The sequence below is a fragment of the Fischerella muscicola PCC 7414 genome, from assembly GCF_000317205.1.
Lineage (GTDB): Bacteria > Cyanobacteriota > Cyanobacteriia > Cyanobacteriales > Nostocaceae > Fischerella > Fischerella muscicola.
The window spans coordinates 1-186439 of the sequence record NZ_AJLK01000109.1; the positions used below are offsets into that span (position 1 = coordinate 1).

The window sequence follows — 186439 nt, forward strand, 5'->3', positions numbered from 1 at the left end:
CTATCTGCAATATTATTGGTTTTCAATTCTTTCAGCGTAAGCTTCACAGTTTTGAGAAGGCAGAAAAGCTACTTTGTCTGCCTTCACCTGCTTAAACAGCTGTTGAGTTGATATATTTCGAGAAATTTGAAACCTTCCAGTTTAAACCATGAACGCGATCGCCTATATTTGGTTTAGACGATGCTCCATCGCACAACAGACAGTTTTCACATTGAATTCTGTCGTCTTCTGTATTACGACAAAGAATTTCGTTAGACATCAAAGGAGTATTAGGAGCGATAATTCTAAAAGTTCTCCAACCCCTAAGTTGAGCTTCTTTTGCTTCAGTTTCGCTTTGCACCGAAGCCATTAAATATTGTTGCCAACGAGGATCGCAACTTCGCCATTGATGGGTATATCCAGTATATTTTTGAGATGCCAAAATCATCGGCTCCCACACCTCAATTGGTATTGCTGTCGGATCTCCGTAAGAGCCTATTCTCATCGGATAGTGATATCGTTTCAATACTTCTATTTCGTTGGCGCTAAATTTTGGATAACTTCCAGTTGCATACTTGCGATAAATATTGTTGATACCTAACAAGTTTACGTAGCAGCTACCCAAATTACTCAACTTTAAAGGGCAGTTACCACAAATGCCTATGTCTAAACCATTTTTTGCAGCATCTGTGGGGACAAATTCTTGTTGCAAAATCCAAGACTGAATTAATCGTCCAGTTTTACGATTGGATGTAGGCAAAACAAATCCTGTCAAAATCAGGGCTATTGGTGAACCGTTAATCAAAGATGCTCCTTCCCAAACGATGTAGCTATTCTGTAACATAGTGATAACAGAGATGTTTGAGATTGAATGAATTGAATTTTTTTGAGTTAATGAAGCGTTGACCAAATTTGTGACAGTAAAAAGGGGATAAGATATGATCCACTCCCCTGTTTTTGGCTTTATTATTCAAATTCTCATTAGATGGTGAAAGGCTTCAATTAATCAAAATTTAATCCTCACGTCATCTAACTCAAATTTTCAGAATTCATTAGCATTCACTCTCTTCACTTATTTGAGGCAGAAGATTAGCATTTATACGTTCGGCATATTCTTGTCTACGTTGCCAAGATATTTGATTTTGCACTATCAAATCATCAAGGGTTTTACCTAACTTACGGTTTGCGTATTCAAGCAATTGTTCTAGAGAATATCGCTTTTCTTCAAGCTTGCCAAAATCACTTGCAAACCGCTCTTTAAATTCATTCCAATCAAAAACTTCTTTAAGGTGTCGCTTGGCAATCAGTCCGCTCTGAGGCGTAAGCCGTAAAAAATAACTTTTAGCAAAGGAAGTTTCACCAAAAGTAGAGCGGTTTTTATTTATTGCAAATAGGAGATTTATCGGTAAAACCCTGCTACATACATCCAAGAGATGAAAATCTCCGCCGATCTCGTCGGACGTAAGCAGTGGAAAAAAGAGAGTGGATATCACCAAGCGCCCAAACCGAGAAAGCGAGCCGACCGGAGTTGATGACAACAACGGGACAAAGTTGGTATTATCAATAAAGTTGGTAGTAACTTCGATAGTTACTTTCTCTACTTTCTCTGTACTTTCAACTAGAACTTAGCAGCAGTATTCTTAGCAAAACTTGCTCCTAATTTTTCTGTAGTTAAACTGAGGCGTGTTGTATGCATTTTACTCGTCGTATTGCTATTGTGTCCCTAACTCTATCGATACTTGGGTTATGGCAACCTACTTTAGCAGACCCAGGAAACCGCGCTCCTTGGGAATCAGAAAACCAACCAGCTCCTTGGGAAGAGAATGCTTGTTCTGGTGGTACATCACAGATATTTCGCTTAGGCGGTGAGGTCAGTAATCCAGCAATCTTTAACTTGCAAAAGCTCAAAAATTTGCAAGAGGATTTAAAGAACCAAAACCCATCTGTAGTTACCGAAGTTACTGTATCTTTCCAAACAGGAGCAGGACTGAAAACAGAAACATATTACGGAGTCCCTCTGTGGGAATTAATTAATAACGAGAACGCTACAGGGCCACTTAAACCTGGTAATTCTGGTCCAAATACAAAAAACGCCTTCCTCCGACAATACGTTCTTATTGAAGCGACTGACTGTTATGGAACGACTGTGGCTATTGGCGAAATCCACCCAAATTTTGAAGGTAAACAAGTACTAGTCGCATACGCAAAGAAAGCCAGCGATGGTAGTATTCAAGATTTGACCGATGAAGGCTTTGCTCGTCTAGTGGTTCCTGGTGATAAAGCAGGAGGACGTTACATTAGCAACGTTAGAAACATCCTAGTACTCTCTGCTCCTGCTTCCCCTTTAAAACCTAAGTATTTTTGGCGACTTTGACCCACTTTTGAGGTTATGCCAACTTAGTTAGTAAAAAAGTATCAGCAGTTACGTTTTCTAAATGTGAAAGCTGTTACCAATAAAGTCAGGAAAACTCGATTTTTTATTTGACATGAGAAAAGTGTAAATGTTTAGACTGAAAGCCGATTTTAGCTCCTACTGTATAAGTTCTTTGTGAAAAAATTAGAAGGTGAACAAAGGTATTCTGCCGAAGAACTAAGTAGCCAACATAAACTAAAAATTCCTGAATCATGCGATCACACTTGAGCAAAAGATAATTCCAGAAGCGATCGCCTTGACTCCAACAGGTTGAGAGTGAAAGTAGATTACTAAGAAATCAGCCATAGCTAATTTTACTGACATGATTTTGACAGTATCATATCTGCACAGTAATTATTTATTTGATTAAGATAAAGTAAAAATTAGTTAGATTCATACCTATAGTAATAGGCTTCAAACTTAGTAATTGCTACCATTGAGAAGTCGTGAGATTACCAGGGAAAACCAGTAATATGCAAGTTAGCGCTCGTAACGCCCTCAAAGGTACTGTCAAAAAAATTCAAGTTGGCTCTGTCAACGATGAGGTAATAATAGAAATTGCACCCGGAGTAGAGGTTACTGCAATTATTACCAAGTCATCAGTGGAAAATCTGAAACTGAGTGAAGGTAAAGAGGTATATGCTGTTGTCAAATCATCAGACGTCATGATTGCCGTTGACTAAAATTTTTGGTGTTGCATAATTGCGGCATGATTTTATAATAGACATCTCCAGAAATGAAGTATCGACCCTGACTGCACAAGGCTTTTATCTTCTTTTTCGGAGATGTCTAATTGCCTCAAAAACAATCACCCTTCGGGTACTGTTCGAGAAGGGCTTCGCCCAACGGCAGTTCGCATACCCTTCGGGAAGATTAAGATCAAGCTACTTGATAACAAAATTTGAGGCTTCGCCCAACGGCAGTTCGCATACCCTTCGGGAAGCCCTCCGGGTACTCTACGAAAAGCACGTGGCGTCCAAGACTGCGCTGCCTCACAGCTTCAGGTGTGTCTTTGCGTCCCTGCGTCAGCCTAAATCATCTGAGGGGGTGACAAGGGGGATGTAACTTAGGCTTGGCTTGCCTTTCACTTTAATCACTGCTGAAAAGATGAGAATTAATTGAGCGCGATCGCGCTTTGTGAAAATAGGAGTTTTGAGTGCTGATGAATAAGAAAAATCTTGCTGTTGCTTTTTATCTTTGAGGGCGTCCGTCACCTGAAAGGCTTGCCCTGCCACAAGTTGACTGCGGTTGTCACCCCCTCAGCTAAATCATCCTATTATTCAGCAACACCAAAAATTTTAGAATTATCCAAAAAGGGCTGATTGACTGACAAAAGTTTGAGTTTAAGAAATTAAAGCAGAAAAAAGGAGGCGCAGATTTCCATAACGACTAATTTCGCCGTATTCTAGCTGGTGGGTAAACACAGATAGAGAAATAGATGGAAGCGACCTCCCGTTTATATGATGACTTGCTAGCACTACTGAGTCAATCGAAAACATGGACAGACATAAGGCACTTAAAAACACTCGTTTGGATGGTAATTGCGTTAATCTGCTCAGAGTGTATAAATTTGACCAAGTGGGGTATTTATATGCAAAGTCGAGCTTTGTTTGCCCAGAGTCGTCAGAGGCGGTTTAGCCGATGGCTACACAATAGTCGTATCAATGTACATTCCATTTATGGAACCATCATCCGCTCTGCGGTGAAAGACTGGAAACAGGAAGTGATGGTACTGATTTTAGATACCACAATGCTGTGGAATGAGTATTGTATAGTACGAGTATGTGTAGAATATCGTGGACGTGCAGTACCTATGGGATGGCGAGTACTGCCTCACAAAAGTAGTAGTGTGCCGTTTGAAGTGTACCAGCCATTATTACGTCGAGTATCACGCCTTGTACCGACTGGGGTAGAAGTCAGGTTTCTTGCTGATAGAGCTTTTGTTGATACTCACCTGTTGCGCTATCTTAAAGAACAATTAGGGTGGCATTACCGGATTCGGGGCAAAAATGACTTGTGGGTTTGGTGTGGAGGGAAGCCACCACGTCAACTTAAGCAATTTCATCTGGGTTTAGGAGAAGCGATGTTACTCCAAGGGGTAAAGATCACTAAAACTGATCCCTATGGGTTGGTATCTGTTGCTGCTTGCTGTGATCCGATTAGTAGAGAACTTTGGTACATCATCAGCGATGAAACTCCCACTCTCCAAACATTTCACGAATACAGCCAAAGATTCGATATTGAAGAGAACTTTTTGGATGATAAATCCAATGGTTTTGAGTTAGAACGTTCTCAAATCCGCTCCTCTATTGCACTGTCTGGCTTATGTTTAGTTTTAGCAGTGGCAACACTTTACCTAACCTGCCAAGGGCAAGAAGTAGTTGCTTGTGGGCTTCGTCGTCGAATCGATTGCCATTGGCAGCGTGGCAATAGTTATCTGAGAATTGGTTGGCAGTGGATTAAGGGATGCTTGCATCAAGGGTGGGAATCCTTCCATTCTTTGCAGCTTTTTGGTACTTCTGACCCAGAACCTGCTATTGCTTCCAAGAAACAGGCTCAAAGGCAGTATGAAAGAGAGTTTCGGGTCAAGTCATATTGCTATTCTACTTGAGTTTTGTCAGTCAACCAGGTACCAGCACAGTAGCTTCAAAATATATCTACTTGGAATGAGGTATATTTTTTATTCTTAATCTTGATTCTTATCCAACATAATCTCGCATTTGCTCGTTGAAATGCTCAACTGTTGTTTCCTCCACTTCTAAAAGTAGATTACCGATATCAAACAAAAGCCGCATAGTACCTCGATAGCCAACTTTGATTAACTGCTGAGTATGACCCAAACGGTCAAAAATCGGAATTCCTTGGCGAAACAAAGGAATATTGAGGCGATTGGCGATGGCAACTGCATGAGAATTAGAAATCAACAAGTCAGCTCCAACTGCTAGTTGCTCAAAGTCTTCTAAATCACCAATAGTAACGCAAGGAATCGGCAACTTTTCTAACACAGGAGAACGTGCTGTGGTAACAGCTGCGTGAATATGAGTTCCCATGGATTTGAGGAAACAAACTATTGACCAAAGTAAATCTGGTTCCAATGCTAAGGCAACTCGCTTGCCACCAAAATAAAAGTGAGTATCTAACATCGCGTCTTGCAACTGGCGACGTTGACGGCAATATTTCTCTGGTACACTGTTGCCACTAATGTCTGCTAATGCTTGCAGGAATTTATCTGTTGGTTCTAATCCTGTGAGTTCACCAAACATCTCGTAGGGTATGCCAAACCTTTGCTTTAAAATTTCTGCTGCACCGTGCATACTCTCGCCAAGCGCTAAAGTGAATGCACAACAGCCGATGTCTCGCAATTGTGCCAGAGAAGTACCACTGGTTGTGATCGGACTGTGAGGAGCATCGAAGTGAGTATCTAGTATGCCAGACAGATCAGGCACGATGATCGGCTTCAATCCAAAGGAAGCAACAATCTCTTTGATTTCTTGTATATCTGCTGGTGTGAAAGCAGAACTCGCTAAAATAACGACTTGTTGAAGACGAGTTTCAAGCTTATCGCTTTTGATGGGGATTTCCTTAACTATGCTTTCTGTTGCCGCCGCAAAACCATCCTGCAATGTACCTTTAAAATCTGGTGTCGAGACTAACACAATCGGTAGATGATCTAGTTCTGGATGGCGTTGGCGAATCTCCTTCAAGAAACGTCCCATGTCATCCCCTCTAGTTTCTGTCAATCCAGTGGTACACAAACCGAGAATTTCGGGTTTAGATATCTGCACTAACGTCAGAATTGCCTGTTCCACATTCTCTTCACCACCCAAGATAGTCGCAACTTCTGTCATTGCCGTACTTGCAAGTGGAATCACCTCACGAAAATGCCGTACCAGAACTACTTTAGTGAAGGCTGTACAACCAGGAGAACCATGTAAAGTTGGCATCATCCCTTTCAATCCCAAAAAAGCTAAAGTTGCACCCACTCCTTGACTTTGCTTGAGAGGATTAACTGCAACAGATGTATTTGTAACGCTAACAATCGCCATGATTTGAACTCCGATTACTAGTTTGTCATTTGTCAATCGTCAATGGTCATTAGTCATTGATCATTGGTCAAAAGTTAATATTTATTCTCCCCACACTTCCCACACTCTCCACCTCCCTATCACCCCACCTCTGTTTTTTCCCACGGTGCTTTTTGGTGTAATTGCTTCCATACAGGGCTAAAGAAAGTTGCATATAGTTCTTGTGCCACTTCTAAAATCCCCGCATAGCCTGTGTAAGGATAATGAACTTCTGCTCTTATATCTAAGAAAGAGATTTTCGCTTGTAGGGCAGTATATTGATAGCGATCGCTAGCAATTAAAATATCAGCTTGATGATCGTTAATAACCTGAAGAATTTCTCTAGGACTGTCTTGTGGCAAAAAGATGCTATCTTTGCCTAACAAGCTTTTAATCCTCGCTTGGTCTTCACGACTATTTTTCTTGCTACTAATAGCAATAACGGACATTCCCAACATCTTAGCTGCTGAGATGATTAACCAACTCTTGACATCTCCGGTATAAATGACAACGCGCTTACCTTGGAGGCGAATACGATAGGGAGTTAGTTTTTCATCCAAAGCAGCAGTTTCTTGAGCAATCAACTTTTCTGTACGTTGGTGTAAATCATTGTTGCCTAATTTCTCTGCTATATTCTGCAAACAGCGGTTTATGTCTTCTATGCCATAGAAAGATGCTTCAATGTAGGGAATACCATAGCGTTCCTCCATTTTTTTTGCCATTTTCAATAGCGATTTGGAAGCAATCACCACATTCAACTTGGCACGGTGGGCATAGCAGATTTCTTTGTAGCGAGCATCACCCGTAATTTTTGCCAGAAGCCGAATACCTAATTTCTCCAACAATGGTAGTATATTCCAAAGAGCACCGGCAATATTGTATTCACCGATCAGGTTGATATCGTAGGGAGTGATCTGCTCTGGTTCCGCCGTACCAATCACGTATTCGAGCAAAGCTTCACCAGCAATACGGATACCCAAATTTTTACTGCCAACAAACCCTGGAGAATCTACAGGGATAATTGGTATACCAGTTACCTGGGTGGCGGCTTTGCAAGCGCCATTAACATCATCACCAATAAGAGCAGAGACACAAGTTGAGTAGACAAATACCGCAGCAGGTTTGTAGCGTCTGACTAATTCCAGAATGCCTTTGTACAGCTTTTTTGCGCCACCAAAGATAATATCATTCTCATCTGTATCAGTTGTAAAGCGAATCTTGTACAATGTTGAACCGGAGGAAAAACTACTGCGATTTCCCCAAGAATTACCAATGCAACCACTAGGGCCGTGGATTAGATGGGCAGCATCAGTAATTGGTACTAAGGCAATCATTGCACCATCAAAGGCACAATCGGATTGAGCATCTCCAGAATTAGATGATTGCGTGCAAGATTTGTCTTGATTTTCGGATCTTGGCTCTATAGGTAGGTCATTGATTTCTCCTTGGCTGGTTTTCATAAAACCTCTCGATAATTTGGAAATCCTACTAAATGAATTGTCTGTTCTACAATTGGAGGAAAGGTGGGCTAATTATTGCCCACCTGTGCTGTGGTCTACCGTTAGCCGGTCAAACTTTACTTCTTGTCGCTAGAAGTCACAATTTCGACATTGCCTTTTTTCAGTGCTTCTAGGGCTTCGCCTTCAGCATCTTCTTGTTTTTTCTCACTTTCTTTAGCTGCTTTATCTGTCTCAGTCAGTTGCTTAACTTGTTCATCGCTTTCGAGAATACCAAACTCAATCAGCAGCTCTTCTAGCTCGTCCATTTCCAGGGGAGTTGGAACAGCCATAAATTCGTTGTCGATGATCTTCGTAGCTAATGTACGGTATTCATTTGCTTGATTGCTGTCTGGTGCATACTCATTTACAGTCATCCGACGCAACTCAGCATGTTGCACAATGTTGTCACGGGGGACAAAGTGAATCATTTGAGTACTAATTCGTCTTGCCAACTCGCTGATTAAGTCCCATTCGCGGTCAGTTTTACGGCTGTTACAAATTAAACCACCCAAGCGCACACCACCGGAGTGGGCATACTTGAGAATACCGCGAGAGATGTTGTTGGCAGCAAACATCGCCATCATCTCACCAGAGGTAACGATGTAGATTTCTTGGGCTTTACCTTCACGGATAGGCATAGCGAAACCACCGCACACAACGTCACCCAATACATCATAGGAGACAAAATCTAGGTCTTGGTAAGCGCCGTTTTCTTCAAGAAAGTTAATGGCAGTGATGATACCCCGACCAGCACAACCTACACCAGGTTCAGGACCACCAGATTCTACACACCTAATATTACGAAAACCATTGATTACTACTTCTTCCAATTCTAAGTCTTCTACTGCACCCTTTTCTGCTGCCAGGTGTAACACGGTGGTTTGAGCTTTACAGTGGAGGATTAAGCGGGTGGAGTCAGCTTTAGGATCGCATCCTACAATCAAAATCCGTTTACCCATTTCTGCCATTGCAGCGAGGGTATTTTGCGAGGTGGTAGATTTACCAATACCGCCTTTACCATAGAAAGCTATTTGTCTAATTCTTTCGTCGGACATGATGATTTCTCCTGTAATGGTTTGATGGGTGGGTCTGCGATTTATGAATGAAGCGTAAAAGTGTGGAGTTACGTTTAGAACGTCAAAGCGTGACGTTCGCACAAAGTACCCACCGGTGGCGATCGCGACCCTGCAAAAATATTTTTAAGCATGAATACTCAGCTAATTCAGTTGTTGAGAAATTTCTAATGTTTAGTAGTTAGTGGAAGCGCAAAGCTTTGCAACTGTACAGTTGAGTGTTTTACTTGATAGCGATCGCAACTGTTTTACCCGACTACTATCTCTTACGCTGTGATCAGAGTATTTACCCAAATCACACCGTTGCAATAACTTGATTGCAGACATGCGAATATGTCTTGAGTACAACTTTATAGTTGCAGTTACTTCAGGAGCATCACAGTCAGATAATTGCTCGCATACTCAACAGAGTTTAAAAGGGTACTTAGAGTTGAGCAGCGAAGATTCTCGAACTACCAATGTTGTTGCCCACATCTGAGAGTGACTATACTACTGGTAGTAATTACACAAAGTTTCCCTGCTTACCACCAAACCAACCAATAGTAGTACCACCAATCAGTGAACAGTCCTAAAATCCTAATAGCTCTAACTGATAACTGTTAAACTCTACCCTAAATAGTTGCTACAACTTCCCCAATCTTACTGATGTCATAGCCACCGAGAACCTCTAACTGAGATTGGACTAGCCGATGTCCCAAAGTACTAAGCAACTGCTGTACTGGTGCTTCTTCCAAGTATTCCTTGAGAATCACCAAGTCGTATCGCGCACGATGTAGGAGGACAAATCCCAACCCAAAGGCAGTAGCTATAGATGCCGTACTCACACCTGCATCAGCAATTCCTGAAACTACAGATAAAGCAACATCTTTATGGCTGTGGACGATATGCTCAAATCCTTTAAGAGTATGGAATGGAACTTGTTCTTCTTGGAGTTTTCTCTCTAAAAGCATCCGACTGCCAGAACCCGGTTCACGGTTGACAATGGTTGCTCCTAAATCCACCAAATCAGAAACTGTTTTAATTCCCATTGGGTTTCCCGGTGGAACTAATAATCCCTCTTCCCAAACCCCGATAGTGATCAGGACAGCACTTTTACCTGCTAAGGCTTCCCGCACAAAGGGAATGTTATATTCCCCAGTTTGGGGATCGTACAAGTGCATCCCGGCGATATGTACTTCACCTCGGTCTAGAGAGCGCAATGCAGCCATGCTGTTTGCAAAATTGTAATGGACTCGCAACTGGGGATGCCAACGTTCGGTAGCTTTCGCCCAGAGAGAAATTACAGGTGTACAACCAGCAATCACAACTGTATTGTGCAGTTTGTCCATATCATCCAGAAGCCTGACTTGGACTTTATTTGTTCCTATCTGGCCTTGTGCTTCACCGTCGGCTGGAATCATTTCGATACGAAAAGCATCGTTCCCAACCAAGGGATAAGCTATCCATTGGCCTCCAACCCGCGCGAGACTAACTCGCACTTGCCGTCCAGTGGGGACAGGTTTAGTAAGAACTGCCTCAACTTCAGGCAAATCTTCCTCGAACCAGAATAAGTTCTCGACTTGGCAACCAAGTGCTTTGGCTAAACGTAGTGACACAGCAACTGAAGGAGCATATTGTCCTGATTCCACACCACTAATAGTCTGACGAGTCACCCCAGCTATGTTAGCCAAATCTTGCTGACTCATGCCCAAACGAGTTCTAATCGACTTCAGGTTATTGCACAGACTCCCGTCTTGCTTCATGAGGCTGTATCTCTCCGTTACAAAAGCCGCAGTGGACAAACTTAATCTACCGAGGCAATAGCAAGGTCTTCTAGTATATGCTGTTTTTGCTGGAAGATCAGAAGACTGCTGTGACAATTCTAATCAACCTACGGTAAGCATAACATACATTTTGCTAAGATATTTGCTAATTTTTGATCTCTTCGGAGCAAGCATAGTGTACAATTCACTAAGGTACTTGCGGATTTCTGCTATTACAGCAAGTAAGTTTAACTTGTTGCTAGTTTACTTAGCTGCTTTCTTATTCCCCTATAGTAAGCTTAACATACATTTTGCCAAAATAGTTGGTAAAGGAAAATTTTTTATTCTACATCTGTTTATTTTCAAGAAAAACGGGTGTAGTGTGTGGGGGTGTAGGGGAGGAAAAGTGTTTCTTTAGTTTACCCTCAAAGGACATGAAGGACGGGTTGAAGACCCTTGATTTAGGGTTGGCAGATTATTCCCTACCTAGAGTCACCAAACAGGGATTAATTACCGCATAAGCTTCTGTTCCTTCGCATAACTCCAATTCATCTGCTGAGGTAGTAGTCATGATCGAAATTAACTCTACTTCATGAACAACCTTTAAAGTTACCTGAGAGCTTACTCCTGTGCGAATAACTTCTGTGACTACACCTTTAAGGATATTGCCAGAGCTAACTTTCAGAGGTTTGTTGCAATGAGTGATTTCTATATAGTGAGTCTGGATCTCTTTTGCTTCTTGCTTTTTGCTTGGTATTGATTGTGGCGATCGCGCTTGAAGTTGCTCAAGTCCACGTACTAGTTCCCGAAGAATTTCCGTTTTAGTACGTTGTAACTTTTCGGCTAATTCGTCCAAAAGTTTTCGCTCTTGCTCTGAAACTTGAAATGTAATCCATCCTTGTTCTTTTCTTGGCATACATTTTTACTACGGTAAAATTTTACCAATCGTTTATTTTAGGAATAATAATTCTTCAAGCGCTAATAATCAATGAAAATAAGACGATTTTTGGCTTTGCTTGGCATTGTTGTTACTAGTAAACTTTACGGTAACAATGTTTACTCTTTAAGCTATTAATGGTTGTCCTGCTGAGTCGATTAAAACGATCCCGTCGTTATGCAATTGAAGTAGTTGATCAACTCTCAGCGTAGATGCGATCGCTATCAGGCATTCCCACAAGGTAACAACTTCAAGTTAGAGTATCGTTCTCGTAAGGAAAGAAGCTTGCAGCCAAAGAGCTAAAGCATAACTATAAGTCATATGCAGATGGAGAATATGTGCTAATGCAATTATTTTAGCATAATGCATACCAAACTTGCTATAAAATCAAAATCTGTAAGTATTTTTACAAAATACATGAGATTGTTGCTGCAAAAAAAATTTAAAAATAGCAAATAATTTTGCAATGTGTGTGTTATGCTTGCAGTAAGGGGAATAAAAATAGTAAAAGCATTAACGAGTCTTCCCATAGAAACGAGATGTTTTAGAAGACTTTAGTTATTTCCATAGAAGGTGCTATTGAATCAGTTACGATTTTTTGTAACTTTATTCTTGAGGTGTTTGATAGATTGCAGTTCTTGATCAAGATAAGAGTTTTATCTTTTTACAGGTCATCTGCGGTATTAGATAATTAGTGAAATTTTAAGTCACTTCAGTTGCTGCAATTGAGTCCATGTCACATTGAAAATTTTTGTTGAGCATCACGAAATAATTAGCTTTGTGATTTCTCACTCAATACAAAGGCTTGCTTGCTGGGTTAGGTGTATCTAACTTTTATCAGTTAGATGTATCTAACTTGGGGAAAGGGAAATTTCCCTTTCCCATTTCCTTTCCTCTAATCTTCACAGGTTTAATAGGTTTTCTGCTGATAGGGGATGTAGGGAAATACCTTATAAGACACCTTACCTTCTGGAATTATGATGGTTACTCCTTTTACTGCCAACTCCCCTATCTTTCCTCTTCAGACTATAAACACAATAAATAACTAATTCTAAACACTGTATCTGTTATGTTGATTTATTCATCAGTTACTGTATTACTTGCCATTAATTTCTTTATTCTGGTTTTGTATAAGTTCAAAATTATCAATTATGCCAATTGAGGTATTGATTGCAGTCAGTTTTATTTTCACTACACAAAAATGCATTTTTTGAATCGTAGTAAATAGTTACTACAGATGCCTTAGCTATTACTAGGAGTTAAATTTATGGTGACATCTTTAGAGTTCAATAATAAACAAAAAATCCTTTTTACTCAGGATTTTCAAACTTCTGTTACTCTGTATGCAGCTGGTAGCTTAAGAGGTGCTATTTCAGAAGTTGCACAGGATTTTGCTAGAGAATATGACATACCTGTAAGACTTGAATTTGACCATTCTGGTTTGCTACGAGAGCGTCTTTTAAATGGAGAACACAGCGATATATTTGCTAGTGCTGATATAGGAAATCCCGCCACTTTAATGAAAGCTAATAAAAGCAGCCCAGTAGTGAATTTTACCAGGAATAAAATGTGTGCCATTGTCAAACCTGGTTTAAAAGTGACACCAAATAATCTCTTAGATTTGATGTTAAATCCAGAAATAAAATTAGGAACATCAACACCAAATGAAGATGCTTCTGGGGACTACGCACAGGAAATATTCCGTAAAGCTGAAAAAGTACAACTAGGTAGTTTTAACAAGCTAAATCAAAAAGCATTACGTTTGGTAGGTGGACGTAATTCTCCTATTGTCCCCAAAGGAAAGAATGAACTTGCATACTTCATCAGTGAAACACAACAGGTAGATATCTTTTTAAGCTACTGTACTGCTGCTAGGTTAGCTCTTTTATCATCACCTAATTTACAAATAGTGGAATTACCAGAAAAACTAGCACTCAAGGTCAATTATGGTATGACCTTAATGAAGAATGCCAGTAATTCTGGAGTGATGTTAGCTATGTATATTCTTTCTCCAGATGGACAAAAAATCTTGAATAAATATGGGTTTGATTCACCTTTAATATCTTGCACACTACAGTAATTGCTGCTTATAAGTGAGGAGAAAAATGAATTTAAAAAAATGGCACAAGATGTAAATTCAGATCGAAATCAAGAATAAGTAAAATACTTATTTTTTCTTCCTTCACCCTATCCTAACTCAGTACAAGTAAGGACATGAACAATACTAAAGTAAAAATCAACAAACTACTTAACGAAACGAACTGTGAACATAATCAAATAAAGTTGCAGGATAATAAAAAAGTATCTTGCAAAAAGCCACCACAACCAGGCGCGGCTCAAGGAAATTGTCCTTTTGAGGGAGCAATGGTTGCTCTTGTACCAATTACTGATGCTGCTCATTTAGTACATGGCCCGGTTGCCTGCACTCGTAACCCCTGGGGAAGTCGTGGTAGTCTCTCATCAGGTTCTAAACTACACCAGATTGGCTTTACTACTGATTTGAGTGAGAATGATGTCATTTTTGGTGGTGAACAGAAACTTTATCAAGCCATTCTCGACATCGCTCAACGCTACAATCCTGCGGCTGTCTTTGTCTATTCTACTTGTGTCACTGCTTTGATTGGTGATGACATGGATACTATTTGTCAAGCAGCTGCAAAAAAAATTGGTATCCCAGTTATTTATATAAATGCACCTGGATTTCTTGGTAGTAAAAATTTAGGCAACCGTATTGCTGGTGAAGCTTTATTGGAACATGTGGTTGGAACTGCGGAACCAGAAATGATTACACCATTCGATATTAATATTATCGGTGAATACAATGTTGCTGGTGAAATATGGAATGTTTTACCACTGTTGAAGAGATTAGGTATTCGTGTTCTTTCCAAAATTACGGGTGATGCTCGCTATCAAGAAATTTGCTATGCTCATCGCGCCAAGTTGAATGTAGTGATTTGCTCGAATGTATCACTAGGAATGGCACAAAAAATAAAGGAACGTTATGGAATTCCTTACATTGAAGAATCTTTCTACGGTGTGGAAAACATGAACCGTTGCTTGCGAAATATTGCTGCAACATTAGGCGATTTTTATCTTCAAGAACGCACAGAATGGCTGATAGCAGAAGAAACCGCAGCACTAGATATTGCCCTTGCTCCCTACCGTTCCCGCTTAAAAGGAAAGCGTGTTGTTCTTTATAGTGGTGGTGTTAAAAGTTGGTCAATTATTTTAGCAGCAAGAGATTTAGGAATGGAAGTTATTGCTACTAGTGATAGAAAAAGTACAAAAGAAGAGAAAGCCAAAATTAAACAATTACTTGGTCAAGATGGCATTGTTTTGTCCAAGGGAAGTCCCAGTGCATTACTACAAGTACTGGAGAATACAAAAGCTGATATGTTAATAGCTGGAGGAAGCAATCAATACACAGCACTGAAAGCACGAATTCCTTTCTTAGATATTAATCATGAACGTCATCATGCCTACGCTGGTTATGCAGGGATGCTGGAAATGGCTCAGGAATTATATGAAGCCTTGTATAGTCCTGTATGGAAACAAGTCAGAAAACCTGCTCCTTGGGATGAAAAAAATTGACCATGATTAATGAGTCATTCATTTTGGTTAGCGACACATGACAAAGTACACAAAATAATTACTAAATTCTGGAGTAAATCAATGAAAGTAGCTTTTACTACAAGCGATGGAACCTATGTCAATACTCACTTTGGTGTGGCAAAAGAAATTGATGTGTATGAAGTATATATGGATGGATTTCATTTTGTTGAAACTCTAACCTTTGAAGGTGATCTAGAAGAAGCAACCCATGAGGATAAGATTACACCCAAAATGGAAGCAGTTCTTGACTGCAAAATACTATATGTTAAAGCAATAGGAAAACCAGTTGGAAACAAATTGATGAAGCAGGGTGTAACTATAGTCAGAGCGCAAGAATATGATAGAATTCCCGATATTTTACATATGCTAGTACAAAGTATGAACGGTAGCGCTCCACCTATGTTACGTAAAGTTCTGCAACCAGAAAACAATAACTTGGCATATGCTCATGAAGAAGAATAAGTGGATTCTGGACAAAAAACAAAAAATGTTTGCCCAAATGATGAATTTGACTGACATCAAATTCATAGTTTAATGCTCTATTATTTATATTTTTGAGTAGAACTATGTTCTACTTATGAAGAACAAGTTTCCTGATTAATTCTAGATATCAGGAGCTTTTTTAGTTTTTATAATAAGAAATAATAACTATAAACTTAATATTTATCGCTTAGAATTTTTCGTATATTTTTACTAATTACTGTTTCAAAAAAATGAAATGTTTATTCTTAATATTGTTGTTTTAGTTACTGTTAACAAATAAAATTATAGTTAATATTTTGAAAGAGAAAAGAAAGAAGAAAGTTTCTTCTCAAAGAACAGAAGTAAAAGAAGCTTTCATCTAGTATTGGTATTGGCTTAGGAGCAATCAGTTATGCCATTGAAACTATTAAAATGCGACGAATCGATCCCAGAACGTGAAAAACACGTTTATATCAAAGAAAAAGGAGAAGACACAACTCAATTTCTACCTCTTTCCAACATTGAAACAATACCTGGTTCACTTTCAGAACGAGGATGTAGCTACTGTGGTGCCAAACTCGTAATTGGTGGTGTTCTCAAAGACACCATTCAAATGATTCACGGCCCCATTGGTTGCGCCTACGATACCTGGCACACCAAACGCTATCCTTCTGACAACGGTCACTTCCAACTCAAATATGTTTGGTCAAGTGACATGAAAGAGTCACACATTGTCTTTGGTGGTGAGAAACAACTCAAGAAATCGATCATCGAAGCCTTCAAAGAATTTCCCGACATCAAACGGATGATTGTCTACACCACATGCGCTACCGCATTAATTGGTGATGACATCAGAGCCGTCGTCAAAAGTGCTCAAAAAGAACTCGGTGATGTAGATATCTTCTGCGTTGAGTGTCCTGGATTTGCTGGCGTGAGCCAATCCAAAGGACACCATGTCCTCAACATCGCTTGGATTAACGAGAAAGTCGGCACACTAGAGCCAGAAATCACCTCTCCCTACACCATAAATGTGATTGGGGACTACAACATCCAAGGTGATACGTTTGTGCTAGAGAAGTACATGGAAAAAATGGGTGTACAAATCATTGCCCATTTTACTGGCAACGGTACTTATGATTCATTGCGAGGAATGCACAGAGCGCAGTTAAACGTTACTAACTGTGCGCGCAGTGCTGGATACATTGCCAATGAGTTGAAGAAGAGATATGGTATTCCCCGTTTGGATGTAGATACTTGGGGCTTTGACTATTGCAAAGAAGCTTTGCGGAAAATTGGTGCCTTCTTTGGCATTGAAGAAAGAGCCGAAGCCGTGATTGCTGAAGAAGTCGCCAAATACCAAGACAAGATGGATTGGTATAAGGAACGGCTCAAGGGCAAAAAGGTGTGTATTTGGACAGGTGGTCCCAGACTATGGCACTGGACAAAAGCATTGGAAGATGATTTGGGAATGCAAGTAGTTTCTATGTCTTCTAAGTTTGGACACCAGGAAGACTTTGAGAAAGTAATTGCCAGAGGTCAAGAAGGGACTATCTATATTGATGATGGTAATGAGTTGGAATTCTTTGAAGTCTTAGAGATGATCCGACCAGATGTGGTGTTGACTGGGCCGCGTGTGGGTGCGTTAGTCAAGAAGTTGCACTTGCCTTATATCAATGGTCATGGTTATCACAATGGGCCATACATGGGATTTGAGGGTGCAGTGAATATGGCGCGTGACTTGTACAATGCCATTTACTCTCCTTTAATGAACTTGGCTGCTATTGATGTCCGTGACGATGAAACCAAGAAAGATACATCGAAAGATGAAAACAATGAGAGTTTGAAACAGAAATCTGAGGAAATCACAGCCTACATTCAAGAGCGAACTGAGGAAATCACAACCTACATTCAAGAGCGTTGTTTATGGCAGTTTCACTCTCGTTCCTGGGACAGAGAAGAAAACATCAATGGTGTGATCAACAAAGCGATCGCTATCTTCAACGAAGAACAAGTAGTTAATGAAACTCTTGTTGACAAGCTTCATTATGCAGACGCAAAGATCCTTGTGCTTGATCTCAAAACTAAGTTCTCATGGATAAATAAAGCTCAGAAAGCACATATTACAGCAGTACTGGAGCTAGTTAGACAAAAGCTGCTCCATATTGCCATCACTGGCTCGCTTAATGCTGAATTGAATCATTCGCTTTACTAGATTTGAGCAATACATTGCTGAGTCAAACCGCTTACATTTAGTTTGGTGGAGTACTTGCGATTCTCTTACTGTCAATTCCACCAAACTCACGCAATCACTCACCAATAATTCTAGCGAAATTCAATTCTATAGAATAAGGTGGCAAGTTTAATTTAACTTCCACCAGCAAATTTCTTCAAAATTTCTACACTCTTCCGGAGGCAACAAAAATGTCTTTAGCTGTCAAAAAGAAAGAGCGTGCTGGAGTAATCAATCCCATATTTACCTGTCAGCCTGCGGGTGCAGAATATGCAACTATCGGTGTCAAAGATTGCATTCCTCTGGTGCATGGTGGACAAGGTTGTAGTATGTTTGTACGACTCATGTTTGCCCAGCATTTGAAAGAAAACTTTGACATTGCATCTTCTTCACTCCATGAAGCTAGTGCAGTATTTGGTGGTATGCCAAGGATTGAGGAAGGAGTGAAGACTTTGGTAGCGCGATATCCTCACCTGCGGTTAATTCCTATCATTACTACTTGTTCCACTGAAACCATTGGGGATGACGTAGAAGGAACAATCAACAAGCTCAACAAATTTTTAAAGAAAGAGTATCCCGATCGCCCAGTGAAGTTGATTCCCGTACACACTCCCAGTTATCGTGGCAGTCAGGTGACTGGATATGATGCTGGTGTCACCTCTTTGATTGCTAACTTAGCCAAAAAAGGTGAACCGAATGGCAAATTAAACATCATTACCGGTTGGGTTAACCCTGGTGATGTTACCGAAGTGAAACACATCCTCCAAGAAATGGGTGTTGAAGGTAACATTTTATTAGATACGGAAACCTTCAATGCTCCCACCATGCCAGATAGGAACAGCTTTACCTTTGGTAATACCACCATTGAAGATATTGCTGATTCTGCCAATGCGATCGCTACCATTGCTCTATGCAAATATGAAGGTGGTAACGCAGCAGAATTCTTGCAAAGGGAGTTTGGTGTTCCCGCAATTATTGGCCCCACACCAATTGGTATTAAAAACACTGACGCTTGGTTACAAAATATCAAGAAACTAACTGGCAAACCAATACCAGAATCCTTGGTAATAGAACGAGGCAAAGCGATCGACTCCTTAGCTGACTTAGCTCATATGTTCTTTGCTAACAAGCGAGTAGCTATTTACGGCGACCCCGATTTAGTAATTGGCTTGGCAGAGTTCTGTCAGGAAGTTGAATTAGAACCAGTATTGCTGTTGCTGGGTGATGATAACCAGGCTCCTTCTAAAGACCCCAGACTAGCTGAGTTGGACAAGAAAGCAAACCACGCTGAATATAATATCGAAGTGATCTGGAATGCGGATTTGTGGGAACTGGAAAGCCGCGTTAAGGAAAGAGGCGATATCGACTTGATTTTAGGTCATTCTAAGGGTCGATATATTGCGATCGATAACCAAATCCCAATGGTGCGCGTAGGCTTCCCCACTTTTGACCGTGCAGGTTTGTGGAAAAACCCTGTGATTGGTTACAGAGGTGCGGAATGGTTGGGAGATGCGATCGCTAATGCCTTGTTTGCAGATATGGAATACAAGCACGATCGCGAATGGATCTTAAACGTCTGGTAAAAGGTTGACACAAAGACACGGTAATGAAGGTATAGAAGAGGACACTTGATTACGAGATTCCTGACTGATTCAAAAAGTCGGGAGTCTCATTACTCCAGAGACTAGAGAAGTATTATGGCGACAAACATCGATGCAAACGTAGTATTTTACGGAAATTTAAGCGAATTGTATCGCTTGGCAAAAGAAGGTAAGATTAAGACTAGCTTACAAGGTAGTCATACCCGTCCCTGTAAATTCTGGACTGCAACGAAGATTTTAAGTGGCATTAAAGATGCAATTGTTATTTCTCACGGGCCTAGTGGCTGTGCGTATGGAGTCAAGCGAGCATACAAACTGACTAATAGCCGCAACAGTGGTTCTCCTTATGAACCTGTAGTAACTACCAACATGAGTGAGAAAGCGGTGATTTTTGGTGGCGAAAAAGAATTACAAGGCGCAATTCGAGAAGTAGATCAAAAATACCATCCCGATGCGATCGTTGTGGCTACCAGTTGCGCGTCTGGAATTATTGGGGACTGTGTTGATGATGTGGTAAATAAGGTACGCAGCGAAATCCAGTCTGAGATCATGACAATACATTGTGAAGGATTCGCAGGGGAGTATCGCAGTGGATTTGATATAGTGTTTCGGCAAATTGTAGACTTTATGGAACCACCCACTACTGAACGTAAAGCACAATTAGCCGATGCTGTCAATATTGTCGGTGCAAAAATGGGGCCGGAAAGAACGGAAGTAGAAACTGATGTTAAAGAACTAGTGCGACTAATCGAAGGAATGGGAGCCAGAGTTCACAGTGTGATTGCTGGTAACTGTACATTAAAGGAACTCAAACAAGCACCAAGTGCAGCAGTTAACTGTACCTTGTGCTTAGACCTGGGCTATACCATCGGTAAAGCCATGTTAGACAAATTTGGTACTCCCCTCAACTCTACAATCCTTCCCTATGGAATTTCTGCTACAGAAAAATGGCTGCAAGGCGCTGCAAAATATTTAGGGATGGAAGAGCAAGCAGCCGCCTTGATGGAACGGGAATATGCTGCCATCAAGACTGAATTTGAAGAAGCTAAAAAATATATAGAAGGGAAGTTAGCAATTATCGAAGGACATGATGCGATCAAGTCCCTATCCATTGCTCATATGTTAGAGCGTGATTTTGGGATGCGTGCGGTCATCTATAACTTCCATCCCTGGAGTACAGAGGCGCGGGAAACCAGTGTAGATTACCTATTGGAAACGGGATTAGACCCGGAAATCTTGATTACGAAAGGAACACTGGCTTTTGGTAAGTATGAGTCGATGAAACAAACCGAAGATGAATTACTGAATTTTATTGGTGGTCTTGATGCCGATTCAGTAGTATATTTTGGTTCTTCCTTGAGTTTCCCCCACATTCCCGTTGTGGATTTAAATGCCATCTTAAATCGTCCGAGATTCGGCTATCGCGGAGCCTTAAAGGTAGCTAAGTGTATTAAAACGGCACTTCAGTATGGTTTTAGACCTCGCAGCTCGTTGACCAAACAAATGGTATTCCCGAAAAATTCAGGGTTAGCATCTGCTCAATCACTGACAGGAAAATTAGCCCAAGATTTGCCCGATTGTACCGTATATGCAGGTAAGAAGCGGGGCAAATGTTTGAACGAGTAATAACTTACACAATTTTACGGTATATGCAAAGAAGAGAAAAGGAAAATGCTCTCAGCAATAACAAGCGAAAATTCTCAGGTACTCAATGTAATATCCTCCCAGAAAGAACAACTAACCTTTGACAATTGCGATCGCAGTAAAGACCCAATCGTCGGCTGTGCCTTGGAAGGTATTGCCAACATGGTTGCTGGTATTAAAGATGTCAGTATTGTGATTCATTCTCCCCAAGGTTGTGCGTCAACTGTGGCGGCTGGGTATGATCACCATGAGGTTGATTTTACCAAGCGCAAAGTCGGTTGTACTCGTCTTTTTGAATCAGATATTGTGATGGGAGCGTCTGAGAAGCTCAAAGGTCTGATTAAAGAGGCGGATCAATCTTTTCATGCTAAGGTGATGTTTGTCGTTGGTACTTGTGCGGCAGATATCATTGGTGAGGATATTGAGGGTTTATGCAATAATCTTCAGCCAGAAGTAAATGCTAAACTCGTTCCTATACTTGCTGGTGGGTTTCGAGGTAATGCTTATGATGGTTTGGAAATGGGATTAGAGGCTTTACTTCCTTTTATAAAAAAAAGGCAAACTAAGAGAAGGGGTAAAAGGCCGAGAATTGTAAACATTATTGCACCACAGGCAAATATCAATCCTACTTGGTGGGCTGATTTGCAATGGATAAAGCAAACGTTAAAATCTTTAAGAATCAAGGTACAAACGGTAATTTCTCATGGTACCTCGTTTGCAGAACTGGAGCAAGCTGGTGAGGCAACCGCTAATATTCTTCTCAGTCATGATGTCGGGTATAAGTTTGCTCGGAAAATGCAGCAGACTCATGATATTCCTCTGATCCTCAATGATATACCTTTGCCAATAGGTGTAAAAAATACTACGCGATGGTTGCAGGCATTAGCAGCACATTTCAAAATAGAAGAAAAGAAAGTAGAACCATTGATCAGACAAGGCGAAGAAATGGTTGTAGATACGCTTCGCCGACGAGCATTAATGATTATTCCTCGATATCGTAATTGTAGAGTTGCGGTATCTGCGGATGGAACGCTGGGAATTGGACTGGTAAGAATGCTCTTTGAAGAGTTGGAGATGATTCCAGAAGTCTTGTTGTTTCGCTCGGCTATGCGTGAATCTCGTTCAATTCTGGAGCAAGAACTACAAAGTATGGGTATTTCTCCTCGCTTGGTATTTTCTGCTGATGGGTATCAAATTAAACAAGCTTTGAGGGAGGTTGATACTGATGCTGTTCTTGGCTCGGCATGGGAAAAATACATGGCAGAGGAGTTGGGAATTAGAATTGCTTTTGATGTATTTAGTCCGACTAACAGAGAAACTTATCTTGACAAACCATATTTTGGCTATGAAGGAATGATCAACATGATGGAAGTCATTGCCAACGATTGGGATAGAGCTTTTCGTTCTAAACATATACATTGGACTTAGGCATTAGCGATCGCTCTTGGGGAAGAATGAGGGCGATCGCTTAACTATGGTGGTATTATTGATTATTCAGACTTTCACTACTACCTGATTTATTACCTGCGACTAATTCTGGTTCAAAGTCTGGATGAAACTCAACAACCCAAGTCATTATTAATTATGCTCTTAAAAAATCATTTTTTTGGAAAGCTAAGTTGCTCTGTGAAAGGCTCGGCTTGCCTTCCATTAACGGATTGATTTACAATAGCTTGAAGCCGAAGTTATTGAGAGTCTCGCGCAAGTTCTTGCATCCTTTGAGATAGTCCAGGGTGGCGATTCTCTCGGCTGAGTGTTCTGACCAATCAACAGCGACATTCATCTTTTGTTCAGTGTAGAACTCTTTCATAATGTCGTTGTAACGAGCGATCGCTTCTTCTTGTTCTGCTAATTTATAAGTGTCTCGGTGCAACACAGCTGACTGGGGTAGACGCGGTTTAATTGCTGCTTTGACTTCAGGATTGGGATAACCTACACATAACCCAAACACAGGAAATACAAAAGGTGGCAAATTTAATAATGTGGCTACTTCTTGCGTATTTTTACGGATTGCACCAATATATCCTGTTCCTAAGCCAAGAGACTCAGCAGCAAGAGTTGCATTTTGGGCTGCTATTGAGGCATCGACTATTGCCTTAATCAATAATTCTATATAGTCTAAAGCAACATGAGGTAGTCCACGACTGTCAGCTATATGAGCCAGACGACCTAAATCTGCTAACCAAACCAAAAATAAAGGAGCTTGCTTGACATGGATTTGGTTATTAGCCAGCTTGTATAATTCTTCTCTGCGTTCTTGATCTTCAACTGCTACCACACTCCAAGTTTGCATATTAGCTGAACTCGCAGCCGATTGAGCAGCTGCTACTAACAACTCTAGGGTTCCTGATGGCAGGGGATCGGGTAAATAAGAGCGAACTGAACGGTGAGATAAAATCATCTCTACAGAGTCATTCCAAGGAAGATCGTAATTGAAGGGTATTTCACCGTAGCGCGATCGCAGTAACTCTACAGGATTAGTCATAATTAACCGTTAAACTCCAAATCTTCTAAGCTTGCAAAAAACTCCATCACAACAGCACTTCTTCACAAATTCTCTGTGTACCTCTGCGTTTACCTCCGCGTCCCTCTGCGTTTAAATTTCCAGCCTCTATTCCTCACAAAAAGAATCACTCAACATTCCGAAAAAACGCAACTCGTAAAGCCAATCGACTTTCAGATGGAGGGCAAGTAAGCGGTGTTACCATATGCCAAGAATTGTCAGAACGGGCAATCACCACTGAAGAATGGCTTAGGGGTAAAATATCTTGAAAGGTAGATTCAGGCTGCTCATCTTTGAGAATTCGCAAACAGCCACCCCAATCTCCAGACCATTGTTGATTGAAAAATAGCAGATGAGTTAAAACTTTATTCGGTTCGTCTGTATGGGGAGAATGTTGGTGTCCTGATTTATATTGACGAAATCCAATATCCATCACACAGTTTTTGAGGTCTAAACCCGACATTTCGGCTAAAGCTATGCGATAATCATCAGACCAGAGTCCTTCTATCAACTGTCGCCACACATAACTCAGGTGTTTTAAATCACTAGTAAGTCTTCCTTGTGCTAAACGCTGTCGCCAGCGATCATCCTTGAATTTGAGCATCAAAGGAATATCCTGACTAGGGGCGAGTATCTTTCCCCAGTAGTAGCCGTATCCCTCTCCTGTTGACAATTGAAACTCCTGGTGAGGAAAACTAGCAGTTAGTTCCAAGCTGGCTTCTGGTGAAAGCAAGTTTTTCATCAAAGCCCAGTTATATGGAACTTTTTGCATGACGGTGGTATGTATGGATTGAAGATTTAACATGATTTCAGAAGATAAATATTATTTTTGCTTGTACAAGGTGCGATTGTAATAGCGATGATGAAAGGAAGTTGGTAAACCGCATCGCAGGCCAAAAAGGTGGCGGTATCTTGAAAAGTGGCGTTGCTGTTCTGTTTTCCGTAGGCGATCGCATCAGGTGTATCATAAAAAATGGCTGTGATATGAGTGCAAATCTATGCGAATTCATTACTTACAACACGTGCCATTTGAAGGACTTGCCAGTATTGAACAGTGGGTGACACGGCATGGTAATATTATTTCTGCAACTAAGTTTTACAATGGTGACACTTTACCACCTGTTGATGACCTAGATTGGGTAATAGTCATGGGTGGTCCGATGAATATTTATGAGGATGATAAGTATCCTTGGTTAAATTCAGAAAAACATTTTATTGAAGCAGCAATTGAGAAAAATAAAGTAGTTATTGGCATTTGTCTGGGTTCGCAACTAATTGCTGATGTTTTGGGTTCTAAGGTCTATAAAGGTCAGGAAAAAGAAATCGGTTGGTATCCAATTACAATGACTCCAGAAGCACAAAATTATCCTGTTTTTGCGGCAATTCCTCAGTCTATGAATGTGTTTCATTGGCATGGCGATACTTTTGATTTACCTTCAGATGCGGTACGGCTAGCCTATAGTGAAGCATGTGCGAATCAAGCTTTTATTTATGGTGACAAAGTATTAGGTTTGCAATTTCATCTAGAATCAACTAAAGAAAGTGTTCATCAAATTATTGAAAATTGTGCTTCCGAATTAGTTGCAGGTAAATATATTCAGAAACCTGAAGAAATGTTGGCAAGGGATGATGATTTTAGGAATATAAATACTGCCATGTGTAAAATTCTAGATTATTTTGCTACTGTTACCTAATAATTTATAGAACTCCGATAGTATTGTGGCTCCTATTTCTGGTATATGAAAATCTTTTTTTCTAAACAAAATGTGCGTCTTTAGGATTGAATGCCAGCTTAATCATTGCATTGTGGTACACATTGTCGGATATATCACTCCGAGGTACTCTAGCAGTTAAAGTTTCCTCTCCCACTTTCACCCTAATAGTATGAGTCCCTATGCCACGTACGATCCTTTCCACTCGCCCTTCTATTGTCACCATTCCTGACTGATATGGAATTGAATAACTGGCATCATCAATATAGAAAGCATCACCGGATAGACAACAGGCTGTTATGGGTGTTTTTACTTCGCCAAAATATGAAAACTCTATACTGTTTGCCAGTTTAATCAAATAACCATGCTTGTTAGGTTGTAACTGGCACTTAATAATATTATCCATGCCTACCAGTCTGGCAATTTGCTGGTTAGCTGGTCTGCGGATCAGAGTTTCCAATTTATCATCCTGGACAATGCAACCATCAAATAGTGCGATCGCTCGATCAGCAAAATGCAGGATGTCAGTAAAGTTATGACTGACTAATATAACTGCTGCTCCCCTCGCTTGGGCCCATTGTCGAATTTTCTCAATGATTTGTGGGCGGATTGCCACATCTAAGGAGGCGGAAGGCTCATCTAATAGCAGCAATTCTGCATCAGCTACTAAGCCACAGGCAATACAAACCCGCTTACCTTCGCCACCAGATAGTGCGCGGGCTTGTCGATGTGCTAAATGCTCACAGCCAAATGTTTCTAGGACAGTATATACCCTGTGCTTAATTTGGTGTTTTGGTACTCCTCGAAACTGTAATACTCTGGCAACATTATTAAAAACAGTGTCATCTAATAGTAATGTTTCTTGAAAAACCAAAGCCGAACGACGACGCAACAATGTTTGATTAGCATTGCGGACATCCTGCCCAAACAATTGCATCTCACCACAATAAGGTTGCAACATATTGATGGTTCTTAACAAAGTGCTTTTACCAGCACCATTGGGGCCAAGTACTGCTACAAGTTCCCCAGGACGGACAGCAAAATTATCAATTGATAAGATATTTTTCCGGGTTTTGCTATTGACCTTCACTTGGCGCATATTCAGGACATACTGGTTTATGCTCCCAAGATTTTGCTGTTGTGCTACAGCAGAGGATTCCAGATTCACAAAGGACTTCAGCCTAGTAATTTTACTCATAACATTTTCTTCTCGTGCTGTAAGATCGTCAGCGATACAATAATGCCGTAGGTGATGATGAGTAGAATGTAGGCGATCGCCATAGCAATATCAAAATTACCTTTTTCGACTTCCGTAACAATAGCTGTGGTTAGCACTCTTGTCTGACCTTTGATATTACCGCCTACCATCATTGATGCACCAACTTCAGAGATGACGCGACCAAAACCCGCTATCACAGCAGCTATCAACCCTAACTTTGCTTCCTTAATCAGCAACCAGTTAGCTTGCCACTGTGTCGCCCCCATCGATAGTAGTTTCCAGCGTAGTTTAGGATTAATACTGACAATTGCTGCAAAACTGAAGCCAGCAACAATTGGGAAAGCAATAATTGCTTGGGCTAGAATCATAGCTGTGGGTGTATACATTAGTTCAAGATTGCCCAAGGGGCCAGAACGCCACAAAAATAAGCTAACGACTAAGCCCACCACAACTGGCGGTAATCCCATACCGAAGTTAACTAAACTACTTAATACCTGTTTACCAGCAAAATCTGCTAAAGCCAACCATAATCCCAAGGGTACACCCAGCAGAACGCTAATAGCTGTCGCGGTTCCAGATACTAGCAATGTTACGCTCATAACCTGGAAAACATCGCGATCGCCACTTGTTAATAGCTCAATAGCTCTAATCGCTCCTTCGATGATTGTATTCACAATACTCTCTAAAAAAAATACTTAAATGTGCAATAGAGTAAATCTTGATAATCTTATACTCAAATTTCTTTCACAGGACTTACGCAAGTGTCATAAATTTCTTGTTGCGGCTATCCAGAGTCCAAAATAGTCACTAATCACTGTTGACTATTGATTTAAAAGCCGTAATCTTTTTCTGTTTTACCGCCATCAGTATAAAAGAGTGGTTGTCCATATTCTTTTTTTCCGTGGGCTGCAATCAGTTTCTGTCCTTCAGGAGATAAGACATAATTAATAAATGCTTTAGCTCCTGCACTATTGACTCTGGGGAATTTTTGAGAATTTACTTCCATGACATGGTAGAGATTTAATAGTTTCTTATCTCCTTCTACCAATACTGGGAAAGATAAATTTTTCTTCTGAAATACATATGTTGCCCGATCTGCTAAGGTATATCCCAGTTTTTGATTAGCGACTTGCAAAGTTTGCGCCATTCCCGCACCTGTTTGTTGATACCAAGCACCAGATGGTGTGATATTAGCTTGTTTCCATAAATCTTTTTCTAGTTTATTAGTGCCTGAGTCATCGCCTCGCGATACAAACAATGCTTGATTTTTGGCAATCAAGGAGAATGCTTCCACAGCATTCTTTTTCCCTTGAATTTTAGCCTTATCTGCATCTGGCCCGACAATCACAAAGTCATTGTGCATGACCAAGTGGCGATTAATTACCGCACCTTCTGACAAAACTTTGCGTTCGGCTTTGGGTGAATTGACAAACAGTGCGTCAACTTCGCCTTTTTCAGCCAGAGCTAAAGCCTGTCCAGTACCAACAGCAACCTTTTTGAGCTTATACCCTGTTTTATTTTCAATTGCTGGCACTAAATCATCTAGCAGACCGCTATCTTCAATACTGGTTGTCATTGCGACTATGACATTTTTATTTGTTGAAGATTGTGCATTAGCTGACTGTTGTAAGACTAGCAAATTACCAGCATCAGCACTCAAAATTGCCAAGCAAAAAGCTAAACAGGCAATGAAAATTCTCCTTTTCATATAATCTTTGGAAATATAGGATTTACGCATTAACAGAGTAATAAAAAATCTAAGATAAAGTGAGTGGTGTTGTGTGTTTATCCTTGGGGAACCAAGCTTAAAAGTTCTTCAACTGTGAGACTGCGTTTGGTTTGTACTGATTGATGTCGCACAGCATCTAATACTGATTGAATTTCTGCTTGACCGAGAGTAATCCCATGTTGTTGCAACACACTCAGCAATAAATGCCGACCGGAATGTTTGCCTACAACTAAACGCCGTTCCCAGCCAACATCTTCTGGGGCAAATGGTTCGTAGGTGACAGGATTTTGCAGCACACCGTGAGCATGAATACCTGATTCGTGGGCAAAAGTATTTTCACCAACGATCGCTTTCCAGGGTGGTACAGGATAGTTGGTGGCTTTGGCTACTAATCGCGACAGTTCTACTAATCGTTTGGTATCAATGCCTGTTTTAATACCATACAGGTGTTTGAGTCCCATGACGACTTCTTCTAGTGGTGCATTTCCTGCCCGTTCACCAATACCATTGACTGTGGTATTAACTGATAATGCTCCAGCTTTTACCCCAGCTAAGGTGTTTGCCATTGCTAGTCCAAAGTCATCGTGCATATGCATTTCCACTGCAATTGATAGGTGAGAAACTAGATGACTAACTTTGTTGTAAGTAGTTATGGGATCAAGAATTCCTACGGTGTCACAGAAACGAAACCGGAATGCGCCCCATTCTTGAGCAGAGTGGGCTACATACAGTAAAAAAGATTCATCGGCTCTAGAGGAATCTTCTCCACCTACAGATACAGATAAACCGCGATCGCAGGCAAAATTGATCGCATCCCGCAGGCGATCCAATACTAATTGTCTTTTACCCTGAAACTTGGCAGCAATCTGAATGTCAGAGACAGGAACAGAGATATGCACTCGCTCTAAACCACAATCTATAGATGCTTTGAGATCAGACAAGTTAGCCCGATTCCAACCGAGTAATTTGGCGTTTAATCCCAGATTGGCAATAGTTTTAATTGATTGTGCTTCTTCATGCCCCATTGCCGGAATACCAACTTCCAGTTCTTGAACACCAATTGAATCAAGTAGAGTGGCGATCGCGATTTTTTCCTCAACGTTGAAAGCTATACCTGCGGCTTGTTCGCCATCTCGCAAGGTTGTATCGTTAATCTGAATCGTATGGTTACTCATAGTGAAGTATAGTTTATGACTTTAAATATTTGCGACTATTTCGCCAATCTTACTTGTGTCATAGCCACCAAGCAGCTCAAGTTGCGATCGCACTAGCCGATGTCCCAAGATGCTGAGAAATTGTTGTACTGGTGCTTCTTCCAAGTATTCTTTGAGAATCACCAAGTCGTATCGCGATCGATGCAGAGGAATAAACCCCAAATCAAAGGCCGTAGCTACGGATGCTGTACTGATACCTGCATCAGCAACTCCTGAGATGATAGATAAAGCGACATCTTGATGGTTATGAACAATACGATCAAATCCTTTAAGAGTCTGGAATGGCACCCGTTCCTCTTCAAGTTTTCTCTCTAAAAGCATCCGACTGCCAGAACCCGGTTCATGGGTGACAATAGTGGCTCCAAATTCTACCAAATCGGAAACTGTTTTAATTCCGATTGGATTTCCTGGTGCGACTAATAATCCCTCTTCCCAAACCCCAAGAGTGATCAGGACAGCATTCTTACCTGCTAAGGCTTCCTGCACAAAAGGAATGTTATGTTCTCCGGTTTGCGGATCATACAAGTGCATCCCGGCAATATGTACTTCACCTCGGCATAAAGAGCGCAATGCAGCCATGCTGTGAGCAAAATGATAATGAACTCGCAGTTGTGGATGCCAACGTTCAGTTGCTCTTGCCAAAAGGGAAAGCACGGGTGTACAACCTGCGATCGCAACTGTATTATGCAGTTTATCCATATCATCTAGAAGCCGAACCAGAACTTTATTTGTACCTATGTGTCTCTGTGCTTCACCCTCCAGATTTGGTAGCTTGCTTGTACAGGGAAACCAGTCTATTGCAACAACCTCACCATCTGCCGGAATTATATCAATGCGAAAAGCATTGTTCCCAACTAGAGGATAAGCTATCCATTGATCCCCAATCCGCACTAGGCTGACTCGTGATTGCTGTCGATTAGGGGCTGCTCCGGCAAGAATAGCTTCAATTTCGGGTAAATCATCCTCTAGCCAGAATAAGTCTTCAACTTGGCAACCAAGCGCCTTGGCTAAACGCAAGGAAATGGTAACTGAAGGAGCATATTGTCCCGATTCCACACCACCAATAGTCTGACGGGTGACACCTGCTATATTAGCCAAGTCTTGCTGACTCATACCCAGGCGATTCCTTATTGACTTCAGGTTATTGCAAATATGCATATCCAGCTTCATCAGCCTGTACTCTCCGTTACAAAAAGCCACAGCAGATACACTTAATTAGCCCAGGCAATAGAAGGTCTTCTTGTAGGTGCTTTTTCTGCTGGAAGACCTGTTAGTATTTTTGTATTTTTACATATTTTTCATTCCCCCTATGGCAAGCATAGCATACATGTTGCCAAAATAATTGCCTAAAGAAAAATTTTTTATCCCTGTATTTTTTATCAATAATGTATTTATAACTACAGAAAATTTATGGTTTTTATAATTTGTATGAAAGGTTTTAGGGACTTCCAGAGAATAAAATATACAGCTAATAAAAATGATAATCATTCTGAGGGGGAGAGAGCGGTTGCCGTCGGCAACCGCTCTCTCCCCCAAAAAATATGCAAGATAAATATCTGCACTCAACACTGAAAGAGCGCAGTCAACAGAATTACCATTACGAGCATAAAATTAAAAAAACTGAGACCTTTAATGCTTTTGGTGAAGAAGTTGGTTGGAAAGGAAGACTCGGATGGAAAAGAAAGGAAGATTTGACTTACGATCTTCGCTCTCCACAAGGTCATCTTCCCGCAAAAGTATTTCTTTGGTGTCGCAAAGACTTGTTTAGTGAATATTGTTCTCCGTTAATAATAGAAATCAACGGTAAATATTTCAGCGATAATTCTCTTAAAGTTGTAAGTGTTATGCAGCGATTCCAAGACTGTAAACTCTCAAAAGAAACGTTACCGCGATCGTGAGCTAGTTACACGAACTATAGAGAATTAATGGTGTTATTAAAGTATAAATTTCTGTCCACTATAGGTAAAGCTTTATAAATAAGTGGCAAAAAAGGACGTGATCGCAAAAATTATCTACCAAAGGCGATCGCACCCAAGCTAACAATACACTGGCGATCGCCTTCACTTAGCGATGTCAAATTTGTGCCAGTCACGTAAGCCTTAGCGTTCGAGAGGCTTTGCTACCAACCACTGGAGTTCCAACCACAGAACAGGATCTTTTTGCTTCAAGGTTGAGGCTGGATCGCGGATAATACGTGTAGCGTTCATGCAAATAGCTTCTGATATTCCCAGGTCTTTAGCAGCTCTTCTGAGAATGGCTTTGTAAGCATTGATTAAGGGAAACAGCTGATCCGGAGAGTAGACAACAAAATGTTGAGAAAGTTGTGGTGGCTTACCCCAATAGGAGTTTACAAGTTCGACGTGGCAATGTTGGAGCAATCCACCGAGTTTGGGACAGCGCTGTTTGACCACAGTGGTAAATTTTTGGACTAAAACCTCTTCAGTCAACATAATAAGTTATATTCCTTCTAGTAAGGTAAACAATTTTTGGTGTAGTTCAGAATGCCAATTTTTGAGATCAGGATAAGGCTATAAAAACCTCTCAATTGGGTTAAAACTAATCAGAAGTGAGGGATTTTTCACTTAACAACGTTGTTTGTTCTGTTGTTTGAGGACTAGCAATTCTGACCTGTTCAAAAAAACGAGACATCCAAGGCAAAGCCACAAGAATTCCCGCTAAAACTACCAAAAATACAGAGATACCAAAAATTTGGTCACGGTTAATTTCGAGAACACCACGTAAAATTACCTCTCGTAAAGCAGAAACAATAGTAATTTCTACTGCTGCTCCTACGGATATACTCTGTGCTTGCAGGTAGTCAATTAACAGGCGAAATAACTCTACTAAAATCAAAATGAACAGGATGTCAGATGTTACTTGCCGTAAATCTAGTGGATGCAAAAAAGAGGAGAACATATCTACCAGACGGATGAGCATCACACAGAATAAACCCAGGCAAAGAGAGATGATAATGAAGTCTTGAAAAAATTCCAGATTACGTACAACTCTATCTCGCTGAAAACAATTATTTAACTTTGTAATCAGCCGCTTTTGTGTGGAATCTTTGGACAGTCTAAAATTGTCAATATCCATATCTATAATAAGCAAGAAATTCTTTGACCAGCCCTTCAAGCAAGGAAGTAAGAATCTTCATTTCTCCTACCTTTATATTCATTTCCAGATATAAATTAGGACAAACAAAACAATCCAGATGACATCAACAAAGTGCCAAAAAATAGAAGTGGCATTTACACCAAAATGACCCGTGTCATAGTTACCAGGGATGAAAGAGCGACCAAAAACAATGATCTGCAACAAAATGCCAGTGAGAACGTGCAAACCGTGGAAGCCTGTCAGTAAATAAAACATCCCACCAAAGACTCCTGTGGTAAAGCCAAAGGAAAGGTGGCTCCACTCGATTCCTTGTCCGACTAAAAAGTAAGTTCCCATTGCGATTGTTAACAAAAGAAACTGACGAAATTTCATTAAATCGTGGCGTGCAAGAGCGTGTTCCGCCAAGTAGATCACAAAGCTACTGGAAACAAGAACTACCGTGTTAATTGCTGGATCCCTGACTTCCAGTCCGGAAACACCAGGAGGTAACCAGTTAGGAACTGTTGTTTTGTAGACAATATATGCTGTAAAAAAACCCAGGAAAATAAAAGTCTCCGAAAGCAAGAATACAATGAAGCCAAACATCTTATTGCCTTCTTCATCATGGGTATGCTCGTCGGAGGAATATTTTAACTCTTCTGCAATGAGCGAACTGTCCATTTGATAAATTCTCCTTCAGTGATTATTAATGGCTAATAGCCAATAGCCATTAATAATTAGCTACTAACTACTAATGCTCGGCTACCAATGGTTCAGATTTACCGTAGCCGTAAGGTTCACCTACAACAACTGGAATTTCCTCAAAGTTCTCTACAGGAGGGGGTGAAGAAACTATCCACTCAAGTCCAATCGCTCGCCAAGGATTCTTTGGTGCTTGCTGGTCATGCATCCAAGAACTAATCATATTCAGAATGAAGGGCAAAGTGGACACACCTAACAAAAATCCTCCAACACTGGCAACAATATTCCAAAATTCATACTCTGGAGCGTAAGAAGAGACTCGGCGCAACATTCCTTGCAATCCTAGTGGATGCATTGGAAAAAAGTTGAGGTTAGTACCAATGAAAGTTAGCCAGAAGTGCAACTTACCCAAGCCTTCGTAGTACATACGCCCAGTCATCTTGGGGAACCAAAAATAAATAGCAGCAAACATCCCCATCGTTACTGTGCCATACAGAACATAGTGAAAGTGTCCCACCACATAATAGGTATTGTTGACATGGACATCAATGGGAACAGAGGAGAGGGTGATGCCAGTGATGCCTGCAAACACAAATAATATTAATGCACCGAATGCAAATAGCATTGGTGTATCAAACCGCAGCTTGCCACCCCAAATCGTTGCAGTCCAAGCAAATACCTTAATACCAGTAGGTACAGAAACGAACATTGTTGTGACCATGAAAAACATCCGCATCCAGGCTGAAGTACCGCTAACGTACAGATGGTGTACCCAAACAATACCGCTAACTCCAGCAATCAAGAGCGATGAAACAGCAACAATTTTGTAGCCAAATAGAGGTTTGCGAGCAAAAACAGGGAATATCTCTGAAAAGACTCCGAAGACTGGCAGAATGATTACATAAACAGCAGGGTGGGAGTAAAACCAGAAAAAGTGCTGAAACAGAACTGGATCGCCTTCCTTAGTGGGGTCAAAAAAGCTAGTTCCAGCTGTTAAGTCGAGTAAAAGCATGACTGCACCTGCTGTTAAAACAGGTAATCCAAACAATTGGATAATCTGGGCACTGAATACGTTCCAAACAAAGATGGGCATACGGAAAAATGTCATGCCTGGTGCGCGCATCTTAACAATCGTGGTGACAAAGTTGATTGCCCCCATAATTGAGGAAACACCTGATATTGCCACAGCTAGCAGCCAGATAACTTCACCATTAATTAAGTTACCTGTAGGATTTTGCAAGCTGACGGGAGGATATGACCACCAACCTGCTTGCGCTGGGCCGCCAGGTACAAAGAAACTAGCCATCAGCAGGATAGCAGCGATTGGTATCATCCAAAAGGCAACAGCATTGAGTCTAGGAAACGCCATATCTCGCGCCCCAATCATCAGAGGCACAAGATAGTTAGCAAAACCTGTAAGTATGGGGAATGTCCATCCGAACAGCATCACTGTGCCATGCATGGTGAACAGGGCGTTATAGACACTACGGTCAACAAGGTCTGATTGTGGAGTAATTAATTCCCCACGAATGACCATTGCAAATATGCCACCTACCAAAAAGAGAATGAAAGCAGTAACAATATACTGAATACCAATTACTTTGTGGTCTGTGCTGAAGCTAAAGTATCGTTTCCAGTTTGTTGTAGGTTCGTGTTGAGCTACATCATTTGTAATATCTTCAACAGAAATATTTGTCATTGTTTTTGTCCTTGGTCATTTGTCATTTGTTAGTTAATAACTACTAACTACCAACCACTAACTATTGCTGTAATTGACTACAGGGGCTTGTGCAGGTGCTACCGTAGCCCAGCTTTTGATTAACTGTTTTGATGCTTGGGCATATTCGGAAGCTGCTTGATTGTTTGCAGTACATGGTTTGCGGTTTGCTGCTTCTTTTAGCCACTTTTTGTAGTCTTCAGGGGATTCAACAACAACATCTGCTTGCATGGTTGCAAAGTAAGTGCCACTGAATTCAGAATCGGTCAATTGGTATTTGCCAATACGGATAGGGGTGAATTCAAAGTCAATGTTACGGTTGGGAATAATGTCTTGCTTGACTCGGAAAGCAGGGATATAAAAACCGTGAATAACATCCTCTGACTGCATCGCTAAACGGATACGATGATTCACGGGTAAATGCAGTTCGGTACTAGTAATTCCTATTTCTGGGTAGCGAAAAACCCAAGCCCATTGTTTGGCATCGACTTCAATATCTTCAACAGGCAGGACATTAATATTCCCCGCGTCTTCACTTTCTCGCGTCTCCATGTCCTCATTCATTGGTGCAGCGTTTGCCGATCGCATTGCCATTGGCATATGCAAATGCATTGCTTGCATTGGCCCTTGAATCCCCATTTGCTCGTAGATTTGGTAGCTGTAACCTGCAATCCAAAACACTAATAATACGGGAATCGCAGTCCAGACAACTTCTAGTGTTATGTTTCCTTCAATTGGTGGGCCATCGCTAGTATCATATTTCTCGGCTCGGTGGAAAATCGCTGAATACAATAATGTTCCTGTGACTCCCAGGAAGATAAATGCTCCCAGTGTGATCAAGAAACTAAACAAATTATCAACTAGCTGCGATTCTGCTGCGCCTTGAGGGGGTAGCCAGGAATAGGCTAGATTGCCGATCCAGATACTAATGGCAGTTAAGGCGATCGCGATCGCACTTATAATCAAAATATTTCGGATTTTCATCAGGACAAATTTATTTATCAGTTAACAGTTTTCAGTTACTTCAGTAGTAAGTTGGGGTTTTGACCCAATCGCAACAATATATCAGCGGTATTATGAACCCCAAACTCAGCAGCCAAGTGCGCCCCCAGCGTACCGTGAATGTACATAAGAAGCATAATGAATAGCCCGGAAAGTAAATAGGTCAACTGCACTTGTTGAGCGTCATTTTTACACCAAACATAGCGCTGAAATCCTCTCCAAACAGCCATACCAACAATCAGCGCTAGAAGAAAAACACCACCTACTCCATGCCAAAGCATTGTTTGCATCGCTTGTAATCCCCAGGCACTCTTTACCTCAGTGGATGGTTCTGCCAACATCATTTCGTAAAAACCTGCTGCCACTGTCAAAAATGTGATGAGTGCTGAAGCTAGTATATTATACCAGCCAACATCAAAGAAATTAGAAGGAGTGGCAGGAATTGCTAAAAACTTGAAGATTGCTTTTTGTAGAGGGAACAGCACACCAATGAGATCAAAGGTAATGCCAAGGATGAACAAACCCAGAGTCAGATGGACTAGATTTGGGTGAATGGGTATGGCATAGGGCAATCCATTGACTCCCAGATGAGTTTTTAATTGGTAAATAACTTCAGGGCTCATTGCAGCAAGCCCTCCTTCACCGCTTCAACAACTGGCACTGTGTGTAGTCCATATACCCAAACCAGTTGATCTCCAAAATATACTTGTACAACAATCAAACTAGTTAAAATAAGACCTGCTGCTAGGTAATAGACTGATATCTTTTCTGGATTGCGGGAACGAATTACATAACGCCAAGCTGTAATAGCTGCAAGAATTCCTGAAAGCGACCAGCCAAGGAGCGTATGTAAATTAAGTACTGGTTGAGATACGTTATAAGGTTTTGCCAAACCTGCTTCAAATTGACCAAATATGATGGCGATGAAGATGGAGATTGTAGCGAAAAACATATTCCACCAGCTCACCTCAAAAAGACGGTGGTTACGAGTAAAGTACCCAATCACATCACATAAAAAGGCAAACAACACCATCGCAATCACAAAATGGACAACAATCGGGTGCATTGTATCGGGATACGGTAAATTATGGTCATTCATGGACAGAAAATGCTCAAGCATAGTATTTCTATGTATCAATTCTTGATTAATTGTTAGTAGCTAATAAACAACAGCTAGCTAATAAGTATTCACTCCAAAAAATCAGCGATCGCAATCTTTTGACTTTTATAAAGACTGAAGTTGGACTGGAAATCTATTTACATAACAGCAGCAACTCTCAAGATAAAAATCATTTTTGCACAACAGCTTTATATTGATAGGTAAAAGCTTGCTCGAATGAATATAGAATTACAGCAATTTATCGTTATGTTTATTCAACAAGTGTTTACATGGAAATCCAACTTCAATCCCTGAATCATAAACTCAATAGCTTTTGTAAAAGCAGTGTGCCACAATCTTAACACTGCTTATTTTGGACTATTGATTCCCCATAGATAAAGAATATCATACATCTTGCAAATTTACTTGCTAAAGTAAATTTATTTGCAAAGAGTATTCGTGGTAACAATTAATCAGAAATTAAAGGATTCTCCAGCAACAATTGGGTTTTTCTTGTTTTGTTTCTGGGTTAGCAGCTGTTGAACTGTTCAAAAAGCGAGATATTCAAGGGTAGGTCGGTTTTTCTTCTAGTCTCGCGGCTGATTCTAAGACATTTTTAGTTATCGATTTATGTGATACAAAGCTTTTGTGTGGTAACTTAACTGTTCTCATAATAAAATTGCTCAATAAATTGGCAGTCGCAAGTAAATTTGCGAGATGTATGATATTCTTGATTTATGGGAATCAAAAGCGAAATCACGAAAGGTCGATTCTGGCATAGACATTATGTTCATTGCTTTGTAATCTCTCAATTGTTGTCTTACTGTGGTTAAAGGTTAACCAATCGTTTGATGAACTGATGGTCATGCTCCGCAAGTTTCTGGAGGTATTGTGGAGGTCTTGATCGCTAGCAGTTCCAGAGTTGTAGGGAGGCTTTTGTCTGCTTGCAGTTCATCAATCGCATTGGGATAAACAGCATTTTTTTCAATCCATATTTTATATCAGGTCGTAATGGTAGTGAACAATAGTTGCAGGAATTAGAGTTAGTAAAAACATCTTGTTCACACTCAATAAATTACTCTTATTAATATATAAATTAATTAATTCTTGAACTAAATAACGAAATATATTAAACAGATACTCAACTTTATATACAAGTTAGGTATTTAATTTATAGTATCTAAAACTAAGGGTTTTCGTAATTTATTCATAAACACTAATTTGTATTATTGTTATCAAACTTACTATTAAATGATTTTGATATAGCTAATATTTTAAAAGTACAAAAACCTTTCATAAAGTGTAGAAATTGGTTCAGGAGCAAAAAGTTATGGCATTGAAATTGTTGAAATGCGATGAATCCATTCCAGAACGTGAAAAGCACGTTTATATCAAAGAAAAAGGAGAAGACACAACTCAATTTCTACCTCTTTCCAACATCGAAACAATACCTGGCTCACTCTCAGAGCGCGGATGCAGCTACTGTGGTGCTAAACTCGTGATTGGTGGTGTTCTCAAAGACACCATTCAAATGATTCATGGCCCCATCGGTTGCTCCTACGATACCTGGCACACCAAACGCTATCCTTCTGACAACGGCAACTTCCAACTCAAGTATGCTTGGTCAAGCGATATGAAAGAGTCGCATATAGTCTTTGGTGGCGAAAAGCAACTCAAAAAATCGATGCTGGAAGCCTTCGCGGAATTTCCCGAGATCAAGCGGATGATTGTCTACACCACCTGCGCTACTGCACTGATTGGAGATGACATTAGAGCCGTTGTTAAAGATGTCGAAAAACAACTCGGTGATGTAGATATCTTCTGTGTTGAGTGTCCTGGTTTTGCAGGTGTTAGCCAATCCAAGGGTCACCACGTTCTCAATATTGGCTGGGTGAATGAGAAAGTGGGAACACTTGAGCCGGAAATCACCAGCCCATATACGATGAATGTCATCGGCGACTACAACATTCAGGGCGATACGTTTGTCCTAGAAAAGTACATGGAAAAAATGGGTGTGCAAATTATCGCCCATTTTACTGGTAACGGTACTTATGATTCATTGCGGGGTATGCATAGAGCGCAGTTAAACGTTACCAACTGTGCGCGTAGTGCTGGATACATTGCCAATGAGTTGAAGAACAGATATGGTATCCCCCGTTTGGATGTAGATACTTGGGGCTTTGACTATTGTAAGGAAGCATTGCGGAAAATCGGTGCCTTCTTTGGTATTGAGGACAGGGCGGAAGCTTTGATTGCCGAAGAAGTTGCCAAATATGAATCAAAGCTGGCGTGGTATAAAGAGCGTTTAAAGGGTAAAAAAGTCTGTATTTGGACTGGTGGGCCAAGATTGTGGCATTGGACGAAAGCCCTAGAAGACGATTTGGGTATGCAAGTTGTGGCAATGTCCTCGAAGTTTGGTCATCAAGAAGACTTTGAAAAGGTGATTGCCAGAGGTCAAGAAGGGACTATCTATATTGATGATGGCAACGAACTCGAATTTTTCGAGGTGCTAGAGATAGTCAAACCCGATTTAGTTCTAACTGGGCCAAGAGTAGGAGCATTGGTGAAGAAATTACACTTGCCCTATGTTAACGGACATGGATACCACAATGGTCCGTATATGGGATTTGAAGGTGCTGTGAATATGGCACGGGATATGTACAATGCCATTTCCTCACCTTTGATGAAATTTGCTGCAATAGATATCCGTGAAGATGAGAAGCAAAAAGATATATCCAGTCAGGAAAACGATAAAACTTTGAAGGAGAAATCTGAGGAAATCATTAATGGTATTCTGAACAAAACTGCCGATATCTTTTCTGTAGAACAGGTGGTTCTGGAAACTCCTGCCGATAAGAGTTTTGATCCGAATACAAATATACTCATGCCTGAACCGTCTTATACTCCGACACCTGAAGAAAATAGGAAACTTCTGGAGAGTGAAGTACAACAATCAGCAGAATCTGTTGATATTACATTAACTGAAGCGATCGCAGCACATGAAAATTCCAAACTTGAAACTCAGCTATTGCTACCACATGCCAATGAAAAATTACCTCAATGGCAACAAATTGTCGAAAAACTTACTGATTTTTCGGAACAATTTCCCGAATACTTAGGTAAATTTTTCAACGAATACCAGCTACCAATTTTTTATTTTGCTTCAATTATTGCAGCAACTATAGCAGTTAAGATAGTTCTAGCTGTATTAAATGTAATCAATGAAATTCCACAGTTACATTTAGTTTTTGAGTTGACCGGAATCGGTTACGCAATATGGTTTGTTTTCCGATATCTACTCAAAGCTTCTACTCGGCAAGAGTTAGCTGCACAAATTCGCTCCATCCAAAAAGAAATTATGCCTAAAGCCAGTCGTCCATAGCACAGATGGTCGAGAGTAGCGATGCTTTCTGCAACAAGAATCGGGTTATGAAATGCCAACAAAACTGCTGCTGAACCTAATCTAATAGTTGAAGTCACAGCCGCTAAATGTGCTAATAACACCAAAATCGACGAACTAACACTGAAATCATTAAAATGATGCTCTGTTACCCAGGCTTCTTCAAAACCCAAGCTTTCTGCATGTTGTATAAGTGTAACTTGTTCAGAAATAGCACGTTGGACACTTTGGTGATTATCTTCGTAGTTACAGAAAAGTCCAGTTTTCATCACCAGCGTTATTGTTCTTGAGTAGCAATCCAATTTAGTTCTAACCAAAGGCGAGGATTAGACTGCTTAAGTTTGGACATTGGATCGTGTACCAAGTTGGTAGCATTTAGACACATCACTTCAACTAATCCTATTTGTTTAGCCACTTCTCGCAGCAAATCTTTTTCAGACTCTAGTATTGCAATAATACTGTTAGGGCAATAAATCCCTATATATTGCATATCCGAGACACATACTCTTACAAAATTAGTATGAATGACTTTCACGTAACACTGGCGTAACAACTTCCAGACACGTGGATGGAATTGCTCAATAATTGCACTAAATTGTTGGGCTAAATCTTCATCAGTAATCATGATTCTCTCCATTGTTGTGCTAGAAAATGTGATTTCCCGTCATCGCTTTATGGCTGCTTGGATTGCATATTGTACAAAAAGGATGGCGTAGGAATTTTTTGTGAATACAATTGGTGTTTTCTTCAAACACGAGAAAGTGCCTCACCAATTCCAGAAGCCGCCGTTTATCGAAAATGCCTTGAATTAATACTTCTAGTTGTGTTTCTCCAGTTGAGGGAAAATCTTCGCCATCGATAGTACGCCACGGTAAATATTCTTGCCAGTCTGAGGTTAATGTCCCTACTCTTGCCCGACTTCCATAGGCAATGACAACAAAGGCATTGTAGAAAAATAGTTTTGGTAGCTTTTGTAAGTGAGTTTGGAATCGTCCATAAGCTGTCTTAAGGGTGGCTGTTTCGTCTATTGGGTTCCAAATTATGACTGCCAATGGTAAGCCATTGATGAAAACAACTACATCCAAACTCTGGATATAACTCTCTTGCTTAACAGTGAATGGATGGATTACCAACCAATCATTGTTGAGTAAATTATCAGCATCAATCAGCCAGACTTTTTCATGAACAAGCTTATGATTTAACTGGTACGTCACGTCCACACCTGCTGTCAGTAGTTGGTGAAAGTGACGGTTATTTTCAAATAGTGTGAGATTCCCGATGCAATTAACCTGACAGATGGCTTGGGTGATCGCTCCTGATGATAAGCTGGGATTAATCCGTTGCACAGCACTATGCAGGCGATCGCGCAAAACTACCTCAGTAATACTGCTACGCTCTGTCCAATTCCCAAAAGTAATGATGTCTTTCTCTAAGAAAACTGTGTAGCCAATGACATCAAACCAAGTCAATAAGGACGATGGTACAGCAGATGTTGTAGAATCAAAGCTGCGGATAAAACTTGTGGGAATGCCACTAGCTCTTAATATTGCTCTTCTTGGCAGTCCAGGATTCATCTGAGGTAGACACTGTAATTTCTAAGCAATACATAAACTTTTACCCAATCAGTGTGATTGGTTGGTATATTCCTAGAGCTTATACCCCTTCTCTACCAACCATCAAAACCGAAATGAGTTACCAAAACTGTATCAATAGTATCAATTTACCAATAATATTGGTAAATTGATACTATTTCAACTGATAACGCTGATAAATGGAGGTTGAGAGAGGACTAAAAATCCTCTTAATCCTTTGCGATCACGTGTAAAGTGAGCAAAAGCTAGATAATGATTATATATATTTTATTGATAGTAGCTGTAACTTAATTCTGCAAAGGCTTGGAGAGTTTTTAACTCTTTCATCGCACCGCAGAGGTCAGGGGTTCGAGTCTCCTATTCTCCATAACCGTCAAATTCATATAGAACAACCGTTTCAATGATTTTTCACAGAGAAATTTGGGTGCTGATCAGCAATTACCCATTACCGACAAGGACGGATAGACGGATAATATAACTGTTTAAGCGGACATGATATAAAATAGAGATATAGCTCCCCAAAATTTATGTAGCAGTCTCTGCCAAAAGTTCTTCTATACCCAAAATATCCAAATCACCAATAATCTCTGCTTTTGTGTGAAACGAAAAGTGGCGCTTACCGCCTTCTGTTGTCCATACCTGTTGCAACATAGCATGAGGAAATTTACCGCTATTAAGTTGGGCAAGCATAGGTGGCCACTTTTGACTAAGTTTGCTCGCTTCGCCAACAAAAAGTTTAAGATTACCGATATGTGCGATCGCGTATATGCCAGAAGACATAATTAATAGTCATTTGTCATTGGTCAATTGTCATTAGTTAGTAGTTAGTGGTGAGTCAGCGCGCCCCAAGGGGGGTCCCTCCCCCAACCCCAAAGGGGGCCCCTAGCCCCCAATCCCCAACGCCAGGTGCTTTATGCCGGGAAACCCGTCCACCGCACTGGCTCCTCCCTGTCGGTCGTGGGGGCCGGTGAGTCCCCCATGAGCGACTGACGAACCCGTAGACACGTAGACGCGTAGACGCGTAGACGCGAAGCGGCTTCCGCAGGTAGCGGCTTCCGCAGGTAGCGGCTTAAGGCAGGGTAGTGGCTTAAGGTAAGGGTAGGGTTAGTTGTTGTTTGTTTACTACTCCTCATACTCCTCCTGTCCCCCTTCCCTTGTCCCCGATCCCTAATCTCCCTTACCTGTCTGAACTTTTACGAAATAAACCTGTCATACTTAGACCAGTAATTAATAACCCCAGTAATCCTAAACCATTCAAAAGGGGATAAATTTTTTCTAAATGAATAATTTCCAGAGTGTGTAGACTGAGGAGAAATGCACCCAATTGACCTTGACCGAACCATTCATCAACAATGGTATAGCCTACGCCTGTGAGTAGTGTCCAAAATAAAGGCAGACACAAAGCGATCGCAATCTGGCGATGATATCGCCGAAACATACGAGTCATAGTAATTACAGAGAAAATAAACTTTAGGTTATCACATTTGTAATTTCCTTGAGAGCGATCGCTCTTAAGGCTATCTGATTCACAATAAATAAAGATAGGTGTTATCTTCACGTAAGCTCATGTACTTAACATACTTAGACAGCAATAGTTGGTTAGTCGAAATCGCAGACAAACGAATACTTATTGATCCTTGGCTAGTAGATTCGTTAACTTTCGGCAATCAAGATTGGTTTTTTAAAGGTTCTCGAACTCAAGATCACCCCATCCCAGAAAACATAGACTTGATCTTGCTGTCTCAAGGGCTAGAAGATCATGCCCATCCCCCAACACTTAAGCAACTTGATCATAATATTCCAGTGGTAGCTTCTCCTAATGCTGCCAAGGTAGTACAGCAGCTAGGTTACACCCAAATCACAGTGCTTGCTCATAATGAAACCTTTACTTTAAATACAAGTGTAGAAATCAAAGCATTTCCTGGTTCGCCCATCGGTCCCACTTTAGTAGAAAATGGTTATCTCCTCAAAGAGTTGCCAAGTAATTTGACTATTTATTATGAACCACACGGATATCATTCCCCCTCACTAAAAGCAGCAGCCCCCATAGATGTTGTGATTACTCCACTTGTTGAGTTGACTTTGCCTATAGTCGGGCCATTTATCAGGGGTGGTAAAAATGCCTTAGAATTAGCCCAGTGGTTGCAACCCCAAGTCATGCTACCCACAGCAGCTGGAGGCGATGTCACGTTTGCAGGATTCCTGACAAATTTCTTGCAAACCAAGGGAAGCATAGAGGAATTTCGTTCGTTACTAGCAAAAAACAATCTTTCTACCCAGGTAATCGAACCCAAATCAGGCGATCGCATTCAGTTGCAATTGCAGAAAAAGGGTGTAGGGGTGTAAGTCATGGCCTTATATTTAGATTCGGCGATCGCATCAGAAGCGGAAATTGCCAAGCGCATGGGTTGGGTAAAAGGTATCACTACCAATCCTACACTTTTAGCTCAAAGTGATATCCCACCAGAGTTAACGCTGAAAAAATTAGTCACCTTGACAAATGGTCCACTTTACTATCAATTAACTGCCTCTGATTTCGATGGCATGGTGCAGGAGGGAAAAAAGGCTTTTGAAATTATTGGTGAACAGACAATACTAAAAATACCAGCCACACCAGTAGGTTTTGAGGTAGTAGCCCATTTGTCGCCTCAAATCACTTGTTCAGTTACGGCAATTTACAGCGCTTCCCAGGCAGTAGTAGCAAAAGAAGCGGGTGCTAAAATTGTGATCGCTTATGTCAACCGCGCCACCCCTTTGTTGGGTGATGGTATTGCTTTGGTAAGGGATATGGCAAGTATCCTTGCTGGTAGTAATACCGAAATTTTAGCTGCCAGCATCAAATCACCTCAACAAGCAGCTGCATCGTTACAAGCCGGGGCGCACCATTTGACTTTACCATTGGCAATGTTGCGGGCTATGGCCACTCATGAATTATCAGAGAAAACAGTAGAAGAGTTTGCTTCCAATGGGATTGGAATAATTGCAATATAGAAAGAAAAGAAACGAACACCGATGGACACCGATGCACACAGATGGCTTATCGGTGTTCCATGAGTGTTCCATGAGTGTTCGATATCTATTAAAACTTAACAGTAAGCGATTTCCTTCAGGGTGCGATCGCTTCTTTAAAACTATTAATTATTACTAAATTTAATGTATAATCTCTGCCTTAATCTTCTACAAGAGAAGTTATCATGGAGCGTGTTATTTCAGCCCTGGGGTTAATAGTTTTCCTTGGCATTGCCTACGCTTTATCTATACAACGTCGTGCAGTGGGTTGGCGAACAGTGGCGTGGGGGTTGGGTTTGGAATTTATTGTGGCGCTGCTGATTCTTAAAACTCCTAGCGGGTTAACAGTTTTTAAGTCTTTAGGTGATGTTGTCAGTAATTTTTTAGCCTTCTGTGATGTGGGTGCTAAATTTGTTTTTGGAGATAATTATAAAGAGCATTTGTTTGCTTTCCAAGTCTTGCCCAGCATTATCTTTTTCTCTGCATTTATCAGTGTGTTGTATCACTACGGCATTAGCTGGAATATTAATTTGATATCTACAGATGAATGCAGATATAGGCTCAAGCGATCGCACAATTACCCATTACCCATTACCAATTACCCTAATATTGTTTCTTTGTATATCCCAATATCCAATTGTGTGGCTGCTTTAATTGTTTGTACTTGCCTTGAATCATTAACCATAAAGCCATGCGAGTTTGCAACCATCCCTTGCTTAGATAATACCCTGGCTTGGCGTTAATACCCTCAACGGAGTTTTGACCTAGATATGTCATGACTCCGCAGATGCTATCCATTCCTTCTATTGTCACTTTTAAAAAATGGTCGTTGATGTGTCCACTGGGAAGCATGAAAATAGCATACACATGATGCCGACCACGCCAAGGCTCAATTACGATTTTTTCTGGATGGATATAGAATTTATTACTTGTTGATTTGGAAACAAATTCCGGTTGCTGACAAGTGATTAGAGGCGATCGCTGTGAAACATAAGAAAAGCCAAGAATACCCAATAAGACCAGCGTTAAAAATAGATAGATTAGATTACGTTTTTGCACTAGCAATATCGATTTTCCTCTATCTGATTTATATTCGATAGGCTAACAAAGGGTCATAGAAGTAAAAGCTAAGCTGACTACAAAATACTTTTTTAAAAAAGTATTTTGATTGACTAAGAGCGATCGCACTCATAAAACAAAGCCAATAGCAGCAAGCATTCAATGAACAACAATCGCTGAGAGTGATCACCCAAGAGGGTGAAAAACAATTCAACCATTTAGGTGAACTAAGTGCGTGAGGTCGAAATTGGTAAAAAAAGGGACTCTAGAAATAGAGAAGAAAAACAACATTTAATTCTAGACAAAAGAGTCCTATGAAACTTAAAATCTTAGCAGCTTCCGTACTTTCTGTTGCATCTATTGTCTTTTCATCTGGCATTGCCTCCGCTCAACAAGCAGTGCAACCACGTGGTATGAATGGTAACTACATTGGTGCTGGTGTTGCTGCTGGTGTGACTAATGGCGGACAAAATAACGATTCAGCTCAATTTGGTGGAAATGTGCAAGGAAGAACTGCCATTCCTAATGCACCTATTTCAGTTCGCGGTTCTGTCTTGTTTGGTGGTGATGCAACTGCGCTGATGCCAATGCTAACTTACGATGCACCTGTGGCTAAAAATACTAACGTTTACTTCGGTGGTGGTTACTCATTCGTTACAAATGAAGGTAAAAACACCCCGTTGGGAAATAGAAATGCTACAGTCTTGACCCTTGGTGCAGAATCAGAAGTTGCCAAAAATACCGTTATTTACGGTGATGCTAAATGGGGTATCGATGCTTACAAGAATAGTGATGCTGATGCTGTCAGTTTTCAAGCAGGTGTAGGCTACCTATTCTAGTCAAGGTTGGGAGATAGAGGTGGGGAGAAATTTTTCTCCCTATCACCACATCATCTCCTCGGCTTGAAGTACTAGTACTCTACCACACAAGTTTTGACAGCTTGCGAGACGTCAGATCCCCGACTTTTTTAAAAAGTCGGGGATCTAGCTGACCTATCAAAATCAATTTGGTGAACTACTAGTTGCCAAGACATTAGGTTAATTAACGATGGTAGCGCCTATAGTCACGTTGTTTGATCGGACGAATAGGCACTACTATATAATTGCGCCTTTGAATAGAGCGAATCGGAACCCTACGGTAGCGTTGTTGACGATAACGTCGGTAAACGCGATCACGAGGGTTGCGATCGCGGTTATGGCGATAATACTGTCTATCACAACGATGATTCTCACAATATCTACGAGTTTGAGCATTAGCCTCGGGTGGGACAGTTATAACAGATCCAGCACTAACAACCGCTGCCAAAAAAGCTAGGGTAAAACGTCTGAGCATATTTTTGACATTGATAAACCTGATCATATTTTTTATAGAAACAAAAAAATAGAATAAAAAAACTTAACCCGCAGCCAGATGAAAGGTTAATTCATTACCTTACGATCGCACCGATTGAGATAAACCTAAAGAGTAATGGAAAAACCGTCCCAAAAATTACAAAGCTGACTAAAATCAATCTAGTTAGCTGGGATTGGATATGGTATCTACTTCTACTCGCTTTTCGGATATTCAAAATCACTGGGCCCGCGCTTTTATTGAAGCTTTAGCCCAACGTAAAATTTTAAACGGGTATCCTAATGGCACGTTTCGTCCCGATAACTCAGTAACTCGTGCGGAGTTTGCTGCGATAATTGCCACAGTTTTTAACCAACCTGCCAAGCGGGAGTATGTGCCGTTTACTGATGTTCCTGCTAACCACTGGGCAGTAAATGCGATTAAAAAAGCTTACGAAACAGGATTTCTGTCTGGCTATCCTGATCGCAGTTTTCGTCCTAATAATAGAATTGCTAAAGGCGATGTTTTGGTATCTTTAGTCAGTGGTTTAGGTCTGAGTACTAATATTAAGCCTGACTTATTACCAACCCTTCCTCTTATCTATAATGATGCAGCTAGTATTCCTGAATATGCTAGAAATGCAGTGGCGATCGCCACTCGTGCTGGTATAGTTGCTAATTTTCCTAACGTGAAAATACTTAACCCTAATGTAGCAGCAACCCGAGGTGATGTGGCGGCGATCATATATCAAGCCTTGGTATATCAGGGTAACGCTGAAAAAATAGCCTCCAGCTATATTGTTGTTGCCCCGGAACCAGGAAATATACCTACCCCTGCTGCAATTGTCAGTCATAAACGGGAGTTCCGGGGGGCTTGGGTAGCTTGTGTGTGGAATAGTGACTGGCCTTCCAAACCAGGACTGCCTGTTGCCCAGCAAAAAGCTGAGCTAATCAAGATTATTGAAAAATTAGATGCTCTCAATTTTAACGCCTTGATACTTCAGGTACGACCAGAGGGAGATGCAGTCTATGCTTCCCAATTGGAACCCTGGAGTGCTTGGTTAACAGGAACTCAGGGGAAAGCACCAGATCCATTCTATGACCCTTTAGAATTTGCGATCGCTGAATGCCACAAGCGTAATATTGAACTTCATGCTTGGTTTAACCCTTACCGGGCTAGCACTTCCACTAATCCAGCCAAAACTGTTCGCCCCCACCTCGCAGTTACCAATCCAGAATGCGTCTACCTGTGGAAAACTCAACGCTGGATGGATCCAGGAGTGAAAATAGTTCAGGATCGGGCTTACAACGTCATCTTAGATGTGGTGAAACGCTACGATGTTGATGGCATTCACTTAGACGACTATTTCTATCCCTATCCCGTAGAGGGCCAATCTTTTCCCGATGACAAAACCTACGCTGCATATAAGGCGGCGGGTGGTACACTCAGTCTGGCTGATTGGCGTCGGGACAATGTTAACAAAATGGTACAGCGCCTCTGGCAAGGGATCAAAGCCACCAAGCCCCAGGTCAAATTTGGCATTAGTCCCTTTGGTATCTATCGTCCCGGACAGCCCCCTGGCATTACCGGCTTAGATGCTTACAATGTGTTGTATGCTGACGCTAAGAAATGGCTAGAACAAGGTTGGATTGATTATATTGCTCCCCAGCTTTACTGGCGCACCGACCAAACACAACAAAGTTATTCCGCCTTATTGAAGTGGTGGACACAGATTAACACCAAGCAAAGACACGTTTATGCAGGTAACAATCTCACAGAACCAAACAACAAGAGTCGCGAAAGTGACGAAATTGAAAAGCAGGTGAAAATTAGCCGCAGCCAAGCTGAACAGTTGTCGCTGGGGAATATCTTCTTTAACGTCGGTGTGTTGATGGAAAATAGTCAGGGCATTGCTGATAAATTGCAATTACTTTACAACAAACCTGCCTTACCTCCGACTTTATCTTGGCAGAATGCCACACCACCAGCACCTCCCACAACGTTGCAAGTTAGCAACCGTAAACTGACTTGGAAACCAGGTGATAACAGTCAGATTCGTTCTTGGACAGTTTATAGGCAGAGTGGTGATAGTTGGACATTGCAGCGAGTTTTGCCTGCTAGCACAACCTTTGCTACCGTTGAACCAGGAACCTATGCTATATGTGCCGTTGATCGGTTGGCAAATGAAAGTGCAGGAGCAGTAATAGGAGTTAGTTAAAGCTTATATCATGTCTGCTAGCACACTTATACTATTTGCCTGTGTTGGTAATTGGTAATTGGTAATGGGTAATTGGTCAGCTAAAAGCTCACTTAAGCTATTAGCAATAATTCCTAATCTAAAATCCAAAATCTAAAATCCAAAATTGGTATGAGACCTTATCATCAAGTTCCCATCCAAGAGTGTGGCGAACCGCTAGTAGTTATTCCTTTGGCAATGTTTGCAGTGGAATCTCCCCATCCTTATGAAAAATTAGGTGCGCCTTATGGGGAACATTCTCCCTATTTTCTGCGCCAAAGCGTGGTTGAAAGCTTGATTACAGCCCAAAATCACTTACAATTGCTGCGTCCTGGCTGGCGGATTCAAATTTTTGATGCTTATCGTCCCGTAGCTGTGCAACAGTTTATGGTAAATTACAGTTTTGCCGAAGCGGTACGGAACAGGGGACTTATTGCGGCAAATTTATCAGCAACTCAGCGTCAAGAAATTTGGCAAGAAGTTTATCAAATTTGGGCTGAACCTAGTTTAGATATAAACACACCACCGCCTCATAGTACTGGTGCTGCTGTGGATGTAACATTAGTGGATGAGAACGGCGCAATTGTGAATATGGGTTCGCCGATTGATGAAATGTCAGAGCGATCGCTGCCTAATTACTATGCCAATAGTGAACAACAAGATGCACAACAATATCATGCTAACCGTCTGCTACTGCGAGACGTGATGGAGAAAGCCGATTTTAAACGTAACCCCCGCGAGTGGTGGCATTTTTCTATAGGCGATCAGATGTGGGCTTGGTTGCATAATCAAACCAATCCAGGTCAAAATCTAGTAGCACGCTACGGTAGGCTAATTTAGTTACTTGGCTATTGGTTGTTGCTAGTTAATTGTTAAGTACTTCCAAACAACAAACAACCAACAACCAACAACACCTACGCATCTTCGGGGTTTAGCTGAATTAACTCCTCAGTCGTATAGGTTCCGACTGGACTCCAAACCAAATAAGGAACCAGCAATAAGCTAGCCAGTCGAGAAATAGGCAAAACAGATAACGCTAGCACTATACCTAAAACAAGACCGACTGAACCAATAATTTCTCCGATTCTGAGACTGCGAAACCTCAACATTAAGGGTATGTAGGTAACAGTAATAATTTCCAGCAACAGATAGCAACCCATTAGTAGCCAGGTTATTAAACTGCCTGGATTTTTTTGCCAAATAATATTAGCAGAAACAGCACCGCAAATAAAAATAGCAGTCCAAATAAAAGGTATTAGCGGCTCAAAAACTAACCAACGCGGACGACTTAGCTGGGCAAACCATTTCACATCACGTGGTGTGATAAAAAAACTACCAACTGCAACTAACAAAGTTACAGCCCCAATTACCATCCAAGATTGAATCATATAAATACTCCTTACTGTGTATTTTGTCAAGTCTTACACAGCAATTTTGGCAATTTAGGATATGAGTTTAATCAGTCGTTAGTCATATTGTTGATTGTTGGTAGTTGGTAGTTGGTAGTTGGTAGTTGATTGTTGGTAGTTGGTAGTTGATTGTTGGTAGTTGGTAGTTGATTGTTGGTAGTTTCTCCAAACAACAAGCAACAAACAACAAGCAACAAACAACACTTACACATCTTGAGGATTGAGACGTTCCATAACTTTAGTTGTATATGTACCGATAGGACTCCACAATAAATAAGGTACAAGTAATAGAGTTGCCCAACCAGAAATGGGATAAACTGCGATCGCTAAGATCACCCCAATAACAAAACCCGTTCCTCCCAGAATTGTACCTGCTCTTAAATGGCGAGTCCTAAGCATCACAGGATTGTAGGCAACAGTAACAATTTCTAAAAGCAAATATAACCCCATTAATAACCAGGTTGTAGTCGTTCCTGGGTTTTTTTCCCAAACAATATAAGCGGACCAAGCGCCACAAGTAAATACTACAGTCCAAATTACAGGAATCGCTGCTTCAAATGTTAGCCATCTCGGTCTTTGTAGGCGTTTAAACCATTTGACATCGCTAGGGGTGATGAAGTTAGCACATAAAGCAACTAAAAAAGCAACCCCACCAATTACCATCCAAGATTTAATCATGCATTATAGTCCTCACCCTTTGCGATCTAGTCAGATTTTGTCAATTTGCACGTTTATTACTCATCCACCCAGAGTTTGAACCACTGCAAAACCTGAATCTAGCCTTAGAGATAAACTACATGTAATAGTAAAAACTTTACTGCACCAAAGAAGAATCATCTAATTTTTTAGTAACTTTTGATGCTCCCAATTGTGTTTCTGGGTTGCGAGTATACCAATATGCCCAGGCAATTAACACAGCTTGAAAAGGTAGCCTTGCTATATAAAGTAATTGATTATGAGGAATTCCCTCAACCTCAATATTATACAAAGTCATATAAATATTCGCTGGAAACACAGCAATAAATAGGGCAATTAATCCCCATGCTGCGGCGACACTGACAAATGGAATCATTAAACCAATACCACCTAGAATTTCAAAAAAACCACTAATATAAACAGATGCAAACGGCGGAAATGGTGGTGGAACAATGCGCGCATATTGCTCCGGTCTAATAAAATGGGTGATACCAACAATGATGATAGAAACAGCGAGAACTCCACGGAGGATTTCTTTACGACGATGATCTAAATTAGGCAATAAAGACATAAAAAAGATAACAAACACTAGTCAAATACTAAATATCGACGTGTCATTATACTTCTATCGCAAGTTAGCTTTACCTCCAGCAATATATATAGACTTACCCTCCAAATGACATCCAAAATACATCTATTCCCATCTGTGTACATCGCCTTGCACGGTGTTCGACCTACAAAAAATATATTTTTTACTACCCTAATTAATATCAAAGCTAATTTCTCTCTCCTAAGCAAGAAGAACTGAGGGGGTGACAAGGGGGATGTAACTTAGGCTTGGCTTGCCTTTCACTTTAATCACTGCTGAAAAGATGAGAATTAATTGAGCGCGATCGCGCTTTGTGAAAATAGGAGTTTTGAGTGCTGATGAATAAGAAAAATCTTGCTGTTGCTTTTTATCTTTGAGGGCGTCCGTCACCTGAAAGGCTTGCCCTGCCACAAGTTGACTGCGGTTGTCACCCCCTCAGCAAGAAGAATTTTATCAATCCATATTAAACAGTAACTATAATAATTCTCTTCATTCGTTAAGATGGCAAACATCATTGAATTTAATTTATTTGCTCCTTGTAATCACCCAGTCTCCTTAATTGGTTCTTTTTAATCATTTTCTATTAGCACACCTGGTTAATTAACCACTGCATCGCACTTTCGACATTGCTGACTTTTTCTGCTGGTGGAGTGGGTGGACGCTTCACCATTACCACCTTCAGCCCTAACTCCCGCGCCGCGATGATCTTGGCATAGGTAGCATCACCACCGCTATTCTTACTTACCAAAGTATCAATCTGATATTCGATTAACAACCGACGTTCATTGTCTAAAGCAAAAGGGCCGCGATCGCACAATATCATCCCTGATGGTACTAATGCATTAGGCGCAGGTGGATCAATCAGCCGCATCAAAAACCAAATATTGTCCAAGCTAGCAAAAGGTGCAAGTTGCTGTCTACCGATAGTCAAGAATACCCGTTTGGCAAATTTAGGTAACACACTAGCAGCAGTTTCCACACTATCAACCTCTATCCACTCATCCCCAGGAAGTCGTTGCCATGCCGGACGAATAAACATTAAATAAGGGATATTACAGCTTGCAGCAGCAGTCGCCGCATTCCAAGAAATCTGTGCTGCAAAGGGATGAGTCGCATCAATTAGCAAATCTATTTTTGCTTCACGCAGATATGCAGCTAAACCCGCTTCACCACCAAAACCACCAAATCGCACTATTCCTGTAGGTACTTGTGGATTACGAGTGCGACCTGCTAAAGATGTGATCACTTCTATTTGCTCTATCACCGAGGCTTTAGCCGCTAACTCAGCAGCATCACCTGTTCCACCAAGAATAAGAAGACGTTTCATATAAATGGTTGGTTGTTGGTTGTTGGTTGTTGGTTGTTGGTTGTTGGTGGTTGGTGGTTGGTGGTTGGTGGTGAGTCCAGCCCCCCAAAAAGGCGGTTCCCGTCACGATGGGGGACTGGCGAACCCGAAGGGTTGGTTGGTTATTTACTACTCCTCACACTCCCCCCACTGCCCCTAATCCCCACTCCCTTAGGGGAGTGGGGGCCGGTGAGTTCCCCACCTCCCCATCTCCCCATCTCCCCATCTCCCCATCTCCCCACTGCCCCTAATCCCCACTCCCTTAGGGGAGTGGGGGCCGGTGAGTTCCCCACCTCCCCACCACTCTCCCCAGTAATTCCGTCGCTTGCGAATCTTGGCTGATAATTTCACCTTTACGATCAAACAATACAGTACCAACTTTCAAAGTGACGTTTGCATATTTCTGCACGTAAGCAGTTGCTTTGTGACTAATTTTTTCAGCCAATTTCCCAAAAACTAATTCTGACAATCCCAGTTCGATCAATTTTTTGTGTGCAGCATCGGCGGTTTTTGCTTCTAAAACTGCACTTACAGCCTGTAAATCACCGCCAACAGCAACCACAGCAGCGCTGATGATTTCTAACTTGGCATCTGCTAAATGACTGGAAGTATTGAAAATACCCCCTGCTAGCTTAATTAGTTTGCCCTGATATCCCAACAATAAAACAGAATTCGCATGGTATAGTCCAGCTTCTACAAGCATTGCACCAATCCAGTTACCAGTTTGTGCGATCGCTGACTCTGGTATGCCTAAACGCTGGGCTACTTGCATACCATTGTTACCTATACAAAATACTAAGTCAGTACAATCCCTGACTTTAGTTTGCAATGACTGTCGAAATTCTTCTAGATGATCAGCCGCTGATAGAGGTTGAGAAATGCCACTAGTTCCCAACAATGAAAGTCCTTCTAAAATGCCAAAAGCCTCATTGGAGGTGCGTTGTGCCAACTGCCGACCTTCGGGAAGAATAATCGATACTGTGACTGTTTGCTCTGGAGGAATCAAAGGTAGTAAATTGGCATCAAATAGACGACGAGCATAACTATAAATTGCTGCTTCGCCAGAAGCTGTTTTTCCCAAACCTTCGCCTGCTTCCAAAACCAAAGCTTGAGACTGTCGTGGTGACAACCTCACCCAAGCCCAAATAGGCGTATTTCTAGTCAAATCTAGGTTATCACCAGGATCACTGAGCGTAATAGCTAGGGCGCTATGTGATTCTAGGGTTGCTACCTGAGAGATGGGAATTTCTGCTATTCCAGGTAACAGATCAATCTCAACGGATACCTGTGAGTTCTTGCTATTTAGATGCATCAAAGCTGCCTTAGCAGCAGCTACTGCAAATACTGGTAGAGTGTAACCTGTACGAGCCATAGGGCAAAGTTAGAAGGCAGAGGGCAGAGGGCTGAAGGAAAAAAGATTTTTTACAACTTACTAGTGGTTCATCGAATTAATTATGATGGGCCGCGAGATCCCCGACTTTTTTAAAAAGTCGGGGATCTGACCTCTGGCAACCACTCAGAACTAATGAGACAGACCACTAGCCTCTAATCTTTTTCTTGGTAGATTAAATTAAAGTACTAACCCACCTAATCACAATTAAACCGCTAAAGAACTGGTTTGAGGTTGATTAAACAACTTGGCTAACTGACGGCCTGAGCGAGATTTCCAATTTCCTTTGCCGTAGACATATCCAGCAATCAATGGTAAAGCCAAAGTTGCTTCAGCGAATACCATTTGTTCAGTAGTTTTATCCACCTTACCCCACGAATGAGCTTCTTTAAGGGTAGAACCTGATAAACCACCATCACGTTCATCAGCTACAGTTACTTGAATTGTGTACTTGTGCATTGCGGTTTCAAAACCAAGTAACTCTGCGGCTACTACTGTATCTTGAGCAAAGTTTTTTGGCACTCCGCCACCAATCATTACCAAGCCAGTATCACCTGCTGCTAGTTTGCATTGCGTCAATTCCCGGAAATCACGCACAGAATCAATTGTCAGATGGGACTCTGGAGAATGCCACTGGTGATGTACTAGACCAAATCCAGCAGAACAATCACTGAAAGCAGGGACAAAAATTGGTACTTGATGTTGATAAGCAGATAGTACTACAGACTGAGTTGTTGTACCTCGATGCTCTAAGTAAGCACCCATGTGCTGGATAAACTCTCGCGAAGAATAGGGACGGGGTGATAAAGATCCTGCAATTTCTGCAATTGTCATATCGCAAATTCGCAACTGATCTTCATCAATATATGTGTCGTAAATGCGATCAATCCGTTGTTGTCTGAGAAATTCATCATCTACAAACGGATCGCCAACATAGTGACGATAACCAAGTGCTTCAAAAAAGTCCTGGTCAACAATGTTCGCACCAGTAGACACTATGACGTCTACCATATTGTGTGTAATCAAATCGCAGACAATTTCCTTGAGACCCGCACTAAACAAGGAGCCGGCCAGACAGAGAATAATTGTACAATTTGGCTCTTGCAGCATCTCATTATAAATTTTCGCTGCTCGTCCCAGATTTCTACCCTGAAATGCTGTTTGACTCATTGCTTCAACCAGTTCAACTACATCAAACTTTTTGATGTCAATGTGTTTAACGGTTTCTTGCAACAGTGTTTCCCGATTCATGGTACATTTCTCCGAATTTCAAAAGTTACACGACTTACGTAGCGACATCCAGAAAAGTCAAGTCTATACTAGGCGCTTCGTTCTTGTCGTACCATGACAAACCAGGGTCAGATTCTCGTCTTCTGCTTAATCTAACATTGAGTTCCCAGGTATTAAGATTTTGGGAAAGTTGACAGGTCAATTTGGGTACTAAGAGTTTATCTAAACATAAATATATATTATTACCTAGTTTACATTACTTAAAATTGTTTGTTGGTTGTTAGTGGTTAGTGGTTAGTAGTTGTTCACTACTCCACCCTTACCTTAACCCGCTACGCGTCTACACACCCCTCACACCCATCATACTCCCCATCTCCCCACACTCCCCCACTCTCCCCTAATATTTACTTGTACGTTAAATCCGCTTTTCAGGAGTTGGGAATGACCGCAGCAACAGATCCGGTAAAATTGATGAAGCAACAAGTTGGTAAAGCCGCCGCCGACTTAGTCAAATCAGGTTCTATCGTCGGTTTAGGCACAGGTTCAACCACAGCCTATGCGATTCAATATATTGGAGAACGCCTCAAGTCGGGTGAACTCAAAGATATTGTTGGTGTTCCCACTTCTTTTCAAGCAGAAGTGCTGGCGAAGGAATACGGTATTCCACTAACCACTTTAGATGCTATTAACCACATCGATATTGCCATTGATGGTGCTGATGAGGTCGATCCGCAGAAGAATTTAATCAAAGGTGGTGGTGCTGCACATACCCGCGAAAAAGTTGTAGATTACCTAGCAGATCAGTTTATTGTGGTTGTGGATGCTGGTAAGCTGGTCGATCGCTTGGGTTCAGTTTTTGCTGTGCCGGTGGAAGTAATACCAATGGCTGTCACGCCTGTAATGCGCGCGGTTACACAACTTGGCGGTAAACCAGAACTGCGAATGGGTGTAAAAAAAGCCGGGCCTGTGATCACAGACCAAGGCAATATGGTGATCGACGTCAAATTTGACTCTATTGATGATCCAGTTAACCTCGAAAAAACATTGAATAATATTCCCGGTGTTTTAGAAAATGGCATCTTTGTTAATTGTGCAGACCTCGTATTAATTGGCGAAGTCAAAGATGGTCAACCTGTAGTACGGGAAATGTAGAAATTTAAAATCTATAGAGACGCATAAGGCGTCTCTACAATTAAAATGCTCTGCAAACACCTGAATTTTGGTGCAGACGTTGGAAGTCCCTGCTGGTAACATCGTAGGCAGTAAGAACTACTTCTCCTTTTTCATTGAATATCCACCCTTGAGCTGGGACAATCTGTTTAGTAGTAGCAGAGGTTTTTGGCTGGTTGATGGTAGCAGTTTGGGAACTACTACTGGTGACTGGTTGTGCTAAATCAACACGAACATTGTCACTGCTGAAATTTTCATTGGGACTAGATGGTAAACCACCCCGTCCAGTGATGATAAATGCACTACCTGTACCTTTTTGACAGGGATTTTGAGCAATTTGATCACCTGGGTCTGTAAGATTGTTTGGTAATTGTACTAATCCCTGGCTGGGGTTGATATCTGTAGTATTAATTCTTACCGTGCCACCGAATTGGGTTCCAAGGTCAGAAGTAGCGGTGATATCACTGTCCGGACTACTGAACCTATAAGCAGCTTGGATAAATACATTACCCCCAAAACCTTTTTCAGCATTTGCACTGATATCACTATTTCCTAAAGCAACAAAGTTCCCAGTCAGAATGCTAATATTTCCACCTTGAACAGTACCTCTGGCGTTGGTTTGGATGATGCTATTGCGACGTAAGATTAAGTCACGGGAGTTAAGGATAATATTACCTTGACCACCTGTAGTATTAGCAGTAATCGACGCCCGATTGTCTAATCGAATGTCTTTTGCAGTTGTGACTTCTATGTTACCTGCTGCACCAGTTCCTTCACTATCTGTAGTTAGGGTAGCGCCATTAGAAAGAGAAAGCGATCGCGCATTGATTTTAATACCACCAGCATCACCCACACCTGATGATGCAACAACGCTATAAATTCCACTGCCGAATCCTTCCTGATCCTTGCCCGAAGCGGTGATATTGCCAGTTGCATTAATGATCACACTACCAGCATTTCCTTGTCCAAGGGTGCTGGCATTAATTACTGCACCATTAGTCAAAGAAAGATTATTGGTTTTGATTTCAATACCACCAGCATTACCAACACTAGATGGATTCACAATGCTAAAAATTCCACTGACAAATCCATCCTGATCCTCACCATCAGCGGTGATATTGCCACTTGCATTAATGATGACTCTACCTGCATTTCCATTTCCAAAAGTGCTGGCACTTATTACTGCCCCATCAGTTAAAGAAAGGTCTTTAGTATTGATCTCGATACCACCTGCATCTCCTTTTTCTGTTGAGTATACTCGGCTAAAAATTCCACTGTTGCTTCCATTGCTATCCTCACCGGAAGCAGAGATATTGTTAGTCGCATTGATAATGACTCTACCAGCATTTCCCTTTCCATAAGTGCTGGCACTAATTTGTCCGCCATTGATGAGAGAAAGGTTGTTAGCCGTGACATTGACATCACCAGCAGTACCAGTTGTCTCAGGGAAAAGATTATTTTGCACTCGTGCATTGGATAAGGTGATATCTGAGAGCAAAATATTAGTGGGAAAATTCAGCTTAAAGTTATTACCAGTTACATCTAGTCCTACTGTCCCTGATGTTGCTAATCCTCCTAATTCAATGCTGCCTCCTGTTGCAGTTAGTCTGCCCCCATCTGATAAATTAATATTGCCGCCTACCAGCGCTAGGGAGTTTCCTGGTTGCACTTGAAGTCCAACTACATTATTGTTTGCATCCTGCGCTATAGATTGGTTGGCTATGATTCCAGGGTTATTACGAAACCGCAAACCAATGGGAACATTTACTGTTAAAAGTGGTGGTGCTTGTGGATCAGTCGCACTAAACTCAAAATTATTGTTAAATATAAAACTGTCAGCTGTGGTTCCAAAAAATGAACCACCTAAATCTAAACTGGCATTAGGCCCAAAAAAAATCCCTTTCGGGTTGAGTAAAAATAGATTCGCGTTACCTAAGACACCAAGTTTACCCAGAATGTTAGAAGGATTGCCGCCTGTGACTCTGGTGAGAATATTAGTTATGTTAGCCGGATTAGAAAAATAGGCTCCCCTACCTTCACCAACATTAAATTCCTGAAAACTATGGAAAAGATTTGAGCCGCGAATCGCACCACCATCAATGCGATCGCTCGGTATACCTTTAATTACATCTGGATTAACTATAGAACTTTCAGCACCCAAACTATTGTCAGGGATGATTTGCGCTTCAGCAATAGTGATAAATGCAAGAGTTTCTAATATCGCTACGGGCAAGTGAAGAGAAGGAGTGTATGCCTAAGCTGTTTCATCCTCAGCATCCTGTTTTAATTATGGAAGAGAAGCCTGACAAGTGAAAATACGGAAATTTGCACTTTATAGAGTAAAATAAACCAAATTGCCATGTTATGGCGAATGATCGTAAATTTTCTTAAGAATAGAATGATAAATTATACTTTACTTCATATTTTTAGATATTAGAAGCCGGGAAAATTAAGATTCAAATTCTTGCTCTCAAGTATGAAATTGGGCATTTGTACTGGTGTGTCCCATTAATTTTGATAGGCTGCAAGATCCCCGACTTTTCCCAAAAGTCGGGGATCTGACCAATAATTAGTTTGTGGTTAGTTGTTGCTTGGTAGTTATCGCCAAACAACGATCAACAACTAACAATCAACCAAATTAAGTTTATTCACACCCATACCTTTGATGCTATACAGAAGATTTGGCCGTACAGAATTACAAATGCCTGTGTTTTCCTGTGGAGGTATGCGATACCAATATAAATGGCAAGATGTGCCACAGTGGAAGATTCCCCGTGATAATCAGGCAAACTTGGAAGCGACAATTCAACGGGCAATAGAATTAGGCATTAATCATATCGAAACTGCTCGTGGTTATGGTAGTTCGGAAATGCAGTTGGGAAGAATTTTACCTAAACTTAAGCGCGAAAAATTGATTGTTCAGACTAAAATCAGTCCACAGGCAGATGCAAAAGCATTTTTAAGAGACTTTGAAAAATCGCTACGATATCTGCGTTTAGACTATGTTGATTTACTAGGAATACATGGCATCAACAATGCTGAATTATTAAACTACACTATCCGACCGGATGCTTGTTTAGAAGTCGCAAACAAGCTAAAAGCCCAAGGTAAAGTCAGGTTTATCGGCTTTTCTACCCATGCTCCTACAGATATTATTATTCAGACAATTAACACTAATCAATTCGATTATGTTAATTTGCACTGGTATTATATTAATCAATTTAATTGGGCTGCGATTGAGGCTGCTACTCGCCATGATATGGGTGTATTTATTATTAGCCCATCTGATAAGGGAGGGAAGTTATACAATCCACCACAAAAGTTAGTCGAACTTTGCGCCCCTTTGAGTCCGATGGTGTTTAACGATTTGTTTTGTTTGAGTCGTCCCCAAGTACATACTCTCAGTTTAGGGGCAGCAAAACCAACAGACTTTGATGAACATCTGAAAACTTTAGATTTACTGGATAACGCCTCGGAAATTTTGCCACTAATTTTGGCACGTCTAGAGGAAGAAGCGATCGCAATTTTAGGAGAAGATTGGGTCAAAACCTGGCATGTCAATTTACCCACCTACGAACAAACTCCTGGACAGGTGAATATTCCAATAATTTTGTGGCTGTGGAATTTAGCGATCGCCTACGATATGGTAGACTACGCCAAAATGCGCTACAACTTGCTTGGCAATGGTAGTCACTGGTTCCCTGGTAACAAAGCAGACCACATAGACAAACTAGATTTGCAGCAATGTCTCAACCACAGTCCCCATGCAGATAAAATTCCTCGTGTCCTTGCACAAGCACACCAAATCTTACAAGGTGAAGCTGTACAGCGATTATCACGGAGTTAATGGGACAAAATCTACGAAAATAATAACTGCAAACCAATTTCACTAATTTATTTGCTTCAGTAACTCTTATGATTCTTCAACGTCGGCATTTTTTGGTTTTACTTGGTGCAGGTGTAGGTGCTTTTGCTTTAGATGCTTGTGCTTCTGCCAGTACACCCACTCCTTCTACTTCTCCTACTTCTTCTCCTACTCCCCCTACTACACCAAGTAATTCAGGGGCAATTCAACTACCACCTTTGCCTTATGATTACAATGCCTTAGAACCACACATTGATGAAGCTACAATGCGCTTCCATCATGACAAACACCATGCAACTTATGTCAAAAACCTGAATGCGGCATTGGATAAATATCCGGATCTTAAAAACAAAAATGTAGAAGATTTACTGCGTAATCTCGACAGCGTTCCCGAAGATATTCGCACAACGGTACGCAATAATGGTGGCGGCCATATTAATCACTCGATGTTTTGGCTGATTATGAAACCAGATGGTGGTGGTGAACCAACCGGGGCGATCGCTGATGCTATTCAAGACAATTTTGGCAGTTTTGCAAATTTCAAAAAGCAGTTCAACGATGCTGGTAGTAAACGTTTTGGTAGTGGTTGGGTTTGGCTGGTGCGTAACAAAGATGGCAGGCTGGAGGTTGTTAGTACACCCAATCAGGATACTCCCCTGAGTGAAGGCAAATATCCAATTATGGGTAATGATGTATGGGAACACGCTTATTACCTCAAATACCAAAACCGCCGCGCCGATTATTTAGATGCTTGGTGGAACGTGCTGAACTGGGATGAAATTAACAAACGATTTGCAGCAGCAACTTAAGCGGTTATTGGTTTGTAGGCGCTATAAATTTAATCGTTATTTGCGATCGCTTTCACGTTTATAGTGAATGGGTTCCCGTTCATAAACAACATCAAGATGTTAGTCACAAATGTCTTAATGTTCTTTATGAATGGGTTCTGAGAGAATCCCAATTTCAAAAAATACCTTTAAGCACTAAAGTGCTTACTAAAAACACCTATTTTTAAAAATGTTAAGTTCAAAAGGGTATAGGAATGTAAGAGTATAAGTGTGTATGAGGAAGAAAAACAATTAATATATTTACCCTTACACCCTATTTTTTGTAAGAGTGAAACTGTGAACTACTTAACCGTGCCTTCTTTGCCAGAATTGCCAGATATATGGCAGCAAACTCTCAATTGGCAACCAACAGCCGAACAGCAGGTACAATTGCAGAGGTTGTATGAATTAATTTTAGAAGGTAATCAAAAGCTTAATTTAACTAGAATCACCAACCCTCAGGAATTTTGGGAAAAACATCTCTGGGATTCTCTGCGGGGAATTGCACCCTTACTAGGAGATGGGGAGATGGGGAGATGGGGCGATGGGGAGAAAGATTTCACCCCACCACCCCACCACCCCACCACCCCACCACCCCATCACTTCATTGATATTGGCACAGGTGCAGGTTTTCCTGGTATTCCTGTAGCGATCGCACTGCCCGACTGTACTGTCACACTTGTGGACTCTACTCGCAAAAAAATAGCTTTTATTGAAAACATCCTACCTGAGTTGAAACTAGATAATGTTAAAACATTAATCGGCAGAGCTGAGGAAATCGGTCAGCAGTCCCAGCACCGCCAAAACTACGATGTAGCTATGATACGCGCTGTTGGTAATGCATCAGTTTGTGCGGAATATACTTTGCCATTACTCAAACAGGGTGGTTTAGCCATAATTTATCGGGGTAACTGGACACAAGAGGAAACTACAGCTTTAACAGATGCTGTCAAACTGCTTGGTGGTGAAATAGAAGCAATTGAACAATTTACCACTCCCCTGAGTAATAGCCTTCGTCACTGTTTGTACTTACGGAAGATTGCAACTACACCAACTAAATTTCCCCGTGCTGTCGGTATACCAACACACAAACCTCTTTAATATGCAATGGTCAATTGTCATTTGTTAAGTGTCAATTGTCATTTGTCATTCGCTAATTGACCAATGACACTTGATCTCTTCCCCGATGACCAATGATCAATGACTAATGACTAATGACTTAAATTAGATTAAAGTTAAAAAGTGTAAAGAATTATCAGTTTTCCTCTAATCTTTTAAAACAACTTGTTCACGTCTACTGTAGAGAATCGTATAAAAAAGTCCATGCAGCATTGTTTTTGGCGACGAATTCTGGTATTTTGCGCAGTGTTTTTCTTGGCAGGGTCTATTTGGGTAACACATCCTCCCTACGCTCATGCTTACGACAATCCAGAGTTACTACCAGACACTCCAACCCCAGTCGTAGACTTAGCCAAATCGCTTACCTCTGCTCAGGAAGAAAACCTTGTTAAAAAACTAGAACAATTTGAAGCTGAAACCGGCTGGAAGTTGAGAGTTTTAACTCAGTATGACCGTACGCCTGGTTTAGCAGTTAAAAACTTTTGGAAACTTGATGATAAAAGTGTTTTATTAGTTGCTGATGCCAGTGGTGGTAATATTCTCAATTTCAACGTCGGCGATGCAGTTTATAAGTTGCTACCCCGCACATTTTGGGTAGAACTACAAACACGCTTTGGCAACTTATACTTTGTACGAGAAGAAGGCGAAGACGGAGCAATCATACAAGCTTTAGAATCAATTGAAACTTGTTTGCGTCAGGGCGGTTGCCGTGTCGTTCCCGGACTACCAAGAGAACAGTGGATTCTGACACTGATTAGCTCAATCATTGGTGGAATTGTTTGTGGATTTGCGGCTCAACCCCGGCGTGACGGACAAATTATTGCTTGGCAATGGGCTTTAATTTTTTCTCCTCTGTGGGGAATCTTGTTTATCGCTTTCGGTATTGGGCCTGTAGTATCCCGTACCTCTGACTGGCTACCTTTAGTTCGTAATATAGCTGGTTTTCTCATCGGTGTACTAGTTGCCTACTTATCTAACTTTTTCAATCGTTCTTCAGCATCGGAAATGTGACTTAGTCAATGGTCAAGGGTGAATGGTCAATTGGAAATTCTCTGTACTTTTGACTATGGACAATTGACTATGGACTACGGACTATGGACAATTGACTCTTGACTATTTAAGCTGAAATGCAATGGAATGGCACATAACTGATGCTGAAAGTTTAGCAATTATTGATAGCGAGATTGGCGAACATGTCTTTTCACCTGCCGAGTATGAAATTGTTCGGCGGGTGATTTATAGCACGGCTGATTTTGAATACAAATCTTTGATTCGTTTTTCTGAGCGTGCTTTGCAAGCAGGGGCGGCAGCCTTGGCTTCACGCACAACTATTGTTGTAGATGTGCCGATGGTACAAGTAGGTATTAACTACGCAATCCAAAGTACCTTTGCTAACGCTGTATATTGCAGCATGGATACACCTACCCGTCCTCAAAAAGAAAAAACTAAAGCAGCTTGGGGAATTGAAACTTTAGCTAAACGTTACCCTGAAGGTTTATTTGTAATTGGTCAAGCACAAACTGCTTTGTCTACATTAGTTGATTTAATTGAAGCAGAAGAAATCAGACCAGCTTTGGTGATTGCCACACCAGCAGGTTTTATCAACATAGATAAAGATAAAGAACGCTTGCAAGATTCTCTGATTCCAAACATTACAATCGATAGCCGCAAAGGTGGAGCATTAGTTGCAGCTGCGATCGTTGATGGTCTAATAGATTTGGCTTGGCAAGCCTATGGAAAAGTGAGGGGATAGGAGATCAGGGATCGGGAATTAGTTGATAATTATTCTCTATGACACCCCTCACACCCCTCATACTCCTCATACTCCCCACACTCCTTTACTCCCATTCTTCCACTCTTCTCCCCCTCTGTTCCTCTGGGGGGCGACGTCTGCGGGGTCTTTCTGATGGGCGATCGCGTAAACGACGACTCACTTCCGGAAAATAATCTCGCCGCAAATAAGGGTAATCACTCACCCACAAATCCCGACTCGGAATATAGATATCGGTAATTTCTTCAATTTTGCTCAAATCTGGACGATTTGACATCACCAGCATTTCTACTTTTTGACCACGAGCAATTACTTTATGCTCTACCCTTAGTGGCGCTCTGAGTTGGGCTGTAAATCCGGTTTCGTCACCCACTTCCAGGTTGATTCGCTTTTCCCGGTTTTCTACTATTACCAAATCACCTTTGTTGTCAACGGTTTCCTGTTTACCAATCAATTCGTCTGTAATCCACCAATCCAAAATCCGACCACGGAAAAAGCCACTGTATTTGTAACGGCGACATTTGGCATTTCGCATACTCGCCCAAAATACAGGCCCCCATAGCCAGTAAAAAGCACCAATTACTCCTAGTACAAATAGAATGGGGCCAAAACCAGGCATAGCAAAAAGCCTTACCAATACATAAACAGCTGCAATGACAACAGAAATTAACAGCCTCTGTAAAAAATCTGGAAATTTTCCCCAGTAATACTTGTACTGTGGGCCAGTGGCGATTAAGGGAATGAGTTGATTAAATTTTTGGCGAGTCAGTGGGACAAGCATTCGGATTTTGGATTTTGGATTTTAGATTTTGGATTGGAGATGGAAAATGTATACCAAGTTGGTTTTGTTGATAATAGGTAATGTGGAATGGGGAAAAGGCCAATTACCAATTACCAATTACCAGCTTGACAGATAACATAAACATTCAAGCCAACCAGATATTAGAGTATCTTCTCTAATCCATATACTAACGACTTTAACTGCAAGACTTTACGAATTGCTAGTAGTACTCCTGGCATATAGGCAGAGCGATCGCTTGTGTCATGTCGTAAGGTATAAATTTGACCAGGGGCACCAAAAATGACTTCCTGATGAGCAATCAGCCCTGGTAGACGAATGCTATGAATTCTGATTCCTTCGTCTGCAACACTACCTCTCGCCCCTGGTAATTTTTCGGTTTCTTTGACGATTGCTGAGTTAAAAGTTTTACCCATTTCTGCTAACATTTGGGCAGTTTGAATGGCAGTACCACTGGGAGCATCGGCTTTTTGGTTATGATGCAGTTCAATGATTTCTACGTGATCAAAATATTGAGATGCTGTCACAGCGGCTTGTTGCAGTAGTACCATGCCGATAGAAAAATTAGGAATGAGTAGACATCCTGTACTGGCTTTATCTGCAAAACTTGCCAAATCTTCAATTTGTTCAGGACTTAACCCTGTAGTACCAACAACCGGACGAATACCGTAGGCGATCGCACTACGGACATTATCATACACAGCATCAGGATGAGTAAAATCTACCATCACTCCTGGTTGCATTTGCCTTTCACCAGCTACATACCCCAGCATCGGTTCCAATTGATTGGTAATTGGTACTTCCAAAGGCTCACTTAAACCAGCAAGTTCGCCTGCATCTTTGCCTTGGTGTTCTGGACTAGTATCAATAGCACCCATCAGGCTCATATCGGGTGCTTGTGCCACTGCTTTGACTACCTCGCGTCCCATCTTACCAGCAGCACCGCTCACAATCACAGGGATCAAATTTTGATTCGCCATAGCTTGAATTATGCTTTTATACCCAACAAATTGTAGGAGAATTTGGGGTTGTTGTTTGTTGCTAGTTGGTTGTTAGTGGTTAGTAGTTAGTGGTTAGTGGTTAGTGGTTGGTGGTTAGTGGTTAGTGGTTGGTTGTTAGTGGTTGGTTGTTAGTGGTTGGTTGTTAGTGGTTGGTTGTTAGTGGTTGGTGGTTAGTGGTTGGTTGTTAGTGGTTGGTGGTTAGTAGTTAGTAGTTGATTGATTATTTACTACTCCACCCTGTGGGGAGCCCTCCGGGACGCTACGCGAACGCAGTCGCTCATGGGGGACTCGGGGCCCGCTTTGGGGTTGGGGGAGGAACCCCCTGTTCTGCGCGCTGTCTCACCGCTACGCGTCTACACACTCCTGATACTCCCCCTACCTCCCCATCTCCCCATCTCCCCACCTCCCCATTTCCCCACCTCCCCATTCTGGGAACTTGGCAACTATTATGTTAGTCGATGCCTTAAACTTGGCTTCATATAGCTGAGTCTTTCACTTATGTTTGGTGGTGTGTAATGGTTAAAAGTTGAGCTGAACTCTCATAAGTCTTTACGAAAGATTGGACTTGTAACCAGGAATAGCAGCAAGTAACACTATGTCCGCTTTTTCAGTAATCTTTGGGTTATCACATCAGACAACTTTATATAGAATTTACTGAACATTAACCATACAAATGTGAAAATACTATCTATTCTGCTTTCGTTAATCACCAACATTGTTGAGTAAATGAACAGAAAATTAGCTCTTTCGTTGCTTTCTAGCCCCGCACTGTTTGCGTCTATGCTGTCTATGGTGATGATGACCCAACCAGCCCGCGCAAATCAAACAGTGAACTCAACAGGAACCCACGTTTCTTGTGTAGAGTCTCCTCACTCTGCAACTCATCGTCTGGTATGTGCGCGGGTAAGTAACACTCCTACCCCACTACCCAAACCAGAAATGAAACTGGCTCAAAATAACGAACCCAGTGACATAATTGAAATGAATTTTACTGAGGAGGAAAGCGATACTGCTATAGCCTTATTTGGGTGTGACTGTCCATCTTGCCTCAACGCCTTACGGCAAATGCGTGGTCAGCCTCCTATGTCAGTCTAGTCAATTCACACTTAACTGTTATAAAAAAAGAGTCAGAGAATTTACTCTCTGACTCACAATCGGAGACAAAAAATCATCAACCCAGTAGTTAACCGTAAATATTAATACGGCAAATCACTTATGTTGCTTCTGGTACAAAAATTTAGAATCTTCCCAGGTTGTGCAGACCTAAGATAACGCCTGCTCCCAATATATGACCAAAAGCCGTAGTAGCCAGTAGCGCTGGCGCTCCAAATCCGCCAAAGAACTGGTTTGAGGGCAAGGCAGGTTCTGCATTGGGGTATTTAATGGTGAATTTGCCAAAGAGAATGGCAAGGATATTGCAGAGAATCATTGTCACCCCAACAGCGGGACTCCATTGCAGAGGTGTGGTTGCAGCCGCTAGTAAAGTAGATGTCAGCAACTGAATTTCTCCTTACAATTGTGATTGCGTTAAAAATACCAATGTGAATTTCTTACCAAAAAAAATCAATCCAAAGTTGGATTTTGCATTAATAGTTAACATTTTTTTGAATTACTTAGTAAAGGCTATTAGCGATCGCGCAACTGAAATTTTCCTGGAAGGGATAAGGCGTAAGGGATTAGGTGCAGTGGATTGGAGATAAGGACACAATCACCAGCAAAATCATCTAAACTCAAGGTGATATGATCGCTTCGCTAATTGTGTTATGTCCTCTATCATAGACTCCTTACCACCAAACCTTGCTAAGATTGTCCAGCGCTTTCAACGCGCTACAGACCCGAAACGACGCTATGAACAGTTAATTTGGTATGGTCAGAAGCTAAAGGAGTTTCCAGAAGCTGATAAAATCGCAGAAAACAAAGTACCTGGGTGTGTTTCCCAAGTTTATGTCACGGCTGATTTAGCAGACGGCAAAGTTATATTTCAAGGTGATTCTGATTCTCAATTAACTAAAGGATTAGTAGGTCTTTTAATTGAAGGCTTGAATGGACTTACGCCTGCTGAAATTGTCCAACTGACTCCAGATTTTATTCAAGAAACTGGTTTAAATGTTAGCCTCACACCTTCCCGCGCAAATGGTTTCTACAACATTTTCAAGACTATGCAAAAGAAGGCTTTAGAATGCCAGAATTAAGGGTAAAGGGGAAGGGTTAAAGGGGAAAGGGGAAATTTTTTCTTGAAAATAACTACTCTGAAAATAAGGCAGAGGGCAGAGGGCAGCTATGCTGAGGGCAAAAGATAGAAGTTAGAAGGAATCCTAATTTTCATAGGTGCTGTACTACAAGTTCATGAACCACTAAATAATTAAAATCATTAATACCTACTAATTATAAAACTTTGTCTCATGTCAACTAATTTATTATCATCTCCTACAAATTTTGGTATCGGTGGAGTAGTAAAGCAACTCTCCTGGAATTGGGAAAACCAACAATTGCAGATTGTCTATGAAACAATTGGTAGTGGTTCCCCGCTATTGCTACTTCCTGCTTTTAGCACTGTGTCTACACGAGAAGAAATGAGCGGGATAGCTAATTTACTTGCGCCCTACTTTCAAGTAGTCGGTGTAGATTGGCCTGGATTTGGAGATTCTTCCCGTTTACCTGTAAATTACGAACCTGCTATCTATGAGCAATTTCTGGAATATTTTGTTACTTCTGTTTTTGATGCCCCAATAGCAGTGGTGGCTGCTGGTCATAGCGCAGCTTATGTTCTGAAATTAGCCCAGAAAAACTCCTCTGTATTTTCACGGTTAGTTTTAGTCGCACCAACTTGGCGTGGGCCTTTACCAACGATGGGTGTAGATCGGCAGATTGCAGGAGTATTTAGAGAAATAGTGCGATCGCCTATTGTCGGTCAAGTACTCTACAAGCTCAACACTGTGCCATCTTTTTTAAGTTTTATGTACCGTCGCCACGTCTACGTAGATGCTGCCAAACTCACCCCCAGTTTCATTGAACATAAGTGGCAAAATACCCAGCAACCAGGAGCTAGATTTGCTCCTGCTGCCTTTGTAACAGGAAATCTCGACGCTGTACACAACCAAGCTGACTTTCTGACGTTGGCTAAAAATTTATCTGTGCCTTTGATGGTGGTAATTGGAGAATCCTCTCCCAGCAAATCCCGTGCTGACATGGACGCCTTGGCAGCACTAGGCACAGTCCAAACAGCCATTCTTCCTGGTTCTCTGGGAATGCATGAAGAATATCCAGAGGCAGTAGCACAGGCTATTTTGCCCTTTTTGAGGACTGGTTCTTGAAGAGGGATGGGGAGATAGGGTGTGAGGGGTGTGAGGAGTGGGGGGAGTATGAGGAGTACTAAATAACCAATCAACCACTAACCATTTTTCTGGATCAGTGCTTAATATTGAATACGATTATCATTTAAACAAAAGGTATCTGGGATATGGTCAGTAGTGTGACAACAGACGTAGTTCCAGTAACAGTTCTCACTGGTTATTTGGGAGCAGGAAAAACAACTCTGCTCAATCGTATTCTCACCCACGAACACGGCAAGAAAGTGGCTGTGATTGTGAATGAATTTGGAGAAGTCGGTATTGATAATCAATTAGTTATCGATACAGATGAAGAAATCTTTGAGATGAACAACGGCTGTATCTGCTGTACGGTGCGGGGCGATTTGATTCGCATCATCAGTAATTTGATGAGACGCCGTCATAAATTTGACCATTTAGTCATTGAAACCACCGGGTTAGCTGATCCCGCACCAGTCATTCAGACATTTTTTGTCGATGAAGATATGCGTGAACAATTAGAACTGGATGCAGTGGTAACAGTGGTAGATGCTAAGCACATTTGGCAACATTGGGAAGCTGACGAAGCACAAGAACAGATTGCCTTTGCGGACGTTATCTTGTTGAATAAAACTGATTTGGTGACGCCGGATGTGTTAGATGAATTAGAAAGGCGAATTCGTGGGATGAATGCGATGGCAAAAATTTACCGTACCCGCAATTCTGAAGTAGAAATGGATGCACTTTTAGGTGTGAAAGCCTTTGATTTAGACCGGGCTTTGGAAATTGATCCAGAATTTTTGGGAGAAGATGCCCACGAACACGATGAAAGTGTTTATTCTGTGGCTTTAGTTGCCGAAGGCGCACTTGATGGAGAGAAACTAAACAACTGGCTAGGTAAGTTACTGCAAACTCAAGGGCCAGATATCTTTCGGATGAAGGGTATTTTAAATATCGCCGGAGAGGACGATCGCTTTGTCTTTCAAGGTGTGCATATGATCTTTGAAGGCAAACCAGATCGCCCCTGGAAAGAAGGCGAAACCCGTAAAAATGAACTAGTATTCATCGGTCGTAACCTAGATGAAGCCAAACTCAAACAAGATTTTCTCGCCTGCTTAGTTTAAAGGGGATCGGGGATCAGGGATCGGAATTGGGCATAGGGCATAAATATTTATTCTCCCCATCCCCCCATCTCCCCATCTCCCATCCCCACCCCCCATTGCCCCCAACCCCACAAAGTGGGGAACCCTAGCCCCCATCCCCCCATCAGCATGAAACCATCAACTCTCAATTCCAAAGAATTTGACCAGTACTTTTCTGGAAGCCTTTCAGATTACGTGAGAGCGATCGCTTGGTCGCCCCAAGGTACAATGCTTGCTGCTGCTTCTGCTGCTGGGGAAGTAGCACTATGGCAAAATGACAATTTAACAACTTTGCAAACTGGCAATGATTACTCTGTAGATTGCCTGGCTTTTTCCCATGATGGGCAATTCTTAGCCGTGGGCGGACAGAATGGTCTGGTCAAGATTTGGCAAGGAACAGAATTAATTGCTACTTTAGAAAATGCTCCAGCTTGGGTTGATCAACTAGCTTGGAGTCCCAACTCTCACCAGTTAGCTTTTAGCTTGGGGCGGCGCGTGCAAGTCTGGAATGCTGATACTCGTGAGATTGTTGTGATTCTCAATTTTGAATCTTCATCAATATTGGGTATTGATTGGCGTAGTGATGGCAAATACCTGGCCATTGGTGGTCATCAAGGTATTAAGGTGTGGAATTGCCAAGACTGGAACCAGGAACCATATACTTTGGACATACCTTCTGTCAGTATTGCTATGGCATGGTCGCCTGATGGCAAGTATCTGGCTTCCGGCAACATGGATCGCACTATCACTGTAGTTGAAAGTCAGTTACTAGTCTCTAGTAATGACCCCCAGCCTTGGGTGATGCGCGGCTTTCCCGGTAAGATTCGTAAAATCGCCTGGTCAGATATTGGCAATCAAAATGGTGTACCGATATTGGCTTGCTGTAGCGTTGATGGTATTGTTGTTTGGGAAAAGTCGCAGGATGAGTCATTAGGTTGGGAAGCAACTGTATTAACCAACCATGTTGATGTAATTAATGCGATCGCCTTTGCACCTTATCGTTTGCTTCTGGCTTCCGCAGGCGCTGATGGCTGGATTTGTCTATGGAAAGATGCCAAAAAAGTATCGCAAATTCTCACAGGCGCATCAGATGGCTTTTCGTGTCTAGCTTGGCATCCCCAAGGCAAGCTACTAGCTGCTGGTGGTAAAGAAGGCGAATTATTTATTTGGGCAAAAACATCACGTGGTCAAGGTTTTGGACGAGGCTAACAGCTAAAAGGAACAATTATTACTCATGACTAGTCGGTAAGGATTGGCTATGATATAGTCCTACTAGGGTTTTTTGTCAATTATGAACATAATCAAACTAATTTTACTTGCTTGTCCTGTAGTCCTTGCTTGTATGCTGTTGGTAGCAAATCCGGCGGCTGCATCTCATCTCAACTCTATACCTGCTGTCACACAACAGGTAACTTTGGTATCTGCACAACCTGTTCACCAATGGGTTGCACCAAACTTATCTAGTGACTCTCAAACCATCATCGATCAACTTGGTTGCAGTTGTGCTACCTGTGTGCAAGCCAAACTTCAGATGGAAGGCAAAGTATCACTTTCTGATTTGCTTTGATCGAAGATAGAAAAGTGTAAGCCCATAGCTTTTGCCTATGGGGATAAGCCTGTAGGCGATTAAAATCGATATCAAACTTCTTTTTATAATTGAATATATATATTGTTTAATATCATATCCGTTTGAGGACTTATCATATCTGTGAAAGTCAGTAATTGGGAATGGGTAATAGGTAATTGAAAAAAACAATTACCTATTACCAACAAAAGCAACCATACTGTAATTAATTAGCCAGACTTAATATAATAGCTTTTAGCCTTTGCATCTTGACGTGAGATATCACTTTATGTAGCTGAGATTCCGGTGTTGCAAATTTGCGGTATGACTTGCTTTTCTCTGGCATATTTAAAATTCAGTTCTTGGCGTTTTGGCGGTTCATTATTCATACCCATTTTATGCAATACTGAGATGACTGAGATATTTCCGAAATTGGCTTAATTCTAGTTGTATTCCTTATTAGAAAGCGAGATTTATATTTAACCTCTATACTCACTATCTGCCTTTTAAGACAGATTTGAGTATACCTTTTGATAGGTTGGCTAGATCCCCGACTTTTTAAAAAAGTCGGGGATCTGACCCTACTGTTAAACATCAAAAACTCGGTATTTATGATCGGGTTTTTGATGTGTAGTGAATTTACCAATTTATTTTTACTAAAATATGACTAAGTTTGATAAATTTAACTTACAAAAAATCATTATTCTTGGATTAATTGTAATTGGTGGTGTTGCAGTATTTGGCAATCGCACTGCGTTATCGAATTATTCTAATAATCAACTAGAATTGCCAAAACAAAAGTGGAATCAGCAGGCAGTAAAACATTATCGTTTGCTTCTGAAATATTCTCATTTTAATTGTCAGCAAGATTTGGAAATTAAAGATGAGAAAATAGTCACAGTTAGACAAAATACTTGTGAAACAATACCTGGAAAAACGGTTACTGATTTATTTGGAAAAATAGAATCTTTAGCAGATGGTAAAGAATGCGGTCCAAATGGTTGTGGATGTGACGGACCTTTAGGTGTAAACGCGATTTACGATGCCAAATTTGGATATCCGCGTCACATGGAAATCAAATTACAACCAGAAAAGCGTTGGCAGTATTTCGAGTATTGGCAAGGCTTTGTTACACAGAATTATTGTACTTTGATTGGCTTCAATAACCAAAAGATTACTGTTGTTATGAATCCTATTCAATAAATTGTGAAGGGACAGGTTGAGATACTTGCAACAAAATTTAGGAATCATATCAAATCTGTTGGCGAATAATACCAATATTACTGACAGTGTTTGCCTTAAAAGACACAAACCTCAGTAAAGACTTACTGAGGCTATAGAGGATTGGTTAAATAGATCCGACAACTAGGAAATGATTAAAAGGCAAAATTTGAAGTTAGAACAACAGAAAATGTCTTAACGACCATAGTAGTAGTAGTCATCATCACGATCGCGACGGTAGTAGTAGTCATCATCATAGCGATCGCGGCGATAATAGCCATCACGGCCACGACGGTAGTAGTCGTCGTTATAATCTTCGTTGTTTATTTGAATTTGCTCTTGGTAGCTGCGAGTTTCCGAAGTTTGCACATTAGTACCACCATTGATAGCAGCACCATTTTGATAAGTTGTTTGCTCATTGTATTGTTCTTGGTCGCCAGCAAAAGCAGCAACCGGAGCAATAAGAATTGTAGCAGCTACTAGACTAAAGGCTAAGGGTTTGTTCAGCATATTTTCAGACCTCATCAGTCGTATGTTGCTGGAATTAAAGATGTCGTTGCAAACTAAGGAATTATTTGGCGGATACCCAAAGATTCAACAACATCTCATGCCTTAATTAAATAGTAGCTATTTTGGGAAAATGTTGGAGAAAAATCACCAATTGTTAACAGATAAAAACGCTTGCACAGGTGCGATCGCATGTTTTCAAGCGCAGAGAACGCAAAGGAAAACTTCTTGTCTAAGCAAATAAGATACAAGGGTGTCCTGTCCTCCTTGTCCCCCTTGTCTGTCTATACTAAAAATGAATCCACCCTTTCTCTGTGTCGATGAATAGCAACGCAAACGTCAAAAAAATCTTGATAGCGTTGCAAATCCTCGCAACTTCCTCATTAGTAAAATTCTTTTTAAAAATTACCTTAATATATAGATAGGGTTTCTATAAATAGTTGCATAGTTATCTTTTCATGCCCTCGGTGTCTTTTATTACATAACCGTCTGGCTTCAAACAAGAAAGCTCTCACTTGAAACGAGAAAATTGTGGTTTTGAGCTTGAATGTTGTTGGTTGAAACTAGAAACTTGTCGTTTGAAGCTTGGATGTTGTTGGTTGAAACGAGAAAATTGTGGTTTTGAGCTTGAATGTTGTTAATTGAAACTAAAAACTTGTCGTTTGAAGCTTGGATGTTGTTGGTTGAAACGAGAAAATTGTGGTTTTGAGCTTGAATGTTCTTAGTTTAAACGAGAACATTATCGATTAACTCTTCAAAATCAGCGATCGCAACACTCTTGAGAACCCCGACTTTTTGGAAGATGCAGCTGGCGAATGGTGGGTCTGACCCCTCGTTCACCCACAAATTGGTTTGTACCAGACGCGCCACCTCTCGTCTGGTACATCTATTGGGATAACGAAAAATTGTTCAATGAGGGGTGACACCCCTGATTCGCCAGCTGTATCTTTGGAAAAGTCGGGGATCTATTTCAGGGAATCTACTTCACACTCTTAAACCACTCGACAATTCCATCAGCTACAGCTTTTGCTAATTTCTTCTGTTCTTTCTCATCCGTCACCCATTCAAATTCATCGGGGTTACTCATAAAACCCAACTCTAATAATATTGATGGCGCACTCGCTGGACGCGTCAGCGCTAAGTTATCCCAAAACACACCGTAGGAAGGCCGTTTTCTGGCTTTAACTAAATAATTCTGCATAAATATTGCTAAGTCGTGCGCTTGGGGATGATACCAAAAAGTTGCTACCCCCTTGGTGTTTTCGGCGTCGCCATCGTCGGGAAGAGAGTTGTAATGGATGGAAATAGAGATTGCTGGTTCTTCTCTATCTATGATTGCTTGGCGATCGCTAAGTGAAACTTCTTTGTCATCTTCTCGTGTCATCACCACTGTCGCGCCTCGCTTGATCAATTCATCCCGCACTAATTTTGATACTGTTAAATTCACATCTTTTTCTAAGTAGCCATTTGGTCCTCTTGCACCAGGTTCTTTGCCACCGTGTCCTGGATCTAGTAATATCTTGATTCCTGATAAAGGCTTTTGTTTGCTATTGCGAATGGGAGAGTGACGTAGACTCAATACCAAGCTTGTACCTTCGTATCTCAGCTTGTATCCCCACTGTTGACTTTTTTTGAGGTTGAAGGTGTATTGTAACTGTTCTGGCTTCACCTGCTGCCAATCTAGGCGAGAAATTAGGGGGTTATCGTCCAAGCGAATAATATCAGTTTGAGCAGTGGTATTGTAGAGAGTGAGAGTAAAAGTTTTATCTCCTTGTTGTACGCTCACCGGGACGGGAACTTGCAGAGGAAAAACCATCTCTGTCATGTTAGGCAGCGGACGATAACCAACACTACGAATGATTGAGTGGGGAGGAACAGCCCCTGGTATAATAGTGGTTTCCTTACTATTGATCCAACCGCCATAGTCCAAGCGCAACCATTCTCCTTCCCTAGCTGTGACTGCTGCACGTGTACTTTTGGGTAGCGGCGTTAGTCGAGAATAATCTGTACTCGGGCCAGTACGAGTAACACCAGCATCGGCTGTGACTTCTACTACTGGCAATTTTGCTGGTGAGAGGATAGTGATTTTTCCTGTTCCTTCCTGATTTATCGTTTTGCCATTAAGTGTCAGTTGAAACTGAGGTTTACCCAAATCTACTTCGTTGGTGTTGTCTGAAACTGTAGTACATCCCTCGTATTTGCTAGCACTACGGTTAACAGAAGGTTGATTTCGTCCTGTCAGTGCTGCCAAATTGCTTGGTAGTTGTGCTTGTTGGGGTTGGGGCGAGAGGGAAATTGTTTGATTACCTAGTTTTACAGAGACACTGGCGTTGGGAGTGGCGATCGCACTAAAACAAATTAGTTCCCCTGGAAGTCTAGCAATGTCAACTGCTGGAGTCAAAGAATCTTTGGCAAAGGCTAAACCCTGTGGTATTTCCGGTTGGGTAGCTAGCCTTGTTACCTGAATCTGAATTGTTTGTTTTTGGTAGTTGAAATTAAAAGTATTTTCTCCCACCTGTAAAGGTAAACTAGGGGCAAAATGGCCAGACTGACTGCGCCTGATTGCTTTACCATTGATTAAAACCTGTCCGGAAGCGGGGGCTGTACCAAGGAAAAAAATACGATCAGCACTAGTTTCGTGATTTGGGGGAGGATAAACAACCCGCAAATAGGGATATGGCTGTTGTGCCGAGACAACTACGGAGGAAGCGACTATAAAGCCTAATATTAAAAATCCTAAAAGTGATTTCACGCCAAAATACATTAAGATTCACAACAACTACTGTGGCAAAATGACCAAGAAAGAAGGCAGAAGGATGATGCAGTTGTCAGTTATCAGTGAACAGTTATCAATTGGTAACTGATAACTGATAACTGATAACTGTTCACTGATTTTCTCCTTCAAAAGTTACTAAAATTTCTAGAGTTATGACTAAGTTTGTGTTTGTTACCGGCGGTGTAGTTTCCAGTATCGGCAAGGGCATTGTAGCAGCAAGCCTGGGACGTTTGCTCAAATCTCGGAATTATTCGGTATCGATCCTCAAGCTCGATCCATACATTAATGTTGATCCAGGAACGATGAGTCCTTTTCAACATGGAGAAGTGTTTGTTACCCAAGATGGTGCGGAAACAGACTTGGACTTAGGGCATTACGAACGCTTTACTGATACCTCCATGTCGCGTCTCAACAGTGTAACTACTGGCTCTATCTACCAAGCAGTAATTAATCGGGAGCGTCGTGGGGATTACAATGGCGGCACTGTGCAGGTAATTCCCCATATTACTAATGAAATCAAAGAAAGAATTGAGAGAGTTGCAAAAGACACAAATCCTGATGTAGTAATTACAGAAATTGGCGGAACGGTAGGGGATATAGAATCACTACCGTTTTTAGAAGCAATTCGTCAGTTTCGCAAGGATGTAGGACGGCAAAACGTGTTATACATGCACGTAACCTTGGTTCCCTGGATTGCTTCGGCGGGTGAAATGAAAACTAAACCCACACAGCACTCTGTCAAAGAACTGCGTTCGATAGGTATCCAACCAGATATTTTAATTTGTCGATGCGATCGCCCCTTACCAACCGGATTAAAACACAAATTATCCGAGTTTTGCGATGTTCCCGTAGCCTGTGTAATTACAGCGATCGATGCTAAGAGCATTTATGAAGTACCGCTAATTTTAGAACGGGAAGGACTAGCACAGCAAACACTGGAGTTGCTAAATATGGAGCAACATCAACCAGATTTAACTCAGTGGCAAACTCTAGTAGAAAGACTCTACAGTCCTAAACATCGCATCGAAATTGCCATTGTTGGTAAGTACGTACAATTAAGCGATGCCTATCTTTCCGTGGTAGAGGCGTTGCGTCATGCAGCGATTGCCATGAGTGGCGACTTGCGTCTGCGGTGGGTAAACTCAGAAAAACTAGAAGTTGATGGAGCCGAGAATCACTTAGCTAGTGTTGATGGTGTAATTGTACCCGGAGGTTTTGGTGTGCGTGGAGTTGATGGTAAAATTGAAGCTATCAAATATGCTCGCATTCATCAAATTCCCTTCCTGGGTTTATGCTTAGGAATGCAATGTTCTGTGATTGAATGGGCAAGAAATATTGCGGCATTTACGGATGCTCATAGTGCTGAATTTGAACCTCATACAGAAAATCCAGTTATTAACCTGTTGCCAGAACAGCAAGACGTGGTAGATTTGGGCGGGACAATGCGCTTAGGCTTGTATCCTTGCCGCGTTTTGCCGAATACCTTAGCATTTAGTCTTTATCAAGACGAAGTGATTTACGAAAGACATCGCCATCGTTACGAATTCAATAACGCTTACCGCAACCTGTTTTTAGAATCTGGTTATGTGATTAGTGGCACTTCTCCCGATGGACGTTTAGTAGAAATGATAGAATTGCCCAAGCATCCTTTCTTTCTGGCTTGCCAATTTCATCCGGAGTTTCAATCTCGCCCCAGTGCGCCCCATCCTCTATTTAAAGGCTTTATCGAAGCTGCGATCGCTCATTCTCAATCCTACGAAGGCAGACAAACACCTGTTTCAGTTTCCTAAATTTCTTTACAATCAGTCGTTATTTTCCAGAGAATTCACGCAAAACTTTCTGGCAGATGAAGATTTATACTCTCCTAAGAGGGTGCTGTACAGCAATATGCTCCTGATATATTCCCCATGTAAGGAGACTTTGTGGCGTACTGGGTAAAAATTAGTTACGAGAGGAAAGAATATGTGGTCAATTTTGAACGCGTAAGTGCCTTTTGTTATGAGCAAAACGGTAGGGTAACATTTTGGCTACCTGATTGTGCTATCCCGATAGTGATCAATCCTCAAAGTAACCAGCAAGACTACCAAAAAATTTTAGAGTATATTCAATACGTCACCGAAGCAGAGTTAGAAAATAGCTACTGGGTAAAAATCTACTACGAGAGAAACGAGTATGTAATTAACCTCAACTGTATCAGTTCTTTTTGTTATGAACCGCCGAATGGCAGAATCACATTTTGGCTACCAGACGGCATTATTCCAATTATTATTAATCCAGTCAGTAACCCAGAATCTTACGAGAAAGTTGTGAACCACATTCAAAAGACAACTGGGCATTTTTTGCAATGAATTAAGGCAGAGGGCAGGAGGCAGAGGGCAGGAGGGAAGAAAGTTTATAATGTCCAATGCCACTGGCTTTCAAGCTCCTAAATTCATTGAACAAAGAAGGAAATATGTATTTCCAGACGTTGGCGCAAGAAATACTGCGTCCGTCAAACTTACCCCTAAATGCGTCTTATACAATTTCACAAAATTCTTGATACAAATTGTCCCCCCTGTCTTCCTTGTCCCCCTTGTCCTCCTTGTCCCCCTTGTGCCCCCAGTCGCCAAATGTATCAGACTCATAGTGAAACGGTATTATGGGGGTGTTTCCTTCTGCTTTCTGCCCTCTGCCACGGCGTTCCTTGAACGCGAACCGCAGCTTTGCAAAGAGCGCCTCCTCTGCCTTCTGCCTTCTGCCTTCTTAAGAGTGCAATCTTTTCTCCAACCAACCTATACCCAAATCAGCAACTAAAGCAATGATTGCCGCCGGAATCGCACCTGCTAAGATTAATTGATTATTGACTGTACTGATGCCGCGAAAAATCAACTCACCCAAACCACCCGCACCGATAGCAGCAGCAATAGTGGCAACACCTATACTGATTACCATTGCTACTCGCACCCCAGCTAAAATTACTCCCATCGCCAAAGGAATCTCTACCTGTAACAGCAGCTGTCTATCTGTCATTCCCATACCGCGCCCTGCTTCTCGAATCGCTGGATCGGCGCCAGTAATTCCAGTGTAAGTATTGCGAATTATTGGTAGCAAAGAATATAAAGCCAAGGCAAAAATAGCAGGATTAGCACCAATCCCACCAATAAACGGTACAGGGATGAGTAAGCCAAATAACGCCAAGCTGGGAATAGTTTGGAAAATATTGGCAACACCCAAAATCGGTTGACGCAGAGATTTTTGCCGGGTGATTAATATCCCTAGTGGAATACCGATCGCGATCGCAATGCTAATAGCGATCGCCACTAATAACAAGTGTTCTAAAGTGCGTTCCCAGATTTCCGGCGCATATTTGATAAAAAAAAAGTCATTAAAGTTCATAAGACTGGTTTCAGACATTGCAAAAAAGCAAGGGCTTCTGGGTGTTGGGAACGCATAAACTCTGCTGGCGTTTCCAACACTACCAATTCTCCCCCATGCATTAAACCAATTCTCGATGCCAAAACAAACGCTTCCTGAATATCGTGAGTCACAAAAACAACCGTCTTACCTAATTCCTGTTGTAAGCGTTTAAACTCTTGTTGCAATTCCAGCCGTGTAATCGGATCGAGGGCGCCAAAAGGTTCATCCATCAACAACACTGGCGGATCGGCTGCTAATGCCCTCGCCACACCAATTCGTTGTCTTTGCCCACCTGAGAGTTCGTGGGGATATCTGTGAGCAAATTTTTCTGGTTCTAAACCCACCAACTGCAACAGTTCAGAAACACGCCTTTTGATTTGTTTGGGCTTCCAACCTTCCAAAGAGGGAACTAAACCCACATTACGCTCAACAGTAAAATGGGGAAATAAACCAGTTTCTTGAATTACATAACCAATCTTGCGCCGCAATTTAATTTCATCCCACTGGGTTGTGGGAATGCCATTAAACAACACTTCCCCTTGAGTGGGTGTAAACAGGCGGTTGATTAGTTTCATCGTCGTAGTTTTACCGCTACCACTACGTCCGAGTAATACCAGTGCTTCTCCTTGAGAAATGCTGAAATTCAAATTTGATACTAGGGGGCGCTGGTTACGGCTAAATGTAACATTACGAAATTCAACAGCAATCTCCTGGGACATGGGTGGGTTTTAATGGAAGTTGATTTTGATTCAGTAACCCCAAAATAAGTAATTGAGTTATGAGTTTGAAATCGAAAAAACTAACTCATAACTCAACACTCATAAATTAGAGCTTGATCTATGCCATTTGATTCTCAATCGCCCACCGTGCTAACTCAGTACGATTATGAAGATTGGTTTTGCCCAACATGTTGGACACATGGCTTTCAACTGTACGCTGACTAACATTTAGTTCTTCAGCAATTTCGCGGTTAGCTAAACCCCTGGCAACAAACTGGACAACTTTCAGTTCGGTTGGGGTTAACTGCACGTCAAAGGGAACTTGAATACGGGAACCGTTGTCTCCTCCTTTGGCTTGGTGTTCTTTCCAACGAATGGTTTGCTTGAGAGACGATTCTACTTGCGCCACCAACTCTTCTGGTTCAAAGGGCTTGACCATGTATACATCAGCACCTTTATTCAGTCCTTTAACCCGGTCTGCGCTTTGTCCTTTTGCTGATAGAAATAGAACAGGAATCCAACTAGTGCGTTCGTTTTGCCGGACTTGTTCAACAAAAGTATATCCGTCCATTTCCGGCATCATCACGTCGCAGATGATCATATCTGGAACATCCTGCTCTAAAATTTCCAAAGCTTCTCGACCATTTTCTGCGGTGATGACTTCATATCCCCGGAATTCCAAGTAATCCTTCACCAGCAAGATGAGGTTAGGGTCATCATCAATGAGTAGAAGTCGTTTGTATTCTTTCATGCTGGGTTCTTTCATAGCAGTGGCACTTGTCGCGCGTAGATCCATAGGGGCCTTGTATAGCGATCCTTTTTGGTGGATGATTGTGATGTTGTGCTTTTTCCCACTTAACTTGCCTTTGTTGAGTAAATGTTTCAAAATTGAAAATTACTTTCCCTGAAACTACTCAATCAATGGCAAAAGTCCAGTAAGGATACGTAGAGCAGTAGTATTTATAATGCGTTATTATATATCGCTTTGAAAGGAGCGGGCAAAAAACTTCAGCAGAATAATAATCCTTATAGATTACCAAACTTCGCTAGTTCTAAGATGCTCCTGGTAAACAGTTAACCCGCACTTGTGTAACTCACCGCTTCACCATATCCCTTGGATGTTAAGCTTCTGTTGCGCTGCTCTTCAGTAACCACAGAGGTTTCTGACAGAGGATGAACTAAAAAAGCATATTCTTCCACAATCTTATTTTCGATTAAATGTTCCTGGATAATCCGCTCGATAACTTCCGGGGTTGCTTGGCGATACCAGACACCATCCGGGTAAACCACTATTATCGGCCCAGAGCAACAAACTCGCAAGCAATTAGCTTTGGTTCTGAATATGCAACTAGGTCGCTCTTGTTGAGGCACATCTAACCTTAATTCCTTCAGGCGTTTTTTTAAATACTCCCACGCTTCCAGACTTGCTTGTTTTGAACAACACTTAGGCAATGTCTGATCAGCACAGATAAAAACATGTCGCTGAATTTTTTTTAGTCCTAAAGTTTCTATAGAGTAATTTAGGGCTTTATTTTCTGGTGGTGGAGTTGCCTTCTCTATTTTGTGGCTGGACTGGATCACTATTTTGTTACCCATCGCGCGCTTTCTGATTTCTGTTCTATAACAATTTCTAAACTTTGCAAATAAAGTTGACCATATATAACTATTCGTTACTGAAATTGGGAATCAGGGAACTCACCGGTCCCCACTCCTACGGTTGTGGGGACCGGTGAGTTCCCCAATCCCCAATCCCAAAAGTTCGGGAACCCGTACAAACCCAAATATTGCCATTGCATCCAGTCGTTCGCTAAATTAGCACTCAGGAGTTGAGAGTGCTAACTCTGGAGAAATTCGTATGGCAGCTGTATCTCTTAGCGTTTCTACTGTAAAACCTTTAGGCGATCGCGTGTTTGTAAAAGTGAGCGCCTCTGAAGAAAAGACCGCTGGTGGTCTATACTTACCCGACACCGCCAAAGAAAAGCCCCAAGTTGGCGAAGTTGTTGCGGTTGGTGAAGGCAAAATCAAAGATGATGGTTCTCGTCAGCCAATGGATGTCAAAGTAGGGGATAAAGTTCTCTACTCTAAATATGCTGGTACTGATATCAAGCTAGGAACCGACGAATACGTATTGCTTTCTGAGAAAGACATTTTAGCAATTGTTTCTTAGTCATTGGTCATTGGTCATTGGTCACTGGTTTATTACAAATGACAAATGACAAATAACGAATGACAAATAACAAATGGCAAAGGACAACTAAGAAATTATGGCAAAGCGCATTATCTACAACGAAAACGCTCGTCGCGCCTTAGAAAGAGGCATGGATATCCTGGCTGAGGCTGTGGCTGTTACCCTCGGTCCCAAAGGTCGTAACGTAGTACTAGAGAAAAAATTTGGCGCACCCCAAATCATCAATGACGGTGTGACCATTGCTAAAGAAATTGAATTAGAAGACCATGTTGAAAACACAGGCGTTTCTTTGATCCGCCAAGCTGCTTCCAAAACCAACGATGCTGCTGGTGACGGAACCACCACTGCTACTGTTTTGGCACACGCAATGGTTAAAGAAGGCTTGCGGAACGTTGCGGCTGGTGCAAATGCCATTCAGTTGAAGCGTGGTATTGATAAAGCTACCAACTTCTTAGTAGAAAAAATTAAAGAACACGCTCGTCCTGTTGAAGATTCCAAAGCGATCGCTCAAGTTGGTGCAATCTCTGCTGGTAACGACGAAGAAGTCGGTCAGATGATTGCTGAAGCAATGGACAAAGTAGGTAAGGAAGGCGTAATTTCCCTAGAAGAAGGGAAATCTATGACCACCGAATTGGAAATCACCGAAGGGATGCGCTTTGACAAAGGCTACATCTCTCCCTACTTCGCCACCGATCCTGAGCGGATGGAAGCAGTATTTGACGATCCTTACTTACTGCTGACCGATAAGAAAATAGCTTTGGTACAAGATTTAGTACCTGTTCTTGAGCAAGTGGCACGTCAAGGCAAACCCTTAGTAATTATTGCCGAAGATATTGAAAAAGAAGCTTTGGCAACCTTGGTTGTTAACCGCCTGCGGGGTGTGCTGAACGTAGCTGCTGTGAAAGCTCCTGGATTTGGCGATCGCCGCAAAGCAATGCTGGAAGACATCGCCATCCTCACTGGTGGTCAGTTAATTACCGAGGATGCGGGTTTAAAGCTAGAAAATACCAAGCTGGATAGTTTAGGTAGAGCTCGTCGCATCACTATCACCAAGGACAACACCACTATTGTTGCTGAAGGTAACGAACAAGCCGTAAAAGCTCGTTGCGAACAGATTCGTCGTCAAATGGACGAAACTGAATCTTCCTATGACAAAGAGAAATTGCAAGAGCGTCTGGCTAAGTTGTCTGGTGGTGTAGCAGTAGTTAAAGTTGGTGCTGCTACCGAAACCGAAATGAAAGACAAGAAACTACGCCTTGAAGACGCGATCAACGCTACCAAAGCTGCGGTAGAAGAAGGTATCGTTCCTGGCGGTGGTACAACTCTAGCTCACCTCAGCCCTCAGTTAGAAGAGTGGGCAAATAGTAACCTCAAAGATGAAGAGTTGACTGGTGCGCTGATTGTCGCTCGCGCCTTGGCTGCTCCCCTCAAACGGATTGCTGAAAACGCTGGTCAGAATGGTGCTGTCATTGCTGAACGCGTCAAAGAGAAAGAATTCAACGTTGGCTTTAACGCAGCCACCAACGAGTTCGTCGATCTGTTTGCTGCTGGTATCGTTGATCCTGCCAAAGTAACCCGTTCTGCCCTACAAAACGCAGCTTCCATCGCTGGTATGGTGTTGACCACAGAGTGTATCGTTGTTGACAAGCCAGAACCTAAGGATAACGCACCAGCAGGTGCTGGCGCTGGTATGGGCGGCGACTTCGATTACTAAAATATTGCAAAGGGTGAGTAAGATACTCACCTCTATAAAAAAGCAGTCACTTCCCAGAGGAAATGGCTGCTTTTTTATGTGAACCGTATTGTTTTATGAACAGTCCTTTCCCAGGGTTTGACATTTTGTCTTTTGATAATTTAGTATTTATGTACTATTAGATATAACCACAAATATCAATGCAGCGATTGAACAATTATTATGAACTGCGTACACCAGATATATGAAACAAATCTGACAACTTCGTGCCTCCAACTACGATATTTGAACTCCGCCCACAAGGAGCGCAATAATTTATCTTTGTTCTGTATTTGATTGGTTAGCAGCATGAAATTGATCAATCAATGCTTGGATAATCATTTGCGGATCTTCCGTATCAACTCCCAATTGTTGAGCAATCATCTGGCGTAGATTTTCATCCTGCTGCATGATCACCAGTAATTCGTCTAAAGTTACGGTTTGGAATTCTCCTTCAGGGAGATTTCCTGAGTCATCAGGTGCTTGGAAAACTTGACTGGATGGAAAATTTTCTACATCAGTGTCTTCTGCTGAGCCAAAAGTTGCTATTTGAGCATCTGGGCCTTCATACTCCCATACAGGTTCTCCTTGATTGCGTGTCAGTAATTGCATCCCAATATCATGGGCAACATCTCCCACTTCTCCAACTTCCAATTCCCCTAGTTGTATCATCCGAGCGGCTAATTCGTTATTAGGAGTTGGTGATGCCAGCAGTTTTTCACCAAAGCCATGCAACCACTCTATCCAACGTTCTGTTGGGACGCGATGCTCAATATTATGTAGCCACTTCAGCGCCCATTGTTGTCCTCTAGCTTGATGTACTCCTTCTAACAGTTCAGTGAACAAAAATTCTAAATCTGTGTCAGTTAGAGGTGGAGGTGGTTCTTTGGGATGATTACCCGCAAATGTTGTTGGCGCTTTTTGGTTGCCCAACAAGCGTTGAAAAAACCTTTTTAGCCATAAAATGAGCCGTTTGAGCATCTCTGGCACCCCCCCGAGTTTTGTTTACCCTAAGATTGTAGCGATGTCTACGGCTAGTCGCTACGCGTTTGAATGGGGAAGTGGGGAGGTGGGGAGATGGGGAGATGGGGAGTGTGGATTGGAAAAATGATTAATATTCTAATTATCGTTCCCGGTTCCCCGTTTCCCATTCTTGAAAATTCCCCTCTTTAGCTAAAATGATTGAATCCCAAACTCGACTGGGTGCGACTCACAAACCAGAAAAGGCATTGCCATCCATGTCTTACGAACCCCTGCACCATAAGTACCGCCCAAAGAGTTTTGCTGAACTGGTGGGACAAGAAGCGATCGCTACCACCCTCACTAATGCTATCCGGGCATCCAAAATCGCACCAGCCTATTTATTCACAGGCCCAAGAGGCACAGGCAAAACCTCCAGCGCCCGCATTTTAGCTAAATCAATCAATTGTCTTAAAAGTGACAAACCCACAGCTGAACCTTGTGGTGTGTGTGATGTTTGTCAAGGAATCACCAAAGGCTACTCCTTGGATGTAATTGAAATTGACGCAGCCAGCAACACAGGCGTAGACAACATTAGAGAGATTATCGAAAGAGCGCAATTTGCCCCTGTTCAGTGTCGTTATAAAGTGTATGTGGTCGATGAATGCCATATGCTCAGTACGGCAGCGTTCAATGCACTACTAAAAACTCTAGAAGAACCACCTAAACACGTAGTCTTTGTCCTGGCAACAACTGACCCCCAAAGAGTACTACCTACAATTATTTCCCGGTGTCAACGGTTCGATTTTCGCCGCATACCTCTAGAAGCAATGGTGCAGCATTTGAGTACTATTGCTACAAAAGAAAACATTAATATCAATCCTGAAGCAATTACACTTGTAGCTCAAATTGCTCAGGGGGGATTGCGGGATGCCGAAAGTTTACTTGACCAATTAAGTTTATTATCAGGGGAAGTCACGCCAGACCAAGTGTGGGATTTGGTGGGTTCAGTCAGCGAACGCGACTTACTCACACTTTTAGGGGCGATCGCAACAGACAACCCTGAAGCTGTTCTTGATTGTACTCGTCAAATCCTAGATCGTGGTCGAGAACCTCTGATTATTCTCCAAAATCTTGCCGCTTTATACCGCGATTTACTCATAGCTAAAACTGCACCCAGTCGTCAAAACTTAGTTGCTTGCACTCCCCAAACTTGGCAAGCACTGGTTAGTTTTGCTCAACAGTTAGATATCAGCACAATTTTACAAGGACAACAACACCTGAGAACTGCTGAATTACAACTAAAAAATACCACCCAACCCCGTTTGTGGTTAGAAGTCACCTTGCTGGGATTGTTACCTTCAGCAACTATTCGCACTCAGCCATTAACAACAAATCGTGTAACACCCGCAGTATCACCAACCCCTTCTATCCCACCTTCCCCAGTTTCTAACGGCAAAGTGACACAGGTACAACGTGACACGGGGAATCAAGAAGACACAACGACACAGCAACACAGCAACAGCGAAAAATCTTCCCTCTCTCCCCCCACTCCCCCACCTTCTGAACAAGAGGAACTAAACTCTTCCACTCAAGAATCATTGGAAGCAACTTGGCAAAAAATAGTAGAATCTTTGCCTATACCTGCCAAAGCTTTATTAAACCAACACGGACGCTTATTAAGTATCGGCGATAGTGTCGCTGTTGTGGGTGTACCACCAAAGCTGATCAAACTTGCTCAAGGCAAATTAGCCGATGTGGAAGCCGCTTTTGTGAAGGTTTTTCAGCAAAAATATAAAGTGAGCTTGGTTGCCAACCAGGGAAAAACTGCACCTAGTAATGAAAAAAAAGATATTCCTAAAAATAATACTCCTCAAGCTCATCAGCCGCCTCCACCTAGTTACAATCAACAACCACCTGTAGTTGATAATCATCAACCAGTAAAACCAGTAATCACAAAAACAGAATCAGTAACAAATGCTGCTGTGGCGCATACTGTGTCTCCACCACAGCCTCAGATGCCACCAGCCAATTGGGAGAGTGATGAGGCTGCGATCGCAGCCCAACGTCTGGCACAATTTTTTGATGGTGAAATTATCCGCTTTGCAGATGATGTAATAGAAGTTACCGACTCTAGCACGACTTCTGAGTGGGAAAACGAAGTAGAAACAGATGATGAATTTTAAAAAGTGAAGGTAGTACGGAGTACACCAACGGTCGTTGTGTCGTTTCTGTTGTCGCCTTCGGGGTTAAACAGCACAAATGCCCCAGGGGTAATGCTCACATTATCACTTAGTTTCAAGCGGTAATACGCTTCTAAATGATAAGGAGTAGCCCGATCTACACCTGTTGGAGCAAGTTCAGCATCTCCATCAGCAGAAGTGCGATATAGTGGCTGTCCAAACAGAATGCCTGCGTTATTTCCCTGTTTGAACAAATCGTTGAAGTGAAGTCCCACCATCCAACTAGTGAAGGTAGTAGAAGCGTCAACATCACCTGAAGAATCATCTACGAATATTGCTGCACCGTAGCCAGATAAAGCAATTTTTGGGGAGAAACGCCAAGTGAGTGTGCCACCAACAGAATTAAGTTTGACAGGTGTTCCCAGTGAAACATTAGCCAAAGCACCAATATCACTACTAGTTAATCCTGTACCCAAGATATTGATTTCGTGATAACTATTGGCATAGTTGAGACCAATATCTATAGAACTAGTTGGTCTAAAGGTTAATTGTGCGGCTATAACGCTACTACCACCAAAAAAACCAGATCCTAAAGGTGTACCAGAAACTCCTGGTTGGATGTCTGGAGCATTTTGAGGAATGTTAGCATTAACGCTGCCGTATAAAGCTCTTAGGTCTAACTGGTCGGAAATATTAAAAATAAACCCTACAGCTGAGGCCAAACCAGAACCAGAAGTACCACCGGAGACACGTACTACAGGATTCAAATTGCCAAAGCGAGAAATTGACTCTTGTCCTTCACCATAGAAAGGTGTGATCGCAGGAAAAGCATCCGATGTTTCCGCCGCAGTCCCGGCAAACAAAGTTAATTTATCAGCCACCGGAAAGATGTAAAGCAATTTGTAAAGCTCAACATCATTAGCACTGACATCTGATAAAGTCTTAACATCAATACCAGGAAACTGAGGTTCAAAACTAGTACGAGCGCTACTGGCACTAAGTATAGGCGAAGCTAATCCCAAAGATTCTTGTAGGCTACCGCTACCATCCAAACCGCCCAAAAAGTTATGAGATTGCAAACCAGTAATTAGTAAGTCTTTACCTGTAAAACTGGTGTTGAGATTTAAGCGCACTCTATTTGTCAGGATGATATTAGGGTCATCTCTATCTGGAGAACCGCCTGTAGCACCAATCGCGGCAATAATTGCCTCGCCATTCAGTTTGGTAGTTGTGGAAAACTGATTTGCTTCCAGTTCTGCGGTGCGGGCTTCCAGCGCATCTACCCGACCCCGCAGTGTAGCCAATTCCGCAGCAAACTCTTCTTGCAATCTCTGCAAAGTGGCTAAATCTTCTTTTGTTACCAAATTAGTAGTCGCCGTAGCAATTAGTTCGCTGACTCGATCAAGACAGGCATTTAAGCCAGCAGCAAATTCATAGCGAGTCATCGGACGATTGCCGCGATATGTACCATTGGGATACCCAGCAATACAACCGTAGCGCTCAACCAAAGATTGTAATGCACCGAAAGCCCAGTCTGTTGGTTGCACATCAGATAGTTGCGATACAGATGTGACTTGTGCGATTTTGTCTGATGTTTGAGGTGAATTTGCAGATTGTGAGGAAGTTGGTAGTGAAGAATTAGCAGCTGAAGTTAGCTCTAAATTTTTGTCTTCTTGCTTCTGATTTAAAACAGATGAATTTTGTTCATCCTCACTAGCTATAATTATTTTGTTTGGAGAATTATTAGGTTTCACTCCGTCATTAATATTTATTTTTTCAGGGGTGTTACCAACGTGAGAAATTGCTATTTTTTCAGAATTATTTCGTACTTGCTTGTTATCTGCAATCTCAAAATTAGTCAGGGCTTGTACTGGTAACAATCCCATAATTAAATACAATAAACTTGCTCCACAAGCAGAGGCTAGCAGATATCTCGTCATGATAGCTCCTCACAAACTATATAGAAGATATGGAAAATTTGACTACGATAAACACCAATAGACAAGTTGATGTAAAGCGTATTTTGCAAAGAAATATTGCCAGTTTTACATTTTTTAACCCAGGAAATTATTTCACTGAGATTTACTAGGCTACTATGTGAATTGTTTCGTAAGTATTAAATTCTAGTAAATACTATTTTTATGATCAGTTAACACTATTTATGATTTATAGTTTTTATAGTTACCATATAATAATTAAAATAATAGAAACCTAGCTCATTAACCTAAGTTCGATAGATTTCATAAGCCCAAATCTCGTCCTGAAATAAATTTGGGACTGACAGCCTTCAATCCAGTATAACTGGGTTGACGGGGTGAGCAGGGCATAATTTTAAAAACTTTGTATTTAACTGGGATTCGGGTGTCTAAGTTGTGCAGGTTGCATTGAAAAGATGCGATCGCTTCTGGTGGGGGCACTGGGCAGATTTTTATAGCAAGGGTGGACGCACTGAGTCCACGTTCCCCAGTAGCTATGGCTTTAGAGAATGCCATAAATGTTTCAGCACACGGAAAAAGCTTATTTTGGTTGTACCAATAAAACTCTAGTTAGTGGTTTTAGTTGGCGGTTTGAATTCGGAATTTTAGATTTGCGATCAAATTTTTCTCAGACACAATACCTTTCCCTTAATAACGATAGTTATAAACTTTCTAAACTACCGTTTTCTTTGGATCTAAAACCAGATGTTAAATTTTCTTATATAAAGCAAGATTAGGAATATTCATTGCTGAACATTAAATTATGAGGTATTTACTATGAGATATTTTCTAGATAAGAGAAAGACTGCTATTGGTGATGAAATTGGCAGCAAAATCACTCATACCTATATTGAAATTGAGTTTCCTGTGGATGACGATTCTTCTTATGTCATCTATGTCATTCCCAGGAATCAAAATTCAGCTTTCGTTGCTACTTGCTGGGATCACACTTTTGATAAATTAGTTAGCAATCTAGATGAAGATACCTTTGAGATGATCGCTGAAACTTGGCCGACACTTGCAGCACTACTGTACAACGGAGTAAAACAGCTTTATAGGCAGGGTGCTTTGATCGTGCTTGAGGATCTTGACGATGGAGAGAATAAATGGTTCGTTGCCTCAATTGCTGGCAATATCTCTTTCAGTAGTTTTAAAGATTTGTTCAATGAACGAATGCAAGAAGTGACACAGTTGGTTTTAGCCAGAACCATCCAACTCTCCCGTGAATTGAACGAGAATCAACCGAATATGCTTAATGCAATCAGCAACGGTTTTATGAAAGGAGTTGGAACAGCCGTATTAGCTGGTGTAGCTTCCTTTTTAGGCATAGACCCAAGCGATGCTTGATCTTGAAACCATTCCCAGACAAGAGTTCTAATTATTTAATTGGACACATCAGGAGAATCTGGCTCAAACAGACAACAAATCCAAAACTGAAGGTTTTTAAACTATAGCTCTGGGAATTTTACCCAAGGAGTGAAATTGTTGTGTTATCTATATCTAAAATCAGGCAGTCATTAATATTTCCTGGTAGCGAGACACAGGGAAGACAGATAAAAATACCTCCAGAATTCCAAGACTCTCTTGAGGGTCCGATTTACACCGACAATAGTAATAGAATCTTCCTCCTTTCTGGGGAAGCACTATCAAATGATAAACAACCATCACAAACCTGGCTGCTTTACTTTTACGGTAATGCCATGTGTTTGAGTGACGCAAATTTTGATTTAAATTACTTCCGTCAGTTTGGTTTGAACGTCGTCATTCCTGAATACATCGGCTTTGGGATGAGTAGCGGAACTGCAAGCGAGTCAGGCTGCTACGAGACAGCCAGAGCAGCTTATCAATATCTTACTCAGACTAAAGGAGTTCAGCCTGACCAAATTATTGTAGCCGGATGGTCGCTGGGAGCAGCAGTAGCTACGTACCTGGCAAAAATTCAACCAGTAGCTGCTCTGATTCTATTGAGTGCTTTTACAAATATTCCTGATGAAGCAGTAGAAATTTTTCCTAATGTACTTAAGTGGTTGATTCCCAAATGGTTAATTGAATTGTTGATTCCTGAACGTTTTAACAACTTAAAGAGGATAGCTAAAGTCAAATGTCCTATTTTCATTAGTCATGGAACTGAGGACGAGATTGTCCCTTTTGCTATGGCAAAAGCTCTGAGAGCTAAGGCAAAAGCTAAGGGGATAGCTGTGAGTTTTTTGCCTATTCCGAGAGCTAAACACAATGAGTTTTTTGAGGTTGGAGGCGAGCAACTTCGGGAAGGTGTTACTAATTTCATTGCGAATTTACCTCATTCATACTAAGTGAGCAGCATGATAGTGGAAATTATTCGTACCGAAGCTATAGCCTTACAGAATCAGCAGGTAGATTATCTCTTAGTACCGAATGCGATTCTGTTACTTCTTCAAGATGGTACAGCCAGACTACTGAATTTGGATGGTGAATTCTACGCTATCTCTGCCACTGGCGCTTTGATTCTCAAAGAAACGCTCAAAGGAGGTTCGACAACAGCGGTAAATAGACTCGTAGCTGAATATGAGTTAGATACTACACAAGCCCTGAATGACGTTTTGGTATTTCTTCAAGGGTTGGAAAACAAAGGTGTCATTTACCATCCCAAAGACTCCTCGCCTCAAGTCAAAGGCATAAGATTTGATTTGTCATTACTTACTTTACCGTTGCTCTGGTTAATCGGCTCTTTGCCTGCATCCTTGCAGATTAGGACATGGTTAGCTTTAGCGCTAGCGTATTTCTCCATTCGACTATTTGGTTTGCCTGGGACAATAAAAGCTTGGCAAACTCCCAAGCGTCAAGCTTCGTTAATTGCTGACAACCAAGAGATGACTTTCTTGATGAAGTCAGTTGATTTAGCTGTTAGTGAGGCGACAGCCTGCCATCTCCTTAAAGTTGAATGTAAAGAACGCGCTCTCTGTAGCTGGTGGCTGGCTCGTTTCGCTGGAATTCCGGCTCAGATCAAGCTGGGTGTTTACCTCTTCCCGTTTGCGACTCACTGCTGGTGCGAAGTTAGTTCGGAAGTAATTGGAGACGATAAGGAAAGGTGCGAACACTTTACATCAGTACTTACTTACGAATGAACTGTTCACAGCGCCCAAGCTTTAGAGGTTACCCTCAGTCTATAAGACTGGGGCTATTGCATTCAATGCACGCCTGTGCGGGCTAACAAGAGTGCAGTTTGATGGCAAAATGATATGACTAATCAACTATTTTCTTAATATATTTGGCATGACCAGACACAGTATAAGGTGTCCAGGTGATCAACATATTAAATGGCTCCCCAAAAGTGTCCTGAAAAGCGTCTGGCAAATTCTTAAATCGACGCTTCACACGCCTAAAATACAGCTTAAAATTACTAAATTCGCTCCAATAATAACCCTGAGTTAGAGCCTTACCAGCAATTCGGCAGCAATTGCGAAATAGATCGTGAAATTCTTTGTCACGAACGGAATCCCAATATTTTTCCATTGTCTTTTCATTAAGATGATTAATCTCTATAATTTCGTCAGCTTCTCGACCGCATAAATCCACATCTTCTTCATAACACATGGTGTAACCATAAGGAGTTTCTGGTCTTTTGGGCCACTTGCTGATATAAGAACCATCCACAATTTCTATAGCAGCGTGACCAAATTCAAAAGTGGGAATAGCTACGGAACTGTGATTTTGTTGAGGTTTTCCTACTTTGGGTAACCAAATAACAGTCCTAATCATTTTCTACTTATTGATTAAATCACATCAATAAAATATTAGAAAAATAGGAGATTAAAATCTATAAATAGTAGTTGTAAACCGTAGTTTAGTGACAGTAAATGAGTTTTTATTTAAACTGAAATTAAGTAATTAAAACTAGAAAAAAAGATGATGGAAAATCAATCGCTGAATCAAACTAATTATCTTCATTCCTATCGGATACCGCAATTATTAATAGTTGGAAAAGCAATCCAGTTAATTAGTGGCGGCGGGGGACAACTCAGAGATGGTTACAACGGTTGGTGGATTTATCAAGCTTAGCTTCTAAACGATTGAAACTCTTGTTGAGGCGTTTAAAACCCTCGTTTAGTGACGGTAAATAAATTCTTCTTTAAGCTCAAAGGAAGTAAGTCAAATTAGGAGGAAAGATGATGAAGAATCAATCCCTGGAGAAAGCTAAAAATTCTATACCGTCCTACCGGACGCCCCAACTATTAGTTGCTGGGACAGCAGTCGAGTTAGTTCGTAACGACATTGGAGGACACCTCAAGGATGGCACTGGTGGCTGGTGGGTTTGGGGTTCCTAGTCCTCGTTGATTTTTCAATGACTGGAACTCTTGTTTATCTCTGATTTTAAGAGATGATATTTGGAAATAAACCACAGACAAGAGTTCCATTTATTCAATTGACAAACTCATTAATGACTCAGGAGGAACTCTAAATTATGTCATCACTCGACCCCGTTATCATCAAACGCAAAATCGTAGGAACATGGCAATTGCCAATTCATCACGAATATTCAGAGACAATTACTTTAATGGGATTTGGCTCAAAGTTTAGCTATACGTGTTCCGCTGCTGATGTAAGACAACGCTTTCGTCAACTGTTCACAGGCAGCGAAATTCGTGGAAACTGGCACATCCGTAATACGATTAAGGAAACCTCTGACTCTAAATCGTCTGTGGGAGGTTCTGTTACTAAGACTGTAGGAGGTTCTGTCAGAATATCCACTGGCTTTCTCACGGCTCCTTTTCTCAAAGAGCAACAAAATAGTTCTGCCAGATCTGAATTACTTGAAAGCGATCGCACAGGTCCATTTCTCTTCCTCAATTTTGACGAACTTACCCAGTCAATTCTCAATATACCGACTCCTCGTGGGAGAATTGAGCTAGGAAATTTGTTAAATAATCTGCGTCAAGTATTTGAAGAGGATTACTTCAAAATTGTTTCATTAACGGACAATGACACCAGGCTGCTCCTGAGAACAAAAACAGGAAATGAAGTAGTTTGGACTAAGTTTCAGGAAGACTTTGGTGGAGGGTAATTGATTATTCACAAAGGGGTGGCTATTGCAGCTCACCTCTTTCAATTCTGTCATTAGTCATTACTCATCAGAAATTTTTAATACCATGCGAGTTGGATTTACTGCTATCAGGCGAGACTCTGGCGTTGAACTGGAGTTAAGCGAACCGAAAAACAACAAAGAGACGGCTTTAGTGACATTAGCCCAGTTACCTAACCATTGTGCTTTGCTTATGGGTCGTCTTTACTACCAAGACGAGCTATTGGCGAGCCTCAAGCCACACTTGTCTTCTCAAAGGCTGCATGAATGCTCCTCGAATGCAGCTACCCTTGCGCTAGAGATATACCGTCAATTCGGAGCAAATTCTCTGGAGCGACTGGAGGGTGATTTTGCACTTGTAGTTTGGGATGTACAGAAGGCACAGTTAATTGGAATGCGAGATCCAATGGGAGGATATTCACTGTTTTGGACTGTGCAAGGAGACACGGTTGCCTTTAGTACCAGTATGCGGCGACTGCTGGATCTGTTGCCACAGCGATCGCTCTCATTAGAATATCTAGCTGACTTCTTAATCATGTCAGGGCAGAGAAATGAGGGTGCGACTGAAATATGTGCCTATAACGGTATTCACCGAGTCTTACCAGGAACAATAGTTTCTGCCCATCTCAATACTTGTCAGGTTGAGCGCCGCCGCTATTGGGATTGGCAGCAAAAATTCACTTTGCCAGACAGCAGCGATTTACCAGAAGTCGCCCAGCAGTATGCAGATGTGCTGCGGAGTGCAGTGCGGGAGCGGCTGCACGGACGGACTCTTGCCCACTTATCAGGAGGAATGGATTCTACTTCAGTGGCTTTGCTAGCACGAGATGAGATTGGTACTAGTAGAGGCTCATTACCACTGCACACACTATCCCTTGTCTACGAGGAACTCCCTGTCTTAGTTCGCGAGACACCCTACATTGAATCTGTCTTAGAGAAGGAGACAGAGATTGTTGCTCATCGGCTAATAGCAGATAAATTGTTAGATTTTGATAGCTTTATTGACACGCCGCCCCACGATGAACCGTATGCAGGTCTTTGGCGCTGGGCAATGGATTGTGCCACAGTGGAGGTTGCTAGCCAGGTTGGTGCAGTCACTTTACTCACAGGTATTGGCTCTGATGAAATCCATGATTTGCATCCGTATTATCTTAGTGATTTGCTACGTCAGGGTAGATTCCTAAAAGCATGGCAAGAAACAGTTAAATGGGCGCGGGCGCAGAATTCTAATCCCTGGGGGATTATCCAACCTTTTGGGATTGAACCTTTGGTAACAGCTTGGCTTCCTTTTCAACCCAGAAGCAATAAAACTCAACTAAACGCACAGAATGACTGGAGTATTCCCCCCTGGATTCGTCAAGATTTTGCCCAGCGCTATGCACTACAAAGCCGTACTAAGGAAAATGCCCGCAATACTTATCGTCTTTGTGAGCAAGTTGGGCTTTCTATTACCTTGAATGCTATTGATAGTAGACCTGGTGATGTGCTGCGATGGGCTGTAGCTGCAACCTTGGGGATAGCGATCGCTCACCCATTTCTTGACAGTCGCGTCTTAGCACTTGGTTTGGGCATTCAGAAGCGAATTCCTCCACAACCTGGTAGGATGAAGCCCATTCTTGGTGAAGCGATGCGCGACCTTCTCCCACGCCAAATTACTCAACGAAAGCGCAAAGGTCATTTCAATGAGGTGTATTATCTTGGTCTAACCAAGAATCTCCAACTTTTAGAAGAAATGTTAAAAATTTCTCCGATAGATGAACTTGGCATCTTTGATCAAAACATTCTCATTCAAGCTTTACATGAAGCTAGTCTGGGTGTGGCAAATGCGCGACAGTTGCAGCGATTAGATCTTTCTCTGTGCCTGATTAAATGGCTGAGTATGCAGGAGGAGTGGTTGCAAAGAAAAGAGTCAGCGAACGCCACTTTCCTAATTAACAGAGCAAGAGAGTAACACGTTTTATGAAGAGAATCAATTCTGTTTAGGAGCTAAGTAAGACTATGTTGACTAGCAAAGGTTTTCGTTTTTTATCATCAGTCATTATTATTGCTTTCTTTATTTCAAGTGGATGTTTGAGAAATAAAGTTTTTGCCCAGGCTGTAGATCGCGGAGTCTACAGATATTTTGAAACAGTATGCGCTCCCCCATTATACGATAGTTATGTCTCTGGACTTAGGGAGGCGCAAAATAGCTCTCTTCAGGGATTGGGCGCGACATTGGCATTACAATATCAGACGAAGATTAGCAATTGTCTAATAGCCATTGCCTTAATCTCTACTGAAAACAGGACAATATGTAATATTGGAGAAACTTACTTTCAAAAAGCTTCCGGACTAGCAGCTTCTTCCTACATAGCTTTTCAAAGAAATTGTGGACGATATTAATTCTTGTTTTAACTTTATTTCTGTCCGGAATTATGTGAGATTATTAATAGATATCTTGCGAAAGTTAGGATAATTCTTAATAACGTAGACTCGTAGCGGCTTCCGTAAAGTACACTCATGGAACACAGATGCACACAGATGGACATAGATTTTATCGGTGTTTATCGGTGTTCGTTTTTTTGAAATATAGAATTTTGCAATAGGTCTAATGACAAATTTTTGCGACCACACTTACATGAAGCCACTTTATAAACATATTCTAATATGATAGATATCTCTAAGGAAATTTGCCCAGAATGTCAAAGAGTAGAAAGATATTTAGAAATAGATATAAAGCGTTTATTCAACAAGTTGAAAACCTATAAGAGGAGGAAGCTGTCAGACCGCGAACAACTGTATATATGCCTATCACTTCTTGGCGAAGAGCCTCTTGATATTGCCAAAAGAGAATATTTCCAATATCTTGAGCAGCAAGTTAAAAGTCAGCACCCTGGGTTTACAGAAAAAGAAATCCAACAGAAAGTGAATGAATTAATCAGAGCGAAAGCTAGTGGTATTAAATCTTTTATTACCATTAATTTAAGTATGCCGCTCAAAGAGTTATTGTCAGAATTGGATAAGGATATAGATCCAGAAGCGGCTCGTCCCTCCTGGGCAAAAATAGTTTATATCTTGAAAGCTAATGGATACAAAAAAGAGGTAGAGACAATTCAAAAACGAGGGCAAAGAAAAAGGATAGTAATTGATTATGAAGGAATAATACTTCTGAAAAAAGTAGTTAAGATTTTGGAAAAATTTGAACAATATTTGGGTGATGTCGATCTGACAATTGAAGATATAGAGCAGGAAGATGAAGAACATGAGTAACAAAAAAGGAATAAATCATCTAACCCTTGAAGCTTCTGAAGAAGCATTCGAGTATCTACAGGCTCTCTTGAAATCAGGAGAGCTAAGTGAATTGCTTGGTGTTTCTGTATTAGATGTACGAGAAATTCCCATAACCGAAACCAAAGCTCTAAATCAAATAAAACAACCAGAAAACGTGAATTTGCGGCAATGGTTTGCGGGAATGGTTGAGGCGGGTTGGCTAGCAATAGAGCAGCTTTTAGATCCGCAACAAGTTGAGTTGGCATTTGGTTTTAGAAATGCAATAAGCATTGTTAGAGCTCAAAAGATTGACCTGGGGATGCAACTGGCACGAGAGTCGGTGGCATTAGTTGTCATCCTCCCGCCAGAAGCTGATGAGGAAGTAGACATAGTCGTACAGGTGCATCCGCTCGGACAAACGCATTTGCCCCAGGGAGTGCAACTTTTGGTGAGCGATAAGTCGGGAAATCAACTAGAAGCGCGATCGCGGGAGGCGGATAATTTTATCCAATTGGAGTTTAGTGCCAAAGACGGGGAAAGCTTCAGTGTGACTGTAATCCTGAAAGAAGTGAGGGTGACGCAAGAGTTTATAATTTAGGAACAATTGTTTTCCCGCCTCTGCTTTTTACCAGAGATTACTCAGCCTCCAGTGAGGTTGTCAGATGAAAAAATTAGTAGTGTTGAAGCTAGACGGTGACTTTGAACAGGGGTTTCGAGTCAGCCTGGAAGTTGGGGAAGAAGGGAAGCAACCCTCAACAGATATTAATGGCAAGTTGCCCCCATGTCTAGCAATACCCGAATACTACGAACGTTGGCGCTTCAGCTATCGTAGTTTGAATGGGCGCACTCGAATTAAATCCAAGAATGGGCAAACGACGAACGTGTCCTTCACCAGAGCTTGCTCTGATTGCTCTCAGGCGGCTAAGGAGTTGAGCGATCGCTTCAATACCTGGCTCCTATCTGACTCGTTTCGCGACCTTCGAGAGAAATGCATCGAGCATTTTACTCTATCCGCCGAAGATCGGATACGGGTAATCGTTCGCACATCTTGTCGAACATTGCAGCAACTCCCCTGGCATCAGTGGGATTTAGTCAAGCGTTACGGTCACATTGAAATTGCTATTAGCCCTCCTGAGTCTGAATGCCAGGGAAAAATCAAAACCTCCACTGACAGCAACAAGGTGAGAATTCTAGCGATTTTGGGTCATAGTGGTGGCATTAATATTCAGAAAGACCAAAAGATGCTAGAGCAATTACCTGGAGTAGACATTCGGTTTCTGGTAGAGCCGCAGCGCCAAGAGATTAACGACCAGCTGTGGGAGCAAGCTTGGGACATCCTGTTTTTCGCAGGTCATAGCGAAACTGAAGCCCAAACAGGTCGGATTTATATTAATCGCACCGAAAGTCTGAGCGTGGGAGATTTGAAGCATGGTCTGGAGATAGCAGTAAAAAAAGGCTTGCAGTTAGCAATTTTCAATTCTTGTGACGGAATGGGGCTAGCGTGGGAATTAGAGGAATTGCACATTCCGCAAGCGATCGTCATGCGCGAACCCGTAGCGGATCGAGTAGCACAAGAGTTTTTAAAGTATTTTCTGCAAGCGTTTGTTGGTGAAAAATCTCTTTATCAGGCAGTGGGAAACGCCAGGAAGCGGCTGCAAGGCTTGGAGAATCAGTTTCCCTGTGCCAGTTGGTTGCCAGCGATCTACCAGAATGCTGCGGCTGTGCCGCAGACTTGGTACTCATTGCGCTATGGAAATCAACAGGCGTCGCGGTTGCGTATCCTCCGCACTGCACTTGTAGCTAGTGTCGTGGTGACGGCTTTAGTGTTGGGAGTGCGGCATTTCGGATTGCTACAGTCACTGGAATTGCAGGCTTACGACCAGTTGATGCGGCTGCGCCCTGATGAACAACCAGATGATCGTCTCTTAGTGGTCACTATTACTGAAGAAGATCTTAACTATCAGGACAAGATGGGAATGAAGCGGCAAGGTTCCCTATCCGATGCTGCACTGGCTCAGTTGTTGAAGAAACTGGAACCCCATCAACCTAGTGCTATTGGTTTGGATATCTATCGCGATTTCCAGGTAAGTGATGGTCATAAAGATTTGGCAACCAAGCTACGGCAGAGCGATCGCTTCTTTGCTGTGTGTCAAGGCAGTAACCCGACAAATGGCCATATTGGCGTTGCGCCCCCGCCGGAAGTCCCAAAAGACCGCTTGGGGTTCAGTGATGTTGTGGTAGACCCGCATAATATTCTTCGTCGCCATTGGTGGTATGCCACTTTCAACTCCGACTCTCTTTGTCCAGCAGAGCTGTCCTTCAGCCTCCAGTTAGCGCTTTATTACCTAATACAAGAAAAGGGGATCAAAGTTCGAGAAACTCCAGAAGGTTACTTGCAGGTAGGTAACATTAGCTTAAAACCTTGGCATTTTCCTGCCGGAGGTTACCAGCAAGAGGAGGACTTGGGGTATCAAATGCTGCTCAATTATCGCACTCGTGGTAATATCGCCCGGAGTATCACCCTTACAGAAGTCTTGAAGGGTAAGTTCGATCCTAACTGGGTCAAAGACCGGATTGTCCTCATTGGTGTCACCGCTAAGAGCCAGAAAGATGATTTCTTTACTCCTTTTAGTCGCGACCCAGACCAAACGATGCGGGGGATATTTGTTCAAGGGCAGATGATCAGTCAAATTCTCAGCGCAGTGCTAGATGGGCGACCTTTATTGTCCGTATGGCAATGGTGGGAGGAAGCCTTCTGGGTTTTGGGCTGGGCAATAGGGGGTGGCTTGCTGGCTTGGCACTATCGACAACTAAAATACCTGCTCCCTGCGGGTGGAATTGTTATCTTTATTTTATCGGGTGTTTGCTTTATTCTTTTAATTAGAGGTTGGTGGGTGCCGCTGGTACCATCTGTGTTGGTTTTGATAGTGACTGGGGGATGGGTAGTATTGGTGGCCCGCCAGGTTATTTGGAGCGGCTCGCGCCATCAATTATGAATGGTAAAAAAAGGCATGATCAGCAGATAACTCTATTCTTAATTCTCACTGGTATACTCGCCAGCGGTACGGGAGTCCTGGCACGGCAGGCTGAACCAGAACGCTTGCTGACAACAGCCGTTAGCGAATCCTCCTTCCAACTGGCACTGAAATTAAAACTACCGCCCAGAGGCGCACCTGGCAAGCGGAGAACAGGCGCGGCTACTCGTGATTCTTGCCCAGAGCTGGCGAATAAAAATGAGCCGCTCACTGCCTTGGTACCAGGTACGAACCTGGGGTTAACTGTCGCCGAGCGTCCTACATTCTGGTTCTATGTTCCCTATCCGCCGACAAACCGACTCTCTGTAGAGTTTTTGCTGCGGGATAAAGAAGATAATGAAGTATACAGGGAGACGTTACCGCTTTTGGAAACACCAGGAATTATCAGCGTCCGTTTCCCGGAAACGACACCTCCCTTGGAGATTCAAAAGCTCTACAGTTGGCGCTTCTCTGTCATTTGCAATCCAACTAACCGGGCGGAAGATGTTTTTGTCAACGGTAAAGTGGAACGGGTTCCGCTTGCTCCTGCCCTGAAGAGTCAGTTAGCGGCAGCCACTCCACGAGAGCGCATTGCTCTATATGCAGAAAATGGGCTGTGGTTTGACACCCTAACCCATCTCACTGAACTTTATCGCACCCATCCGAAGGATGAAGCGCTCAAGGTTGACTGGGCCGATTTATGGCAGGGTGTGGGATTGGAGTATATCAGCTCAAAACCGCTGGTTCCCTGCTGCACTCCCTAGCAGTAGCGGTACTAAGCTGTTCCACATTTAATTTGCATATTAAGACTGTTCGAGGAGCAGAAAAGATGAGGTTTTACGTTTATTTGTACTTACCTATTTATGTATTATCGAATTCGTCTTCTCAGGATTGTTGCTGTCACACTGGTTTTGTCTCTAGGTTCTCCTTTCTTGCCAATTGCCAGAAGCCTGGAGTCTTTAGTAGCGCAGACACCAGCGGTTCAAGACCAAAAAGCCAAAGCAGATGATCTGTCTCAAAAAGGTGTCCAACAATTTCGAGGCGGTCAGTTTAAAGCGGCATTACAGTCCTTGCAACATGCATTGCAGATTTATCGAAATATTAGCGATCAGGCAGGCGAAGGCGAAATTCTCAATAGTATCGGAGCAGTTTACACCCATCTGAGCCAATACCCTAAAGCCTCGCAAACTTTGCAACAAGCGTTGGCGATCCGGAAGGAACTAAGAGATCGTAAGGGAGAAGGGGAAACGCTCAACAACATTGGAGAAGTTTACATCGATCTTGGTCAATATCCCAAAGCCTTGAAAGCTTTGCAGCAATCGCTGGCGATACGCAAGGAAGTAAAGGATAGGGTTGGTGAAGGCGAAACGCTCAACAACATTGGAGCAGTTTACACCAGTCAAAACGAACATCAGAAAGCTTTGGAGACTTTACAGCAAGCATTGGCGATCCGTCGAGAAGTGGGAGATAGCTTCCGAGAAGGGGAAACTCTTGCCAGGATGGGAGCAGTATACGGTCTTCTGGGTGAAAATTCCCGTGCGCTACAGTTGCTGAAGCTTGCTTTAGCAAAGAATAAGGAGGTAGGAAACCGCTTTTGGGAAAGCCAGACGATTCTTCTTACTGGATTGGTTTACAACCGTCAAGGTAAGTACGAACAGGCGCTGGAATTACATCAGCAAGCTTTGGTGATGCTCAAAGACATGAGTTCTCGTACTGGTGAAGCGAATGCTCTCTACAGCGTTGGAGACGTTTACCACAGTCAAGGTAAGTATCAGCAAGCACTAGAGTTATATCAGCGAGCCTTGGCGATTTTCAAAGAAATTGGGGATCGCTACAGTGAAGGTGCGATGCTCGGCAAGATGGGGCTAGCTTATTTCGATTTTAGTAAATATACCCAGGCTTTGGAGTTATATCAGCGAGCCTTGGCGATTTCTCAAGAAGTAGGCGATCGCCAGGATGAAGCATCTGTTCTCCTTTTCATTGGACTCACTCATAGCAAACAAAATCAATATTCCCAGGGGTTAGAGTCCTTTCAGAAAGCCTTGGAAATTTTTAAGCAAATTAATGACCGCCAGGGTGAAGCCTCTACTCTCTACCTCATTGGGGGAATTTACCAGGATTTAAGCCAGTATTCTCAGGCATTGGAGAAATATCAACAAGCATTAACAATCTATAAAGAACTAGGCGTTAGCGAAGCTCCTCCGAAGGAGGCTCGCTCTGGCATTAGGGCTGTTCTCAACAACATTGGGGGAGTTTACCACAGCAGAGGTCAGCATACAAAAGCGCTGGAGTTTTATCAGCAAGCGTTGGCAATTGCCAAAGAACTTGGCGATCGCTCTGGCATTGGATCTGCCCTAAATAATATAGGAACTACCTACACTGATCTAGGGCAGTACAATCGGGCGCTAGAGGCGCTGCAACAAGCGTTAGAGATTCGCAGAGCACTTGGCAAGCGTGAAGAAGAAGCAACTATTCTCGGTAACATTGGGAGTGTTTACAATCTTCTAGGTGAGTATTCCAAAGCACTGGAATTCTTTCAACAAGCCCTAGCAATTTCCAAAGAACTGGGCGATCACAGTGGTGAAGAGACAGCGTTGAATAACATCGGAGTTGTTTACGACAACCAAAGTCAGTATACCCAAGCTTTAGAGTTTTATCAGCAAGCTTTGAAGATTCGCAAAGCCATCGGCGATCGCGCAGAAGAAGCAACAACTCTCAATAACATCGGTAATCTTTATATTAAACAAGGTCAATATTCCCAAGCACTAGAGTTTCTTCAACAAGCCCTAGCGATTAGTAAAAGAATCGGCGATCGCAGTGGTGAAGCGACAGTGCTGAATAATATTGGGAATATTTACGATAATCAAAGCCAGTATCCCAAGGCGCTAGAGTTTTATCAGCAAGCGCTAGCAATTCACAAAGAAATTGGTAATCGTGCTAACGAAGGAAATACCCTTAATAACATAGGAGGAGTTTACAAGAGTCTGGGTCATTACCCAAAAGCGCTAGAGTTTTATCAGCAAGCGTTGGAAATTAGCAAAGCTATTGGCAATAAGGCAGGCGAAGCAGTTACCCTCAATAACATCGGAGTTGTTTACTCCAACCTCAGCCAGTATCGCCAAGCATTAAAGTTCCATCAGCAAGCGTTGGAAATTAGCAAAGCTATTGGCAATAAGGCAGGCGAAGCAATTACCCTCAGTAACATCGGCTCAGTTCACCAAGATTTAAGCCAGTATCGCCAAGCATTAAAGTTCCATCAGCAAGCGTTGGAAATTAGCAAAGCTATTGGCGATAAGGCAGGCGAAGCAACTCGCCTCAATAACATTGGGGTAGTTTACGACAGCCTCAGCCAGTATCCCCAAGCGCTAAAGTCCTATCAACAAGCATTGGAGATTAGCAAAGCCATTGGCAACCAGGCGGGCAAAGCAGCAGCCCTCAGTAATATTGGTCTAACTTACTCCAACTTGAGCCAGTATCCCCAAGCGCTAGAGTTTTATCAGCAAGCATTGGAGATTAGCAAAGCTATTGGCGACAAGGATGGCGAAGCAACTCGCCTCAATAACATTGGGGTAGTTTACAACCAACTAGGGGAGCATCTTCGAGCATTGGAGTCCTATAAGCAAGCATTGGAAATTAGCAAAGCCATAGGCAAACGGGCAGGTGCTGCCACTACTCTTAGTAACATAGGGGAAACTTACACCCATCTCAGCCAGTATGCTAAAGCGCTAGAGTTTTATCAGCAAGCGTTGGAGATTAAGAAAGCCATTGGTAACAAGGATGGCGAAGCTAGTTCCCTCAACAACATTGGACTAATCCACCACAAACTTGCAGACTATCTCAAAGCGCTAGAGTTGCATCAGCAAGCATTGAAAATTGCCAAAGCTGTTGGCAACCGCAATTTAGAATCAACTACCCTCGATAACATTGGTGTGGTTTACAGCGATTTAGGAAAGTCTTCCCAGGCTTTGAAGTTTCATCACCAAGCCTTAGAGATTAGAAAGGCAATTGGCAATCGAGATGGAGAAATGGCAAGTATACATAACATGGGGTCAGTTTACCAACAACGAGGGGAGTATCTTCGAGCATTGGAGTCCTATAAGCAAGCGTTAGAAATTGCTAAAGCGATCGGCAACCGTGCAGGCGAAGGGACTATCTTCAATAGTATTGGAGGTGTTTACGACAATGTCGGAGAGTATTCCCAGGCTTTGAAGTTCCATCAGCAAGCTTTAGCAACTTATAAAGAAATTGGTAGTAGACATGGCGAAGCAACATCCCTGAACGGCATTGGGGGGATTTACTATCAGCAGAAAAAATATACAGAAGCACGACAGTCTATTGAACAAGCGTTAGCAATTGTCAAAGACATTGGCGCTCAAAGCGATGAAGGAAGTACCCTCAATAACCTTGGGGTTGTTTACGCCTCTTTGGGAGAGGATTCGCGGGCACTGGATTTCTATCAGCAAGCCTTAAAGATTCACAAAAAAATTGGCAAGCAAGATAGTGCCGGAACTGCTCTGATGAATATCGGAGATTTTTATCTCAATCAGCAAGAGTATTCCCAGGCAATAGAATTCTCACAGCAAGCCTTGAAGATTTTCCAAGCGATTGGCAAGCGGCATAGCGAAGGCAATACTCTCAGTATTCTAGGACGAACATTCCTGAAATCCGGTAATCTTGCAGAAGCAGAGAAAACTTTATTGGCTGCAATGGCTATTGGGGAATCTCTCCGGGCTGGATTGCAAGATAATGACGCTTTTAAAATATCAATTTTTGAAAGTCAAGCTAACACCTACCGCTTACTACAACGAGTCTACATTGCTCAGAATCAACCGGAAGCAGCGCTAGAAATCTCTGAACGCGGTCGCGCACGTGCTTTTATAGAGTTATTAGCTTCACAGCTATCCACTGACGAAACCAATCAACCTACGATTGCTCAACCAACAATTGAGCAGATCAAACGAATTGCTAAAGAGCAAAATGCCACGATTGTCGAATATTCAATTACTTACAATGATGTTAGAACTAAAGGTAAATACCTGGAATCAAAGCTGTTTATTTGGGTCATTAAACCGACAGGAGAAATCAAGTTTCGCTCAGTTGACCTTATCTCCCAAGGTACTATTCTAGCAGACCTCGTTCCCAAGATGCGTGAATCTCTGGGCATCAACAGTCGCGGTGCTATCCAACATTTAGCTTACACTCCAGGTGATTTAGTCAGACTCAAGGACGATGAGGAAAGTGGTCTCAAAGAACCTTGGCAGGTGATCGGAGTTGATTCGGAGAGAGCTATGCTGATCCTCACGCACCCCCAGTTTGATGACGGGGTACAGATCTCACGTCCAATCAGCGACGCGATCGCCAAAGTGGAGTCCTCCCGAACTAACCAACAGCAATTACAAAATCTCCATCAACTGCTAATTGCACCCATTGCCGAGCTGTTGCCCACCAATCCAAATGACCGCGTCATCTTTATCCCCCAAAGGGAACTGTTTCTGATTCCTTTTCCTGCTCTCCAAGACAGCGACGGAAAATACTTAATCGAAAAACACACGATGCTGATAGCTCCCTCCATTCAGGTGCTGGAATTGACACATAGGAAAAGGAACAAGCTTCGTGGGAAGAAATTAGGATCGGCTCTGGTGGTGGGCAATCCAACAATGCCAACTATTCCCTTAACCAAACCGCCACAGCGATTATCCTCCCTACCAGGAGCAGAAGCAGAAGCAAAAGCCATTGCTGAACTACTAAATACCCAGCCCTTCCTCGGCAAGCAAGCGACAAAAGTTAATATCGTACCCCGGATGCAACAAGCGGGATTGATTCATCTAGCGACTCACGGATTATTGGACGATTTCAAGCAACTAGGAGTACCAGGAGCGATCGCTTTAGCTCCCTCTGGGGGCGATAATGGTTTCCTCACCTCTGGCGATATTCTAGGACTAAAATTAAATGCAGAACTGGTTGTTCTCAGTGCCTGTAACACAGGGCAGGGTCGAATTACCGGAGATGGAGTCATCGGTCTATCTCGCTCCTTAATGGCGGCTGGGGTCAAGAGTGCGATCGTCTCCCTGTGGTCTGTTCCAGATGCCCCTACAGCCGAGTTGATGAAGGAATTTTATCAAAACTATCTACAGCAGGGCATGAATAAGGTGCAAGCTTTACGCCAAGCAATGCTGAAGGCAAAGGATAAACACCCCAACCCAAAAGACTGGGCAGCTTTTACTCTGATCGGGGAGGCTGAATAAATGTCAGTTCGATAGAGCATTGCTGAACCTCACCTCCAACCTCTTTCTTGAAGTCGTAACAGGCAACCTAAAAGCATGACAGATGAAGTAAGGCTAGGAGCACTGAAAATTTTCTTAATTTAATTGCCACATTCTGCACCAAAAATAAGAGTTTGGGAGAGCTATTGGTAAGCCCCAAATTGATTTGAGGGGGGGATATCAAGGTGGTGGAAGATATGAGAAACCTTTACGATGGAAGATTAGGGAATTTGAGCAAAATCCTCAAATAAAGCAGGAAGCCCGCGCTCTACGCCAAGCGTGAGCGCTGGGTAATCTACTTACTTCCTGTATGTATAGTTTTCACCCATTTCAAACGCTTAGGACGCACAGACATGCGAGCGGTGGTGCTACTGATTACTATTAACCAGTGAAGCATATAGAGAGTACCACGCAAAGTCTGAAGCAGCAGCATAAAATAACTAGACAAATTTAGCCCCTTTTGTTTTCTGATCCGTACCAGACCAGCAAACATACCTGCCATTGACATTGTAATAGTCAAGCCTGTCATAGGACTAAGTATTGGTAGACGATGCCGAGCGATCGCCATCAATAAATCTGGTACTGCTGCTGTGGGTAAGATGTACTGGCTGAGCAGAAAAACTAGTAAATCCCAGGTTTTGCGGCTACCCATGCGGTTTTTGAGAATTAAATCCCAATAATCTAAATACCGCTGATAACCGCCTTCTGCCCAACGGTTACGTTGATGCCAAAGAGCGATCGCACTGACTACGCCCTCTTCTTCAACTGCGGGGTCAAAGACATTTTCAATGTCCCAGTTGTCTAGGTGTAAACGGAATGTTAGATCCAAATCATCAGTGATCGTCTCTTCATTCCAGCCACCACAACGTTTGAGTGCTTCTCGCCGGACAAATTGACCGTTACCCCGTAGTTCACCCAATCCACCAATAACAGTCCGCCCTTGTTGGAAATAGGCATCTAATGCCATTTCTGCCATTTGTCCCTTTGTCCAAAAGTTTTCTTTGGCGTTGGCGATCGCTTTTCGCACTTGCACCGCCCCCACCTTTTGACGTTCAAACAAGGGAACAACTCGTAGCAGTATGTCTGGTGGAACTTGAGCATCAGCATCAAACACCGCCAAAACCTCACCCTTAGTTAGTGGCAAAACCTGATTCAAAGCTCCAGATTTGCCGCCACCTGCTCCTGGTGAACGTTGCAGAATTTTTAATTGATCGTATTTTTGGGCTAGTTCTGCTAAAAACTGCGGCGTGCGATCGCTGCTGTTATCATCAATAATCCAAACTTCGTACTTTCCTTCTGGGTATTCCAGACTGCAAAGATTTTTGACGAGTTTGCCAATCACAGCTTCCTCGTTTTTTGCAGCTACTAACACCGAAACATAGGGGTAATCACCCTCTAATTGCTCATGAGTCCGGCGGGGTTTAGCAAACACCAGCACAAATACATGAAGCCCGATGATAGTAGTCAGTCCTAGTACGAACAAATAACCCCAAGAAACAAGATGCAACGCGATCGTGCTACTCCAGACCATAGTTAGAACTAGAGCAGCTTTGCGTCTGCGACCTTGAAACCGGGATGGATGAGACACACAAGGCGATGTCTCTTCTTCTAACTCCTCTTCCACCGCTAGCTCAGAAAGCAAAGAGTCAAGCGGATCAAGCTCTTTGTAAGAATCGTTTTCGGGCCAGAAATTCGCTGGCATAGGTCACTTGATTTAACCACCAGTATTTGTCAACACCCATAAAGAAGCTGGGTATTAGGTAACACCAAACTGTACACCCCTCACACACTTTTAACTTACCTTGAGATTGGCGGTAATTTTCTACCTCCTCCGACTCCCGATAAAGTTCGTAGAGCCGCCCCTGAATAGGAACTCCGGTTTGGGCAAAGTGATAACAAGGTAGCAACAGCTCGTCGTTAGGAGAAATTGCAATGACTGCATCTACCGCTTTGCAGCGGGGATTTTTAGTGTCATTGCCCCCAGCTTCAATAAAAGCCAATGCAGCCTTATTGTACCCGACATTTTTGTATTTCTTGGCAGTAGCTTCTATTGCCGCCACCATTTGAGGAGTAGGATTTTTATTGGAGTTATAGTGTTCATGGGCTGTAAAAGCAGGGTTCAGCCAGACGCGCACGCCTAAATTTTTACCCAGTTCAGCCACTTCATCAATACGTTCGTAGTTTTGGGCAGTGACGGTATGATTGAGTACTGGAAATTCTCCCAGAGACTTAGCAATTTTTACCGACTCGACCAAATTGTCAAAAATTTTCACTCCACGCGAGTGATCATGAGTCTCTGCATCCGCCCCATCCAAAGAGAAATTCAAAAAGTCCACTAAACCCTGAATTTCTTTTGCTTTGTGCGGATACAAAATTGTATTTGTGGTCATACTAGTATAAAAACCTTGGCGCTTCGCCTCGATATATATCTGACCCACATCTTGCCGCAACAGTGGTTCACCACCTGTGAAGTCTACATATTTAACTCCCAGACGGCGTAAATCCTGCAAATTATGTTTGATCGTCTCAAAATCAGCTTCTTTTCCTGGCTCTAGTGCCCAAATGTTACAAAAGTGACATCGAGCATTACAACGATAAGTCAAGTAGTAGTTTGCAACCAGTGGTGCCATAAAATCCTATAGTGTTAAACCACTAAAGTTTTCCTTAAGACATCTTTAAACGTAGTTTACACACAGTCAATCATTATTTAGTTATTTGTCATTTGTCATTGGTTAGTGGTTGATTGTTGGTTTTTGTAGAGACGTGCCATGGCACGTCTCTACATTAGTTAGTGGTTAGTTGTTTGTTTTCTTCCTTGTCCTCCTTGTCCTCCTTTCCTTGTCTCCCCACTGCCCCTAATCCCCACTCCCTGTCGGTCGTGGGGGCCGGTGAGTTCCCCATCACCCCACCTCCCCACCTCTTTAATAGAAAGTGTGCATAACAACACTTATTTTGGGAACACTATGTAGGATCACTAGTATCCTTCGTTGTCAACTTACGTGAGGAATATTTACAGTATGTCTTTTGAGCAACTTCAGCCTGCGACGCCACAACAAGCAAATGTCTACTTGCCATATATTCAAAGCAGCAAGCGCAATTTCTTACCCTACGCCATTAGCCTCTATCACAAAGGTGTTGTGGAAGGACACCGCAAAATAGAAGGCAGTGAGAATGTCCCTTTTGTGGCGACTTGGAATACTGCCACCCTACCCTCAGACTTAACCCGTTGCCGAGTTCAGTTTGAAGGTAACGCAGACCTAAGTTATGAAGTGATGATGGCTAGCTTCGAGTTTATCAATTTTTTAATTGAGATGATGGAAAATTATAAACGCTATCGGCTGACTGATTTTTCTCAGACCTTTTACCGTAAACTCTTGCGGATAGATGAATGATATTGGTTAGTGGTTAGTGGTTAGTAGGTAGAGACGCGATGTTCCTCGCGTCCGTACAATAGTAGTTAGTGGTTATTCCTCCACTCCCTCCATCTCCCCACTGCCCCTAATCCCCACTCCCTTAGGGAAGCGGGGGCCGGTGAGTTCCCCATTGCCCCCCAACCCCACAAAGTGGGACCCCTAGCCCCCCATCTCCTCATCTCCCCATCTCCCCACCTCCCCATCTCCCCACTGCCCCTAATCCCCACTCCCTTGGGGGAGTGGGGGCCGGTGAGTTCCCCATCTCCCCATCTCCCCACCCCCTACCTCCCTAATGTCTCCTCTAGCAACAACGCGATCGCACTAGTTCGCCCTAAAATTAGGAAACACCAAGCAAAGGTTGTGCCGACTTTTGAATTTAGGAGTGCATGTGTGCCAAAATCTGCTAAACATTTGCTAATTGGTTCGACGGAGGCTTACAGTGGCAAGTCTGCAACTGTCCTGGGTTTGTCTCATCTGCTACAGCAAAAAGGATTGGATGTTGCCTATGGCAAACCCATAGGAACTTGTTTAAGTGAGTCTGCTGGTAGCATGGTTGAGGAAGATGTCCAGTTTATTGCAGGTAGCCTCAATCTGCCCGAAAACTGCATCGTACCATCCATGCTGGCTTTAAATGAAGCCACAATTCAAAAACGTCTGCGCGGGGAAGACAAAACCGATTATTGCCAAGCTTTAGTACAGCAATATCTACAAATATCGGTTGGTCATTTGGTGTTGCTAGAAGGGCCAGGTAATCTGGAAGAAGGCAGTTTGTTTAACTTGTCTTTACCACAAGTGGCTGAAATAATTGATGCTGCTGTGGTGTTAGTTAGCCGCTATCAATCGCTGCTCTCGGTTGAGTCCTTGCTGTCTGCCAAACAGCGACTAGGAAAACGTCTAATTGGTGTCGTGATCAACGATGTTCCTGCACAACAAATACCAGCCTTGGATAATACTATCCGTCCATTTTTGGAACAGCAGGATATAGCTGTGTTAGGAATATTGCCGAAAAACGACTTGTTACGTAGCGTCAGCGTTCGTGAACTAGTACATCAATTAAATGCTGAAGTTCTTTGTCGCAGCGATCGCTTAGATTTAATGGTGGAAAGCCTAGCAATTGGGGCAATGAACGTCAACGCTGCTGTTAAGTATTTTCGCAAACGTCGAAATATGGCAGTAGTGACAGGGGGCGATCGCGTCGAAATTCAGCAGGCAGCTTTGGAAACTTCCACCCAATGTCTAATTCTGACTGGACAACTACCACCACCGAATTTCATTCTCACCCGCGCTGAAGAACTAGAAATCCCCATCCTATCAGTAGATTTGGATACCTTAACTACTGTGGAAATTGTGGATCGGACTTTTGGTCAAGTGCGCGTCCACGAACCCATTAAAGTCCACTGTATTCGTAATTTAATGGCTGAACATTTTGATATTGCTCGTTTGCTCAGCCTCCTGGATTTAAGTCCAGCAGCTGCTTTGCCATAAATTATACCCATTTTCTGAAATATGGCTACCGATAATGACACGGTGACGCGGAGATTGATGTGTAGCAGGATTTATAGAGAATTGGGATTAGATTCCTACCTAGTTGAATTGCTGTAAATGAAGATGGAGGGCATAGGCACGGCAAAGCCGTGCCTTAGGTTATTTTCAGGTATATATAATCTACAAACCAATGTACCAGACGTGTCATGGCACGTCTGGTACAACTACTAACTACTATCCACTAGCCATTAACTAGATTGGAATTTTCGGGAAATCCAATTGATGATACCACTAACAATTGCACCACCCATGAGGATTCCAATTGCTGGGTTAAAAACAGGTTGCCAGAGTTTGTACCATAAATCTAAACCTAAGGGTACTCCTGACGCTTTGCCAATCACTGCGATCGCTAACCAGCCAAAACCAAACAGAACAAGAAAGACATCGACTACTAAAATTAGGTTAAGCCAACTTAAAAATTTTTCTTTCATAAGCTCAATATGAATAATGTTGGTAGTTGTTGGTTGTTTGTTGTTTGGAACAACCAACAACCAACAACCAACAAACAACAATACTCCTAATTTTCAAATAACCAATTTTTGACTTTTGCCAAACTCTGCCAATCCGGTTTTCTCTTAAAACCATCTTCAATGCTGTCTTTGATTTCCTGTTGCCATTCGGGGCTAAGGGTTAATAATTGATTAGCAGCATCAATATGTTGGCGTAAGCCTTTTTGGTTGGTTTCCAACATGGCAACAGCAAGATTGACCCTTGCCTGTGGGTCTTGTGGGTTTAACTTTACTGCTTTTTGTGCTGCCTTGAAAGCGGAGTTGGGTTTGTTATCCAATAGATACAACCACGCTAAACAAGTCCAAGCAGCACTACTTTTGGGAGCGCGATCGCAAACCTCTTTAAAAACAGGAATCAAAGTCTGTGGTGATTCCCCAGCTTTATAGCGTTCTAAACCTGTATCAAACAGGGATTCAACTGTTTGAGTCATAGTGAATTGGTCAATGGTCAATTGTCAATGGTCAATTGTCAATGGTCAATTGTCAATGGTCAATAAACTAAATGTATAGACGCGCTGTTTGAAGCGTTTTTACAACTGTGAACACTTGACAATGGACAATTGACACTTGACTAAACACCAAATGACTTCCCACATCCGCAAGTTTGGCTGGCGTTGGGGTTGGTGAATTGAAAGCCTCCACCAATCATGGCATCGCTATAATCAAGCATTAAACCATAAAGATATAATAGGCTCTTGCGATCGCAAACTATTTTGAAGCCGTCATAATCAAAAACATCATCATTTGGGGTGATTTTACTAGGGTCTTCAAAGTCCATCAAGTAAGACATTCCAGAGCAACCCCCTTGACGTACTCCCACCCGCAAGCACAAGTCTTTGCCGCCTTGTTTTTCCTGCAACAATTTCACTTGCCGCAATGCTGCTTCGCTTAACTGAATTCCCCTTTGTGAAGACTGAGTTGCCTGTGTCATCTGCTTTTTTAACTCCTTATGTGGTTATCGATTACCCTATACAAGTAAAGCGGGAACCTTTAACCCAAAAGTTTCGTCATTGGGTAGCCCCGAAAATTTTCACAGACGCCTTCCAACCACGCGTCTATAAAAGCTTTTTTATCCATTTTAGCGATATTGATGTTCTAGGTTGCCAAATTGTAAATACTCCGTCAAAAGCACGCAAAGATTTTTATTCTAGAATTGAGAGATTCAATGTGTTTAGAGATTCGCTATTTTTGGAGTTTCAGCCTTTGGCAGCCCACAGTTAGGATTACTCTTAATTCAACAGCCAAAGGAGTTTTCATTGGAGACTAGCCCTGACTCAAAAGTGTATTTACAAATCCCTTGTTTTGATTCACTTACTCTATGACAAGTTTTAATCGCTCTACCAGCCGTCGTTTACGGAAATTAACTCAAATTCCTTCTGTATGGGAGGGCGATCGCCGTCCATTGTCATCACCAACCCAGCACTCAGACTCCGAAACTAAGGGCGAATGTATTCTGTGGGTGGATGGTACACAAGGCATTGTGCGGGGAATGGACGTAGTACCTCCAGAAAGTGGGCCAGAGGCAATTGTTCGCACTTTGATGCGAGCAATGGAGCATCCCCACAGTCCTGCTAAACCTGCTCGTCCCCAAAGAATTGTGGTCAGAGACCGGGAAATACAATTTTACTTACGTGGAGTTTTACAAGATTTAGATATTGCTATTGATTATTCACCTGATTTACCTCTAATTGATGAACTGTTTCGTGGGTTTGCCGAAATTCTCGACTCTCAAGTTCCCGAATTACCTCCACAGTATGCAAAAGCTTTGCGAGAAAAAGCATTAGCAATTTGGCAAGCTGCTCCCTGGGAATTATTAGAAGAACAGCAGATTTTATCAATCGAGATCAACAAATGGGATGTTGGCACACTCTATGCCTCAATGATGGGGATGCTGGGGATGGAGTATGGAGTACTTTTATATCGTTCAGAAGATTCACTCAAGCATTTTCGAGCCACAATTTTAAGAGAAGACGAATCACAAGGACATTTAGAAGAAGCTTTCCTCAAACAAGATTGTCTGTTTCTGACTTTTGAACATGCTGACGAAACAGACGAAGAGGAAGAATTTGAGGATTTAGCAAAACTGCCACTGTCAGAAATTGAACCCACATTTGGTAATATTCATCCTCTCGAGGGACTACGCTCGGTTTTATACGATGAAGAAGCACTGATAGTATACGTTGCCCTAGAAAGCCTTAACCGTTTTATTCGCGATCATCGTCGTCATTTGGGTAGCGGTTCTTTTCCTGCTTTGAGTCGTCGCTACCGCATTTCTTTACCTGATTCTTGTGATGAGCAAACAAAATCAGTAGCTATAACTGTCTCTAGTATGCCGGAATTGGCAGCAGAGTTAGAGGAAATGGCAGGCTATGAGGATGAAGAAGACTCAGAGGATGAGGAGATAGAATCTGAATCCACGCCGATGTTTAGGTCATTGCGAGATGACTTAATACCGGAAGACTCTTTTCTCAGCTTGGGTGTAGTGTCTTGGGAAATGTTGGAGTATTTACGTCAAGGAGTTAATTACCATCAAGCAGGAGAAATTAAGCCAGTAGGAGATGGTCTGCCAGTTATTCTAATTCAAACTTCGCGTCCCAAGGCTAAGACTGTAATAGAAAATATAGAGAAAGCAGGAGGCCTGAAAGCAATTTGCTTCAATCCTGGTGCTGATCCTTTTGGTGGCGATCGCTATGATCTGGGTTTACTGCAAACTCAAAATGGCGAATTGTTCTTGTTTGGGGAGTTCTTAGATGATGATCCTGTTCACGTTGAAGCCAGAAAAAAATGGAATCAGCGCTGTAAAAATACTAAAGGTTACTGCGGTTTGATCATTGCCAAAGGACTTACTGGTGCTGCCCGTGGTAATCCTCAGTTGCGAGATATGATGGCTTTATTTGAGGCGCGATCGCTTTCACCTAAAGACTTGGGTATTGGTACTCTCCAGCTAATGCCGCAACTGCAATTTGAATAACAAAGTCTGAAAAAACATAGGGGGTATGGGGGTATAGGGGAGCCAGTGCGCCCTTGGAGGTTCCACGCCACGTGACGCCAGGTGACGCCACGTGGCGTCCAAGACTGCAACCCCCTCACCGCTTGCGCGTCTACGTGGCGGAAACCGCCTTTTTGGGGGGCTGCTTCACCGCACTGGCTCCTCCGTTGTAGCACAAGCGCGTGTGTAAGGGTGTAGAAGAAAGATTGTGTTTCTTTCATATGTTGCTATTAGCGAACGCGAGTACGTGCCGGAGATATTCGCCGCTAGTGCTTGGCTTACATTGTAATAGGTAATTGGCCCATTACTTATTATCCCTTCACAAAATTGACTCTTCCTACACTTTTACATTCTTACACCCCCACATTCATTTTCAAGACAGATATGTCTTAACTGTTCAACCTGAAACTGTATCGTGAATTTCACTTTACTTATTTTTTTGGGAAGTTTTTTATTTAAAGATTGCAAAAATTAAAAATGAATTATTAGTAATAGCAACTCACAGAAACTTTACTATCTACTTTAAAAATCATAATTTTTTTATTTATGTAATATGCATTTTGCCTTTCTTTAAAGTTTCTGTAGAAAAACCTAATGATTTTGCCACTAGTTACTTGTAGATTTTAGGTAAAATTATTTACATTTTATGGCTACTGACAACTATCAAATCTGTTTCCGGAAATAAAGTATAAACAAATACAAAGCATCTAAAAAAACCGATATCAATCTAAGCTAAATATAGTTTAGAGAAATATACTTTTTGTATGATGTGTATTTTGGAAATTTTATAAATATTGCTTAGCTCAACACAATCAAATGTAATATTTTTACTATTCCTTATTAAAATTTTCATAAAAATAAAAATCTAATTTTAAGTACAAATTCAGTAAAGATTAAGTAAAGGCAACCAATTCAATTAGAAAACATATACAATGGGAACATCAATAAATAGGGTGTTTATACAGCAATATTTACAGTATTAATATATGGAGATGAATGAGAACCCAGATAATGATTTAAAGGGTTTACTACAACTAGAAAAACAATCTGCTGTTTCATATTTAGCTCAACAATGGGCAAAAAAGTATTTACAGAATGTAGAACTGAACTACTTCTATGAAGATAAGCAAGATGCTATAAACTTCAAAAAAGTAGTATCTCCCGAAGGACGAAAAAGAACAGTGCAAAAGCTAATGAATTCACTGCGTACTGTGAGTTTACAAGCTTGGAACAAAACAGAAGCATTGTTGTCAGAGGAAATCAAAAGGCATCGTATTGATCCAAAATTAATCAATCCTTGGGAAATAACAGCAGATTCTTTTGAGATATACGAACAAGCATTGCATCTATACATCCAGCAACAATCAAGTCACAACTTATCTACACAAATCCCACCAGCAAATACAGAAAGTTCACTGTCTGAAAGAATTCAGCAGATGCAAGCACAACATTTTGTTTCTACTCAAATGGCAACAATCATTAGCACAAATGTTGGTTTGCTACGGCAGAAATACACACAACATGATCCAAGAGTGATTGGCTTTGTGAGTATGCAGTTTCACTATACTAACCTTGGCTTACTACAAACTCTTTCATCTTTGGAACAAATTGTACTTGGCAGTTACTTAAAAGTCATAGATGACCACTTATATATGCCATTACAGCGTGCTTATTATGCAGCCGCCGAGCATGATTATAATTCTCATGTTTTAACAGCAGTACAAACACTTTTACCTGTTAGTACACTGATTGCCAATAAAATTTGCCAAAAGATAATTGATCTTTACCCTAATTATCATTCCCACTCTGGTTTATTAAGTGAACCACTAGTCAGGCTTTCCAGTATCAGGGATGTAGAAATGTTCCAGGTTTATCTTTGGGTTTGTAGCTTAGAGGGAAGCGTGAATGCAATTCAACAAGAATTGTTCCCATTATGTGCAATGCTCTACCCAAGATTAAAAGTTCAATGGGAACTAATTCGCTGTATGCTGCACCTTTTACAGCAAGAAATTTCTCAGCATTTGAATACTAAACAAGCTAATACCTTGATGCCTTATTTACAGGTGTTGTGGCACATGTTTTCCCCAAAAGTATTTGGCGAACTTATATTGTAGAGGTAGCTAAGTTTTTTGTATATTGCTATCCTCTAACAAATAGTTATTTATTTAGCAGCAATCTTTTTTGCTAAATTATAAAATCTTTGGTCAAGCTTGATTATTCCTCAGCAGAGTTCCTGTTGTGTAGTAACCAATATACGCTATTGTTCCTGTCACAACAACACTTTATTCATTTGTTTTTTGATTCTATTAGAAAATAAACAACACTTCAAGCAAACCAATTTTTTTACATCAACGATTGCTTGTTTCCTGACAAAAACTCTGATATTCTTATCTCTTTCATCCTCACTAACATTTTTTCAATGATGTTGATATACAGCAAATAGCATAATCAAATGACTAATAAAAAATGGGCTGTAAAACGTATTACTGTGAATTTAGCAGCACAGGAGGCCGAAAAATTGGAAAAGTATTGTCAGCAAACTGGTAGACCAGCAACTGATGTGATTCGGGAATTGATCCGAGGATTGTCTGTAGCTGAAGACACCAATGATAGTAACAGATAAGGAGGCAGACAATAGATTAAGAGTACAAATAAAAAGAAATAAAAAAGAAAGGAAAAATTTGTTTTTGCTTTCTACTTTTTACTTTTTACTTTATTTGACTCTTTTTGGGATTTGTCTGGGTGTTTTGAATCCTTGGACTATGGATGGAATACAAGTAGCAAATTCCGACACCAACCCAGTTACAATTTGTAAAGAAATTGAAAAGGAAGGGCGGAATGCGCGTTGCAATCATTGGTGCGGGACTGGCTGGGCTAGCAACCGCTGTAGATTTAGCTGATGCTGGCTGTGAAGTCCAGATTTTTGAGTCCCGTCCGTTTGTTGGTGGAAAAGTTAGCAGCTGGGTAGATGAAGATGGCAACCATATTGAGATGGGATTGCATGTCTTCTTTGGCAACTATAATCAGTTGTTGAAATTGATGAAGAAGATGGGAGCCTTTGAAAACCTTCTTCCTAAAGAACATATTCATAACTTCATCAATAAGGGAGGACAGATTGGTGCGCTTGATTTTCGTTTCTTTATGGGTGCGCCTTTCAATGGTTTAAAGGCCTTTTTTACTACCTCTCAACTCTCATGGCTAGATAAGTTGCAGAATGCTGTAGCACTTTCTATAAGTCCAGTTGTCAGGGGTTTGGTAGACTTTGAGGGTGCGATGCAGAATATTCGTGACTTAGATAAAGTTAGCTTTGCTGAATGGTTCCGTAGTCACGGTGGTAGTGATGGCAGTATTAAGCGGATGTGGAACCCTATTGCCTATGCTTTGGGTTTTATTGATTGCGAGAACATATCCGCCCGTTGTATGCTGACAATTTTTCAGTTATTCGCTGTGAGAACAGAAGCATCAAAACTGCGGATGCTTAAAGGTTCACCCTATGAATACTTGCATAAACCGATTTTGGAGTATCTAGAAGCGAGAGGAACAAAAATTTATACTCGCCGGAGAGTACGAGAAGTTCAATTTGCTGAGGAAGGAGAACAAACCCGTGTCACTGGTTTGGTAATTGCTAATGGTGACACAGAAGAAAACATTACTGCTGATGCCTATGTAGCCGCCTGTGATCTGCCAGGAATTCAGCGCCTCTTGCCTCAACAATGGCGTAAGTGGACAGAATTTGACAATATTTACAAGTTGGATGCGGTTCCTGTGGCGACCGTGCAGCTACGATTTGATGGTTGGGTAACAGAACTGCAAGATGCAGAAGCACGCAAACAGCTAAATCACGCAGCAGGGATTGATAATTTGCTATATACTGCTGATGCCGATTTTTCTTGTTTTGCTGATTTGGCTTTGACTAGCCCTGCCGATTATTATCGGCAAGGGCAGGGTTCTTTGTTACAGGCAGTGCTGACACCAGGAGATCCGTTTATTAAAAAAAGCAATGAAGAAATTGCTCAGCACGTTTTAGCACAAGTACACGAGTTGTTTCCATCATCAAGGGAATTAAATATGACTTGGTACAGTGTAGTTAAGCTAGCTCAGTCTTTGTACAGAGAAGCACCGGGGATGGATATTTATCGTCCTCGTCAAAAAACCCCTGTGGCTAATTTCTTCCTGGCAGGCAGTTATACACAGCAGGATTACATCGATAGCATGGAAGGAGCAACGATTTCAGGAATGCTTGCCGCAAAAGCTATTTTGGAAACTGTGAAAAAATAGTTTGCTGATCCAAAATCTCAAATCCAAAATCTCAAATCTAAAATCTAATGTCTGATTGGTTAGAACATACGGTGCAGATGGAAGTAGAGGCTCCTATAGATTTAGTATGGAGTCTTTGGTCTAATTTGGAGCAAATGCCCCGCTGGATGAAGTGGATAGATTCGGTGACAGTTCCTGAAGATAACCCCGATATCTCATTGTGGAAATTGAAATCTGGTGGTTTTGAATTTACCTGGAAATCCCGGATTCTCAAAGTCATTCCTCATCAAATCATCCAATGGGAATCTATCGATGGTTTACCGAATCGGGGAGCTATTCGTTTTTACGATCGCCATACCAGTAGTATCGTTAAACTTACTGTTGCCTATGCTATCCCCGGTATCCTGGGCAAAATCATGGATAATCTATTTTTGGGACGATTAGTAGAATCAACTTTACGTGCGGATTTAGAGCGATTTCAGCAATATGCCTTACAAAAAAAGGCTGAAGTCTAAAGGTTGTAGCCGCCCTCAGGAGTGTCTACATCCTTGATACTTCATACTTTTTTACCACGTTGGATCGCTAAACAAATTTATCGTTAATTCTTCACATCCGTCTGGAACTGAGCTAATACAAGCACGAATGATTTCTCCATCGTCTAGTTCCACTGTACAAGCGTGACAAGTACCCATCAGACAACCTGTGGGAATAATCACCTCTGCTCGATCAGCAACATCTAGCAGGGGTTCCCCCACTTGGGCGTCAACTGTAACATCATCTGGCAAGAAATGGACACGCACAGTCATAATTTTGAGCTTACTACGACAACAAAGGAGTCAAATCTAAGTGCTGTTCAATTTCTGTGGCAAGGGAATCTAAAAGATTTTCGCGCTGATCTCGATAGTTGGCAACACCTGTAGGCAGAGATTTTAAACCTCGTTGTTGACGCAGGCGATTCAACCAAGCACGACGCCAAGGTCCATTGTCAAATATACCGTGGAGATAAGTACCCCAAACTGATTGACAACTATCGACTAATCCTAAATTTGGATCGTCAAATAGAGGATAATAGGATTGGGAATCTATTCCTTGGGTTTCGATGCGCGATCGCCCTTGATGAATTTCAAATCCAGTCACCGGTAAACCCATTTGGGGATGATTAGAAGTCACTTGACGTTGGCGGGCAATTTTTTGTCCCGTTATGACTGTTTTGATAGGTAATAGTCCTAAGCCTTGAAATCTGCCTGCTTGCCCTTCTATACCTTCTGGATCGGCAATCATTTGACCAAGGATTTGAAAACCACCGCAGATACCCAAAACTGTACCACCTGCTGCTGCATAGTTTTGAATTGCCTCTGCCATACCAGTTCTTTGGAGTAACAGCAAATCAGCAATTGATGTTTTAGTACCTGGGAGAATTACGGCATCTGGGTGTCCTAATTCTTGCTTGGGACTTAGGTATTTTACCATTACTGTTGATTCTGATTCCAATGGGTCAAAATCGGTAAAATTAGATATTCTTGGTAAACGAATCACACTAATATTGAGATCTGCATTGGATTTATGCGATTTACGTTCAAATAAATCTAAAGAATCCTCCGCCGGAAATACCGTTTCTAAGTATGGAATTACACCAAGCACCGGAATAGCCGTACGTTCTTCTAACCATTTGATACCAGGTTCCAGTAGCGATCGCTGTCCCCGAAACTTATTAATGACTACACCCCGAATCAAAGCCCGTTCTTCTGGTTCGAGCAATTCTAAGGTTCCAACTACATGGGCAAAAGCACCACCCCGATCAATATCAACTACCAGTAAAGTCGGGGCATTCAAATATTTTGCCACTCGCATATTGGTTAAATCACGGTGCTTGAGGTTGATTTCTGCTGGACTACCAGCACCTTCACAAACCAGCAAATCAAATTCTGTGGACAAATGCTGTAAAGACTCTTCAATTGAGCGCCATCCCAATTCAAAATACTGCTCGTAATAATCCGCAGCGCTCACTTTTCCTATAGCCTTACCCTTAATAATTACTTGGGAAGTCATATCACCTTGCGGTTTGAGTAAAATCGGGTTCATTTCTACCCAAGGTACAACCCCCGCAGCCCAGGCTTGTACTGCTTGGGCATAACCAATTTCTCCACCATTAGCTGTGACATAAGCATTTAAAGCCATATTCTGACCTTTAAAGGGAGCCACCCGCCAGCCACGCCGCGACAAAATGCGACAAATAGCCGCCGTCAACAGTGATTTCCCCGCGTGGGATGTTGTTCCCACCACCATAATTGCTTTCATATTCAACTGTTTTTCCGATCAGGTATGATATTAAAAGCATGAAGTTTAATATAGCAATGCTATTTGAGTGATCAGATTATTCGTTAAATAGTCATTGATTATTGGTCATTTGTCATTAGCGTTAGACAAATGATAAATGACTAAGGACAAACAACGACCTTACGCAACATCTCACATCAAGTCACGAAGCTATAGTAAAGACTTCATAAATGCAGTTGAGACTTCCGTATATATTGTTCCCGCTTCCAAGCGACTCTTAACTTTTTAATTAAAAATTGGTTAGTGGATAGTGGTTAGTGGATAGTGGTAAATCACCAACAACCAACAACCAACAACCAACAACCAACAACCAACAACCAACAACCAACAACCAACAACCAACAACCAACAAATTCTAAAATGGTAGTGTGAACCAACGAGCTACAATATCTAAAAAGCGATCGCGCCATGTTATAGTCGGCAAACCCTGGCGCTGCAATTGTTCTACTAACTGACGACCAAGGGGTGTGAGGCGAAAACTATCTGTAATGCCTTGACCATCAACTTCGCGTCGCAGTACACCTACTTTGATCAACCATACCAAAGAGTTGTCTGCTCTTAATTCAGACAAAGCAGCTTTGGTGTAGCCTTTGTTAACACCAGAATTGCCAACAATTTCACTCATTGCTACCCGCCCTGAAAGCATCGCTGCAAATAAACCAAAATTAAAAGGAGAACAAAGTAGCGATCGCTTGGCTCTTTCTACGGTTTTAGATGGATATGTCAGGATTTTTTGATTTTGAGCGTCAACAGCAGGCATTTTGGTTTCCAGTTATTCAGTTATTAGTTATCAGTTAACTGATGTCTTTTTTATTTTCCTGTAATTATTGTAAATTATTGTAAAATTTCAAGTGCATCAATAATTTCAAATTTAGGAAGGTAAATTATGCCTCTAGCAGTTGGGACAGATGCACCTGCGTTTACCGTTAAAGATACTAACGGCAACACTGTTTCTTTATCTGATTTCAAAGGTAAAACAGTAGTTCTGTATTTTTACCCCAAAGACGACACTCCAGGCTGCACAAAGCAAGCTTGTAGTTTCCGTGATGCTAAGGAGCAATACACAAACAAAGATATTGTGGTGCTAGGGGTAAGTGCAGATGATGAAGCTTCGCACCAAGCATTCACTCAAAAGTATAATCTCAACTTTCCACTCCTAGCTGACACCAATGGTGAATTAATTAAAGCCTACGATGTCGATGGTGGTGGTTATGCTAAGCGTGTTACCTACGTAATAGATGGCAACGGCAAAATTATTCATGTTGACTCTAGTGTCAACACCTCTACCCATGCCGGCGATATATTAGCTGTCTTGGGATTGTAAACTACTCTGAGCAGAATCAACAGTTAAAGAGTCAATAATCCAAACTATTGACTCTTGACTGTGCCAATTTTAGATTTTGGATTTTGGATTTTAGATTATTTTTTCGGTTCAAGCCCCGCCCCTTGTGGGCAGAACAAATCTAAAATAGTCAATCTCAAATCTCCAAGTTGCATCCTACAAGTGGCTTGCAGTCAATCCAAAATCGCAAATCTAAAATCCAAAATTGTTTGATTTAACTTAAACGCAACAATCAACTTTATCGATTTGGAGTAGTATTCACACCTGGAGTAATGATCTGCAAACTCGGTGTTTGCTGTTGATTTTGTTGTGTTAATGCTCGTTGTCTGGCTTTAAAAGCTTCTGCGGCCTCATCAAGTTGTTGGTTTTGGGCATTGATATCCAGATTCGGCACACTTAAATTGGCACGATGGATTAAGTTAAACACACCAAAGCCATCATTTGTGTTGGTGTTAGAAAAAGGATTATTGTTATTGTTGTATGGGTCGTCTGTATTGTTCTGCGGATCGTAATTTGGCAAGTTCGGTATTTCGCTTGGTTCAGCAAGGCTAGGTTGTGGAATTAGCAGGGAAGTCAAGCCGATTCCCGCCAAAGTAGTTACAGCGATAAGTTTGAGCGGCAGAAACGAGATTTTCATGCAGATTTACCCCACACAGAATTTCAAGTTAATAATGCTTCTATTTTAAATAACTAAGAATTTGTTTGTTGACTAATTGCTATATGAGCATAAAAAAATATCTACAAGTCAGTGAAATTATTGACTGGCAGCATCCTACAGTTCTGGAATTAGCACAAAAGATTGCATCAAGGCATCAAACCAGAGGCGATCGCTAAAGCTTGTTTTGAGTGGGTAAGGGATGAAATTTATCACAGTTGCGACTATCAAATCAATCCTGTAACTTGTAAAGCCTCAGAGGATGTTTGTAAAGTCTAATTTATTACTAGCCCAGGCGACTAGAAGTCGCACGCCAGGTGCTTTATGCCGGGAGACCCGTCCACCGCACTGGCTTGGCTACACAGGCAAAACCCGCCTGCGCGGGTTCATATCCTTACTTTTTTATTAGTCCACGGAGGTGGACTTTGCTTGTGTAGTAGCGAATTCTATTCGCTCAAAACTTTTCAAACATCCTCTAAGAAGTTCTTATAAATAAGAGATATAAATATTGACGATAGCTTTATTTAATACTTGAGCTTATACAGTCTTTAGGAACTTTTTACTTTCAGTTCCCATGTAGCTTAATGTAATATTGGTACTTTAATTTTCTATTTGTTGGCAATTAAAAGTATTGGGTAATGAATAATGCCACAAAGCGATTGTTGTTTTGCCTTGTAATCTAAATAAGTATCTTTACTTGTTAAGAAACATGCAGCAAATAGCTCATACAATGACCCATCAAAAAGTAAACTACCATCATGGCAGCTGCGGCTAATGCTACTAACAAACCAGCCAACATGAGGGAGAATTCCTTGCTCTCGTAAGCTCTTTCCATCAAATGCAGCGACCAGGCTACCAGCGCCACATCAAATACTAATATAGGAATCAACATATTTATTAATATTTTTTAATGCTTCTTTACTAAGTTTAACACCCTTTTCAGGAAGTGTGTTGAGTAGTAGATGTATCTTCAGACAAGAGCTATGCTAAACTTACTAGTACATTCGTACTGGTAAGTGATGAGCGCGCAAATAATTTTTAATTTCCTCCACGGTTAATTCCCCGTAATGCAATAGTGAAGCTAGCAAGGCGGCTTCGGCTCTACCTTCTGTTAGTGCTTCATAGATATGTTGACAATTACCTGCACCACCAGAAGCGATGACTGGAATTTGTACAGTTTCGGCGATCGCTTTTGTCAATTCGAGGTCATAGCCAGCCTTGGTACCGTCGGCATCCATACTAGTCACTAATAGTTCTCCTGCACCTCGTTTTTCTACTTCTTGCGCCCACTTGAGAGCATCTATGCCTGTATTTTCCCGTCCACCTCGCACATACACATCCCAACCTGGATTGTGAGGATCTTTTCTGCGTCTAGCATCAATGGCAACAACTATGCATTGATTGCCGAAGCGATCGCTAGCCCGATTAATAAAATCTGGATCGCGTACCGCCGCAGAATTAATACTAACCTTGTCTGCTCCAGCTCGTAACAGATTTTTAACATTTTCTAAGGATTGGATGCCACCACCAACAGTCAAAGGAATAAAAACTTGTTCAGCAGTGCGGTAAACGACGTCAATAATGGTATTACGGTCTTCATGAGTAGCCGTAATATCCAGAAACACTACTTCATCTGCCCCAGCTTCGTTGTAAACCTTTGCTAGTTCTACAGGATCGCCTGCATCTTGCAGGTTAACAAAGTTAACTCCTTTTACAACTCGTCCCGCATTCACATCCAAGCACGGTAAGATTCTCTTAGCTAGCATGACAATCTTTGTACTCCTAAGTAGTTCCCCGGAATTTAAATTTTAAATGGGCAAGCGTATTTCTCCCAAGAAAATTTTCCTCCGTATTTATACCCGTTGGTGCCGCTACCACTTGCCCCCAATCAGTGTAAAAGTAAAAGTTAATAGCTGAAATATGGCGATTATCTCCTCAAAAAAACAGCCTCACGAATCAGGCGATAAGCAACCAAAACAGCGCCGGGAGTCGGTAAAAACGTCTCTAGAAGAGAATATTTTGCAACCCGATGCTGCAATTGATGAACAAGGTAAACAGGAAGAAAGTATTCGACCACAACGGTTTGCCGATTATATTGGTCAAAAAGATTTAAAAGATGTACTGGAAATAGCTATTAAAGCAGCTAAGTCTAGAGGAGAAGTGCTAGATCACTTGCTATTGTATGGGCCTCCTGGTTTGGGTAAGACCACAATGGCAATGATTTTAGCAGCTGAGATGGGGGTGAACTATAAAATTACTAGCGCCCCAGCTCTAGAACGCCCTAGAGATATTGTTGGGCTACTAGTGAACCTGAAGCCAGGGGATGTTCTATTTATCGATGAAATTCATCGCCTATCGCGGATGACTGAGGAAATTTTATACCCTGCGATGGAGGATTACAGATTAGATATTACAATTGGCAAGGGTTCCAGCGCTCGAACTCGTAGCATACCGTTAGCAAAATTTACCTTGGTGGGGGCAACAACCCGTGTGGGGGCCCTAACTTCTCCGCTACGCGATCGCTTTGGCTTAGTGCAAAAATTGAGATTTTACGAGGTAGAAGAACTAAGCTTGATTGTGCAGCGCACTGCCGAGTTACTCAATACCGTTGTGACTGAAGGCGGGGCGAAAGAAATCGCTAAGCGATCGCGAGGCACACCACGGATAGCTAATAGACTACTAAAGCGTGTCCGTGATTATGCGGAAGTCAAATCCTTTCCTCAAGTTTGTGAAAAAGTTGCAGCTGAAGCATTAAAATTATTCCAAGTCGATCCTTGCGGTTTAGATTGGACGGATCGCCGGATGTTGACTGTAATCATTGAACAATTCAACGGTGGGCCAGTAGGATTAGAAACAATCGCAGCTGCAACAGGTGAAGATACCCAAACCATAGAAGAAGTTTATGAACCTTATTTGATGCAAATTGGCTATTTAAGCCGGACGCCCCGTGGTAGAGTAGCGACAACAGCAGCTTATAAGCATATGGGCTTTAAGCCGCCCAATGAACAGTTATCGTTGTTATGAGGAACTGAGAACGAGGGACACGGAGGACACGGAAGACATGGGGGACACAGGAGATATTTTTAATAGATTTTCCCCTATCTCCCTTGTCTGGTTTGTCTGGTTTGTCTCCCCTTCTCCCCTGTCTCCTTTGTCTCCTCCCAATTCGCGATCCCGAATAATGAGATTATTTGTAATTCTGTTGAGTCTGCTACTGCTGTTTGGCTCGAGTCAAGCAGCGATCGCCCAACCCCAAACACCAAACTTCACGCCACAAGAAATACAAAAATGGGATAACTTGGCAAAATCAGCTTTTGCAGCGACAAGTAAAGGAGATTTTGCCAAGGCTGAACAGTACTGGACAGAAATTATTGAAAGGTTCCCAGATAATGCAGCAATTTGGAGTAATCGGGGAAACTCTAGGGTGAGTCAGAACAAATTGCCACAGGCACTAGCAGATTTTAACAAAGCTATAGAACTTGCCCCTGGTGTTACAGATCCTTATCTAAACCGTGGTACAGCGCTGGAAGGTTTGGGAAGATGGGAAGAAGCGATCGCAGACTATAATCATGTCTTAGAAGTCAATCCCAACGATGCAATGGCTTACAACAATCGTGGTACAGCCAAAGCAGGTTTGGGTAAATGGGAAGAAGCCATAGCAGATTACCAAAAAGCAATGGCGATCACCCCAAATTTAGTCATTGCCCGTGGTAACTATGCCTTGGTTTTGTATGAAACTGGTCAAATAGACAAAGCCATCCGAGAGATGAAAAATATAGTCCGTAAATACCCAAATTTTGCTGATACACGTGCCGCACTCACAGCCGCCCTTTGGGTAAACGGACAAAAAGGTGAAGCTGAAAGTAACTGGGTAGCAGCCTACGGACTTGATCCTCGCTACAAGGATATCAACTGGGTGAAAAATATCCGTCGCTGGCCTCCGAGTATGGTAGCTGCTTTGGATAGGTTTTTGAAACTCCAGTAATTTGTTGTTAGTTCTTAGTTGTTTGGTGTGTGGAAACAGCAACAACCAACTACCAACAATCAATAATCAACTATTCGGACGCTGAATAATTGTTTCCATAACCCGACGTTTATTTTTGGGGTCAACTCCAACCAAGCGCACATACTCGCCACTGTATTCTGCCAAGCAAGATTCTAAAGTAGAGATAGCATCGGACTCGCCATTGATTTGACCAACAGCGCAACTTTGCCAAGAACCTGTGCGGAAACGACGTTCATCTACGTGTTCAATGCCAATTTTGTAACCCTGTGCTAGGAGTTCGCGTATCTGTGCTTGAGTTTCTAGGGTGAGATGAGTGTTTGACGGCTGTGATTTTTGATAGCCGTTACCACCATTGTTAACAGGTTGATTAGCTTGTGTTGGTGTAGCAGTAGGCTGGGAAAGATTGCGGGAATATAAACCACGATTGTACTCGGTGACTAACTGAGAAGTCAGAACACGCTGTTGTTCTCTGACCATGAAATTGCCCATCTCAATCAAATGAGATAGGTTGAAATTTGGTTTTCTAAATTGTGGTGGTCCTTCTAAACTGTTGACTACCCGCATAGAAACGCGTTCAACTCCAACATCATAAATAAAGTCGCGGATTTGTTCATCATAAATGCGCGATCGCAAAGCACTAAAAAAGTCAATAGACTGATTCAAGAAAGTATCAACAAGTTGTTCTATTTCCCGTTGCGAAAGTCCATCTTCACTAAAAATTCCGCCAACGATTCCTATTTTGTCATCCCGGTCTGGTTCCCAATAAAATTTCTCCATCCTACCATCACGAATTAATGGCGCGTACAGAGTAGAGAAATCATTTCCTGTAACAATAATTGGTACACGATGTAATGGTGTAGCGTCATAGCTACCAGGCAACTGTACATCAGTAGGGTTATCGGCAATATTCATCAGTGTGGCATTCACCAACTGGGTGTTTACTGTGTACTGTGTACCCTCATCAAAACGTCCTGCACCCGCATCTAAGTCATTAATCATGACTACGCACATTTTACCGCGCACTTTAATTAATTCTGCGGTTTCCCGATAGCGCAGACGAATTAGACGTGCTGGATCTCCTGCATCTGGACTTTCTAATTCTCCACCCGAAATGTGAGTTACTTCCACACCCATTCTTTCAAAAACTAACTCACATTGAAAGGATTTGCCTTCACCTTTGCGTCCATGAATACCTAAAATCAAAGGTACTCTTAAACCAGGGAGATCAAGAAAGTTTTTGGTGATGTGAACAGCAACTTTGTCCAGAAAGCGAGGAGAGATGTAGTAACTCATAAACCTTGGGGATAGATCGAATATCTTAAAATTATGTTAAATTTTTTAGTGACAAATAGTCACTCTTCTTTAGAGATAGATAAGTTTATTTTTCACCGTTACTTGTTAAAAGACTTCATCTGTGAAAACTGATAGTATTTTTTATCGCCTTTTCCAAAGCTTTCCTAGCATTTTCTTTGAACTCATCCAACAACCACCTCAACTTGCCAATGTTTATCAATTCTCATCTGTTGAAGTTAAACAACTGTCATTTAGAATAGATGGCGTTTTTCTTCCCAATTCTGTTGAACTACCTATATATTTTAGTGAAGTTCAGTTTCAAGCTGATAAAAAATTCTATTCTCGCTTCTTCACTGAAGTTTTCAATTATCTTGATAAAACTGAATTAACAAATAATTGGCGCGGTGTAGTTATATTCCCCAGTAGCAGTGTAGATACAGGAGAAAGACAACGCTACATTGAATTACTCAATTCTCAACGGGTAAATCGTGTTTATTTAGATGAACTAACCTCAACAACAGAGCCATCTCTTGGAATTGAAACTGTTAAATTAATTGTAGAACCAGAAGACACTGCAACAACAAAAGCTAGGGAGCTAATAACTTCTGCTCAACAACAGATAGCGAATGAAGTTACTCAACGAGAACTCATACAATTAATAGAAACGATCATAGTCTATAAATTTCCGCGCCTGAGTCGGGAGGAGATAGAGCAAATGTTGGGACTGGGTGAATTAAAGCAAACACGGGTATATCAGGAAGCTTTTCAGGAAGGTAAATTAGAGGGTAAGTTAGAGGGTAAGTTAGAGGGTAAGTTAGAAACAATACCTCAGTTGCTAACACTGGGATTAAGTGTAGAGCAAATTGCTAAAGCTTTGGGTATAGAAGTTGAACTAGTTCGGAAGATTGCTAGTGAAAAAGTCTCTAGTGACGATACAAATACCTGAAAGCTTTATTAAGAGTTGTTTGTTGAGTGTTGGTTGTTGATTGTTGCTGCTTCCTAACAACTAACAACTAACAACTAACAACTAACAACTAACAACTAACAACTTCCCAGTAAATAAGAGAGGTAGAGTGATCTACCTCTCCAGTTGAGGGAATATATTAATTACTCACAGATCACCAGTTTTAGAATCTGCCGGGTTTGTGAACGATAAAGCTGAGAATTTGGCACTGTTTGATGTTGTCAAAGCCAACAACACGGATGAAGCAGTTGCCATACTGAGAACGACAAGCTTGTACTTCGCTCAGTACTTCTTGAGTGCTTCTAGCGCTGAACAAAGGCAGTTTCCACATTGTCCAGTAGTACTCGGTAGGCTCTGAATTTTCGTTGAACTCGATCGCCGGAATGTAACCTTGATTCAGAATGTACTGGATCTGCTTGGAAATTTGAGCATCAGTGAGGGGAGGTAGGTAGGAAAGGGTTTCGTAACGACGCTCTTTTGGTAGAGTTTGCATAGCTAAATCAAAATGGTAGCGGTTGACATTAAGTTATCAGTTATCAGTGATGATTTGTTCACTGCTAACTGTTCACTTTTCATTGTTTGGATCTGAAGTCGCTTGCTGTTCTGACTCAGAACTGGGGTTTGATTGATTTAACTGCGTCATCCGCTCAAGATGCTGACGGCGGTGTTCAGTATTAGCTTGTTGAATACCAGCGCGAACCATTTCCGGTAAAAATTCGGTGACTTCCTCCGCTATATGTTCTCTGACTGTCATGATCCGCAATGCCAAATCCGGTTTTTCTCGGAAAAGTTCTTTAATGTAAGCTTCTCCATCCTGGATTTTGTCTTGTGCGGAAAACCGATGCAGCCAATATGCCAAGGGAGGATTGGTTTCACTGAGTTGAGCCAACACCGTCCTCACTGCCTGATATGTCAGGTAGCTTTGCAGCGTCTTGGCTGTGTCCTTCGCAATTTGTTTAATATTCATGCTCGACCCCAGCCTCTGTGAATTTTAGATTGTGGATTTTGGATTTTAGATCAATCCAAAATCCAAAATCGCAAATCTAAAATCGTCAGACTGTATCAACTGCCTCGAACTCGAACTTAATTTCCTTCCACAGTTCGCAAGCAGCAGCCAACTCAGGAGACCACTTAGCAGCTTCGCGGATAACGTCGTTACCTTCGCGAGCCAAGTTGCGGCCTTCGTTACGAGCTTGGATACAAGCTTCCAAAGCCACACGGTTAGCGGTTGCACCAGGAGCGTTACCCCAGGGGTGACCAAGAGTACCACCACCGAATTGCAGTACAGAGTCATCACCAAAGATTTCTACGAGTGCTGGCATGTGCCATACGTGGATACCACCGGAAGCAACTGCCATTACACCAGGCATAGAAGCCCAATCTTGGGTGAAGTAAATACCGCGAGACTTGTCTTGCTCAACATAGTTTTCGCGCAGTAGGTCTACGAAGCCCATTGTAATACCGCGCTCACCCTCCAGCTTACCGACCACCGTACCAGTGTGAATATGATCACCGCCAGACATCCGCAAGCACTTAGCCAAAACGCGGAAGTGGATACCGTGGTTCTTTTGACGGTCAATTACCGCGTGCATCGCCCGGTGAATGTGGAGCAATAGACCGTTGTCACGACACCACTTAGCCAATGTAGTGTTGGCGGTGAAACCTGCGGTTAAGTAGTCGTGCATGATGATGGGCATCTTGAGTTCTTTTGCGAACTCAGCCCGCTTCAGCATTTCTTCGCAGGTGGGAGCGGTAACGTTCAGGTAGTGGCCTTTGATTTCGCCTGTTTCTGCTTGGGCTTTGTGAATTGCATCAGCTACAAACAGGAAGCGATCGCGCCAGCGTTGGAAAGGCTGGGAGTTAATATTTTCGTCGTCTTTGGTGAAGTCCAAACCACCGCGCAAGCACTCGTATACAGCGCGTCCGTAGTTCTTCGCAGACAAACCGAGTTTGGGCTTAATAGTACAACCCAACAAAGGACGACCGTATTTGTTTAATTTGTCACGCTCAACTTGGATACCGTGGGGAGGCCCTTGGAAAGTCTTGAGGTAAGCCACTGGAATCCGCAGGTCTTCCAGACGCAGTGCCCGTAGAGCTTTGAAACCAAATACGTTACCTACAATTGAGGTCAACATATTGGTTACAGAACCTTCTTCAAACAGATCCAGGGGATAGGCAACGTAACAAATATACTGATTGTCTTCGCCTGGAACTGGTTCGATATCATAGCAACGACCTTTGTAGCGGTCTAGGTCGGTCAGCAAGTCCGTCCACACGGTTGTCCAAGTACCAGTGGAAGACTCAGCCGCCACAGCAGCGCCAGCTTCTTCGGGTGGAACCCCTGGCTGAGGTGTAACACGGAATGCTGCTAAGATATCCGTGTCTTTTGGTGTGTAATCAGGGGTGTAATAAGTTAGTCTGTAATCTTTTACCCCAGCTTGATACCCTGCTTTAGTCTGAGTCTTCGTTTGAGCGTAAGACATAAATTCCCTTCCAAGAAGTCACTCTTTCTACTTACAAACCACGCCGCGTGCAACCCCCTCTAACCTTGTCTGTTTTCCCCAAGCACGAAATGAAGATACGGAACATCTTCTGTTATGAGGTTGTCTTTGACTAAGGTTAGTGGTTTTTTGACTTAGAAGACTTGGTAGAAACCCTCTTAAGTCTGGACTGGAGCCTTCACCCCTAAGGACTGTGGGGAAATTTTCTCACCAGTGTACTTGCGTTGTAGGCACGCACTATTGTACGCTGCTATGTTTCCCTTTTCCCAGGAATAAACTTTTGTTTACTTATCTGTTGCTCGCACTCCCCTAAATTTGTTCTTTATTTAAGGGAGTGGTGAGCCAGACACTTCATTGCACACCACGTAATTTGTAACTTGTTTCACAATATATCAAGAATGTAATAAGTTATTCTTTGGAAGTTTTTAACTTTTATATTTAAATTTCTTATTAAAGAATAATTTCAACTTTATATTACAGATACTTTACAGAAAGACATAAGCAGTTATATGAAGCAGACTAAAGCTCTCAGTAGTGATTTTTCAAACTACTAGCGATCGCTGATAACTGATCACTGATAACTGTTCATGCCGTTGGGGAACACTGAACTTATCCTTAAGCCTTTCGGTGTGAAGTGATGGAAGAAATTGTCTCTAAAGCAAATGCGATCGCCTTATTGTTGGGCAAACGTGGTGGTTTATTCATCAGTTCTATCTGGCTGGGGTTAGTAGCCCTGCCAATTTTGGATACTGTAGTACTAGCAAATCCAGCAGAAAATAATAATACTCCCACGCCCAAAATCCTGAATGTTGATCCATCTGAATTAACTCCCTATTACCCAGCTAGCGCCCCACCGGGACGAGTAGACCCTTTACCAGATGAGCGAAATTTCATTGAAAACGTCCAAGAAACTGATTATCGAGTCAGTGCATTGCAAGCAGATTACATTGGCAATCTCTGGGTAGCTTCTTGGCGGGGATTATCCCGGATAGACCCCAATACTGGAAAAATCTTAGCTCGCGTTAGTTTACCAAATGTTGCTATTTCTGCTTTAGCCCAAGATAAAGTCGGGCGTTTGTGGGTAGGAACTTATGAAGGATTAAAGCGAGTTGATCCTCGTAGTAATGAAATTACAGCCCAAAATTTATTTTTGCCTTCCAAGAGAGTCTTATCTTTGTTAGTTGACAAGCGGGGTTATTTGTGGACAGGAACAGATAACGGCTTATCGCTAATAAGTCCCGATCAAGGGTTGATAATGACCACGTTAAAAAAATTACCTGGTGTTAGTGCTAACGCCTTGACTTTAGATGTGGAAGGTCAACTTTGGGTAGGAACACTGGATGGAGTAGTCCGAGTTAATAGCGCTAGTGCTTTGATTATGAAGCGAATTGACAATTTACCGGGTACGACCGTACAAGCTTTAGCTACTAGCCCAGATGGATTAATTTGGGCAGGAATGCCAAATAATTTGCTAGTGATTAACCCAAAAACCGGTGCTGTACTCAGATCAGTTACTCCTCTGAGAGGACGTGACGTCAAATCAATACGTTTTGCTAAAGATGGTAGTGTGTGGGTCGGTACAAACAATGGTTTGCTACGATTGAATCCAAATACTGGTGCTGTGCTAGATGAAGTTCCTGGTCTTCCTTCTAGTCGTGTACTTGCCCTTGCCCCTGATGTTGGTAATAAATTGTGGATTGGCACTACCGAAGGTCTAGCTTGGTTGATGCCAAAAATGACAACTGCAAAACCCCATCTTGCTTTTACTCGCGCCGTGAAGTGAAGTTTTGTTGGTAGTTGATCGTTGATAGTTGTTTGTTTCACAACTACCAACCATCAACCAACAACCCTTCGGGTTCGCCAGTCCCCCTACCCTTACCTTAAGCCGCTACGCGTCTACGTGACGGAGACCGCCTTTTTGGGGGGCTGGTCTCACTAACAATCAACAACAATCAACAACCAAAATGGCAATTACAACTCGACAATTAATTCAATACAAACAACAGGGACGCCCAATTGTGGCGTTGACTGCTTGGGATTATGCGATCGCCCAACTATTAGATGCAGCTGGTGTAGATTTAATTTTGGTGGGCGATTCTATGTCAGTAGTGTTGGGGTATGATACAACACTACCACTTACCTTAGAAGAAACACTACACCATGCCAAAGCTGTGCGGCGTGGAGTGAAACATGCTTTGATGGTCGTAGATTTACCATTTTTGACATATCAAGAAAGCATTCGACAAGCTATGCACTCTGCTGGACTAGCGCTGAAAGAAGCAGGAGGACAAGCTGTTAAACTAGAAGGTGGATATCCAGCAATGGTAGAAACTATTGCTCGTCTGGTGCAAGCAGGAATTCCAGTGATGGGTCATGTGGGTTTAACACCGCAATCAGTCCATCAAATTGGTTTGCGCCAACAAGGGAAGACAGAAACAGACAGACACAGAATTTTACAAGAAGCGATCGCTCTTGAACAAGCAGGTGTGTTCTCTATAGTCTTAGAGCATATCCCCAGTGATTTAGCATTGGAAATTACAGACAAACTCAGTATTCCTACGATTGGAATTGGCGCGGGACCACATTGTGACGGCCAAGTACTAGTCACTTCTGATGTACTCGGTCTTTCGGAAAGACAACCACCATTTGCGAAGGCGTATGCAAATTTACGTGAGACAATAACAAAAGCTGTGCAGGATTATAGCTTTGAAGTCAGAGAGCAGAAGTTTCCACAAAAATAAAAAATCTCATACCGCTACGCAGAAGTATATAAAGTCAAAAGACAAAAAGCTTTTTTCCGCCTCGCTGTACTACGTGAGTTCGATAAATATTATTCAGACTAAGTAACTAGCTAGCCCGCGGTCTACCTGCGGGCTAATAGTCCAAGTCTGCTTGAAGTAGACTGATATCAAGTCCGGCTAATTACTTATACCAATTCAATTAATGATTGCAACACATATTTGGCTCAAGACGCGATGAATCGCGTCTCTACAGATGGTCTATTTGTTACATTCTTTTTTCAAATTGGTATTATGATTCAAATCTCTCCCTTATCCGGTATATTCTGATCGTCTGGTAAACCAATCGAAAATCTAATACCGAAAATCTACGTATCTGGGATTAATGCAAAACTCCGGTTCAGACTCTAGCAGAAGTAACTTTTTCCGCTGCTTTTGATTCTTCAGGATATTCAAATAGTTATCAGCGTAGCGAAAAGCAGATGCACAATCGTAAGTAGCAATGGCTATAGCCTGTAAGACAACCTTAGTAGGAGTTTCAAATCCTGAAAATTTTTGGATTAAATTCAATAAATCCCTATCAGTTGCAGGCAAAGTAGTCTCTTTTACCTGTTCTGGTTCATCAAAGCTATCTTCAACCAAGGGTTTGGACATTTAGCACCTCCCCAAAAGCGTAAGATGCAAATCCTGTGATGAAATTTAGCTGTTGCTCACGAGATTGCAAGTTTTCTGGGAGTTCGGTAGTGGAAAAGCCTATTTCCTTTAAGATTTCCAAACAATAAGCACTGAGTTCTTGATATGAAGCTCGTTCCCACTCTTGAGCTACTTCTTTTGCCATTTCCAGATTGACTCGGATTACCGTCTTTGCAGGGTTTGTCATATATTTACCCTAATAAACTGGATAATTGCAGTTTCGATCAGAACCGCAAATTTGCGTAACAGTGTTTTTGCTGAATTTATCTGAAGAGGGAATTAGAGAATCAGCATATTTACGGAAAAGATTGGAGAGCGATCGCTTACTATCATCTCATCACCTCCAGTCTTTTCATCAAGTATAGAATGCCTAAACCCCACTACGGTTATAGATAAGTAGCAAATCAGTATCAAAACTCGTAAAGAAGCTTGAATACCTAAGCAATACTAGAGAAGCCTGGACTAGACTAGAAACGTCGAGTAACAGTGAAAGGAAATGTATGGTGAGCGATCGCGACTACACCTTAATTATTGATAAAAGCGGTAGCATGTCAACTCCCGACCAGGTCGGTGGTAGAAGTAGATGGGAAATTGCTCAAGAATCAACCCTCGCTTTAGCAAGAAAATGTGAGCAATTTGACGCAGATGGTATTACTGTTTACGTATTTTCCGGTAGATTTAAACGCTACGACGATGTGACCTCGGCCAAAGTAGCGCAGATATTTTTGGAAAATGACCCAGCTGGCACAACAAATTTAGCAGGTGTACTTCAAGACGCTATCAATAATTACTTTCAACGCAAAGCAGCAGGTAAAACCAAAGCCAATGGTGAAACAATTTTAGTCATCACCGACGGTGAACCAGATGACCGCAAAGCTGTATTTGAAGTCATTATTAGTGCAACTCGCCAGATGGAACGGGATGAAGAATTAGGAATTTCTATCATTCAAGTGGGTTCTGATCCACAAGCAACCAAATTTTTGAAAGCTTTAGATGATCAAATGCAAAGTGTCGGTGCAAAGTTTGATATCTGCGACACAATTACCCTTGATGACATGGAAGACATGAGCCTTGCAGATGTTTTGATGAATGCGGTAACTGATTAATGATTTGTTGTTTGTTGATTGTTGGTGAGACCAGCCCCCCAAAAAGGCGGTCTCCGTCACGTAGACGCGTAGCGGCTTAAGGTAAGGGTAGGGGGACTGGCGAACCCGAAGGGTTGTTGGTTGTAATCATTCACCACTAACTACTAACTACTAATTAATAACTGGAGAATAAAAAAATGTTGGAAAATCGTGACTACACTTTGATTATTGATAAAAGCGGCAGTATGGCTACACCAGATCAAAAAGGCGGTAGAAGCAGATGGGTAGCTGCACAAGAATCTACTTTTGCTTTAGCAAGCAAATGTGAACAATTTGATCCAGATGGTATTACTGTTTATTTATTTTCTGGGAGATTCAAGCGCTACGAAAATGTGACATCAAGTAAAGTATCACAAATATTCCAAGAAAATGATCCAGCTGGCACCACTGATTTAGCAGCAGTATTAAAACACGCCACTGATAATTATTTTGAACGGAAATCAGCTGGTCAGACTAAACCAAATGGTGAAACAATCTTAGTTGTCACTGATGGTGAACCAGATGACCGCAAAGCTGTCATGAAGGTCATTATTGAAGCTTCTCGACGTATGGAAAGAGATGAAGAATTAGCTATTTCTTTTATTCAAGTGGGCAAAGACCCCCATGCAAGCCGTTTTCTCAAAGTATTAGATGACGAATTACAAACTGCTGGTGCAAAGTTTGATATTTGTGACACGATCACAATGGATGACATGGAAGATATGAGTTTATCTGAAGTTCTTTTGAATGCGATTAATGATTAACTACTAATTATCAACATTCAAAATAAACTTCTAAACGCCAATTCCTGCACCTACAACATGGATTTGTAGTAAATCTTCAATTGTGATTAAACAAGTCGCAAAAAAATAACATCAATGCTGAGTGCATAATCTAATCTGTATCTACCGATTTTTACCCCCTCTGTCCCCCCTGAAACGCAGGTACTAGTAAGGAAAATTTTTTATTGATTGTGCATTTGCGATCGCTTTTCATCTTTTACACAAGACCTAACTGAATATTTAGTATTTTAACTGCATATAAAAATCATATTGTAAATGCAGTAGACCAGGGGTTAAATAACATGGACTCTATTGATAAACTATTGGCTGAACTGCAAGCCGAATATCAGCAAAAAAACAACGAACAGCCCAAGCAACAGCCAAGCATAGCAACACCAAATATTCATCCAAAATCTCCAAAATCAGCATCTTTAATAGATAAATTATTAGAAGAAGTAAAGAGTGATTTTGAAGAACTAGATCAAGCAGAAAAATTAAGAATACAGCAAGAATTAGAACAAGAACGGATTAGACAAGAACAAATTAAAGCCAAGCGAAGAGAGGCTTTAAAACTACACGCTAAAGATTGGTTAGCAAAACTAGATCCTTTCTCACCAGAGGGACTATGGTTTGAAAGATTTGCCGAAAGATATTCGTCAAAACTAGAAGCAGCTATAGATTATCTACAAGCTAATGAGGAAAGTTAGTAGATAGGGGTTAGTGGTTAGTAGTTAGTGGTTGTTGGTAGAAACAACCAACAACTAACAACCAACAAACAACCAACAACAATTATCTAGTAACTTTACCGTAATATTGAACCGCCCAATCATGCATAGCATAGAGAATTGGTTTGAGACTTTCCCCTAGAGGTGTCAGTGAATATTCCACCTTGGGTGGAATTTGAGCATAAACCTGACGATGAATAATCCCATCTTCTTCCATTTCTCTGAGTTGCTGCGTCAGCATTTTTTGTGTGATTCCAGGTAAAGCTCGTTGTAATTCACCAAAGCGCTTTACCCCCAACATTAATTCTCTAATAATCAATACTTTCCAACGTCCACCAATTACCTTCAGCGTAGTCTCTACTTCACACGTCAGTCTGTTGGAATTTTCGGCTTCAGCTTTCATAGTTTGTTGGGAGCCAGGGAAGATGAGTTTTTATGCTTTTTTATTTTACCCATTTGACATCCTCCCATGACTTCCAGTCGCTTTACAGCAGTGTCCAAAAGATTTTAGCGATCGCTAAAATGAAGCTCCCGAAAATAAAGATTTGAGAATATTTCCGGCATCAGCTAAAGTCTCACCAATCGGGTGCTGTTTATGTAGGAAAACGCGGGCACAATTACGCCCCGGTATCCCAGAAATTGCTCCGCCTGGATGAGTTCCTGCACCGGTTAAAAATAGTCCCTCAATTGGAGTTGTGTAATTGGCTATTTCTGGCAAGGGGCGAAAGAAAACCATTTGGTCAAATGTCATATCCAGGTGGTAGTAGTTCCCTTTGAGGAATCCTAAGCGATCTCCTAGTTCGGCGGGACTTTCCACGTGCCGAGCAATAATTGCTTTCTTCAGGTTGGGGGTGTATTCTGCCAACTTATCAATCACCCGATCCGCCACTTGATTTTTGAGTTCGTCAGTCCAACCAGTACCATGTAAGCCAGTACCTTCTGCACCTTTAATCTGATAAGGAGCAAAAAACTCAATCCATAGCGTATGCTTACCTTCTGGAGCCAAAGATGGATCTAGCATCGTGGGTACAGCTAGAAACATCGAGGGGTCATCAGGGATTTGACCCATCACCGGATAAGTATGAGCCTTCTCTACATGGTCAACTGAATCAGCAATCAGGAATGAAGGAATCAGGTACTCATCTTTATGTTCGTGATGCTCAAACCGGGGTGCTTCCGATAAAGCACAGTCAATTTTGAGGATAGACTCATTGTTGTTGATGATCCGACGAGACAAGCGATCGCGCAATTGAGCATCGGCAGCATCTACATCTGTTGGTTCCATTAAATGGAGGAATAACCGCTTGGCATCTATGTTAGAAATAACACCCTTTCTCGCTCGATATTCCTTGCCATTTTTCACGCGTACGCCTACAGCTCGACCATTATCCACTAATACTTTCTCGACCTGCTGGTCGGTGAGGATCGTACCCCCTTGGCTTTGTACTAATTTTACCAATGCTTTGGTCAACGCTCCTGTTCCGCCACGAGGTCTAGCTACGCCGGGATTGTGGCGCATCGCCATCATAATCCCACCAATAGCACTAGTTTTTTGAGAAGGAGCCATACTTATTTCTGCTGCCATTCTCGCTAAGGGAGCCTTGACAAATTCTGAATCAAAATACTCCTCAATCATGTCGCTAGCACTAGTAAACAAAGTTCGCATCAAATCCAAAGTTTTATTTGGTGGCCCCAGTAGCGACAAGAAATCCTTGAACTTATCCCAATCAAAATTCCCGCTCATATCAATCACAGACTTAGGCGGTGCGTTGAACACGGGAATCATCGTATTGGTAACTCGTTGCCAGAAATCTATAAACTCGGCATATTTTTGAGCATCACGAGGACTGTAGCGTTCGATCTCAGCACAAGTTTTCTCCACACTACGGTGAGCGAGAAAATATTTACCATCAGGATGAGGACAAAAGGTAATTGGGTCACAGAAAAGATATTCTAGCCCGTACTTGGACAATTCTAATTCCCGGACAATCGGCCCTAAGTGGATGAAAATATGATCAATAGCGCAGGGGTTGAATTTGAAACCAGGGGCTAGATCAGGCATTGCTTCTTCTGTAGTTGCTGCACCCCCTGGAATTGAGTTTTTTTCTAAAAGCAGAGTGCTGTAACCTGCTTTGAGTAAGTAAGCTGCACAGACTAACCCATTGTGGCCTGCACCAATAATTACAACATCATAGCTTTCCATTTACGCAATTCCTTTAACTCGGCTCGATTATTCGGTGACTTGGGAAATTTTCAACTTGTAATGATTCACTAAATTAGTAGCGCTGTATAAAATCCTTTTCGGAGCCAATACCTATAACTGATAGGAATTATCGTAAAACACTGGAATTTGACAATTGTCTTTCTCAGGGACAACTGTATGGCACATATCTGTATATCTCAAGGTGTATTTATTGTGAAGTTAACTTGTATAGCGAAAATACAAATCTCATTCAGTGATGATAAAGAAGTGCAAAACCCCCACGGGCGTTAGCGTAGCTCCTCCGTAAGGAGGCTCGCCCACAACCAGGGGATGAAAGAACGTAGACTAGTGCTTCAGTAGAGCGCGGATCGTGACTAGGAGTGATAAAGTGACCAATAAACCATCCCCAGCGATTTGCACCTTCGATCGCAGCATTGCCAAAAATAACTTTAGTCTTTGTCATTATTTAAGTATTGATCGCGGGAACTAAAACTCGTCCTTTGTGACCAGTATCATTGTATTGTTCCAGAACTTGTGTTGCGATCGCTCTTTCCTCATCCTTTACCACTAAAGCCACGCAAGCCCCACCAAAACCTGCACCCGTGAGTCTTGCACCAAACACTCCTGGAGTTTTCTGCAATATCTCTACTAGCATATCCAGCGCTGGTACAGAAACTTCGTAATCGTCTCGCAAACTGGCGTGGGATGCATTCATTAACTCTCCAAAGCGCTGAGATGATACTCCTGGCAAAACCTCCAAAACACGGTTGTTCTCCGTAATCACATGACGGGCGCGACGCCGCAAAGGTTCGGGTAAGTCTTCTGTTGCTTCTGGCTTGGTAATATCTCGTAACGCCTTCACCCCCAGTAAGTGCGCTGCTTGTTCACACTCAGCCCGTCGCTGATTATACCCACTAGTTGCCAGCGTGCGAGGTACACCGCTATCTATCACCACAATCTCTGTTCCTGGTGGGAAAGATATTAAGTGACGTTCTAAAGTACGGGTATCTAAAAATAACATGTGTTCAGTGTCAGCAAGGCTGGAAGCCATTTGATCCATAATGCCGCATTGCACGCCAGCATAGTGAATTTCGGCTTGCTGTGCGAGTTGGGCAATTTCGACATCATTGATCGGGAGATTGAGTAGCTGGCGCACTGCCCGTAGTGTCGCCACTTCTAAAGCGGCACTGCTAGACAAACCTGCACCCATAGGAACTGAAGATTTTACGTATAAATTTAGTGATGGTACTGTATGTCCTTCTTTTTCCAAAACTTGAATACAGCCAAAGATATAACTGGCAAAGCCAGATGGCGTATGACTAGTTTCTAAAATGCTGACTTGCTCATTTAAATCTTCAGAATAAAAGTGATGTTGTCTATCAGTACTAAATCCAATTTGTACTGTAGTTTTTTGAGGAATTGCTGTTGGGAGAACAAAGCCATCATTATAATCTGTATGTTCACCAAGTAGGTTGACTCTACCAGGAGCTGTGGCTTCAGTTTCAGGTTGTTTCCCAAATATTTTTTCAAATTTCATATTAAGTACCATGACAAAATTAATTACACATTCTCCCTACTGTTAACCGTTTCCCGTATTCACAATCACAATTCAACTTCACACCAGGTAGTTCTTAAGAACGATGTAGTAACTTATGAATGTTGGAAAATATGACAGGAGAACAGACAAAAACATAGGAGTAAAAAATTCTATGGAATTACAAGAAACCCAAACTCAAAAAACAGGAAATAATCTTCCTGTAGTAGAGAATATACCTAATTATAAGAATTCTGAACAAATAAAGGAATCTGGATCTATAACTCAGGTAAAAACAGAGAATGTAACCATTAATAAAGACTTACCTGACCCCCGATTAATTATTGGTTTTACTTTAATTGTGGCAAGTTTATTATTTGTTGCTGCTATTTACTATGGAATCATCAATCCATAGATAGTGAATCAAAGCTAGGAAGTTGCCTCTCTAGCGCGATGATTTCACAACCTTGCAATCCCATAATTAGCTCAATTTATATCAATCGGGAATCTGGCAATGGTATTGCAAGCAGTGCTTTTGGATATCGATGGAACGCTGGTTTTGAGCAATGATGCCCACGCTCAAACTTGGGTTGATACATTTAGAGAATTTGGTTATGATGTATCGTTTGAGCAAGTGCGATCGCTCATTGGTATGGGCGGAGATCAAATAATACCACGGATAGTACCAGGACTTACGGATGAAGAAGGCGATGGAAAAGCGATCGCTCAACAACGCAGAAAACTGTTTCTCAATGAGTATGCACCGAAACTAGTACCAGCCAATGGCGCAAGACAATTAGTACAGCACATGCTGCAATCTGGGTTACGGCTGATTGTTGCTAGTTCAGCTTCAAGTCAAGAAATGGAGGTTTTACTCAAAGTTGCCCAAGTTGACGACTTGCTTACAGAAAAAACAACATCCAGCGATGCCGAAGCCTCTAAACCAGCACCAGATATTGTAGAAGCAGCACTTGGCAAGCTGAATAGTTCGCCTCAGGAAGTTTTGATGCTTGGTGATACACCCTACGATATCAAATCTGCGAGTCAGGCTGGAGTCGGTGTGATTGCAGTGCGCTGTGGTGGCTTTGACGATGCGGCTTTGGCTGGGGCGAAAGCAATTTACGATGATCCTGCTGATTTATTAGTACACTATGCTGATTCGCCCTTGGGAAAAATAGCTTAGTTTGACCGATAAAGGTCAGTATTTTCCTCATTTTCTATACTTTGCTTTAAAATTTCAGAGGGAAATAAACCAGCGCGACGAGCATCAGAAAGTGAATCCGACCCTGGAAGCGTTAACTAGGGATGAGTTTTTCATAAGGATACTGTACAGTAATTGGACGACGAGGCATGTAATCGAAAGTAACTGCTAACCCTTGCCTAATGTATCTAGCTGCTTGAAAAGTTCCTTTGGTGTAGTCGCCAACTTGTTTTATAAAGTTAAACATGAATAAAATCCTGTTGCTTCAAGAGCCATTAATGAGCAAAGTAATAGTTATGCTTAACAGAAACCTCTGTCGGATGAAAGACTATAAAGTTAAGCGCTTTTGTGAGTAGAAATACAAAATGTTGGCTGTGTGTCAAAAAAGAGTATTTTGAATAGTTTAGGAATCTACTTTTCTCATGATTTACTTATTTTTTAAATTCAAGACTTCAGACATTTTCACAAACTTTATAACTAGTTAATTAACACCTTGGATGGAAGAAATGATGAATGAAATTAGTAATTATTGAAGAACGACAACATCGTATAAAAGGCTCAAAAGACATAGAGCTTCTGGCAAATTTCAATGCTGGAAGCTCTTTTTATAGAGCTATCATTTAATTCAATGCAACAGGCGATCGCATCCTTACTCATCATCAAAACACACACAGGGGCTTTCAACTTCCTGTGCGCTTTGGAATGAATTGCAGAACATAACCGTAGAACAATTAATTTCCAATTCGTCAGGGTGAATGCACTCTATCACTCCTTTGACCTTGATATGAAAAGCACAGTCACTACAGATAGTCTGATATGGTGATGGTTGCCAATACTTTTGACTCAACTTATGTTGCCAGTCGCTTGCGTCCGACATCGTCAAAATCCTTAATTAGTTACTATATAAGCTTGAATATTCAAAACGCGAATTTTGATCTGAAATTTTGTGGTAAGCTTCCTAAAAATAATCATCCCATCTTTGTCAATATTCCATGATAGAGCTGGTATTAATCAAGCTGGGAGTGTATAGGTAAGAGCGAATCGATAGATGTTACTGGCGGTATGGCCGCGAAAGTTGAAACATCTTTGGCTATCTCCAGTTTAGGAATTGATTGTTGGATAATTGATGGGAATCTTCCAGGAAATTTAACCCAGGCTGTTTTGGGAAAAGCGGCTTTGGGTACTCTGATTCGAGCATCCTAAGCAATGAATCGCCGATGAACACCAGTGCTATTAACTAGCGTTTTGCGCCTTGTGTCTTACCGCGCTTTAAACCCAGCATAGTGAAGATTTTTATAAATCTTTGCCTTCTGCCTTCTGCGGGGCCCCCACAAATTCGCGATTCGGAGAGCGAATTTGTGGGGAACCCCTTCTGCTCTATGCCACGATGCTTCTTGTTTGCTACCTGCGGGCGAACAAGTAGCACCTCCTGTGCCTTTCTTCGGTAATTAATGAACTGATAAACTTCTCAAGAAAAACTCGTATTCTTGAGGAATTTTATTGTATCCTAGTTTGGCTGATGGAAATTTTTCAACACCAGACTATATAAAAGCTTTTTGCAGTTTCTCCTGAAGATTCACAGAAAGCCCATATTACTCTGGTTCTAAAGTGAATGTTCAGAGTCTTGTTCTTTTATCAACGTATAAACCTCAAAAAATCAAATGGATATACAACTAATCAAAGTAATTGAAAAGCCTATTCTCAAAGAAGTAGAGAAAACAGAGGAACCAGAACAACAAAATTTTTCCTGTGATCCTCTTGATCTTGCAGAAGAAACTCTAGAAACCAAGGAAGTGCTACATCTAGGGTATCAAGAACCTAGTTATATTCCGGTACGTGATTATCCTGTAGTCCAATCTATTGGCAATTCAGGATGGCAAGCTTCTGATATTTGGCGGGATATCAGAATAGATAATTTCTGTTGATAATTAAGAAGACAGAAGGATAATCCCCATAAATTTAGGACTTACGCACAAATCACGGAAGAATAAAACCACACAGGCACAGCAGAAAGTTTGTAGACGCACTTTGCGCCGACTTTTGGCGATCAAAGCTTTTCAAGAGAGAGGACACGGAGAAATAAGAGTTGGAGAGGTATTTTGCGTAAGTCCTGAAATAAATTTAGGGGATTTAGATTTTGACGCTGTTTTGATTGCATTGTGTGTCTCAAAATACATATTTTCTTGTTTTTCATAAATAAATTTAGGAACACAGGGCTCCTTTTGGCACAGGGAAAACCAATTCTTCCCTATTGCCCTTTGCCATGATGCTCCTTGTTCGCCCGCAGGTGGCGAAAGAGCGCCTTCTCTGCCTTTGTGCGGTCAAAGTTTGTCTGTCAAGACTATAGATAACTAAAATCTATGAAATTTACGCATTTCAGATATCATTTTTTATAGTTTCCTGCTCGTTAGGGAAATTAGTGGAATGAAAATCAAGTAGTTTGACATTAAATGAGGAGTGAAATGAAACTTAGCGACGGACTGTTGAACCCGGACAAAAAGGCTATGGTTGTAGATGATTGCTGCAACGTCATAGAAGCGCAGCTTGCTTCTAAGTCAGGTATAGGTGGTATGGCCCTGAAAACAGCCTTCGCCGCCCTCAAGGGAGTCAAGCCAGGGTACATTCCTTATGTCGTCGAAATGCTTCTGCCGGAGTGCTTTGAAGCGCTTGATCCCATTTGGAGCGAAGGCCTAGATAAAGGTGATCCAGTTGAACACCTAGTTGCAAGCCGCTCTCGTACAGCAGACGCATTGCTGAGCGTCACTGATGCTAAAGCCAAAAACGTCAAGCGTCAAATTGTACGAGGAACTTATGAAAAGCTTCGCGGTTCAGCTAAGCAACACGTGGAGGAGGCAGTACCAGATTTAGCCAAGGTAATCGATAAATACAGCAAAGTATAAACGAGCAACACGATAACAGCCGAAAGTAGGCTACCATGCAATACTTCTCGGTAGCTCTACTAGGCGATCGCCCCATAATCAAAAACCACTCCCACCTTTAGGCAAGAGAATAGCTAAAGTAAAAGAAGAACTTGCCATCTTCCTGGGAGGAGGTGCATATGACTCAAGCTTTGGAAGCAACTACAAATATTGAACACTATGTGTGCGTTGCTCAGGTTGCTGATGTCAAAGCTGCTGGGTGTCTGGTAGTTTATGCCCAAGGACAAGCGATCGCACTCTGGAATCACGGTGACAAAATTTACGCCATAGATAACCGTTGCCCCCACATGGGCTTTCCCTTACACCAAGGTACAGTCAAAGACTGTATTTTGACTTGTCACTGGCATCATGCCCGTTTTGATCTGGCTAGCGGCGGCACATTTGACGCTTGGGCTGACGATGTACGTGCTTTTCCTGTAAAGATTCGTGATGATCAGGTGTGGGTAGATTTAGCACCCCATGCAGACCCCCAGACTCACCAACGCCAGCGCCTCCAAGATGGTTTAGAACAAGGTATCTCTTTAGTAATTGCCAAATCTGTAATTGCCTTACTGGATGCAGGTATCGAACCAGCAGAACCATTTCGGATTGGACTTGACTTTGGGGTACGTTACCGTAATGCAGGCTGGGGAGCAGGTTTAACGATGCACACCTGTCTGATGAACCTGTTACCGTACCTCGACCCAGAAGACCGACCCCGCGCCCTTTATCACGGTTTGGCTGCTGTGGCGCGTGAGTGTGCAGGTCAACCACCCCACTTTGGAGTTCACCCCCTACCTACATCTACACCAGACATAGATACATTAAAAAGATGGTTCCGCCAGTTTATTGAAGTACGCGATGCAGAAGGTGCAGAACGATGTTTAGTGTCGGCGGTGCGTGGAGGTGCTGACCAACAGCAAATCGCCGAGATGTTATTTACTGCTGCCACTGACCACCGCTATATTGATGTCGGTCATGTGCTTGATTTTACCAATAAAGCTTTGGAAGCTCTTGACGCCACAGATTGGCAAAATGCAGAATCAGTCCTGGCTAGCTTAGTTGCTGAGTATGCTAGTGCTGAACGTATGGAAGAGTCCAATTCCTGGCGTTACCCAGTGGATTTAGTCGCAATTTTAGATCGTGCTTTTGCAGAAATCCCAGCAGCATTGGAGTCAGGGCGGGGTAAACAGGGAACTTGGTCGAATCGGGAAAAATTAGTTACAATACTTTTAGGTGAAAATGCCCAAGCGATCGCAGATTCTCTTGTAGAAGCCCTGCGAACAGGTTCTACTGAAGCAGAATTAGCGGGTGCTGTTGCCTATGCTGCGGCGTTGCGAATTGCCCACTTCCACACCAACAATGACTTTGGTGATTGGGATACAGCCCATCATACATTTACCTTTGCCAATGCAGTGCATCAAGGGTTGCGGCGAGTAGCTTGCCAATCTTTGCTGCGGGGTGTATTCGACGCAGCCATGAGTGTGTATCTCAACCGTTTTTTGAATGTACCACCAGCACGTCTGCCAGAACCAAAGGAAACTGTAGACAACCCAGAAAAATTGCTCAATGAACTACCAGAATTACTGAATCGACAGCAACAAGTGAATGCAGCAGGTGCATTAGTTGCCCGTTACCTATACAATGGTGGCCATCCTGAGCGACTGTTAGCCGTACTCGGTAAAATGTTATTGCGTGAAGACCGCAGTTTCCATGTGATTCAAGAAATAGAAGCGGCTTTTCGTCAGTATAGTTTGCTGCGCGACACCAAGGCAGGGATTCACGTCTTAATTGCAGCAACACGATATTTAGCAGCCCATGCACCAACAATGCGATCGCAAGGACAAACTTATCAGATGGCAGATAGGTTGCATAAAGGCGATCGATTATTTGAAGAGTCCTAGTTTCTCGGTGAGGTTGGGGAGTAATGTAGAGACGCGCTGTTTGAAGCGTCTGGGAGTGTGAGGAGTGTGAGGGGTGTCAGGAGTGGGTATTTGGAAAAAACCAACAACCAACAACCAACAACTAACCACTAACCACTAACTAAAATTACACAAAATTATGTTTACTCATGACGAATTACTGACTTCAGCCACAACTGATGACAAGCAAAAGTTTAATTGGAGAAACTTTTGGTATCCTGTGGCATTTGTGCAAGATATACCAGTAGATCGTCCTTGCGGTTTTTCTCTCTACGATGAACCACTGGTATTATTCAAAAACCAACAGGGAAATTTTACCTGTTTGCAAGACTGCTGCGCTCATCGGGCTGCCAAACTTTCTGATGGTAGAGTTACTGACGGTAAGATTGAATGCTTGTATCACGGTTGGCAATATGGCGGAGATGGCAAATGCCTTTATATCCCCCAGTTACCAGCAGATGCCAAGATACCAACAAAAGCTTGCGTCCAATCATTTCTCACTGTAGAACGACAAGGCATACTCTGGGTTTGGCCTGGTAAACTTGAAATTGCGGAGATTGAAAGTATCCCTATAGTTCCAGTCTTAGATAAACCGGGATACATCCACACAGATTATATGGTGGATTTACCTCATGACCAAACTTATTTAATAGAGAACGTTTTAGATCCGGCTCATGTTTCTATCATCCATCATGGCAGCCAGGGTAATCGTAAAGATGCCCAACCATTAGAAATAGAAATCATCGAAAATTCTACTAGAGGAATTCGTGCCAAGTGGCGAGGAACAAAAAAACCCGATCAGGTTTGGCATGATGTTGAATTTGTTGCTCCCAACTTAGTCCATAACATCATTAATTTGGGACAACGGGGTTGGTGTGTAGGACTGGTTTCTTATGGAGTGCCTCTTGGTAAGGGTCGATGTCGTCTATTATTTAGAGGTTATCGTAATTTTTTGCCTTTCACACTCCAATTCCAGCCGCGTTGGTTCCAACACTTTAAATGGAATAAAATATTGGAGCAGGATTTTGATGTTATTGCTAGACAACAACAACAAATTGAGCAGTTAGGAAAAAGCCTCAAAGAAATTTACTTGCCTCTAAAAACAACTGATACACTTGTGATTGCATATCGCAAATGGCTGGATCAAGTTGGTGATGGCTTACCTTTTTATCAAGGTTATGCTACCAGTAAATATCCAGAGGAAAAAATATCTCCAAATAATTTCCTGCTGCAAGATAGATTTTCCAGACATACCCAAATTTGTAGTTCTTGCCATCAGACTTATCAAATCATAACTCGGTTAGAACAGGCTGCTATTAGTTTTGCTGTTGGGATTGCTGCCCTAGCAATAGTCATAGATGGATCTGGGTACCAAAAGATTACAGCCTTGATAGCTTGTTTGTTATCTTTAGCTTTGGCAGGTATATTTGACCAATTTAAAATTCGTTTTGAGCATTCCTATCAAGATTAATAAAAGAGGTAAGCGATGGTACAGGAAATTAGAACCAATGAACCCCAATATGTTTGTGTTGTTGCAATTGAGAAAGTCACAGGTAATCAAGATGAAGAAATTATGACATTGGGTGTGTCTGCTGATGATGCCAAAAATCAAGCAATGCAATTATTAGCAGATAATTATCAATGTCAGGAAGCACAAATTTTAGAGTTAATGCAACAGGCAAAAATTGAACCTATCGGTCAATGGTGTGTACCAAAAATTAGGGAGGAATAAATACAGCGCTTTGTATTTATCCTCTGTTGTTGCAAAATTAAGCCAGGTAAGGCCTTAGTACTGGTCACGCAACACGCGCCGCACAACTTTGTTAGAAGCGGTGCGAGGCAAGGTATCAACTATGACAACATCATGAATCTTAAACAGAGGATTGAGACGTTGGTTAATTGCTGCTTGCAAGGATGCTATGAGTTTTGCTTTATTCTTTTCAACCTCTGGTTTGACCACCGCATAGATTACTAATTGGCTTGGTCCCCCCTCGGGAGGAGAAACAGCAATAGCAGCATTTTCCCAGATTCCTTCCTCAGCGTTGAGTGCTTGTTCAATTTCAGTTGAACTCACTTTGATACCGCCCAAGTTCATGGTGTCATCAACCCGACCGTGGGCACGGTAGCAGCCATTGGGCAAACGTTCCATCTGGTCACCATGACGGCGCAGGAGAATGGAGAAATGGGGAGTGTTAGCAAAATATACTTGGTGATGATCTTTGTTTAACAACTCAGTGGAGAGTCCAATCGACGGAGGGATAATAAATACCTCGCCTTTGTCAGTTAAATTACCATCTGCATTGAGAATAACAACATCAAGCCCCAAGGCAGGTGTGCTAAAGGTTGAGGGGGCACAGGGCTGTACCAGAGTCCCAGTCATATAGCCTCCACCAATTTCCGTACCACCACAATATTCGATAACTGGTTTGTATCCAGCTAAAGACATCAGGTAGAGCATATCCTGAGGATTGGAACATTCGCCCGTCGAGCTAAACGCCTTAATAGCACTCCAGTCTAAACCTTGCATACAGGAAGTAGCTTTCCAGCTACTAACCAAACTGGGTACTAATCCAAGTATATTTACATAAGTATCATGTATAAATTTACCATATTCTGAGACTGTAGGTATCCCGTAGTAAAGAGCGATCGCTGCCCGATTGATCAGGCTAGCGTAAATTAGCCACGGCCCCATCATCCATCCCAGGTTGGTGTACCAGGTTACTACATCATTAGGGTGGATGTCGTGGTGCAAATGCCCATCAGCAGCACATTTAATTGGGGTAGTTTGTGTCCAGGGTATTACCTTAGGTTCTCCCGTAGTTCCCGAGGAAAATAAGATATTTGTATAAGCAGCAGGATCAGCAGGAAGAGCATCGAATTGTTCGTTGGCACTGAGAAACTCTTTCCAAGTCAAATCTCCAGGACGCAGTCTTGAAGAAGCAGAGACTGACAGATGCGATGATGCGGAGAATCTATCAACAATATTTTCCGTGTCTTTGCGTCCCCACCTTCCCGTGTCAGTCTCTATGACAATTGCTCTAGGCGCATTGGCATCAACTACTTTGGTGTATAGGGGTAATTGTTTGTTGCCACGCAAAATATAGTCCTGGGTAAAGATTGCTTTTGCTTGAGATAGGTGTAGCCGCATAGTAATTTCAGTAGCAGCAAAACTATCAGCAATGGAGACAACTACACAGCCAGCCTTGATAATCCCTAAATAAATTGCCACCGATTCAGCAGTCATGGGCATAGCAATAGCAATGCGATCGCCTTTTTGAAAGCCAGCATCTACGAGTCCATTGGCAACTCGGTTAGTTAAGGCATGGAGTTCGCCATAGGTGAGAGTAGAAATTGAACCTCCTTCTGCCTGAAAAATAATGGCAGGGGCATCTGCTGGTGCTTGAAAACAACTCTCAACAATATTAAATTCGGCATCCACCAGCCATTGGGGAGATTCTACACCATGTGACAAGTTAACAACTTGAGTATATTTTTTGTGGAAGTGGATACCCAAACGTTGAATTATTTTGTCCCAGAACTCAGTACGATGTTGTGCTGACCAACTGTGAAGTTCCGAGTAGGAACCCAGCTTTAGCTCCTGCATCAACCTAGCAATATTAGTCCCCTGAATCTGCTCTGGGGAAGGAAACCAAGCGGGGGGAAATCCTTGGCTTTTGTCCCAATCAGAGAACGTAGTTTGATAGAGGAGTTCGTGTAGTGCAAAGGGATGACTGGGCTTGAGGATGTGCTGAGTCAGGTGCTGCCAGCAGTCGGCAGCAGGAAGAGAAGCCAGCCATTGATTGACCTGCGGTAGAATTGCAGTGGCTATGCTTGCTTCCACACCGCTATTGATAATTTCTGCAAGTGATAGTTGCTTTGTCATAGCCATTTATGTATAAACGTGGTTTAGGCGATCGCTATTCAGTCCATCCCAGAAGACGGCAATGGCATCCAAAATCTCTTGCCCCCCCTGAATGAACTTAGCTCGGTCAAAATCTGGGTGGAAGTAAACCTCTTCAAGTTCTTCTAGCGTGTGTCTGGCGTGCTGTGCCTCGACGCGGTTGTGCCAGGAGAAAAAGGCTAAACGCAGGTGTGGGTGTCGTGTTTGCTTAATACGTGTAAGTCCGTCCTCCAATTCCTGCCAGAAGCCAGCCGCAGCCCAGTTTTCGACTGCAAAGCTAGCACCCTCAGCAATTTGTGGGTCATCGCTACCATAGAGACGTTGTAGTTCGTCGCAGAAGTGTAAAGTCGTAGGTCGTCCGTGCTTGCGTTTGCCAATGTCTTCGTAGTGCAAGCCCAACCCTTCGGCGACGCCAATCAGCCATTCAAAATGTGCTGCCCGGAAACGACAGATACCACCGTCTACCGTACCCTCGGTAATGACTAGTTCGGGGTCGCCTTCTCGGTCTTTATCTTCCTCTGTCTGAGCAATATTATTGCTAACTGAGTGTCCGGACTGGCGGTAAATCACACCCAGTTCGTTTAGCAGGATCTCGCGACTGGCGCGGGACTGCTGGAGGCTGGGTGAGTTAATCACTTTCAACAGTGCAGCAATCAAGAATTGGTTAGAAAAAACCGAGAATTGTTTAATGAAGTGTCGCAGTTCTTCATCTGTAGCTGTACCGTTGCAGAACCAGCGAGTATAGGCGTTACTGGTAATGATACGGTGCTGCAAAAATTCCCGGTCAACTTCGGTGAGGAAGTCTTGAAAGTCATCTACCTGTTTGTGGGTGAGTTCGCCTCGGTACAAGCGTTCTTTAATACGTGGCGAAATAGTGAGATGTACAGTGTTAAGAGCTTGAGTCATATAAAATACCTTGCATCGCAATCCAAATTTCTGAAGTTTTTAGACAATTGCAGAGAACACAGAAGACATAGAGAAGAGAGAGAAGTTTATCAGTTGAGAATTGCTGTGGCAGTTTTGTTATCTTGGCAAGATTAAGCAATCCAACTATAGGCGTAGTCTTTGTCTTCCAACTGTAGGGCGTACTTTGTGAATTGCAGGGGACGAAAAGTATCAATCATTACAGCTAGTTCTTCAGTCCGTTCTTTACCAATTGACCCCTCGTACATCCCTGGGTGGGGACCGTGAGGAATACCACTAGGATGAATGGTGATTGATGCCACCTCAATTCCTTTACGGGACATAAAATTCCCTGCAACGTAGTAGATAACCTCATCCGAATCAACATTTGAATGGTTATAGGGAGCTGGAATTGCTTGGGGGTGATAATCAAAAAGACGCGGCACAAAGGAACACAAGACAAAGCCAGGAGCCTCAAAGGTTTGATGTACTGGAGGGGGTTGGTGAATTCGACCTGTGATCGGTTCAAAGTCCTCAATGTTGAATGCAAAGGGATAGAGATGCCCATCCCAACCGACGACATCTAGAGGATGATAATGATAGAGGTAACTAGTAATTCTGTCCCTAGCTTTAACTCGCACCTCAAACTCTCCAGCTTCGTCATGGGTAACTAGTTCCTCTGGTGGGCGAATGTCACGTTCGTTATAGGGGGCATGTTCGAGAAATTGTCCGTAACGATTTAGATAGCGTGTTGGTGGCTCTACATGTCCATTTGCCTCAATCACTAGCATTCGCTGCTCTGTATTTGTATCGGGTATGATTCGCCATAACACACCTGTAGGAATGATCAAATAATCGCCTGCCCGATAGCGAAGAATACCGTACTGACTCTCTAATACACCAGTACCGTCATGGATGAAAATTACCTCATCACCGTGAGCAAACCGATACCAGTACGACATCGATTCTGTTGGTCGAGCAACTGAAATGCAGACATCTGCATTTGTCAACAATGGGATACGACCTTGAATAGCATCCCTCCCTGCTTTCACAGTTGCTGTGCGTAGATGGCGGTGACGCAAGGGACTTGATTCTTCATAGGGGATGTCCACCGTTGTTTGATCCAGAATTTTATATATTTGGGTGGGTGGACGTAAATGATAAAGCAGGGATTGAATGCCTGAAAAACCACGCATTCCTATCAATTCTTCGTGATATAAAGAACCATTTGGTTGATGAAATTGAGTGTGCCGCTTGTGTGGAATATTTCCCAACTTATAGTAATAAGTCATCGTCTCATCTCCCCCTTGTCTCCCTTTTCTCCCTTCCGCATCTTCGCGTCACAAATTCCCCCGTAGCGCTTGTTCGCGTTCAATAGCCTCAAACAGAGATTTGAAGTTCCCTTCACCGAAGCCTTGCGCCCCATGTCGCTCAATGATTTCAAAGAAAAGCGTTGGTCTGTCTTGCACAGGCTGGGTAAAAATCTGGAGCAAATAGCCATCTTCATCCCTATCCACCAGGATGCCTAGTTCTTGTAGTTGCTCGATTGGTTCATTAATGTTCTTCACCCGTTTTTCTAAGTTTTCGTAATAGGTTTTTGGTACTTGCAGAAACTCAACATCATTTTTCCTTAGCTTGGAAACAGTCTCAATAATGTTGTTAGTAGCGCAGGCGATGTGTTGCACCCCCGGTCCGTTGTTATATTCCAGATATTCTTCAATCTGAGACTTGCGTTTACCTTGGGCTGGCTCGTTAATTGGCAATTTAATCTTACCTGTACTATCTTGCATTACCTTAGACATCAATGCTGAGTACTCTGTAGAAATTGCCTGATCATCAAAATGCACCAACAGACTAAAACCCATCGTATCGGCAAAAAACTGCACCCATTTATCCATTGCACCCAGTTCGACGTTTCCGACAACGTGGTCAATGGTATGTAAACCTGTAAAATTGCTGTTGTTACTATGGTGTTGAGGTATGAAGTTAGGAGCAAAAACTCCAGAGTAATCGTTTCGTTCTACAAACTTGATTAGCATGTCACCGTAGCAGTGGATGGCAGCATAGCGCAATACTCCGTATCCGTCTTCTTCTTCTGTTGGCTCAATAGCTCCTACAGCACCTCGTTTGGTTGTTTCTTTATAGGCACTGACGGCATCAGGTACTTCTAAGGCAATAATGGCTACTCCATCACCATGTTTATACACGCTTTGAAGAATGGGATGTTCTGGCAACAGCGCTGCACTAAAGACAAAGCAGATATCCCCTTGCTGCATGACATAGGATGCTATTTCCCGGCTACCAGTTTCCAAACCGCGATAAGCAATATTGTTAAATCCGAAAAACTTGGAATAGAACTGCGCTGCCTGTCTTGCATTTCCTACATAAAACTCAAGGTGGTCGAAGCGCTTTATGGGGCAAAAATCATTCATTTTAATTCCTCCTTATCCAGAGGAAATATTCAGAACTGAGAAAAAACGTTGTAAAGCTACCGATTTCTGATATTGGTAATGACGAAGATGCAAATTGGCATAAATACGTTTAGTTTTAATTTTTAACTAAAAGCATCTAATAAAATTATAAAATTAATTTTTAGTCTTTATATTGTGTAGTTTTTTAACTTATTTGCTTGATTTGGTATACATAATCAACTAAGCTATCAATAAAACATGCTGAACGAGTACACCTGGAGAGATAAGTTGACTAAAAATCAAACTACCAAGGGGAAGAACTCGGAGCCATTCAAACAACTGGACGAAAAAGACCGACTGGTGTTGTGCCTTTTGCAAGAGAATAGCCGCATCACTCATGCCGAATTGGCACGTCAGGTCAACCTCACTGCGCCTGGCCTGCAAAAAAGGCTAAAAAAGCTAGAAGAAAACGGCTTTATTGATCGTTATGTAACTTTAGTTAATCGTGAGGCGCTAGGTTTAGACTTGTTGTGTTTTACACAAGTTACCCTTGCCCACCATCAACCTGAGTGTGTCGGACACTTCTGTGAACGGGTAAAGGAGTTGTCGGAAGTGCTGGAGTGTCACCATCTTACTGGTGAATTTGACTACCTCTTGAAAGTTGTTGTTACAAACCATCAGCATTTAGAAAAATTGCTGAGTGAGAAAATTACGCAAATTCCGGGTGTGGATAAGGTGCGTACCAGTATTGTTTTGAATGAAATAAAAGCTTCAACCTCACTACCATTGGGTGAAGTTTAGGCAAAGGAGGTAAAACCCTATGCTCCCATCAGTAAAAGCACTTCTGGTATCAATTGTGGACTATGCTGGACTGTTCCCGCCAGCCAAGCTGAGTATGCAAGAAGTTATGATGAATTATGCAAACTATCAATTAACTTCCTACAGTTGGATGCTGAATTGCTTTGTGCTGCCAGTGTTCCGATGGAATGAGTTTGCAGCATTTGTACCAACATTAGACTTAAAGCAGCGATCGCTTAGTCTAATTATTTCAAAAGATTGGGAGACAGAGATAGAAATAGTGCGATCGCTCATCAGCAATAACAATATCACTGTTACTGCCCTAGAATTTCCACCACTTCCTCCCACAGAAATTCAGAGAATACTTCCTCATCTACCAGCCAAAGTTGACGCATTTTTTGAAATTCCCCTAAGTGGCGATTTCAAACCATATCTAACAGTGTTGCAACACAGCGGTGCAGCTGCAAAAATCCGAACTGGAGGTATAACCGTCGATGCTTTTCCCAGTTCTACAGAACTTTGTCAGTGTATCTTGTCGTTTGCTGAAGCTAAAGTTCCATTCAAGGCGACTGCTGGTTTGCACCACCCCTTACCAGGTAAGCATCGCGTTACATACGAGCCAAATAGCCCTAGCACAGTCATGTATGGCTTTCTAAATCTTGCAGTTTTGGCAGCATTACTTTATTGGCAAAAAATTACACTACAAGAAGCAGTAGAAGTTCTCCAAAATTCCAATAGCAACAGCTTCCAATTCACCACCGATGTTATTACCTGGCGCGGTTATCACCTAAATATTGCAGAAATTGAGCAGGCTCGACAAAAGTTCTTCCGTTCTTTTGGTTCTTGCTCATTTCAAGAACCAGTAGACGACCTCAAGGAACTGAAACTAGTATGAGCCGTCCTATTGATAGCACTCACAACCCTAATTTACGTAGTTGGGTGGAATCTGCCAATCAGAAAGATACTGATTTCCCGATTCAAAACCTACCGTTTGGTGTGTTTCGCCCTCAGGGTAGCACTGAAACACCACGTATCGGTGTCGCCATTGGTGACCAAATCCTAGATTTATCTCTTTGTTACAACGCAGGACTGCTGCAAGAACTCCCAGAACAGTTGCAAGCAGCCTGTGCAGCACCTAACTTAAATCAGCTTATGGCAATGGGAAATGAGGCTGCATCAATGTTGCGCCGTCACTTGAGCCAGCTGTTGCAATGGAATGAGCAACCACCTTCAGCACAAGCAATGGTCTTCCCCATGTCTAATGCTCAACTTTTATTACCTGCTAATATTGGTGATTACACTGATTTTTACGCTTCCATTTTTCATGCCACCAATGTAGGGAAACTTTTCCGTCCTGACAATCCCCTCCTCCCTAACTATAAATATGTTCCCATCGCGTACCACGGACGCACTTCTTCAATTGTGCCTAGTGGTACTCCAATCAAGCGCCCCACAGGTCAGATCAAAAAACCATCAACACCAACCCCTAGTTTTGAACCAACTCAGATGCTAGACTACGAATTAGAAGTTGGGTTCTTTGTGGCTGCTGGGAATGAGTTAGGACAGCCTGTTTCTATAGATTATGCTGAAGAACACATTTTTGGATTGTGTTTAGTAAATGACTGGTCAGCACGGGATATCCAAGCTTGGGAGTATCAACCTCTTGGTCCTTTTTTAGCTAAAAGTTTTGCTACCACCATTTCACCTTGGGTCGTGACTCTAGAAGCACTAGCACCCTTCCGTTGTCCGGCTTTTGAACGTAATGAAGGCGATCCTTTGCCACTACCGTATCTTTCTTCCTCGTTCAATACTGAAATGGGTGGTATTGACATTACATTGGAAGTGCTACTGTATTCAGCCCAAATGCGTGCGGCGGGGATGGAACCGTTCCGCTTGAGTTGTGGATCTTTCAAACAGATGTATTGGACGGTGGCGCAGATGCTCACCCACCACACTAGTAATGGTTGTAACCTCCTTACAGGTGATTTACTAGGTAGTGGAACTGTTTCTGGTGCTGAGAAAGGCACATATGGATGTCTGTTAGAGATTACTGAGCGTGGTACTCAGCCAGTAAAACTACCTACTGGTGAAGTGCGATCCTTTTTGTGCGACGGTGATGAAGTTATCCTGCGCGGCTACTGTGAGAAAGAAGGTTATAGCAGGATAGGTTTTGGAGATTGTCGAGGTGTAGTCCTAAGTACCAAATAAAGTTATACACCTCTTTGAATTTCACACAGAGAACTGATTAGTTAAAGAATACATAAGCATAATTCTGCACCAGAAAGTAGCACACTATGGCATCGATTTACAAACAGCTGTACGTTCCAATATGCAGATTCGTTATTCTTGTCCCCCTTGTTTCCCTTTTCATCTCCTAATATATGACTGACATCCGCAAGCTAATTAACCAACTCGCAGCTCAGGAAACCAACTTACCTGCCACCCAGTTTATTGCCCCGTGTGTGGGTGGTGGCAAGGTACGAACTAAAGTAGCAGGAATAATTTATATATTCACCCTCAAACCCCGTAATTTTGAGGGTTGGGGCATTTTTCAGCCAGTAGATGAGAAAATTGCGGCGGTAGTCGAAGAACCTAGCTTTCCCCAAATTGCCGAATATCTGCAACTACTCAAACCACTACGTTTGCGACTTGCCTACCCGTTGCGATCGCAAACTTGGTTAGCATACCCAGTCAATGAAGCAGACATGCGCCAACGCTGCGGATATTGCCAGCCAGTGGCTGTAAATTTAGTTACAGAGGGAGCTAGATTTGAGACAATCATCGCCCGCACCGATGGCGCTGCTTGGTGGTTTGATGAATGCGATCGCCGTGCTGATCCGTTAATTACTGAAAAACTGCGAGAACAACTTAAACAAGTCACACCACCAGAAAAACTCCACTTTCGGAGGCTCACCCCAGAAATGCGGACAGTATACGAGATTGTTGCTCAACAAGCCAAAGAATTTGCTGCTTTACAGCAACAAAGACGGGATGAAAAGCTTTTACAGCAAGCTTTGCAAATGGGCGGGGGAGAACTACACGAGTTTGTTGATCGCCAAGATCATTGGGTTGTCGAGTGGACAACTGCTGACGGCGAACGTCACACTAGCGCCATATCCAAAACAGATTTAACTGTGATGAGTGCGGGAATTTGTTTGAGTGGTGAAGACGAAAAATTTGATTTACAGTCCCTAGTTGGTATTGTTGAGCAAAGATATGAATAATCAGTTACGTGAAGGAATATTAAACGTCACTGTCTCAAATCTTGCACCTATCCCATCAACCGCCAGAGAATAAATTCTCTGGCTAATAGTTTAACTCCACCAAGAGTGGACTAAAATCTTTCTCGTATTAAATCCGTTGGTATCAGAATTATTTCTCTTCCTCTCTCTGTGTTCTCAGCGACTCTGCGGTTTTTTATCATTCACAGGACTCAAAATTCGCCTGAACTTATTAAACCGCCAAGATGCCAATAACACCATAGGTTCGTAGAGTGTACGTAAGTCCTAATTCAGATGCTACCGATTTGATATCAGTGTTCTTGAGAAGACTTTAGCTATTAGCCTCAGAATTCATTCTGAGGCGGTTGTGGAAGCATTCGCCACGCACAACCAAGCATAAACAAAATTAAATTTACGGAACTGGCATTAAAAAGCTTGAATCTATTTAAGCAATATATTTATCAATTTAAGTTGAAAGGTTCAAGATGATAGCTCAGTATCAGCGCCTGAAAAAATGGGTTTTAAATCCAGCGGCGTTGGGTTTGATAGTAACAACGACGATCGCCTGTCAATCTCAATCTCTACCAAAAGTTACCTCTTCAGAAAATCCTATTCCTGCTGCAAATATTGTCTCCCAAAAGCAAGCCATCTACCGGAGCGATCGCTTCAAACAAATTCCAAATCCCATCATGACCGTCTCCTAAGCAATAAAGAGTTTTACCGATGTTTTGAGTATTAACCCAATCAGTTAAAGAGATATTATCTTGAAAAAAGGCTCCGTAATAAATCCCCTGTAGGGGTCAGAAGTATAGCCCTGTTACTTCGCGAGCAATACTCGCGAAGTGATTTTCTCCCTTTTGTCTTTTTCAAAAATTGGGATGCTCCCTGAGGAAATAATTCGTATGACACCAACCTCCACACAATGGCAACTGGCACGCGACGCGGCTGAGCGTTATGAACAGATACTTGTCCCGACCATTCTCGGACCGGCGGCCCGGGCTCTCGTCGAGTTCGCCGCACTACAAGCGGGTGAAGCTGTGCTGGATGTCGGTTGTGGCACCGGTGCGGCGGCGCGTTGCGCCGCGGAAAAAGTCGGTCCAGCCGGGCGGGTGGCCGCGGTTGATGTGAATGCAGGAATGATTGATGTTGCTCAATCACTACCTCCAGTCGCGGGTGCAACCATCGAATGGTTTGCAAACAGCGCGTACGAGCTGCCATTTGCGGAAGTGGAGTTCACCGCGGTGCTCTGCGCGCAAACGCTTCAGTTTCTTGATGACCGGCCTCGCGCCTTGGCAGAGATGTACCGCGTTCTCAAGCCAGGCGGGCGCGTCGTCGTGACGGCCTGGGGACCGCCGGAGCGGTGTGAGTTTCTGACCGCCGTGATGCCGGCACTCGGACCGCTGATGCCGCCCCCGCCGCCGGGCGCTTCCCCACCGCACCCGGAAGCCTTGTCCGAACCAGGAGCGTTAGCTGGCTGAGGGTGTCGGTTGGGGCAGTGTTTTGAGATTGCTAGTGGAGCACCAAAGTCAGTCTGGAAGATACTGCCTTAAGTAAGCAATCAGCAGTTTTTTAGTTTCGCCTAGAACTTGGTGCTGAAAGGTGCGATCGCTCCTTCGGGCTAGCCTCAGAGAAGGACGACAATGGTTAGAGAAGTGGTTTACTATCACCAAATTCTCTCTGACTCGAGTAAGATGCTTAGCAAAGAACCCCTCCTTGTAGATCTGGCTCAACTTGAAACGATGAGTCAACGGATTGCTGGTCGTCCCAATCCAGCCAGCCTGTTTGCTCAGTGGAACGGCATTTCCCTGGCACACTGCCACCATTCTCCCTGTGAGTTTCAGGAGCATCAATGGACGCAGCATTTGATTGGAATTGGGAGTGTTGGATCACCTGCATCTGTAGAACATCGATTGGGTGGCACGTTTCATCAACATAGCTATCACAGTCATGAAATCATGGTAATTCCTGCTCAAGTGAGTTATCAGGCGATTTGGCAAGAGCCGCACGAATTTTCGCTGTTAGGTCTTGAGCCGGCTTTCCTGGAGAAAATTGCGCGAGAATCGGTAAAAGCAACTCAGGTTGAACTCATTCCACAATTGATTTTGATTGATCCACTGATCCAGCAAATTTTGTTGTCTCTTCATGCAGATATTATCGCTGGACATCCGACAGGAAAACTCTTTGGAGACTCATTGGCGATCGCCCTCGCGGCCCAGTTATTGCAAAATCATACGGTCTGGAAAGCTCAGTATCCATCTGCCCAGACAGGACTGCCGCCCTACCTGCGTGATCGCGCCCTTGAATTCATTGAGTCTCACTTAGATCAGTCCTTTACCCTTGATCAGCTTGCGGATGCATTGGGGATGAGTGTGTTTTACTTTTGTCGCCAGTTTAAGCAATCCATGGGGATTACGCCTCATCAATATGTCACCAGACGACGTATTGAGCGGGCAAAGGAATTGCTTTGGCACAGCAAGTTACCGATTACAGAGATCGCACTTCAGGTTGGCTTTGCTACACCTAGTGCTTTTAGTCGTTTATTCCGGCAGTTCACAGGAACGACTCCCAAAGCCTTTCGTCAGCAGCGATAGCGATAAACAAAGACGGTTCTAAAGTTATACAAGCGTTCAATAACTCGTTTTGCAATGGTTTTGCTTAAACGCAAAATCTGCACAGTTTGAGCAAAATCTGAAAAGTGACTGGAACACCGGATCGCTACACTCAGAACAGTTCACAAACCCTTTGCAATTATGACCACTCAACATCCCTCAAAGCACCTGCCAGCAGAACGCTCAGTTTCTGTCGAAAAGCGCTGGTTTAGAACTGCTTTTCTGGTGGGAATTTGGCTTTTCGTCACTGGTTTACTATTCCAACTCTTCACCGTTGGAATGGCTGTATTTATCAATCCATCTTGGTGGACAAATCACGTTTTGTTCTCCCATTTCATTGGTGGTTTGGGGTTCATCTTACTCCTGATTGCGTTATTTGGACGTTTTCCAAAAGCAATCTGGAGTTTGACCGGACTGTTGAATATCTTATTTTTTGTGCAAGGTAGTAGCGCGAATCTGGACTCAATTTCCCCTGCTCTGTCTTTGGGAACCGCATTTCATCCGGTCAATGCCTTACTCCTCTTCTGGACGGCAACGACGATCACCCGGAAAACCCAATGTATGGTCATGGGTTCAAAGCAGGTTTCTTCCTGACGTGAAGGAAGAACCGATGTTCTAGATTCAGATCACTGGGAGAGAGTTCAATGTCGATAATGACGCGCAAGGCGTTCCTAAAACTTGCGGTCGGTGCAGGCATCACAGTACCCCTGAGTTCACTGGCGATCGCAGCATATAGCAGATTGGGGAGCCGTCAACGAGCATCTGCGATTGCGGTGCCTCCATTTCATGTGCCATTGCCCATACCGCCAATTCTGCAGCCGACCCGCACTGACAACAGCACAGACTACTATGAGATCATTCAGAAAGAAGGACAGGTTGAAATTCTACCGGGACTTCGTACCCCAATTTGGGGATATGACGGCATTTTCCCCGGACCTACGATCACTGCTCGCAGAGGACGACAGGTAGTCATACGACAGCGGAACAAGTTATCTGTACCTGTTGTAGTTCATCTGCATGGCGGTAAAACGCCTCCAGAGAGTGATGGTTATCCTACCGACCTGATTTTACCTGCTGACTCAAACTACGCTGCTACAGCCCATGAAGGGCACGCAACTGTGGGTGGCATCGGATATGGGTTCAAGGACTACACCTATCCCAACGAACAACCCAGTGCCACCCTCTGGTATCACGATCATCGAGATATGTTTACAGGGGCACAAGTTTATCGAGGATTGGCGGGCTTTTATCTCATTCACGATGCGATCGAGGATGAGTTGCCACTGCCAAAGGGCGACAAGGATGTTCCGTTGATGATCAGCGACCATATTTTTAACGAAGATGGTTCATTCTTCTATCCTTCTGTGGATCCAACACTGCATGAGGAAGGCATAGAGGACGGATACCATCAAGGTGTGCAAGGCGATACGATTTTAGTTAACGGTGCGCCGTTCCCCTTTTTAGAATTGTCTAACACCCGCTATCGCTTTCGGTTGTTGAATGCGTCCAATCGTCGCATTTATAAACTTGCCCTCGATCCGCCTCCACCAGAAAGAGCCGCATTTATCCAAATTGGCAGCGATGCTGGTTTATTGCCTGCTCCGGTGCCGCAAACCGAACTCATTATTGCCCCCGCTGAACGCTTCGATGTGGTGATCGATTTCTCCCATTATGCGATCGGCACTCAAGTTGTTTTGAAAAACCTGGATGGCAATCACACAACCTCACAGGTCATGCGCTTTGATGTGGTGCGATCGCAACCAGACGACAGTGCTATCCCAGATCGCTTACTTCCTGACGAAGAAGCGCTGAATCCTGCCCAGGCTGAAGTGACTCGAAGAGTGATATTGTCTCGTTCCGGTAAACGATTTCGGATTAATGGAAAGGAATTTGATCCAAATCGTGTCGAGTTTCGCCCATGCCTCAACTCAACTGAAATTTGGGAAGTGTTTGCTGATATTCCCCATCCATTTCATATGCATTTAGCCCATTTTCAGGTGCTTTCCCGTAATAACCAAAACCCTGCCTCCACTGATGTCGGATGGAAAGATACGGTTCGAGTCGGCCCCAGAGAAATGGTGCGAATCATCGCTCGTTTCACGCCCTACCGTGGTAAATTTATCTATCATTGCCACATGTTAGAACACGAAGATTTAGGCATGATGGATAACTTTGAAGTGGTATGAGTTAGAAAATTATCATCATTGCAGCGGACTGACCCAACTGCTTTCTGCTGCGTTTCCAGTCTTCTACAGCCGCTCAATTTTGCCGTTATGCCGCTCAGTTTGCGATTGGAGCAAATCTTGAGAAGTTACCTGTGTAGGTTTAAGAAATCATAGATAGAGCGATCGCTCAAAAGCTGTTAGCAAGACGATCGCTCCATCGAGATCGCCGCACTTTTGATAAAATAAGCTAGATGATCGCAAAAATCGCGATACCGCAGTCGATGTTGCCGCCCCCCGCTTATAAACCTTCAGCAAGAAAATGAGCGCTTAACTGCCGAGTGTGATCGCTACGCGGCACAATGTGAATGCCTGCAAGCCGAACTAACGGAACTGCGCTCACGAAGCGAAGCGTCTTTGAAGGAGAGTCGCAGAGTATCTATGAAACGAAACCACGCCCCAAACCCCAAAACCGCCAAGCTTCATTGCTCTCCACGATTGCTCAAGTTGCTAACTTGCTGCTGCGATCGCAAGATTACACCTCTGTTCTGTCCGATGTCGCGCAGTTGTTGGGCGAAGCGGTGGAGTGCGATCATTGCACAATTACCCAGGAAATCGAGATGTCTGACTATCAGCAAGCAGTCAGGTTATTGACTCAGTGGTGTCAAGCCGATGTACCAAGCGGCTCTGCTGCTACTCCTGACTTTTCAGTTGGAGTGGGGGTGAATCAATTGGCTGACTTTCAAGCCCGATTGTTACGGGGTGAAGTCGTTAATTTTTTGGTGTCTGATTTACCGGAAGGTCGATGAAAAGCGCACTTTTTAGCCAGTCACTGTACTTCAATGCTAATTGTGCCAATTCTGTATCAGCAGAAGTGCTGGGGACATATTGGCTTTGACAACTGCGGTGAACTGCGACTGTATGATGAGGCGGAGATTGCCATCCTCAAGATTGCAGCCGATAGTATTGCAGCGGCGATCAAGCGTCAGGCAAAAGATGAGGAGTTGCTGAAATGAGAACAAGCGCGATCGCAAGAACTCAAACGTCTTTACGCTGAATTGCAACAAACACTCGATCGCGTCCAAGCGCGTGAAAAACTGCTAGAAGCCACGACGATCACTGCTAATATTGAGATCTCTAAGTGGTTGTAAGTTCTTGATTTAAGCATAACTGGTAAGTTTTGATGGGCTGTGTTCATAGTTGAATCCGTCACCAAGTTTTTTGTATGTTTCAATACTTAACAACTCGCCACTTACTATCTAGTAATTGTCTAGGATACGGCAATATTACGATAATTATGAGACAAAATAATTATGGAATTCAACCCAAGCAACAATGTTGTTAAACTTTGTCTTCAAGGTATGAGCATGGAAGAAAAAGGCGAGCTTGAAGAAGCAAGTGAACTATTTCTTCAAGCCTGGAACGAAGCAACATACGACTTTGAAAAATTTATTTCAGCTCATTATGTAGCCCGACATCAAAAAAATGTTTCTGATAAATTAAAATGGCTCGAAACGGCTTTGCAGTTTGCATTAAAAATGAATGACGACTCTGTTAAGAGTGCTTTCCCTTCTCTATATTCAAACATTGCTAAATGCTATGAGGACTTAAGCGACCCTAACAAGGCAAAAAAGAATTATGAATTAGCAACTTCGTTTAAGGATAAACCTTCTGACAAAGGTCCTTTTTATCATGGGACAAAAGCAGATTTGTCGGTTGGCGATTTGCTGACAGCAGGGGGCAGTTCTAATTACAAATCTGAACTCAAAATGAATCACATTTATTTTACAGCCCTGGTTAATGGAGCGGGACTAGCTGCTGCATTAGCAAAAGGCGATGGACGTGAACGTGTTTATATCGTCGAACCTACAGGGGGATTTGAAAACGACCCGAATGTTACAGACAAAAAATTTCCGGGTAATCCGACGCGCTCATATCGCTCCCAAGCACCATTAAAAATCGTTGGCGAGGTGACGGATTGGGTGAGACAAACACCTGAGGAACTCCAGAAATGGCGTGAAAAGTTGGACAATAACAAAGGAGAAATTATTAATTAAAGCAATCAGATCTCGATTGGTTACTGCAAAGATATTTTAGTTGTCAGCGAGAGTTATAACTACCCAGTGATTTTAATGACCTCACGATCGCCACACAACAATCTGCTTGCACCCGACCGTTGAGAGTCTTTTCGTTGAGTTCAAGAGGTTACTAGCGGCGGGTGAGGTGGAACGTTAAATCATCACAAACCTATTTATACTTTCGGTAGATGACAAAATAAATAATCTACAAGATCTAAAATATAAAATCTACCTCTTCCTTAATTTCCTTCCTAGTAGACAAGGGATGTAATTTAGCAGTCAAAGGCTTTACAGTTTGTTTGGTGTAATTGTTTAATTCCACACCATAAAAAATAAATAAAATAAGATAAGTAGTCATCATACATTACCCATATTGTCAAAGACTAAAAACTGACTTATTCCTAATAAATTAGAGCTTTTACCTTTAATTACTAAGTAAAAGCAATTTACACAATAGCAAAATTAGAACATTTTTCGCAAGAATAGGAAAGACAAGTAGATCATTTTATTTTTAAAATAAGTATGATTATTTACCTTTAGATAGATTAAATTCAAAGTATAAAACAGTATATATTGATGGATTGTTGCATAATTCATCTAAAAAAATCAGTAACTTCAATATCACTTACTTTATTTCTGTTTTACACATAGTTGATTTGTTTATAATCTCTGCTAATCATGACACCTCCGCAGCCTCATACCGAAATTGAAAATTATCCTCCACAGACAGAAAAGCAGCCGCCTCGCAAACAACGCCGGTCGCTTTGGTTATTGTTGACCCTGCTAGCATTGACAGGAGGAGGCATTGCTGTTTGGCGTGTGTTTACTTCACAAAATCAAACACCTGCCAATACTAATGCTCAGCCCCCAGCAGTAGCGGTGAAAGTATCTACTGTACAATCAGGCACAATAGAAGACAGTGCAGAATATATTGCCACTATCGAATCGCGTCGCTCAGTGGCTTTGCAACCAAGAATTCAAGGTCAAGTAACTCAAATATTTGTCAGAGCTGGAGATCCAGTTAAAAATGGAGACCCGATTATTCAAGTAGACGCCAGAGAGCAACAAGCAGCAGTTAGCAGTGTTAATGCTGCTGCACAGGCGGCGCGATCGCAAGTGGAAAACGCTAAAGCTACCCTCAGATCCTTAGAAGCAGACAGGCAATCTTTTCTTGCAGATGTCCAATTGAGACAGCAGGAGTACAATCGCTACGCCACTCTTGCGAGTGAAGGAGCAGTATCTCAACTAACCAAAGAACAGTATGCAAATCAACTTGCTGTCGCCAAAGCCGCCTTCAACGCCAACGAATCTAAAATAAAAGCGCAACAAGCCGCAGTAGCCGAAGCCGAAAAATCTTTACAGCAAGCATTAGCTAATACTAGACAACAAAAAGTCCAACTCCAGTACTACAGAGTCACAGCCCCCTTCGCTGGTACAGTCGGTGATATCCCAGTAAAAATAGGTGATTTTGTTAATACTTCCACACAACTAGCTACTATTACTCAAAATCGACCATTAGAAATAAACATATCTGTACCAGTTGAACGTGCATCTCAATTACGTAACGGAACGCTAGTAGAACTTATTGATCCTCAAGGTCGGACTATTGGTACTAGTCGCGTATTTTTTATCTCTCCCAAAGCGAATGAAAATCGGATGATTCAAATTAAAGCACTATATGACAATGAAAAAAATCTACTCAGAGCCGATGAATATGTCCGAGCCAGAGTCATATTTAACCAACGTTCAGGAGTAGTTATTCCCACCACAGCAGTGGCTCGTATAGCGGGACAAAATTTTGTCTTTGTAGAACAAACACAAAAATCACCCGAAGGAAAGACCCAAGTAGTAGCCAAACAAAAGCGTGTTGAATTAGGCAATATTAAGGGTAATAACTATCAAGTATTGGAAGGATTACAACCAGGAGAAAGAATTATTGTTTCAGGACTACTCAATCTTAGAGACGGAGTTCCTATAACATCAGAATCTCAATAAGAATTGGTTAGTGGTTATTTGTTGATTGTTGGTTGTTGGTTGTTGTAGAGACGTGCCATGGCACGTCTGTACAGTGGTTAGTGGTTAGTTGTTTGTTTTCTCCCCTGTCTCCCTTGTCCTCCTTGTCCTCCGTGTCTTCCTTGTCCCCAATCCCCAATCTCCGATCATATGTTTGTTGACTTCTTTATCAGGCGACCTGTTTTTACCAGTGTCTGCGCTATCATCATTCTGATAGTAGGGGCTATTAGCATTCCTACTTTACCTACAGAGCAGTATCCAGAAATTAGTCCAACTCAAATTCAAGTTACTGCTAACTATGTTGGTGCTAGTGCAGAAGTAGTAGAAAACACCGTTACGACCATCTTAGAACGGCAGATTAACGGTGTCGAAGGCATGAGGTACATGACTTCTAGTAGCAGTAACAATGGTACTAGTACGATTACAGTCACATTTGACCCATCGCGGGATGCAGATATTGCTGCCGTTGATGTGCAAAATCGTGTATCGTTAGCTGAACCACAACTACCCGAACCAGTTACGCAAACTGGAGTCACCGTTAGTAAGCAATCTAATAACATTCTGTTAGCGATCGGTTTATACAGTCAGAAAGGAGAGTATGACACTGTATTTTTAAGTAACTACGCCGACCTCTACATATCAGATGCCCTAAAAAGAATCAAGGGTGTGAGTGAGGCAAGAATTTTTGGTGAACGCCGCTACGCGATGCGTCTGTGGCTTGACCCAAATCGACTTGCAAGTCGCGACCTGACTGCTCAGGATGTGATTGATGCCCTGAATGAACAAAACCTGCAAGTGGGTGCTGGACAAATCGGTCAGCAACCATCGCCACAGGATCAAATGTATCAAATTGACTTGCGGGCTATCAGTAGATTAACTGATGCATCTGAATTTGAAGATATAGTAATCAAAACCAGTCAAGATGGATCACTCATTAAGCTCAAAGATGTAGGGCGGGCAGAACTAGGAGCAGAAAATTACAGTACTTTCCTGCGATTTCGAGGGCAAGAGGGTGTGGGAATTGGGATATTTACCACTCCAGGAAGTAACGTGCTGGACGTTGCCAAAGCAGTCAAAGCCGAAATGGCAGTACTATCCGAAAAATTTCCACCAGGCATGGAGTATCAAGTTGCCTTTGATACAACTAGTTTTGTGGAAGCCTCACTCTCAGAAGTGCTGTTGACTTTGTTAATGGCGATCGCTCTGGTTATCCTGATCATTTATCTTTTCTTGCAGGATTGGCGTACCACCTTAATTCCCGTAATCACCATTCCCTTAGCATTAATTGGTACATTCGCCTTTGTCAAAGCCTTCAATTTTTCCATCAACACTTTAACCTTGTTCGGTCTGACCCTAGCAACAGGGATGGTCGTTGATGATGCGATCGTTGTCGTCGAAGATATTTCGCGTTTGATTCAGGAAGAAGGCATGACGCCACGTCAGGCAGCGTCTGCCGCCATGCAGGAACTGTTTGGGGCAGTTATTGCTACCTCATTGGTACTGATGGCTGTATTTGTCCCCGTCGCCTTTTTCCCAGGAGCCACTGGACAGATATATAAACAATTTGCTTTAACCATCGCCTTTTCGATCGCCATCTCTACTTTTCTCGCCATTACCCTCACACCTTCTCTATCTGCCTTGCTACTGCGCCGCAGACCCAGACAGCGTGGTATTTTGGGCTGGGTGTTTGGTAAGTTTAACTCCTTCCAAAACTCAATGCGAAGAGGGTACGAGTGGTCACTCAATCGCCTAGTTAGGATCAAAGCAATTGTCATCGGGCTGTTTATCCTCTCCTTGGGATTGACAGCTTGGTTGTATACCTCTGTGCCAACATCATTTCTTCCTGATGAAGACCAAGGTTACTTCATTACAATTGTGCAAGGGCCAGAAGGAGTTTCTCTTAACTACACCAGCAAAGTAATGCGACAAGCAGAAGAAGAAATTCTGAAATTGCCGGAAGTCACAGGTACTTTTGCTGTTGGTGGATTTAGTTTTAGCGGTAGTACTGCTAACAATGGTGTAATCTTTACAACCCTCAAACCTTGGCATGAGCGCAGTCAGTCAGCGCAGCAAATCATTGGTAGTTTAATGGATAAACTATCAGGAATCACCGAAGCCAGAGTGTTACCTGTGAACCCTCCTACAATTCGAGGTTTAGGTAGTTTTAGTGGTTTCCAATTTCAGCTACAAGACAGAGCAGGTAACAGTGACTTAGCAACCATGTTGCAAGTCATGGGTCAGTTACTGGAGCGGGCAAATCAGGAACCAGACTTGCAAAAGCCTGTGTATACTACTTTTGCTGCGAATACACCACAAATCTTAATTGAAGTAGACCGTAGTCGCGCTAAAGCCCTACAAGTGGACGTTGATGAAGTATTTAATACTCTCCAAAATTACCTGGGTTCGCGCTACGTCAATGACTTTAATTTTGAACGACGGACTTACCGAGTATACGTCCAAGCAGATGCTCAGTTTCGCTCCAACCCGGAGGATATCGGGAAATTATACGTCCGCTCTGCCAACGATCAAATGATTCCCTTGAGTGATCTGGTCAAACTCACCCCCACTACTGGAGCGCAAACCATCAATCATTACAACTTGTTCCGCTCAATTGAAATCAACGGTTCCGCGGCTCCAGGTAAAAGTTCCGGTCAAGCAATCCAAGCAATGGAGAATGTTGCCCAACAAGTTTTACCAACGAGTTTTGGTTACGAATGGTCGGGGATAGCCCTGGAAGAAAAAACATCCGGTGGTCAAGCACCGATAATTTTTGGTTTGGGACTCGTCTTTGTTTTCTTGGTATTAGCTGCTCAATACGAAAACTATGTTGACCCGTTGATTATTTTGCTATCGGTTCCCCTTGCAATTTTTGGGGCGCTGTCAGCACAATCACTGCGGGGTCTAGATAATGACATCTTTTGCCAAGTTGGTTTAGTGATGTTGATTGGTTTGGCAAGTAAGAACGCTATTTTGATTGTGGAGTTTGCTAACCAACTGCATGAGCAAGGTATGCCAATTACCAAAGCCGCAGTCCAAGCCGCACAGGAACGTTTGCGACCAATTTTGATGACAGCACTCTCCACACTGTTGGGGATTTTCCCCTTAGCAATTGCCACAGGTGCTGGTGCTGGTAGCCGTCAATCTCTCGGTACTGCGGTGTTTGGTGGGATGCTAGTTGCTACGTTCCTGAGTTTGTTTATAGTGCCAATCTTATATATAGTGATTGGGAGTTTACGCGATCGCTTTCTCAAACGTCGTCGTCCACCTCAACAACCACCCCATCAAGTGGAGGAAGATGGTCGGGTGACTACCGAAATCTATCGATAAATCTACGTAATCATAAACCCGGTTTTTGAGAGAACCGGGTTTATTTGTATCCAAAACAGTTAAGAAATAGTTACATATGACACTAATAAATGCAATTTCTAGTCTTACTATGCCTTTGTTAGCAACCGCAACAGCATCAGATAGCGCCTCAATCATAGCAGCAGTGCTGATTAGTTTAGTAGTAATATACCTTGCTAGTATAATTGGTAGTGAAATTTGCGATCGCTTGAACATGCCACCAGTTTTAGGACAGCTCTTAGGTGGTTTAGTCGTGGGTATATCAGCTTTACATCTGCTGGTATTTACTGATAGTGGTGGTGATAGTGGTGACTCTGTTTTAATCAAGTTCTTGGTAGCTACCACAGGTTTGAGTATAGACGGAGCAGCAACAATCTTTCAAATCAATAGCGAAGTCATTTCCGTATTAGCAGAACTAGGTGTAGTCATTCTGCTGTTTGAGATTGGCTTGGAATCTGATTTAAAAGAATTACTCAAAGTCGGGCCACAGTCCGCAATAGTGGCAACAGTGGGAGTTGCAGCACCATTTGCTGCTGGTACTTTTGGGTTAATGATGCAATTTTGTACTTAGTTGATCATTTCATGAAGCGATCGATGGTTTCAATGGAGGTAAAAAATTATGAAAGTAGGTTCAGCATACACAAGATTACTGGTAAATGACTGGAAAGGTTGCTTTTTGTTCTACAAAGATTTATTGGAATTTGAAGTTGCTGTAGAAAATGAAGCAGACGGATATGCTGAATTTAAAGCTGGAGATATGAGGCTATCTCTATTTAGACGCCAGGAAATGGCCCAACTCATCCATAATGCTGACAAGCCACTCCACGCGGAATGCCAGGACACTGTTGCATTGATTTTTACAGTTCATGATTTGGAAGAGGAATATCAGCAATTAAGACACAAAGGTGTAAAATTTACCGCAGCACCGATGAATAATCCTTACTATGGCATCAAAACGGCTTATCTGCGCGACCCGGACGGAACTCTGATCGGTTTATACGAGTTTTTATCTTAATATTTTGATGGTAAAAGCCCCCAGAAAAATCTGTAGAGTCAATCCAAAATCCAAAATCTAAAATCGAATGACGAGGAGGTAGCATCGCACTATGGCTAAACCTGTAATCTTGACGGTTGATGACGATGCTGAAGTGTTACAAGCCGTGGCGCGGGATCTGCGTCAGGAATATGGAGAAAATTACCGCATATTGCGCGCTGACTCTGGTGCTACCGCTTTGGAAGCATTAGAACAAATTAAACTCCGCAACCATCCTGTTGCATTATTTTTGGTAGATCAAAGAATGCCGCAAATGTCTGGGGTTGAGTTCTTACAACAGGCAATAACAATCTTTCCAGATGCAAAACGGGCTTTACTCACAGCCTACGCAGATACCGACGCAGCGATAAATGCAATCAACACTACAAAAATTGATTACTATTTAATGAAGCCGTGGAATCCACCAGAAGAACGGCTGTATCCGGTGCTAAATGATTTGCTTGATGACTGGCAAGCAACATTCCACCCACCCTTTGAAGGTATTCGTGTCATTGGTAATCGCTGGTCGCCCTATTCCCATCAAGTCAAAGATTTTTTGGCACGAAATCAAGTGCCTTACGAGTGGATGGATATCGAATTTTCTAAGGAGGCTGAACAGTTAACAGAATATGCAGACTGTGATAAAGTACGCTTGCCTTTAGTGATTTTCCCTGATGGCGAACAGTTGAGGCAACCAACAAATTTAGAGATTGCTCAGAAAATTGGACTGCGAACTCAAGCAGAAAAGCCGTTTTATGATTTAGCGATTATTGGTAGTGGCCCTGCTGGGTTAGCGGCTGCGGTGTATGGTGCATCGGAAGGGCTACGTACGGTGATGATTGAACGAGAAGCCCCTGGTGGACAGGCGGGAACAAGTTCACGTATTGAAAATTACTTAGGTTTTCCAGTAGGTTTAAGTGGTGGTGATTTAGCACGTCGTGCTGTTACTCAAGCTAGGCGCTTTGGTGTGGAAATTCTCACACCCCAAGAAGTTACGGGTATTCGCGTAGCTAATCCCTATTGTTTTTTACAACTAGCTGACGGTAGCGAAATTAGTTGCCATGCCCTGATTTTGGCATTAGGTGTGGCGTGGCGGCGATTGGATGTACCAGGAATTGAACGCTTGACTGGTGCGGGTGTTTATTATGGTGCAGCTCAAACTGAAGCTATGAGTTGTAAAGATGAAGATGTTTATATTATAGGTGGGGCAAACTCAGCCGGACAAGCAGCTATGTATTTTTCTAAATACGCCAGCCATGTGACGATGTTGGTACGCGGCGAATCTTTGAGTCTCAGTATGTCCCAGTACTTGATAGACCAAATTGCTGAAACACCAAACATTACGGTAAAAACATATACTAGTGTGATTGAAGTCAAAGGAGAAAATTGTTTAGAAGCAATTACTATAAAAAATAATCGCACTGGCGAAATTCAAACACTTCCCGCTACTTCACTATTTATCTTTATTGGGGCAGCACCACGAACTGAATGGTTAGATGGGATAGTGCAACGAGACGATCGCGGTTTTATTTTAACTGGGCCAGATTTACAACGCGATGGACAACACGTCCCAGGCTGGAATTTAGAACGTGACCCTTTTTTGTTAGAAACCAATATTCCCGGTATCTTTGCCGTCGGTGATGTACGTCATGGTTCAGTAAAACGCGTTGCATCGGGAGTAGGCGAAGGTGCTATCTGCGTTCAGTTTATCCATCAGTATTTAGCGAAGGTGTTGTAAATAAGGCAGAAGGCAGAAGGCAGAGGGCAGAAGGAAAGAATTCTCCTCACACCCCTCACACCCCTCACACCCCTCACACCCCCACCTCCCATAAATAAAAGGAGTCCCTATGCTGCATGACCCCAACCAGATGACGCTGTTTCCTAAGTTAAATGATGAAGCTTTGGAGGAGATGAAACAGTATGGTACTGAGATTCAACTGAATGCGGGAGATGTGCTGTTTAAGGAAGGCGATTCTAACTATAACTTTCATGCCGTTTTAAACGGTGAACTGGAGATTACTAAGCAAGTGGGTGGTGAAACCAGACTACTGGCAATTCATCGCCGGGGTGAGTTTGTGGGTGAGTTGTCGATGCTGACTGGTGCAGCTTATATTGCTAGCGCGAAAGCGCTAACACCCTGTCACGTCCTACAAATTGAGGTTGATACCTTTAGGCACATTCTGGCTGAGTGTTCACCTTTAGCTGATGTGATTCTGACAGCAATGGCAGGGCGAACTAAAGATGTAGAAGCCCAACTACGCCAACAAGAAAAGATGGCGGCGTTGGGCAAATTATCAGCAGGCTTAGCACACGAATTAAATAATCCGGGGGCGGCGGCGCAAAGGGCAGCCTCGTTGTTACGTGAGAACTTCCAAAATTTGCAGTCTCTAACTTTACAGCTAAATTGCCTCACCCCAGAACAACTAAACTTGCTGGTGGATATACAAAATCAGGCTACAGCACCCAAACTTGACCCGATTACTCAAGCCGACAAGGAAGACGAAGTTATAGAATGGCTCGAAGACCATGATGTAAATTATGCCTGGAAACTAGCTCCTACACTAGTTGCTGCTGGAATAGACTCGAAAAAACTGGATGTAATAGGCGATCGCATTCCCGCCGAGTTTCTTGGAAATGTATTAACTTGGTTAGAAGCTGCGCTTTCTACTACAGGATTAATCAACGACATTGAACACAGCACAGGACGTATTGCTGAGTTGGTGAAAGCAATTAAAGGCTACACCTACATGGATCAAGCCCCTTTGCAAGAAATAGATGTACATGAGGGCATTGAAAATACTCTGCTGATTTTTCACTGTCGGATTAAAAAGGGGGTGATTGTTCACCGCAAGTATGATCGGACGTTGCCGCGTATTAATGTCTATGCTAGTGAACTCAATCAAGTCTGGACAAATTTAATTGACAATGCCCTTGATGCTATGGATGGTAAAGGTGAGTTGACGATTCACACTTATAAAGAAAATAACTTTCTTGTAGTAGAAATTGCTGATACTGGAGTTGGTATACCGGAGGCGATTCAATCTCGGATATTTGAGCCATTTTTTACTACAAAAGGTGTAGGTAAAGGCACTGGTTTAGGTTTAGAAATTGCCTACAGAATTGTTGTCAATAGGCATAAAGGAGATATTCATGTTGAATCAAAACCAGGTGATACGCGCTTTCGGGTGCGATTGCCGATATGATTTGATTGCAGTTAGCAATTGGGTGTGTTATTGGCGAACACCGATGCACACAGATACACACCGATGAAGCTGTACTTAATTCAAAAGAAAGGAAAAAACTAATGCAGACACGTAAATTAGGTAAACAAGGGCTTGTCGTTTCCGCCTTAGGACTTGGTTGTATGGGAATGTCTGAGTTCTACGGTAATCAGGATGAAACTGAATCCATTGCTACTATGCACCGCGCCTTAGAACTGGGTGTGAATTTCCTTGATACTGCTGATATGTATGGCTACGGTGCAAATGAGGAACTTGTGGGGAGAGCGATCGCAGACCGTCGAGATCAAGTAGTTTTAGCAACAAAGTTTGGTATCCAACGGGGTGAAGATGCTAGTTTTCGGGGCATTAATGGTCGTCCGGAATACGTTCACCAAGCCTGTGATGCTTCGTTGAAACGGCTGAAGGTTGACTACATCGACCTCTATTACCAGCATCGTGTTGATCCAAATGTGCCGATTGAAGATACTGTAGGCGCAATGGCAGAACTTGTGCAGCAAGGTAAAGTGCGTTACCTGGGGCTTTCGGAGGCAGCAGCAACAACGATTCGCCGTGCCAATACTGTTCACCCAATTACAGCTTTGCAAAGCGAGTATTCTCTGTGGACACGCGATCCGGAAGATGAAATCTTACCGACTTTGCGGGAGTTAGGCATTGGCTTTGTGGCTTATTCTCCTTTGGGACGGGGATTTTTGTCTGGACAAATCACTAGTATTGATGATTTAGCAGCAGACGATTTCCGGCGTAATTCACCGCGCTTTCAGGGCGAGAATTTCCACAAGAATTTGCAATTGGTGGAATTAGTAAAAGCGATCGCTGCTGAGAAACAAGTAACTCCCAGCCAACTAGCACTAGCATGGTTGTTAGCACAAGGACAGGATATTGTGCCGATTCCCGGAACTAAACGCCGTAAGTACCTAGAGGAAAATATTAAGGCTGTTGAGATTAGCTTGACTCCAGAGGATTTACAACGTATTGACGAAGTTGCTCCCAAAAATGTCGCAGCAGGCGATCGCTATGGGGACATGAGTACGGTTAATCGTTAAGAAAGCTGGCGAATAGGAGAAAAGAGTGAGACTTCTAGATTAAAAGTTAAAACTTAGTACACCTTTGCGTAAAATTGTAGTGTTTTTAAACGCGGAGGGGCGCAGAGTCAGCGCACAGAAACGCAGAGTTTAGTTTTTTCACTACTTATCTTCCTACCAGTTGAGCAACTTGGGTACGAGCAGCTGCGAGCGATTGAGATAAAGTTGTGCCACCAAGCTCGTCATTTTCAATATGGATAAAGGTGATGTCGGTGATGCCAATAAAGCCAAATATCGTTCTTAAATAAGGGTCTTGATAATTCAGTTTCTCGTTGTGTTCACCAGGGCCAAAGCCAGAGGCACCTCGCGCTGTGATGATAAACATTTTCTTACCTAGTACGAGCGGTTTGTAAGGGTTTGCCGAATCCTCTGGTTCAAAGGCAAAGGTGCGCCCAATCCTGACAATTTGGTCAATATAAGCTTTGAAGGTACTGGGAACACTGAAATTGTACATAGGAATGCCGATAACGTAGACATCAGCAGCTAAAAATTCGTCCACCAGTTGATCGCTGATGCGAATTGCTTGTTGGAGTTGAGGGGTGCGTTGCTCTGGGAGTGTATAAGCTGCTGCAATCCACGGTTCATTGACATGGGGGACGGGATCGCGACCAATATCCCGATAGGTGATGACATCAGCCGAATGAGCCTGTTTCCAAGCCTCGACGAATTCTCTGGTGAGTCTGCGAGAGTGCGATCGCTCACCACGGGGACTAGAATCAATGTGTAACAAACGTGCCATAGTTCCTTATTGATTGATTACTATTTCAGCTTAGGCAAACGACCTGTGTTGAGCTATCTGATTTCTGTGGGACTATCAAAATCTTGCTGTCAGTTTTCAGACTGCTCGATGAGAATCATTCAAAAGTGAATACAATCAGAGCTAGACGAATTGGGTTTGGATCATGAAGACGACAGTCCCCCATCAGACGGAAACGACATGTTTGCCTATTTTGTCTAGCCAAAATCAGGGTTGGGAAAACATTCTGGTTGAGCAATTTCAACATCCGCCAGGGGAGGGGAGTAGTCATTACAGTGATGAACACGCAATTTGTTTGTCTCTTGCACCCCGCCCAGTTCGCTTACTGCAAATTCAGGGAGGCAAAACCTATACGGGGCTGTACGGTAAAGGAGACGTTTCCATTACACCTGCCAAAGTGCCGTTTTTTGCCCGCTGGGATAGAGATGACCACTATTTGCAGATTCGCATTGCGTCTAGTTTTATTCAAAACGTTGCTAGAGAAACCATTGATACTAATTCCGATCAGGTTGAATTACGCTCCGAATTTCGCAATCGTGATCCCCAGATTGAAGCGATCGCAATGCTGCTGTTCGCTGAACTCAAACAGGAAAATTTAGGTGGAAGACTCTATATTGAATCACTAGCAAATGTCCTAGCGGTGCATTTGCTCAGACAATACTCTGCCCTCAAACCTCGTCTTTCAGTTTACGAGGGTGGCTTAAGAGAGCGTCAACTTTCACAAGTATTGGAGTACATCAACGAACATCTGAATCAAGACATCAAGCTAGCAGATTTAGCCCAATTGCTTGGCATGAGTCAATTTCATTTCAGCCATCTATTCAAACAATCGATGGGCACGGCTCCCTACCAATATCTGCTCCAGCAGCGAATAGAACGAGCAAAGCAGTTATTGAAACAGACAGATCAATCAATTATGGAAATTGCTTTTTTGTGTGGTTTCAACAGTCACAGTCATCTGAGTAAACAGTTTCGACAGCTTACAGGCATGACACCTAAAGTATACAGGGGCACATAAATGTATGTAACGCTGTCTTGAAAATAGCGATCGGGGATGAACTTAACAGCAAACTCATAATCCATCTGTGTTAATCAGTGTTCATCTGTGTTCGTTCAAAATTTCATCCCTTCGTTGTGGGCAATTGCCCATGAAGTCTAGTTTGAAATGAGAAATTTCGAGCTTGGAACTTGAAAATTTTGGGTTGAAACGAGAAATTCCGAGTTTGGAACTTGAAACTTTTGGGTTGAAATGAGAAATTTCGAGCTTGGCACTTGAAACTTCTAGTTTTAAACGAGAAATTCCGAGTTTGAAACTTGAAACTTTTGGGTTGAAATGAGAAATTTCGAGCTTGGAACTTGAAATTTGTGGTGGTTTAGGCTAAAGCCGTAACCCACCCTACTGATTATTTGGGAATTGGACAATTAATCCAGACTTGATATTAAATGATTTTCCAACAAAGATGCGATCGCTTCTGGATGCACTTTTTTAAATTCTTTTTGACCAAGTTGCAAAATACAGTTGGGCGCGCTATTACAACATTTTAAACAGCCTGTTTGCTCAATAGTTACTTTATCTTGCAATCCACGTTCACACAAAATCTTTTCTAATTCTGACAATAAACCCTTACCACCCCGTTTGCGGCAACCAGATTTTTGACAGACTAAAATTTTGGCTTTAGTTTGTTGAGGATTTTTTTGATTGGGACAAACCCCCAATGGTTTGACTCCATAAACTTTAAATTTGATTTTACCAGTATGGGTGCTTAACTTGCTCAGACCAAATACTTGTAAAAGTTCGCCGGGTTGCAAGTTTGCACCCAGGTATGCACGCAACTGTTTCGGAAGTTTGAGTTGTACTTCTCCAGATGCGATCGCTAAACGCAAATATTTATATTCTCGTGATGAATCACCCAAAAAACCAAGGAATTGTCCTTCTAGATTAAATTCTGATATTGTTAAGTATTTGCCGCCCATGTTAAATTTTGTTCGTGGTTGGTAGTTGATTGTTGGTTGTTAGTAGATGGTTGTTGGTTGTTGGTAGATGATGGTTGGTTGTTGGTAAATAAAAATTACTGATTTCAAACAACAAGCAACAAACAACAAACAACTCTAAAAATTTTTATGCGAGACGTTTTGCCTCAAAGGTTTGGGGTAAAACTAATGGGTCTGGTAAGTTAGGAAAGGCTAATTCCCAGCCATTCGCCAAAGTAAAAATTTTACCCTCAGAGCCTTCTGATTCTTTCACTACTTCTTCTTCAAGGTCTTTTTTGGCAACGTAAACAACTAAATTACCAGCGTTATTTCTACGTAGCATGACTTTCATATTTCTACTTTCCTATTCTAAATCTTTTGATTTTTCTACTAGTTCTAGTTCTTTTTTGCGGCAACCAACAATAAATCCAGTCTGAAGAAAATGTACTGCATAAATATAGGATCTTTGTAAAAATGAGCCTATACTAACAACGTAACCAATATCTCCTTTTTTACCGAGAATAGTCCCGATTTCTTGACCAGGAAAAGTCCCATCATTTTTGATTTGTTTACGGAGTCGGACTTTATCACCGATATCAAAAGCAGGCGGATCGTATAGTTCAACTTCATCATCTGATTGCATGGGAAACCCTCTGTTCGTAAACTAAATGCAAAACTTCTTGAGTGGTGAGACTGCGTTTTTTCTGAATAGACTGTTGTCGGACTGCATCTAATACAGATTGAGTTTCTTCTGTATTGAGAATAATGCCGTATTGCTGTAGCACATTAGATAGTAAATGTCTGCCAGAATGTTTACCCACCACTAAACGCCGTTCCCAACCGACTTCTTCGGGTGCAAATGGTTCGTAGGTGGTAGGATTTTGCAGGACGCCGTGAGCATGAATGCCAGATTCATGAGCAAAGGTATTTTCACCAACAATTGCTTTCCAAGGCGGGACACTGCAACCAGATGCTGCTGCTACTAGGCGGGACAGTTCTAATAAACGTGGTGTTTCAATGCCAACATCGATACCATGAATGCGTTTGAGAGCCATCACAACTTCTTCTAAAGCTGCGTTTCCGGCTCTTTCGCCCAATCCGTTGACTGTGGTATTTACTGATGAAGCTCCAGCTTTGATACCAGCAAGGGCGTTGGCAGTCGCTAAACCGAAATCATTGTGCGTGTGGATTTCCACAGGAATGATCAAAGCCGCAACCAACCGATTCACTTTTGTATAGGTGCTGAAGGGGTCAAGAACTCCAACTGTATCGCAGAAACGAAACCGTGATGCACCCCATTCTTGGGCATAATGGGCGACATCAAAGAGGAAGTTTTCATCAGCACGAGAAGAATCTTCTCCTCCAACTGCAACCCAAAGACCTTGATCGACAGCAAAGCTGATACTGTCTTTGAGTTGTTGCAAAGTTACGCGCCATTGACCATGAAACTTGGCGGCGATTTGAATTCCAGAGACGGGGATGGAAATGTGCATTCTTGTCAAACCACAGGCCATAGAGGCCTGAATGTCTGAAACTACAGCCCGATTCCAACCTAGCAGTTTAGCAGACAAACCCAAGTCAGAAATTGCTGCGATCGCTCGCATTTCTGACTCACCCATCGCCGGAATCCCGACTTCGATTTCGTGAACGCCGATAGTATCAAGAAATTTGGCGATCGCTACTTTTTCTTGTAAATTAAAGGCAACCCCTGCTGCTTGTTCGCCGTCACGCAGAGTCGTGTCATTAATCAGAACTTTATTCATTGTCAAAATACCTCTAATGAAGTGTGAAGTATGAAGGATGAAGTGTGAAGTATGAACTTTGAAGTGTGAAATATAAATAATTATTTTCAAACTTCAGCTTTTATCCTTGAGCTTTCATCCTTCATCCTACCCTGCACTCCCAGGACGTAGCCCTTCTTGTAAAGTAGCCACTCTTAAGGAGTTTATAGCCTTGAGCTTTCATCCTTCATTCTTTAGCCTTCATCTTCTATCATCATTCTTACCCAACTATCATTTTGCATTCTGTATGACAACCAACCAGGAATTGGTATAAATTAAGTATTTTTTTCTTCAGGATGAGTAGGAATTTCAGTGAATAGCATATAACTTATATAAGTCTTTGCTATTCCTGATACAATTAACAAACTAAATCCAGCAATTAAAGTGGCAATCATGGCGTTATCCTCAGTAGTGAAAATTTAAAATCTAAAAGTTAAAAGAAGTATTTACTTCTTTTGAATTTGTAATAGTTAATTTGATTCTCTTAAGCTTGCTCTTCTAACCAATCAAAAATCCGCTCTAGCTGCTCTATATCAACTAAACCGTATTGCCACAGCAGCATTGGTAATGGCCCATTTTCTAATTCACGTTTTCGTAGGGCTACAGCAATATCTCCACTTGAAAGTTCAAGTTCATTTTGCAAGAAATCAATAAACTTTATATCACTTTGACAGTTGGCTATCATAGAAGCTTTAACAAAAACTGCGAAGTTTAAAATAATTGGTAAAATCATTACAACTGCCAGCATTGTTCTAGCCAATCAATTAATTCTTGACGAGAGACTGAAAATTGCTTAACAATACTGTGAACAAGAATTACTGTAAGAAAATTATCTACTTGCACCCGTAAAGAACCATCAGGATGACACAAACAGGGAATCATTAATTCTTGCAAGCGGCGATAAACTTGCCAGCGATCGCTTAAAGGAATCTGCACAATATAATAGTGATCGCCTAAAGTAGGAGAAGTATAAGGTGGTAGCATTTGTTTGGTTAATTGTTAGTAGTTAGTGGTTAGTGGTTAGTGGTTAGTGGTTCGTTGTTGATGGTTGATGGTTGATTGTTGGTTGCAACAAATGACAAACAACAAACAACAAACAACAAACAACAAATGACAATTGACAATTGACTATTTGACCTTTGACTGTTGACTTTTAAGAATTTGCACTTGTTGTTCAAGCTGTTCTATACGTTCAAGCAAAGAGCGAATTACAGTTGCTTCTACATCCGGGAGTTTGCCGTGTTCTAGGGGAGAGAGGCGTTTATTCTGTTTATGGGAAATATTGCGTCCAGGAATACCCACTACAGTGCAATCACTAGGGACATCTCGTAACACCACTGAACCTGCGCCAATGCGGGCGCCTGCACCAATGGAAATATTACCCAAAACTTTTGCGCCTGCTCCCACAACAACGTTTTCACCCAAGGTAGGATGACGTTTACCCGTTTCTTTACCGGTTCCGCCGAGAGTGACACCTTGATAAATCAAGCTGTAGTTTCCGACAATAGCAGTTTCACCAATGACAACACCCATGCCATGATCGATAAATACTCCCTTACCAATTTCTGCACCTGGGTGAATTTCAATTCCTGTCAAAAATCGTCCCAAGTGCGAAATCAAGCGAGGAAAAAAAGCTATCTTGTGACGGTGTAACCAGTGGGCGAGGCGATGCAAACAGAGTGCATGGAATCCGGGATAGCAAAACAGCACCTCTAACCAATTGCGTGCTGCTGGATCGCGCTCAAAGATAATGCGAAAATCACTCCACAGAGGTTCAAAAATGCCATTTGCACTATCCGGTGTTTTGGCAGTATTAGAATTCCGAATAGGGTTTAATGTCTGTTGCATCGGTAATGCTCTGATTAAAAGCAGTGCGCTATTTTTCTGCTTATACCAGACACCTGCTTAGGGGACAGTGCAGCCGATGACGATTGGATTTATTGGATTGATTAAGGTTGTACTCAAGCACGCTCATCCCCCATTTAATAGAAATTTAAAATTCTTCTGGGGGTAGGGGTGCTAGTATTTTTAGGCTAGGGGTTCTAGTATTTTTGGGCTAGGGGCTAGGCATTTTGGTACTCAATCTCTAGCTCTTTGCTTGTAAGACTTTGCAAAGATTTAAGCAACATATTTTTGCATAACTTAACGTGTACTCACCCGCCCGAAAATCTGCGATCAATAATATTAAGAGTAGAATTTCTGTATATGGAAATACTATTAAAATTTTATTATTTTGTTGGCAAAAAAACAAGATAGCAATTACTACTGGTTCACTAATCTTGAATACAGCAAATTGAACAGTGGGCTTTTCTAGCTAGACCCCCACAGGCAATTACCCACAACCAGGGGATGAAAGAACGTAGACGCGCTTTGCGCGGCTTAAGGTAGGTACACCGATACACACAGTGCAAGGCGATGGATTATGGGTTTGCTGTTGGTTCATTCCTGATCGCTATTTTCAAGACAGATGTAAGGATGTTATGCCATGTTTTAGTATTCAATGCAAAGAAGCTCACTTGTTTTACGAAAAAATTTGCTACACCAATAATTTAGTAAAAAAATATGCATTTAATAGAAACATTTACTACTCATCGTCTGCTGGCTGAACGTCTACAATTTCAACACTTGAATGAACTTGACCGTATGCACCAAGACTCACAAGTTATGGCAACTTTAGGCGGTATTCGTTCTGATGAAGAAACACGGCTTTTTATTCTAAATAACTTGCATCATTGGCAGCAGTATGGATTTGGATTATGGGTATTTCGAGACAAAGTTAATAATCAGTTTGTCGGTCGTGCTGGTCTTCGGAACACTAATGTAGATGGTATTAATGAAGTTGAGTTAGCTTACGCTCTCATGGCTAAATTTTGGAGTAAAGGATTAGCAACAGAAATGGGTGAGCAAATCTTGAAAATTGGTTTTGAAATACTGAAGTTACGTGAGATAGTTTGTTTTACTCTCACGACTAACAAAGCCTCACAAAGGGTTATGGAAAAGTTGGGATTTAAATACGAACGTGAGATGATTCATGCAAATTTACCCCATTTATTATACCGCTTAACAGTTTAATGACAAAATCATGTAGTTGTTTTATGGTTTTAATGAAAGTGCGATCGCTCTTTGTTATTTGTTAAGCCAA

At 42.2% G+C, this 186439-nt stretch carries 181 protein-coding genes and 7 pseudogenes; 97 read left to right on the plus strand and 91 right to left on the minus strand.

Annotation, left to right across the window (positions count from 1 at the left end; translation table 11 throughout):
* Positions 1-91: 91 nt before the first annotated feature.
* On the minus strand, positions 92-823 hold the full coding sequence (locus UYI_RS0115655) for a hypothetical protein (protein ID WP_016867584.1): 732 nt from the start codon (positions 821-823) through the stop codon (positions 92-94).
* Between the two features lie 208 nt (positions 824-1031).
* A complete protein-coding gene (locus UYI_RS0115660) occupies positions 1032-1409 on the minus strand; it encodes a hypothetical protein (protein ID WP_016867585.1) in 378 nt (125 codons plus the stop codon).
* Between the two features lie 260 nt (positions 1410-1669).
* On the opposite strand from UYI_RS0115660, the gene UYI_RS0115665 reads away from it, so the two are divergent.
* Positions 1670-2353: a molybdopterin-binding protein gene (locus UYI_RS0115665; protein ID WP_016867586.1), complete on the plus strand. Its 684-nt coding sequence runs from the start codon at positions 1670-1672 to the stop codon at positions 2351-2353.
* Positions 2354-2865: 512 nt separating this feature from the next.
* Entirely contained in the window at positions 2866-3075 is a 210-nt protein-coding gene (locus UYI_RS0115670) for a TOBE domain-containing protein (RefSeq protein WP_016867587.1), read from the plus strand.
* Between the two features lie 342 nt (positions 3076-3417).
* On the opposite strand, the gene UYI_RS0115675 is transcribed toward UYI_RS0115670, so the two are convergent.
* Positions 3418-3627 carry a hypothetical protein gene (locus tag UYI_RS0115675; RefSeq protein WP_016867588.1) on the minus strand — a complete coding sequence of 70 codons (210 nt, stop codon included), beginning with the start codon at positions 3625-3627 and terminating at the stop codon, positions 3418-3420.
* 356 nt (positions 3628-3983) lie between these two features.
* Between UYI_RS0115675 and UYI_RS0115680 the strand changes: the two genes are divergently transcribed.
* A complete protein-coding gene (locus tag UYI_RS0115680) occupies positions 3984-5003 on the plus strand; it encodes a hypothetical protein (RefSeq protein ID WP_016867589.1) in 1020 nt (339 codons plus the stop codon).
* 88 nt (positions 5004-5091) lie between these two features.
* Here UYI_RS0115680 and nifN read toward each other — a convergent pair whose 3' ends face one another.
* The 6 genes from nifN to UYI_RS0115705 all read right to left on the minus strand — a co-directional run bounded on the left by nifN (position 5092) and on the right by UYI_RS0115705 (position 11686).
* Positions 5092-6438, minus strand: coding sequence for a nitrogenase iron-molybdenum cofactor biosynthesis protein NifN (gene nifN, locus UYI_RS0115685; RefSeq protein ID WP_016867590.1), 1347 nt, complete (start codon positions 6436-6438; stop codon positions 5092-5094).
* 119 nt (positions 6439-6557) lie between these two features.
* A complete protein-coding gene (gene nifE, locus UYI_RS0115690) occupies positions 6558-7916 on the minus strand; it encodes a nitrogenase iron-molybdenum cofactor biosynthesis protein NifE (protein ID WP_016867591.1) in 1359 nt (452 codons plus the stop codon).
* A gap of 116 nt (positions 7917-8032) precedes the next feature.
* On the minus strand, positions 8033-9010 hold the full coding sequence (nifH, locus tag UYI_RS0115695) for a nitrogenase iron protein (protein ID WP_016867592.1): 978 nt from the start codon (positions 9008-9010) through the stop codon (positions 8033-8035).
* 192 nt (positions 9011-9202) lie between these two features.
* Entirely contained in the window at positions 9203-9355 is a 153-nt protein-coding gene (locus UYI_RS37675; RefSeq protein WP_162140402.1) for a hypothetical protein, read from the minus strand.
* 284 nt (positions 9356-9639) lie between these two features.
* Positions 9640-10770: a substrate-binding domain-containing protein gene (locus UYI_RS0115700; RefSeq protein ID WP_026085978.1), complete on the minus strand. Its 1131-nt coding sequence runs from the start codon at positions 10768-10770 to the stop codon at positions 9640-9642.
* 475 nt (positions 10771-11245) lie between these two features.
* Positions 11246-11686 carry a TOBE domain-containing protein gene (locus UYI_RS0115705; RefSeq protein WP_016867594.1) on the minus strand — a complete coding sequence of 147 codons (441 nt, stop codon included), beginning with the start codon at positions 11684-11686 and terminating at the stop codon, positions 11246-11248.
* Positions 11687-12974: 1288 nt separating this feature from the next.
* Here UYI_RS0115705 and UYI_RS0115710 point away from each other — a divergent pair.
* The 7 genes from UYI_RS0115710 to UYI_RS0115745 all read left to right on the plus strand — a co-directional run bounded on the left by UYI_RS0115710 (position 12975) and on the right by UYI_RS0115745 (position 22684).
* On the plus strand, positions 12975-13787 hold the full coding sequence (locus UYI_RS0115710; RefSeq protein WP_016867595.1) for a molybdate ABC transporter substrate-binding protein: 813 nt from the start codon (positions 12975-12977) through the stop codon (positions 13785-13787).
* 134 nt (positions 13788-13921) lie between these two features.
* The gene (nifE, locus tag UYI_RS0115715; protein ID WP_016867596.1) at positions 13922-15298 is read left to right on the plus strand and encodes a nitrogenase iron-molybdenum cofactor biosynthesis protein NifE; all 1377 of its coding nucleotides are present in this window, start codon (positions 13922-13924) and stop codon (positions 15296-15298) included.
* Positions 15299-15379: 81 nt separating this feature from the next.
* On the plus strand, positions 15380-15781 hold the full coding sequence (gene nifX / locus UYI_RS0115720) for a nitrogen fixation protein NifX (RefSeq protein WP_016867597.1): 402 nt from the start codon (positions 15380-15382) through the stop codon (positions 15779-15781).
* 412 nt (positions 15782-16193) lie between these two features.
* Entirely contained in the window at positions 16194-17993 is a 1800-nt protein-coding gene (gene vnfD / locus UYI_RS0115730) for a nitrogenase vanadium-iron protein, alpha chain (protein WP_016867598.1), read from the plus strand.
* 209 nt (positions 17994-18202) lie between these two features.
* The gene (vnfK, locus tag UYI_RS0115735) at positions 18203-19594 is read left to right on the plus strand and encodes a V-containing nitrogenase subunit beta (RefSeq protein ID WP_016867599.1); all 1392 of its coding nucleotides are present in this window, start codon (positions 18203-18205) and stop codon (positions 19592-19594) included.
* Between the two features lie 114 nt (positions 19595-19708).
* Positions 19709-21238: a nitrogenase component 1 gene (locus UYI_RS0115740; RefSeq protein WP_016867600.1), complete on the plus strand. Its 1530-nt coding sequence runs from the start codon at positions 19709-19711 to the stop codon at positions 21236-21238.
* 45 nt (positions 21239-21283) lie between these two features.
* Positions 21284-22684, plus strand: a complete 1401-nt coding sequence (locus UYI_RS0115745) for a nitrogenase component 1 (RefSeq protein WP_016867601.1) — start codon at positions 21284-21286, stop codon at positions 22682-22684.
* Between the two features lie 235 nt (positions 22685-22919).
* Here UYI_RS0115745 and UYI_RS0115755 read toward each other — a convergent pair whose 3' ends face one another.
* Both UYI_RS0115755 and UYI_RS0115760 read right to left on the minus strand, forming a co-directional pair.
* Entirely contained in the window at positions 22920-23741 is an 822-nt protein-coding gene (locus UYI_RS0115755) for an NADPH-dependent oxidoreductase (RefSeq protein ID WP_016867603.1), read from the minus strand.
* A gap of 145 nt (positions 23742-23886) precedes the next feature.
* The gene (locus UYI_RS0115760; RefSeq protein ID WP_016867604.1) at positions 23887-24564 is read right to left on the minus strand and encodes a 2OG-Fe(II) oxygenase; all 678 of its coding nucleotides are present in this window, start codon (positions 24562-24564) and stop codon (positions 23887-23889) included.
* A gap of 193 nt (positions 24565-24757) precedes the next feature.
* Between UYI_RS0115760 and UYI_RS0115765 the strand changes: the two genes are divergently transcribed.
* Positions 24758-25453 carry a type 1 glutamine amidotransferase gene (locus UYI_RS0115765; protein ID WP_016867605.1) on the plus strand — a complete coding sequence of 232 codons (696 nt, stop codon included), beginning with the start codon at positions 24758-24760 and terminating at the stop codon, positions 25451-25453.
* 61 nt (positions 25454-25514) lie between these two features.
* On the opposite strand, the gene UYI_RS0115770 is transcribed toward UYI_RS0115765, so the two are convergent.
* The 5 genes from UYI_RS0115770 to UYI_RS0115790 form a co-directional block, all read right to left on the minus strand.
* Positions 25515-26669 carry an ABC transporter ATP-binding protein gene (locus tag UYI_RS0115770; protein WP_016867606.1) on the minus strand — a complete coding sequence of 385 codons (1155 nt, stop codon included), beginning with the start codon at positions 26667-26669 and terminating at the stop codon, positions 25515-25517.
* Complete coding sequence (locus tag UYI_RS0115775; RefSeq protein ID WP_016867607.1) at positions 26666-27364, minus strand: ABC transporter permease; 699 nt, start codon at positions 27362-27364, stop codon at positions 26666-26668. Before UYI_RS0115775 ends, UYI_RS0115770 begins: the two co-directional genes overlap by 4 nt.
* Positions 27365-27519: 155 nt before the next feature.
* A complete protein-coding gene (locus UYI_RS0115780) occupies positions 27520-28398 on the minus strand; it encodes a substrate-binding domain-containing protein (protein WP_016867608.1) in 879 nt (292 codons plus the stop codon).
* A gap of 77 nt (positions 28399-28475) precedes the next feature.
* Complete coding sequence (nifV, locus tag UYI_RS0115785; protein WP_016867609.1) at positions 28476-29594, minus strand: homocitrate synthase; 1119 nt, start codon at positions 29592-29594, stop codon at positions 28476-28478.
* 21 nt (positions 29595-29615) lie between these two features.
* Positions 29616-30803: a substrate-binding domain-containing protein gene (locus UYI_RS0115790; RefSeq protein ID WP_035138670.1), complete on the minus strand. Its 1188-nt coding sequence runs from the start codon at positions 30801-30803 to the stop codon at positions 29616-29618.
* A 371-nt stretch (positions 30804-31174) separates the two neighbouring features.
* Here UYI_RS0115790 and UYI_RS0115800 point away from each other — a divergent pair, with 371 nt between their 5' ends.
* On the plus strand, positions 31175-31531 hold the full coding sequence (locus UYI_RS0115800; protein ID WP_016867612.1) for a GUN4 domain-containing protein: 357 nt from the start codon (positions 31175-31177) through the stop codon (positions 31529-31531).
* Positions 31532-31732: 201 nt separating this feature from the next.
* On the opposite strand, the gene UYI_RS0115805 is transcribed toward UYI_RS0115800, so the two are convergent.
* The 7 genes from UYI_RS0115805 to UYI_RS0115835 all read right to left on the minus strand — a co-directional run bounded on the left by UYI_RS0115805 (position 31733) and on the right by UYI_RS0115835 (position 37267).
* Positions 31733-32083: a hypothetical protein gene (locus tag UYI_RS0115805; protein ID WP_016867613.1), complete on the minus strand. Its 351-nt coding sequence runs from the start codon at positions 32081-32083 to the stop codon at positions 31733-31735.
* A 106-nt stretch (positions 32084-32189) separates the two neighbouring features.
* Positions 32190-32726, minus strand: coding sequence for a phosphate-starvation-inducible PsiE family protein (locus UYI_RS0115810; RefSeq protein ID WP_016867614.1), 537 nt, complete (start codon positions 32724-32726; stop codon positions 32190-32192).
* A 78-nt stretch (positions 32727-32804) separates the two neighbouring features.
* Complete coding sequence (locus UYI_RS0115815; protein ID WP_016867615.1) at positions 32805-33407, minus strand: cytochrome c oxidase subunit 3; 603 nt, start codon at positions 33405-33407, stop codon at positions 32805-32807.
* Between the two features lie 70 nt (positions 33408-33477).
* Entirely contained in the window at positions 33478-35127 is a 1650-nt protein-coding gene (ctaD, locus tag UYI_RS0115820; RefSeq protein WP_016867616.1) for a cytochrome c oxidase subunit I, read from the minus strand.
* Positions 35128-35184: 57 nt separating this feature from the next.
* Positions 35185-36129, minus strand: coding sequence for a cytochrome c oxidase subunit II (locus UYI_RS0115825; protein WP_016867617.1), 945 nt, complete (start codon positions 36127-36129; stop codon positions 35185-35187).
* Positions 36130-36164: 35 nt separating this feature from the next.
* On the minus strand, positions 36165-36770 hold the full coding sequence (locus tag UYI_RS0115830) for a DUF2231 domain-containing protein (RefSeq protein WP_016867618.1): 606 nt from the start codon (positions 36768-36770) through the stop codon (positions 36165-36167).
* Positions 36767-37267 (minus strand): DUF2231 domain-containing protein, encoded by a 501-nt coding sequence (locus UYI_RS0115835; RefSeq protein ID WP_026085980.1) that lies wholly within the window; start codon positions 37265-37267, stop codon positions 36767-36769. Before UYI_RS0115835 ends, UYI_RS0115830 begins: the two co-directional genes overlap by 4 nt.
* 1309 nt (positions 37268-38576) lie before the next feature.
* Here UYI_RS0115835 and vnfD (UYI_RS32750) point away from each other — a divergent pair.
* Positions 38577-40628, plus strand: coding sequence for a nitrogenase vanadium-iron protein, alpha chain (vnfD, locus tag UYI_RS32750; protein WP_016867620.1), 2052 nt, complete (start codon positions 38577-38579; stop codon positions 40626-40628).
* Here vnfD (UYI_RS32750) and UYI_RS34890 read toward each other — a convergent pair.
* The 6 genes and pseudogenes from UYI_RS34890 to UYI_RS0115860 all read right to left on the minus strand — a co-directional run.
* Positions 40604-40915 (minus strand): annotated as a pseudogene (locus UYI_RS34890) (LLM class flavin-dependent oxidoreductase); the annotation flags it as partial. The gene vnfD (UYI_RS32750) and the pseudogene UYI_RS34890 overlap by 25 nt on opposite strands.
* 8 nt (positions 40916-40923) lie before the next feature.
* Entirely contained in the window at positions 40924-41271 is a 348-nt protein-coding gene (locus tag UYI_RS0115845; protein ID WP_016867621.1) for a hypothetical protein, read from the minus strand.
* Positions 41272-41290: 19 nt separating this feature from the next.
* The gene (locus tag UYI_RS0115850) at positions 41291-42220 is read right to left on the minus strand and encodes a type I restriction endonuclease (RefSeq protein ID WP_016867622.1); all 930 of its coding nucleotides are present in this window, start codon (positions 42218-42220) and stop codon (positions 41291-41293) included.
* Between the two features lie 543 nt (positions 42221-42763).
* A complete protein-coding gene (locus UYI_RS0115855) occupies positions 42764-43018 on the minus strand; it encodes a GIY-YIG nuclease family protein (RefSeq protein ID WP_016867623.1) in 255 nt (84 codons plus the stop codon).
* 131 nt (positions 43019-43149) lie between these two features.
* A complete protein-coding gene (locus UYI_RS36850) occupies positions 43150-43371 on the minus strand; it encodes a hypothetical protein (protein ID WP_157226348.1) in 222 nt (73 codons plus the stop codon).
* Between the two features lie 44 nt (positions 43372-43415).
* Entirely contained in the window at positions 43416-43685 is a 270-nt protein-coding gene (locus tag UYI_RS0115860) for a hypothetical protein (protein WP_026085981.1), read from the minus strand.
* A 119-nt stretch (positions 43686-43804) separates the two neighbouring features.
* Between UYI_RS0115860 and UYI_RS0115865 the strand changes: the two genes are divergently transcribed.
* From UYI_RS0115865 to UYI_RS0115880, 4 genes and pseudogenes are all read left to right on the plus strand, one after another.
* Positions 43805-44584 (plus strand): MBL fold metallo-hydrolase, encoded by a 780-nt coding sequence (locus tag UYI_RS0115865; RefSeq protein WP_016867625.1) that lies wholly within the window; start codon positions 43805-43807, stop codon positions 44582-44584.
* A 3-nt stretch (positions 44585-44587) separates the two neighbouring features.
* The gene (locus UYI_RS0115870) at positions 44588-45229 is read left to right on the plus strand and encodes a transaldolase family protein (protein ID WP_016867626.1); all 642 of its coding nucleotides are present in this window, start codon (positions 44588-44590) and stop codon (positions 45227-45229) included.
* A gap of 203 nt (positions 45230-45432) precedes the next feature.
* Positions 45433-45762: pseudogene (locus UYI_RS34895) on the plus strand (Na+ dependent nucleoside transporter N-terminal domain-containing protein); the annotation flags it as partial.
* An 858-nt stretch (positions 45763-46620) separates the two neighbouring features.
* Positions 46621-47145, plus strand: coding sequence for an outer membrane beta-barrel protein (locus UYI_RS0115880; RefSeq protein WP_016867628.1), 525 nt, complete (start codon positions 46621-46623; stop codon positions 47143-47145).
* Positions 47146-47347: 202 nt separating this feature from the next.
* On the opposite strand, the gene UYI_RS0115885 is transcribed toward UYI_RS0115880, so the two are convergent.
* The gene (locus UYI_RS0115885) at positions 47348-47638 is read right to left on the minus strand and encodes a hypothetical protein (protein WP_016867629.1); all 291 of its coding nucleotides are present in this window, start codon (positions 47636-47638) and stop codon (positions 47348-47350) included.
* A gap of 199 nt (positions 47639-47837) precedes the next feature.
* Here UYI_RS0115885 and UYI_RS0115890 point away from each other — a divergent pair, with 199 nt between their 5' ends.
* Together UYI_RS0115890 and UYI_RS0115895 are read left to right on the plus strand one after the other, a co-directional pair.
* Positions 47838-49853 carry a glycoside hydrolase family 10 protein gene (locus tag UYI_RS0115890; protein WP_016867630.1) on the plus strand — a complete coding sequence of 672 codons (2016 nt, stop codon included), beginning with the start codon at positions 47838-47840 and terminating at the stop codon, positions 49851-49853.
* Between the two features lie 150 nt (positions 49854-50003).
* Entirely contained in the window at positions 50004-50711 is a 708-nt protein-coding gene (locus tag UYI_RS0115895) for a M15 family metallopeptidase (protein WP_016867631.1), read from the plus strand.
* A 74-nt stretch (positions 50712-50785) separates the two neighbouring features.
* On the opposite strand, the gene UYI_RS0115900 is transcribed toward UYI_RS0115895, so the two are convergent.
* From UYI_RS0115900 to UYI_RS0115940, 9 genes are all read right to left on the minus strand, one after another.
* On the minus strand, positions 50786-51259 hold the full coding sequence (locus UYI_RS0115900; RefSeq protein ID WP_016867632.1) for a TspO/MBR family protein: 474 nt from the start codon (positions 51257-51259) through the stop codon (positions 50786-50788).
* Between the two features lie 71 nt (positions 51260-51330).
* Entirely contained in the window at positions 51331-51474 is a 144-nt protein-coding gene (locus UYI_RS37680; RefSeq protein WP_162140401.1) for a hypothetical protein, read from the minus strand.
* A gap of 10 nt (positions 51475-51484) precedes the next feature.
* The gene (locus UYI_RS0115910; protein WP_016867634.1) at positions 51485-51958 is read right to left on the minus strand and encodes a TspO/MBR family protein; all 474 of its coding nucleotides are present in this window, start codon (positions 51956-51958) and stop codon (positions 51485-51487) included.
* Between the two features lie 136 nt (positions 51959-52094).
* Positions 52095-52547: a DoxX family protein gene (locus tag UYI_RS0115915; protein WP_016867635.1), complete on the minus strand. Its 453-nt coding sequence runs from the start codon at positions 52545-52547 to the stop codon at positions 52095-52097.
* A gap of 219 nt (positions 52548-52766) precedes the next feature.
* Positions 52767-52976 carry a hypothetical protein gene (locus tag UYI_RS0115920; protein ID WP_016867636.1) on the minus strand — a complete coding sequence of 70 codons (210 nt, stop codon included), beginning with the start codon at positions 52974-52976 and terminating at the stop codon, positions 52767-52769.
* Between the two features lie 172 nt (positions 52977-53148).
* The gene (locus UYI_RS0115925; protein WP_016867637.1) at positions 53149-53892 is read right to left on the minus strand and encodes a cobalt-precorrin-6A reductase; all 744 of its coding nucleotides are present in this window, start codon (positions 53890-53892) and stop codon (positions 53149-53151) included.
* 140 nt (positions 53893-54032) lie between these two features.
* Complete coding sequence (locus tag UYI_RS35840) at positions 54033-54203, minus strand: hypothetical protein (RefSeq protein ID WP_157226349.1); 171 nt, start codon at positions 54201-54203, stop codon at positions 54033-54035.
* Positions 54173-55282, minus strand: a complete 1110-nt coding sequence (gene cbiD, locus UYI_RS0115935) for a cobalt-precorrin-5B (C(1))-methyltransferase CbiD (RefSeq protein ID WP_016867639.1) — start codon at positions 55280-55282, stop codon at positions 54173-54175. The genes UYI_RS35840 and cbiD overlap by 31 nt, the downstream gene beginning before the upstream one ends.
* A 225-nt stretch (positions 55283-55507) precedes the next feature.
* On the minus strand, positions 55508-56551 hold the full coding sequence (locus tag UYI_RS0115940) for a 1,9-bis(guanidino)-5-aza-nonane synthase (protein WP_016867640.1): 1044 nt from the start codon (positions 56549-56551) through the stop codon (positions 55508-55510).
* A 420-nt stretch (positions 56552-56971) separates the two neighbouring features.
* On the opposite strand from UYI_RS0115940, the gene rpiA reads away from it, so the two are divergent.
* Positions 56972-57682, plus strand: coding sequence for a ribose-5-phosphate isomerase RpiA (gene rpiA, locus UYI_RS0115945; RefSeq protein ID WP_016867641.1), 711 nt, complete (start codon positions 56972-56974; stop codon positions 57680-57682).
* A 40-nt stretch (positions 57683-57722) separates the two neighbouring features.
* Here the strand turns inward: rpiA and UYI_RS32755 are convergent, their stop codons facing one another.
* Complete coding sequence (locus tag UYI_RS32755) at positions 57723-59933, minus strand: two-partner secretion domain-containing protein (protein ID WP_016867642.1); 2211 nt, start codon at positions 59931-59933, stop codon at positions 57723-57725.
* A gap of 432 nt (positions 59934-60365) precedes the next feature.
* Here UYI_RS32755 and UYI_RS0115955 point away from each other — a divergent pair, with 432 nt between their 5' ends.
* The 5 genes from UYI_RS0115955 to UYI_RS0115975 all read left to right on the plus strand — a co-directional run bounded on the left by UYI_RS0115955 (position 60366) and on the right by UYI_RS0115975 (position 65264).
* On the plus strand, positions 60366-61547 hold the full coding sequence (locus UYI_RS0115955; protein WP_026085982.1) for an aldo/keto reductase: 1182 nt from the start codon (positions 60366-60368) through the stop codon (positions 61545-61547).
* Positions 61548-61615: 68 nt separating this feature from the next.
* A complete protein-coding gene (locus tag UYI_RS0115960; protein WP_016867644.1) occupies positions 61616-62374 on the plus strand; it encodes a superoxide dismutase in 759 nt (252 codons plus the stop codon).
* 315 nt (positions 62375-62689) lie between these two features.
* The gene (gene rsmG, locus UYI_RS0115965) at positions 62690-63493 is read left to right on the plus strand and encodes a 16S rRNA (guanine(527)-N(7))-methyltransferase RsmG (protein WP_026085983.1); all 804 of its coding nucleotides are present in this window, start codon (positions 62690-62692) and stop codon (positions 63491-63493) included.
* Between the two features lie 222 nt (positions 63494-63715).
* Positions 63716-64522: a TPM domain-containing protein gene (locus UYI_RS0115970; RefSeq protein WP_016867646.1), complete on the plus strand. Its 807-nt coding sequence runs from the start codon at positions 63716-63718 to the stop codon at positions 64520-64522.
* Between the two features lie 121 nt (positions 64523-64643).
* Complete coding sequence (locus UYI_RS0115975) at positions 64644-65264, plus strand: precorrin-8X methylmutase (protein ID WP_016867647.1); 621 nt, start codon at positions 64644-64646, stop codon at positions 65262-65264.
* Between the two features lie 85 nt (positions 65265-65349).
* Here UYI_RS0115975 and UYI_RS0115980 read toward each other — a convergent pair whose 3' ends face one another.
* The gene (locus UYI_RS0115980) at positions 65350-66063 is read right to left on the minus strand and encodes a hypothetical protein (RefSeq protein WP_016867648.1); all 714 of its coding nucleotides are present in this window, start codon (positions 66061-66063) and stop codon (positions 65350-65352) included.
* 161 nt (positions 66064-66224) lie between these two features.
* Positions 66225-67061, minus strand: a complete 837-nt coding sequence (gene dapB / locus UYI_RS0115985) for a 4-hydroxy-tetrahydrodipicolinate reductase (protein WP_016867649.1) — start codon at positions 67059-67061, stop codon at positions 66225-66227.
* A gap of 819 nt (positions 67062-67880) precedes the next feature.
* On the opposite strand from dapB, the gene UYI_RS0115990 reads away from it, so the two are divergent.
* Positions 67881-68177, plus strand: a complete 297-nt coding sequence (locus UYI_RS0115990) for a hypothetical protein (protein ID WP_016867650.1) — start codon at positions 67881-67883, stop codon at positions 68175-68177.
* Between the two features lie 142 nt (positions 68178-68319).
* Here UYI_RS0115990 and psaK read toward each other — a convergent pair whose 3' ends face one another.
* Positions 68320-68580 carry a photosystem I reaction center subunit PsaK gene (gene psaK, locus UYI_RS0115995; protein WP_016867651.1) on the minus strand — a complete coding sequence of 87 codons (261 nt, stop codon included), beginning with the start codon at positions 68578-68580 and terminating at the stop codon, positions 68320-68322.
* Between the two features lie 265 nt (positions 68581-68845).
* Here psaK and UYI_RS0116000 point away from each other — a divergent pair, with 265 nt between their 5' ends.
* The 6 genes from UYI_RS0116000 to UYI_RS0116030 all read left to right on the plus strand — a co-directional run bounded on the left by UYI_RS0116000 (position 68846) and on the right by UYI_RS0116030 (position 74299).
* The gene (locus tag UYI_RS0116000; RefSeq protein ID WP_016867652.1) at positions 68846-69274 is read left to right on the plus strand and encodes a SufE family protein; all 429 of its coding nucleotides are present in this window, start codon (positions 68846-68848) and stop codon (positions 69272-69274) included.
* A gap of 210 nt (positions 69275-69484) precedes the next feature.
* A complete protein-coding gene (locus tag UYI_RS0116005; RefSeq protein WP_016867653.1) occupies positions 69485-70396 on the plus strand; it encodes an alpha/beta fold hydrolase in 912 nt (303 codons plus the stop codon).
* Between the two features lie 146 nt (positions 70397-70542).
* On the plus strand, positions 70543-71514 hold the full coding sequence (locus UYI_RS0116010; protein ID WP_016867654.1) for a CobW family GTP-binding protein: 972 nt from the start codon (positions 70543-70545) through the stop codon (positions 71512-71514).
* 147 nt (positions 71515-71661) lie between these two features.
* On the plus strand, positions 71662-72741 hold the full coding sequence (locus UYI_RS0116020) for a WD40 repeat domain-containing protein (RefSeq protein ID WP_016867656.1): 1080 nt from the start codon (positions 71662-71664) through the stop codon (positions 72739-72741).
* A gap of 82 nt (positions 72742-72823) precedes the next feature.
* Positions 72824-73099, plus strand: coding sequence for a hypothetical protein (locus UYI_RS0116025; protein ID WP_016867657.1), 276 nt, complete (start codon positions 72824-72826; stop codon positions 73097-73099).
* A 660-nt stretch (positions 73100-73759) separates the two neighbouring features.
* Entirely contained in the window at positions 73760-74299 is a 540-nt protein-coding gene (locus UYI_RS0116030) for a DUF6174 domain-containing protein (RefSeq protein ID WP_016867658.1), read from the plus strand.
* Positions 74300-74512: 213 nt separating this feature from the next.
* Here UYI_RS0116030 and UYI_RS0116035 read toward each other — a convergent pair whose 3' ends face one another.
* From UYI_RS0116035 to UYI_RS0116040, 3 genes are all read right to left on the minus strand, one after another.
* Positions 74513-74827, minus strand: a complete 315-nt coding sequence (locus tag UYI_RS0116035; RefSeq protein WP_016867659.1) for a hypothetical protein — start codon at positions 74825-74827, stop codon at positions 74513-74515.
* Between the two features lie 723 nt (positions 74828-75550).
* Entirely contained in the window at positions 75551-75694 is a 144-nt protein-coding gene (locus UYI_RS36855) for a hypothetical protein (protein WP_157226350.1), read from the minus strand.
* A 109-nt stretch (positions 75695-75803) separates the two neighbouring features.
* Positions 75804-77588, minus strand: a complete 1785-nt coding sequence (locus UYI_RS0116040; RefSeq protein WP_016867660.1) for an N-acetylmuramoyl-L-alanine amidase — start codon at positions 77586-77588, stop codon at positions 75804-75806.
* A 164-nt stretch (positions 77589-77752) separates the two neighbouring features.
* On the opposite strand from UYI_RS0116040, the gene UYI_RS0116045 reads away from it, so the two are divergent.
* Together UYI_RS0116045 and UYI_RS0116050 are read left to right on the plus strand one after the other, a co-directional pair.
* Complete coding sequence (locus UYI_RS0116045; protein ID WP_016867661.1) at positions 77753-79390, plus strand: CTP synthase; 1638 nt, start codon at positions 77753-77755, stop codon at positions 79388-79390.
* 132 nt (positions 79391-79522) lie between these two features.
* Positions 79523-79948 (plus strand): hypothetical protein, encoded by a 426-nt coding sequence (locus UYI_RS0116050; protein WP_026085985.1) that lies wholly within the window; start codon positions 79523-79525, stop codon positions 79946-79948.
* Positions 79949-80342: 394 nt separating this feature from the next.
* Here the strand turns inward: UYI_RS0116050 and UYI_RS32760 are convergent, their stop codons facing one another.
* From UYI_RS32760 to UYI_RS0116070, 4 genes are all read right to left on the minus strand, one after another.
* Positions 80343-80975 (minus strand): ABC transporter permease, encoded by a 633-nt coding sequence (locus UYI_RS32760; RefSeq protein ID WP_016867663.1) that lies wholly within the window; start codon positions 80973-80975, stop codon positions 80343-80345.
* Complete coding sequence (locus UYI_RS0116060) at positions 80972-81715, minus strand: ATP-binding cassette domain-containing protein (RefSeq protein ID WP_016867664.1); 744 nt, start codon at positions 81713-81715, stop codon at positions 80972-80974. The genes UYI_RS32760 and UYI_RS0116060 overlap by 4 nt, the downstream gene beginning before the upstream one ends.
* A gap of 118 nt (positions 81716-81833) precedes the next feature.
* The gene (locus tag UYI_RS0116065) at positions 81834-82511 is read right to left on the minus strand and encodes a response regulator transcription factor (protein WP_009457500.1); all 678 of its coding nucleotides are present in this window, start codon (positions 82509-82511) and stop codon (positions 81834-81836) included.
* Positions 82512-82789: 278 nt separating this feature from the next.
* A complete protein-coding gene (locus UYI_RS0116070) occupies positions 82790-83311 on the minus strand; it encodes a (2Fe-2S) ferredoxin domain-containing protein (RefSeq protein ID WP_016867665.1) in 522 nt (173 codons plus the stop codon).
* Positions 83312-83570: 259 nt separating this feature from the next.
* On the opposite strand from UYI_RS0116070, the gene groES reads away from it, so the two are divergent.
* Positions 83571-83882 carry a co-chaperone GroES gene (gene groES / locus UYI_RS0116075; RefSeq protein ID WP_009457502.1) on the plus strand — a complete coding sequence of 104 codons (312 nt, stop codon included), beginning with the start codon at positions 83571-83573 and terminating at the stop codon, positions 83880-83882.
* A 97-nt stretch (positions 83883-83979) separates the two neighbouring features.
* A complete protein-coding gene (gene groL, locus UYI_RS0116080; RefSeq protein WP_016867666.1) occupies positions 83980-85617 on the plus strand; it encodes a chaperonin GroEL in 1638 nt (545 codons plus the stop codon).
* A gap of 294 nt (positions 85618-85911) precedes the next feature.
* On the opposite strand, the gene UYI_RS0116085 is transcribed toward groL, so the two are convergent.
* Positions 85912-86616 (minus strand): hypothetical protein, encoded by a 705-nt coding sequence (locus UYI_RS0116085; protein ID WP_016867667.1) that lies wholly within the window; start codon positions 86614-86616, stop codon positions 85912-85914.
* 257 nt (positions 86617-86873) lie between these two features.
* Between UYI_RS0116085 and UYI_RS0116095 the strand changes: the two genes are divergently transcribed.
* On the plus strand, positions 86874-88781 hold the full coding sequence (locus UYI_RS0116095; protein WP_026085986.1) for a DNA polymerase III subunit gamma/tau: 1908 nt from the start codon (positions 86874-86876) through the stop codon (positions 88779-88781).
* Here UYI_RS0116095 and UYI_RS0116100 read toward each other — a convergent pair.
* Together UYI_RS0116100 and UYI_RS0116105 are read right to left on the minus strand one after the other, a co-directional pair.
* Complete coding sequence (locus tag UYI_RS0116100; RefSeq protein WP_016867670.1) at positions 88778-90718, minus strand: iron uptake porin; 1941 nt, start codon at positions 90716-90718, stop codon at positions 88778-88780. The two genes, UYI_RS0116095 and UYI_RS0116100, sit on opposite strands and share 4 nt — an antisense overlap.
* A gap of 300 nt (positions 90719-91018) precedes the next feature.
* Positions 91019-91270, minus strand: a complete 252-nt coding sequence (locus tag UYI_RS0116105) for a hypothetical protein (RefSeq protein WP_016867671.1) — start codon at positions 91268-91270, stop codon at positions 91019-91021.
* A gap of 261 nt (positions 91271-91531) precedes the next feature.
* On the opposite strand from UYI_RS0116105, the gene UYI_RS0116115 reads away from it, so the two are divergent.
* From UYI_RS0116115 to UYI_RS0116125, 3 genes are all read left to right on the plus strand, one after another.
* Positions 91532-92101 (plus strand): hypothetical protein, encoded by a 570-nt coding sequence (locus UYI_RS0116115; protein WP_016867673.1) that lies wholly within the window; start codon positions 91532-91534, stop codon positions 92099-92101.
* Between the two features lie 140 nt (positions 92102-92241).
* Positions 92242-93066, plus strand: a complete 825-nt coding sequence (locus UYI_RS0116120) for an alpha/beta hydrolase (protein ID WP_016867674.1) — start codon at positions 92242-92244, stop codon at positions 93064-93066.
* Between the two features lie 9 nt (positions 93067-93075).
* Positions 93076-93858 (plus strand): lasso peptide biosynthesis B2 protein, encoded by a 783-nt coding sequence (locus UYI_RS0116125; RefSeq protein ID WP_016867675.1) that lies wholly within the window; start codon positions 93076-93078, stop codon positions 93856-93858.
* Positions 93859-93976: 118 nt separating this feature from the next.
* Here the strand turns inward: UYI_RS0116125 and UYI_RS0116130 are convergent, their stop codons facing one another.
* Positions 93977-94492: a hypothetical protein gene (locus UYI_RS0116130; protein ID WP_016867676.1), complete on the minus strand. Its 516-nt coding sequence runs from the start codon at positions 94490-94492 to the stop codon at positions 93977-93979.
* A 147-nt stretch (positions 94493-94639) separates the two neighbouring features.
* Between UYI_RS0116130 and UYI_RS36860 the strand changes: the two genes are divergently transcribed.
* The 8 genes from UYI_RS36860 (at position 94640) to UYI_RS0116170 (ending at position 102058) form a co-directional block, all read left to right on the plus strand.
* Positions 94640-94792 carry a hypothetical protein gene (locus UYI_RS36860; protein ID WP_157226351.1) on the plus strand — a complete coding sequence of 51 codons (153 nt, stop codon included), beginning with the start codon at positions 94640-94642 and terminating at the stop codon, positions 94790-94792.
* A gap of 107 nt (positions 94793-94899) precedes the next feature.
* Positions 94900-95058 carry a hypothetical protein gene (locus tag UYI_RS36865; protein WP_157226352.1) on the plus strand — a complete coding sequence of 53 codons (159 nt, stop codon included), beginning with the start codon at positions 94900-94902 and terminating at the stop codon, positions 95056-95058.
* Positions 95059-95195: 137 nt separating this feature from the next.
* The gene (locus UYI_RS0116145; RefSeq protein WP_016867679.1) at positions 95196-95795 is read left to right on the plus strand and encodes a hypothetical protein; all 600 of its coding nucleotides are present in this window, start codon (positions 95196-95198) and stop codon (positions 95793-95795) included.
* Between the two features lie 25 nt (positions 95796-95820).
* Positions 95821-97764: an asparagine synthase-related protein gene (locus UYI_RS0116150; protein WP_146003909.1), complete on the plus strand. Its 1944-nt coding sequence runs from the start codon at positions 95821-95823 to the stop codon at positions 97762-97764.
* Positions 97765-97811: 47 nt separating this feature from the next.
* Positions 97812-98195 (plus strand): hypothetical protein, encoded by a 384-nt coding sequence (locus tag UYI_RS0116155; protein WP_016867681.1) that lies wholly within the window; start codon positions 97812-97814, stop codon positions 98193-98195.
* A gap of 264 nt (positions 98196-98459) precedes the next feature.
* Complete coding sequence (locus tag UYI_RS0116160; RefSeq protein WP_016867682.1) at positions 98460-99062, plus strand: hypothetical protein; 603 nt, start codon at positions 98460-98462, stop codon at positions 99060-99062.
* Entirely contained in the window at positions 99055-99660 is a 606-nt protein-coding gene (locus UYI_RS32765; protein ID WP_157226353.1) for a DUF1822 family protein, read from the plus strand. Before UYI_RS0116160 ends, UYI_RS32765 begins: the two co-directional genes overlap by 8 nt.
* Positions 99661-99724: 64 nt before the next feature.
* Positions 99725-102058: a CHASE2 domain-containing protein gene (locus UYI_RS0116170; protein ID WP_016867684.1), complete on the plus strand. Its 2334-nt coding sequence runs from the start codon at positions 99725-99727 to the stop codon at positions 102056-102058.
* 19 nt (positions 102059-102077) lie between these two features.
* On the opposite strand, the gene UYI_RS39005 is transcribed toward UYI_RS0116170, so the two are convergent.
* Positions 102078-102308: a hypothetical protein gene (locus UYI_RS39005; RefSeq protein ID WP_235147955.1), complete on the minus strand. Its 231-nt coding sequence runs from the start codon at positions 102306-102308 to the stop codon at positions 102078-102080.
* Between the two features lie 4 nt (positions 102309-102312).
* Here UYI_RS39005 and UYI_RS32770 point away from each other — a divergent pair, with 4 nt between their 5' ends.
* Positions 102313-102840 (plus strand): DUF928 domain-containing protein, encoded by a 528-nt coding sequence (locus tag UYI_RS32770; protein ID WP_235147956.1) that lies wholly within the window; start codon positions 102313-102315, stop codon positions 102838-102840.
* Between the two features lie 99 nt (positions 102841-102939).
* Positions 102940-108321 carry a tetratricopeptide repeat protein gene (locus UYI_RS34145; protein ID WP_016867686.1) on the plus strand — a complete coding sequence of 1794 codons (5382 nt, stop codon included), beginning with the start codon at positions 102940-102942 and terminating at the stop codon, positions 108319-108321.
* Between the two features lie 313 nt (positions 108322-108634).
* Here UYI_RS34145 and UYI_RS0116185 read toward each other — a convergent pair whose 3' ends face one another.
* Both UYI_RS0116185 and UYI_RS0116190 read right to left on the minus strand, forming a co-directional pair.
* A complete protein-coding gene (locus tag UYI_RS0116185) occupies positions 108635-110041 on the minus strand; it encodes a glycosyltransferase (RefSeq protein WP_016867687.1) in 1407 nt (468 codons plus the stop codon).
* Entirely contained in the window at positions 109995-110969 is a 975-nt protein-coding gene (locus UYI_RS0116190; RefSeq protein WP_016867688.1) for a radical SAM protein, read from the minus strand. Before UYI_RS0116190 ends, UYI_RS0116185 begins: the two co-directional genes overlap by 47 nt.
* Before the next feature lie 387 nt (positions 110970-111356).
* On the opposite strand from UYI_RS0116190, the gene ebsA reads away from it, so the two are divergent.
* Positions 111357-111731, plus strand: a complete 375-nt coding sequence (gene ebsA, locus UYI_RS0116200; protein ID WP_016867690.1) for a type IV pilus biogenesis protein EbsA — start codon at positions 111357-111359, stop codon at positions 111729-111731.
* Between the two features lie 411 nt (positions 111732-112142).
* Positions 112143-113237: a phosphotransacetylase family protein gene (locus UYI_RS0116210; RefSeq protein ID WP_016867692.1), complete on the plus strand. Its 1095-nt coding sequence runs from the start codon at positions 112143-112145 to the stop codon at positions 113235-113237.
* 248 nt (positions 113238-113485) lie between these two features.
* Here UYI_RS0116210 and UYI_RS0116215 read toward each other — a convergent pair whose 3' ends face one another.
* The 3 genes from UYI_RS0116215 to UYI_RS0116225 all read right to left on the minus strand — a co-directional run bounded on the left by UYI_RS0116215 (position 113486) and on the right by UYI_RS0116225 (position 114737).
* Positions 113486-113728 (minus strand): hypothetical protein, encoded by a 243-nt coding sequence (locus UYI_RS0116215; protein WP_026085987.1) that lies wholly within the window; start codon positions 113726-113728, stop codon positions 113486-113488.
* A gap of 86 nt (positions 113729-113814) precedes the next feature.
* Positions 113815-114237, minus strand: coding sequence for a tetratricopeptide repeat protein (locus UYI_RS0116220; protein WP_016867694.1), 423 nt, complete (start codon positions 114235-114237; stop codon positions 113815-113817).
* A gap of 140 nt (positions 114238-114377) precedes the next feature.
* Positions 114378-114737 (minus strand): HesB/IscA family protein, encoded by a 360-nt coding sequence (locus tag UYI_RS0116225; RefSeq protein ID WP_016867695.1) that lies wholly within the window; start codon positions 114735-114737, stop codon positions 114378-114380.
* Between UYI_RS0116225 and UYI_RS37685 the strand changes: the two genes are divergently transcribed.
* From UYI_RS37685 to UYI_RS0116255, 6 genes are all read left to right on the plus strand, one after another.
* The gene (locus tag UYI_RS37685) at positions 114731-115027 is read left to right on the plus strand and encodes a hypothetical protein (protein ID WP_016867696.1); all 297 of its coding nucleotides are present in this window, start codon (positions 114731-114733) and stop codon (positions 115025-115027) included. The genes UYI_RS0116225 and UYI_RS37685 overlap by 7 nt on opposite strands.
* Positions 115028-115124: 97 nt before the next feature.
* Positions 115125-116777: a DUF6930 domain-containing protein gene (locus UYI_RS0116235; protein WP_016867697.1), complete on the plus strand. Its 1653-nt coding sequence runs from the start codon at positions 115125-115127 to the stop codon at positions 116775-116777.
* 1004 nt (positions 116778-117781) lie between these two features.
* The gene (locus UYI_RS0116240; RefSeq protein WP_016867698.1) at positions 117782-118909 is read left to right on the plus strand and encodes a hypothetical protein; all 1128 of its coding nucleotides are present in this window, start codon (positions 117782-117784) and stop codon (positions 118907-118909) included.
* A 338-nt stretch (positions 118910-119247) separates the two neighbouring features.
* On the plus strand, positions 119248-119418 hold the full coding sequence (locus UYI_RS0116245) for a ribbon-helix-helix protein, CopG family (RefSeq protein ID WP_016867699.1): 171 nt from the start codon (positions 119248-119250) through the stop codon (positions 119416-119418).
* A 215-nt stretch (positions 119419-119633) separates the two neighbouring features.
* Positions 119634-121073, plus strand: coding sequence for a 9,9'-di-cis-zeta-carotene desaturase (zds, locus tag UYI_RS0116250; RefSeq protein ID WP_016867700.1), 1440 nt, complete (start codon positions 119634-119636; stop codon positions 121071-121073).
* A 47-nt stretch (positions 121074-121120) separates the two neighbouring features.
* Positions 121121-121567, plus strand: a complete 447-nt coding sequence (locus UYI_RS0116255; protein WP_016867701.1) for an SRPBCC family protein — start codon at positions 121121-121123, stop codon at positions 121565-121567.
* 51 nt (positions 121568-121618) lie between these two features.
* Here the strand turns inward: UYI_RS0116255 and UYI_RS0116260 are convergent, their stop codons facing one another.
* From UYI_RS0116260 to UYI_RS0116275, 3 genes are all read right to left on the minus strand, one after another.
* Entirely contained in the window at positions 121619-121858 is a 240-nt protein-coding gene (locus UYI_RS0116260; protein WP_009458271.1) for a 2Fe-2S iron-sulfur cluster-binding protein, read from the minus strand.
* A gap of 13 nt (positions 121859-121871) precedes the next feature.
* Positions 121872-123350, minus strand: coding sequence for a cobyric acid synthase CobQ (gene cobQ / locus UYI_RS0116265; RefSeq protein WP_016867702.1), 1479 nt, complete (start codon positions 123348-123350; stop codon positions 121872-121874).
* Positions 123351-123744: 394 nt separating this feature from the next.
* Positions 123745-124149, minus strand: coding sequence for an Npun_F0494 family protein (locus tag UYI_RS0116275; RefSeq protein WP_016867704.1), 405 nt, complete (start codon positions 124147-124149; stop codon positions 123745-123747).
* Positions 124150-124275: 126 nt separating this feature from the next.
* Here UYI_RS0116275 and UYI_RS0116280 point away from each other — a divergent pair, with 126 nt between their 5' ends.
* Positions 124276-124713, plus strand: coding sequence for a peroxiredoxin (locus UYI_RS0116280; protein WP_016867705.1), 438 nt, complete (start codon positions 124276-124278; stop codon positions 124711-124713).
* Positions 124714-124969: 256 nt separating this feature from the next.
* Here the strand turns inward: UYI_RS0116280 and UYI_RS0116290 are convergent, their stop codons facing one another.
* From UYI_RS0116290 to hisF, 3 genes are all read right to left on the minus strand, one after another.
* Entirely contained in the window at positions 124970-125368 is a 399-nt protein-coding gene (locus UYI_RS0116290) for a hypothetical protein (RefSeq protein ID WP_016867707.1), read from the minus strand.
* 718 nt (positions 125369-126086) lie between these two features.
* Positions 126087-126278, minus strand: coding sequence for a hypothetical protein (locus UYI_RS0116295; RefSeq protein ID WP_009458276.1), 192 nt, complete (start codon positions 126276-126278; stop codon positions 126087-126089).
* 103 nt (positions 126279-126381) lie between these two features.
* Positions 126382-127152, minus strand: coding sequence for an imidazole glycerol phosphate synthase subunit HisF (gene hisF / locus UYI_RS0116300; RefSeq protein ID WP_016867708.1), 771 nt, complete (start codon positions 127150-127152; stop codon positions 126382-126384).
* Between the two features lie 154 nt (positions 127153-127306).
* On the opposite strand from hisF, the gene ruvB reads away from it, so the two are divergent.
* Positions 127307-128410: a Holliday junction branch migration DNA helicase RuvB gene (ruvB, locus tag UYI_RS0116305; protein WP_016867709.1), complete on the plus strand. Its 1104-nt coding sequence runs from the start codon at positions 127307-127309 to the stop codon at positions 128408-128410.
* A gap of 157 nt (positions 128411-128567) precedes the next feature.
* Positions 128568-129371 (plus strand): tetratricopeptide repeat protein, encoded by an 804-nt coding sequence (locus tag UYI_RS0116310; RefSeq protein ID WP_026085988.1) that lies wholly within the window; start codon positions 128568-128570, stop codon positions 129369-129371.
* Positions 129372-129437: 66 nt separating this feature from the next.
* Here the strand turns inward: UYI_RS0116310 and UYI_RS0116315 are convergent, their stop codons facing one another.
* Entirely contained in the window at positions 129438-130685 is a 1248-nt protein-coding gene (locus tag UYI_RS0116315; RefSeq protein ID WP_016867711.1) for a ribulose bisphosphate carboxylase small subunit, read from the minus strand.
* A gap of 121 nt (positions 130686-130806) precedes the next feature.
* Between UYI_RS0116315 and UYI_RS0116320 the strand changes: the two genes are divergently transcribed.
* Entirely contained in the window at positions 130807-131631 is an 825-nt protein-coding gene (locus UYI_RS0116320; protein ID WP_016867712.1) for an Rpn family recombination-promoting nuclease/putative transposase, read from the plus strand.
* A gap of 181 nt (positions 131632-131812) precedes the next feature.
* On the opposite strand, the gene UYI_RS0116325 is transcribed toward UYI_RS0116320, so the two are convergent.
* The 3 genes from UYI_RS0116325 to UYI_RS0116335 all read right to left on the minus strand — a co-directional run bounded on the left by UYI_RS0116325 (position 131813) and on the right by UYI_RS0116335 (position 134132).
* Entirely contained in the window at positions 131813-132142 is a 330-nt protein-coding gene (locus tag UYI_RS0116325) for a ribulose bisphosphate carboxylase small subunit (RefSeq protein WP_009458284.1), read from the minus strand.
* A gap of 72 nt (positions 132143-132214) precedes the next feature.
* Positions 132215-132616 carry a RuBisCO chaperone RbcX gene (gene rcbX, locus UYI_RS0116330; RefSeq protein WP_016867713.1) on the minus strand — a complete coding sequence of 134 codons (402 nt, stop codon included), beginning with the start codon at positions 132614-132616 and terminating at the stop codon, positions 132215-132217.
* Between the two features lie 85 nt (positions 132617-132701).
* Complete coding sequence (locus UYI_RS0116335; RefSeq protein WP_009458288.1) at positions 132702-134132, minus strand: form I ribulose bisphosphate carboxylase large subunit; 1431 nt, start codon at positions 134130-134132, stop codon at positions 132702-132704.
* Positions 134133-134787: 655 nt separating this feature from the next.
* On the opposite strand from UYI_RS0116335, the gene UYI_RS0116340 reads away from it, so the two are divergent.
* Entirely contained in the window at positions 134788-135933 is a 1146-nt protein-coding gene (locus UYI_RS0116340) for a ligand-binding sensor domain-containing protein (protein ID WP_016867714.1), read from the plus strand.
* A 181-nt stretch (positions 135934-136114) separates the two neighbouring features.
* Positions 136115-136891 (plus strand): 3-methyl-2-oxobutanoate hydroxymethyltransferase, encoded by a 777-nt coding sequence (gene panB, locus UYI_RS0116345; protein WP_016867715.1) that lies wholly within the window; start codon positions 136115-136117, stop codon positions 136889-136891.
* A 351-nt stretch (positions 136892-137242) separates the two neighbouring features.
* Here panB and UYI_RS0116350 read toward each other — a convergent pair whose 3' ends face one another.
* Together UYI_RS0116350 and UYI_RS0116355 are read right to left on the minus strand one after the other, a co-directional pair.
* Positions 137243-137542 carry a hypothetical protein gene (locus UYI_RS0116350; protein ID WP_016867716.1) on the minus strand — a complete coding sequence of 100 codons (300 nt, stop codon included), beginning with the start codon at positions 137540-137542 and terminating at the stop codon, positions 137243-137245.
* Positions 137523-137768, minus strand: a complete 246-nt coding sequence (locus UYI_RS0116355) for a hypothetical protein (protein WP_016867717.1) — start codon at positions 137766-137768, stop codon at positions 137523-137525. The genes UYI_RS0116350 and UYI_RS0116355 overlap by 20 nt, the downstream gene beginning before the upstream one ends.
* A 313-nt stretch (positions 137769-138081) precedes the next feature.
* Here UYI_RS0116355 and UYI_RS0116360 point away from each other — a divergent pair, with 313 nt between their 5' ends.
* From UYI_RS0116360 to UYI_RS0116370, 3 genes are all read left to right on the plus strand, one after another.
* A complete protein-coding gene (locus UYI_RS0116360) occupies positions 138082-138687 on the plus strand; it encodes a vWA domain-containing protein (RefSeq protein ID WP_016867718.1) in 606 nt (201 codons plus the stop codon).
* A gap of 176 nt (positions 138688-138863) precedes the next feature.
* Positions 138864-139469, plus strand: coding sequence for a vWA domain-containing protein (locus UYI_RS0116365; RefSeq protein WP_016867719.1), 606 nt, complete (start codon positions 138864-138866; stop codon positions 139467-139469).
* A gap of 320 nt (positions 139470-139789) precedes the next feature.
* Positions 139790-140194 (plus strand): salt stress protein, Slr1339 family, encoded by a 405-nt coding sequence (locus tag UYI_RS0116370; protein WP_016867720.1) that lies wholly within the window; start codon positions 139790-139792, stop codon positions 140192-140194.
* 82 nt (positions 140195-140276) lie between these two features.
* Here the strand turns inward: UYI_RS0116370 and UYI_RS0116375 are convergent, their stop codons facing one another.
* The 4 genes from UYI_RS0116375 to galK form a co-directional block, all read right to left on the minus strand.
* Positions 140277-140615, minus strand: a complete 339-nt coding sequence (locus tag UYI_RS0116375) for a winged helix-turn-helix transcriptional regulator (RefSeq protein WP_016867721.1) — start codon at positions 140613-140615, stop codon at positions 140277-140279.
* A gap of 114 nt (positions 140616-140729) precedes the next feature.
* Positions 140730-142415, minus strand: coding sequence for a beta-carotene ketolase CrtO (gene crtO, locus UYI_RS0116380; RefSeq protein WP_016867722.1), 1686 nt, complete (start codon positions 142413-142415; stop codon positions 140730-140732).
* A gap of 250 nt (positions 142416-142665) precedes the next feature.
* The gene (locus UYI_RS39010) at positions 142666-142878 is read right to left on the minus strand and encodes a hypothetical protein (protein WP_016867723.1); all 213 of its coding nucleotides are present in this window, start codon (positions 142876-142878) and stop codon (positions 142666-142668) included.
* Positions 142879-142881: 3 nt separating this feature from the next.
* Positions 142882-143952: a galactokinase gene (galK, locus tag UYI_RS0116390; protein ID WP_016867724.1), complete on the minus strand. Its 1071-nt coding sequence runs from the start codon at positions 143950-143952 to the stop codon at positions 142882-142884.
* Positions 143953-144067: 115 nt separating this feature from the next.
* Here galK and UYI_RS0116395 point away from each other — a divergent pair, with 115 nt between their 5' ends.
* Positions 144068-144364 (plus strand): hypothetical protein, encoded by a 297-nt coding sequence (locus UYI_RS0116395; protein WP_235147957.1) that lies wholly within the window; start codon positions 144068-144070, stop codon positions 144362-144364.
* A 99-nt stretch (positions 144365-144463) separates the two neighbouring features.
* Positions 144464-145132, plus strand: a complete 669-nt coding sequence (locus UYI_RS0116400; protein ID WP_016867726.1) for an HAD family hydrolase — start codon at positions 144464-144466, stop codon at positions 145130-145132.
* A gap of 115 nt (positions 145133-145247) precedes the next feature.
* Here UYI_RS0116400 and UYI_RS34915 read toward each other — a convergent pair.
* A pseudogene (locus tag UYI_RS34915) lies at positions 145248-145397 on the minus strand (NAD(P)H-quinone oxidoreductase subunit I); the annotation flags it as partial.
* 815 nt (positions 145398-146212) lie between these two features.
* Between UYI_RS34915 and UYI_RS36870 the strand changes: the two are divergent.
* The 6 genes from UYI_RS36870 to UYI_RS0116435 all read left to right on the plus strand — a co-directional run bounded on the left by UYI_RS36870 (position 146213) and on the right by UYI_RS0116435 (position 151722).
* A complete protein-coding gene (locus UYI_RS36870) occupies positions 146213-146353 on the plus strand; it encodes a hypothetical protein (RefSeq protein WP_016867728.1) in 141 nt (46 codons plus the stop codon).
* A 458-nt stretch (positions 146354-146811) separates the two neighbouring features.
* Positions 146812-147075, plus strand: coding sequence for a hypothetical protein (locus tag UYI_RS0116415; RefSeq protein ID WP_016867729.1), 264 nt, complete (start codon positions 146812-146814; stop codon positions 147073-147075).
* 537 nt (positions 147076-147612) lie between these two features.
* On the plus strand, positions 147613-148050 hold the full coding sequence (locus UYI_RS0116420; protein WP_026085989.1) for a DUF6918 family protein: 438 nt from the start codon (positions 147613-147615) through the stop codon (positions 148048-148050).
* A gap of 158 nt (positions 148051-148208) precedes the next feature.
* Complete coding sequence (locus UYI_RS0116425) at positions 148209-149972, plus strand: Rieske (2Fe-2S) protein (RefSeq protein WP_016867731.1); 1764 nt, start codon at positions 148209-148211, stop codon at positions 149970-149972.
* 157 nt (positions 149973-150129) lie between these two features.
* Positions 150130-151461 carry an aromatic ring-hydroxylating dioxygenase subunit alpha gene (locus UYI_RS0116430; RefSeq protein ID WP_016867732.1) on the plus strand — a complete coding sequence of 444 codons (1332 nt, stop codon included), beginning with the start codon at positions 150130-150132 and terminating at the stop codon, positions 151459-151461.
* Between the two features lie 15 nt (positions 151462-151476).
* The gene (locus UYI_RS0116435; RefSeq protein WP_016867733.1) at positions 151477-151722 is read left to right on the plus strand and encodes a hypothetical protein; all 246 of its coding nucleotides are present in this window, start codon (positions 151477-151479) and stop codon (positions 151720-151722) included.
* 54 nt (positions 151723-151776) lie between these two features.
* Here UYI_RS0116435 and UYI_RS0116440 read toward each other — a convergent pair whose 3' ends face one another.
* The 4 genes from UYI_RS0116440 to hppD all read right to left on the minus strand — a co-directional run bounded on the left by UYI_RS0116440 (position 151777) and on the right by hppD (position 157226).
* Positions 151777-153873 carry an AMP-binding protein gene (locus tag UYI_RS0116440; RefSeq protein WP_026085990.1) on the minus strand — a complete coding sequence of 699 codons (2097 nt, stop codon included), beginning with the start codon at positions 153871-153873 and terminating at the stop codon, positions 151777-151779.
* A gap of 6 nt (positions 153874-153879) precedes the next feature.
* A complete protein-coding gene (locus tag UYI_RS0116445) occupies positions 153880-154797 on the minus strand; it encodes a hypothetical protein (RefSeq protein ID WP_016867735.1) in 918 nt (305 codons plus the stop codon).
* Between the two features lie 131 nt (positions 154798-154928).
* Positions 154929-156086 carry a homogentisate 1,2-dioxygenase gene (locus tag UYI_RS0116450; RefSeq protein ID WP_016867736.1) on the minus strand — a complete coding sequence of 386 codons (1158 nt, stop codon included), beginning with the start codon at positions 156084-156086 and terminating at the stop codon, positions 154929-154931.
* A 48-nt stretch (positions 156087-156134) separates the two neighbouring features.
* The gene (gene hppD, locus UYI_RS0116455; RefSeq protein ID WP_016867737.1) at positions 156135-157226 is read right to left on the minus strand and encodes a 4-hydroxyphenylpyruvate dioxygenase; all 1092 of its coding nucleotides are present in this window, start codon (positions 157224-157226) and stop codon (positions 156135-156137) included.
* 267 nt (positions 157227-157493) lie between these two features.
* Between hppD and UYI_RS0116460 the strand changes: the two genes are divergently transcribed.
* The 5 genes from UYI_RS0116460 to UYI_RS0116480 all read left to right on the plus strand — a co-directional run bounded on the left by UYI_RS0116460 (position 157494) and on the right by UYI_RS0116480 (position 161928).
* Positions 157494-158006, plus strand: coding sequence for an Lrp/AsnC family transcriptional regulator (locus tag UYI_RS0116460; RefSeq protein WP_235147958.1), 513 nt, complete (start codon positions 157494-157496; stop codon positions 158004-158006).
* A 19-nt stretch (positions 158007-158025) separates the two neighbouring features.
* Entirely contained in the window at positions 158026-158898 is an 873-nt protein-coding gene (locus UYI_RS0116465) for a hypothetical protein (protein WP_016867739.1), read from the plus strand.
* Positions 158895-160211 carry a fumarylacetoacetase gene (gene fahA / locus UYI_RS0116470; protein WP_016867740.1) on the plus strand — a complete coding sequence of 439 codons (1317 nt, stop codon included), beginning with the start codon at positions 158895-158897 and terminating at the stop codon, positions 160209-160211. Before UYI_RS0116465 ends, fahA begins: the two co-directional genes overlap by 4 nt.
* A gap of 173 nt (positions 160212-160384) precedes the next feature.
* On the plus strand, positions 160385-161227 hold the full coding sequence (locus UYI_RS0116475; RefSeq protein WP_016867741.1) for a hypothetical protein: 843 nt from the start codon (positions 160385-160387) through the stop codon (positions 161225-161227).
* 482 nt (positions 161228-161709) lie between these two features.
* Positions 161710-161928 (plus strand): hypothetical protein, encoded by a 219-nt coding sequence (locus UYI_RS0116480; protein ID WP_016867742.1) that lies wholly within the window; start codon positions 161710-161712, stop codon positions 161926-161928.
* On the opposite strand, the pseudogene UYI_RS36875 reads toward UYI_RS0116480, so the two are convergent.
* Positions 161884-162021: pseudogene (locus UYI_RS36875) on the minus strand (ISKra4 family transposase); the annotation flags it as partial. The gene UYI_RS0116480 and the pseudogene UYI_RS36875 overlap by 45 nt on opposite strands.
* A 105-nt stretch (positions 162022-162126) precedes the next feature.
* Here UYI_RS36875 and UYI_RS32785 point away from each other — a divergent pair.
* From UYI_RS32785 to UYI_RS39020, 5 genes and pseudogenes are all read left to right on the plus strand, one after another.
* The gene (locus UYI_RS32785) at positions 162127-162702 is read left to right on the plus strand and encodes a class I SAM-dependent methyltransferase (RefSeq protein WP_157226354.1); all 576 of its coding nucleotides are present in this window, start codon (positions 162127-162129) and stop codon (positions 162700-162702) included.
* Between the two features lie 261 nt (positions 162703-162963).
* Positions 162964-163815 (plus strand): AraC family transcriptional regulator, encoded by an 852-nt coding sequence (locus UYI_RS32790; RefSeq protein WP_071588847.1) that lies wholly within the window; start codon positions 162964-162966, stop codon positions 163813-163815.
* Between the two features lie 159 nt (positions 163816-163974).
* Positions 163975-164427 carry a DUF6220 domain-containing protein gene (locus UYI_RS0116495; protein ID WP_016867745.1) on the plus strand — a complete coding sequence of 151 codons (453 nt, stop codon included), beginning with the start codon at positions 163975-163977 and terminating at the stop codon, positions 164425-164427.
* A 59-nt stretch (positions 164428-164486) separates the two neighbouring features.
* Positions 164487-165083 (plus strand): annotated as a pseudogene (locus UYI_RS40205) (multicopper oxidase family protein); the annotation flags it as partial.
* 63 nt (positions 165084-165146) lie between these two features.
* Positions 165147-166019, plus strand: a complete 873-nt coding sequence (locus tag UYI_RS39020; protein ID WP_235147959.1) for a multicopper oxidase family protein — start codon at positions 165147-165149, stop codon at positions 166017-166019.
* 147 nt (positions 166020-166166) lie between these two features.
* Here the strand turns inward: UYI_RS39020 and UYI_RS36880 are convergent, their stop codons facing one another.
* Positions 166167-166313 carry a hypothetical protein gene (locus tag UYI_RS36880; protein ID WP_157226355.1) on the minus strand — a complete coding sequence of 49 codons (147 nt, stop codon included), beginning with the start codon at positions 166311-166313 and terminating at the stop codon, positions 166167-166169.
* Positions 166314-166363: 50 nt separating this feature from the next.
* On the opposite strand from UYI_RS36880, the gene UYI_RS0116505 reads away from it, so the two are divergent.
* The 10 genes and pseudogenes from UYI_RS0116505 (at position 166364) to UYI_RS0116555 (ending at position 178749) form a co-directional block, all read left to right on the plus strand.
* The gene (locus tag UYI_RS0116505) at positions 166364-166804 is read left to right on the plus strand and encodes a hypothetical protein (RefSeq protein WP_016867747.1); all 441 of its coding nucleotides are present in this window, start codon (positions 166364-166366) and stop codon (positions 166802-166804) included.
* A 27-nt stretch (positions 166805-166831) separates the two neighbouring features.
* A pseudogene (locus UYI_RS34925) lies at positions 166832-167011 on the plus strand (GAF domain-containing protein); the annotation flags it as partial.
* Between the two features lie 570 nt (positions 167012-167581).
* Positions 167582-168052: an NAD(+)--rifampin ADP-ribosyltransferase gene (arr, locus tag UYI_RS40010; protein WP_071588848.1), complete on the plus strand. Its 471-nt coding sequence runs from the start codon at positions 167582-167584 to the stop codon at positions 168050-168052.
* Positions 168053-168751: 699 nt separating this feature from the next.
* The gene (locus UYI_RS0116525; RefSeq protein WP_016867751.1) at positions 168752-170068 is read left to right on the plus strand and encodes an efflux RND transporter periplasmic adaptor subunit; all 1317 of its coding nucleotides are present in this window, start codon (positions 168752-168754) and stop codon (positions 170066-170068) included.
* Between the two features lie 168 nt (positions 170069-170236).
* Complete coding sequence (locus UYI_RS0116530) at positions 170237-173413, plus strand: efflux RND transporter permease subunit (RefSeq protein ID WP_016867752.1); 3177 nt, start codon at positions 170237-170239, stop codon at positions 173411-173413.
* 76 nt (positions 173414-173489) lie between these two features.
* A pseudogene (locus UYI_RS0116535) lies at positions 173490-173993 on the plus strand (cation:proton antiporter domain-containing protein); the annotation flags it as partial.
* A 57-nt stretch (positions 173994-174050) separates the two neighbouring features.
* Positions 174051-174446: a VOC family protein gene (locus UYI_RS0116540; RefSeq protein ID WP_016867754.1), complete on the plus strand. Its 396-nt coding sequence runs from the start codon at positions 174051-174053 to the stop codon at positions 174444-174446.
* 91 nt (positions 174447-174537) lie between these two features.
* Entirely contained in the window at positions 174538-176202 is a 1665-nt protein-coding gene (locus tag UYI_RS0116545; RefSeq protein ID WP_016867755.1) for a response regulator, read from the plus strand.
* A 109-nt stretch (positions 176203-176311) separates the two neighbouring features.
* Positions 176312-177667 carry an ATP-binding protein gene (locus UYI_RS0116550; RefSeq protein WP_016867756.1) on the plus strand — a complete coding sequence of 452 codons (1356 nt, stop codon included), beginning with the start codon at positions 176312-176314 and terminating at the stop codon, positions 177665-177667.
* 101 nt (positions 177668-177768) lie between these two features.
* On the plus strand, positions 177769-178749 hold the full coding sequence (locus UYI_RS0116555; protein WP_016867757.1) for an aldo/keto reductase: 981 nt from the start codon (positions 177769-177771) through the stop codon (positions 178747-178749).
* A gap of 145 nt (positions 178750-178894) precedes the next feature.
* Here UYI_RS0116555 and UYI_RS0116560 read toward each other — a convergent pair whose 3' ends face one another.
* Entirely contained in the window at positions 178895-179527 is a 633-nt protein-coding gene (locus tag UYI_RS0116560) for an FMN-dependent NADH-azoreductase (RefSeq protein ID WP_016867758.1), read from the minus strand.
* Between the two features lie 163 nt (positions 179528-179690).
* Here UYI_RS0116560 and UYI_RS0116565 point away from each other — a divergent pair, with 163 nt between their 5' ends.
* On the plus strand, positions 179691-180563 hold the full coding sequence (locus UYI_RS0116565) for a helix-turn-helix domain-containing protein (RefSeq protein ID WP_026085992.1): 873 nt from the start codon (positions 179691-179693) through the stop codon (positions 180561-180563).
* A 404-nt stretch (positions 180564-180967) separates the two neighbouring features.
* Here the strand turns inward: UYI_RS0116565 and UYI_RS0116570 are convergent, their stop codons facing one another.
* The 7 genes from UYI_RS0116570 to cysE all read right to left on the minus strand — a co-directional run bounded on the left by UYI_RS0116570 (position 180968) and on the right by cysE (position 185145).
* Positions 180968-181519, minus strand: coding sequence for a (2Fe-2S) ferredoxin domain-containing protein (locus UYI_RS0116570; RefSeq protein ID WP_016867760.1), 552 nt, complete (start codon positions 181517-181519; stop codon positions 180968-180970).
* Between the two features lie 145 nt (positions 181520-181664).
* A complete protein-coding gene (gene nifT / locus UYI_RS0116575; RefSeq protein ID WP_016867761.1) occupies positions 181665-181868 on the minus strand; it encodes a putative nitrogen fixation protein NifT in 204 nt (67 codons plus the stop codon).
* A 12-nt stretch (positions 181869-181880) separates the two neighbouring features.
* Positions 181881-182159, minus strand: coding sequence for a nitrogen fixation protein NifZ (locus UYI_RS0116580; protein ID WP_009456969.1), 279 nt, complete (start codon positions 182157-182159; stop codon positions 181881-181883).
* Positions 182146-183279 (minus strand): homocitrate synthase, encoded by a 1134-nt coding sequence (gene nifV, locus UYI_RS0116585; RefSeq protein ID WP_016867762.1) that lies wholly within the window; start codon positions 183277-183279, stop codon positions 182146-182148. Before nifV (UYI_RS0116585) ends, UYI_RS0116580 begins: the two co-directional genes overlap by 14 nt.
* A 502-nt stretch (positions 183280-183781) precedes the next feature.
* On the minus strand, positions 183782-183982 hold the full coding sequence (locus tag UYI_RS0116595) for a DUF2949 domain-containing protein (RefSeq protein ID WP_026085993.1): 201 nt from the start codon (positions 183980-183982) through the stop codon (positions 183782-183784).
* 47 nt (positions 183983-184029) lie between these two features.
* A complete protein-coding gene (locus UYI_RS0116600; RefSeq protein ID WP_016867765.1) occupies positions 184030-184281 on the minus strand; it encodes an Asr1405/Asl0597 family protein in 252 nt (83 codons plus the stop codon).
* Positions 184282-184425: 144 nt separating this feature from the next.
* Positions 184426-185145, minus strand: a complete 720-nt coding sequence (gene cysE / locus UYI_RS0116605; protein ID WP_016867766.1) for a serine O-acetyltransferase — start codon at positions 185143-185145, stop codon at positions 184426-184428.
* Positions 185146-185859: 714 nt separating this feature from the next.
* Between cysE and UYI_RS0116610 the strand changes: the two genes are divergently transcribed.
* Positions 185860-186369, plus strand: coding sequence for a GNAT family N-acetyltransferase (locus tag UYI_RS0116610; RefSeq protein WP_016867767.1), 510 nt, complete (start codon positions 185860-185862; stop codon positions 186367-186369).
* The last annotated feature ends 70 nt before the right edge of the window (positions 186370-186439 follow it).

Coding starts and splice junctions, on each gene's coding strand:
- UYI_RS0115655 (WP_016867584.1), bottom strand. CDS start 823: ATGTTACAGAATAGCTACATCGTTTGGGAAGGAGCATCTTTGATTAAC.
- UYI_RS0115665 (WP_016867586.1), top strand. CDS start 1,670: ATGCATTTTACTCGTCGTATTGCTATTGTGTCCCTAACTCTATCGATA.
- UYI_RS0115670 (WP_016867587.1), top strand. CDS start 2,866: ATGCAAGTTAGCGCTCGTAACGCCCTCAAAGGTACTGTCAAAAAAATT.
- UYI_RS0115680 (WP_016867589.1), top strand. CDS start 3,984: ATGCAAAGTCGAGCTTTGTTTGCCCAGAGTCGTCAGAGGCGGTTTAGC.
- nifN (WP_016867590.1), bottom strand. CDS start 6,438: ATGGCGATTGTTAGCGTTACAAATACATCTGTTGCAGTTAATCCTCTC.
- nifE (WP_016867591.1), bottom strand. CDS start 7,916: ATGAAAACCAGCCAAGGAGAAATCAATGACCTACCTATAGAGCCAAGA.
- nifH (WP_016867592.1), bottom strand. CDS start 9,010: ATGTCCGACGAAAGAATTAGACAAATAGCTTTCTATGGTAAAGGCGGT.
- UYI_RS37675 (WP_162140402.1), bottom strand. CDS start 9,355: ATGTCTGCAATCAAGTTATTGCAACGGTGTGATTTGGGTAAATACTCT.
- UYI_RS0115700 (WP_026085978.1), bottom strand. CDS start 10,770: ATGAAGCAAGACGGGAGTCTGTGCAATAACCTGAAGTCGATTAGAACT.
- UYI_RS0115705 (WP_016867594.1), bottom strand. CDS start 11,686: ATGCCAAGAAAAGAACAAGGATGGATTACATTTCAAGTTTCAGAGCAA.
- UYI_RS0115710 (WP_016867595.1), top strand. CDS start 12,975: ATGGTGACATCTTTAGAGTTCAATAATAAACAAAAAATCCTTTTTACT.
- nifE (WP_016867596.1), top strand. CDS start 13,922: ATGAACAATACTAAAGTAAAAATCAACAAACTACTTAACGAAACGAAC.
- nifX (WP_016867597.1), top strand. CDS start 15,380: ATGAAAGTAGCTTTTACTACAAGCGATGGAACCTATGTCAATACTCAC.
- vnfD (WP_016867598.1), top strand. CDS start 16,194: ATGCCATTGAAACTATTAAAATGCGACGAATCGATCCCAGAACGTGAA.
- vnfK (WP_016867599.1), top strand. CDS start 18,203: ATGTCTTTAGCTGTCAAAAAGAAAGAGCGTGCTGGAGTAATCAATCCC.
- UYI_RS0115740 (WP_016867600.1), top strand. CDS start 19,709: ATGGCGACAAACATCGATGCAAACGTAGTATTTTACGGAAATTTAAGC.
- UYI_RS0115745 (WP_016867601.1), top strand. CDS start 21,284: ATGCTCTCAGCAATAACAAGCGAAAATTCTCAGGTACTCAATGTAATA.
- UYI_RS0115755 (WP_016867603.1), bottom strand. CDS start 23,741: ATGACTAATCCTGTAGAGTTACTGCGATCGCGCTACGGTGAAATACCC.
- UYI_RS0115760 (WP_016867604.1), bottom strand. CDS start 24,564: ATGTTAAATCTTCAATCCATACATACCACCGTCATGCAAAAAGTTCCA.
- UYI_RS0115765 (WP_016867605.1), top strand. CDS start 24,758: ATGCGAATTCATTACTTACAACACGTGCCATTTGAAGGACTTGCCAGT.
- UYI_RS0115770 (WP_016867606.1), bottom strand. CDS start 26,669: ATGAGTAAAATTACTAGGCTGAAGTCCTTTGTGAATCTGGAATCCTCT.
- UYI_RS0115780 (WP_016867608.1), bottom strand. CDS start 28,398: ATGAAAAGGAGAATTTTCATTGCCTGTTTAGCTTTTTGCTTGGCAATT.
- nifV (WP_016867609.1), bottom strand. CDS start 29,594: ATGAGTAACCATACGATTCAGATTAACGATACAACCTTGCGAGATGGC.
- UYI_RS0115790 (WP_035138670.1), bottom strand. CDS start 30,803: ATGAAGCTGGATATGCATATTTGCAATAACCTGAAGTCAATAAGGAAT.
- UYI_RS0115800 (WP_016867612.1), top strand. CDS start 31,175: ATGCAAGATAAATATCTGCACTCAACACTGAAAGAGCGCAGTCAACAG.
- UYI_RS0115805 (WP_016867613.1), bottom strand. CDS start 32,083: ATGTTGACTGAAGAGGTTTTAGTCCAAAAATTTACCACTGTGGTCAAA.
- UYI_RS0115810 (WP_016867614.1), bottom strand. CDS start 32,726: ATGGATATTGACAATTTTAGACTGTCCAAAGATTCCACACAAAAGCGG.
- UYI_RS0115815 (WP_016867615.1), bottom strand. CDS start 33,407: ATGGACAGTTCGCTCATTGCAGAAGAGTTAAAATATTCCTCCGACGAG.
- ctaD (WP_016867616.1), bottom strand. CDS start 35,127: ATGACAAATATTTCTGTTGAAGATATTACAAATGATGTAGCTCAACAC.
- UYI_RS0115825 (WP_016867617.1), bottom strand. CDS start 36,129: ATGAAAATCCGAAATATTTTGATTATAAGTGCGATCGCGATCGCCTTA.
- UYI_RS0115830 (WP_016867618.1), bottom strand. CDS start 36,770: ATGAGCCCTGAAGTTATTTACCAATTAAAAACTCATCTGGGAGTCAAT.
- UYI_RS0115835 (WP_026085980.1), bottom strand. CDS start 37,267: ATGCTTGAGCATTTTCTGTCCATGAATGACCATAATTTACCGTATCCC.
- vnfD (WP_016867620.1), top strand. CDS start 38,577: ATGGCATTGAAATTGTTGAAATGCGATGAATCCATTCCAGAACGTGAA.
- UYI_RS0115845 (WP_016867621.1), bottom strand. CDS start 41,271: ATGATTACTGATGAAGATTTAGCCCAACAATTTAGTGCAATTATTGAG.
- UYI_RS0115850 (WP_016867622.1), bottom strand. CDS start 42,220: ATGAATCCTGGACTGCCAAGAAGAGCAATATTAAGAGCTAGTGGCATT.
- UYI_RS0115855 (WP_016867623.1), bottom strand. CDS start 43,018: ATGTCTTCTGGCATATACGCGATCGCACATATCGGTAATCTTAAACTT.
- UYI_RS36850 (WP_157226348.1), bottom strand. CDS start 43,371: ATGAGGAGTAGTAAACAAACAACAACTAACCCTACCCTTACCTTAAGC.
- UYI_RS0115860 (WP_026085981.1), bottom strand. CDS start 43,685: ATGACTCGTATGTTTCGGCGATATCATCGCCAGATTGCGATCGCTTTG.
- UYI_RS0115865 (WP_016867625.1), top strand. CDS start 43,805: ATGTACTTAACATACTTAGACAGCAATAGTTGGTTAGTCGAAATCGCA.
- UYI_RS0115870 (WP_016867626.1), top strand. CDS start 44,588: ATGGCCTTATATTTAGATTCGGCGATCGCATCAGAAGCGGAAATTGCC.
- UYI_RS0115880 (WP_016867628.1), top strand. CDS start 46,621: ATGAAACTTAAAATCTTAGCAGCTTCCGTACTTTCTGTTGCATCTATT.
- UYI_RS0115885 (WP_016867629.1), bottom strand. CDS start 47,638: ATGCTCAGACGTTTTACCCTAGCTTTTTTGGCAGCGGTTGTTAGTGCT.
- UYI_RS0115890 (WP_016867630.1), top strand. CDS start 47,838: ATGGTATCTACTTCTACTCGCTTTTCGGATATTCAAAATCACTGGGCC.
- UYI_RS0115895 (WP_016867631.1), top strand. CDS start 50,004: ATGAGACCTTATCATCAAGTTCCCATCCAAGAGTGTGGCGAACCGCTA.
- UYI_RS0115900 (WP_016867632.1), bottom strand. CDS start 51,259: ATGATTCAATCTTGGATGGTAATTGGGGCTGTAACTTTGTTAGTTGCA.
- UYI_RS0115910 (WP_016867634.1), bottom strand. CDS start 51,958: ATGATTAAATCTTGGATGGTAATTGGTGGGGTTGCTTTTTTAGTTGCT.
- UYI_RS0115915 (WP_016867635.1), bottom strand. CDS start 52,547: ATGTCTTTATTGCCTAATTTAGATCATCGTCGTAAAGAAATCCTCCGT.
- UYI_RS0115925 (WP_016867637.1), bottom strand. CDS start 53,892: ATGAAACGTCTTCTTATTCTTGGTGGAACAGGTGATGCTGCTGAGTTA.
- cbiD (WP_016867639.1), bottom strand. CDS start 55,282: ATGGCTCGTACAGGTTACACTCTACCAGTATTTGCAGTAGCTGCTGCT.
- UYI_RS0115940 (WP_016867640.1), bottom strand. CDS start 56,551: ATGAATCGGGAAACACTGTTGCAAGAAACCGTTAAACACATTGACATC.
- rpiA (WP_016867641.1), top strand. CDS start 56,972: ATGACCGCAGCAACAGATCCGGTAAAATTGATGAAGCAACAAGTTGGT.
- UYI_RS0115955 (WP_026085982.1), top strand. CDS start 60,366: ATGCTATACAGAAGATTTGGCCGTACAGAATTACAAATGCCTGTGTTT.
- UYI_RS0115960 (WP_016867644.1), top strand. CDS start 61,616: ATGATTCTTCAACGTCGGCATTTTTTGGTTTTACTTGGTGCAGGTGTA.
- UYI_RS0115970 (WP_016867646.1), top strand. CDS start 63,716: ATGCAGCATTGTTTTTGGCGACGAATTCTGGTATTTTGCGCAGTGTTT.
- UYI_RS0115975 (WP_016867647.1), top strand. CDS start 64,644: ATGGAATGGCACATAACTGATGCTGAAAGTTTAGCAATTATTGATAGC.
- UYI_RS0115980 (WP_016867648.1), bottom strand. CDS start 66,063: ATGCTTGTCCCACTGACTCGCCAAAAATTTAATCAACTCATTCCCTTA.
- dapB (WP_016867649.1), bottom strand. CDS start 67,061: ATGGCGAATCAAAATTTGATCCCTGTGATTGTGAGCGGTGCTGCTGGT.
- UYI_RS0115990 (WP_016867650.1), top strand. CDS start 67,881: ATGACCCAACCAGCCCGCGCAAATCAAACAGTGAACTCAACAGGAACC.
- UYI_RS0116000 (WP_016867652.1), top strand. CDS start 68,846: ATGTCCTCTATCATAGACTCCTTACCACCAAACCTTGCTAAGATTGTC.
- UYI_RS0116005 (WP_016867653.1), top strand. CDS start 69,485: ATGTCAACTAATTTATTATCATCTCCTACAAATTTTGGTATCGGTGGA.
- UYI_RS0116010 (WP_016867654.1), top strand. CDS start 70,543: ATGGTCAGTAGTGTGACAACAGACGTAGTTCCAGTAACAGTTCTCACT.
- UYI_RS0116020 (WP_016867656.1), top strand. CDS start 71,662: ATGAAACCATCAACTCTCAATTCCAAAGAATTTGACCAGTACTTTTCT.
- UYI_RS0116025 (WP_016867657.1), top strand. CDS start 72,824: ATGAACATAATCAAACTAATTTTACTTGCTTGTCCTGTAGTCCTTGCT.
- UYI_RS0116030 (WP_016867658.1), top strand. CDS start 73,760: ATGACTAAGTTTGATAAATTTAACTTACAAAAAATCATTATTCTTGGA.
- UYI_RS0116035 (WP_016867659.1), bottom strand. CDS start 74,827: ATGCTGAACAAACCCTTAGCCTTTAGTCTAGTAGCTGCTACAATTCTT.
- UYI_RS0116040 (WP_016867660.1), bottom strand. CDS start 77,588: ATGTATTTTGGCGTGAAATCACTTTTAGGATTTTTAATATTAGGCTTT.
- UYI_RS0116045 (WP_016867661.1), top strand. CDS start 77,753: ATGACTAAGTTTGTGTTTGTTACCGGCGGTGTAGTTTCCAGTATCGGC.
- UYI_RS32760 (WP_016867663.1), bottom strand. CDS start 80,975: ATGAACTTTAATGACTTTTTTTTTATCAAATATGCGCCGGAAATCTGG.
- UYI_RS0116060 (WP_016867664.1), bottom strand. CDS start 81,715: ATGTCCCAGGAGATTGCTGTTGAATTTCGTAATGTTACATTTAGCCGT.
- UYI_RS0116065 (WP_009457500.1), bottom strand. CDS start 82,511: ATGGATCTACGCGCGACAAGTGCCACTGCTATGAAAGAACCCAGCATG.
- UYI_RS0116070 (WP_016867665.1), bottom strand. CDS start 83,311: ATGGGTAACAAAATAGTGATCCAGTCCAGCCACAAAATAGAGAAGGCA.
- groES (WP_009457502.1), top strand. CDS start 83,571: ATGGCAGCTGTATCTCTTAGCGTTTCTACTGTAAAACCTTTAGGCGAT.
- groL (WP_016867666.1), top strand. CDS start 83,980: ATGGCAAAGCGCATTATCTACAACGAAAACGCTCGTCGCGCCTTAGAA.
- UYI_RS0116085 (WP_016867667.1), bottom strand. CDS start 86,616: ATGCTCAAACGGCTCATTTTATGGCTAAAAAGGTTTTTTCAACGCTTG.
- UYI_RS0116095 (WP_026085986.1), top strand. CDS start 86,874: ATGTCTTACGAACCCCTGCACCATAAGTACCGCCCAAAGAGTTTTGCT.
- UYI_RS0116100 (WP_016867670.1), bottom strand. CDS start 90,718: ATGACGAGATATCTGCTAGCCTCTGCTTGTGGAGCAAGTTTATTGTAT.
- UYI_RS0116105 (WP_016867671.1), bottom strand. CDS start 91,270: ATGGCATTCTCTAAAGCCATAGCTACTGGGGAACGTGGACTCAGTGCG.
- UYI_RS0116115 (WP_016867673.1), top strand. CDS start 91,532: ATGAGATATTTTCTAGATAAGAGAAAGACTGCTATTGGTGATGAAATT.
- UYI_RS0116125 (WP_016867675.1), top strand. CDS start 93,076: ATGATAGTGGAAATTATTCGTACCGAAGCTATAGCCTTACAGAATCAG.
- UYI_RS0116130 (WP_016867676.1), bottom strand. CDS start 94,492: ATGATTAGGACTGTTATTTGGTTACCCAAAGTAGGAAAACCTCAACAA.
- UYI_RS36860 (WP_157226351.1), top strand. CDS start 94,640: ATGATGGAAAATCAATCGCTGAATCAAACTAATTATCTTCATTCCTAT.
- UYI_RS36865 (WP_157226352.1), top strand. CDS start 94,900: ATGATGAAGAATCAATCCCTGGAGAAAGCTAAAAATTCTATACCGTCC.
- UYI_RS0116145 (WP_016867679.1), top strand. CDS start 95,196: ATGTCATCACTCGACCCCGTTATCATCAAACGCAAAATCGTAGGAACA.
- UYI_RS0116155 (WP_016867681.1), top strand. CDS start 97,812: ATGTTGACTAGCAAAGGTTTTCGTTTTTTATCATCAGTCATTATTATT.
- UYI_RS0116160 (WP_016867682.1), top strand. CDS start 98,460: ATGATAGATATCTCTAAGGAAATTTGCCCAGAATGTCAAAGAGTAGAA.
- UYI_RS32765 (WP_157226353.1), top strand. CDS start 99,055: ATGAGTAACAAAAAAGGAATAAATCATCTAACCCTTGAAGCTTCTGAA.
- UYI_RS0116170 (WP_016867684.1), top strand. CDS start 99,725: ATGAAAAAATTAGTAGTGTTGAAGCTAGACGGTGACTTTGAACAGGGG.
- UYI_RS34145 (WP_016867686.1), top strand. CDS start 102,940: ATGTATTATCGAATTCGTCTTCTCAGGATTGTTGCTGTCACACTGGTT.
- UYI_RS0116185 (WP_016867687.1), bottom strand. CDS start 110,041: ATGCCAGCGAATTTCTGGCCCGAAAACGATTCTTACAAAGAGCTTGAT.
- UYI_RS0116190 (WP_016867688.1), bottom strand. CDS start 110,969: ATGGCACCACTGGTTGCAAACTACTACTTGACTTATCGTTGTAATGCT.
- ebsA (WP_016867690.1), top strand. CDS start 111,357: ATGTCTTTTGAGCAACTTCAGCCTGCGACGCCACAACAAGCAAATGTC.
- UYI_RS0116215 (WP_026085987.1), bottom strand. CDS start 113,728: ATGAAAGAAAAATTTTTAAGTTGGCTTAACCTAATTTTAGTAGTCGAT.
- UYI_RS0116220 (WP_016867694.1), bottom strand. CDS start 114,237: ATGACTCAAACAGTTGAATCCCTGTTTGATACAGGTTTAGAACGCTAT.
- UYI_RS0116225 (WP_016867695.1), bottom strand. CDS start 114,737: ATGACACAGGCAACTCAGTCTTCACAAAGGGGAATTCAGTTAAGCGAA.
- UYI_RS0116235 (WP_016867697.1), top strand. CDS start 115,125: ATGACAAGTTTTAATCGCTCTACCAGCCGTCGTTTACGGAAATTAACT.
- UYI_RS0116240 (WP_016867698.1), top strand. CDS start 117,782: ATGGAGATGAATGAGAACCCAGATAATGATTTAAAGGGTTTACTACAA.
- UYI_RS0116245 (WP_016867699.1), top strand. CDS start 119,248: ATGACTAATAAAAAATGGGCTGTAAAACGTATTACTGTGAATTTAGCA.
- zds (WP_016867700.1), top strand. CDS start 119,634: ATGCGCGTTGCAATCATTGGTGCGGGACTGGCTGGGCTAGCAACCGCT.
- UYI_RS0116255 (WP_016867701.1), top strand. CDS start 121,121: ATGTCTGATTGGTTAGAACATACGGTGCAGATGGAAGTAGAGGCTCCT.
- UYI_RS0116260 (WP_009458271.1), bottom strand. CDS start 121,858: ATGACTGTGCGTGTCCATTTCTTGCCAGATGATGTTACAGTTGACGCC.
- cobQ (WP_016867702.1), bottom strand. CDS start 123,350: ATGAAAGCAATTATGGTGGTGGGAACAACATCCCACGCGGGGAAATCA.
- UYI_RS0116275 (WP_016867704.1), bottom strand. CDS start 124,149: ATGCCTGCTGTTGACGCTCAAAATCAAAAAATCCTGACATATCCATCT.
- UYI_RS0116280 (WP_016867705.1), top strand. CDS start 124,276: ATGCCTCTAGCAGTTGGGACAGATGCACCTGCGTTTACCGTTAAAGAT.
- UYI_RS0116290 (WP_016867707.1), bottom strand. CDS start 125,368: ATGAAAATCTCGTTTCTGCCGCTCAAACTTATCGCTGTAACTACTTTG.
- UYI_RS0116295 (WP_009458276.1), bottom strand. CDS start 126,278: ATGTTGATTCCTATATTAGTATTTGATGTGGCGCTGGTAGCCTGGTCG.
- hisF (WP_016867708.1), bottom strand. CDS start 127,152: ATGCTAGCTAAGAGAATCTTACCGTGCTTGGATGTGAATGCGGGACGA.
- ruvB (WP_016867709.1), top strand. CDS start 127,307: ATGGCGATTATCTCCTCAAAAAAACAGCCTCACGAATCAGGCGATAAG.
- UYI_RS0116310 (WP_026085988.1), top strand. CDS start 128,568: ATGAGATTATTTGTAATTCTGTTGAGTCTGCTACTGCTGTTTGGCTCG.
- UYI_RS0116315 (WP_016867711.1), bottom strand. CDS start 130,685: ATGAGTTACTACATCTCTCCTCGCTTTCTGGACAAAGTTGCTGTTCAC.
- UYI_RS0116325 (WP_009458284.1), bottom strand. CDS start 132,142: ATGCAAACTCTACCAAAAGAGCGTCGTTACGAAACCCTTTCCTACCTA.
- rcbX (WP_016867713.1), bottom strand. CDS start 132,616: ATGAATATTAAACAAATTGCGAAGGACACAGCCAAGACGCTGCAAAGC.
- UYI_RS0116335 (WP_009458288.1), bottom strand. CDS start 134,132: ATGTCTTACGCTCAAACGAAGACTCAGACTAAAGCAGGGTATCAAGCT.
- UYI_RS0116340 (WP_016867714.1), top strand. CDS start 134,788: ATGGAAGAAATTGTCTCTAAAGCAAATGCGATCGCCTTATTGTTGGGC.
- panB (WP_016867715.1), top strand. CDS start 136,115: ATGGCAATTACAACTCGACAATTAATTCAATACAAACAACAGGGACGC.
- UYI_RS0116350 (WP_016867716.1), bottom strand. CDS start 137,542: ATGTCCAAACCCTTGGTTGAAGATAGCTTTGATGAACCAGAACAGGTA.
- UYI_RS0116355 (WP_016867717.1), bottom strand. CDS start 137,768: ATGACAAACCCTGCAAAGACGGTAATCCGAGTCAATCTGGAAATGGCA.
- UYI_RS0116360 (WP_016867718.1), top strand. CDS start 138,082: ATGGTGAGCGATCGCGACTACACCTTAATTATTGATAAAAGCGGTAGC.
- UYI_RS0116365 (WP_016867719.1), top strand. CDS start 138,864: ATGTTGGAAAATCGTGACTACACTTTGATTATTGATAAAAGCGGCAGT.
- UYI_RS0116370 (WP_016867720.1), top strand. CDS start 139,790: ATGGACTCTATTGATAAACTATTGGCTGAACTGCAAGCCGAATATCAG.
- UYI_RS0116375 (WP_016867721.1), bottom strand. CDS start 140,615: ATGAAAGCTGAAGCCGAAAATTCCAACAGACTGACGTGTGAAGTAGAG.
- crtO (WP_016867722.1), bottom strand. CDS start 142,415: ATGGAAAGCTATGATGTTGTAATTATTGGTGCAGGCCACAATGGGTTA.
- UYI_RS39010 (WP_016867723.1), bottom strand. CDS start 142,878: ATGACAAAGACTAAAGTTATTTTTGGCAATGCTGCGATCGAAGGTGCA.
- galK (WP_016867724.1), bottom strand. CDS start 143,952: ATGAAATTTGAAAAAATATTTGGGAAACAACCTGAAACTGAAGCCACA.
- UYI_RS0116395 (WP_235147957.1), top strand. CDS start 144,068: ATGAATGTTGGAAAATATGACAGGAGAACAGACAAAAACATAGGAGTA.
- UYI_RS0116400 (WP_016867726.1), top strand. CDS start 144,464: ATGGTATTGCAAGCAGTGCTTTTGGATATCGATGGAACGCTGGTTTTG.
- UYI_RS36870 (WP_016867728.1), top strand. CDS start 146,213: ATGGCCGCGAAAGTTGAAACATCTTTGGCTATCTCCAGTTTAGGAATT.
- UYI_RS0116415 (WP_016867729.1), top strand. CDS start 146,812: ATGGATATACAACTAATCAAAGTAATTGAAAAGCCTATTCTCAAAGAA.
- UYI_RS0116420 (WP_026085989.1), top strand. CDS start 147,613: ATGAAACTTAGCGACGGACTGTTGAACCCGGACAAAAAGGCTATGGTT.
- UYI_RS0116425 (WP_016867731.1), top strand. CDS start 148,209: ATGACTCAAGCTTTGGAAGCAACTACAAATATTGAACACTATGTGTGC.
- UYI_RS0116430 (WP_016867732.1), top strand. CDS start 150,130: ATGTTTACTCATGACGAATTACTGACTTCAGCCACAACTGATGACAAG.
- UYI_RS0116435 (WP_016867733.1), top strand. CDS start 151,477: ATGGTACAGGAAATTAGAACCAATGAACCCCAATATGTTTGTGTTGTT.
- UYI_RS0116440 (WP_026085990.1), bottom strand. CDS start 153,873: ATGACAAAGCAACTATCACTTGCAGAAATTATCAATAGCGGTGTGGAA.
- UYI_RS0116445 (WP_016867735.1), bottom strand. CDS start 154,797: ATGACTCAAGCTCTTAACACTGTACATCTCACTATTTCGCCACGTATT.
- UYI_RS0116450 (WP_016867736.1), bottom strand. CDS start 156,086: ATGACTTATTACTATAAGTTGGGAAATATTCCACACAAGCGGCACACT.
- hppD (WP_016867737.1), bottom strand. CDS start 157,226: ATGAATGATTTTTGCCCCATAAAGCGCTTCGACCACCTTGAGTTTTAT.
- UYI_RS0116465 (WP_016867739.1), top strand. CDS start 158,026: ATGCTCCCATCAGTAAAAGCACTTCTGGTATCAATTGTGGACTATGCT.
- fahA (WP_016867740.1), top strand. CDS start 158,895: ATGAGCCGTCCTATTGATAGCACTCACAACCCTAATTTACGTAGTTGG.
- UYI_RS0116475 (WP_016867741.1), top strand. CDS start 160,385: ATGACTGACATCCGCAAGCTAATTAACCAACTCGCAGCTCAGGAAACC.
- UYI_RS0116480 (WP_016867742.1), top strand. CDS start 161,710: ATGATAGCTCAGTATCAGCGCCTGAAAAAATGGGTTTTAAATCCAGCG.
- UYI_RS32785 (WP_157226354.1), top strand. CDS start 162,127: ATGACACCAACCTCCACACAATGGCAACTGGCACGCGACGCGGCTGAG.
- UYI_RS32790 (WP_071588847.1), top strand. CDS start 162,964: ATGAGTCAACGGATTGCTGGTCGTCCCAATCCAGCCAGCCTGTTTGCT.
- UYI_RS0116495 (WP_016867745.1), top strand. CDS start 163,975: ATGACCACTCAACATCCCTCAAAGCACCTGCCAGCAGAACGCTCAGTT.
- UYI_RS39020 (WP_235147959.1), top strand. CDS start 165,147: ATGATCAGCGACCATATTTTTAACGAAGATGGTTCATTCTTCTATCCT.
- UYI_RS0116505 (WP_016867747.1), top strand. CDS start 166,364: ATGCCTGCAAGCCGAACTAACGGAACTGCGCTCACGAAGCGAAGCGTC.
- UYI_RS0116525 (WP_016867751.1), top strand. CDS start 168,752: ATGACACCTCCGCAGCCTCATACCGAAATTGAAAATTATCCTCCACAG.
- UYI_RS0116530 (WP_016867752.1), top strand. CDS start 170,237: ATGTTTGTTGACTTCTTTATCAGGCGACCTGTTTTTACCAGTGTCTGC.
- UYI_RS0116540 (WP_016867754.1), top strand. CDS start 174,051: ATGAAAGTAGGTTCAGCATACACAAGATTACTGGTAAATGACTGGAAA.
- UYI_RS0116545 (WP_016867755.1), top strand. CDS start 174,538: ATGGCTAAACCTGTAATCTTGACGGTTGATGACGATGCTGAAGTGTTA.
- UYI_RS0116550 (WP_016867756.1), top strand. CDS start 176,312: ATGCTGCATGACCCCAACCAGATGACGCTGTTTCCTAAGTTAAATGAT.
- UYI_RS0116555 (WP_016867757.1), top strand. CDS start 177,769: ATGCAGACACGTAAATTAGGTAAACAAGGGCTTGTCGTTTCCGCCTTA.
- UYI_RS0116560 (WP_016867758.1), bottom strand. CDS start 179,527: ATGGCACGTTTGTTACACATTGATTCTAGTCCCCGTGGTGAGCGATCG.
- UYI_RS0116565 (WP_026085992.1), top strand. CDS start 179,691: ATGAAGACGACAGTCCCCCATCAGACGGAAACGACATGTTTGCCTATT.
- UYI_RS0116570 (WP_016867760.1), bottom strand. CDS start 181,519: ATGGGCGGCAAATACTTAACAATATCAGAATTTAATCTAGAAGGACAA.
- nifT (WP_016867761.1), bottom strand. CDS start 181,868: ATGAAAGTCATGCTACGTAGAAATAACGCTGGTAATTTAGTTGTTTAC.
- UYI_RS0116580 (WP_009456969.1), bottom strand. CDS start 182,159: ATGCAATCAGATGATGAAGTTGAACTATACGATCCGCCTGCTTTTGAT.
- nifV (WP_016867762.1), bottom strand. CDS start 183,279: ATGAATAAAGTTCTGATTAATGACACGACTCTGCGTGACGGCGAACAA.
- UYI_RS0116595 (WP_026085993.1), bottom strand. CDS start 183,982: ATGATAGCCAACTGTCAAAGTGATATAAAGTTTATTGATTTCTTGCAA.
- UYI_RS0116600 (WP_016867765.1), bottom strand. CDS start 184,281: ATGCTACCACCTTATACTTCTCCTACTTTAGGCGATCACTATTATATT.
- cysE (WP_016867766.1), bottom strand. CDS start 185,145: ATGCAACAGACATTAAACCCTATTCGGAATTCTAATACTGCCAAAACA.
- UYI_RS0116610 (WP_016867767.1), top strand. CDS start 185,860: ATGCATTTAATAGAAACATTTACTACTCATCGTCTGCTGGCTGAACGT.